A 230,686-nucleotide genomic window follows, 5' to 3' on the forward strand; every position below is an offset into this window, starting at 1 on the left:
AAGCCAGCCCAGACCCCACCCAGCCCGGCAGGCCCCACGACCGGGTCCGCCTCGACCACGTCGACACCCAAGGCGTCGTCACCCTGCGCCACGCCGGCCGCCTCCACCACATCGGCATCGGCCGCACCTACAAGGGAACCTGCATCAAACTCCTCATCCAGGACCTCGACATCACCATCATCAACGCCACCACCGGCGAGATCCTGCGCGAGCTCACCCTCGACCCCCACAAGGACTATCAACCCATCGACCCGAAAAAGAAGAAGCCTGAACCCTCACAATGAGGGTTCAGGCTATTCCGATGTCCTGAGACATCACACTGGTCGGGCTGACAGGATTTGAACCTGCGACCCCTTGACCCCCAGTCAAGTGCGCTACCAAGCTGCGCTACAGCCCGCCCGCTGCCGTGAGGCAACTCGGATAGCTTAGCGCCTCTCGCCGCGGTGCGCACATCGAGGCCGACCCGTACCGGAAATGCGCCGACTGGTTGACCAATTCCCCGGCGCGACATACGGGGCGGGGTATAGAATCGTGAGCATTCCTACTCATGGAGGTCTCAATGAAGAGGCTGCTCATCCTCGGTGGGGGCACCGCGGGCACGATGGTGGCCAACAAGCTGCGCGCCGTCCATCCGCCAGAGGAGCTCGCCATCACGGTGATCGACCGCGACAACGATCACCACTACCAGCCGGGCTACCTGTTCCTGCCGTTCGGCATCTACACCCCGGACAAGATCGTGGAGCCGCGCCGCCGGTACCTGCCACGCGACGTGGATCTCGTCCTCGGCGAGATCGACCACATTGCCATCGACAGCAGGACTGTGCTCCTCGCCGACGGTCGCGAACTGCCGTGGGACACCCTCGTCATCGCCACGGGCGTTCAGCCGAGACCGGACCTCACGCCCGGGGCGGACAGCCCTGACGTCCACCACTTCTACGATCTGCCCGCCTCCATCGCCCTGCGCGACGCCATGCGGGATTTCAGAGGCGGCCGCCTCGTCATCCACCTCACCGACATGCCCATCAAGTGCCCCGTCGCGCCGCTCGAGTTCACCTTCCTGGCCGACGGCTTCTTCCGGGACCGGAAGTCGCGACACAAGGTGGAGATCGTCTACGTGACCCCGCTCGACGGGGCGTTCACCAAGCCGGTCGCCTCCAGGGAGCTTGGGTCGATGTTCGCCGAACGCGACATCGCGTTGGAGACGGACTTCGCCGTCGAACGCGTCGACACCGACGCGAAGGAACTGGTCTCCTACGACGACCGGCGGATCCCCTACGACCTGTTGGTGTCCATCCCCCTGAATCTCGGCCCGGAGTACATCTCGCGTTCAGGCCTGGGGGACGAGCTCAACCTCGTGCCCTGCGACCAGCAGACCATGCGGGCGGATGCCCATCCGGACATCTTCGTGCTGGGCGACGGCGGCACCCTGCCGACATCGAAGGCCGGGTCGGTCGCGCATTTCTCGGTCGACGTGTTCATGGACAACTGGCCGCACTACCTGAAGGGCGAGCCCCTCCCCCACTCTTTCGACGGTCACGCGAACTGTTTCATCGAGACGGGCCACGGCAGGGGCATGTTGCTGGACTTCAACTACCAGACGCAGCCCTACACCGGCACCTTCCCCCTCCCGGTGGTCGGGCCGATGCGGCTGCTCGGCGAGTCGCGCTCGAACCACCTGGCCAAGCTCGCCTTCAGATGGGTCTACTGGCAGCTGCTCCTCAAGGGCCGGCCGCTGCCGTTCACCACGGACATGATGCTGCTCGGCAAGCGCCTCGAAGGCGACTCCGCCGGGCTCACCCTCACTCAGTGGGCACGCAAGAAGCTGCCCCTCGGCACCCGGAGTTGAAGGAGAATCCCGTGCCACGCACACGCATCGACGGCGGCCGCGTCATTGACGTCAACGACGAGGGCTTCCTCACAGACTACGAACAGTGGGACGACGACCTCGCCCGCGTCCTGGCAGGGTACGCCGGCCTCGACGCACTGACCGACGACCACTGGAAGGTGCTGCGCTTCCTGCGCAGCGACTACCCGGAGCGGCAGGAGACGGCGACCCTGCGCCGCACGTCGGTGGTCGGTGGCTTCGACATGAAGGAGCTGTTCCGTCTCTTCCCCGGCAAGCCGGCCAAGAAGATGTCCTATATCGCCGGGCTCCCCAAGCCCAAGGGCTGCGTCTAGAGAGGCCGTGCCATGACCGAGATCCTCGACCACCCGATCATCCCCGACTTCGGTCAGGTGACTGCCCGGCCCCCGTCGTCCGACGCCTCGACGGAGGGGAGGGCACGCCTGAAGCCGTCGGATTTCGCTGCCCCCGCGGTCGGGGCGGAGCCCGTAGGGCAGCCGCGCAAGATGTGCTTCATCGCCTCCAAGGGCAACCTCGACATGGCCTACCCCGCGCTCATCATGGCCAACGCGGCGTTGGGAGAGGGCATCGAGACCCACATCTTCTTCACGTTCTGGGGCTTCGACCTGGTGACCGAACGCACGATGGACAATCTGAAGTTCACCATGCTCGGCAACACCGCCATGCACCTGCCGATGGCGCCGTCGATGCCGGTGTGGTCCGGCATGGGCGCCATCCCCGGTATGACGCGGATGGCGACCAAGATGATGACCAAACAACTCGACGACCTGGAGATTCCAGGGGTGCGCGAGTTCCTCGACATCATCGTGGCGGCCGGAGGTCACCTGTGGGGCTGCAAACTCAGCTTCGACATGAACGGCCTGGTCATGTCCGACCTCTATGAAGGGGTGGAGGACGTGATCTCCGCCTCCGACTTCGTCGAACTCAGCGCTGGAGGTCAGATCATCTTCGTCTGAACCACGCCGGTGCGCAGTTCGTCGTCGATCCAGGCCAACGCCTCGGACAGTTCCTTGACGTGATGGCGTTGCTGGGTGGCGCCCATCAGCACGGAGGTGCGTCGCTGGGTGTTGTTCATGCCCTGGATGACGTAGATGATGTGACGTCGGCGCAATCGCCGCAGCGCGGTGTCGAGCGCGACGGCGCCGGACGCGTCGAGGATGCGCATCTGGTGACAGCGGATGATCACCGCCGCGGTGTGGTCCCCCAGGTCGTTGACCTCGTCGATGAACCGCTGCGCGTTGCCGTAGAACAGCGCGCCGTCGACCCGGAAGATGGCGACGGCATCGCGCAGGTGCTCCTGCTCCGCGTTCCAGTCCACGACGCCCTCCATCGTGGTGGTGGGCAGGTTCTGCCGGGCCACCACGGAGTAGGTGGCCATGTGCCGCAGGCTCATCACGGCAGCCATCAGGAGCCCCAGCAGCACGGCGGCCACCAGGTCCAGCAGGACGGTGGCGGCGAAGGTGAGCAGGAACGTGTTGCGGTCCGCCCTGGTGACGGTGAGCATCGTGCGGCCGAGGCGCAGGTTGATCATGCGCCCGGCGGTCACCAGGAGCACGCCGCCCAGCGCGGCCATCGGCACGGTCGCCACGATGGGTGCCAACAGCAACATGACGGCCAGCAGCATCACGGCGTGTGTGACCGACGACAGCCGGGTGCGGGCCCCGGCTCGGACGTTGACGGCGGTCCGGGCGATGGCGCCCGTGGCGGGCAGGCCACCGAAGAGTCCCGATGCGATGTTGGCCAGGCCCTGGCCCATCAGCTCGCGGTCCGGGTTCGTCGCAGTGAGATCCGGACGCATCCCGTCGGCGACCCTGGCGGACAGCAGCGACTCGAGCGCGGCCAGCGCCGCGATGGCGAGGGCCGGCCCGGCCAGGTCCTGCAGCATCCCCATGGTGAAGTCCGGCACCCGCGGTGAGGGGAGGCCGGTGGGCAGCGCCCCGATGGAGTCCACTGTGATGGGGAGCAGCACGATGGCGACCGTCGCGATGATGATGGAGATGAGCGCCAGCGGCCATTTCGGCACGTAGCGCAGGCCCACCAGGTGCAGCGCGATGACCGCGACGGCCAGTGCGAGGGGCTGCCAGGCGTGGCTCCAGTCGGCCTGCTGGATGGTCTGCCAGCCGGCGACCAGCGTGGATTCCGACGAGCCGCGTGGGGCGTCGAGGATGAGCGGTAGCTGCTGCAGCGCGATGATCACGCCGATGCCCATCGTGAACCCCTCGACCACGGGGAAGGGGATGAACTCCACGGATCTACCGACGGCCGTGATGGCCATGGCCACCACGATGATGCCGCCCATGATGGCGAGCAGTGGGATCACGCCGAGGCCGTACTTGGCGATGACCGGGAGCAGCACGACGGTCATGGCGCCCGTGGGGCCGGAGACCTGGAGGTGGGAACCGCCGAAGACGGCGGCGACGATGCCCGCGACGATGGCGGTGACGAGGCCGGCTGCGGCACCCGCCCCGGAGGCGACACCGAAGCCCAGAGCGAGCGGAAGCGCCACCACGCCGACGGTGATGCCGGCCACCAGGTCCTTCAGCCAGGAGTGCTTCAACCCGCCATAGTCCGCTGGCCCCGGCCAGAGGTTCCTCAGGTTGATGAAGTGTTCGCCCGCCAGCACTCGGTAGCGGCGTATCTGTTCCCTCGGCGTCAGGCGCTGAGGTTCAATCCGGAAATCCCGGTTTCCCATGTGGTAATCGCCTCCAGAGCGAAGCGTACTACTCCGAGCACCGGGATCCGATCTCCCGTCGGCTTGGTGTCAGACGCGGTCCTTGCGCTTCTCACGAGCACGGATCTGTACCTGGACGGGGGATCCCTCGAAGCCGAAGTCCTCCCGGAGGCGGCGCTCGATGTAGCGCACGTAGGTCTCGTCCATCTTGCCGCTGGTGAACAGCGCGAAGGTGGGCGGGCAGTTCTGCGCCTGGGTGCCGAACAGGATGCGCGGCTGCTTGCCGCTGCGCACGGGGTGCGGGTGGGCGGCCGAGAGCCGGCCGAGGAAGGCGTTGAGCTTGCCGGTGGAGATGCGCGACTCCCAGCCTGCGGCGGCCGTTTCGATGGCCTTGCCGAGCTTGTCGACGTTGCGGCCGGTCAGCGCGGAGATGTTCACCGTCGGTGCCCACTTCCACGCCTGCAGGTCGCGGTCGACCTCCCGTTCCAGGTAGTAGCGACGCTCCTCATCGGTGAGGTCCCACTTGTTGAAGGCGATGACCAGGGCGCGGCCGGATTCCTCGATGTTGCTGAGGATCCGCAGGTCCTGGTCTGACACCGGCTCCGAGGCGTCGACCACCATGATGCACACCTCGGCGCGTTCGATGGCGGCCTGGGTGCGCAGCGAGGCGTAGTACTCGTGGCCGGAGGCCTCCTTGACCCGCTTGCGGATGCCTGCGGTGTCGATGAGGCGGTACACCTGCCCGCTGATCTCGACGAGCTCGTCGACGGGGTCCACGGTGGTGCCGGACACGTCCGACACCACGACCCGCTTCTCCCCCGCCATCTTGTTCAGCAGCGAGGACTTGCCCACGTTCGGCTTGCCGACGATGGCGATCCGGCGGGGCCCGCCGATCTCCTCGTAGGTCTCGCGCGGGGCCTCAGGGATGGCGTCCAGCAGTGCGTCGAGCATGTCACCCGAGCCGCGACCGTGCAGGGCGGAGACCGGGAACGGCTCGCCCAGACCCAGGTTCCACATGCTGGCGGCCATGACCTCGTGACGCTGGTCGTCGACCTTGTTCGCGGCGAGCACGACAGGCTTCTGGGAGCGGCGCAGCACGCGGACCACCGCTTCGTCCTCATCCGTGGTGCCGACGGTGGCGTCGACGACGAAGAGCACCGCGTCTGCCAGCGAGATGGCCATCTCCGCCTGCTCCGCGATGGCGGCGGCCATTCCCGTCGCGTCGGAGATCCAACCGCCGGTGTCGACCAGCACGAACTCACGTCCGTTCCAGTTGGCGTCGTACGAGACGCGGTCACGCGTGACGCCAGGCTGGTCCTGGACCACGGCTTCCCGGCGACCGAGGATACGGTTGACCAGCGTCGACTTGCCGACGTTGGGTCGGCCGACAACGGCCACGATGGGCTTGACGGTCTCGGTCACGGGAGCCTCCTGAAGAGAGTGGGCAGCGCCCCAGCCTAGTCGAATCAGCTGGGCGGTGTGAGCGCGACGATTGCGTCGACCACTTCCGAGGGTGTCAGGAAGGTCGAATCGATGACCGTCACGCCCGCTGCGGCGTCGGTGAAGTTCGACACCGTGGAGTCATCGCGATCCCGGCGGAGCACCTGGTCGGTCACTTCCGCGGCGGTGGCCCTGCCCTCCACCTCGGCCGCGCGTCGGGCGACCCGGGCGGAGGGATCCGCCACCAGTAGCACCCGCACGTCCGCGTCAGGCGCCACGACGGTGGTGATGTCGCGGCCCTCGACGACGATGCGCCGGTCGTGCTGCGCGATGACGGTGCGCATCAGTTCCGTGAGCAACCGACGTACCTCGAGGTTGGTGGCGACCGTGGAGACGGCCGCGGAGATCCGCGGCTCGCGGATCTCGTCGGTGACGTCGTGACCGTTGATGTGGAACGTAGGCGACTCCGGGGTGGTTCCGCACACCAGCGCGGCCTCGGCGACGAGCCTGGCCACTGCGTCGACGTCGGCTCCCCCGGGATAGCGACGCAGGTACTCGGTGGTCGCCGCCCGGTACATGGCGCCGGTGTCGAGGTACCCCAGGCCCAGCCGTCGGGCCAGCAGTTTTGCGGTGGTGGACTTGCCGGAGCCGCTGGGCCCGTCGATGGCGATCAGCAGAGACATCAGACATTTCCTCCGTTGGATGACCACGCACCCCAGCCGCGCTCCAGCAGGGTGGCGCGGAGCTTCTCGGCGACCTCGCTCTCGACGGAGATCTGCAGGTAGCCGACCTCGCGGACCGGGTCGTGGGTGATTTCAAAGTCCTCGACGTTGAAACCCAGCTCGCCGATGTCGGTGAACAGGCGGCCCAGGGCGCGCGGTTCATCGGGGATCTCGACGGTGACCTTGAGCAGATCGAGAGGGTTCTGGCCGTGCTTGCCGAGCAGTGAATGGGCGCCGGTGCGCCCGATGGACAGGAAGTGCTCGAGGTCCTCGGGGTGATCCAGCACGCTGATGAGGTGCGCCAGGTCCGTGGCGACCTCCTCGAGTTCGTGGCGGACGGCGTCGGCGTTGGAGACGATGATCTGGCGCCACAGGGCCGGGTCCGAACCGGCGATGCGGGTGACGTCGCGGATCCCCTGGCCGGCGAGCCGCAGGTTGTCCGTGGGCACCTCACGGAGGTGGCTCGCGGTCAGGATGCTCATCAGATGCGGCACGTGACTGACCTGCGCCACCGCCTCGTCGTGCAGGTCCACCGGCATGGTGACGACGCGGGCCCCCACCTCCTGGGCGAGCTTCTCGATGCGGGCCACGTCCTCCGGCAGGTTCCCGTCCTGCGGGGTGACCACCCAGGTGCGGTCCTTGAAGAGGTCGCCTGATGCGGTGAGGGGGCCGGTGAACTGGGATCCGGCCATAGGGTGCGAGCCCACGTAGCGGCGATGCTCCGGAGCGAGCTTCACCACCGCCTCCAGGATGGGGGCCTTGACGGAGCCGACGTCGGTGATCACGGCGTGCGGGAACTTCTCGAGGGTCTCCGCCACGAGGCTGGGGATCACCTCTGGCGGGGTGGCGACCACCACGATGTCGGGGTTGTCGGTGGCCTCATCCGAGATGCGGCCGGCGCCGAGCCCCGCGGCCACCAGGGAATGGGCGGCCACGATGTCCCAGAGGATCACGTCGTAGCCGGCGCGCGTGAGTGCCAGCCCGAGCGAGGAGCCCACCAGGCCGGCGCCCAGGATCAGTACCGATTCAGCCACGGGCCACCTCGTCCCGGCTGAGGCGGCGGAAGGTGCGGCGCCTGGCCGCGCCGCGCTCCAGCACGGCGACCTCGAGCTGGTCCGAGTGCAGGGCGTTGCCGGCCAGCGCGACGGCGTCGCGCAGCGGTGCGTCGGGGGCGAAACCTGCCCGCACCACGTCGGCGACCCGTTCGGCGTCCCCGCCGATGACCGCGAGTTCCTGTTCGTCGGTGATCACGCCGTCGTAGCTGATCCGGTACAGCACGTCGCCGATGGGCTGCTCCCCCAGTTCAGCGACGATCAGCTCCACCTCATAGGGCTTCTCACCACCGGAGGCGAACGCGCCGCCCAGCAGCTGCGAGTAGGCGCCGGCCAGGCTGCGGCCCGTCACGTCACGGCGGTCATAGGAGTAGCCCCGCAGATCCGCGTGCCGGATCCCGGCGATCCGCAGCGTCTCGAACTCGTTGTACCGGCCGACCGCTGCGAAACCGATGCGGTCGTAGATCTCGGCGACCTTGTTCAGCGTCGTGGAGTGGTTCTCCGCCACCATCGCGATCCCACCGGCATAGCGCAGGACGACGACGGCGCGCCCCCGTGCGATGCCCTTGCGGGCGAACTCCGCCCTGTCCAACATCTGCTGCTCGGGACTGACATAGAACGGCAGGCTCACAGCGCGTACCCCCTCGGGCCGTCGGGACGCGCGGTGCGTGCCGCGACGATGGTGTGGGCGAGCTCCCGCACGCCCTCTTCGGACCAGCGGGCGACACCGGCGGCCGAGGCCCGCAACACGAGCGGAAAGATGCCCCGGGTGAGGTCGAGGCCGGAGGTCGCGGAGTCGTCGTCGGCCGCGTCGTACAGCGACTGCAGCAGTGCCGCGACGGCCGAACGCTCATCGGCGTCCGGGTCGTGCAGCTTCTTCAACGCCCCGCGGGCGAAGGCTGCGCCTGATCCGACGGAGCAGTACTGGTGCTCCTCGTAGCGGCCCCCGGTGGCGTCGTAGGAGAACATCCGGCCGCGTAGCGCGCGCTCGTCCCAGCCGACGAACAGGGGCAGCACCACCATGCCCTGCATCGCCTGGGGCAGGTTGGCCCGCAGCATGGAGCTGAGCCGGTTAGCCTTGCCGTCGAAACTCAGTTGCGTGCCTTCGACCTTCTCGAAGTGCTCCAACTCCACCTGGAACAACCGCACCAGTTCGACGGCCAGCCCCGCCACGCCCGCCACCCCGATGATCGACAGGTCATCGGCACCGAAGACCTTCTCGATGTCGCGCATGGCGATGGCGGTGCCCATGGTGGCGCGCCTGTCGCCCGCCATCACCACGCCGTCGCGGTAGCGGGCCGCCACAATCGTGGTGCCATGCACGGCAGGCATGGCGGCACCACCGGCGGCGGGGAGGGTCTCCGGCGCCACCTGCCTCAGGTACTCCATGAAGGAGGGGCTGTCCATCATCACCCTTCTATAGTGGCTGGCATGAAGCGAGTAGTGCCAATCATTGTCGATCTGGTCTGCGTACTGGTCTTCGCCGTGATCGGGCGGGCATCCCACGGCTTGGACCTGCTCGGCGTCCTCGCCACGGCGTGGCCGTTCCTGCTGGCCTGCCTCATCGCCTGGGCTGCGGTGGCGATGACCAAGTTGCCCTTCGCCGGCTGGCGGGAGGGGCTCATCGTGTGGAGCGTGACGCTCGTCGTGGGCATGGTACTGCGCATCGTTGCCGGCGACACAGCGGCCTGGGCGTTCGTCGTGGTGGCCGCGCTATTCCTGGCCGTCACCCTCATGGGTTGGCGCTTCGTCTGGAGACTGAGCCGCCACCGGAGCGCCCGCACCGCCTAGGTCCGCCGGGATGTTCGCCGGGCGAGGACCGGTGTAGTCGGGGCCGTAGGCGCCGGGGGCGGGCCGACGGCTGCGCATCGGCGCCTGCTGGTCCGGGGCCAGTCGTCGGGAGATCGCGAGGAACCCGGTGTGGCTCGACGTGCCGTGCCCTGGCCGGATGGCCAGACCCTCGGCGTGCCAGTCACGCACGGTCGTCTCGGTGAGCTGCGGCTCGGTGAAACCTCCGTGGGCGCGCAGGGTGTCGGCCACGCGACCCAGTTGGGTGGCGGTGGCCACGTAACACACCAGCACGCCGCCGGGGACGAGACGCTCCCCCACGGCCCCGATGCACTCCCAGGGGGCGAGCATGTCGAGGATGGCCCGGTCGATCTCGTCGTCCGTGATGGCCTCGACGAGGTCGCCGACGGTCACCCGCCAGCCGGGGTGGTCACCGCCGATGAAGTTGCGCACGTTGTTCTGGGCGACCTCGGCGAACTGCTCACGCCGCTCGTAGGAGTGCAGCGTGCCCTCGGGACCGATGGCCCGCAGCAGCGCCAGCGACAGCGCGCCGGAACCGACGCCGGCCTCCAGCACACGCGCGCCGGGGAAGATGTCGCCCCACATCACGATCTGCGCGGCTTCCTTGGGGTAGATGACCGCGGCGTCGCGCGGCATGGCCACCATGTAGTCGTGGAGCAGCGGCCGCAGCGCCAGGTACTGCATGCCGCCGGCCGACTTCACCACCACGCCCTCGGGCCCGCCGATCAGCTCGTCGTGGTGCACCGCCCCCTTGGTGGTGTGCCACGTCGCCCCCTCCTTGAGGAGGATCGACTTGCGGCGGCCCTTGTTGTCGGTGAGCGTCACGCGCTCGCCGGGCTGCAGGGGCCCTCTGTGAACTCCCGACAGGTTCATGCCAGTTCCTTCCGTGCCCGCCATACCTCGACGAGCCTCTCCCAGGTGATGCCGTCGAGCCCTTCGCCGATGTGCATACGACGGTGCTGCTCGAGCGGCACAGAAGGCACAGCGTAGACGACGGCGCCCGAGGCGAGCCCGGACAGGGTGCCCGGCACGGAGTCCTCCAGGATCACAACGTCCTTCGGCGAGACGCCCAGCCGCTCCATGGCGAGGAGGTATCCCTCCGGGTGCGGCTTGGTCTTCTCCACGTCGTCGGAGGTGACGATGAACGAGACATGCCTGGGCAACCGGTCGCGTGCTGCGTTGAGGACGGACCCGCTGCTGGCGGTGACGATCGCGCAGGGCACGCCCAACGCCGCCAGCTCCACGAGGAGTTCGCGCGAGCCGGGCAGGTACGGCAGGTCGCGCTGACGGAGGTGGTCGGCCACCCGCTGCAGGAGCGTCTCCAGCAGGCCGTCGATGTCGTCTGAGCCGATGGCCTCGGCGATCATCGCGGCGGAGAGTCGTGCGTCCTGGCCTGTCATCGACTCCCACTGCTCGGTGGTGAACGTCACCCCGTGCTCGGCGAGCATCTGACGCTCGATCTCCTGCCACACGGGCTCGGTGTTGACCAACGTCCCGTCGAAGTCCCAGAGGACGGCCTTCGGCTCAGCCTGCATTGAAGTACTTCGCTTCCGGGTGGTGCACGACGATGGCATCAGTCGACTGCTCAGGGTGCAACTGCAGTTCCTCGCTCAGCTCGACGCCGATCCGCTCCGGCTCCAAGAGCTCCACGAGCTTGGCGCGGTCCTCCAGGTCCGGGCAGGCGGGGTAGCCGAAGGAGTAGCGCGAGCCGCGGTAGCCCTGCTTGCGGATGGCCTCCTCGATGTTGGAGGTGGCGCCGAAGCCCAGGTCCTGGCGGATCCGGTCGTGCCAGTGCTCGGCGAGGGCCTCTGTCAGTTGGACGGACAGGCCGTGGAGCTCCATGTACTCGCGGTAGGAGTTGGCCTCGAACAGCTTGGCGGTGCCCTTGGCGACCTCGGCACCCATGGTGACCAACTGCATGGCCAGCACGTCTGGCCCGCGCTCGGCGGCCTCGTCGGCGTCGCGGAAGTAGTCCGCCAGGCACAGGCGGCGGTCACGGCGCTGCCTCGGGAACGTGAACCGGGTCAGCTCCTTCTGCGGGTCCTCAGGGCTGCCGACGACGAGCGACTCTCCCTCGGAGTACACGGGGAAGTACCCGTAGACGACGCCGAAGTTGGCGAGGTTCTCCGTCTTGATGCGATCCATCCACATCCGCAGCCGGGGCATAGCCTCGGTCTCGACGATCTCCTCGAACGTCGGGCCTCCCCTGCTCCCCTTCAGGCCCCACTGGCCCATGAATGTGGCACGGTGGTCGAGCCACGCCGCGACGTCCGCCAGGGCGATGCCCTTGACCACGCGCGTGCCCCAGAACGGCGGGGTGGGGACGTCGATGTCGCGGGCGACGTCGGAGCGGGTGCCCGGTTCGATCGGCACCTCCTCCACCTCGACCTTGGCGTAGCGGCGCTTCTTGGGCTCCGGCAGCTTCGCGCCCGGAACGCCCTGCTTCACGGCCATGACGGCGTCCATGAGCGCGAGGCCCTCGAACGCGTCCTTGGCGTAGCGCACCTGGCCCTCGAAGATGTCGCCCAGGTCGTGCTCGACGAAGGTACGGGTGAGTGCGGCACCTCCGAGCAGCACCGGGTACTTCTCGGCGAGGCCCAGCCGGTTGAGCTCTCCCAGGTTGTCCTTCATCACGAGCGTCGACTTCACGAGGAGCCCGGACATGCCGATGGCGTCGGCGCTGTGCTGCTCGGCGGCGTCGATGATGGCCTGGATGGGCTGCTTGATGCCGATGTTGATGACGGTGTAGCCGTTGTTGCTGACGATGATGTCGACAAGGTTCTTACCGATGTCGTGTACGTCGCCACGGACGGTGGCCAGCACGAGGGTGCCCTTGCCGGTGTCGCTCTCCGACTTCTCCATGTGCGGCTCGAGGTGGGCCACGGCCAGCTTCATGGTCTCGGCGGACTGGAGCACGAACGGCAGCTGCATCTGGCCGGAGCCGAACAGTTCGCCCACGGTCTTCATGCCGGCGAGCAGGTCCTGGTTGATGATGTCGAGGGCCGGCTTGTCCCTGAGGGCCTCGTCGAGGTCTGCGGTGAGCCCCTTGGCCTCGCCGTCGATGATCCGGCGCTGGAGGCGCTCCTCGAGGGGCAGCGCGGCCAGTTCTGCGGCGCGAGAGGCGCGGGCGGAGGCCGCGGTGACGCCCTCGAACAGGTCCAGGTACTTCGAGAGCGGGTCGTAGCCCTCGGAGCGGCGGTCGTAGACCATGTCGAGGGCGACCTGGCGCTGTTCCTCCGGAATGCGGTCCATCGGGAGGATCTTCGCGCTGTGCACGATGGCCGAGTCGAGGCCGGCCTGGACGCACTCGTGCAGGAACACGGAGTTCAGCACGATGCGGGCGGCCGGGTTGAGGCCGAACGAGACGTTCGACACTCCCAGCGTGGTGCGCACGCCGGGGTACAGGCGCTTGAGTTCGCGGATGGCGTCGATGGTCTCGATCGCGTCGCGGCGCGTCTCCTCCTGGCCCGTGGCGATGGGGAACGTGAGGCAGTCGACGAGGATGTCGCCCACGTCCATGCCCCAGTTCTGCGTGAGGTCTTCGATGAGGCGCGACGCGACGCGCACCTTCCATTCGGCGGTGCGCGCCTGGCCCTCCTCGTCGATGGTCAGGGCCACGACGGCCGTGCCATGCTCCTTCACCAGCGGCATGATCCGGCCGAAGCGTGACGTGGGGCCGTCACCGTCCTCGTAGTTGACCGAGTTGATGATCACGCGGCCCGCCAGGTGCTCCAGACCCGCGAGCAGGACCTCCGGCTCCGTGGAGTCGAGCACGATCGGGAGCGTGACCGCAGTGGAGAGGCGGGAGGCGAGTTGCTTCATGTCGGCCACGCCGTCGCGGCCGACGTAGTCGATGCAGAGATCGAGCACGTGCGCCCCGTCGCGGGCCTGGGACTTGGCGATCTCGACGCACTCATCCCAGTTCTCCGCCAGCATCGCCTCACGGAAGGCCTTGGACCCGTTGGCGTTGGTGCGCTCGCCGATGTTGAGGTAGCTGGCGTCCTGTTCGAACGGCACCTCGATGTAGAGCGAGCTGGCCGAGTTCTGCGGCTGGGGGTCGCGCGGGGCGACCTCACGGCCGCTGTAGCGCTCAGCGAGGAGACGGATGTGCTCAGGCGTGGTGCCGCAGCAACCGCCGATGACCGCAAGCCCGAACTCGTCCAGGTAGGTGCCCAGGGCGTCGGCGAGGCCATCGGGGCCCAGCGGGTAGCGGGCACCGTCGGCCGTCAGTTCCGGGAGACCGGCGTTGGGCATGGTGCCGACGGCGATCTTGGCGTTGCGGGCGAGGTGACGCAGGTGCTCGCTCATCTCGGCGGGACCGGTGGCGCAGTTGAGGCCGATGCAGTCCACTCCCAGCGCCTCCAGCGCCGTGAGCGCGGCGCCGATCTCGGAGCCCAGCAGCATGGTGCCGGTGGTCTCGACGGTGACGTTGACGAGGATGGGCAGGTCGACGCCCGCCTCCGCCGCGGCCCGCTGCGAGCCGATGATGGCGGCCTTGGCCTGGAGGAGGTCCTGGCAGGTCTCGATCTGCACCGCGTCGATGCCGCCGCGGATCATGGCGGCCACCTGACGCTGGTAGGCGTCGCGGATGGCGGCGAACTGCACGTGCCCGAGCGTGGGCAGCTTGGTGCCGGGGCCCATGGAGCCCAGGACGAAGCGGGGCTTGTCGGTGAACTCGTCTGCCACGCCGCGGGCGATCCGCGCGGCGGCCTCAGCAAGTTCGTCGAGGCGCTCGACGATGTCGTACTCAGCAAGCGCAGCCAGGTTGGTGCCGAAGGAGTTGGTCTCAACGGCGTCTGCGCCGGCTTCGAAGTAGGCGCGGTGGACGGAGGCCACGATGTCGGGCCTGGTCACGTTGAGGATCTCGTTGCAGCCCTCGAGCCCCTGGAAGTCGTCGTCGACACTGAGGTCACCGAACGACTGCAGCATGGTGCCCATCGCCCCATCGGCAACAAGCACACGACGATTCAACAGGTCTCTCAGATTAATAGCCACCTGGCAAGGCTAGCCGCACCCGGTAGGCTGGACGAATGCAGTTCGCGCCTTTGGACGGTCTCCGAGACCCCGCAGTGGTGATCGGGTTCTCCGGTTGGAACGACGCCGGCAATGCGGCCAGCGATCTGCTGCGCCATCTGATGGACTCCTATCCCGGCACTGACGCGGGCATCATCGACGACGAGCGCTACTGGGATTACCAGCAGACGCGGCCCATGCTGCACCGCACCGCGGACGGCGCCTGGGTGGAGTGGCCGGCGCTCCGGTTGCGCGCCGTGCATCACCCGGACCGCGACATCATCGTCGTCCTGGGCCCGGAACCGAACCTCCTGTGGCGGCAGTTCTCCATGGACCTGGTGGACCGGATCAAGAAGATCGACCCGGAGATCGTCGTCTTCCTCGGCGCCATGCTGAGCGACACGCCGCACACGCGTCCGCTTCCCGTGGGGGTCTACACCAGTGATCCCGCGGTCGAGCGGAAGTACAACATGGACGCCAACGACTACACCGGGCCCACGGGCATGATCGGCGTGGCCGGGCAGTTGATGTTGCACGAGCGGATCCCAGCGGCTTCGCTGTGGGTGTCCGTCCCGCACTACGTGTCGTCGCCGCCCAACCCGAAGGCGCAGGACGCGTTGCTCACGGAGCTGGAGGGGATCCTGCACGTCAAGATCCAGCACGCGGAACTCCCCGCCGAGGCGGATAAGTGGACGCTGGCGGTGGACCAGTTGAGCGCGCAGGACCCGGACATCGCTGAGTACATCGGCCAGCTCGAGGAGGCCCGCGACACCGAAGAGGTGGAGGGCGCCACGGGCGACACGATCGCGGCGGAGTTGGAGAAGTTCCTGCGCCGCCGTCAGGGCGACGACCAGCCGAACGGCAACTGACCCCTGGCGCTGAGGATCCTGCGGATTTCAGTGCCTAGTGCTGGCAGGCCCCCGCGGCGAGGTTGCGCAGCTGGTTGACCATCGCGTCGGGGTCGGCCGCGTTGTAGACAGCAGACCCCGCCACGAAGGTGTCGGCGCCGGCCTCCGCGCAGCGCTCGATCGTCTCCGCGCTCACGCCACCGTCGACCTGGATCCAAATGGGCCGGTCCCCCAGCAGCTCGCGGGTGCGGCGCACCTTCGGCAGCACCAGGTCCAGGAACTTCTGGCCGCCGAAGCCCGGCTCGACGGTCATCAGGAGCACCATGTCGACCTCGTCGAGCATGTCCGCGTACGAGTCGATGGGGGTGGCCGGCTTCAGGCCGATGGAGGCGCGGGAACCCAGCCGGCGCAGCTCGCGGGCCAGCCGGATGGGTGCGTGGGCGGCCTCCACGTGGAAGGTCACTGACTCCGCACCGGCCTCGGCGTAGGCAGGAGCCCAACGATCCGGGTCCTGGATCATCAGGTGGATGTCGAGCATCTTGTCCGTGGTCCTGCGGATGGACTCCACCACGGGCAGCCCGATGCTCAGGTTCGGCACGAAATGGTTGTCCATCACGTCGACATGGATGGCGTCGGCGCTGCCGATCCGCCCGATCTCCGTGGCGAGGTTGGCAAAATCGGCGTTGAGAATGCTCGGGGTGATACGCATGACAGCACCCTATCGAGTGGCGGAAGAGCGATCTAGGCGGGAGGTCGGCAGCGGACCGGTCAGGAACCCACGCGCAGCAGCGCGAGGTACATCGCGTCTGTGCCATGGCGCTGAGGCCACAACTGCACATCGTCTCCCAGCGCGCTCTCAGGCACGTCGGGCAGCGCGTCCGCAGCGTGCAGCCGGGCGACCTCGGGGTGCTCAGCAAGCACGTCGTCGACCACCTCGACCGTCTCCGCGCGGTGCGGCGAGCACGTCACGTAGGCCACCACTCCCCCGGGCACCGTCGACGCGATGGCCTGACGGAGCAGGTCGCGCTGCAGGCCGCCCAGCGACGTGACGTCCTCCGGACGCCGGCGCCACCGCGACTCCGGGCGACGACGCAACGCGCCCAATCCGCTGCACGGCACGTCCACCATGACCTTCGAGAACTGTCGACCCCAGGCCGGGCGGGTGCCGTCAGCCGTGATCGTCACTGCGCCGTCCGGGTAGGCGGACAGGGCCTGCTGCACCAGCCGCGCGCGGTGCTCCTGCGACTCCGATGCGACCAACCAGGTGCCCTCCTCGCGGGCCAGGCCGGTCAGCAGGGCCGCCTTGCCGCCCGGGCCGGCGCACATGTCCAGCCACGGGCCGGCCGGCGCCTCCGTGCGGGCCAGCGCCCACGCAACGAGCTGGGAACCCTCGTCCTGCACGCCGACGCGGCCCTCGCGCACCGCCGCCTGCTCGGCCGGGGCGCCGTCGGTGGTGGCGCCGAAGGGCGAGAACCGGGTGGGGGTGGCACCGGACAGGTCGGCGATGGTGGCCAGGCCCGGGCGCACGACGAGGGTGGGATGCGGCGGCTCGTTGTTCGCTGCGAGCGCACGCGGCAGCTCATCCGGAGTGAGCAGATCCGCGTAGGCGTCGACGATCCAGCGCGGATGGTGGCCGCGGATGGCCAGTTCATCGAGGGGAGCGGCCTTCGTGGACAGCTGGTCGAGCCACCCGTCCAGGTCCTTGGCCGAGATCTTGCGCATGATCGCGTTCACGAGCCCCGTGACCCGCTGGCCGACGGTGACGCGGGCCAGATCGACCGTCGAGGTGACCGCCGCGTACTTCTTCATCTTCATGCCCAGCAGCTGGTGGGCGCCGAGCCGCAGCACGTCGACGACGGCGGGCTGGAGCGTGTTCAGCGCCCGCCCGGCGGCGGCCTCGATGACGCGGTCGTAGGTGCCCATCAACCGGCACGTGCCCGAGACAAGTTCCGTGACGAGACCGGCATCGCGGGTCTCCAGCCCGGCCGTGGCCAACCGCTTGGCCAGCGCCAGGTTGGCGTAGGCGTCCTCGCCGGTGATCTGCCGCAGCACGTCGAACGCCACCTTGCGAGGATTCATGTCAAAGCCTTCCCTGCCACGCCGGAGCGGGCCCATTCGATGGCCGGCATCCGTCGCTTCCCGGGGGCCTGCACCTCGAGGAGTTCGAGCGTGCCCTCCCCGGTGCCGACGAAGACCTGCCGCTTGGTTGCTTCGAGTTCGCCCGGCGCCAGGGCATGGTCATCGGCGACCGACGCCCGGTAGATCTTGAACCGCTGCCCGTCGAGTTCGCACCAGGCCCCCGGGTCCGGCGAGCACCCCATGATGAGGTTCCTCAGTTCCTGCGCCGACCGTGCCCAGGCGAGGCGGGCCTCTTCGACGGTGATCTTGGCCGCCACGGTGAGACCCTCGGCGGGCTGCGGCGTGGGCCGCTCGCCGGCCGCCACCATGTCGATGGCCCGGACAAGCTGGTCCGCGCCGCTCTCCGCGAGCGCCGCCAACAGCTCCCCTGCGGTGGCGTCGGGCATGGGACGCGACTCCATCAGGTACACGTCGCCCGCATCCAGTTCCCGCACGATCTGGAAGCAGGCGGTGCCGATCTCCTCGTCGCCCGCCATGATCGCGCGCTGTACCGGCGCCGCCCCGCGCCACCTGGGCAACAGGGAGAAGTGCAGGTTGACCCAGCCGTGCGCCGGGATGTCCAGCGCCGACTGCGGCAGGAGCGCGCCGTAGGCGACCACCGGGCACACGTCGACGGCGAGTTCCCGCAGGCGGGCCTGAAAATCCGCCTCGCGGGGATGCGCGGGCTTCAGCACCTCGATCCCCAGTTCCTCCGCACGCACGGCCACCGGCGACGGCGTCAGCTTCCGGCCACGGCCGGCGGGCGCATCCGGGCGGGTGACGACAGCCACCACCTTATGTTGCGACGCGACCAGGGCGTCGAGCGAGGGAACGGCGACCTCGGGGGTGCCGGCGAACACGAGCCTCATCTGTCCTCCAGGGATTCGGGATCGACGTGAATACTGAGCTGGCCCTTTTCCTTGCGGGCTGAGCGGATGGCCGCGGCGCTCTTGACCCGCCGCGTCAGTTCGCGGGCATCCTGGACGGGGGTGCGCAGCAGCGCCGCCCAGCGTTCGGGGCCCACCTCTGTGGGGCCGAGGATATCCACCCCGGCCCAATCGTCGTTGTCGAGGAACTCGCGCACCGCGTCGGCGTCGCCGACGATGCGCGCCATCTTGACCACCGGGGTCAGTCCGGCCTCGGCCCGGTCGGCGAGTTCCCTGGTGGCGAAACCGGCGAGATCCGCCCGCAGCATGGCCTGCACCGTGGGATGGGTCGCTGAGCCGACCAGTAGCACGGAACCCCCGTCGAGGGGACGACGTGCCAGCGCCGCGGCGTTGGACCACCGGCGCAGCGCCTCCTCCGCGGCCCGGAGGCTGACCCGGGAGAGCGTGACCTCGGTGTCGAGGATGAGCACGCCTGCGTAGCCCGACGGGGCGCTGGGCTCGGCTCCGGGCGTTGCCACCACGATGGCGGGCTCGTCGGGAATCTCGTCGCGGATGTTCTTCGCCGAACTGTTGACGGCGAGGGCCCCTGGGAAGGCGCGCGCCAACTCCTCCGCGGTGCGCGCGGCGCCGGCCAGCGGCGTGCGGAGGCGCGACGTGTGGCAGTGCGGGCACGTCCACCGCGTGGGCTTGAACCCACAGAGCGAACATTCGGGCTCGTCCCGGCGACGGGCCCGCATGGGGCCGCTGCACCGTGCGCACACGGCACGGTTACCGCACCGCTGGCACGCGAGGGAGGCCGAGTGGCCGGTCATCGGCACCTGCACGAGCACGGCGCCCTGCGGCAGGTGCTCGCGGAGGAAGCGGAAAGCCAGCGAAGGGATGCGTAGGCGTGCCGCGGTGGGATCGTGTTCGCGCTCGACCTCCCCGACGGCCCGGACCGGCGCGACGATCCGCCGTGCCTCGGTGGGAGTGAGGCTGAGTTCGGCCAGCCAACCGCGCTCGACTAGCGCCTGCGCGTCCACACTGCGCGAGTGCCCCGCCAACATGAGGGCCGCGTTCTGGCGCGCCGACCGCAGGATGGCCACGGCGCGGGCATGGGGATAGGGCGCTCGGAGCTCCTCGTGGGCGTCATGGCCGTCGTCGACGACCACCACCAGGCCCAGATCCTGCAGCGGGGCGAAGACGGCGCTGCGGGTGCCCAGCATGATGCGTGCCTGGCCACGCGCGGCGGCGAGATAGGCGCGGTACCGGGCCGAACGGCCGGCCTCCGAGGCCAGCGCGCCCACGGCGCCGTGCCCGAACACGGCCCGGAACCGGGCCACAGCTGGGGTGAGCTCGCGCACAGTGGGGAACACGACGACCGCGGAGCGGCCGGAGAGCAGCGTGGCGTCCACGGCCTCGATCACTCCGCCGAGCAGGTCACCCGCTCCCCCATGGACGGCGGCGGCCTGCCACACCAGGCGGGGCGAGCGGCCCTCCCCCAGCGCGTCGAGCAACGACTGACCGGCGGGGTACGACGGCAGCACCGAGGACCGCCCCAGGTGTTTGGGAGCCGGCCATTCGCGTTGCGGGGCCTTCTCAGTGGCAGCGTGCCGCGGCGCGATGGCGAGCCGGGCGACATCAGACCAGACCCCCGCGTAGTGGTCTGCCACTCCACGGATCAGTTCGTACACCTCAGGGGAGGCGATGGGTTCCGAGGAGACGACCTTGCTGAGCCGCGCCAGCGACGCGACCTCTGAGGTGTCGGCGATCTCGATGAGCCACCCGTCGCGCTGGGTTCCGGCGAACGGCACCTTCACCCGCGCGCCGACGGTGGCCGCCTCGACCAGTTGGTCTGGAATCTCGTAATCGAACAGCCGGTCCAGGTGGGCCAGCGCCATGTCGACGGCGACCCGCGCCACCCGGCCCGTCACGTCATCCCTTGACAGCAGCCGCCAGTGCGTCGACCCGGTCGGTGCGCTCCCAGGTGGCCGACGGGATGTTGCGGCCGAAGTGGCCGTAGACCGTCACGTCGGAGTAGATGGGCCGCAGCAGGTCGAGGTCGCGGATGATGGCTCCGGGACGCAGGTCGAACGTGGCCAGCACCGCATTGCGGATCTGCTCCTCGGGCACCACGTTGGTGCCGAAGGTGTCCAGGTAGAAGCCCACCGGGTGCGCCTTGCCGATGGCGTAGGCCACCTGCACCTCACAGCGCTCAGCCAGGCCGGCCGCAACCACGTTCTTGGCCACCCACCGTGTGGCGTACGCCGCGGAGCGGTCCACCTTCGAGGGGTCCTTGCCGGAGAACGCGCCGCCGCCGTGGCGGGCCATGCCTCCATAGGTGTCGACGATGATCTTGCGGCCGGTGACACCCGCGTCGCCCATGGGGCCGCCGATGACGAACTTGCCGGTGGGGTTGATGAACACCCGCTCAGGCATGCCGAAGCCGTAGCGCTCCAGGACGGGGCCGATCACTTCGCGGCGCAGGTCCTTGTGGATGTGCGGCTGCGTGACCTCTGCGCTGTGCTGCGTGCTCACCACGACGGTGTCGATGCCCTCGGGACGCCCGTCGTCGCCGTAGCGGACGGTGACCTGTGTCTTGCCGTCCGGGCGCAGGTACTCGAGCGTGCCGTCCTTGCGGACCGCCGTCAGTTGCTCGGCCAACCGGTGTGCCAGGTCCACCGGCAGCGGCATGAGCGCCTCGGTCTCGTTGCAGGCGAATCCGAACATGAGCCCCTGGTCGCCGGCGCCCTGGGCACTGGCGATGTCGCCGTCCGCGTCGACCCGACGCTCATAGGCGTCGTCGACGCCCTGGGCGATGTCCGGGGACTGGGCGCCGATGGCGACGGTCACGCCGCAGGAGGCGCCGTCGAAGCCCTTGTTGGACGAGTCGTAGCCGATCTCGAGGATGCGCTTGCGGGCAAGGTTGGCGACATCGACGTAGCCGGAGGTGGAGACCTCACCGGCCACGACGACCAGGCCGGTGGTCACGAGGGTCTCAACAGCGACCCGCGACTCCTTGTCCTGGGCGAGGAGGCCGTCGAGCACGGCATCGGAGATGGAATCAGCGATCTTGTCCGGATGGCCTTCAGTGACCGACTCCGAGGTGAACAGACGGCTCATGGCAGAGCACTCCTAGCGCGGCAACAAGCCGCATAGTGGAAGAAGGGGTTGTCGTGGCGGCGATAAGCCGCCCCCTTGGGTGCGTCAGGAAGACGCGACTTCGGTGTCCGCGAAGGGATCAACGAAGGAGAACGCGGGATCCGCAGTGGCCGCAGCGGCTGCTGCCTCTTCTGCCTCGGGATCGATCTGGGTGTACTGCAGGAGACCTTCGCTCATCTCGCGCAGCGCGATGGACAGCGGCTTCTCCTCAGGAGCAGCGGAAACCAGCGGGCCGACGTTCTCGAGCAGGCCCTCGCCCAGCTGCGAGAAGTAGGCATTGATCTGCCGAGCGCGCTTCGACGCGAACAGCACAAGCCGGTACTTCGAGTCGACGTTCTTCAGCAGGTCGTCGATCGGCGGGTTGGTGATGCCTTCGGGCACGGTGTTCAAGGTGATCCTTTCACGTTGTGATCACAGAGACAGGTCACAAGCTCATTAAGCTTACCAAAGCGGCGACCGTTTCATCGAGCGCGACATTGACGATCACGTGATCGGCCTCGTCGACCTGCGCCAGTTCGATCTTCGCCGTGTCCAGGCGGCGGGCCATCGTCTCCTCGTTCTCCGTGCCGCGGCCCCGGAGCCGGCTCACCAGTTCCTCCCACGACGGCGGGCTGAGGAAGATCAGCCGGGCTTCCGGCAGGTTCTGCTTCACCTGACGCGCGCCCTGCAGGTCGATCTCCAGGATCACGGGGCGTCCGGCCGCGACGGAGGCGAGCACGGGCTGACGGGGGGTCCCGTAGTAGTTGCCGTGGACCTCGGCCCATTCCAGCAACTCCCCCTGCGCGATCAGGTCCCTGAACTCGTCGATGCTGACGAAGTGATAGCTCTTGCCCTCCACCTCACCGGGACGCGCTGCGCGGGTGGTCATGGACACGGAATAGAAAGGTTCTGGGTGAAGCGACCGCAGCTTTGCGCAGACGGTGCCCTTGCCAACGGCGCTCGGGCCGGAGATCACCCACACGGGAGAAGAAGTCACCCGCCCGAGCTTACCGCCGCCTCACTTGAAGAGTTCAGTGAGGCGGACCACCTGGTGGCGGCCCAGCCCACGGATGCGACGATTGGGGGCGATCTGGAGGTTCTCCATGATCTCGCCGGCCCGGGTCACACCCACGCGCGGCATGGCGCGCAGCAGGTCCACCACCTTGATCCGTGACAGCGTCTCGTCGTCGACCGCCTTGTTCAGTGCATCGGTGAAGGAGAGGTCGCCGTTCTTGACCTGCTCCTTGAGGTTCGCGCGGGCACGGCGTGCCTCGGTGGCAGCCGCTCTGGCCGCCTCAAGCTGCGCGCTGCTCAACTGGGGAATTGCCATCGGAGTTCCCTTCAACCCTTCTTGGAAGCACCGGCGCCGGTGAACAGGTGCTCCCAGAAAGATACCGCCTCCGAGCGAAAAGTTCAGCCTTAGGGGTGGTTTTTGCCAGCATTAGTTGAGCAGGGAGGCAATCTCCGACTGCAGCGCGGTGGTCTTCTCCCGTAGCTTGTCGTGCCCGGAACCGATCACTCCCCGGCTCGCGGTGGGCAACACATGCTTCAGGCTTTGCCCGAACAATTCGGCGATTCCTGCAACCGTACCGCCCTGGGCGCCGATCCCGGGTACGAGGATGGACGCGTTGAAGTTGCTCAGGTCGCAGCCGGAGTCGCCATGCGTGCCCCCGACCACGAGGCCCACCGCGTGATCCGCGGAGGGGTTGAGCGCGGCGATCGTGTCCACCACGTGCTGGGCGACGGTGACGCCCCCGGTGGTGGCCAACTGCACCGGCGCACCCTCTGGGTTGGAGGTGCGGGCCAGCACGTAGAGCCCCTGTCCCCCGGTGACCGCCGCGTCGATCGCCAGCTGCAACGAGCCGACCCCGAGGTACGGCGACAGCGTGATGGCGTCTGCGCGGGTGGGTGCGTCGTCGCCCAGGAACGCGGTGGCGTAACCGCCCATCGAGGACCCGATGTCACCGCGCTTCACGTCGAGGATGCTCAGCGCGCCGGCCTGCCGGATGTCCTCAAGGACCCGCTCCAGGACGGCGACGCCCCTGGAGCCGAAGGCCTCGAAGAAGGCGGACTGGGGCTTGAACACGGCAACGATGTCGCCGATCCCCTCGACGATGCCCCGGGCGCAGCGTTCGAGCCCGTCGACGCTGTTGGGCAGGCCCCAGGCTGTCAGCACGGACGGCATCGGGTCGATGCCGACGCACAGGCGACCACGAGAAGCGGTGGCGGCGGTCAGTTTCTCGGCGTAGGTCATGACGCCTTCCTGTATTCCTGGATCCCGCGCACCAGCGCGGGGCCCTCGTAGATGAATCCGGTGTAGAGCTGCAGCAGCGACGCGCCCGCGTCGAACATCCGGCTGCCGTCAGCGGGGCTCATGATGCCGCCCACCCCCACCAGGGGCAGGTGCGTGGACGCCGCCAACTGCTCGACGAATGCCAGTGCCCTCGCGGTCAACGGCCGGCCGCTCAGCCCACCCGCCTCGCGGGCCAGGTGCTGGTCCGGAGGGGTGAGCCCGTGGCGCGACAGCGTGGTGTTGGTGGCGATGACGCCGGACACCGCCGAATGGTTGAGCACCGCGAGCGTCTCCGCCAGATCTGCGCCCTCGAGATCTGGGGCCAGCTTCACGAACACCGGCACGGGCCGGTGCCGGTTGAGACTCGCAGCCTGGTCTGTGAGCGCACCCAGCAGTTCTGCCAGTTGGTGCGCGGCCTGCAGGCTGCGCAGGCCGGGCGTGTTGGGGCTGGAGACGTTGACGGCGACATAGTCGGCGAAGGGCGCGAGCAGTCGCAAAGACGTGAGGTAGTCCGCCGTCGCGTCCTCCAGGGGTGTCACCTTGGACTTGCCGATGGAGATGCCCAGCGGGATGCCGACTGCGCAGTTGCCCCGTGCGATGCCCTTCGCGCGCAGGGTGGTGGCGAGGGCGGCCGCTCCCCTGTTGTTGAAGCCCATGCGGTTGACGATGCCCTCGGACCGGACGGCGCGGAACACCCGGGGCTTGGGATTGCCCGGCTGCGCCAGCGCGGTGACCGTGCCGAGTTCGGCGAAGCCGAAACCGAAACGTGCCCAGGCCTGGGCCGCGACCCCGTCCTTGTCGAGGCCGGCGGCCAGACCCACCCGGTTGGGGAAGCGGATGCCCGCCACCGTCACCGGGTCCGACACGCGGCCCCGGGCACCGCCCGGGACCTTGGCCAACACGTCGATCATGGCCTCGTGCACCCGCTCGGGATCTCCCCCGGCGGAGCGGAACAGGCCGGCCCGGAGGCCGTGGTATCCCGCCCGGAGCCCGCGGGTGACGAGGCCGACCATCAGGCCTGCGCCCATTCCTGCAGCGACCTCACGCCCACCTCGCCGCGCTGGAGCGCCTCGATCCCCTGCGTGGCCGCGGCCAGGCCGGGCACCGTCGTGATCGACGGCACGTCGGCCAGCACTGCGGCGGTGCGGATGAGGTAGCCGTCCTCGCGGGTGCTGGCACCCGACGCGGAGCCCTCCGGCGTGTTGAAGATCAGGTCGATCTCGCCGGACTTGATCATCTCGACGATAGACTTGGACTCCTCGCCCTCCTTCAACTCGGAGAGCTTGAGCACCACTTCGGCGGCCACACCGTTGCGGCGCAGCACCGAGGCGGTGCCCGCCGTGGCGAGGACGCGGAAGCCCAGGTCGACGAGGCGCTTGATGGGCCAGATGGCGTGGCGCTTGTCGCGGTCCGCGATGGAGACGAACAGCGTGCCCCCTGTGGGCAGCGGGCCGCCGCCGGCGTCCTGCGACTTGGCGAACGCGGTGCCGAAGTTGTCCGACAGACCCATCACTTCACCGGTGGAGCGCATCTCCGGCCCCAGCAGCGTGTCGACGAAGGCACCGGCGGTGGTGCGGAACCGGTTGAACGGCATCACGGCCTCCTTGACCGCGACCGGCGCGTTCGGACGCGGCGTCGAGCCGTCGCCCTCGGCGCGCAGCATGCCGCTGGCGCGCAGGTCTGCGATGCTGCGGCCCATCATGATCAGCGCCGCGGCCTTGGCCAGTGAGGTGTTCGTGGCCTTGGACACGAACGGCACCGTGCGGGAGGCGCGCGGGTTGGCCTCGAGCACGTAGAGCGTGTCGCTGTGCACGGCGTACTGGATGTTGAGCAGGCCGAGCACGCCCACGCCCTGCGCGATGGCCAGCGTGGAGGTGCGGATCTCCTCGATGACGGCGTCGCCCAGGGTGATGGGTGGCAGTGCGCACGCGGAGTCGCCGGAGTGGATGCCGGCCTCCTCGATGTGCTCCATGACGCCGCCGATGTACAGCTCGTTGCCGTCGTACAGTGCGTCGACGTCGATCTCCACGGCGTCGTCCAGGAAGCGGTCGACGAGCACCGGCTGGTCCTCGCTCACCTCCGTGGCCTTGGCGATGTAGGTCTCGAGGGCCTCGTCGTTGTAGACGATCTGCATGCCGCGCCCACCCAGCACGTAGCTGGGGCGCACGAGCACCGGGTAGCCGATCTCCGCGGCGATGGCCTTGGCCTCATCCGCGGTGACGGCCATGCCGTGCTTCGGCGCGGGGAGGCCGGCGCGGGCGAGCACCCGCCCGAAGGCGCCGCGCTCCTCGGCCAGGTTGATGGCCTCCGGCGAGGTACCGACGATGGGCACGCCCGCGTCCTTGAGGATCTGGGCGAGCTTCAGCGGTGTCTGGCCGCCCAGCTGGCAGATGACGCCGGCGACGGGGCCGGCCTGTAGCTCGGCGTGGTAGATCTCGAGCACGTCCTCAGCGGTGAGCGGCTCGAAGTAGAGCCGGTCCGAGGTGTCGTAGTCGGTGGAGACGGTCTCGGGGTTGCAGTTGACCATCACGGTCTCGTACCCGGCCTCGCGCAACGCCATGGTGGCGTGCACGCAGGAGTAGTCGAACTCGATGCCCTGGCCGATGCGGTTGGGGCCGGAGCCCAGGATGAGCACGGCCTCCTTGGTGCGGGTGGGCACCTCCGTCTCCTCGTCATAGGTCGAGTAGAGGTACGGCGTGCTGGCCTCGAACTCCGCGGCGCAGGTGTCCACCGCCTTGTACACCGGGCGGATGCCCAGCGCGTGCCGGACGCCCCGCACCACGTCGGTGGTGAGGTTGCGCAGCTTGGCGATCTGGGCGTCGCTCAGCCCGTGGCGCTTGGCCTTCCGGAGCAGTTCCGGGGTGAGCTGGTCCCTGTCGCGCACCTGGCGGGCCACGTCGAGGAGGATCTCGAGCTGGTCGAGGAACCAGGGGTCGATCTTGGTGGCTTCGAAGACCTGTTCGACGCTCGCCCCCGCGCGCAGGGCCTTCATGACCACCTGGAGCCGGCCGTCGAACGGCCGCGACGCGGTCTCGAGAAGTTCCTCGACGCTCTCGTGGATGGGCATGTTGAACTCGAAGGGGGCCTTCGGGTCCTCCATGGAACGCAGGGCCTTGCCCAGCGCCTCGGTGAAGTTGCGGCCGATGCCCATCGCCTCGCCCACAGACTTCATGTGGGTGGTCAGGAACGGGTCCGCCGCGGGGAACTTCTCGAAGGCGAACCGCGGGATCTTGACGATCACGTAGTCCAGCGTGGGTTCGAAGCTCGCCGGGGTCACCTTCGTGATGTCGTTGGGGATCTCGTCGAGCGTGTAGCCCACGGCGACCTTGGCGGCGATCTTCGCGATCGGGAAGCCGGTGGCCTTGGAGGCCAGCGCCGACGAGCGCGACACCCGCGGGTTCATCTCGATGACGATCATGCGGCCGTCGTCCGGGTTGACGGCGAACTGGATGTTGCAGCCTCCGGTGTCGACACCGACGGCGCGGATGACGCCGATGGCGACGTCGCGCATGCGCTGGAACTCGCGGTCCGTCAGCGTCATGGCGGGCGCCACCGTGATGGAGTCGCCGGTGTGCACGCCCATGGGGTCGAAGTTCTCGATGGAGCAGATGATGACGACGTTGTCCGCCTTGTCACGCATCACCTCCAGCTCGTACTCCTTCCAGCCGAGGATGGATTCCTCGATGAGGACCTCCGTGGAGGGCGAGGCTGCCAGGCCGGCGCCGGCGATGTTGCGCAGTTCTGCCTCATCGTGCGCGAAGCCGGAGCCTACGCCACCCATGGTGAACGACGGGCGCACGACGACCGGGTACCCCAGGTTCTCGGCGGCCGCGACGACCTCCACCATGGTGTGGCAGATGTGCGACTTGGCCACCTCCGGCGGCCCGCCGGGGATGTCCAGGTCGAGGCAGATCTTCTTGAACTGCTCGCGGTCCTCACCGCGCTGGATGGCGTCGATGGACGCGCCGATCAGCTCCACGCCGTACTTCTCGAGCACACCGTTGTCGTGCAGGGCGACGGCGGCGTTGAGCGCCGTCTGGCCGCCGAGGGTGGCGAGCACCGCGTCGGGGCGTTCCTTCGCGATCACCCGCTCGACGAACTCAGGCGTGATGGGCTCGACGTAGGTGGCGTCGGCGAAGTCCGGGTCCGTCATGATCGTGGCCGGGTTCGAGTTGACCAGGACCACGCGGTAGCCCTCTTCGCGGAGGACACGGCAGGCCTGGGTGCCGGAGTAGTCGAATTCGCAGGCCTGACCGATCACGATGGGGCCCGAGCCGATCACCAGGATCGACGAGATGTCTGTGCGACGCGGCATCAGGCGTCCTTTCCGGCCGAGATGACCGACACGAACCGGTCGAAGAGGTAGTTGGCGTCGTGGGGGCCGGCAGCGGCCTCCGGGTGGAACTGCACGGAGAAGGCCACGAGGTCCCCGTCGCGGCGGAGTTCGAGACCCTCGACGACGTCGTCGTTGAGGCACTTGTGGCTGACGCTCACCTGGCCGAACTCGGTGTCGACGGTTCCCTCCAGGGGCGCGTCCACGGCGAAGCCGTGGTTGTGCGACGTGACCTCGATGCGGCCGGTCGTGCGGTCGACCACCGGCTGGTTGATGCCGCGGTGACCGAACTTGAGCTTGTAGGTGTCGAAGCCGAGCGCGCGGCCGAAGAGCTGGTTGCCGAAGCAGATGCCGAAGAACGGCACCTTGGCCTCCAGCACTTCGCGCAGCAGCGCCGTCGGGGCCTCAGCCGTGGACGGGTCGCCGGGTCCGTTGCTGAAGAACACGCCGTCCGGTGCGTAGCTCATCACCTCGTCGAAGGTGGCGTGGGCGGGCACCACGTGCACGTCCAGGCCGCGGGCGGCCAGCTGCGCGGGAGTCATCGACTTGATGCCGAGGTCCACCGCGACGATCGAGTACAACCTGTCGCCCTTGGCCTCCACCGTGTACGGCATCTGGGTGGTCACGTCCCCGACGAGGTCCTGACCCGCCATCATCGGCTGGTCCAGCACGCGCGCGAGCAGTTCGTCCACGTTGTCGGTCTCCGTGGAGATGCCCACGCGCATGGCGCCGCGGTCACGGATGTGGCGGGTGAGGGCACGGGTGTCGATATCGCAGATCCCGACGATCCCCTGCTCGCGCAGTTCGTCGTCGAGGCTCCTGGCGGAGCGCCAGTTGGAGGGACGGGGCGCGGGGTCGCGCACGATGTAACCGGCCACCCAGATGCGGCCGGATTCGCCATCCTCGTCGTTCCACCCGGTGTTGCCGATGTGGGGGGCGGTGGCCAGCACCACCTGCCCGCGGTAGCTGGGGTCTGTCAGGGTCTCCTGATATCCGGACATGCCGGTGGAGAACACCAGCTCGCCGAACGTCTCGCCATTGGCGCCGAAAGATCGGCCACGAAACACGCGCCCATCCTCCAAGACCAACAATGCGGGAACGGGACTCATGCGTTACCTCTTTCGGAGATCAGTTCGTGTTTGGCTTCGCGCCGGCGGCCTTGGCCAATAGGCCATTGAGGAACGCCGGTGATTCATCGGTGGACAGATCTCCCGCGAGGCGGACCGCCTCGGAGATGACTGCGCCTGGAGGGGTGTCGGTGTAGTCGAGTTCGAAGATCGCCATGCGGGCGAGGTTGCGGTCGACTGACGGCATGCGGTCCAGCGGCCACGCGGCGGAGGCGGCAGCGGAGATCCGGTCGTCGATCTCGTCGAGGTGCTCAGCCACACCGAAGACGATTTCGCGCGTCAGTTCGCGGACGACGCCGCCAGACAGCGTTCGCTGCTCGGTGAAGGTCTCGCTCAGAGAATCGCCGCGCTGCTCCGCCATGAACAGGATGTCGAGAGCAGCTTTGCGGGCCTTGGTCTGCGCGCTGTAGTGGGAGGGGCGCTCAGACATTTAGCTGGAAACGCGTCCGAGGTAGGAGCCGTCGCGGGTGTCGACCTTGACCTTCTCACCGTTGGTGATGAAGAGGGGCACCTGGATCTGCTTGCCGGTCTCCAGCGTGGCGGGCTTGGTGCCACCGGTGGAGCGGTCGCCCTGCAGGCCCGGCTCGGTGTAGGTGACGATGAGCTCCACGGAGGTGGGCAGTTCGATGAACAGTGGAGCGCCCTCGTGGGTGGCGACGAACGCGTTGGTGTTCTCGAGCAGGTAGTCCTTGGCGTCGCCGACGGTCTCCGCGGGGACGTGGAGCTGGTCGAAGGTGGCGATGTCCATGAACACGTAGTCGTCGCCGTCCATGTAGAGGTACTGCATCTCCGAGCGGTCCACCGTCGCGGTCTCCACCTTGGTGTCGGCGTTGAAGGTGCGATCGACGATCTTGCCGCTCAGCACGTGCTTCAGCTTGGACCGCACGACCGTGTTCCCCTTGCCGGGCTTGTGGTGCTGGAACCACTGCACCTGCCACAGCTGGCCATCGAGATCGAGGACCATTCCGTTCTTCAAATCGTTGGTCGAGACCATGTCTGTTCTCCTCAGTGGATCGGGGGCTGCGGCCAACGGAGCATTCTACGCCGATCGAGCCCCAACTCAGAAAAATCCGTCCACACTCCGTGTCGCGCGGGGCCCTCAGGCACCCGCCTCCTCGCGGAGAATGGCGACGACGGCGTCGCGCGTCAGGTCGAAATGGCTGCGGCCCTGCGCGTCGAGGGAACGCCGGCCGTAGTAGCCCGCGGGACCGTCGTGGCCCATGGGGCCGATCGTGTGGAAGCTGACGCGCCCCTCCCGCTTGGCCCGGTTCCACGTCGACAGGGGTGAGGTGGGCCAGCGTCCGGGGAAGGCGACGGTGCCCAGGTGGTGGGTGTGGTCGCGGGTGCCGGTGAGGTGCCAGAGGTGCCGCATCCTGTCCAGGCCGGGGTCGTCGCCGAAGATGCCCCCGATGCTGATCAGCGAGACGGGCACCTTGAGCGCGTGCAGGAACCACCCGGCGCCCAGTGCCATCTGCACACCGCCCGAGAGACCCATCAAGGTGACGGGGGTGCCGCTGCCGGGCCGGTATCCGTGACGCTGCAGGGCGCGCCAGAGCTCCTGCGCCAGCCCGATGTTGAACGTGGGTCCGTACCGCGGGTCTGCGGAGACCAGCACCTGGGCGATGTTGCGGATGTTGATGAGGTTGTGGATGGGGTTCCAGTGCCAGTGCTCACGGGTCCAGCCGAGCACCTTCCACAGGCCCATAGTGGTCCGGTGCAGCAGCCCCCGGTTGTCGACGGCGTACGGGAACACCTCGGAGATGATGCAGGCGCCCGGCACCTCTTCGGCGACCGCGGCCAGCCAGGCGTCCTCGCGGTCCGAGAGAGTGTCGCCGCTCAGCACGGCCACCCCGGACAGGTAGACGACGAACGCCGTTGGCCCGGTGCCGGCGGCCTGGGGCGGTGGGCGCATGGGGTCGAAGGTGGCGGCGATCTCCGCCTGACCCTTGTCGGCCCACCAGCGCAGCGACTCCAGGGGCGACAGCAGCACGAACGCCGCCACCATGAGTGCCGCCCCGCCCAGGACCCAGCTGATCACGCCTGCGCCTCCCGCCGCGTCCGGTCCAGCACCGGCATGGCAGGCATCCCGGCGAGGATGTCACGGGAGGTCACGACGGTGGGCCGGCCGGTTGCGAGCGTCCAGACCCTGGAGCCCACCCAGTTGACCGGGCGCTGCAGGAGCCGCGACAGCAGTTGCATCACGAACCAGCCCGAGAGGGAGAACCCCAGCGCCCACCAGCGCCCGATGTCGAAGACCTCGGCCAGGCCGAACCAGAGGATGAGGAAACTCCAGCCCTGCAGGACGCGGCCGAAGAACATGCCGAAGTGCGGCATGGCCTGGATGAAGGCGAAAGCCAGTGGTGCCACCGACAGCAGGCCCACGAGGACCAGCGGCATCAGCGGCGCGGCGCGGCGCAGCCCCAGCGAGGTGACGCCCCAGGTAACGGCCGCCTGGATGATGTGGAGGGTGGCCAACGACACGATGTTCAGCAACAGCGTGCTGACCAGGCGCAGCCCGTGGATGCGGTTGAGCAGCAGGATGGCGGTGTGGCCGAGCATCGTGGAGGCGCCCGCGATCAGGGCCACTCCGAGGGCCGCCCAGAGGCCCACCTGTGCGAGGTGGCTGCTGTCCAGCCGCAGGGCCGCTCCCAGCGCTTGCCACACCTCTGACATGTGAATGAGCTTACGGCAGCGGATCGGCGGCCTCCCAGGGCCACCCGATGGGAGGGAGACGAACTTCCGGGTACCAGGGGATGAACTTCGTCTAAACGATCCGCAGGGGTGAGCAAATCCTTGACAACATCCCTCTAGGGTGAGGGCCACTGTCGCCTCAATTCCGCGGCGACGTCGTTTCTTCACTAGGAGTCCGATCCATGCGCAAGCACCTCACCGTGCTGGCTGCGACAGCGGCATTGCTCGCCGCATCATTCGTCGCTGCGCCGGCACAGGCGGTACCAGCAGATCACCTCGTCATCAACGAGGTCTACGCCCGCGGCGGTAGCGCCAACCAGCCGTTCAACAAGAAGTTCGTCGAGCTGTACAACCCGACCGCCCAGGCCATCGACCTGACGGGCTGGAAGCTCGGCTACAGCTCGGCCACCACTGCCGGCGTCGGCAGTACCTGTGGTCTCTCGGGCACAGTCGCCCCCGGCGGGTTCTTCGTCGTGGGCACGGGCACCAACAACGCCACCGTCGGCGCAGACGTCTCCGTGCAGCTCGACTGCGGCATCACCCCCAGCGGCACCAACGGTGCGATCACCCTCCTGAACGGCGACGTCGAGATCGACATCGTCGGTTACGGCACGGCGGTCCGCAACGAGACCGCCGCGGCCGTCTACACCGGTGTAAACTCCACCCCAGGCTCCATCACCCGCACCGGCGCATCCGACACGGACAACAACGCCGAGGACTTCGATTTCACCGAGACACCCACCCCGGGTTCGGACTCCTCCATCACAGGCGGCGGGACCCCCACCCCCACGCCGACGGAGACCACAACGGTCCCGACCGAGCCCACCGTGACCCCGATCGCTGAGATCCAGGGCCCGGGCGCGGCCACTCCCCTGTCCGGCCAGACCGTGACCACCACTGGCGTCGTCACGGCGGCGTATCCCACCGGCAACTTCCGCGGTGCCTACATCCAGACCCCGGGCTCCGGTGGGGCGCCCAAGGCACCCGGCGATGCTTCTGATGGCATCTTCGTCTTCGGCGACGCCGCAGCCAACGCGACGATCGGCGAGTGCTACACCGTGACCGGTACCGCCGGTGAGCACTTCACCCTGACCCAACTCGCGAACCCCACGCTCACCCCCGCTGCCGACTGCGCCGCGGTCATCCCCACGGCGCTGACCACCTTCCCCGGCACCGACGCCGCGAAGGAAGCCTACGAAGGCATGCTCGTGCTGCCCACCGGCGGCTACACCATCACCAACAACTACGACCTGAACCGCTACGGCCAGATCGGCCTCGCCTACGGTGACGAGCCGCTGTTCACCGCCACCGACGTGGTCCGTCCCGGCCCTGAGGCCCTCGCCTACGAAGCCGAGAACCTCACGAAGCTGATCACGCTCGACGACGGCTCCAGCTGGGACTACACCAGCAACGCCGCAGCCAAGAACTCGCCGTTGCCGTACCTGAGCGCGGCCACGCCGATGCGCACCGGCTCCCCGGTGACGTTCACGGAGCCGGTCATCCTCGACTACCGCTTCCAGTGGAACTTCCAGCCCACCAGCCAGGTCACGGGCGCAGACGTCTCCTTCATCACCAGCGTGAACGACCGCCCGGCCGACGCGCCCGTGGTGGGCGGCGACATCCAGCTCGCCTCGTTCAACGTGCTGAACTACTTCGATGACCTCGGCGTCAACGAGGCCAACTGCAAGTACTACAGCGACCGCGAGGGCAACCCCGTGGGCACCAACAACTGCCAGGTGCGCGGTGCCTACTCCGAATCGGCGTTCGCCGACCAGGAGGCCAAGATCGTCACGGCCATCAACAAGCTCGACGCCGATGTCGTGGGCCTCCAGGAGATCGAGAACAGCGCCGCCATCACCTACCTGGCCGGCCAGCCCCGCGACAAGGCGCTCTCCACCCTGGTGGCCGCGCTCAACGCAGCCGGCGGCAATTGGGCCTTCGCGCCCAGCCCGACGGTGGCAACCCCGAACGAGGACGTCATCCGCACGGCCTTCATCTACAACCCCGACACCGTCCAGCTCGCCGGCCCGTCCTACATCCTGCTCGACCCGGCGTTCGCTGACGCCCGCAACCCGCTGGCCCAGGAGTTCCAGGTCAAGGGCAGCAGCACCACGTTCGTCGCGATCGTGAACCACTTCAAGTCGAAGGGTTCCGGTGAAGACGATGGCACCGGCCAGGGCAACGCCAACCCCTCCCGCGAGGCTCAGGCCAAGGCCCTCAGCACCTGGGCGAACACCTTCGAGGCTTTCGCCGACAAGCCCGTGTTCCTGATGGGCGACTTCAACGCGTACACGATGGAGACCCCGGTCCAATTCATCGAGGACGCCGGCTTCACCAACCTGACGCAGGGCGGCCTCACCGAGGACGCGACGTACCAGTTCAGCGGCCGGCTCGGTTCGCTGGACCACGTGTTCGCCAATGACGCGGCCCTGGCCCTCGTCACCGATGCGGCGGTCTGGAACATCAACGGCGATGAGTCGATCGCGTTCCAATACTCGCGCCGCAACTACAACATCACCGATTTCCACGCCGTCGACGAGTTCGCGTCGTCGGACCACGACCCCGTCGTGGTGGGCATCGACGTGAACTGGCCGTCTACGCCGAGCCCGACTCCGTCGGCCTCGCCTTCACCGTCGGTGACCCCCGGCACGCCGGGTACGACCCCTCCGGTCACCAAGTTCACGCCGAAGGCGCCGTACACGCTGCCCGGACTGCACCACGTCAACGGACGCCAGTGGCTGACGACCTGTGAGGTCTACTCGCAGACCCAGCGGTGCCGTACCGAGATCTGGGCCACGGTGGTCAAGGTCGAGAACGGCCGGTTCGTCCGCGAGAGCGGGTGGGCGTTCAACAACCTCACCTACCTGCCCTACATGACCCGCGCGGCGTGGGCAGCCAACCCACTCGGCTTCTCGAACGAGTGGACCGCCGTCGATGGCCGCAAGTGGCGCACGGAGTGCGACACGGCTGCCACTGGCAGCAACGGCTGCCGCAGTTACGCCCTGGTCACCGTCTACCGCGCCGTTGCGGCGGAAAAGGGCGGCGGATGGGTGTTCAGCCAGAGCAACGACTGGGTGTTCAACAACATCGTCATGTTCGGTGGCCCCGGGCTGCGTTGAGCCCTGAGCCAATGGGCCCCGGGGAACGCACTGCGTTCCCCGGGGCCCCTTACGTTGTCGGCTGCGTCAGCAGAGTTCGCGGTAGGCGGCTTCCATGGCCGCCTCATCCGGCGCGTCGATGATGACGGGCTTGCCGAACTCCGTGATGCCGACGAGCCGCAGGATGTTGCCGCGGGCCTTCTTGTCGAGGTTCATGATGGCGCGCAGGTCCTCCCACGCCGACTGCTCGTAGCGCAGCGGCAGGCCCAACCCGCCGAGGAGGTCGTCGTGCATGGCGACCGACTCGTGGTCGAGGCCCAGCAGCTGCCGCGACACCCGCGAACACCAGGCCAGGCCGACGGCGATCGCATCGCCGTGGCGCCACGTGTAGCGCGCGTGCGCCTCGATTGCGTGCCCGAGCGTGTGGCCGTAGTTGAGCGACTCACGCCCAACGCTGGCGCCCTTCGACGTCGCCTCGCGGAAATCTGCGGCCACCACCGTCGCCTTCACCTGGACGGCGCGGGTGACGAGTTCGGCGAAACGGTCGCTGCGCACATCCGCGGCATCTGCCAGGTCCTCACGCGCCAGGTCGAGGATGCGGGTGTCCGCGATGAAGCCGCACTTCAGCACCTCGGCCATGCCGGAGCGCACGTCGCGGTCCGGGAGGCTGTCGAGCAGGGCCAGGTCGCAGATCACGCCCACCGGCTCGTAGAACGCGCCCACCAGGTTCTTGCCGGCATCGAGGTTGATGCCCGTCTTGCCGCCCACCGCCGCGTCGACCATCGCGAGCACCGAGGTGGGGATGCTGATGTAGGGCACTCCCCGCAACCAGGACGCGGCCACGAAGCCGGCCAGGTCTGTGGCGGTACCGCCGCCGATCCCGATCACCAGGTCACTGCGCGTGAAACCGGCCTCAGCGAGGGCGTTCCAGCAGCGGCTCAGCATCTCCACGGTCTTGGCCGCCTCGGCATCCGGCACCGGCAGCAACAGGACGCGTTGCTCTAGCATCCCGGCCACCTGCGCGGCGATCGCCGAGAGCGGTTCGGGATGGATGATGGCCACCCTCGTTGCGTCGCCCACCAAGCCGGGCAACTGGGCGAGCGCGCCCCTGTCGATGTGGACCTCGTAGGGGCCGAGGGCGGATTCCACGCGAACGCTCATTCTTCCGCTCCTCCCTGAGCACCACGTTCAGCGGCAAGGTCGTCGGCGACCTCGGAACTGCCGTGACCATCAGTCTCCACGATCTGGGTGGCCAGCGCTTCATAAACTGGATTCCGCTCCCGCAGCAGTTCGATGAGGCGGCCGCGCACATTGCCCAGCAGCATGGGGCGTGCCTTGTTCATGCCGACTCTGCGCGTGGCCTGCCCGATGGACACCTTCAGCCAGATCACCTCGTGGCCGCCGTCGCGCAGCGCCTGCTGGATGGCCTCGTTCATCACGGAGCCACCGCCGAGCGACACCACCTCATACGCCTCGAGCAACTCCAGGGTGGCCTCCTGCTCGAGGGCACGGAAGTACGCCTCGCCCTCGTCGGCGAAGATCTCCGCGACGGGCTTGCCCTCAACCTCTTCGATGCGCTGGTCCACGTCGACGAAGGTCTTGCCCAGCTTCCGGGCGAGCCTCTTGCCGACGGTGGACTTGCCTGCGCCGGGGGCGCCGACCAGAACGATGCTCATCGGCCGATCTCCAGGCCGCGGGCGGCCACGTCTGCCAGGTAGGACTCGTAGTTGCGGCGGGTCTCCCCCACGGAGTCGCCGCCGAACTTCTCCAGCGCGACCTCCGCCAGCACGAGCGCCACCATGGCCTCACCCACGACGCCGGCGGCGGGCACGGCACACACGTCTGAGCGCTGGTGGTGGGCCGCGGCGGCCTCACCGGTGGTGGTGTCGATGGTGCGCAGCGCGCGCGGGACGGTGGCGATGGGCTTCATCGCGGCGCGGACGCGCAGCACCTCCCCGGTGGACATGCCGCCCTCGGTGCCGCCCGAGCGGTGCGAGGCGCGGCGGATGCCGCCGTCGGCGGGCAGGATCTCGTCGTGGGCCAGCGAACCGCGGGTGCGGGCGAGGGTGAAGCCGTCACCCACCTCGACGCCCTTGATGGCCTGGATGCCCATCAGCGCGCCGGCCAGCTTCGCGTCGAGGCGCCGGTCTCCCTGCGAGTGTGAACCGAGGCCCGGGGGCAGTCCCCAGGCCAGCACCTCGACGACGCCGCCCATGGTGTCGCCCTCCTTCTGGCAGGCCTCCACCTCTGCCTGCATCGCGACGGAGGCCTCAGCGTCGAAGCACCGCACCGGGTCCTCGTCGATGGCGGCCAGGTCCGCGATGGTGGGGAGGTCTTCGCGGCCGGCCCGCACGGGGCCCAGTTCCACCACGTGGCTCAGCACGGTGATGCCGAAGGCCTGGTCGAGGAACGCCTGCGCGATGGTGCCCAGCGCGACGCGGGCGGCGGTCTCCCGGGCGGAGGCGCGTTCGAGCAGCGGGCGGGCCTCGTCGAAGTCGTACTTCTGCATGCCGGCCAGGTCTGCGTGACCGGGGCGGGGACGCGTGAGCTTGGCGTTGCGGGCCAACTCAGCCAGCTCTGCCTCGTCCACGTGACCAGGCGCCATCACCCTCTGCCACTTGGGCCACTCGGTGTTGCCGATCATGACGGCGATGGGCGAACCGATCGTCTCCCCGTGGCGGAAACCGCCCAGCAGGGTGAGTTCATCGGCCTCGAACTTCATCCGTGCCCCGCGGCCGACGCCCAGCCGGCGACGGGCGAGGTTCCGGGCGATCTCCTCGACACCCACTCGTACATGGGCCGGGATGCCTTCCATGGTGGCGATGAGCGCTTGGCCATGGGATTCACCGGCAGTCAGGTATCGAAGCATGAGGGTCATTGTGTCAGAGAAGGGAGCGCCTCTTGAGTTCCCGACCGGCTGCCGAACGGCACTCCTCGAACGTCACGCGGTGCCCGGTGAGCAGGAAGAACTGGTCCACCGCCTGACCGGCCAGGAGGTCAAGCCCGTTGAGCGACAAGCGGCCGGCGTCCTCGGCCGCGAGCCCGAGCGGCGTCGGCCAGGGGTCGTAGACCGCATCGAAGACGACCTTGGCCTGCTCGGCCAGTTTCGTTGCGTGCTCGGCCGTGGCCGTTGGCGGGATGGTGCTGGCCACGAGGTCCACCGGACCGACGCTCTCCCCCAGCAGGGTGACCTCGGCGTGCAGCCCCAGGGTGCGGGCCAGTTCGAGGATCGACGCCGCCCGCTCCGGGCGCCGAGCCAGCACGATGATCTCCCTGGCCTCGAGCCCCGCGAGGGCGAGCACCAGCGAACGCGCCGTGGCGCCGTTGCCGAGGATGGCCGCAGTGCGGGGCGTCCCGAGGTCGTGCGCCCGCCATGCGCGGACGAAGCCGGGCACGTCCGTGTTGTAGACCCTGGGCTCAGCCCCGAAGACGATCGTGTTGCCGCCCCCCACCAGCCGGGTGGGTTCGTCGGCCTCCCCGTAGGCCAGCGCTGCCTCCTTGTGCGGGGCGGTGACGCTGAGACCGGCCCAGGCCGGATCGTCGAGGCGGGACCGCACGAAGCCGTCGAGTTGCGCGGGCGTGACGGTGACGGCGTCGTAGCGCCACACGAGGCCGTTGGCCCGGTAGCCGGCACGGTGGATGGCCGGCGACAATGAATGTTCGGCCGGGTCGCCGATCACGGCGGCCCGGTAGCGCCCTCCGGCGCTCATCCGCTGCAGCGGCCGGTGTTGGCCTGGCACCAGGCCTGGAACTCGGCCTGGTTGGCCTGGTGCTCCTCCAGGGTGGCGGCGAACTTCGTCTCGCCGGTGTCCAGGTTGACCGTCACGAAGAAGAGCGCGTCGGTGTCTGCCGGGTTGAGCGCGGCGAGGAGGGCCGATTCGCCGGGATTACTGATGGGGCCCGGCGGGTAGCCCTTGTGCACATAGGTGTTGTAGGGCGACGGGTTCTGGCGTTCCTCGGCCGTGGTGGTGACGGTGTCCCACCGCTGCACTGCGTAATGGACGGTGGAGTCCATCTGCAGCGGCATGCCGGCGTTGATGCGGTTGTAGATCACGCGTGCCACCATCGGCTGGTCCTTGGCGCTGCTGACCTCTGCCGCGATGATTGACGCGGTGGTGACGATGTTGCGAGGCGTGACGCCCAGCGCCTGCGCCCCCTCCTCCAGCTTGATCTTGTCCGCCACGCGGTTGAACTGCGACACCTGGGTGGCGATCAGGTGCGAGGCGACCGCCGGCTCACCCACCTGGTAGGTGGACGGGAACAGGAAGCCCTCCAACTGGCCGTTGGCATAGCCGGGCAGCGGGTAGATGGTGGGATCTGCTGCGGCGGCCTCCATGTCGGCGTAGGTCAACCCGATCACGGAGTTGGCCGGCCGTTCCATGATCTGCCACTGCCTGACGGACACGGTGCCTTCCGGGAAGGTCACCATCAGGCGCTCCACGTTCTCCGGATCCAGCAGCATCGTGAACGCCGTCTCAGCCGGCAGTTCCTTCTTCAGGTTGAACCTCCCTGCCTGGAGCTGGTCCGACTCCCCGCTGCGCGTGGCCACCTGGCGGAAGGTGCGGGTGGACTTGATGACACCCGCCTCGCGCAGGATCTCGCCGATCTGGGTGATGCTCGCGCCCCGGGGGATGACGATCTGGACGTCGTCCTTCCCCTCCCCCATGTAATCCTCGGCGGTGCGCCAGGACACGTAGGCGTCGTTGGCCTTCGAGTAGACGAACCACCCGCCGCCGATGAGCACCGCCAGCGACAGCAGCACCGCAAAGGCGCTGCGCGCCGTGTAACCCAGGCGGCGCCAGTTGAGACGACCGTCGTTATCGGTGAACTTCGCGTTCACTCTGCCTCCAGCTCTACAGATTCTCCGACCGGGTGTCCCGTTCGCCCTTCGGCGTCGAGGGCCCGCTGCAGGATCTCCACGGCCGCAGCCTGGTCGATGACCCTGCGCTGCTGCTTGGCGCGACGACCTGCGTCGCCCAGACTACGGGATGCCGACGCGGTGCTCATTCTCTCGTCGACGAGCCGCACCGGTGTCGCCGTGATCACCCGGGCGAGCTGGGCCGCCTTCTCGACGACGAATTGCGCGGCGAAGCTGCGTTCACCGGCGAGGGTGAGCGGGAGCCCCACGTAGACGACCTCAGGCTCGTACTCCGCCACGATGGCCGCCAGGCGCTGCATTTCGCCGGGTCCCGCCGGCACGGTCTCGACCGGGTAGGCGAAGGAGACCCCGGCGTTGCACGCCGCGACCCCGATCCTCGCCTTGCCCCAGTCGATCCCGAGGCGCGCACCCTCAGGCACGCTCCTCCAGCGCCGTGCGGACAGCAGCGATGGCCTGCGGGCCGGCGGACGCATCGGTGCCGCCGCCCTGGGCCAGGTCGTCCTTGCCGCCGCCCTTGCCGCCCATTGCTGCGCACGCGACGGAGATCAGGCGTCCGGCTCCGAGCCCCAGGCCGCGCGCCGACTCGTTGGTGGCCACGATCGCCGTAGGCCTCTCTGCGCCACCGATCAGCGCGACGACGCCGGGACCGCTCCCGAGCCGTTCGCGCAGGTCCAGCGCCAGGGTCCGCAGCTCGTTGCCGCCCACCCCGGGCGTCTCGACGCCGAGGAAACGGACGCCGTTGACGTCCACCGCCTGGTCGACGAGCGAGGCGGCGCCGGCCAGCAGCTTCTCGGACTGGAGCTTGGCGATCGCCTTCTCCGCGTCCTTGAGCTGGGCCACCATCTTCTCGACGCGCTCCACGAGGTTGTCCGGGCGAACCCGCAGGGCGTCGGTCAGCTGGTTGACGAGCGCGCGCTCAGCCGCGAACTTGGCGAACGCATCCGTGCTGACCAGCGCCTCGACGCGGCGCACGCCGGAGCCGATCGACGACTCGCTGAGCAGGTTGAGCACACCGATCTCCGCGGTGTTGGCGACGTGGGTGCCACCACACAGCTCACGGGACCATGGACCCGCGAGTTCGACCATGCGCACGACCGGCGGGTACTTCTCGCCGAACATCGCCATGGCGCCGAGTGCCTTGGCGTCCTCCAGCTTCATCTCCTGCGCGCTCACGGCGTAGTTGGCGATGATCGCCTCGTTGGCCCTGGCCTCGACCTCCGCCTTCAGCTGGTCCGACAGGCCCTTCGGCGAGGAGAAGTCGAAGCGCATGTAGCCGGGCTTGTTGTACGAGCCCGCCTGCGTCGCGGTGGAACCCACCAGTTCGCGCAGCGCGGCGTGCACGATGTGCGTGGCGGTGTGCGCCTGGCAGGCACCGTGACGCGCTGCGGCGTCGACGCGTGCATCTGCCTGCGCACCGAGCGGCAGTTCGCCGAACACCTCCACCCGGTGCACGACCAGGCCGGGCACGGGGCGCTGGACGTCGATCACATCCAGCGAGAACCCGTCGCCGACGATGGTGCCGCGGTCTGCGTCCTGGCCGCCGGCCTCCGCGTAGAACGGGGTCTCGGTCAGCACGATCTCGACGGTGGTGCCGTCCGTGGCCCGGTCGACGTTCACGCCGTCGGCGATGATCCCGCGCACGCTGGTGGCCACGGAGAGGTCCGTATAGCCGAGGAAGGGCACCTCACCCTTCTCGCGGAGCTGACGGTAGGCCTCCACCGAGGCGGCACCGCCCTTCTTCGCCTTGGAATCCGCGCGGGCGCGTTCCTTCTGCTCCTTCATGAGCTCGTCGAACGTGGCGCGGTCCACGGAGAGGCCGGCCTCGCCGGCCATCTCCATGGTGAGGTCGATCGGGAACCCGTAGGTGTCGTGCAGCTGGAAGGCCTTGTCACCGGGCAGGGTGGTGGTGGCGGACTTCTTCACCTCGCCGACGGCGGTGTCGAACATGACCGTGCCGGACTGCAGGGTGCGACGGAAGGACTCCTCCTCAGCGTAGGCGGACTGGGACACCCGGCCCCAGGCCTCCTCGATCTCCGGGAACGATCCGAGCATGGCGGCCTTGGACACGGGCAGCAGTTCCTGCAGCACCGGGTCCCCCACGCCGAGGAGGCGCATGGCGCGTACGACACGACGCAGGAGGCGGCGCAGCACGTAGCCGCGCGCCTCGTTGCCGGGGGTCACGCCGTCGGTCATCAGCATGAGGCCGGAGCGCACGTGGTCTGCCACGACGCGGAACCGGACGTCGTCCACGTCCGAGGCGCCGTAGGCCTTGCCCGAAAGCTCGGCCGCCTTGGCGATGACGGGGTACACCTCGTCGATCTCGTACATGTTCGCCACCCCCTGCTTCAGGTAGGCGACGCGTTCGAGGCCGGAGCCGGTGTCGATGTTGCGGTGGGGCAAGGGGCGCAGGACGTCGAAGTCGTCCTTGCGGCGCACCGCGGAGAGCTCCTCCTGCTGGAACACGAGGTTCCAGATCTCGAGGAAGCGGTCCTCGTCTGCCTCCGGGCCGCCGTCGGGGCCGAACTCCGGCCCGCGGTCGATGTAGATCTCCGAGCAAGGCCCACCGGGGCCGGGAACGCCCATGTGCCAGTAGTTGTCCTTGAGCCCGCGCTCCTGGATGTGTTCGCGCGGGATGCCCATCGTGCGCCAGAGGTCCATGGTCTCCTGGTCACCGTGGAGCGCGGTGACCCACACCTTGTCGGCGTCGAAACCCCATCCACCGTCGGCCTCGGAACCCGTCACCAGGTCAAAGGCGTACTGGATGGCGCCTTCCTTGAAGTAGTCGCCGAACGCGAAGTTGCCCAGCATCTGGAAGAAGGTGCCGTGCCGGGTGGTCTTGCCCACCTCGTCGATGTCGAGGGTGCGGACGCACTTCTGCGAGCTCACGGCGCGCTTGTACGGTGCGGGCTCGTCGCCCAGGAAGTAGGGCTTGAACGGCACCATGCCCGCGTTCACGAACAGCAGCGTGGGGTCGTTGTACAACAGCGATGCGCTGGGGACCTTGGTGTGGTCCCGCGCCGCGAAGAAGTCGACGAACCTGCTCCGGATATCGGAGGTCTTCATACGTGTGGTTCCTTGAAAGTGGAGATCAGTTGGAGGTTGGTTCGGGGAGGTCGAGCTCGCGACGAAGCTCGGCCTCGCGCTCGGCCATGGCGCGGCGGAAGGTGGCCATGAAGTCGCCGAAGCCGGCGGCTGTCTCGTGGCCCTTCTTCTCGACCTGCTCGGCCATCCCGCGCGGCGTGAGCTTGTGCAGCAGTTCCCGGCCCCGCAGCATCACGAAGATGGTCAGCCCGATGCCGACGAGCATCCAGAAGAAGCGGCTCACTTCCTGCGCCCCTTGAGTGCCTTCCGCACGCCATAGCTGAACGCGGCGGTCTTCACCAGCGGGCCACCCAGGGTGGCGGCGAACAGCGTGGACAACTGGGCGGCGTTCTCGCTCACGACGGTGGCGTGCCCGGTGACCTTGGCAGCGTCTTCGGTCACGACCCCGAGCTTCCCCAGCTCGGCGTTCGTGGTGGCCACGGTGCTCTTGAGTTCCTGCAGCACCGGCACTGAGTTGTGCCCGATGTCGCGGACGGCGAGACGCACCTCGTCGAGGGCGCGCCCGGCTTTGAGCAGCGGTACTGCGGCCAGGGCCACGAATACGCAGGCCGCGATCGCGGCGATCAGGCCTGCGACCTCTCCAACAGTCATGAGCGTCATGGGCGTAACTCTAGCCGACCATCATCCTTCGCCCAGCAGCGCGCGCAGCGCAGCGACGCGCTCGGCGATGGCGGCCTCCTGACCGTGGTCCGTGGGGTGGTAGTACTCAGTTCCGGCGAGGTCGTCCGGCAGGTAGACCTGCGGCGCCACGCCGTGCGGGTAGTCGTGGGCGTACTTGTAACCCTTGCCGTGGCCGAGCTTCTCGGCACCGGCGTAGTGGGCGTCGCGCAGATGGGGTGGCACCAGACCGCCCTTGCCCTGCCGGATGTCGGCGATCGCCGCGTTGATCGCCGCGTAGGCCGCGTTCGACTTCGGCGCCGTGGCGGCCGCGACGGTGGCGTGGGCCAGCGTGATGCGCGCCTCGGGCATACCGAGCAGCTGCACGGCCTGGGCCGCGGCCACGCACGTCTGCAGCACTCCGCTGGCGGCCATGCCGATGTCCTCGCTGGCCGAGATCATCAGGCGCCGCGCGATGAACCTGGGGTCCTCCCCCGCCTCGAGCATCCGCGCCAGATAGTGCAGGGCCGCGTCCACGTCGGAGCCGCGGACCGACTTGATGAACGCCGAGATGATGTCGTAGTGCTGGTCGCCGTCCTTGTCGTAGCGCACCGCGGCGCGGTCTGCCGACGACTCCACAGAGGCCACGTCGATCAGCGCCCCACCCTTGGCGTCGGCTGCCGCTGCGGACTCCTCGAGGTAGGTGAGCGCGCGGCGGGCGTCGCCGCCGGCCAGCCGCAGAATGAGGTCGCGGGCGTCGTCCGCCAGTTCGAACAGGTCGCCGTTGGCGCGCGCCAGGCCGCGCTCGTCCGTGAGGGCGCGGTCCACGAGGGCGGAGAGGTCCGCGTTGTCGAGCGGCTGCAGGCGCAGCAGGAGCGAGCGCGACAGCAGCGGCGAGATCACCGAGAAGCTGGGGTTCTCCGTGGTGGCCGCGATCAGCGTGACCAGCCGGTTCTCCACGGCCGGCAGCAGCACATCCTGCTGGGCCTTGGAGAACCGGTGCACCTCGTCGACGAACAGGACGGTGGCGTTGCCGCGTGCCAGTTCCCGCTTGGCCTCGGCCAGCTCCGCCCGAACCTCCTTGACCCCGGCCGTGACGGCCGAGAGCTCGACGAAGCGCCGGCGGGTGGCCTGCGAGACGACCGAGGCGATGGTGGTCTTGCCGACGCCGGGAGGCCCCCACAAGAACACCGACATGGGTTGGCCCTCAGCGAGCCGGCGGAGCGGTGAGCCGGGGGCGAGGAGGTGCTGCTGCCCGACGATCTCGTCGAGCGAACGCGGCCGCAGGCGCACCGCGAGGGGCGCCTGCGGGTTCATCGCGTCGCTCAGCGACCCGCCCCGGGCCGTGGGCTCGGGGTCAGGGTTGCCGAAAAGGTCGTAGCTCATGGCCGTGGCTCAGGAAGCGCCTTCTGCCGGCTTGGCGTCCTTGGCGTCCTTGGGTTCCGGCTTGTGGTCCACGCCGGCCTCCCTGCGCTGCTTCGGGTCGATCGCGGCCGGGGCCTCGGTCAACGGGTCGAATCCGCCGCCGCTCTTCGGGAAGGCGATGACGTCGCGGATGGTGTCGAAGCCGCCGAGCAGCATGACGAGGCGGTCCAGCCCGAACGCGATGCCGCCGTGCGGCGGGGCGCCGAAGCTGAAGGCGTCGAGCAGGAAGCCGAACTTCTCCTGGGCCTCCTCGTCGCCGATGCCCATGACCTTGAACACCCGCTCCTGCACGTCGCGGCGGTGGATACGGATGGATCCGCCGCCCACCTCGTTGCCGTTGCAGACGAAGTCGTAGCCGTAGCTGAGCGCCGAGCCGGGATCGGTGTCGAACGTGTCCAGGCACTCCGGCGTCGGCGAGGTGAAGGCGTGGTGGACCGCGGTCCACTTGCCCGCGCCCACCGCGACGTCACCGGCGGCCTGAGCGTCCTCCGTCGACTTGAACATGGGCGCGTCGACCACCCAGACGAAGCTCCACTCGTCCTCGTTGATCAGGCCGGTGCGGCGACCGATCTCGAGGCGGGCGGCGCCCAGGAGTTCCTGGGACTGCTCCCGGCGGCCGGCGGCGAAGAAGATGGCGTCGCCCGGCTGGGCGTCCATGATCCCGGCGATGCCGTCGCGCTCCACGTCGGACAGGTTCTTGGCCACGGGGCCACCGAGCGTGCCGTCCTCACCGATGGTGATGTAGGCGAGCCCACGGGCACCGCGCTGCTTGGCCCATTCCTGCCAGGCGTCGAACTGACGACGCGGCAGCGAGGCGCCGCCGGGCATCACGACGCCGCCGACGTACGCGTTCTGGAAGACGCGGAAGGCGGTGTCCTTGAAGAACTCGGTGAGTTCGCGGATCTTGAGGTCGAAGCGGAGGTCCGGCTTGTCGGAGCCGTAATTGTCCATAGCGTCATGCCAGGTGATCCGCGGCAGCGGCAGCGGCATCTCGACACCGATCAGACGCCAGCAGGCGGCCATCACCTCTTCGGAGAGGGCAATGACGTCGTCCTGGTCCACGAAGCTCATCTCGATGTCGAGCTGGGTGAACTCCGGCTGACGGTCCGCGCGGAAGTCCTCGTCGCGGTAGCAGCGGGCGATCTGGTAGTACCGCTCCATGCCGCCGACCATGAGCAGCTGCTTGAACAGCTGAGGGCTCTGGGGCAGGGCGTACCACTTGCCCGGGTGGAGGCGCGCAGGAACGATGAAGTCGCGGGCGCCTTCCGGCGTGGAGCGCGTCAGCGTGGGGGTCTCCACGTCGTAGAAGCGGTGCCTGGCCAGCACCTCACGGATGGTGTGGGTGACGTTGGAACGCAGCACCATGGCCTCGTGCTGCCGCGGGCGGCGCAGGTCGAGGTAACGGTACTTGAGACGCACGTCCTCACCGACGGTGGTGCGCTCGTCGATCTGGAACGGCAGCGGCGCGGCGGGGTTCAGCACCTCGAGCTCGCGGATGACCACCTCGACCTCGCCGGTGGGGATGTTGGGGTTGACGTTGCCGTCCTCACGCTTGTCCACCAGCCCGGTGACCCGGATGCAGAATTCGTTGCGCAGGTCGTGGATGCCGGCGGATTCGAGGTATTCGTCGCGCACGACGATCTGGCAGATGCCCGACGCATCCCGCAGGTCGATGAAGGCGACGCCGCCGTGGTCGCGGCGCTTGGCCACCCATCCGGCGAGAACGACTTCCTGGCCCACGTGCTCGGCACGCAACGTGCCGGCCTCAAAGGTGCGAATCACTTCACTTGTCCTATCTTCGGCTGCATAGACGGTGCAGCTCGTCCGGCCATCGTAACGAGACTCTGGCGTGGGGCGACAATCAGAGGCCGAGTGCCTCACGGAGTTCCGGCGCGGACACGGGCTTCCCGAAGACCGGGGAATCCGGTTCCAGGCAGCGGGACGCGGCCGTGGGTGCCTCCACCGGATCGAAGCCCAGGGAGTCGACGACGGAGGCCACGACGGCGCGGGCCTCCTGGTCGTCGGAGATCACGGCGATCGCCCGGCGCAGCGGATGGCCGGCCTCCCGGGCGTCTCCCGTGAGGTCCAGATAGCCGAGGTGGTTGAGCGACTTCACGAGCCGCATCTCCGGGTTGCGCTTTTTGATCAGCGACGACGTGGTGCCGCCGTGCTCCTCGTCGAGGTGACCGCCTGCCGCCTCCCAGGCATTCATCGCGTCGACGACGATCTTGCCGCCCAGCGCGGCGAAGTCCACGGAATGCGCCTTGCCGAACGGGATGGCCAGGACGACCAGATCCGACCGCGCGATCACGTCAGCCTCGGGCAGCAGGCGGGCGCCGGGGAGCACCGTGCCGATGACGAGCTCGAGCATGGCCTGGCGCGGCGAACCGGAGATTCGCACCTCGTAGTCGGCGTCGAGGGCCAACCGGGCGAGCGCCGTGCCGAGCTTGCCCGCGCCGATGACGCCGATGCACTGCACGTCCATGGCGGGCGTCAGAGCGCCGACCCGACGGCGACTCGGAGGTCTTCAGCCGGGGCCATCCATTCCAGCGGGGAGGCCGCGACCTGCTCGCCGGTGCGGATGTCCTTGACCGAATCGTCGTGGCCGGCGCCGAACCAGACGAACGGGATGCCGCGACGCTCGGCATAGCGGATCTGCTTGCCGAACTTGTCTGCCTTCGGCGCAACCTCGACCGGGATGCCACGGCTGCGCAGGGCGGCCGCCACTGCGATGGCCTGCTCGCGGGCCTCCTCGTTGTCCACGGCGACCAGGACCGCACTGGGGACGGAGCGCGACGCCGTGAGCTTCTTCTGCCCGATGAGGGGGGCGAGGATGCGGGTGATGCCGAACGAGTAGCCGACACCCGGGAAGGTGGTCTTCCCGTCGCTGGCGAGGGAGTCGTAGCGGCCGCCGGAGGCGACCGAGCCGAGCTTCTCCGAGCCCACCAGCGAGGTCTCGTAGACAGTGCCGGTGTAGTAGTCCAGCCCGCGGGCAATCTTGAGGTCCGCCACCACGCGGTCCGGCACCGAACGCCCCGCCACCCGGATCAGCGCGGAGAGTTCCTCCAGGCCGGTGTCCAGCAGTTCATGGGTGACGCCCAGGGCCCGCACGTCGTCGACGAACGACTCGTCCGTGGCGGCGATGCCGGCCAGCGACACACAGGCCTTGGCCTGGGCGCTGCTCAGGCCGAGCTCGCCGGTCAGCAGTTCGGCCACCGCGTCCGGACCGATCTTGTCGTACTTGTCGACGCGCTGCAGCACCGCCGCGGTGTCGTCGATGCCGAGACCCCGGTAGAAGCCCTCGGAAAGCTTGCGGTTGTTCACGTGCAGGCTCACGGGGGGCAGCCCCAGGTCCGTGTGGAGCTTCTCGAACACGTCAAGGGCCACGAGCGGGATCTCCACGTCGTGGTGCGCGGCGAGGTTCCCCTGCCCGACGATGTCGATGTCGGCCTGCGTGAACTCACGGTAGCGGCCCTCCTGGGGGCGCTCACCGCGCCAGACCTTCTGGACCTGGTAGCGGCGGAAGGGGAAGACCAGGTGCCCGGCGTTCTCCAGCACGTAGCGGGCGAACGGCACCGTCAGGTCGAAGTGAAGTCCCAGTTCGTCGGCATCCGCCGCTTCCGCGTGGAGGCGGCGGACCACGTAGATCTCCTTGTCGATCTCGCCCTTGCGCGCGAGTTGGTCGAGCGGCTCGACGGCCCGGGTCTCGATGGGGGCGAAACCGTGCAGCTCGAACGTGGTGCGCACCACGTCGAGGACGCGGTTCTCCACGAAACGACCGGCGGGCAGGAACTCGGGGAAGCCGCTGAGCGGCCTGGGGCGGGACAAGGTGGCGGTACCTCTACACGTTTCCGGGCTGCAGGTATGGGTTGGAAGCGAGTTCCTGGGCCAGGCTGGTGGGCTGGCCGTGGCCCGGCAGCAGAGGGGTCTGCGCCGGGAAGTGCTCGACGATGCGCCGCAGCGAGTCACGCATCTCGGCCATGTTACCGCCGGGCAGATCGGTGCGCCCGATCGTGCCCGCGAAGAGCACGTCGCCGCTGAACACCACTGTGGTTCGCGACGAGCTGACGCGAAGCAGCGTGGAGCCCTTGGTATGCCCGGGCGCCGCGAAGGCCTCGACGGTGAGGCCGGCGACCGTGAACGGCTCGCCGTAGTCGCGCACGTCGTCGATGGCGGGCAACGTCTCCGAGCCGGTGAGTTGACGCAGCATCGCGGCGCCGCTGGGCCCCAGCCCATCAGCTGGGCGGGTGAGGAGGTGCTGGTCAGCGGTCGACAGATAGACGGGCACGCGCCACCTCGCGGCGAGCAGATGGGCGTCGCCCACGTGGTCCAGGTGGCCGTGCGTCGCGAGGATGGCCATGGGGCTCAGCCCGCGCTCACGGATGAGCGCCCCGACAGGCTCATCGGCGGTGATCCCGGGGTCCACGATGACGCACTCCGACACGTCCTCGGAAGCGCTCACCACATAACAATTTGCTTGCCATGGGGATACAGGTATGGGCTGGACGAGCACACACCCACCCTATCCCGCTAGATTGGGCCCATGAGCGAACAGCAAGCGCCCGCAGATTTCGGCCGCGTCGATCCAGACGGCACGGTGTACGTCATCACGGGTGACACAGAACGAAGTGTCGGGCAGATTCCCGATTCCACCCCCGAGGAAGCCATGGCTTTCTACGTCCGCCGTTACGAGAACCTGGCTGCGGAGGTGACCCTGCTGGAATCCCGCGTGAAGGCTCAGGCGATGTCGCCCGAAGAGGCGCGCACCGCGATCGAAACTGCGAAGAAGAACGTCGCCGAGGCCAACGCCGTGGGAGACCTGCCGGCGTTGACCGCACGCCTCGAGGCCGTCAGTGAGCTGCTGCCGGCACAGATCGAGGCGCGGAAGGCCCAGCGTGCGGAGCAGAACGCGGTCACCGTGGCCGCGAAGGAAGCCATGGTCGTGGAGGCCGAGCAACTCGCCGCCGGAAACGACTGGCGCGGCGGCGTGGACCGCTTCCGCACCCTGCTGGACGAGTGGAAGGCACTCCCCCGCATCGACCGCGCCACGGACAACGAACTGTGGCACCGCTTCTCGTCGGCGCGCACGCAGTACACCCGTCGCCGCAAGGCGCACTTCTCGGAGCTGAATTCGCATCGTGACGACGCGAAGGCCGCCAAGGAAGCGATCATCGCGGAGGCCGAGCCGCTCGCCACGTCCACGGACTGGGGCGCCACCTCTGCGGCCTTCCGTGACCTGATGACCCGCTGGAAGGCCGCGGGCAGCGCCCGTCGCGCAGACGACGACAAGCTCTGGGCACGCTTCCGGGGCATCCAGGACGAGTTCTTCAACGCCCGCTCCGAAGCGCAGAACGCCGCCGACGGCGAGCAGTCGGAGAACCTGGCCGCGAAGCAGGCGCTGGTGGAGAAGGTCGAGAAGGACCTCGAGGGTGTGACCGACATCGAGGCCGCCAAGAGCATCCACCGCGACTTCCTCGCCCAGTTCAACGAGATCGGCCATGTGCCCCGCAACGCCATGCGCGACATGGACAACCGGGTCCGCACCCTCGGCGAGAAGGTCTCCGAACTCGAGGCCGAAGAGTGGCGTCGCACGGATCCCGAGGCGCGCGAGCGCGCCGAGAGCACCGTGAAGATGTTCGAGGACCAGATCGCCAAGCTCGAGCAGGACCTCGCCCAGGCGCAGGAACGCGGCGACGACAAGAAGGCCAAGGACGCGCAGAAGTCGATCGAGACCTACACCAGCTGGCTGGAGCAGGCCCGGGAGACACTCGCAGATTTCACCAAGTAACCGGTCCGGGAACTTCGAGGGAGATTCCTGCCACATCGGCGCCCGAGGGCGTCATGTGGCGGGAATCTCCTTTTTTGTGGCCGGGTGCGCTCAGCCGGCGACGCGGAAGACGTCATAGACGCCCGGCACGCGCCGGATCAGGTTCATCACGTGCTGCAGATGGGTGGGATCTGCGGATTCGAACGTCATCTTGCCCGTGAACTGGCGTTGCTTGTTCGTGGTGATGTTCACCGCGAGGATGTCGAGGTGCTGCTCTGAGAGCACCGACGACACATCGGAGAGCAGGCGCGCGCGGTCGATGCCCTCGATCTGGATGGTCACGCTGAACGACGCGCCCTCCTGACTGTCGGACCAGGACACCGGCACGATGCGCTCGGGTTCCTTCATCAGCGACGGCACGTTGCTGCAGTCGCGGCGGTGCACCGAGACGCCGTCGCCCTTGGTGACGAAGCCCACGATGTCGTCGCCGGGCAGCGGGTAGCAGCACTTGGCGTACTTGGCGATGACCGAGTCATCGCCGTCGACGAGGATCCGCGCACCGTCGGTGAGCGGCCGACGGTGCTGTTTGACCACCAGGTCTTCCGTGACGGTGTCGACGGTCTCGTCCTCGCCGCCGTGCAACTGGACGAGCTTCTCGACCACGCCCTGCGGGCCGATGTGGCCCTCGCCGATGGCCACGTAGAGGCTGGGCACGTCGTTGTAGCCGAGGGCGTTGGCGACGGCCGTGAGGTTCTCCAGGGTCAGCAGTCGCTGCAGCGGGACGCCGGCCCGACGCAGGTCCTTCGCGAGCATGTCCTTGCCCTGCTCCATCGCCACGTCGCGACGTTCGCGGGAGAAGTGCTGGCGGATCTTCTGCCGCGCCCGCGAACTGACGACGAAGCCCAGCCAGTCACGGCTGGGGCCCGCGCCTTCGGCCTTGGAGGTGAGGATCTCGACCTTGTCGCCCTGCTGCAGCGGGGTGCTGAGCGCCACGAGGCGGCCGTTGACCCGAGCCCCGATCGTGCGGTGGCCCACCTCCGTGTGGACCGCGAAGGCGAAGTCGACGGGCGTGGCGCCGACGGGCAGCGCCATGACCTCGCCCTTCGGCGTGAACACGTAGATCTCGTCCGCGTTGATCTCGAACAGGACCGAGTCGAGGAACTCGCTGGGGTCCTCGGTCTCCTTGCTCATGACGCCCAGCTGGTGCATGGCCCGCAGGCCCGCCTCTTCGGGCGACACCCCGTCGCGCAGGTCCGCCTTGTACTTCCAGTGCGCCGCGACACCGTACTCGGCGCGGCGGTGCATCTCGTGCGTCCGGATCTGGAACTCGACGGGTTCGTTGTTGGCGCCCAGCACAGTGGTGTGCAGCGACTGGTACATGTTGAACTTGGGGCCGGCGATGTAGTCCTTGAACCGGCCGGGGATGGGTTTCCAGCCCGCGTGCGCCACGCCCAGCACCGCGTAGCAGTCCTTGATGTCGTGGACGAGGACCCGTAGACCGATGAGGTCGTAGATGTCCTTGAAGTCGCGGCCGCGCACCATCATCTTCTGGTAGATGGAGTAGTAGTGCTTCGGCCGGCCGTAGACCGTGGCGTCGATCTTGGCCTCGACGAGGAGTTTCTGGAACTGGGCGATCAGTTCGCGCAGGTAGCGTTCGCGGCCGGGTGCCTGCTGGGCCACCATGTCAACGATCTCGGCGTAGAACTTGGGCTCGATCGTGGCGAACGAGAGGTCTTCCAGTTCCCACTTGATCGTGTTCATGCCCAGGCGGTGGGCCAAGGGGGCGAAGATGTTCAGGGTTTCCGTGGCGATCCGCACCCGCTTGTCGGGGCGCAGGTAACCCAGGGTGCGCATGTTGTGCAACCGGTCCGCCAGCTTGATGACGAGGACGCGGACCTCTTCACTGGTGGCCATGATCATCTTGCGGATGGTCTCGGCCTTGGCCGTTTCGCCGTAGGTGAGCTTGTCCAGCTTGGTGACGCCGTCGACCATGTGGGCGACTTCCTCGCCGAACTCCAGCTGCAACTGCTCCAGCGAGTAGTCGGTGTCCTCCACCGTGTCGTGCAGCAGCGCGGCCACGAGCACCGGCTCCGTCATGCCCAGTTCCGCCAGGATGGTCGCAACGGCCAACGGATGCGTGATGTACGGGTCCCCGGATTTGCGGGTCTGGCCCTCGTGGTGGTGCTCCGCGACGCGGTAGGCGCGCTCGATGACCGCCAGATCGGCACGCGGATGGTTGGACCGGACGATGCGGTTCAGGGGATCGAGGATGGCCGATTTGGGCCGCACAGCACCCAGCCGGGCCAGCCGGTGCCGCATCCGGAGACGCGGCTGTTCCGGCCCGGTCACCAACCGGGAGGTACCGCCGAGGGGCTCATCCGTCATGCTGGCCAAGTGTAGTGCGTGTGCGCGCAGTGACGCGGACGGCGCGGATCAGAGGTCGTCGTCATCGACCGCGCGCAGCACGTCCTTCGACGCGGGCGGCGCGGCCCGGCGCACGACGATGAGCTCGTCGCCCGTCTCGATGCGGGTGGCGGTCTGGTCGTAGAAACGGCGCAGGGTGCCGTTGCGGATCAGACCGATGACCCGCTCCCCCAGCACGGACGACGGCGGCTTGCCCACTTCCTCGATCTCCGCGAGACGCTGGTGGACCTCGAGGCCCTCCGCGCCGGTCAGCATGTCCTGCATGATGGTGCCGAGTTCGGGGCCGATCGCCGACAGGCCCAGGAGCCTACCGACCGTCTCGGAGCTGGTCACCACCGACGACGCACCGGATTGGCGTACCAGCATCACGTTGTCCTGCTCCCGCACGGAAACGATGACGCCGGCCGTGGGGTTGATCTGCCGAACGTTGAGGGTGGTCAGGATGGCCGCGTCGTCACGGTCCAGCGAGATGATCACCTGCCGAGCCTTGGCCACCTCCGCCCGTCGCAACAGTGAACGACGCGTGGCGTCGCCCTGGAACGCGGCAAGCCCGTCGAGGTTCGCCTCGTTGACGGCCGCGGCCGAGTTGTCGATGACGACGATGCGGTCCGGCTTCTGGCCCTGCCTGCGAAGTGTGTTGACGGCGCTTCGCCCCTTGGTGCCGTAGCCGATGACGACGACGTGGTTACGCATGGTTCTTCTCCACAGGTTGTCCTTGATGCTGCGGCTGCCCTCGTTGGCGAGCACCTCGATGGTGGTGCCGACCAACAGCACCAGGAAACCGATGCGCAGCGGCGTGATCACCAGCGCGTTGATCAGGCGGGCATGCGTCGCCACCGGGGTGATGTCGCCGTAGCCGGTGGTGGTGACGGTCACCGTCGAGTAGTAGATCGCGTCGATGAAACTGACGCCGTCCTGGGCGGTGTTGTCGCGGTACGCATCGTTGTCGAGCCACACCAGCATGGTGGAGATCATCAGCAGGATCAGCGCGAGGGCGCCGCGCCGCGCCAGTTCCTTGAAGGGGGAGCTGGTGATGCGGGGCAGACTGACCAGGGACAGGACCCCGCCGCGCCCCCCGGGCTGCAGTTTGGCCATGGCCTCAGACTGTCACCACTGCGGTGCAGTTGTCGATGCCACGCTCAACGAGCCGCTGACGGCCGCCGAGGAAGCTGAGTTCCATCACGACGGAGACGTGGACCAGGTCCGCGCCCATCTGCTGCAGGAGCTCAGCAGTGGCCCCGACCGTGCCGCCGGTGGCGAGCACGTCGTCGACCACCAGGACACGGGCCCCGGGACGGATGGCGTCGCGGTGCATCGTGAGGGTCTCGAAGCCGTACTCCAGTTCGTAGGAGTGGCTGATGATCTCACCCGGCAGCTTGCCGGGCTTGCGCACCGGCACGAATCCGGCCCCGAGCGCGAGGGCGACGGGGGCCGCGAAGATGAATCCCCGGGCCTCCATCCCCACCACGATGTCGATGTGCTTCGGGGCGGTGGTCACCAATTCGGTGATCGCGGCCTGGAAGCCCTTCGCCGATGCCAGCAGCGGCGTGATGTCCTTGAACACCACCCCCGGCTTCGGGAAGTCGGGGACGTCGGCGATCAGTTCGCCGACGAGGGCGCGCCGAGCGGCCGACTCGTCCTGGGTCACTTCCCCTTCTTCCGGTCGGCCCTGGCACCACCCGTGCGACGCACGCGGCGTTCCCCGGGGGTGACGGGCGAGATGGGCGCCCGGTCGTCCGCGGCAACGGCACCGGAGTGCACGAGGTTCTCCTCGGCGACCTGGTGACGGTGCGCGGACTTGGCCTCAGCGCGCGCCTTGCGACGCTCGATCCGCTCACGGTGCTCGGCCATGGCAGGCTCGCGCTCCCGCAGCATCGCCAGGATGGGCGAGGCGATGAACAGCGAGGAGTATGCACCGGCCACCATGCCGACCAGCAGGGCCAACCCGAGGTCTGCGAGCGGACCACTGTCCAGGAGCGTGCCCGCTGAGAACAGCGCCAGCACGGGCAGGATGCCGATGATGGTGGTGTTGAGGGAGCGGACGATCACCTGGTTCGTCGCGAGGTTGGCCCGCTCCGAGTAAGTCCAGTTGGTCTCTTCGATGTTCCTCGTGTTCTCGCGGATCTTGTCGAACACCACGACGGTGTCGTAGAGCGAATAGCCCAGGATGGTCAGCACACCGATGACGGTCGACGGGGTCACCGTGAAGCCGACGGCGGCGTACACGCCGACGGTCAGCAGCAGGTCGTGGAACACGGCCACGATGGCCGCGATCGACATCTTCCAGTCACGGAAGTACACCGCGATCAAGAGCATGACGAGCACGGTGAAGACCACGAGCGCGATGACGCCCTGCCGGGAGATCTCCTTGCCCCACGAGGCACCGATGGCGTTGTAGGTGACGTCCTCGGAGGACACGCCCGCCAGCTCGGCGATCTCGCCGCGGGTGGTGGTGGTCTCCGCCGGCGACAGCGTGCGCGTCTGGATGCGGATCTGCGAGTCGCCCAGGGAGAACACCTGGGGCTCGAGCTCCTCGATGCTGAACTCGTTCACCTGGCTGCGCACGTCGTCGACCGTGGTCGAGGTGACCTGCATCGGCACCTGGAAATCGGTGCCGCCGCGGAACTCGATGCCGAGCGTCAGGCCCCTGATCAGCAGCACCAGGATGGTGAGCACCAGCAGGACGCCGGAGATCATGAACCACAACTTGCGGTGCCTGATGAAGTCGTAGGAGATCTGGCCCGTGTAGAGACGGTGGGCGAATCCCAGCTTCTTGTCAGTCGTCTCGGACATCACGCCTCCTGCAGGGTGGTCGAGGGAGCAGCGGTGCTGCGGCGGAACCGGCGGCCGAGCAGTGAGTCACGGGACACACCCATGTGCGCGGCGTCGAGACCCGACCACTTGTGGCCCTGCCCGAAGAACGCGGTGCGGCCGAGGAGTTCCACCAGCGGCTTCGTGAAGAAGAACACGACCACGAGGTCGAGGACAGTCGTCAGGCCCAGCATGAACGCGAAGCCCTTCACGCTACCCACAGCCAGGATGAACAGCACCACGGCCGAGAGCAGCTGCACGGCGTCGGAGATCACGATGGTGCCGCGCGCCTTCGCCCACCCGGACAGCAGCGACGACTTCAGCGACTTGCCGTCGCGGATCTCGTCGCGGATGCGTTCGAAGTAGATGACGAACGAGTCTGCCGTCATGGCGATACCGACGATCGCACCGGCGATACCGGGCAGGTTCACCGCCACGCCCATCGTCGAGCCCAGCAGGACGACCATGGCATACGTGGCGGCGGCGGCCGCGATGAGGGAGGCCACGACGACGATGCCCATCGCGCGGTAGTAGATGAACGAGTACAGCGCGACGATGATGAGGCCGATCAGGCCGGCGATGATGCCGACGCGCAACTGCTCACCACCGAGGGTGGCCGACACGGTCTCGACCTGCGACGGCTCGAAGCTGAGCGGCAGGGCACCGAACTTGAGCACGTTGGCCAGTGCCGCGGACGACTCAGCGGTGAAGCCGCCACGGATGATCGCCTCGCCGTTGACGATGCGGTCCTGCGCCGTGGCCGCCGACTCCACGACGCCGTCGAGGACGATTGCGAACATGTTGTTGGGCTCGGGCTGGCCCACCAGGGCACCGGTGAGTTCCGACATCTGGCGCGTGCCGGTGTCGTTGAAGGCGAGCGTCACGGCGTACTGCAGTTCGCCCTGCGGGATCCCGAAGGACGCCGTGGACAGCTCCTGGCCGCGGATGACCGTGGGGCCGAGCAGGTACTTCTGCGAACCCGTGGAATCACAGGCGGCCAGGGCGCGGGTGGGGTCCTCGTGGGTGTCGTCGCCGCACGCGAAGGACTCGAAGTAGGAGAGGTCTTCCGGGGTGGGCTGGTAGTTGATCGCCTCGGGCGTGCCCAGCTGCTGCGGGTCCTCGCCGTCGGCGGTCTCCGGAGTGGGCGCAACCGGCAGGCCCGGGAGGGCGGTGCCGTCCTCCGTGGCCGGGTCCGGCGACTCACCGGTGCCCACGCCTACGTTCAGGATGCGGCGGAACGCGAGCTGCGCGGTGGCGCCGACCAGGTCGACGAGGTCGTCGCGGGACACGTTCGGGGCGGACACGACGACGTGCCGCTCACCCTGAACGGCGACGCTGGCCTCGCCCACACCCAGGCCGTCGACACGCTGGCGGATGATGTCGCGGGCGAGTTCGAGCGACTCGAGGGTCACGGTCTTGTTGGTGGCCGTGAGCGTGATGGTCTGGCCACCCTGCAGGTCGAGGCCGAGCTTCGGCCCCCAGGTCTTGGTGGCGGCCATGATGGTGAAGAGTCCTGCCAGGATCAGCAGGAAGACGATGAGGACGACTCCTGGTCGTGACCTCTTAGCTTGCGTTGCCACGGTTACTTGGGATCCTCGTTGCGGTTCGGGTCCGTCACGTCAGCGGACGGTTCGGTGTCGGCCTGCTCGTCAGAGCCGTACATGGCCTGGAACTCCTCGTCGGTGATGACCGGCTCGGTGCTCAGGACATCCGCCGGTGCGTCGTCGAACTCGAACTCCTCCTCATCAGGGTTGGCCGTACGGGCCACGTTCCCCTTGAGGACGGTGACTTCGGCGCCGGGGGCGAGCTCGACGATGAGCTGACGCTCGCCGACATGCACGACGGTGCCGAACATGCCGGAGGTCAGCAGGACCCGGGCGCCGGGCACCAACTGCTGCTGCATCTCCTGATGCTGCTGCATGCGCTTGCGCTGCGGGCGGATGATCATGAAGTAGAACAGGGCGATCATCGCCACGATCATGATGATCAGGTCAAATCCGGGTGGCATGGAGCTTCTCCCTACGTTGGTGGCCGTCGCTCAGAATAGCGGAGGCCGGTCAGAAGTCAGTACCAGAGGCGCCGGTACCGTGAAATGGTCAATCGAAGAGTACGGGGTTCTGCGCGGGCGGCCTCATGCCGAGGTGCGCATAACCGGCCCGGGTGGCCACCCGGCCACGGGGTGTACGCACCAGGAGCCCCTCGCGGATGAGGAAGGGTTCTGCCACCTCGGAGACGGTTTCGATCTCCTCCCCCACGCTCAGCGCGAGGGTGGAGAGCCCGACGGGACCGCCGTCGAAGAGGTTGCAGAGTGCCGCCAGCACGCCACGGTCCAGCCTGTCGAGACCCCGTTCATCCACCTCGTAGAGTTCCAGCGCAGCGCGGGCGACGCCACGGTCTGCCACGGGATGTCCCTTGACCTGCGCGAAGTCGCGCACGCGCCGCAGCAGGCGGTTGGCGATGCGGGGTGTGCCACGGGACCGACGGGCGATCTCGTCCGTGGCGTCGGGATGGATCGAGACGCCGAGCTTGCCCGCAGAGTTGACCACGATGCCCGCCAGATCCGCCGGGTCGTAAAAGTCGAGCTGCGCCGTGAAGCCGAAGCGGTCACGCAGCGGCCCGGGCAGCATGCCGGCGCGCGTAGTGGCGCCCACCAGGGTGAACGGGGGCAGTTCGATGGGGATGGCCGTGGCGCCCGGGCCCTTGCCGACGATGACGTCGACGCGGAAGTCCTCCATCGCGAGGTAGAGCATCTCCTCCGCGGGACGCGACAGGCGGTGGATCTCGTCGAGGAAGAGTACCTCGCCCTCGTCGAGGCCCGAGAGGATGGCGGCGAGGTCGCCGGCGTGCTGGATGGCCGGGCCAGATGAGATCCGCAGGGTGACGCCCATCTCCTCGGCGATGATCATCGCAAGTGTGGTCTTGCCGAGCCCGGGCGGGCCGGACAGCAGCACGTGGTCCGGCGTCGTGCCCCGGTGGCGGGCCGCGTCGAGCACCAGGCCCAACTGCTCGCGGACGCGGGGCTGGCCCTCGAACTCCGTGAGGGTCTTGGGCCGCAACGCCGCCTCGTAGTCGCGTTCCTCGACCTGGGCGTAGGGGTCTGTCTCTGCGTGGTCCACTATCGCCTCGCAAGCGAGTTGAGCGCGGCGCGCAGGAGCTTGCCGATGGGCATGGCTGGATCCTCCTCGACGAGAGGGGCCACGTTGTCGCAGGCCGACTCGGCATCGCGCGCGGACCAGCCGAGCGACTGCAACCCCTCGCTGACCTGGTGGCGCCACTGCTCCTCGCCACCTCCGGCGACCGGCTCGCTCCCCCGCCCGTCCCCGTCGTCGAGCCCGAGGGCCACGACCTTGTCCTTGAGTTCGATGATGAGCTTCTGGGCGCCCTTGGTGCCGATGCCGGGCACCGAGGTCAACCGACGGATGTCCTCCGTCTGGACGGCGCGGCGTAACTCCGCCGGGCCCAGCACCGAGACGATGGCCAGGGCCAGTTTGGGCCCCACTCCCGAGGCGATCTGGGACACGATGAATGCCTCCCGTTCCCCGGGCCCGCTGAAACCGTAGAGCGTCATCGAGTCCTCGCGCACCACCAGCGATGTGTGGAGCGTGGTGACCTCCCCTGGGCGCAGGGCCGCCGCCGTCGACGGCGTGATGAAGACCAGGTAGCCGACGCCCCCCACGTCGAGCACGCATTCGGTGGCCCCGGCGCTGAGCACGGTGCCGGTGAGTTGAGCGATCATCGCTTCCCCTTGGCTGCCGCGACTGCCGCGGCGTAACGGTTCGTGCCGGTGCCACGCCACACGTGGGTCACGGCGATGGCCAGCGCGTCTGCCGCGTCGGCGGGTTTGGGTGCCTCTGACAGCTTGAGGATGCGGGTGACCATGAGCGTCACCTGCGCCTTGTCGGCAGTGCCGGAGCCTGTCACCGCGGCTTTGACCTCCGACGGCGTGTGGAAGGTGACCGGCAGGCCCCGCCGGGCGGCGCTGAGCGCGGCGACTCCGGAGGCCTGCGCGGTGTCCATCACCGAGGCGAGGTTGTGCTGCGCGAAGACGCGTTCGATGGCGGCGGCCTCCGGCTGGTACTCCTCGAACCAGACGGCGAGGCCCTCCTCCAGCGCCACGAGGCGCCGGGCGACATCGAGGGTTGCGGGCGTGCGGACCACGCCGACGGCGACCAGTCGGGGCGGACGACCGACGGTGCCGTCGACGATGCCGATACCGCACCGGGTCAGGCCGGGGTCGATGCCGATGACTCGCATGCCCGTGCGGTCACTCCTCTTCTTCGAGTGCGGCGGCCACCTCAGGCGTCAGGTCGAGGTTCGAGTAGACGTTCTGGACGTCGTCGCAGTCCTCCAGGGCGTCGATGATGCGGAATACGCGGTTGGCGACGTCCACGTCGTCGACGGGTGTCTCGAAGGATGCGACGAACTGCACCTCGGCGACCTCCCAGTCGAACCCGGCGGCTTCCACGGCCTTGCGCACCTCGTCGAGGTCATTGGGGTCGCAGCGTGCCTCCCACCTGTCGCCGTCGTCGACGACCTCCTCGAGCCCGGCGTCGAGGGCTGCCTCGAGGACCTCGTCCTCCGAGACCTCCTTGCCGTCCTGGACCTTGGGGACATCGATGACGCCCATGCGGGAGAAGCCCCGCTGGACCGAGCCGATGTCGGCCATGCTGCCGCCGTTCCGGGTGACCGCGACGCGGACCTCGGAGGCGGAGCGGTTGCGGTTGTCCGTGAGGCATTCGATCAGGAGGCCGACGCCCGCGGAGCCGTAGGCCTCGTACATGATCGTCTCGTAGTCGGCCGCACCCGATTCGGCGCCTGAGCCGCGCTTGACGGCGCGGTCGATGTTGTCGTTGGGGACCGAAGACTTCTTCGCCTTCTGGATGGCCAGCTCGAGTGCCGGGTTACCTGAAGGGTCGCCGCCGCCCAGACGTGCAGCAACTTCGATGCCCTTGACGAGCTTGGCGAAGAGCTTGCCGCGCTTGGCGTCGATGACTGCCTTCTTGTGCTTCGTCGTCGCCCATTTGGAATGCCCCGACATCGGACCCCACTCTCTCTGCTCTGGAAATTCTGTGCTCAGCGAAGCTTACCGTGGCCCGCTCACTCCACCACGGTGGACAGCAGCGCGACGGCATCGCGTGTCGCGTAGCCCAGATCTGCCGCGAAGCGCTTGATGCCTTCGCCGTCGACGGTGTCGACGCCGATGCCCGCCTCCGCACAGCCCGAATCGCGCATGGCGTTGAGGCAGTGCTCCATCAAGGCCAGCGAGATGCCGCGACCCCGGTAGTCAGGATGGACCCCGAACCGCTCCGTCCAACCGCCGAGCGCCTCGTCGGTGTCACCCTCCTGGTCGACACCGCTCATGGCGTAGCCGACGACGCGTTCACCGTCGAGGGCGACAAAGGACCAGTCGTAGCGGAAGGTGGCCTCGCAGAGGCGATGCCGCCAGTCCACCGTGGTCACCTCGGAGCCGCCGAGCGGCGCGAAGCACGTGTTGTGCAGCACCCTCACGTCCTCCTCCAGTGCATCCGTCAAGTGCGTGAACGTGATGCCGGGCACGTCGTGGTGGCGGACCGGGTGGCGCAGCGAGCGTTGCAGGTCGTAGTAGAAGCGCTCAGGGGTGAACCCCAGCTTCCGGGCGACCTTCTCCGTCCCGGGGCGGTCAAGCTCCGCGTAACAGCCCAGCCACAGCGGTTGCCCGGGGTGGTGTTGGTCGCGCCAGGCGATGGCCCGGTTCATCTGCCACCGGAACAGCGCGGTGCCGATGGACTGGTGCCGATGGACGGGGTGCACGCCGCCCATGAGGTAGATCCGCGGCGGGTCCGCCTCCGCGACGTAGCTGATGCCGAAGGCGGACAGGGACGAGTAGGCGTCCCATCCGCCGACCGCCATCCCCTCCGCCATCTGCATGCCGGAGTCCGTGATCAACGTGGCCACGCCGGACAGCACGGAGTTGTCCAGGGCCTCGAGCTGCTGCCAGAACTCGTCGACCTCCATGGCGTCGTCCGCAGTCAGGAGCCGCCAGGTGAGGTGAGGTTCGACGTAGGCTTCCATCGCGCTCACCTCATCGCCAGATTCGATTCCGGTCCTCCGGCTTGGGGGCGGTCTGGTCCCAGAGTCGGCGCCACCGGGGGGTGGGCGTGGGCGCAGCGGGTTCGCCGTGCCCCTGGCGGCGTCGCTCCACCGTCCACCAGGTGAGTTCGCCCTCGTGGACGAGTTGTTCGACGCGGAGCTGCAGCTCAGCGGTGGCCTCCGCCAGTGAGCGCCCCCGCACATAGATGGGGGCCCCGAAGCGGATGGACACCTTGGGCTTGGTGGTGAGCGGCAACTTGAGGATGTCCTTCAACTTGAAGGTGCCGGCGAGCCCGACCGGGATGATTGCGACGTTGTGCTGGTTGGCCAGTTCCGCGGCGACCGTGGTGAAGTCGCCCACGAGCCGCCCGTGCGGGGGGTCGTCCGTGAAGCTCACCACGTTGCGGCCCCGCACCAGGGCGCGGGACAGGCCGACGTTGGTGGGGCGCATCCGGGACGGCAACGCCATCCGCAGGATCTGGTAGTCCAGCACGCCCTGCTCGTTGACGGCGAACACCAGCGGCTGACGCAACCCGTTGAGCGTGTCGATGCCCACCAACTCGATGTCGAAACGCAGCGACAGCAGGCTGAGGGTCAGGTGACCCTGCGGCAGCTGCATCCGGCCGGCCAACTCCAGGCCGGTCCGCTCCTGCTTCGGGGCACCCGCCGGGCGACGACCCGGCACGGCCTGGAAGAGCCGGATCAGGTCCGAGACGAGGGTCAGTCTCGGTTTCGGCTTCGAGCGCCGGGGCTGGGCCCAGGACGGGAGATGACGGGTCATCGCACGTCGCCCAGCGCCAGACCGGGGCCGCGCAGGAACGTGATGTCCGGCTGCCTCCCCACTTCGTCTGCGGCGATCTCGAGGGCGTCGGCGTAGGTGCTGGCGGCCCGGTGACCGAGCAGCGCAGCGCTGCGTCGGTCCGCGCCCACCCAGATCACGTCGGACACGTCCTGCGTGGCGGCCGCGGTGCGGTACCACCGGTGGAAGGCACGCAGCGGGTGGTGCGCGAACTGCTTGCGGTACAGGTTGATGTACCAGTCGTCGCTGATCGCCCGGGGCTCGAACTCCGCCGCGATCTCAGCCGGATCGGTGCTGGCCGGCAGCACCGTGGCGAAGAAGTCCGCGCCGGCCGACTGGCGGCGGTTGGAGAACTTGTTCGACAAGGGGTGAAACGCGATGACCACTCCCCCCGGGCGCACGTACGGAGTGCCGAGATGCGAACCGGCAGCCGTCACGAGCGCATGGTGGGCGGCGTCGAGCGGCGACCCGATGGGGCCCTCCTCGATGGCAGCGCCCCACACGGGGACGACCAGCACGTCTGCTGCCCCCTGGACCTCGACGGAGTTGCCCGCCTGCCAGACCAGCGCCGCGTCGTGGCGCACCGCGGTGGGTTCACCGGCCACGACATCAATGATGGCGTAATCGGCCGCCATGCGGCTGTGCACCAGCGAGGCGCCGTTGCGGGGCAAGGCGCCGATGACCTGGCGGGCGCCGGCGTAGGCCAGCTTGTCGCCGAGGTTCCATTCCCATTCACGCTTCGAGACGAAACGCATGTTGCTGCTGAGCAGGGGCTGGCCGAGGACGGCCACCAACGCGAACGCGTCGACCTTCTGCTGCACGAGCTCTTCGACGGCGGTGCGGGCCTCCTCGGTGGCGTTGGCGCCGGCCATCCGGTTGACCGTGCCGAGGTCTGTGAGGCCCTCCGACAGGGGGCAACCGGAGGAGAACCCGGAGGCCAGCGCGATGACCACGACCAGATCTGACTCTGCGACGCGGCGGTTGAGCCTCACGGGCCCGCCGGCCGCCTCGCCGATGGTGACCAGGTCCTCGCTGGTCACGTCGTGGCTGGTGATCAGCCCGTCGGGGAGGAAGCTGCTGGCGACGCGATCGCCGAGGACCGCCGTGATCTGCGTGGGTGACCAGCGCTGACGCAGCCCGTTGGCGACGACGAGTTCGACGTCGTCGACGCCGGCGCGCGCCGCGGTTTCCAACACCCGCTCCACGAGGGTTCGGCGCGGGTCGAACTGGGGTCGAGGCAGCGGCAGTCCGCCGTCGGCGATCACGATGGTGAGCTTGGTGTCCTCACGCAGCCGCGAGGCCAGCGCCTCTGCGTTCAGGGGTGCCGTCAGCGCAGAGTCGATCAGCGCCGCCGGATCGCTCGAGGGCACCGCGTCCGCCGGGTAGACGACCCTGGTACCAATGCCGAGCCGCTCGAGGCGGAGCTCAGCGCCGGCCGGGGCCATGATGGGCGGGGTCTTGTCGTCGACCTCGAGTACAAAACCGGGACGAGCCATCATTGATCCTTTCCGTTCACGACATCTTCCAGCGCGGCAGCGGAGACATCTCCGGCCATTCGACGATCGACCAGCCCTTGGACCGGGCCGCACGCATGAGGCCGATGTCGGGGCTGACGGCCACGGGGTTGCCCACGGTGCTGAGCATCGGCAGGTCGACATGGCTGTCGGCGTAGCCGTAACTGGCGCTCAGATCGAAACCGTGCAGTTTGGCATAGTGGTTGAGCCAGGCGGAACGGGACTCGCCGACCATCGGTGGACCGCTCAGGAAGCCCGTGCAGCGCCCATGCTCATCGGTGGCGAGTTCTGCCGCGACGATCCTGTCGAACAGCCCTTCGAACGGCCTGGTCAGCGGACGCACCGCACCCGTCATGAGGATGGTGGTGTGTCCTGCGTCGCGGTGCTCGCGGATGCGGCGGATGGCGTCCGGCGACATCCGGTCCAGGATCAGCGGCGCCAGTTTCTCGTCGACGTAAGCCTCGAGCGCCTCCAGGTCCGCCCCGGCGTACCGACGGTAGATCGACCGCAGGAAGACACCGCGGTCTCTGCGTTCGGCGCCCAGGTAGAGCGGCAGCTGCATGGCGATGCTCGCCATTTCGCCGAGCCTGCGCACGGGGCTGAGCTCCGGCAGCCGCGCCCAGAGGTAGGTCTCCACGACGTTGGTGGCCATGACGGTGCCGTCAAGGTCGAAGGCGGCGAGCACAGTGCCCGGCTCCGCGGGCTTCAGTTCCTTGAACGTGGCGGCGCGTGCCTGACGACGCTTGCGCACGGCTTCGAGGCGGCGCACCGGATCTGTGATTGCCGGGATGTGCACCTCCTCCATGTAGTGGGTCCAGTCGAAGGAGGCGGAATCGAAGCCGAAGCGCTCCTTGTCGTCCTCATGCAACGAGTGGTGCAGCGCCAAGGTGTTGTCGTCGACGAAGTGCAGCTCCGACTGGAGGTACTCGCCGTAGAGGCTGAGGTACTTGCCGAGGAAGTCCAGCGTCTTCGACGTCTTGTCGAGGCTGGCGGCCATGGCACGGGTCCGCTTGCCCCGCGGCGCGTAGCTCAGCAGCTTGTTGCCCACCTTCAGGCCCGTGTCCGCCACCCGCATGAGCTTCTCGATGGGTTCAGCCCCCGGGAAGTTCCAGGTGGACAGCGGCGTGGAGCCCTGCCCCGAGGTGTACGGGTGCTTGCTGAAGTAGCTGCGCACGTGCTCGTAGATCCCGCGGAACGTCAGCGGGTTACGGGCGCCGGATGCGCCGTGGTAATACTCGGGTTCACCGACGGTGGGCTGGGTGGCGCACACCGCCACGAGGCCGTTCACGATGAAATCGCAGGGGATGACGTCGATCACGGCATCCGGCGAGGCGGGGAACTCCGGCACCTGGCCACGGCCGTAGGCCAGGATGAGGGGATCTGCCATCTTGAAACCCTCGATCCAGCCGGGGTCCGGGTACCGGAGCGAGGATTCGACGATGGCCGGACGGAAGATCGACACCTGCATGTCGTGGGTGAGGTCTGCCACGACGCGCTCCCCCATCGCCTTGGCGAAGGTGTAGACGTCGGTCCAGCCCAATGACCGGGCCCGCTCGGTACCCGCGGAGACGAGTTCCTTCTTGACCCATTCCAGGCGGCGGCGCTCGGTGTCCTGCGAGGTGGTGAGGTAGCCGGCCTGGCGGTGGAGGGCCTCCGCCTCCTTGCGCAGGACCGTCAGCTGTTCGGCGCTGCGGGAACGGGCCTCGATGTGCTCGGCCATGGCCAGCGCGGCGGCCGTCTCGGTTTCGTAGTCGATGTTGTGGACGTGCGCGGCTTCGGGGATGGCGCCACGGCGACGACCGGCGGTGTACGCCGTCGAGACGTGCACGTAGTGCGGCACGCGGACCAGGTTGCCGTCCGCATCCGAACAGGCTTCACGCAGCTTGCCCAGCAGCGCCTTGGTGCCCACCACGTTGGTCATGAAGGCCTGGTCGATGGGCGGGTCGAAGGACACGTCGCCGGCGCAGTGCACCAGCACGTCGATGTCGCGCGGCAGGTCCGGCACGTGGGGCAGGTCGCCCTCGATCACCTGGACGCGGGCAGCCATGAGCTCAGCGACTCCACCGGCCTGCTCCACGACGTCCTTGAAGATCTTCTTCTTCAGCAGGGACACGACACGGCTCTCCGCCGTGATCGACCCCTTGCGGCGCACCAGGACGGCCGTGGCGGTATCCGGGCACTCGGTGAGGACCTTCCAGAGGAGTTGCTCGCCGATGAACCCGGTCACGCCGGTCATGGCGATCTTCCTGCCCGCGAGGAGGTCCTTGATACGGCCCGTCAGCAGCGGGGGCACATGCCCGTGCCCGGGATCTACAGCACCGAACGTGCTGGCCGGAGGCCTAACCATCGATGGCGCCCTCTGCGACGGCGAGCGCCTCGCCGATCGTGAACCGACCGACGTAGAGCGCGGTGCCGACGATGGCACCTTCCACACCGCGGTCGACGTGGCGGCGCAGGGCACGCAGGTCGTCCAGGGTGGCGATACCGCCGGAGGCGATCACCTTCTTGCCGCTGCGTTCGGCGACCTCGAGGAGGAGATCTGTGTTGGGACCTGTCAGCATGCCGTCGGCGTTCACGTCTGTGACGACGAAGCGCTCGCAACCTGCCGCCGTCAGGCGGTCCACCACCTCGTGCCACGGGCCACCCTCGGTGGTCCAGCCGCGGGCCGCGAGGTTCTCGCCGCGCACGTCGATGCCGATGGCGACCCGGTCGCCGTAGCGGGCGAGGATCCGCTCACACCACTCGGGGTTCTCGAGGGCTGCGGTGCCGATGTTGACCCGGCGGCAGCCGGTGGCCAGCGCGCGCTCCAGCGACTCGTCGTCACGGATACCGCCGGACATCTCGACCGACATGTCGAGCTTGCCGACGATGTCCTTCAGCAGGTCACCGTTGTTGCCACGGCCGAACGCCGCATCGAGGTCCACCAGATGAAGCCATTCGGCACCGCCTTCCTGCCAGCGCAGCGCGGCCTCGAGGGGATCGCCGAATTCCTTCTGGGTGCCGGCTATGCCCTGCACCAGTTGAACGGCCTGGCCGTTCTGGACGTCGACGGCGGGCAACAGTTGAAGCTTCTCCACGACGCACAACCCTACCCGGTCGGCGCGTCTCCGACACCGTGGACCGCGGCGGTGAACGCCGTCACCTTCGCAGGGTCCTTGACCCGTCGTCGAGCCTCGACCCCGCTGATGACATCCACGCCATGGGGGCGCACGAGTCTAATGGCCTCGGCCACGTTCCCCGGAGCCAACCCGCCGGCGAGGATCACGGGGACGGCGACCGCGTCGCGGATGCTGCGCGCCACGGCAAGATCCACGGTGCGACCGGTCCCCGCCACCTGGGTGCTGCTGATGGAGTCGACCAGGAGTGCATCGACGCCGAGGCGCACCATGTGTTGGGCAGCCGCGACTGGATCCTGCGGCACGTCGTGGTCCGTGATGACGCCTCCGCTTTCGACGGAAAAGCGCAGCGCCTTCAGGATCCGGATGCCCATCCCGTGCAGGTCCGCGGCCAGAGACCGGGTGGTCTCGGGTCCCTCGTCGGCGTGGAGCTGGACGGCGTCCGGTCGGAGCGCTTCCGCCAGGGACAACACGGCGGCAGGGTCGTCGCCGGCCACCAGGACGCGTTCCACGCCCACTGGTACCACGGCAAACAGTGCCACGGCTTCGGCGAGGGTCAGGTTCCATGGCACGTCCGCGGGATAGTCCACGACGAACCCCAGCGCGTCAGCGCCGGCAGCGGCGCACATGATCACCTCATCAGCCTGGGTGACGCCACACATCTTCACCCAGGTCACGCAGGCCACCCGACGCCTATGAGGCTGCGCAGACACATCGCTGCGTCGTCGGCCTTCAGCAAGGCGGTACCCACCAGCACGCCGTCCGCTCCGGCCAGCGCGGCGCGGCGAACGTCCTCTGAGCCGGTGAGGGACGACTCGGACAGAACCAGACGACCGGGCGGGTAGAGCCCGGCGAGTTCCTGGGTACGGGCCACATCTGTGTCATCGACTTCAAACACCGTGATGTCGCGATTGTTGATGCCGACCAGTGGCGTGTCGACGGCAGCGACCCTACGCGCCTCATCAGCAGTGTGGGCTTCGATGAGTGGTTCCAGGCCGACCGCGAGGGCGTGGGCCGCCAGGTCCCTCAACTGGTCGTCGGTAAGGTGCTCGGCGATCAGCAGGATCGCCGCCGACCCCATCTCTCTGGAAACATCGATCTGCTCGCGGCTCGTGACGAAATCCTTGTGTAGCACCGGCACGCCCACAGCGGCGGCAACAGCGCGTAGCACCTCCATCGAACCACCGAAGTGGACCGGCTCGGTGACCACGCTGATGCCAGCGACCGGCTGGGTCGCGAGTAACCGTGCATAGTCGACCGGGTCGCGCCCGCGCAGCAGATCACCCTCCTTGGACGACCGGTGTTTCACCTCGGCGATGACAGGGAAGCGTCCCTCGCGCTGGCGTGCCCGTATAGAGGCGGTCAGGCTCACTGGAGCTCACTGGTCGCGGCCACCAGCTCCTCCAGCTTGCGCTGGGCGGCGCCGGAGCTGATGAGGTCGAAGGCCATCGCCACGCCGTCGCGCAGGCTTTCGACCCTGCCTGCCGTGTACAGCGCGCCACCCGCGTTGAGCGCCAGGTAGTCGCGCCGCGGGCCGGTGTCCTCTCCGGCGAAGATCGCGCGGATCGACGCAGCGTTCTCCTCTGGAGTGCCTCCAGCGATGTCCTCGATCCGGCACCGCTTGAGACCGAAGTCTTCAGGAGTGACCTCCCGGTAGTCGATGTGCCCGTCCTTCACGTCGGCGATGCTGGTGGCGCCCAGGAGCGACAACTCGTCGAGGCCGTCAAGACCGTGCACCACCAACACGTGCCGGAAGTCCATCTCGGCGATCACCTTGGCCATCATGGGGACGAGCTCTGGCTTGTAGACGCCCATGATGTGGTTCCGGGCGCGGAGCGGGTTGATCAGCGGTCCGATGATGGTGAAGAAGATCGACTTGATGCCCAATTGGTTCTCGGGTCCGAACACTGTGGCCATGATGGGATGGAAGGTCGGAGCGTAGAGGAAGCTCATGCCGATGTTCTCGATCAGTTCGGCAGCCTGCAGTGGCGTTTGGTCGATGTGCACGCCGAGGGCCTCAAGGACGTCGGCGGAACCCGACTTGGACGAGATGGAGCGACTGCCGTGCTTGGCCACGCGCACCCCGCCGGCTGCGGCGACGAAGGAAGCCGCCGTCGACACGTTGAAGGTGGCCGCTCCACCGCCGGTGCCGCAGAGATCCGTGAGATCGCCCTGGCCATCCACCGAGATGGGCAGCGCATGCTCGCGCATCGCGGTCGCGATCGCGGCGACCTCACTCACCGTGGGTCCCTTGTTCGTCAGGCCGACCAGGAAGCCCGCGATCTGGACGTCAGTGAGTTGGTTGGCAGCAATCGCCTCCACCACAGAGGCGACCTCCACCTTCTCCAGGTTGTAGCCATCTGCAAGCTTCGCGAGAACGGGGGCGATGGTGGCGCGTCCGGCGGAAAGGCCCTCAGAACTTGGCTCGAAGCTCAGGCGTTCCTCGTCGGCCCGGCGGAACTTGTGCTGCTGGAAGGCTGTGACCGTGCGCGTATCGGCGATGCCCGGCAGGCGGGTGATCTTCCCGTTGATGACGTCCGACAGGTTCTCGTACTGCGGCACCTGGATGTGTGCCAGCAGGTCCCACTTTCCCGTGATGGAGAAGATCTCCACCACCTCCTCGATGGACCCGAGTCGGTCCACCACCGACTCAAGCGCGCCACGTTCGGTCTTGATGTGGGTCAGTGCAGTTATCATGCTGGCCTCCTTGCCGGATGTCTGGGGAAAGTATGGCCCAGACCGGCCTATGCTGCACCCCTTCCGGGCCCGTCGCTCAGAAGCCGGTCAGCCAGTTACCGATGAGGCGTGCCCCCGCAGCGCCCGACTTTTCGGGGTGGAACTGGGTGGACGACACGACACCGCGTTCGACGGCGGCGACGAAACTGACGTCCTCGTGCTGAGCCGTGGTGACGAGGGCATCCCCCGGTGCGGTCCGAGCGGCGTAGCTGTGCACGAAGTAGAAGCGCTCCTCCGTGAGGCCCTCGAAGAGGTGCGAACCCTGCGGGGCCGCCACCGTGTTCCAGCCCATGTGCGGCAGCCGGTGCGTCTCCAGGGCGGTGACCTCTCCGTCGTAGAGGCCGACACCGTCGGCACGGATACCGTGTTCGTGGCCGGCGGAGAAGAGGATCTGGTGGCCGACGCAGATCCCGAGGAGCGGGCGCTCGGCTTCGGCCCAGCGCCGGATGAGGTCCACGCCGCCGACCCCCGCCAGCCCGCTCATGCAGGTGGCGAAGGCGCCGACTCCCGGCACGACGAGGCCGTCCTGCCGGAGGAGTTCGGAGTGGTCCGCCGACACGACGACCTCAGCCCCCGCGTTGCGGAACGCGCGGGCGGCGGAGTGCAGGTTGCCCGAGCCGTAGTCGAGCAGGCCGACCCGGCGAATCAGAGTGCACCCTTCGTGCTCGGGATGCCCTGCTGACGGGGGTCGATCTCGACGGCGTCGCGCAGTGCCCGCGCGAGGGCCTTGAACTCGGCCTCCACGATGTGGTGCGGATCCCGGCCGGCGCGGAGCGTGAGATGCAGGCAGAGGCCGGCGTTGAGCGCCAGCGACTCGAAGAAGTGGTACGTCATGGAACCGGCGTACGGCACGCCGGAACCACCGATGCGGGCGTACACCTGGCCGTCGGGCTCCCCCTGGCAGGTGACGTACGGGCGGCCGGCGACGTCCACGACGACCTCAGCGACTGCCTCGTCGAGCGGCACTACCGCGGAGGCGTAGCGGCGGATGCCGGACTTGTCGCCCAGCGCCTCCCTCAGCGCCTGCCCGATGCAGATGGCGGTGTCCTCGATGGTGTGGTGCCCGTCGATATGCAGGTCGCCCTCCGCCTCGACGGTGAGGTTGATCAGCGAGTGCTTGGACAGGGCCGTGAGCATGTGGTCGTAGAAGCCGATGCCCGTGGAGATCTGCGAGGTGCCGTTGCCGTCCAGGTCGAGGGTGACCTTGATGGACGACTCGCTGGTGATGCGTTCGACGGTGGCGGTGCGGGTCATGGCTGCCTTTCGGGCTGGAGATCTGTGAGGGCTTCTTTGAGGGCGGCCATTTCGGCCGGGGTGCCGGCGGAGACCCGCAGGAAGCCGTCCGGGCCGGTCTCCCTGATCAGGATGCCCCTGTCCAGCAGTGACTGCCAGACCTGGTGCCGGTCCGGGAAACATCCGATCAGCGAGAAGTTCGCCTCCGAGTCGATGACGGCGTAGCCATGGTCGCGCGCCCAGGCCTCGAAGCCGCGGGCCTCGGCGGTCAGTTCGCGCACCCGGGCGAGGAGCTCGTCGGCGTGGGCCAGCGCCACGCGCGCGACGGCCTGGGTCTGGGCACTGAGGTGGTACGGCAGGCGCACGATCCGGCACGCGTCCACGACGGCCGAGGCCGCAGCCAGATACCCCACGCGGCCACCGGCCAAGGCGAACGCCTTGCTCATGGTGCGCGACACCACCAGGCGGGGGTGCTTGTCGAGCAGTTCGAGCGCGCTGGGGCGGCTGGAGAACTCCTGGTAGGCCTCATCGGCGACCACGATGGCGTCCGTGGTGGCGCACACCTCGTCGATGACCTCCAAGGCGACGGTGGTGCCCGTCGGGTTGTTCGGCGAGGTGATGAGGACGACGGTGGGCCGGTGCTCGGCGATGGCACCCAGGATGAGCTCGGCGTCGAGCGTGTAGTCGTCGCGGCGCGGTACGGTCACGTACTCCGTGCAGGTGTTGCGCGCGTACTCCGGGTACATGGAATACGTGGGTGTGAAGGTGAGCACCTTGCGCCCCGGCCCGCCGAACGCGGTGAGCAGGTGGCTCATGATCTCGTTGGACCCGTTCGCCGCCCAGATCCGGTCTGCCGTCAGGCCGTGGCCGAGGTAGGCGGCGAGATCCGCCCGCAGTGCACGCGCCTCGCGGTCCGGGTAGCGGTTGAGCGTGCCTGCGGCGTTGACGATCGCCGCCGCCATCTCCTGCCGGACGGCGGGTGACGGGGGGTAGGGGTTCTCGTTCACGTTGAGCACCACCGGCACGTCCAGCTGGGGTGCGCCGTAGGGCTCCTCCCCCACCAGATCCGCGCGCAGCGGGAGGTCGTCGAGCGTGATCACTGGGCCCTCCGCACCGTGATGGCCGCGGCGTGGCCGGGCAGGTCTTCGGCCAGCGCGAACTTCTCCACGCCGTCTGCGATGGCCATCAGGGCCTGCTCGGTGTAGCCGATCACGTGCACGGTGCGCATGAAGGAGCGCACGTTGAGACCCGACGAGTGGCAGGCGCAGCCCGCGGTGGGCAGCACGTGCGTGGAACCCGCGGAGTAGTCGCCCAGCGAGACGGGGGCGAAGTCGCCGACGAAGATGGCCCCGGCGTTGCGGATACGCGCGGCCACCGCCTCCGCGTTGGCCGTCTGGATCTCCAGGTGTTCGGCGGCGTAGGCGTCCGCCACTGCGACGGCCTGGTCGAGGTCGCGCACCAGCACGACGGCGGACTGCGGGCCCGTCAGCGCGGTGCGGATGCGCTCGTGGTGCTTCTGCACCTCCACCTGCCGGGTCACCTCCACCTGGACGGCCTCGGCCAGCGTGGCCGAGGGCGTGATCAGCACGGAGGCTGCCAACGGGTCGTGTTCGGCCTGCGAGATGAGGTCTGCGGCCACGTAGGCCGGGTGCGCGGTGTCGTCTGCCACGATGGCGATCTCCGTGGGGCCGGCCTCAGAGTCGATGCCGACGAGCCCGCGGAGCAGGCGCTTGGCGGCCACCACGTATATGTTGCCCGGGCCGGTGATCAGCGAGACGGGCTCGCACAGGCCCTCGACGCCGTGGGCGAACATGGCGACGGCCTGCGCACCGCCGACGGCGTAGACCTCTTCCACGCCGAGGATGTGGCACAGCGCCAGGATGTTGGGGTGCGGCAGCCCGCCGAACTCCTTCTGGGGCGGCGACGCGACGGCGATCGACGGCACTCCGGCCACCTGCGCCGGCACCACGTTCATGATGACCGAGGAGGCCAGCGGCGCGAGGCCGCCCGGCACGTAGAGGCCGACCCGGCCGACGGGGATGTTGCGCAGGCCGACACGGGCGCCGTCGGCGAGGACGGCGGGGGCAGGGTTCGCATCGAGTTCCAGGTCCTGGGCCACCTGACGGCGCCGTTGGATGGACACGGCGAAGGCGGCGGCCAGGTCCGGGTCGAGTTCTGCGGCGGCGCGGGCCAGCTCAGCGGCAGGCACGCGGAGCGAGTCCGGGGTCACTCCGTCGAACCTCTGGGAGTACTCGCGCAGCGCCTGCTCACCGCGGGCAGCCACGTCGTCGACGATGGGCCGCACCACCTCCACCGCGGCGTCCACGTCGAACGACCCGCGGGGCAACATGGCCCGGTAGGGCCCCTGAGCCCCGGTGAAATCAAGAATGCGCAGCACGGTAACCCATCCTACTGCGTGGGCTCAGGCTCCTCTGACTCCTGCTCATCCCCTGGCTCCGGCCAGAACGCCGCGAGCAGCATGACAGGGGTGATGGCGGTGAAAGGGGCCACCATCAGGGCGGCCAGGGACCGGAGTTGGAGGTCCACCGCGACGACGTCGCCGGCCGAGGCCGAAGCCAGCCGCTGTGCGAACCCGGTGGTGCCCACCGCCAGCCCCAGCCGCCACGTCATCAGCGCGGCTGCGACTGCGGCCAGGACGGATCCGACGATCACGAGCCAACCTCGGCGGTACAGGACGAACCAGCCCACCAGGCCCACGGCGGCCCCGATGATCCCGGTGATCAGCACGAAGCTGGCGTCTGCGCCGATCATGGCCGCCTGGCCGCGCTCGGAGATCAGGGCGGTGAGGTCTTCCTGGATCTGGTACGTGGGCCGGGGCGCGGTGGCGGCCCAGAGGAGACCTCCGAGGGCGCCGACCAGCACCGACGCGGCGACGAAGACGATGAGGCGCCACCAGCTGTTGTCCCACAGTTCGGCGAGTTGGCTGCGCCGGGTGACGACGAGGAGGCCGTCAGACATCAACGCCCCGTCCCATGCCGACGCACGCCGGGCCCAGGACGGCCTTCAGGTCTGCGAACAGCGCCGACGTGAGGTCCACCCGGTAACCGTCGCCGAGGCGGAAGGTCTTGATCTTGTCGCCGGTCCGGAGGCTGAGGTGCACCTCGGCCGCGCCGGGGTACAGGGCAAGGATCTCCTTCAGGCGGTTCACCAAGCTGGGGGTACAGCGCACCGCCGGCAGCGACAGGGCGAGCGGGCCCACGTTGCCTTCGGCGCTGACGTGCGGCGTGATGATCTGCTGGGCCCGCATCCGGCCGCGGTCCTCGCCGTCCTCCGCCACGCCGCTGACGGCGATGATGGTGTCCGGCTCGAGGTACTGCGCCACCTGGTCATAGACCCGTGGGAAGACTGTGACCTCCAGCGAACTGGTGAGGTCCTCCACGCTGATGATGGCCCAGATGTTGCCGGCCTTGTTGACGCGGCGGGCGACCGAGGTGATCAGGCCACACACCTTGGTGGGGCCACGGTAGCCGTCCGGCGAGGCGACCGAGGAGATGGACCGCTCGGAGTTGGCCTGCAGGACGTGCTCGAGCCCGTTGAGCGGGTGGTCCGACACGTAGAGGCCCAGCATCTCGCGCTCGAAGCCGAGCTTGGTGCGGCGGTCCCATTCGTCCATCTCCGGCACCGTGTCGCGCAGCGCAGAACTGGTGTCGTCGACCTCGGCACCGAAACCGAAGTCGAACCCGTCCTGGCCGTGCTCCGCGTTGCGCTTGAGGTCGATGACCGCGTCGACGGCGTTCTCGTAGATGCTCATCAGGGCCCGCCGGGCGTGGCCCATCTCATCAAAGGCCCCGGCCTTGATCAACGATTCGACCACGCGCTTGTTGCAGATCAGCAGCGGCGCCTTGTCCAGGAAGTCGTGGAAGTCCGACGCGGGGCCGAGGCGCTTGCGCTCCTCCACCCAGGCCGTGACCACCTTGTCGCCGACGTTGCGGACGGCGCCCAGGCCGAAGCGGATGTGTTCGCCCACAGGCGTGAACATGACCTCGGAGGAGTTCACGTCCGGTGGGAGCACCTCGATGCCCATGCGGCGGCATTCGGCGAGGTACTGGGCGGACTTGTCCTTGTCATCGCGTACCGACTGGAGCAGCGCCGCCATGTACTCGACGGGGTACTTCGCCTTGAGATAGGCGGTCCAGTAGGAGATGACGCCGTAGGCGGCGGTGTGCGCCTTGTTGAAGGCGTAGTCGGAGAACGGGATCAGGATCTCCCACAGGGCCTTGATGGCGCCGTCGGAGAAGCCGTTGGCCCGCATGCCCTCGGAGAACGGAACGAACTCCGCGTCGAGGACCTCCTTCTTCTTCTTGCCCATGGCACGGCGCAGCAGGTCTGCCTTGCCCAGGGAGTAGCCGGCCACGCGCTGGGCGATCTGCTGGACCTGCTCCTGGTAGACGATCAGGCCGTAGGTGGTGGAGAGGATGTCCGCGAGTGGTTCCTCGAGCTCCGGGTGGATCGGGACGATCTCCTGCTGGCCGGTCTTGCGCAGGGCGTAGTTGGTGTGGGACTGCGCGCCCATGGGACCGGGCCGGTACAGGGCCAGGGCCGCGGAGATGTCCTCGAAGTGGTCCGGCTGCATGAGGCGCAGCAGGGTGCGCATGCCGCCGCCGTCGAGCTGGAAGATGCCCAGGGTGTCGCCGCTGGCCAGCAGGTCGTAGGCGGCCTTGTCGCTCATGTCCTCGACGAGCGCGTCGAGGTCGAGGTCGAAGTCGCGGTTCAGCTTGATGTTGCGCACCGCGTCGTCCAGGACGGTGAGGTTGCGCAACCCCAGGAAGTCCATCTTGATCAGGCCGAGGGACTCGCAGCCCGGGTAGTCGAACTGGGTGATGATCGCGCCGTCGGCCTCGCGCTTCATGAGCGGGATGATGTCGATCAGTGAATGCGAACTCATGATCACGCCGGCGGCGTGGACGCCCCACTGGCGCTTGAGCCCCTCCAGGCCCTTGGCCGTGTCGACGACGGTTCGCACGTCCGGCGACGACTGGTACAGCTCACGGAACTCGTTGCCCTCGGCGTAGCGCTTGTGCTGCTCGTTGAACAGGTCTGCCAGCGACACGCCCTTGCCCATGACGTCTGCCGGCATGGCCTTGGTGATCTGCTCGCCGATGGCGAACGGCATGTCGAGCACGCGCGCAGAGTCCTTCACCGCGGCCTTCGCCTTGATGGAGCCGTACGTGATGATCTGGGCGACCTTGTCGTTGCCGTACTTCTCCGACACGTACTGGATGACCTCGCCGCGGCGGCGATCATCGAAGTCGATGTCGAAGTCCGGCATGGAGACGCGTTCCGGGTTCAGGAACCGTTCGAACAGGAGGCCGTGCTGCAGCGGGCAGAGATCTGTGATGCGCAGTGCGTAGGCGCAGATGGAACCTGCACCCGAGCCGCGGCCGGGGCCGACCCGGATGCCGTTCTTCTTGGCCCAGTTGATGAAGTCGGCGACCACGAGGAAATAGCCGGTGAAGCCCATCGAGGCGATGATGCTGGTCTCGAACTCGGCGCGTTCACGCACCTCCTGGGAGATGTTGCCGTGGTAGCGCGCCTGCAGGCCGCGTTCGACCTCCTTGTGGAACCAGGAGTCCTCGGTTTCGCCCTCAGGGACGGGGTACCGGGGCATGTAGGTGCCCATGCCCTCGTCGAACTTCGTCTCGATCCGCTCCGCGATGGCGAGCGTGTTGTCGCACGCCTCCGGGAGTTCCCGGAACAGCGAGCGCATCTCTTCGGCGGACTTGAGGTAGTACCCGTTGCCGTCGAACTTGAACCGGCTGGTCTCCGCCTTCCGCGAACCGGCCGAGACACAGAGCAGGGTGTCGTGGGCGTCGGCATCGTGGGCGTGCACGTAGTGGAGGTCGTTGCTGGCCACCAGCGGCAGGGAGAGGTCCTTCGCCAGGCGCAATAGGTCTTTGCGGACCCTGGTCTCGATGTCGAGGCCGTGGTCCATCAGTTCGACGTAGAAGTTGCCTTCCCCGAAGATGTCGCGGAACTCGCCGGCGGCTGCGCGGGCGTTGTCGTACTGCCCCAGGCGCAGGAACGTCTGCACCTCGCCCGACGGGCACCCCGTGGTGGCCAGCAGGCCCGTGCCGTACTGGTGGAGCAGTTCCCGGTCTGCGCGGGGCTTGTAGAAGAAGCCCTCGAGGGAGCTCCTTGTGGAGAGCCTGAAGAGGTTGTGCATGCCCTCGTTGTTGGAGGCCCACATCGTCATGTGGGTGTAGGCGCCCTTCGACGCGACGTCATCACCGGTACCGTCGCCGAACTGCACGCGCTTGCGCTCAGAGCGGTGGGTGCGGGGCGTCAGGTAGGCCTCGAGGCCGATGATCGGCTTGACGTCGTAGTTCTTGGAGGCCTTGTAGAACTCGTAGGCACCGTAGAGGTTGCCGTGGTCCGTCATGGCGAGGGCCGGCATGCCCATCTCCTCCGCGCCCTTGAACAGGTCGTGGATGCGGGCCGCGCCGTCGAGCATCGAGAACTCCGTGTGGCAGTGCAGGTGAACGAAATTCTCAGCCACAGACAACCAACCTCCACTACGGACCAACGGCTCCACAGCTTACCCTGCCACCGCCGGTCCCCATTCTGGCGACGGCCCGCCGGGTCAGCCCACCATTGACGCCAGCACCTGGACCGCCACGATCTTGGCGATGATGCCCAGCGCGAACAGCGCCGCGTAGCCCGCCTCGACCCTGTCATCGTTCACGCGCTCGTTCGCGAAGGCCAGGATCGCCGGCTGGCCGATGTAGCCGGCGAAACCACCCGCAGCCCGCGGCGCCGAGAGCCCCATGGTGCGGGCGCCGGCCAGGAACGCCACGGCGGAGGCGATGACCACAGCGGCCGCGAGGGCACCCGCGCGGAGACCCGTGCCACTGAGGGCCTGCGAGGCGAACATGGGGCCGGACGCCAGACCCACCGTCGCAAGGAACAACAGCAGACCGAGCTGGCGGATGGTCAGGTTCACCGACAACGGGATGGACCACAGCAGCGGGCCGGTGCGGTGCACGGCTCCCAGGATCATGCCCACCACGAGCGGGCCCGCCGCCGGGCCCAGCGAGAAGTCAATCCCGCCGGGCAGCGGGACGGTGACCGCCCCCAGCAGCAGGCCGAGCACGAGGCCCAGGCCGAGCGCCAGCGCGTCGACCTCTGAGACCTTGCGCTCTGAATCGCCGAAGAAGGAGCCCATGGCGTCGAGGTCGCGTTGGGGGCCCACCGCGAGAACACGGTCTCCGAGCTGCAGGACGAGGTCGTCTCGCGCCAGCAGATCCGCGTCGCCGCGGCGCACCCTGGTGATCACCCCGCCGAACCGGCTGGGGAGGTTCAGTTGCGCCACCGCGTGGCCGGCGACGTGGTTCGACGAGACCACGAAGCGGCGGAAGTCCACGGACCCGCGGTCCGTGGTGAGTTCCTGCTCCAGCCGGGTGCCGAGGAACTCCACCGCCCGGCCCACCGCGTTGGGCGCCCCGACCACGAGGACGCGGTCCCCCGGCAACAGTTCCTCGCCGGGCGAGACGACGCGGGTGCGGCCGTCGCGCACCAGGTAGCTCATCTTGATGGCTTCATCGGCCCAGCCCGGCACCATGCGCAGCGACGAGGTGCGGTCCACCTCCACGGATTCAGCGACGATGCCCTCGGCGTTGGCGGACGGCTCGTCCTTGCGGCCGGGCCACCGCCGGTTCACGACGAGCGCAACCACGATGATGGCCAGCACCACGCCGACCGGATACCCCAGCGAATAGCCCACGGCGGCTTCGGCGCTGCCCGTCGCGGCCGTCGCCGCGGCGAGGGCGGGGGTCGACGTCAGCGCACCGGCCAACACGCCGGCGATCATGCCGGGACCCAGCCCGAGCGCGCCGCCCATCAGGATCGCCACCACCGTCACGACGGCGATGACGCCCACCGCCAGACCCATGAACGGAAGTTGCTTGCGCAGGTCGGCGAAGAACGTCTCACCCGCGGCGACGCCCACGGTGTAGACGAACAGAGCCAGGCCGAGCGTGGACACGAGGCCCAGGCCCTCCCCCAGCGCCGGTTCGAGCGCGCCGAAGAACAGGCCGACGAACAGCGCCCCTGCCGCCCCGAACCGCAACGGCCCGAACGGGATCATGCCGACAGCGGCGCCGAGCGCCACCACGAGCATGATGGTCAGGAGCGGTGAGGAGGTGAGGAGGTCGAGCACACCGGCCAGGCTACTCGCCGGTCACACGAGGAGTTGCCGCACCTCCGGTCCGATGGGCCTGGGCAGCTTGGACGAGCCACTCAGGTACTGGTCGACGCCCATGGCGCAGGAGCGGCCTTCAGCGATCGCCCAGACGATCAGCGACTGGCCCCGGCCCGCGTCGCCACAGGCGAAAACGCCGGTCACGTTCGTAGCGAAGTCCTCGTCGCGCAGGATGTTGCCGCGCGGGTCCAGCTCCAGGCCGAGTTCCTGCACCAGGCCGGTCTGCTCCGGGCCGGTGAAGCCCATGGCCAGAAGCACGAGCTGAGCGGGGATGTGCCGTTCAGTCCCCTCGACGGGTTCGAAGCGGCCGGCGTCGAAGCGCACCTCGACGATGTCCAGCCCGGCGACACGGCCGTCCTCGTCGCCGACGAACTGCAGGGTGGAGACGGCGTACACCCGGTCGCCGCCCTCCTCGTGCGCCGAGGAGACCTTGAAGGTCATGGGGTACGTCGGCCAGGGCTGGCCGGCGGGCCGGACCTCGGGCGGCATCGGCATGATTTCCAGCTGGGTGATGGAGCGCGCCCCCTGGCGGATGGAGGTGCCAAGGCAGTCCGCTCCGGTGTCGCCGCCGCCGATGATGACGACGTCGCGACCCTCGGCCGTGACCTGGCCATCGACCCTCTCGCCCAGCGCGGCCCGGTTCGCCTGCGGCAGGAACTCCATGGCCTGGTGGATGCCGGCCAGTTCGCGGCCGGGCACGGGCAGGTCGCGAGCCGCGGTGGCCCCGATGGCCAGGACCACGGCCTCGTACTGCTCCCGGAGCTCCGCGCCGGTGATGTCGACGCCGATCTCCACGCCGGTCTTGAACTGCGTACCCTCGAGCACCATCTGCTTGAGACGGCGGGTGACCACCGACTTCTCGAGCTTGAACTCCGGAATCCCGTAGCGCAGCAGCCCACCGATGGCGTCGGCCCGCTCGTACACGACGACGGTGTGCCCGGCCCTGGTCAGCTGCTGAGCGGCCGCCAGACCCGCGGGCCCCGAGCCGACGACGGCGACCGTCTTGGCGGTGTGCCACTCCGGCTGCTGCGGCACGACGCGCGAGTCGTCCCACGCCTTGTCGATGATCGCGACCTCGACGTTCTTGATCGTCACGGCGTCGCGGTTGATGCCCACCACACAGGCCGTTTCGCAGGGCGCGGGGCACAGCCGGCCGGTGAACTCCGGGAAGTTGTTCGTGGCGTGCAGACGCTCCAGCGCCGGCTGCCACTCGTCGCGCCACACCAGGTCGTTCCACTCGGGGATGAGGTTGCCCAACGGGCACCCGTTGTGGCAGAACGGGATGCCGCAGTCCATGCACCGGCCGGCCTGCTTGGTGATGATCGGCAGCAGCGCCCGCCCCGGCGTACCGGGGTAGACCTCTTTCCAATCGTGCACGCGCTCCTCGACGGGGCGGCGGGCGGCGACCTCGCGCGGAGTGGTCATGAAACCCTTGGGATCAGCCATGTGCGGCCTCCATCATCAGCTCGGTGGTCTGGTTCTCGTCGAGGCCGTCGGCCAGGGATTGCGCCTGGACGGCCATGATGCGGGCGTAGTCGCGCGGTTCCAGCTTGGTGAAGCGGCGGCTCAACTCGTCGTCGCTCAGCGCGAGCAGCGCGTCGGCCACGGTGGAGCCGGTCTCCTGGCGGTGTTCCTCCATGAGCGTGCGGATCCGGGCGAGGTCGGCGTGGCTGAGCGGGGCGGGGTCGACCAGCTCGGTGTTGAGCCGGAGCGGGTTGAGGTCGAGCACCCAAGCGACACCGCCGGACATGCCTGCGGCGAAGTTGCGCCCGGTGGGTCCGAGCACCAGCACCTCACCGCCGGTCATGTATTCGCAACCGTGGTCGCCCACGCCCTCGACGACGGCGCTGGCGCCGGAGTTGCGCACGCAGAAGCGCTCGCCCACCCGGCCGCGCAGGAACAGCTGCCCGGACGTGGCGCCGTAGCCGATCACGTTGCCGGCGACGATCTGGTCCGCGGGGTCGAACGACACCTCCGGCGGCGGGGTGACGATCAGGCGACCGCCGGACAGGCCCTTGCCGAAGTAGTCGTTGGAGTCACCGATGAGGCGCAGAGTGATGCCCCGGGGCAGGAACGCCCCAAAGCTCTGGCCACCGGTGCCGGTGAGGGTGAAGTCGATGGTGCCCGGCTCCAGGCCGACGCCCTCGCTGACCCGCGTGACATGATGACCCAGCATGGTGCCCACCGTCCGGTCCACGTTGCGCACCGTCAGGGTGTGGCGCACCAGTTCTCCATGGGTGAGGGCCGGTTCCGCAAGGCGGATCAGTTCGACGTCGAGCTTGGCGTCGAGCCCGTGGTCCTGCTCGATCGTGCGGTAGCGGCGGGTGCCCTCGGGCACGTCGATCTGCGCGAGGATCGGCGACAAGTCCAGGCCCTGTGTCTTCCAGTGCCCCACGGCGCGGCTGACGTCGAGCAGGTCGACGCGGCCCACGGCCTCCTCGATCGAGCGCAGGCCCAGCGACGCGAGCAGTTCGCGCACCTCCTGGGCGATGAACTCGAAGAAGTTGACGACATGGTCAGGGTCGCCGTGGAACTTCCCGCGCAGTTCGGGGTTCTGCGTCGCCACGCCCACGGGGCAGGTGTCCTTGTGGCAGACGCGCATCATGACGCAGCCGGACACCACCAGGGGCGCGGTGGCGAAGCCGAACTCCTCGGCGCCCAGCAGCGCGGCCACGAGCACGTCGCGGCCAGTCTTGAGCTGGCCGTCGCACTGCACGACGATGCGGTCCCGCAGGCCGTTGAGGAGCAGCGTCTGCTGTGTCTCGGCGAGGCCGAGCTCCCACGGGGCGCCGGCATGCTTGACCGACGTGAGCGGGGCCGCTCCCGTGCCACCGTCGTGGCCCGAGATGAGCACGACGTCGGCCTTGGCCTTGCTGACGCCGGCGGCCACCGTGCCCACGCCGATCTCGGAGACCAGCTTCACGTGGATGCGGGCCGACGGGTTGGCGCACTTCAGGTCGTGGATGAGCTGCTTGAGGTCCTCGATCGAGTAGATGTCGTGGTGCGGCGGCGGCGAGATGAGGCCGACGCCCGGCGTCGAGTGCCGCGTGCGGGCCACCCAGGGATAGACCTTGTTGCCGGGCAGCTGGCCACCCTCACCGGGCTTGGCGCCCTGGGCCATCTTGATCTGGATGTCGTCGGCGTAGGTGAGGTACTCGGAGGTGACGCCGAAGCGGCCGGAGGCGACCTGCTTGATCGCGGAGCGGCGCAGCGGGTCGTGCAGCCGCTCCGGGTCCTCGCCGCCCTCGCCGGTGTTGGACTTCGCCCCCAGCCGGTTCATCGCGACGGCGAGGGTCTGGTGGGCCTCCATCGAGATCGAGCCGTAGCTCATCGCGCCGGTGGAGAACCGCTTCACGATCGAGCTGATCGGCTCCACCTCGTCGATGCTGATCGGCTCCGTGCCGGCGAACTCCATGAGCGAGCGCAGCGTCATGATGCGTGCCGAGTTGTCGTTGACGAGCGCCGAGTACTTCTTGAACGCGTTGTAGTCGCCGGCCTGCGTCGAATGCTGGAGGCGGAAGACCGTCTCCGGGTCGAACAGGTGCGGTTCGCCCTCGCGGCGCCACTGGTATTCGCCGCCCACGAGGAGGTCGCGGTGAGCCAGCGGGATGCCGTCGGCCGGGTAGCCCAGCTGATGGCGGGCCATGATCTCGTCGGCGACCTCGTCCAGCCCCAGTCCGCCAAGGCGGCTGGTGGTGCCGGTGAAGTACCGCTCGACTACCTGCTCGCTGAGGCCGACGCACTCGAAGATCTGGGCGCCGGTGTAGGAGGCGATGGTGCTCACGCCCATCTTGCTCATCACCTTGAGCACACCTTTGGAGAGGGCCTTGGCCACGTTGGCGATGGCCTTCTCGGGGCTGACGTCGACGTAGATCTCGCGGCGCGCGAGGTCTTCGGCCGTTTCGAAGACGAGGTACGGGTTGACCGCCGCGGCACCGTAGCCGAGCAGCAGCGCAACGTGGTGCACCTCGCGCACGTCGCCGGCCTCGACCACCAGCCCCACCTGGGTGCGGGTCTTCTCGCGGACGAGGTGGTGGTGGACGGCCGCGGTCAGCAGCAGCGACGGAATGGGCGCCAGTTCCGCCGTCGAATGGCGGTCCGACAGGACGATGGCGCGGGCGCCGCCGCGGATGGCTGCGGACACCTCGTCGCAGATCTCCTCCAGCTTGCGGGCCAGCGCGCGGCCACCGCCGGTCACCTTGCAGAGCCCGTGCACGACGTGGGTGGCGTAGCCGGGGAGGTCGCCGTCGCGGCCGAGGCGCACGATCTTGGCCAGCTGCTCCGAGTCGAGGATGGGCCGGTTCATGATGATCATGCGGGCGGCCGCCGGCACGGGCTCGAGCAGGTTCCGCTCGGGCCCGATCTTCGCCGTGAGGGAGGTGACCAGCTCCTCGCGGATCGCGTCGAGCGGCGGGTTGGTGACCTGGGCGAAGAGTTGCTTGAAATAGTCGAAGAGCAGCCGGGGCCGGCGGCTGAGCACTGCGATGGGCGCGTCGGTGCCCATCGAGCCGATCGCCTCGACGCCGGTGTTGGCCATGGGTGCGATGATCGAGCGCAGTTCCTCGTGGGAGTAGCCGAACACCTGCTGTCGGCGCGTGACGGAGGCGTGCGAGTGCACGATGTGCGCGCGGCTCGGCAGCTTGTCGAGTTCGATCTTGTTGTCGGCCACCCACTGGCGGTAGGGATGCTCGGCGGCGAGCGCACCCTTCACGTCGTCATCGGAGACGATGGCGTGGCGGTCCAGGTCCACGAGCAGCATGCGGCCAGGCTGCAGGCGGCCCTTGCGCACCACGTCGGCGTGCGCGATGGGCAGCACGCCCGCCTCGGAGGCGAACACGACCAGCCCGTCGCGGGTCTCCCAGTACCGGCCCGGGCGCAGCCCGTTGCGGTCGAGGCACGCGCCGATGACGGAGCCGTCCGTGAAGGTCATACAGGCGGGACCGTCCCAGGGCTCCATGATCATGGAGTGGAACTCGTAGAACGCGCGGCGGTCCGGGTCCATCTCCGCATGCGACTCCCAGGCCTCGGGAATCATCATAAGGACGGCGTGCGGAAGCGACCGGCCACCCAGGTGCAGGAGTTCCAGCACCTCGTCGAAGGAGGCGGAGTCAGAGCCCTCGGGAGTGCAGATGGGGAACAGCCTGGACAGCGAGCCGGGGATCTTGTCGCTGGTGAGCAGTGCCTCGCGGGCGCGCATCCAGTTGCGGTTGCCGCGGACGGTGTTGATCTCGCCGTTGTGGGCGATCATCCGGTAGGGATGGGCCAGTTCCCAGGCGGGGAAGGTGTTGGTGGAGAAGCGTGAGTGAACCAGCGCCAGCGCCGAAGCGACCCGGTCGTCGTGCAACTCGGGGAAGACCTCTTCGAGTTGGTACGTGGTCAGCATCCCCTTGTAGACGAGCGTGCGCGACGACAGCGACGCGAAGTAGACGCCCACCTCGTGCTGCACGCGACGGCGCAGGACGAACGTGAACCGGTCGAGGTCGATGCCCGACTGGTCTTCGCGGCCCGCGACCACCAACTGCTCGAAGTGCGGCATTGCGCCCACGGAGATCGGCGACAGGGTGTGGGTGTCGACGGGGACCTCGCGCCAGGCGAGCACGTCGAGGTCCACCTCCTCCGCGATGGCCCCGATGGCCTCCTTGGCGGCGGCACGCTCGGTCTCGTCGGTGGGCAGGAAGGCCAGGCCGACGGCGTATTCCCCCGCGTCGGGCAGCTTGACGTCGAGCACGCCGCGGAGGAACGCGTCGGGCACCTGGATCAGGATGCCGGCGCCGTCGCCCGCCGCAGTGTCGGCACCGGTGGCGCCGCGATGGTCCAGGTTCCGGAGGGCCTCCAGACCCTTCGCGACGATGTCGTGGCGCGCCACTCCGTCGAGATGGGCCACGAAGGCCACGCCGCACGCGTCGTGCTCGTTGACCGGATCGTAGAGGCCGACCTTCTCGCGCTGTGGGAACACACGTCTCGTCATGGCGGATCCTCCTGGATTCAGGGCGTGACGCCACCGGTGCCCGGTGGCCGGAAAGAACAGTAGGTCCGCTGCTGATCCGACGCAACGCAATTGGGCACCATACGAAAGAGCTTAAAAAGCTTGTAACGCGACCGAAACGAAAGGGGCCCGCCGCCGCCCACTGGGGGCTAGAAGTACTCGGTGCGCAGCCTGTCAGTTTCGGCCACCACGGCCTCGCGGGTGACCGGGTCGTTCAGGTCCGCACCGCCCGAGGGCACGGCGTACCAGTGCGTCTGCGGGTCAGGGGAAAGGCTGCGGCGGCCGACGACCTGCACCTGCCCCCGCGGCCTGGCGTCCACCACGGACTGGACCAGCGTCGACGCCAGCACCCGCTCGCGGAAGGCCTCCGGCACGCGGTTCTCCTCGGTCAGAGCAGCCTCAAAGCGCTCGCCGTCCATCGTGCGCCATGTGAACGTGCCTGATTCGCCGTTCCAGGAGCCGCCCGCCACGAGCTCCCACCGCCACACCTGCCACTGCCCCTCGCGGCGCAGCGCCAGTTCCTCCCGCGTGATCGCGAGGACGACGTCGCCGTCGCCGATGCCGTGGGCCAGGACGTGGGGCTGCGCGCCCAGAAGGGCCGCAAGGCCTGAGAAGTCGACGCGGGTGGGCCGCTTGAAGAACGCCATAGGCCCATTGTGCCCTGTGGAAAAGAAGTGTTGTCCGTTGCGCGTCGTCCACATCCCCCTCACCGATCGCCACCGCGGTCCGCCTGCTCGGCAAGGTGGGTGACATGAAGATCCCAGAGCTCGATCTCCCCCATGTCATGCTCGCCACAGGCGAGGACGCCCAGCTGGCCAGGGCCGTCGAGGCCGGCCTGTATGCGCACCACCTGATCGAGGAGGGCAGGCGTGATCCACGGCTGCCGGCGGTGGTGGCGCTGGGGCGGCGGGCCGCCGAACGGTTCGCCTGGGTGGGGATCCGGATGGCGCTCAAATACGCCCGTCGCACCGCCTATCTGTCCGGCCTGCCGGAGGACGAACTGTTCCAGGACGGTTGCGTGGCGGTGGGCGAGGCGATCCGCCGCTACGACCACGCCCGCGGGATCAGGTTCTCCACCTTCGTCCACGAGTACCTCATGCGGGAGCTGGCCGACGGTGGCCGCCACTGGATCGGCCGGCCCACCGTCAGCCGGGCGGACAGACGGGCTGCGCGCATGGCGATCCGTGCCATGGACGCCCGTGGGCTGGACGACTCCGAATCTGCCGTAGACACCGTGGTGACCGCGATGGGCCTGTCCCCCACAGCCGCCCGGAGGGGCCGCATCCGGCACGTAAGTCTCGACGTCGCGCTGGAAAGCACCGGGTTGGCGCACCTGAGCTACGAGCCCGGCCACGGGCAGGGCCTGGACTTCCTGGCCCTCCTGGTGCCCCGGCACCGCCGCCTGTTGCAGCTGCGCTTCGGGCTCACGGGGCGGGCCCGCACGCTGGCGGAGATCGCGCACATCATGCAGGCGTCCCCCTCCACCGTCAGCAGGTGGGAACGGGAGGCGTTGGAGGCCGCCCGCCTCCTGCTGGCCGGGGAACGCACGACGGCGGCGGCCGCCTACAGTGAGGCGGCCGCCGCCGTCGGGTGAGGGCGTGGACTCAGTGCGAGATGGCCTCGCCGGCCCCTGCGCCGGTCATGGAGCGGACCTCCATCTCGATGGCGAACTCGTCGTCACCGCGCGTAGGCGATGAGATCGTACCCAGATAGCCCGCCAGGAAGGCCAGTGGCACGCTGACCAGGGCTGGGTTCGTCAACGGGAACCAGGCGAAGTCGATCGCCTCCCCCAGCATCGCCGACTTGGAGCCGGAGATGGCCGGGGAGAAGACGATCAGCACCGTCGCGGAGATGAGGCCCGTGTAGATCGACCAGACGGACCCGCGCGTGTTGAACCGCTTCCAGTACAGGGTGTACAGGATCGACGGCAGGTTGGCGGAGGCCGCCACGGCGAACGCCAGTGAGATGAGGAAGGCGATGTTCTGGCCGTTGGCGACGATGCCACCGAGGATGGCGAGGAAGCCCACCACCACTGAGGTGTAGCGCGCGACCTTCACCTCCTGGGCGGGATCAGCCTTGCCGTCCTTGATGATGTTGTTGTACACATCGTGGGCGAACGACGCGGACGCCGTGATGGTGAGCCCCGCGACCACCGCGAGGATGGTGGCGAAGGCGACGCCGGAGATGATGCCCATGAAGACCTCGCCGCCGAGGTTGAGCGCCAGCAACGGGGCCGCGGAGTTCTGGGCGCCGGGGGCGGCCATGATCGCGTCTTGGCCCACGAGCTTCGCCGCACCGAGGCCGAGGACGAGGGTGAACAGGAAGAAGATGCCCACCAGGATGATGGCCCAGACCGCCGAGCGGCGGGCCTCCTTCGCCGTCGGCACGGTGTAGAAGCGCATCAGCACGTGCGGCAGGCCCGAGGGGCCGGCGATCAGCGCGATGGACAGCGACAGGAACGACAGCTTGGTCCAGATGGACGTGCCGTACTGCTGCATGGGGGCCAGCAGGTCGTTGTTGGCCACCGCGTCTGCCGCCATTGCCAGCTTGTCGAAGTTGAACCCGTCGCCCATGAGCACCAGGAAGGTCATGATGGCCGCGCCCGTGACCAGCAGCACCGCCTTGATCATCTGCACCCAGGTGGTGCCCTTCATCCCGCCGATCAGCACGTAGCCCACCATCAGCACTCCCACCAGACCGATGACGACGCCCTGCATGGACTTGTCGGTGACGCCCAGCAGGAGTGCGACGAGGCCGCCCGCGCCGGCCATCTGCGCCAGCAGGTAGACCAGTGAGATGATCAGGGTGGAGGTGGCGGCGGCGGTCCGGATGGGCTTCTGCTCCATGCGGAAACTGAGCACGTCGGCCATGGTGTATTTACCCGTGTTGCGCATCGGCTCTGCCACGAGGTACAGCGCCAGCAGCAGGGCGACGAAGAAGCCCACCGAATACAGGAAGCCGTCGTAACCGTAGAGCGCGATGGCTCCGGTCACGCCGAGGAAGGCCGCGGCCGAGAGGTAGTCGCCTGTGATGGCGAGTCCGTTCTGCCGGCCGGAGAACTTGGCGCCGCCGGTGTAGAAGTCGGTCGCCTTGGTCTTCTGGCGGCTGACGACGATGACGACGGTGAGCGTCGCCAGGACGAAAACGGCGAACACGGCGATGTTGATCCAGGGGTTGCCGTACTGGGTCTCGAGCAGCATCACACCGCCCCCTTCTCGATGAGTTCCTGCTTGAGCTCAGCCGAGACCGGGTCCAGCTTCGTGTTGGCGTAGTTGACGTAGATGGCCGTCCAGACCCACACGAGGGCGAACTGGAAGAAGCCGATCACCAACCCGACGTTGACGCCCTCGAGGCCGAGGAACGGCGAGGACATGAAGTCGACGGCGAAGATGGACAGCACCACGAAGGTGAAGTACGAGGCCAACCCGGCGATGGTCATCGGGAAGGCGAAGTTCCGGAAGCGCGAGCGCAGCTGCTGGAACCGCTGAGAGCGGGCCACCTCGAGGAAGACCTCGCGGCTGTTGTTCTGGAGCGGGGGGAATTCGGTTGTTCGGCCTTGGGACATCATTCTCCTGAAGGTCGGCGGGACCACGTTGTCTCGACGTCAAGATAATACGCACATGCGTTGAGCGATTGCAAGAATTTCCCTGCAGCCACTTCCCGTCAGGCTAGTCCTACATGCTGTAGTTGTTTGCGTTTCATCTCCAACTGGGTCAGATGGGCGAACTGCGACCGGTGCCCCGTCGGGTCCTTGACCGGGTCTGTCCGCTGCAACTTGGACTTCACGTCGGCAATCTCGCGAGTCACCCGGGTGAGCTGCAACTGCGCTGTGTGCGCGAGTGAATAACTTTCGTCGGGTTCCCGGAACAGGGGCTCCACAAGCAGCGCGACCACCAGTTGGGCCACCAGTTCGTTGGGGGCCGCGGCGCGGACGCGGTCTGACCAGTTCTCCCCGTACTCCACCCCGGACAACAGCCGGAAGACGGCGCGGTAACCAGGGTGCGTGAAGTCCTCTTCCACCACGGAGTTCCAGGCGGTGTCGAAAGTGACGGGGTGTTGCAGCATCAGCTTCAGCGAATCGCGTTCGAGACGCAGATGCGGGTCGTTCGGGTTGGGCCACCCAGGCTCGGCCGCCCGCTCCTCCGGCGCCGGGGGCGGCGGCGGTTCAACCGGCGCACCTGCGTTCCGGCGGCCGAAGCGGCCCGCTTCGCGGCGCACGTCGTCGACGTCCATGCCCAGCACGCCGGCCAGCTCCCGCAGGTACTGGTTGACCAGCGACTGGTCTCGGATCGCGCTGACGAGTTCGGCGCCTTCCCGTGCCGCCGCTAGCCTGCCGTCGGCCCTGTCGAGGTCGTAGCTCTTCGCGATGTTGTTCATCACGAACTGGTACAGCGGGATGCGTCGCGCTACGAGCTCGCGGACGGCCGCCTCGCCCTGCTGCAGCCGCAGGTCGCAGGGGTCGAGGCCGGTGGGTTCGACGGCGACGTAGGTCTGGGAGATGAAGTTCTGGTCGCCCTTGAAGACCTTGAGCGCAGCCGCCTGGCCCGCCTTGTCGCCGTCGAAGGTGAAGATGACCTCGCCGTGCAGGCCGCCCTGCGTGCCCATGAGCCGCTGCAGCAGGCGCGCGTGGTCGTCGCCGAAGGCCGTGCCGCACGAGGCGATGGCGGTCTCCACGCCGGCGAGGTGGGCGGCCATCACGTCGGTGTAGCCCTCGACGATCACAGCCTGCTGTTTACGGCCGATCTCGCGGCGCGCCAGGTCGAGGCCGTACAGGACGTGCGACTTCTTGTAGACCGGCGACTCCGGGGTGTTGATGTACTTGGCCGGCAGCCGGTCGTCGTCGTAGATGCGCCGGGCGCCGAAGCCGAGCACGGCCTGGGCGGAATCGCGGATGGGCCAGAGGACGCGGCCGGTGAAGAAGTCCCGGCCACCGTCGCGGATCAGGCCCGCGGTCTTCAGCACCTCGTCGTTGAAGCCCTTGGCCTTGAGGGTCTGGTGCAGCGCCCAGCCGTGGCGAGGCGCATAGCCGACGGTGAAGCGCTGGGCGACTGCGCGGTCGAAGTCGCGGCCGTGCAGGAAGCGGCGGGCCTCCACCGCTTCTGCCGACTCCAACTGGTCGGCGAAGAACTCCTGCGCCGCCTCGTTGGCCTCGAGCACCCGCTTGCGGAGACCGGGCGGCTGGCCCGGGACGCCGTCGTCCTCGATGCGGAGGTCGACGCCGAAACGGTCAGCCAGCATCTGGACGGATTCCTGGAACCCGAGGTTCTGCTGGCGCATGAGGAAGTTGATGACGTCGCCGCCCTCGCCGCAGCCGAAGCAGTAGTAGAAACCGCGCGCCGGTGTGACGGTGAAGCTGGGGGTCTTCTCGTCATGGAACGGGCACAGGCCCTTGAAGGAACCGGAGCCGGCGTTGCGAAGCATGACGTAGTCGCGAATCACATCGTCGATCCGAGCCCGTTCCCGGACGGTCGCGATGTCCTCCTCGTTGATCCGGCCAGCCACTCCGCAACTCTAGCCGCAACCCGGCAGCGATAGAGTTCGGGTGGATCGGAGGCTGGATGGAGATCGCAATCGGCTGGCCCTTGGCCATCGGCCTGGTGCTGCTCGTGGCGCTGGGAGCCGGGGTGGCGCTGTGGGGCCGAGTGTCCGTGTGGCGGACCATTCCGTGGGTCGCCATGCGCGCCGCGGTGCAGCTGCTGCTGGTCTCGTTCCTCGTCGGCTTCGCACTCTCGCACTGGGCGCTGGCCTTCGCCTTCGTGTTCATCATGTTCATCGTCGGCGTCCTCACCACGGCGCAACGCACCGACATCAAGGGGCTCCGGGGGTACCTGGCCGTGGCCTTCGCAATGGCTGCGGGCGCGGTGCCCGTCCTGACGATCATCTTCGCCACCGGCACGGCACCCCTGACCGGCCCGTCGATCGTGCCGATCGCGGGGATCATGGTCGGCAACATGATGACCGCGCACACGCTGGCGGGCCGCCGCAACTTCGCCGAGCTGCGCAACCGCTACGACGAGTACGAGGCCTGGCTGGCGCTCGGCGTGGAACGGGGAAGGGCCATCCGCAACGTGGTCTCCCCCACGCTCCATGAGGCGCTCATCCCCTCGCTGGACCAGACCCGCACGGTGGGACTGGTCACCCTGCCCGGCGCCTACATCGGCGTGCTGCTCGGCGGCGGGTCCGCCTGGGACGCGGCCTCGGCCCAGTTGCTGGTGCTCGTGGGCATCAACGCCGGCCAGGTGTGCACGGCGGTGGCGGCGCGCTGGCTGTCGACCAAGACGTGGCTCCTGCCGCCCGACCTCGCCGCCAAGCTGCACGCGTGACCGGACGGCGAGCGGGTCAGGCTCCGCGGCCGATGCCCCGGGGCAACCTGGACGGGTCCCAGCCGAGGCGACGCTGCGCCTGCTCGAAGGCGAACCGGTCCGTCATCCCGCCCACGTAGGCGACGGCGCCGCGCACGAGGTCGTCGCCGTGGTACTCCTGAGGCAACGCCCGCGGGTTCTCCAGGTAGAAATTCACGAGGTCGCGCAACACGGCCACGACCGTGCTGGACTGCGCCACGGATTCGGGGCGCGTGTAGATCCGTTCGTAGTTGAACCGCCGCAGTTCGGCGAGGGCCTCGGCCGTCGTCGCATCCATGCCGACGGTGCCGGTCTCGCCCGTGGTGTCGATCACCGCGTTGATGAACGTGGCCAGTTGCTGGCGGCGGGTGGTGCCCACCACGTCACGGATCACGGGAGGCAGGTCCGCCAGGTCGACGATGCCCGCGTATACGGCGTCCTCGAGATCGTGGGCGCAGTAGGCGATCCGGTCGGCCCAACTGACGATCTCCCCCTCGATGGTGGAGGGCGCAGGGCGGGACCAGGAATGGTTACGGATGCCGTCGAGGGTCTCCAACGTCAGGTTGAGGGGTTCGAGCACCACGTCGGCGCCCCAGGGCCCGTGGTCGTAGCCGGTGGCGATGAACTCGTCGAAGGCGTCCTCTGAGGCGTGTCCCCCCGGCCCGTGCCCACAGTCGTGGCCGAGCGCGATCGCGTCCGTCAACGTCACGTTGACGCCGATCCCGCGGGCCATGGCGATGGCGCACTGAGCCACCTCGATGGCGTGCGTGAGGCGCGTGCGCTGGTGATCCGTCGGGTAGACCACCACCTGCGTCTTTCCCGCCAGCCTGCGGAAGGCGGCTGAATGCACGATGCGGTCGCGGTCGCGCTCGAAACAGGTGCGCATCCGGTCCGGCGCCTCCTCGCGGGCGCGGTGACCGGCGCCGGACGCGAAGGTCGCCTCCGGCACATACAGCGCGCGTTCCAGCTCTTCCCGCTGGGCACGCTCACGCGCCGGCCGGGGGCTGATGCGGGCCGACGACGAGCGGTGCGCGGTGATCACGTCATCGCCGTGGCCGCGCATCGTGTGCGCCCAGAGCTTCGTACGGGGCAGGATCTCGTTCATCGGCCCCCAGCCTAACGGGCCTCGCAGGCCGCCGACCGTTCAGCGCTCGTTGCGCGGCACCCACTGCGACAACTGGCGGCCGACGTAGACCTGCCGAGGGCGGTAGATCCGCTGCTTGGCATCGTCGGTGACTTCCTTCCAATGGGCGATCCACCCCGGCGTGCGCCCGATCGCGAACAGCACGGTGAACATGTCCAGGGGGATGCCGATGGCCCGCAGGATGATTCCCGAGTAGAAGTCGACGTTGGGGTACAGCCTGCGGGAGGCGAAGTACTCGTCGGCCAGCGCCGCCTGTTCCACCTCGCGGGCGATGTCCAACAGCGGGTCGTCGATGTGCATGGCGTCGAGGAGGTTGTCCGCGGCCTCCTTGAGGATCTTGGCCCGGGGGTCGAAGTTCCGGTAGACGCGGTGCCCGAAGCCCATGAGCTTGATGCCGGACTTCTTGTCCTTGGCGCGGTCGACGTACTGCTTGGCCGTCCAGGACCCCTCGTTGATCTGCTCCAGCATGTCGATCACGCCCATGTTGGCGCCGCCGTGCAGCGGGCCCCAGAGCGCGTTCACGCCGGCGGAGACGGCGGCGTACAGGTTCGCGCCGGACGACGCCACCATGCGCACAGTCGAGGTCGAGCAGTTCTGCTCGTGGTCCGCGTGCAGGACGAGGAACATGTTGAGGGCGTGGGCCACTTCGGGGGTGGGCTCATAGTCGCGGTACGGCACGGAGAACATCATGTGGAGGAAGTTCTCCGCGTACGGGAGGTCGTAGCGGGGGTAGGCGATGGGCTGCCCGACGTGGGACTTGTAGGAGGCTGCGGCGATCGTGCGGGTCTTCGCGAGCAGGCTCGCGGCCGCCTCACGGAATCCGTTGCCGGAGGTGAAGCCGTGCTCCGGCATGTCGTGGGCCTGCAGGGCGTTGATCATCGAGGACAGGATGCTCATCGGGTGCGCGTTGACCGGGAAACCGTCGAAGTGCTTGCGCATGTCGCGGTGCAGCGCGGAATTCTCCGTGAGCAGCGAGCGGAAGTTGGCCCGTTCGTCCTCGTCGGGGAGCTCGCCGAAGATCAGTAGTTCGGCGGTCTCGATGAAGCTGGAGCGTTCGGCCAGGTCCTCGATCGGCACACCGCGGTAGCGCAGGATGCCCTTCTCCCCGTCGATGAAGGTGATGGCCGACTGCGCCGAGCCGGTGTTCGCATAACCCGGGTCCAGGGTGATGAGACCGGTGTCCTGCCTGAGGCGCGCGATGTCGATGGCGCGCTCCCCCTCTGATCCGGTGACGATCGGCAGCCGGTGCTCGGCGCCGTCGATGGTGATGGTGGCGTATTCCTGCATGGGCACCTCCATGTCCAGAGCCCCCTGGAGGAGGGCCGGGTGCGTCAAACCTACAGATGACGGCTCTGGGGGCTCGCGGGGGGTTGGACTAACCGCCTGAAACGTCGAGCTCCGCCTCGGACAGATCCAGGTCGCACCCCGAGGTGTCGTCGTACCATCCGTGCGGCAGCACGACTTTGCCCCGCGGCGATCCCTGGCGCCCACGCGGGGTGCCCAGTTCGGCCACCGGGAACTCCGCACCGGCGTCCAGCAACCCGACCAGCTCTTCGAGTTCGGCCATCGAGGCCACCATGGCGAACCGGCGGCGCAGCTCGCCCACCGGATAGCCCTTGAAGTACCACGCCATGTGCTTGCGCAGGTCCACGATGCCCCGGGGACCCATCACCCTCGCGAGCAGTTCGGCGTGGCGCAGGAGCATCTGGCCCACCTCGCCCAGCGAGGGACGCAGGCGTCGGCCCTCGCCGCGGAACGCGGCGGCCAGGTCGCCGAAGAGCCAGGGCCGCCCCAGGCAGCCGCGGCCGATGACCACGCCGTCGCAACCCGTCTCGGCCATCATGCGCAGGGCGTCCTCGGCCTCCCAGATGTCGCCGTTGCCCAGCACGGGGATGTCGACCTCATCGACGAGTTCCTTGATGCGCGCCCAGTCGGCCTCACCCGAGTACGCCTGCTGCACCGTGCGCCCGTGCAGGGCGATGGCGGCCGCGCCCTCTTCCTGCGCGATGCGGCCGGCGTCGAGGAAGGTCTCGTGGTCCTGGTCGATGCCGATGCGCGTCTTGATGGTCACCGGCACGCCGAATTCGTCCGCGGCCCTAACTGTTTCGCGGACGATGGCGCGGAGGCGGTCGCGCTTGTACGGCAGCACGCCTCCGCCGCCCTTCCGGGTCACCTTGGGCACGGGGCAACCGAAGTTGAGGTCGATGTGGTCCACGCTGTGCTCGCGGATCAGGACGCGCGCAGCGCCCGCCATGGCGTCGGCGTCCACCCCGTAGAGCTGAACTGAGCGCGTGGTCTCCCCGGGGTCGAACTGCAGCATGTCGCGGGTCTTCTGGTCGCCGACGACCAGGCCGCGGGAGGTGATCATCTCGCAGACGTACAGGCCCGCACCCTGCTCACGGCACAGTTGACGGTAGGCCGCGTTCGTCACACCGGCCATCGGCGCCAGCACCACCGGCAACTCGACGACGACGGCGTCTCGTTTGCTCGGCGCATGCAGACGGAGGGGGGCGGCGTTGACGGTCATATGGCTGGGGTCCTCGGGATCGGCGACGAACCATTCTAGCCGTGCCCCGCCGCTCTGCCGAAAAGTCAGCAGCCCCTAGGGACGTTCTCGCCCAGTTCATCGGGCGGAAGGTAGGCGCTGGGCTCGTCCAGTGCCCGCGACAGCAGCGGCGTCAGCAGCATCTTGGCGTCGAAACCGTTGAAGGAGCGGCGATAGGCACCCACCGACTCCCACCGCGAGACCAGTGCCCACAACTCAGGTTCGTCGAGGTTCTGCACCAGCTCCATGCTGAGGCAGCCGGGCCGCTGGGACCACCACTCGACGGCGCCGGCAGCCTCCGCGGCAAAGGACGGGCCGGGTGACGAGAAGCGACTGATGGCGAGCATGGTGCCACCGTACCGTTTGACTCACCGCCCCGCGTTGTTGATAATGGTTCTCATGAACGTGAAGCTCCGCGCCTCCCTGGCTGTCGCCGCAGCCACCACCCTCGTCCTCACCGCCTGCGGTTCTCCTTCCTCCGGAAGCACCGGCGGTGAGGGCCCCACGGTGATCGCCGCGTTCTACCCGTTGCAGTGGGCGACGGAGCAGGTGCTGGGCGAGGCCGAAGGCACCGTCGAGGTGCTCACCAGGCCGGGCGGCGAGGCCCACGGCCTCGAACTCACGCCGCGCCAGATCGCCTCGCTCACCGAGTCCGACGTCGTGGTGTACCTCGACGGATTCCAGCCCGAGGTCGACACCGCCATCGCGCAGACAGGGAGCGAACGGGCACTCAACGTGGCCGACGTGATCGAGCTGGCCCCCATCGCCGAAGCCCATGGCCACGATGAGGCCGAGGACGAGCACGCCGACCTCGACCCCCACTTCTGGCTCGATCCCGAGCGGATGGGCACCGTCGTCGAGGCCATCGCCGACCGGATCGCCGAAGCATCCCCCGAACAAGCCGACACCTATCGGGCCAACGCCGCGTCCGCCGTCGAGGAACTCAACGCCCTCGACGAGGAGTACTCGACAGGCCTCAGCGAGTGTGTGCGCCAGGAATTCATCACCACCCACGCGGCGTTCAACTACCTGGCCGAACGCTACGACCTCGAGGAGATCGGCATCTCGGGGATCAACCCCGACGGCGAGCCCTCCCCCGCACGGATCGCGGAGGTCCACGAGGAGGCGAAGCGGCATGGCGTGACCACCATCTTCTTCGAGACCCTCACCTCGGATGCCATGGCGAGGTCGATCTCCGGCGACCTCGGCTTGAAGACCGCGGTGCTGGATCCCCTCGAAGGCGTCACTGAAGAATCCCCGGGCGACGACTACCCTTCCATCATGCGCGCCAATCTGGAGGCGCTGAGGAGTGCCAATGAATGCAACTGACCCTCTCGACGCACGGGGGCTCTTCGTCTCGATGGGCGGCATGCCCATCCTGCGGGATGTGAACATCCACGTGGACAGCGGCGAGGCTGTCGCGCTGCTCGGCGGCAACGGCTCCGGCAAATCCACCCTGGTCAAGACCCTGCTGGGCCTGGTCCCCTACCAGGAGGGCTCCGTCGAACTCTTCGGCGAGCACCTCCCCGGTTTCCGCGACTGGTGGCGCGTCGGCTACGTGCCGCAGCACTCCGCCATCACAGTGCCCAATGCCACGGTCCGCGAGATCGCGTCCTCCGGCCGCTTGGCGCACCGCAGGCCGTTCCAGTGGTTGACGCGTAAGGACAAGGTGGCGCTCGACGAGGCCCTCGAACTCGTGGGGCTGCAGGAGCGGATGCACTGGCCGTTCGGGTCTCTGTCCGGCGGCCAGAAGCAGCGGGTGCTGATCGCACGCGCCCTCGCCTCCCACCCCGATCTGCTGGTCATGGACGAACCCCTCGCCGGGGTGGATCTGCACAGCCAGTCCGGCATGGCAGCGCTGCTGGGCCGGCTGCGTGAGGACGGCCTGGCGCTCCTGGTCGTCCTGCACGAGCGGGGCTACATGCAGCCCATCCTCAGCCGCTCAGTGACACTCTGCGACGGCCGCGTCGTGGACGATGAGCACCCGTCGGCCGCTGAATGCGCGCCCGACCTGGTGCCTGCCTCCGTGTTCGGCGTCGAGGACCCCATGTCAGGAGTGCTCGCATGATCGACATCCTCTCGCTGCCATTCATGCAGCGCGCGCTCGTGGCCGCCATGCTGAGCGGACTCATCGCGCCCGCGATCGGCACCTTCATCGTGCAGCGCAAGATGAGCCTGCTGGGCGACGGGCTCGGCCACGTCGCGATCATGGGCGTGGGTCTCGCGCTCATGACCGGAAGCGCTCCCCTGCCCATCGCCGTGATCACCTGTGTCATCGGGGCGATCGTCGTCGAGCTGTTGCGCCAGCACGGCAAGGCGTCTGGAGACCTGGCGCTGGCCATCCTGTTCTACGGCGGCCTGGCTTCCGGCGTGCTGATGGCCGGTATCGCCGGTCAGGGCGCCGCCGGCCTCTCGGGCTTCCTCTTCGGCTCGCTCACGTCCGTCAGCCAGACGGAGATCTACGTCATCATCGCGCTCGCGGTGCTCATCCTGGGCATCACCATCACGCTGGCCCCCCGGCTGTTCGCCGTGTCGGTCGACGAGAACTACGCCCAGGTGCTCGGCATCAGGGTGAAGTGGCTCAACCTGCTCGTCGTGGTCCTCGCCGCCGTCACCGTGACTGTGTCGATGCGCACCGTCGGGCTCCTCCTCATCAGCGCCCTGATGGTCATCCCGGTGGCCACGGCCCAGCAGTCGTTCGTGGGATTCACGGCCTCCTTCTTCGGGGCGATGGGCATCGGCGCACTGGCAGCGGTGGGCGGCACCATCGGTTCGTTCTACCTGGACACCGCCACCGGCGCCACCATCGTCGTGACCTCGATCGCGCTGCTGGGCGTGTCCTGGCTCGTCGGAGGGAAGCTCAAGAGGTCCAACCGCTTCATCCCCTACGTCGAGGACCACGGCCAGCACCCCCACGAGAAGGCCGAGAACCACGACGACCGCCATGCCCGCCAGCCGGGTGTCCAGGTGATCCAGCATGGCGACCACCTGGACTTCGTCCACGACGGCCACCGCCACGCCCGCCACGGAGACCACTATGACGAGCACTGACACCCCCCGCGCCGGCACCCGCCAGACCTGGCAGCGCGCCGCGGTGCGCGACCTCATGGAGCGTGTCGAGGAGTTCCGGACGGCTCAACAGGTGCACGACCTCCTCCGCGACGAGGGCGCCAAGGTGGGTCTGGCCACCGTGTACCGGGCGTTGCAGTCGATGGCGGACTCCGACGAGGTGGACGTGCTGCGCACCCCGGAGGGCGAACTGGCCTACCGGGCCTGTTCCTCCGGTCACCACCACCACCTGGTGTGCCGCTCCTGCGGCCACTCGGTGGAGATCCAGGCCGATGAGGTGGAGGAGTGGGCGGCGCTGATGGCGCGCAAGCACGGCTTCACCGACGCCGGGCACGAACTGGAGATCTTCGGCCTCTGCCGAGACTGTTCCTAGCCCCCGGCGTTGGCGAGGATCTCCTCGATCACGACGGCGACCCCGTCGTCGTCGTTGCTCAGTGTCACGTGGTCTGCCGCGGCGCGGGCCTCGGGCTCGCCGTTGGCCATGGCCACCCCCAACCCGGCCCAGCGCAACATTTCCAGGTCGTTGATGTTGTCGCCGAAGACGACGACGTCGCTGCGGTCGATCCCGCGCGCCGCGCAGTAGCGTTCCAGCGCGCTGGCCTTCGTCACGCCGGCTGGTCCCACCTCCAGGAAGGGCGCGCCGGAGGTGGTCGGGTGGCAGCCGGGGACCCCGAGGGCACGCGCGGCCGCGAGCAGGTCGTCGGGCATGATCGCGTCGTCGCGCACCACCAGCTTGAGTGAAGCCTCGGCGAGCACCTCCTCGCGCGGGCCGTACCAGTGGCGAACCGGCCACCGCGTCTCCCAGGCGCCGTGATCCTGAAGCCCCGTGTAGCCATCTTCGGCCATGTACGAGTCACCGGCCGAACGGACTGATACCAGCTTGATGCCGGGGAACAGCTCCAGCAGCCGGTCGGCGATCTCCCGCTGGGCCGTGAGCTCCATCGTCTGCGCGAAGTGCACCTCGCGTGAGTTGAGGTTCATCGCCACCGCGCCGTTGGAGCCGATTGCGTCACCGTCGAGAGCGGTGCCGTGGACGATGGCAGCGATGGAGTAGGGCTGTCGTCCCGAGATCGCGATCACCTCGATGCCGGCGTCCTTGGCCGCGCGGAAAGCGTCGCGGGTCCGCTCGGAGATCTGGTGCGCCGTCGTGATCAGCGTGCCGTCGACGTCTGTCGCCAAGAGTCGTGCCATGGCCCAGACCCTACCGTTCGAAATACGGCAACGATCTGAGCGCCCGGTCGAGGTGCCACGTGGCGTACGCGACCACCATGCCGTCCACACTCTTGGCGGTGCCCACGTCCGTGGCGGTGGCCGTGGCCCAGTCGCCCGCGAGCAGCGCACCCAGGTGGACGGCCGCCTGCGCCTCCAAGGGGGCTGAGCCGGATGTCCGGCACGCGGTGCACACGGCCCCGCCGCTCTGGGGCGAGAACCAGCGCACCTCGGCGTTGTCGCAGCCGGCGCACCGCACCGTCGAGACGGCGTAACCGGCCACCGCGAGGGACCGGAGCAGATAGGAGTCCACCACCAGGGGATACGGCCGCTGGGGGTCCTCCAGCGCCCTCAGGGCACCGGCCAGCAGCCGGTACTGCTGGACGGCTGGGCTACCCTCTTCGGACACGAGCCGGTCAGCGGTCTCGACAAGGACCTCGGCCGCCGTGAAGCGCGAGTAGTCAGCGGCGAGCCTGCTGACGTGCATCGCCTCGACCTGGGTCACCACCTCCAGCGAGCCGCGGCCCTCCGCGAACTGGATGTCCACCTGGCAGTAGGGCTCCAACCGGCCTCCGAATCGGCTCGACGTCTTCCGGATGCCCTTGGCCACCGCCCGGATCTTGCCGTTGCGGCGCGTGAGGAACGTGATGATGCGGTCGGCCTCACCAAGCTGGTGGGTCCGCAGCACCACTGCTTCGTCACGGTAGGTGGGCACACCACGATGATAGGCCGGTAGTCTCGTGCCGTGCCCGAGCCCCGCCGTCGCCCCACCCCGCATCCCAGCGGGGCCACCCCACCACAGCTGCCGAAGCAGGCCCTCCCCCGCCACGTCGCGATCGTGATGGACGGCAACGGCCGCTGGGCGAAGCAGCGCGGGCTGAAACGCACCGAGGGCCACGCGATGGGCGAGGCGTCGCTGCTGGACGTGATCCACGGCGCCATCGAGATCGGCATCCCGTACCTGTCGGCCTACGCGTTCTCCACAGAGAACTGGAAGCGCTCCCCCGACGAGGTGCGCTACCTGATGGGGTTCAACCGCGACGTCATCCACCGTCGTCGAGACGAGTTGAACGAGTTGGGGGTGCGCATCCGCTGGGCAGGGCAGCGCCCCCGGCTGTGGGGATCAGTCATCAAGGAACTTGAGGTGGCCGAGGAGATGAGCCGGCACAATACGACGCTGACGCTCCAGTTCTGCGTCAACTACGGTGGCCGGGCCGAGATCGTCGACGCCGCCCGCGAGATTGCGCGGCTGGCCCGTGACGGGAAGCTCGACCCCGACAGGCTCACCGAAGACCGGTTCCAGAAGTTCCTGGACGAGCCGGAGATCCCGGACGTCGACCTGTTCCTGCGCTCCTCCGGGGAGCAGCGGATCTCGAACTTCCTGTTGTGGCAGTCGGCCTACGCCGAGTTCATCTTCCTGGATCGCCTCTGGCCGGATTTCAGCCGCCGCGACCTCTGGGCCGCCGTCGAGCAGTACGTCTCACGCGACCGGCGGTTCGGCAGCGCCTGAGCCTCACTCGAAGTCCGGGGGGAACTCTCTCGGGAGCGGGCGGAGCAGCTGTCGGCGCAGCTCGATGACCTTCTTGGCATGCTCGTCCAGCGCGATGTCGCCGAGCAGCTTCGGATCCCAGGACGGGACGGGCCGTTTGCGGCCCTCCGCGTCGACGCCGCAGTAGACGAACGTGCAGTGTGTGGTCTCGCGCAGCTCGCGGGTGCGGGGGTCGCCGGACCGCACGGAGATCGACACGTGCATGCTGGTGTTGCCGGTGTGGATGAGCCTGGCATCTACCTCCACGAGGTCGCCGATGAACATCGGCCGGTAGAACCGGACGCCGCCGGCGTACACCGACGCCACCGGGCCGGCGTGCCAGCGCTCCGCCACGACGCGGGCCGCGGTGTCGATCCAGGCCATCACGTAGCCGCCGTGCACCTTGCCGCCCCAGTTCACGTCCGTGGGTGCGGCCAGGAAGCGCAGCGTCTCGCGGCAGACCTCGGTCTCGTCGCTGTAGATCTGGGCACGCATGTCGGCCTCGATGGCCCGGCGTGCCGCATTGAGTTCGACGGCGCGGGCGTGCTGCTCGAGTTCCCAGTCGTCCTGCGGGAAGAACTTCGGCACGGGCACCGGCTTGTCATCCTCCATGGCCACGAACTGCAGGATGCACTGGGTGTTGAGCACCCGTTCCGCCGAGCGGGGGTCGCCGCTGGTGACGGTGCACACGATCTGCATCGACGTGGTGCCGGTGTAGACCACGCGCGCCTGCACGACGACGAGGTCGCCCACGCGGATGGGCTTCACGAAGTGGGTGTTGCCGACGTAGCCGGTGACGGCGAAGGTGCCCGCCCACCCGACGGCCGCGGCATAGCCAGCCTTGTCGATCCATTCGAGTACCTTGCCGGCGTCCATCGCGCCGCGCACGTTGGCGTCGAACGGCTCCGCCAGGAAGCGCAGCGTCACACCGCGTCGTTGGTCATTCATCGGCACTCCTTGTCCCGACGCTGAGCCTAGCCCTCTTCGCTCAGCCGAACCGCGCGAATTCCGTGGTGCGGACAACCGCGACCCCGACGGCGTCGCTGGCGGCCAGATCCACCTCGGCAGCGATACGCCAGTCGTGGTTGCCGTCGGGGTCATGGATGACCTGGGTCACCTTCCAGACGTCCTTGCCCTTCTCCAGCCGGAAGAGGTCCGGCCCGCGGGCGTCGCCGTCGAGCAGCACGTCGTCGTAGTCGTCCCAGTAGAGGGCGAGGGCCTCGTCCCAGTCGTCGCGGCTCATCAGGACCGGCATGGGGGGCTCCGTCAGTGCGGCGGCGGACTCGTCGAGGCTGCCCAGCCCCTCCCAGTTGTCTGCGGCGACCAACTCGACCCGCCGGAACATCGCCGTGCGGATCATCGCGGTGAACGCGCGCTCGTTGCCCGTCACCGGACGGGGCGGGGGCGGCGGCGCACCCTGGGCGGCCAAGGCGGCCGCGGCGGCCACCTTGTCGGGGTCCGTCAGGGATTCCCATTCGTCGAGCAACGACGAGTCCGTCTGGCGCACCGTCTCCCCCAGCCACTCGACGAGGTCGTCGAACTGCTCGGTGCGGTACTCGTCGGGCACGGTGTGGCGGAGGATCCGGTACGCGTCTGTGAGGTAGCGCAGGACTGTGCCCTCGCTGCGCTGCAACTTGTACACGGAGATGAGCTGGGTGAAGTTCATCGCCCGCTCCCACATGTCGCGCACCACGGACTTGGGCGAGAGGCCCGTCGGGTCGACCCAGGGGTGGGCGCCGGCGTACAACTCGAAGGCGGCCTCGAGCAGTTCGGCCAGGGGCTTGGGCCAGGTCACCTCCTCCAGGAGTTCCATGCGCTGGTCGTACTCGATGCCGTCGGCCTTCATCTGCGCGATGGCCTCGCCGCGGGCGACGTGCTGCTGCCCGAGCAGCACTTGGAACGGGTCCTCCAACACCGCCTCCATCACGGAGACGACATCCAGGTGGTAGGTGGGGGAATCCGGGTCGAGAAGTTCCAGCGAGGCGACGGCGAACGGTGCCAGCGGCTGGTTCAGCGCGAAGTTCTCGCTGACGCCCTCACCCAGCTCGCACCAACTACCCGTCGCGTCGGGCTCGGCGCGCTTGACGAGCACGCCGGAGTTCAGCAGGCCCTTCGTCAGCACCAAGGCACGACGGCGGAGGGCCTTCTTGCGCTCGCGCCCCTCATGGCTGGATTCGATGAGGTGCACCATCGCCTCGTACCCGTTGCCCGGTCGCTGTGCGATGTTGAGGATGGTCGAATGGGTGACCTGCATGCGGGAGACGAGGTTCTCCGGCTCCGCCACGATGATCTTCTCGTAGACCTCGTCGTTCCAGCCGACGAAACCCTCAGGCGGCTTGCGGCGCACGACCTTGCGCCGCTTCTTCTCGTCGTCGCCCGCCTTGGCGAGCGCGCGCTCGTTCTCAATGACGTGCTCAGGCGCCTGGACGACGACGAACCCGACGGTGTCGAAACCGGCCCGGCCCGCGCGCCCCGCGATCTGGTGGAACTCGCGTGAGCGCAGCCTGCGGACGCGGTTGCCGTCGTATTTGCTCAACCCGGTGAACAGGACGGTGCGGATGGGCACGTTGATGCCCACGCCCAGGGTGTCGGTGCCACAGATGACCTTGAGCAGGCCGGTCTGGGCCAGTTGCTCCACGAGGCGGCGGTACTTGGGCAGCATGCCGGCGTGGTGGACCCCGATCCCGCGCCTGACCAGCCCGGACAGGATCTTCCCGAAGCCGGGCCCGAACCGGAAGGCCCCGATCTCCTCCTGGATGCGTTCCGCGTCGTGCTTGGTGATGAAGTTGAGGCTGAGCAGGCCCTGGGCCCGTTCCAACGCATCCGCCTGCGTGAAGTGGACGATGTACACGGGCGCCTTCTGCTCGTGCACCAGGTCTGTGACCTTCTCCTGCATGGGCGTCAACGACCATTCGAAGATGAGGGGGACGGGGCGCTCTGCATCGTCGATGATGCTGGTGCTGCGACCGGACCGCTCGGAGAGCTGCTCCATGAGCCGGTCCACGTCGCCAAGCGTGGCGCTCATCAGCAGGAACTGCGCCTGCGGCAGCTCCAGCAGCGGCACCTGCCAGGCCCACCCGCGGTCCGGCTCGGAGTAGAAGTGGAACTCGTCTGCGATGACCAGGCCGACGTCGGCGTTCCTGCCCTCACGCAGCGCGATGTTGGCCAGCACCTCAGCCGTACAGCAGATGATGGGGGCATCGGCGTTGACCGAGGCGTCGCCGGTGACCATGCCCACGTTGTCGGCTCCGAAGACCTGGCACAGGGCGAAGAACTTCTCGCTCACCAGCGCCTTGATGGGCGCGGTGTAGAAGCTCACCCTGTCGGTGTTCAGCGCGGCGAAGTGCGCCGCGATCGCCACCAGTGACTTGCCCGAACCGGTGGGGGTGGCCAGGACGAGGTTGTTGCCCGAGAACAACTCGATCGCCGATTCCTCCTGGTGCGGATACAGCGAGATGGACTGGCTCTCGGCCCAGGCCGTGAAGTGCTCGTAGAGGGAGTCGGCGTCACCGGCTACGGGGTCGGTGAGTTTCGGCATGCCTGCCAACCTACCCGATGCTCACCCGGTGCAGCTGCGTGAGACCCGCGCACCCCGGTGGGTTCGCGGGTCTCACAGGCGTCAGCGGGCGGAGCGGTTGAGGGCGCTCAGGATGGCCTTCATCGAGGCGCTCGTGATCGAGGGGTCGATCCCGACGCCCCACAGGACCTCAGCATCGTCACCCTCGCCGATCTCGCACTCGACGTACGCGGCGGCCTGGGCGTCGCCGCCCGAATCCAGGGCGTGCTCGGTGTAGTCCAGCACCCGCACGTGGGCGCCGGCCTCGACCAGACCGTCGACGAACGCCGACACCGGGCCGTTGCCCTCGCCGGTGATCCCGACGGCGGTCCGGCTGGGGCCGTCCACCCTGGCGTGCACCACGAAGCTGCCGTTGCTGGACGTGGTGCCGGCGCTGTTCAGCCGCCACGGCCCTTCGGCGAGGTACTCCGACCTGAAGATGTCGTAGATCTCCTGCGGGGTGACCTCGCTGCCGGTGGTCTCCGTGTGCTGCTGAACGGCGCGGCTGAACTCGATCTGCAGGCGACGCGGGAGGTCCATCTTGAACTCGGACTTCATCAGGTAGGCCATGCCGCCCTTGCCCGACTGCGAGTTGACGCGGATGACCGCCTCATAGGTGCGGCCCACGTCATGCGGGTCGATCGGCAGGTACGGCGCCTCCCAGGGCATCTCCGCGACCTGCTTGCCGGCCTCATCGGCCAGGTTCTCGAGGTGCTCCAGCCCCTTCTTGATGGCGTCCTGATGGGAGCCGGAGAACGCGGTGTACACCAGGTCGCCCGCGTAGGGGTGCCGCGGGTGCACCGGCAGGCCGGTGCAGTACTCGACGGTGCGCCGGATGTGGTCGATGTCGTGCAGGTCCAGCTCCGGGTCCACGCCCTGCGTGTACAGGTTCAGGGCCAGCGTGACCAGGTCGACGTTGCCGGTGCGCTCGCCGTGGCCGAACAGGCAGCCCTCGACGCGGTCGGCGCCCGCCATCTGGCCGAGCTCCGCGGCGGCGACGGCCGTGCCACGGTCGTTGTGCGGGTGCAGCGAGACGGCCACGTGCTCACGGTTCTTCACGTTGCGGATGAAGTACTCGATCTGGTCCGCGTAGGTGTTCGGCGTGGAACGCTCGACGGTGGCCGGCAGGTTGAAGATGATCTCGCGACCCTCTCCGGGCTGCCAGACGTCCGCCACGTTGTTGCAGACCTCGACGGCGAAGTCCGTGGGCGTCTGGGTGAAGATCTCCGGGGAGTACTGGTAGCCGAACTGCACGTCGCGCAGGTACTTGTCGGCGTACTTCATCACCATCCCGGTACCGCGCCGCGCCATCTCCACGCATTCCTCTTCGGACATGCGGAAGACCACGTTGCGGAACAGTTCCGCGGTGGCGTTGTACATGTGGATGGTGGCGCGGTTGGCGCCGATCAGTGATTCCGCGGTGCGCCTGATGAGGTCCTCGCGGGCCTGGGTCAGCACGGAGATGGTCACGTCCTCGGGGACGCGGCCCTCTCCGATGAGCTGCCGCACGAAGTCGAAATCCGTCTGGGAGGCCGACGGGAAACCGATCTCGATCTCCTTGTAGCCGATCTCGACCAGCAGTTCGAACATGCGCATCTTGCGCGAGGGTGTCATCGGGTCGATGAGGGCCTGGTTGCCGTCACGCAGGTCCGTGGACAGCCAGCGGGGCGCCTTGTCGATCCTCTTGGACGGCCAGGTGCGGTCCGGTACGTCGACCGGCACGAAGGGGGTGTAGCGGTGCACCGGCATGCCCGTGGGCTGCTGAACAGGCTTGGGCTGCTTGCGGTGGTTGATCTCAATCATTGAAACTCTCCTGGGCTGGGGTTCAGGTGCCAGACACGACGAAGCACCGCAGCGAGGAGATCCGGCTCAGAAATTCTGGGCCTCGCTGCGGCAGCCAAGGAGGAGGGTCTGCCATGCCACGAGGCACACATTAGCACTCCCCTGCCACAGATCAGAGAGCTTCCATTCCGCGAGTGGGACCATCCGTCACTGCACGTCGCGACGCCGGAACCCGGCGAAGCCGATTGCCAGCAACACCATCAGCACAGCGCCCAGACCCCACAGCGAGCCCCAGCCCGGATCGTCGGCCACCACGTTGGGCACGTGATAGAGCGGGCTCACCGCCATGGCCCAGTCCGGGAAGTCGAAGGTGGGTCCCAGCAGCGTGATGCCGAACGTCGCCACGATGACTGCCCAGCCGGCCATCCTGGCGGCGGGACGGGCACCCACCGCAGCGACGGAGACAGCGACCATGAGCCACACCGCCGGCACGCTGACCAGAGCCTGCAGGAGCACGTCTGTGACGGCGATGCCGCCGTCCCCGGCCGACGCCACCAGCCCGAGGCCCGTCCCTGCCACCACGGTCGCGAGAGCGCTGACGCCCAGCGCGACGGCGACCGGACCGGCCAGGAAACGCCAGCGGGTCACCGCCCCCGCCAGCAACGGTTCGACGCGATCCTCCATCTCCTCCACATAGACCCGCATGATCACCTGGGCACCCACGATGGCGGCGAGGATGCCGATGAGGTTGAGGATCGTCACCACGAAAGCGAAGCTGAGCTGCTCCACGTCGAGAGCCCCCGCCGCGATGAACTTCGCCATGGCGGGGTTCTCACCGATCACCTCGTCCACGGAGGACACGAGACTTCCCCACACCGAACCCAGGAAGCCGAGCGCCAGGAGCCAGACGATCAGCGGCGTCCGGTGGAGGCGCAGTGTCAGGTTGTCGACGGTGAGCCTCGGGGCGGAGGCCCTTCCCGGCCGCTGCGCCACGATGCCGAGGCCCAGGTCCCGGCGGTCCTGCAGGACCATCGCCACCGCCAGCAGCACCGCCGTCAACGCGAGGGCCGCCAGGAGCGGTAACGGGTCGTTGTCCGTGGACGGGCGGGTCAGCGCGAGCCAGCCGAACGGCGTCAACCACTCGGTCCAGTCGCCCGCCCCGCTCATACCGAGGTAGCCCCGCAGCACGTAGGCGCCGCCCAGCACGGCGATGGCGATGGTGCTGGCGGTGCGGGCGTCGCCGCCCAGTTGCGCCGCGACCGCCCCCACCCCGGCGAACATCAGCGCCGAGGCCGAGAACGTCGCCGACAGCAGGAGCGTGGGCACCACGTCACCGCCTGAGGCCCAGGTGAGGAGGAAGCAGACCACGAAGAGCAGCACCGACGCCACGCCGGCGATGCCCACCGCCACCGCGAGTCTCGCCCGGCGCGTGATGACACCCGATGCGATCAGCTCTGCCCGTCCGGAGTCCTCGTCCGCGCGGCTGTTGCGCACCACGATCAGGATCGCCATCAGGCCGGCGAAGAACGCCCCCAGTCCTCCCGCGCGCCACGCGTTGAAGCCATCGTTGGTCAAGAGGTCCCGAGCCTGTCCGAAGATGAGTTCCAGCGCGGGATTGGCCCCCACCGCGGTGGCCAGTGCCACGCGGTCCGGCTCGTCCGGGAAGACCCAGCGGTAACCCAGGATCGATGTGGCCGAGAGCACCGAGATCAACATCACCCAGGGTGCGAAGTTGTGGGCGTCCTGCCTCAGCGACACCTTCAGCAGCGGACGCGCCCCGGTCAGGGCCCCGTTCATGCCAGGGACTCCCCGTAGTGGCTCAGGAACAGGTCCTCCAACGAGGCCGGCGACACTTTCAGCGCCATGATCCCCATTCCCAGGAGCATCGCCATCGCGTCATTGAGGTCGGCAGGCTCGACGGTGGCCGACATCCGCCCGTGCTCGTCCAGGCGCAATTCGTGCAGGATCGGCACCGCCGCGAGGTTCGCGTGCCTGCTGGCCAGGGTGGCGGTGATCGTCACCCGGTTCAGGCCCTGCAACTGGTCCAGCGTGCCGGTCTGCACCACGCGACCCTGCCGGATGATGCTCACCCGGTCTGCCAGCGCCTCGACCTCGCTGAGGATGTGGCTTGACAGCAAGACCGTGCGGCCGTGGTCCTTGAGTGCCTGGATCTCGTCTTGGAAGACCGCCTCCATCAGTGGGTCCAGACCGGAGGTCGGTTCGTCGAGGATGAGGAGTTCGACGTCGGCCGCCAGCGCCGCGACGATGGCCACCTTCTGGCGGTTGCCCTTCGAGTACTGGCGGCCCCGCTTCGTGGGGTCGAGCTCGAACCGCTCCAGCAGCGTCTGCCTCCGCGTCGGGTCGATGCCGCCCCGCAGGTTGCCCAGCAGGTCGATGGCTTCCCCTCCGGTCAGCCCGGGCCAGAGCGAGACGTCACCGGGGACGTAGGCAAGTCGCCGGTGGAGCGCGATCACGTCGCGCCAGGGGTCTCCCCCGAGCAGTTCGACACGCCCCCCGTCCGAGGTGAGCAGGCCCAGCAGCACGCGGATGGTGGTGGACTTGCCCGAACCGTTCGGCCCGAGGAAGCCGTGGACCTCACCGCGACGGACCTCGAGATCGAGGCCGTCCAGCGCCGTGAAGGCACCGAAGCGTTTGATGAGGCCTTCAATGCGGATAGCAGCATCCCCGTGACTCATGCGGTGTCCTCCCAGGTGGCCGTCGCCGGCTCAATGCCGAGCTTAGGGTCAGGCGATCCGGCCCGTGCCGCCCATGAAAAACCGCCCCCGCCGGACGATCGATCCGGCGGGGGCGGTGCCTTTGTGGGCGATGGCTACTTCACGGAACCGGCGGTGAGGCCGCCGATGAGCCTCTTCTCGATGAAGGAGAACAGGATGATCACCGGAACGATGGCGACCAGCGCAACGGTGAAGAGGTACTGCCAGTCCTGGACATAGAGACCGAGGAAGCGTGGCATCGACACCGTCAACGGCTGGAGGTCGTTCTGCCGGACCAGAATGAGGGCCGCGGCGAACTCGTTCCACGAGTTGACGAAGACGAAGACGATGGCCGTCACGATGCCGGGCCAGACCAGCGGCAGCGAGATGCGGAACATCGTCTGGAGCCTGCCGAGCCCGTCGATGAGGGCGGCCTCGTCGACCTCCTTGGGCACCGAGGCGAAGAAGGCCTGCATGATCCAGATGGCGAACGACAGGTTGAACGCACCGTTGATCAGGATCAGCGCCCCCCAGACCGCGTAGCCGGACCAGCCCTTGAACTCCTGGAAGAGGCCGACGGCCAGCACTGTGGGCTGCAGCATCTGCGTGCACAACACGAGGAGGAGGAACACCATGCGACCCGGGAACCGGAAACGTGCGATGTAGTAGGCGGCCGGGGTGGCCACCAGGAGCACCAGCAGGGTGGCGCCGAGGGCGATCACCGTGGTGGACAGCAGCGACGAGGCGGGGTTGACCGACGAGGACCACACGTCGATGTAGTTCTGCCACCGCGGCTCCTCCGGGAAGTACACCGGCGGGATGTCGGTGACCTCGAGCCGTGTCTTCAGCGACGTGATGAACATCAGCGCATAGGGGAACCCGAAGAAGAGCACCACGAGGATGGAGCCGATGACGATTCCGACGAGGTTCGGCTTCTTGTTGATGCCGCCGCGGATGTGTTCAGACTTGACCTTCGCCATGGCTCAGGCCACCTCCTTCGTGGGCTGCACGATGATCAGGTAGACCGCGATGATGACGAGGCAGAACAGGAAGTTCAGCACCGAGAGGGCCGACGAGACGCCGGGGCCGAGGGCGGACTGGTACTCGTACATGAGCGTGGTGGTGATGTGGCCGTTGTGGTAGCCGGGGGTCTCCTGCAGGATCCGGAGGATCGGCAGCGAGTTGAAGACGTTGATGATGTTGATGAGCGCGGCCACCGCGATGGCGGGACGCAGCAGCGGCAGCACGATGTGCCAGTAACGCTGGGCCGAATGGGCGCCGTCGACGTGGGCGGCCTCGAGGACATCCGTGGGGACGGCCTGCAGGCCCGCGAGGATGGTGTACGTCGTGAACGGCAGCGAGACATAGATGGCCACGAAGACAGCCACCCAGAACGCAGAGCCGGGGTCCTTCGTGAAGGCCCGTGCTGTTTCGAGGATGCCGGTATCGACCAGGAGACGGTTGAACAGGCCGACGTTCTGCTGCAGCCCGTAGCGGAAGACGGTGGCCGTCATGACGACCGAGCAGGCCCACGGGAGGATGATGAACAGGCGCAGCAGCTTGCGGCCGCGGAAGGGCTTGTTCAGGAACTGCGCGAGGACGAGGCTCAACAGCACGGTGATGACCACCACGACCACAACCCAGACGACCGTGTTGGCCATGATCCGGCCGATCGGCACACCCGGGAACGTCAGGGCTCCGGCCTTACCGATGTAGTTGTCGAGGCCGACGGGGTCTGGGCTGCGCTGGATGCCCTTGTTGTTGTACTTGAAGAACGAGGTGTAGATCATCAGCGCGGCAGGGTACAGCACGACCCCGACGATCAGGATCAGGGTGGGCAGCAGCCAGGGAAGCGCACGCAGCGTCTCCCAGCCTCCGGAGATTTTTCGCTTCTTTACCTGCTCCACCATGTGGGGGGTGGCTGTCAACGACACCGCTGTCGTCCCTTCTCGTGTTGTGGGTGGGGTTCGCGTGACGCGGGGTGGCACGGGGATTCCCGTGCCACCCCGCCTTCACACGGATGGATCAGCTCTGGGCTGCGACCTGAGCTTCGATCTGCTCGAGCAGAGCGGCGGGCTCTTCGGTGCCGATCTTGTAGGCGTTGGCCTGCAGCGCGGTCTTCAGCGCATCCCACTGGGGGTTCGAGACGGGCTGGAACTTCACCACGGACAGGGCCTCGAGGAAGGCAGCTTCGTTGCCCTCGGCCTCGGCCTTGCCCTTCTCGATGGTGGAGGTGGTCACCGGGAGGAGGCCGGTGCCCTTGTACCAGGGCTCGTAGAGCTCATCGGAGTACAGCACGTCGAGGTAGGCCGCGGTGGCCTGCTTGCGCGCTGCATCGTCGTTGTTGAACGCGACGATGAAGTCCGTCACGCCGATGGCCACGCCTTCGCCGTCCTTCGAGGGGATCGGGGCCAGAGCCACGTTGATGCCCTTGGCGGTGGCGTCACCCACGACCTGCCCGTGGCCGATGGCCATCGCGAGCTTGCCCGCGGCGAGGAGGTCAGTGGTGTCCTGACGGTCGTCCTCGAGGTTGGGCTGCGTGTAGCCGGCGTCGTACATCTTCTTCATCTGGGTGAAGCCTTCGATGGCCACGTCGGAGTCGGCCTTCAGGTTCTCACCGTCGGTCCAGTTGCCACCGGCGCCCCACACCCAGAGGGAGGACTCGACCTGGGCCTCTTCGGCGCCCAAGGGCATGCCGTAGGCGTAGATGTCGTCGCCCAGCGCGGTGATCTTCTCGGCGGCAGCCTCGAGGTCTTCCCACGTCTTGGGAGCCTCGGCCACGCCGGCCTGCTCGAAGAGGTCGGTGTTGTAGACAAGCATGCGGGCCGACGCGATGTCGGGGGCTGCCCACTGCGTGCCGTCGGGGCCTTCGCCGTTGGCCAGCAGGCCGGCGTCGATGTTGCTGATGGTCTCCTCGCTCAGGAGATCATCGATGGGGTAGAGCAGGCCGGCGTCTGCGGACGACGAGAATGCGTTGTCGTTCAGGATGTCCGGGTAGTCGTTGGCCTGGATGCGCGACTGGACGGTCTGCGAGAAGTTCTCCCAGCCGTCGATCTGCAGTTCAACCGTGACCTTCGGGTACTCCTCATTGAACTTCTTGGTGATCGCGTCCCAGTCGGCCTGCGAGCTGTCCGAGTAGGACGGCGCGAGGATCTTGATCGTCGTCTCGAGATCCGCGGGCGCAACTTCGCTACCGGCGTCTTCGGCAGGGGCGTCATTGCCATTGTCGTTGCCGTTGCCACCGCAGGCAGATAGGGCGAAGACGCCGACGATGGCGGCCACGCCTAGCTTGTAAACACGCTTCTTCACGTGTGTGTCCTTTCCTTAAGGTCAAGGTCAACCGGGGCGGTTGTTTGTCTTGATACTAGGAACATCAACCCCGGCTGGCCATGCAAGACCACCACGCCGTAACCAAATAGTTACCGTTAACAGGGTAATGAACAGGCCGCCTGCGCACTTGAGCCAGGTGAGCGACCTGAATCGACGCCTCCGCGAACTTGCTCAAGGCACCCTGAGCGATTTCCGTTCAGAACCCCAGGCGATTGAGGTGTTTTGCGTCGCGTTGCCATTCCTTGAGCACTTTGACGTGCAGGTTGAGGTGCACGCGCGTGCCCAGGAGCCGGTTGATCTGTTCGCGGGCCGTGGTCCCGATCTCCTTCAACCGTGCGCCCCGATGGCCGATGATGATGCCCTTCTGGGAATCGCGTTCCACCACGATGGTGGCGAAGACATCGGTCAAGGGTTTGTCCTCGGGCCGGTCCGCCCGTGGAAGGATCTCGTCGATCGTCACGGCGATCGAGTGGGGCAGTTCCTCCCGCACCCCCTCAAGGGCCGCTTCGCGGATCAACTCCGCGATGAGTGTCTCCGTGGGCTCGTCGGTGATCTCACCGTCGGGGTAGAACTGCGGGCCCTCGGGCAGCAGGCCGAGGAGCGAGTCCCGCACGACGTCGAGTTGGTCGCCCTCCGTGGCGGAGCAGGGCACCACTTCTGCCCATTCGATGCCCAGTTCCTCGGCCACCGCAGCGATGTCGACCAGATGCGAAAGGATCCGCTGGGGATTCACGAGGTCGGTCTTGGTTGCCAGGGCCACCAGCTTCGGCTTGCGCTGGAGTTGGGCGATCTCGCCGATGATGAACTTGTCGCCGGGGCCGACGCGCTGGTCGCAGGGCAGGCAGACGCCCACGATGTCGACCGAACCCCACGTCTCGTAGACGAGGTCGTTCAGTCGCTGGCCGAGCAGCGTGCGCGGCTTGTGCAGCCCCGGGGTGTCGATCAGGATCAGCTGGCCGTCGTCACGGGTGACGATGCCGCGCACGACGTGCCTGGTGGTCTGGGGCTTGCTGGAGGCGATGGCGATCTTCTGGCCGACGAGCGCGTTGGTCAGCGTCGACTTGCCCGCGTTGGGCCGGCCCACGAAACAGGCGAAGCCGGAGCGGAAGGTTGAGTCAGTCATCTGTGTTCTCCTGGGGAGTGTGGTGGTCCAGTTCGTCGCGGCTCAGACGGCGCACCAGCACGGTGCCGATCTGGTGGCGGCGGCCAACGGCGCGGTCGGCGACGAGTTCGAGGTCGCCGACGACGGCGCGTGAGCCGGGGATCGGGACGAGGTTCAGAAGCTTTGCCATGAGGCCGCCTGCGGTCTCGACCTCGTCGTCCTCGAGGTCCACGCCGAACAGGGCTCCGAGTTCGTCGAGCGGCAGCCGCGAGGAGATCCGGTAGCGACCCTCCCCCAGCTCAGTGACGGCTGGGGTGTCATGGTCGTATTCGTCGACGATCTCGCCGACGATCTCCTCGAGGATATCCTCGATGGTGGCCAGGCCTGCGGTGCCGCCGAACTCGTCGATCACCAGCACGAGGTGGGAATGGCTGAGCTGCATCTCGCGCAGCAGCTCGCTGACGGGCTTCGAATCCGGGCAGAAGGCTGCGGGGCGCATGATGTCGCCCACCGTCTCCAGCCGTTCGGCGTCCGGGAAGTCGTGGATGCGCTTGGCCACATCCTTCAGATAGGCCACGCCCAGCACGTCGTCGAGGCTCTCGCCGATGACGGGGATCCGGGAGAAGCCGGAGCGCAACGCGAGGGACAGGAGTTGGCGCAGCGTCTTGTCGCGGGTGACGAAGACGACGTCGGTGCGGGGCACCATGACTTCCTTGACGATGGTGTCGCCCAGTTCGAAGACCGAGTGGATCATCTTCGATTCGCCGGCCTCAATGAGGTCGTGGGCCTGGGCCATGTCGACGAGGTCGCGCAGCTCGGCCTCCGTGGCGAACGGACCGTCGGCGTACCCCCGGCCGGGGGTCAACGCGTTGCCGAGGTACACCATGAGTTGGGCGACGGGGCCCAGCACGGTGGTCAACGCGCTGATCGCTGGGCCGAAGGCACGCAGCGTCGCCTCGGGCTTCTGACGACCGATGGTGCGGGGTGCCACGCCCCAGAGGATGAACGACACCACCAGCATGATCGCGATCGTGGCCAGCGCCCGCTGCCAGTCCACCTCGAACTGGGTGAACATGACGATGGTGGCCACCACGATGGAGCTGATCTCCAGCGCCATCCGCGCGAACATGACGGCGTTGATGGTGGGGGCCGGATCCTGGGTGATGAGGAGGATGCGGTCGCCGCCGCGCACGTCGTCTTCCACTAGCCGCTCGGCCCGCGACTTGGTGATGACGCTCAGCGCGGTCTCAACCGCAGCCAGCAGCGACGCGCCGATAGCGCAGAGGAGGGCAACGCCCAGTTCAATCCATTCGGACTGCGTCACGGGATTCGATCAACTCGCTCACTCGGAAGAAAATTCATGGTGCGTTGGAGTCTAACGCAGCGCTCGTGGCCGCAGCAGACGCCACAGCACTCCCACCACCAGGACGACCAGACCACCCAGCACGGACGGCTGCGGCAACGTGGCCACCAGCACCAGGCAGAGCAGAGCCCCCACGATCTGCCAGCGCCTGCGGTAGCGGCGATGCTCGGCGTCCTGCGTGTAGGCGGAGACGTTCGCGACGAAGTAGTAGAGCAGCACGCCGAACGACGAGAAGCCGATGGCGCCGCGCAGATCCGCCACCAGGACCACCGCGGTGACGGCGACGCCGAGCAGCAGTTCGATGCGGTGCGGCACCTTCGTGCGCGGGTGCGTGTGGTCGAAGTAGCGTGGGAGGTCGCCCTCCCGCGACATGGCCAGGAACGTGCGGCCGATGCCGGCGAGCAGCCCCAGGAGCGCCCCGGCGATGGCGGCCACCGCGCCGCCGGTGAGGATGCCCGAGGCGACGGGATACGCGGTGGTCAGCAACGTGAGCGGCGCGCTGGAGGCCGCCAGCGCCTCCGGTCCGACCCAGGTCAGCAGCGACACGGCGACGACGGCGTAGAGCAGCAGCACGATGATGAGCGCCGTGATGATCGCCCTGCCGATGGTGCGCCGCGGGTCGCGCACCTCCTCGCCCATGGTGGCGATGCGTGCGTAGCCGGCGAAGGCGAAGAAGAGCAGGCCGGCCGCCTGCAGCACGCCGTAGAGGCTGCCGTCGATGTCCGCCCACCCGAACGTGGCCGTGCCACGGCCTCCGAACCACGACACCCCGAGTGCGGTGAAGATGCCGATCAGTGCCAGCGAGGCGAGCACCTTGGCCACCTGGGCGGTGCGGCTCACGCCGAGGAGGTTGACGACGATGAGGGCCCAGACGGCACCCACAGCCACCGGCTTCTCCCAGCCCTGGGGCACGAGGTACGCGGCGAAGGCGAGCGCCATGGCGGCCACGGAGGCGGTCTTGCCGATGACGAAGCTCCACCCGGCCAGGTAACCGGGCCACTCCCCCAGCCGCTCACGCCCATAGACGTAGGTGCCCCCGGCGGCCGGATACTGGGCGGCCAGTTGCGCCGACGAGGTGGCGTTGGCCCAGGCGACCACCGAAGCGATCACCAGGGAGACGAGGAGCAGGTCACCGGCCGCAGCGGCTGCGGGTGACCAGACGACGAAGACGCCGGCGCCCACCATTGAGGCGACCCCGATGGCGATCGCATCCCACAGCCCCAGGCTGCGGCTCAACTCGGACCGGGCGTGAGGCCGGGTGGACATCGCTTCTCCTGCGGGTTCGGGAACGGGACGTCGGGCCCCAGCCTCTCAGGAGCGTCCGGGCCGTGCCAATTCCCAGGCGGCGATGATCCGGTCGTTGAGCCCGAACATGACGGCCTTCTCCTCCGGCTCCGCGTGGTCGTGGCCCAGGAGGTGCAGCAGGCCGTGGATGAGCAGGTACTCCGCCTCCGCGTCAGGCTCGCGCCCGTTGTCTGCAGCTTGGCGCGCCGTCACCTGGGGGCACAGCACGATGTCGCCGAGCAGGCCCAGCGGCGGCTCCTCGTCTTCATTCGGCGCCCGGAGCTCGTCCATGGGGAAGCTCATCACGTCAGTGGGGCCTGGGAGGTCCATGAACCGCTCGTGGTACTGCGCCATCGTCTCCTCATCGACGAGGACGATCGACAGGTCCGCCTGCGGATGGATCCGCAGTTTGTCGAGCGCGAAGCGAGCCAGTTCGATCAGGCCCAGTTCGTCGGCCTCGACGCCGGATTCGTTGTTCAGGTCGATCACTGTGCGCGCCTCCGTTCCGTGGCCAGGCTCTCGAACTGGTCGTAGGCCGCCACGATCCGGCCGACGAGCTTGTGGCGGACGACGTCGCGGTTGGTCAACGTGCAGAACTCGATGTCCTCCACCCCATCCAGGACGTGCTGGACCCCGCGGAGGCCGCTCTTGATGCCGCCGGGCAGGTCCACCTGGGTGATGTCTCCGGTGACGACGATCTTCGAGTTGAAGCCGAGCCTGGTGAGGAACATCTTCATCTGTTCCATCGACGTGTTCTGGGCCTCGTCGAGGATGATGAACGCGTCGTTGAGCGTGCGGCCGCGCATGTAGGCAAGCGGGGCGACCTCGACGGTGCCGGAGGTCAGCAGCTTGGGCACCGATTCGGCGTCCACCATGTCGTGGAGCGCGTCATAGAGCGGCCGCAGGTACGGATCGATCTTGTCGTTCAGGGTTCCGGGGAGGAAGCCCAGCCGTTCGCCGGCCTCGATGGCCGGGCGGGTCAGGATGATGCGGCTGACCTCTTTGGCCTGCAGCGCCTGCACGGCCTTCGCCATGGCGAGGTAGGTCTTGCCGGTGCCGGCGGGCCCGATACCGAACACGACGGTGTGCTGGTCGATGGCGTCCACGTACCGCTTCTGGTTGAGCGTCTTGGGACGGACGGTGCGGCCACGCGAGGAGATGATGTTCTGGGTGAGCACCTCCGAGGCCGTGGCGTTGGGTTCGTCCGCCATCTGGAGGACCCGTTCGACGGTCTCCGACGTGAGGCCCTGCCCGGTGCGGAGGATGGTGACGAGTTCGGTGATGACGTCAGCGGCCTGCGCCACGTCGACTGCCTTGCCCGACAGGGTCACCTGCCCACCCCGCACATGCAGGTCTGCGGCCAGGTTCTCCTCAAGGATCCGCAGGTACTCGTCGCGCGGGCCGAGGAGGTTGACCATGTCGATCGACGGGGGCACCCCGACGTTACGCACGGCATGCTGCTGGTCGAGAGAGTTGTTGTTCAGGGCAGTTCCTTGATCGGTGGGTGCATGGGCTGGTCAGCGCCGATGCATCAGTCTACGTCCAAGGATGCGTCATCCTCGTCGTCGTCGGAGATGATGTGCATCGCAGCCTCTTCGGCGCTGGCGGCACCTCCGCTGAAGCCGACGTCGACACCGAGCGTCTCGCTGCCGCCGGGCCCCTGGACCCGCATCAGCCGGCCGGCGCGTTCGCCGCCCACTTCGCGCGGCTCGTCGGTGGGGTTCCAGTGCGCGTCCTGCTCCGGCGTCCTGTCCGGCAACTCCTGCTTCACCCGCATGTCGATGGTCTCGCCCTGCCGCATCTCTTCGGCGGTGTTGCCGAAGCCCATGGCGGGCGACCAGTCGTCAGGCGTGATGTAACCCTCATCCAGAACGTCGTCGACCCCGCGATAGATCAAGGAGTCGTCCGGCTGGAGTTGGTCCAGCTGCACTGATTCTTCAGGAACCGTCTCGGTGATGTCGTCCATGTACTGAGTTTGCCACCAGCGGGCGGGTAGCGGGCACAAACGCGCGGGCGATATATAGTTCCCGGGTGCCGACCAGCCTTGAGGAACAGAGGATGAGTGCAAAGTTTGCGACCCCTCAGCGCGGCGTCTACGACATCGTCGTGGCCCTGTTCTGTGCGCTTCTGCTGATCTCCAACGTGTCCGCGGTCAAGCTCATCCAGTTCGGCCCGGACGTGGAGGTCTTCGGCTTCCCCATCCTGCCGATCATCACCGACGGGGGCGCGTTCCTGTTTCCCCTCACGTACGTGATCGGCGACGTGCTGGCCGAGGTCTACGGCATGCGGGGGGCCAAGCGGGCGATCTTGATCGGCTTCTCCGTCTCCATCCTGGCGTCGCTGACCTTCCTGGTCGTCGGCGCCGCTCCCCCGGCCGCGGACTGGGGCAACCAGGCGGCGTTCGAGGCGGTGCTGGGCTTCGTGCCGAGGATCGTGTTGGCCTCGGCCCTGGGCTACCTCGCCGGGCAGTTGCTCAACGCCTGGGTGCTGGTGAAGCTCAAGCAGCGCACCCGCGAGGGGGGCCTGTGGGCCAGGCTCCTGGGCTCCACTGTGGTGGGCGAGGCGGCAGACACCATCATCTTCTGCACCGTGGCCTTCGCCGGCATCATCACGGGCGGCACCCTGTTGAACTACATCCTGGTGGGCTACGTCTACAAGGTGCTGGTCGAGGTGGTGTTCCTACCGGTGACGTACCAGGTGATCAAGCTCGTGAAGCGCCACGAACCCTCCTACGGCAACGTCGCATGACCGTTCCGACGGTGTCGACGGCCGCTGTAGAACCTGCCCAGGAACTCGTCGCGGAAGGCGTGGAACGAGCCGTCCTTCAACGTCTGGCGCATCGTGTCGACCAACCGCACGGTGAACCGTTCGTTGTGGATGGTGGCCAGCGTCGAGGCCAGCATCTCCTTGGCCTTGAACAGGTGGTGGAGGTAGGCCCGGGTGTAATGCGTGCAGGTGTAGCAGTCGCAGCCGTCCTCCAGGGGGATGAAGGAGCGACGGTGGGCCGCGGTATTGACGTTGTAGCGCCCGTCAGCGGTGTAGATGGCCGCGTTGCGGGCCACGCGTGACGGGTTGACGCAGTCGAACGTGTCGGCCCCCATCTCGACGGCGGCGAAGAGGTCGTCCGGCTCGGAAATGCCCAGCAGGTGGCGGGGCTTGCCTTCCGGGAGTTCCTCGACCATCCAGCCGATGATCTGCCCCAGGTTCTCCTTCTCGAGCGCCCCACCCAGGCCGAAGCCGTCGAAGCTGTGGCCGTCGATCTCCAGGGCTGCCAGGCCCTGGGCGGCCCGACGCCGGAGGTCCTCGTACTGGGCGCCCTGGATGACGCCGAACAGCGCCTGATAAGGCTTGTCGGCGCGCTCCCTGGTCAGCCGCGCGTGTTCCGCCAGGCAGCGCACCGCCCAGGCGTGCGTGCGCTGCACGGAATCCTCCTGGTAGCCGCGGGTGTTCATCAACGTGGTCAACTCGTCGAAGGCGAACATGATGTCGGCGCCCAACTCGTGCTGAATGCGCATCGAGGTCTCCGGGGTGAACCGGTGCATGGTGCCGTTGAGGTGCGACTTGAACGTCACGCCGTCGTCGTCGACGTGGGCGCGGCGCTCCTTGCCCTCGGCGATGACGTCGTCGTCGACCATTCCCTTGGTGTCCATGGCCAGCACCTTCTTGAAGCCGGCGCCCAGGCTCATCACCTGGAACCCGCCGGAATCCGTGAAGATCGGCCCCGGCCAGTTCATGAACCTGCCGAGGCCACCGGCCTCGTCGACGATGTCGGAGCCCGGCTGGAGGTACAGGTGGTAGGCGTTGGCCAGCACGGCCTGCGCACCGGTGGCGGCGACGGACTCTGGGAGGACCGCCTTCACCGTGGCCTTGGTACCGACGGCGATGAAGGCCGGGGTCTCGATGGGGCCGTGCGGAGTGTGAATGACGCCCGCCCTCCCCGGGGCACCCTCCAGGCGGTGGGTGACGTCGAACGAGAAGCAACTCATCGGCGCGCCAGCACGTCGAGCTGGCCCAGCGCGACCGCAGCGGCGGTCGAGGTGCGCAGCACCCCGTCGCTGATCAGCACCGCCTGCGCACCGGCGCCGACGAAGGCGTCCAGCTCCTCTGGTGAGATGCCGCCCTCCGGACCGACGATGACGAGGCAGATGCCATCGTCAGGAAGTTCGACCTGGGCGATGTGCAACTCGGCGTCCTCGTGCAACACGAGGGCCAGGTCCGCCTGGCGGATCGCCTCGACGACCTGTGCGGTGGAGGCCGCCTCGACCACCGGCACGGCGAAGCGGCGCGACTGCTTGGCTGCCTCGCGCGCCGTCGCCCGACACCGCTCGAGCGCCTTGGTTCCCCGGTCGCCCTGCCACCGCACGATGGACCGCGACGCCTGCCACGCCAGGATGCGCCGGGTGCCCAGCTCGGTGGCCATCTGGACCGCGAGGTCGCTGCGGTCCCCCTTGGCCAGCGCCTGGACGACGCCCCACCGCAGGGCGGGAGGCTCGTCGTCGAAGACTTCGGTCACCTCGACCGTGAGCTCACGCTTCGCGGCGTCGATGACCGTGCCCCGCAATCCGAGTCCTTCGCCGTTGGCGAGGATCACGCTCTCCCCTGTCAGGATCCGCTTCACGCTGACGGCGTGGTGGGCCTCATCGCCGGTGACGACGACGCGCTGACCGGGCCGGACGGTGTCGTCGAAGGCGGCGAGGAAGAGGGGATCTGTCACGAGAACCACTCGCTCAGCTTGCCGAAGACACCCGCTTTGCCGGGCTTGGCGGTGACCGCCTCCGCACGGAGCTCGTCGCGGGCTTCGGCGAGCTGGCGCATCAGTTCGCGCTGGTGGTCATCGAGCTTGGTGGGGGTCTGCACCAGCAGGGTCACGCCCAGGTCTCCCCGGCCACCGCCCCGCAGTCGCGGCACGCCTCGGCCCTTCAGCGCGATCCTGGTGCCGGACTGCGTGCCGGACGGCACCTCGAGCGAGACCGTGCGATCCTCGACGTCGGACTTGTCCCACTCCGCCTCGAGCGTGGTGACGGCGACGGTGGTGCCCAGTGCAGCGGCGGTCATGGGGAGCTTGACGACCATCTCGAGGTTGTCGCCGTCGCGGCGGAAGCTCTCGTGGCTGTTGACGGCCAGCTCGACGTAGAGATCGCCGGCGGGGCCACCGCCCGGGCCGACCTCGCCCTGGCCCTCGAGGTGGATGCGGATGCCCGTGGAGACACCGGCGGGGATCTTCACCTGGAGGGTGCGGGTGGTACGCACGCGGCCCTCACCGGAGCACTCACCGCAGGGGCGCGGGATGATCGTGCCGTAGCCACGGCACGTCGGGCACGCCTGCGAGGTGCGGATATCCCCGAGGAAGCTGCGCTGGATCTGGGTGATGTCGCCGTTGCCGTTGCAGGTGGAGCAGGTCACCGGCTCAGAGCCGGGCTCGCCGCCGGAGCCGGTGCACTTCGGGCAGACGACGGCGGTGGCGACCTTCACCGGCTTGGTCACTCCGAACACTGCCTCGTGCAGCTCCAGGGAGACGCGCACCAGCGCGTCCTGACCCTGCCGCACGCGGGAACGCGGCCCGCGGCTGCCGGCCTGGCCGAACATGGCGTCGACGAGGTTGGTGAAGTCGAAGCCCCCGGCGAACCCGCCGCCGAACCCCGAGAAGCCCGCCCCGGCCGCACCCGCCATGGGGTCACCGCCTCGGTCGAAGACCGCCCGCTTGTTCGGGTCGCTCAGCACCTCGTAGGCCTCGCTGAGTTCCTTGAACTTCTCAGCGGCCTCGGCGTCCTCGTGGGCGACGTCGGGGTGGACCTTCATGGCACGACGGCGGTAGGCCTTCTTGATGCCTTCAGGGGTTGCGTCGCGTTCGACACCGAGGATGGCGTAGTAATCCTTGCTCATATTTCTTGCGTTCAGCCTTCGTTGAGGAATCTGCTCACGTAACGAGCCACGGCGCGCACCGCGGCGATGGTGGACGGGTAGTCCATCCGGGTGGGTCCGACGACGCCGAGGCTCGCCCGGAAATCGGCACCGTATCCGGAGGCCACCAGTGATGTCGACTGGAACCCCTGGGCGGTGTTCTCCTGGCCGATGCGAACGGTGACGTCATCGCCGCCCGCCTCACCGAGGAGACGCATGAGGACGACCTGCTCCTCGAGGGCCTCCAACAGGGGGCGCATGTTGGTCTCGAAGGCGGCGCCGGCCAGGTTCGGGACGCCGGCCACCACCACCTGCGAAGCGGGTTCGGCAGCGATGGTTTCCAGCACCGTCGCGACGACCGGGGCAGAGAACGCCCGGTCCTCCGGTGCGATGGTGTCGAGCACCCGCACCAGGGCGTCGGCGGCATCCGCAGCGGCCCGGCCCACCGTCGCGGAGGCCAACTTCTGCCGCAGCCCGTGCAGACGCGCCTCATCCAGCGCCGGAGCATCGATGACGCTCTGGTCGACACGCCCCGAGGACTGCACGACGATCACCATCAGACGTTCGGCGGTCAGAGAGACCAGTTCGATGTGCCGGATGACGTCGTGCTGCGCCACGGGGTACTGCACGATGGCGACCTGCCGGGTGAGTTGGGCCAGGAGGCGGACGGTGCGCATCACGAGGTCGTCGACGTCGACGGTGCCGTTCATGAACGTGGTGATGGCGGTGCGTTCCGCCCCCGACAACGGCTTGATGCGCGCGAGTTTGTCGACGAAGAGCCGGTAACCCTTGTCTGTGGGGATCCGGCCGGCGCTGGTGTGGGGCTGTGTGATGTAGCCCTCCTCCTCCAACGCCGCCATGTCGTTGCGGACGGTGGCTGCCGAGACGTCGAGCTTGTGCCGCTCCACGAGGGCCTTCGAGCCGACCGGCTCACGACTGGCCACGTAGTCGGTCACGATGGCCTTCAGGACTTCGAGCTTGCGGTCGTCGAACTTGCGGTCGTCTATCACGTCACCTCCACACTTGGTGCAGCCTACTCATTGGCACTCTCGTTTACCGAGTGCCAGTGTACCGCCCCTACGATGGGCATCATGACACTCGACTGGACCCCCGTGACCGACCGCGTCTTCATGACCACCGTGGAACCCCACCGGGTCAACGTCGGGCTGATCGTCGGCGAGACCGGGGCGATGCTGATCGACACCGGCAACTCGCCCGAGCAGGGTGCGGAGATCCTGGCCTCGGCCACCGCGCTGGCCGGCGTTCCCGTGACGCACGTCCTGCTGACCCACGATCACCACGACCATGTCAACGGCCTGGCTGGCATGGGGAACGAGGTCACCTCGATCGCGCACGAGAAACTCACGGCGGTCCCGGTCTCCCGCACGTTCTCGATGGCGCTGGCGGTGGATCTCGGCAACCTGCGGGTGGAGGCGCTGCACTTCGGGGAGGGCCACACCGACAACGACGTGCTGGTCTTCCTGCCCGGCGAGAACGTCGTCTTCGCGGGCGACCTCCTGGAGGAGGGCTCGGACCCTCAGATCGACGACCGCGGTTCGCTGAGCAACTGGCCCACCGTGCTCGACGGTGTCCTGGGCGCCGCCAACGCCACGACGCGGTTCGTGCCCGGCCATGGCGCTGTTGTCGACCGCGACTACGCGTTCATCCAGCGCGCCGAGATCGGCATGCTCTACGGCCAGACCGAGATGCTGATCCACCAGGGCACGAAGTTGGAGGACGCTGCGGCGGCCACGGAGTGGCCCTTCACCGCCGAAACGCTCGCCGTGGCCCTGCCGAAGGCCTATGCCGAGCTGAGGGCCAAGGGCGTCGTGCCGAAGCGACACCTGCCCCTGATCTGAGCGAGCCTCAGATAATGGGCCAGTTCTGCTGGGCCACCATCCAGCTGAGCGTGTCGCCGGCGACCAGCAGGCCGCCGCGCGAGCGTGAAGTGAGGCTGTAATCCATGCCGTCGATCGTGCGGCTGATGCCGCCGTTCTCCACCACCATCAACGACCCCGCGAGGTGGTCCCACGGGTGGAGGCTCGAGTAGAACATGAAGTCGAACGTGCCGTCGAGCACGGCCGGGTAGTCGAAGCAGCACGCGAAGTGGCTGCGCACCACGGGGCTCAGCCTGCCGTCGGCGTCGAAGCCGCGGAGCTTGCGCTTGGACGAGGCGCCCAGTGGCGGGCGGTCATGACGCCGGCGTTCGATTGCGTCGCCGTTGAGCCGTACCCCGGCCCCACGCTCGGCGACATAGGCGCGGCCGGTCTGGGGCTGCCAGATCCAGCCACGGGTGGTGACGCCGCCGCGGACCTCGGCGAGGATGACGCCGTGTTCGGCGCGGCCGTGCACGAAGTTCCGGGTGCCGTCGATGGGGTCGATGATGAAGGCGTGGTCCGCGTTACCCAGCCCCTTGAGGAGCGACGGGTCCGCGAAGACGGCCTCCTCCCCCACGACGACGGCATTCGGGAAGGCCTCTTTCAGCCGCCGGGTGAGGTACACCTCGGATTCGTGGTCCGCGACGGTGACCAGGTCTCCGGGCTTCTTCTCGTTGACGTCGGTGTCGGCCAACAGCCTGAACCGCGGGGTGATGATCTCCGCAGCGGTCTCCTTGAGCAGGCCCAGAATGCCTTCGGTGTCCATGCCGCTTACCTTAGTGGTCTGCCGGGGGTCAGGCGTCGAGGTGGTCCTGCGTGACGAAATCGATGAGGGTCTCCACCTTGGTGTTCAGCTGCGACTCGAGGTCGCGCCAGCTGCTGACCCGGGCCAGGATGGCCTGCCAACCGCGCGCGATGTCGGCCTGATCGGCGTGCGGCAGGTTGAGCGCCTTGAGGGTGCCGAGTTTGAAGTCGACGTCGCGGGGCACCACCGGCCAGGCTTTGCGGCCGATGCGGGCCGGGCGGACCGCCTGCCAGATGTCGATGAACTCGTGCCCCTCGATGAGCACGACGTCGCGGTGGCCGGCGCGGTAGACCTCGGCCGCGATCCGCGACTCCTTCGACCCGGGCACCAGGTGGTCGACCAGCACGCCCAGCCGACGACCCGGTTCGGGCCCGAAGTCCTGCACGATGCGGGGCAGGTCGTCGATACCGCCGAGGTATTCGACGACGACGCCCACGTGCCGGAGGTCCTCGCCCCACACCTTCTCGATGAGTTCCGCGTCGTGGCGTCCCTCGACGTAGATGCGGCTTGGCAGGGCGACCTTGGCCTTGACGGGCTCCTGGCTCGTGCGGGAACCGGAGGCCGTGTACTTCGGCTTGACCGGCCCGCCCCGCAGCGGAGCCCGGAGCGCGACGGGCTCGCCCTCCAGCAAGAAGCCGGGCCCGAACGGGGCGGAGCGCCGCTTGCCGTGCCGGTCCTCCAGCACCACGAGGCCGTTCTCCCAGCCGACCACGGCGCCGCAGAAGTCGTCGAACACGACCACCAGGTCGAGTTAGTCGGCCCCGGCTCGTGTGTGGGTCAGATGGGCCGTCTGCCAGCCCGGGGCCAAGACGTCTCGCGCGTATCTGTCCACGGTGGACGACGCTATCAGCGCAACTCCACCTTCTTGTCGAACGACACCGACGCCCAGACAATCGCCACTGCCGAGAGCACCAGCATCGTCAGGAACATGCCCACGGGCACAACGCTCTGCTCCTCGATCGTGAAGATGTTGACAAGGCGGGCCTGGAAGCCCACCGTCCCCGCTTCGTCGAACACCAACTGCAACGGGAGGAAGGCCCCGAGGACGGCGGTGACCTGGCCTGCGATGTAGAAGAGGAACCACACCAGGATGGGGCCGCCGATCCCCATCTTGCTGCTCCAGGCTTCGCTGCCGACGGCCGCCGCGAAGTAGTACGACGCGAGCCAGACGAAGGGCCAGACGAGGATGAAGACGATCAGCAGTGCGATCACCCAGCCCGGGAGCATCCGCCCCATCGAGTCGAGGGCGCCGGCGATGGCGTCGTTGACGTCCCCCACCGATCCGCCGCCCACCACAGCGAAGGACACTGCGGCCAGGTAACCGAGTCCGGCGGCGACCACCAGGGCGAATACGCTCAGCGCGTAGGCGTAGAGCAGCTTCACCCAGAAGATCGTCGAACCCTTCACCGGGATGGCCCGCGTGAGGTACCCCGTCTTCGAATAGGACGAGCGGTAGAAGTCGAACCCGAGCCACACGGGCACCGCTGTGGGCACGGCGAACGCGCCGATGACGGTGAGGACGGCGAACAGGGTGTTGACCGGGGCCGGGAGGAAGACGGCGGCCAGCGTCGCCAGACCGACGACGAGCACCGCTCCCCCGACGATGATGAGGTACCAGCGCAGGGTACGCCGGATCTCGTGCTTGATCAGTTTGCCGACCATCGGTAGACCTCCCGGAATAGCTGGTCAATGGACATGTTGCGCTCGGCCCGCAGGTCGTCGACCGAACCGCTGAGCAGGATCTGCCCGTAACGCATGAACGCGAAGGAATCGAGGACGGGCTCGAGATCGTGGATGAGGTGGGTGGAGATGAGGACCAGCGCATCCTCCGGGAGATCCCGGACGATGGCGGAGAGCAGGACTTCCCGTGCCGCAGGGTCGACGCCGGAGATGGGTTCGTCCAGGAGGAAGACCTTCGCGTCGCGCGACATGGCCAGGGCCACCTGGACCTTCTCCCGCATGCCCTTGGAGAGCGTGTTGAGTTTGCGGTGGGTGTCCAACTGGAAGAACTTGAGCAGGTCGCGGCACTTGGCCTCGCTGAAATCAGCGAAGAAGTCCTTGAACATGCCCACGCAGCCGTCGATGGTGTCGTTGTCTGCCAGGAAGCTCGCGTCGGGCAGGAAGCTGACCATCGCCTTGGTGTCCGGCCCGATGGGGGTGCCGTGCACACGGACCTCGCCGTCGTACTGCGTCAGTGCCCCGGCCAACACCTTCAACAGGGTGGTCTTGCCAGAGCCGTTCTCCCCGAGCAGCCCGACGATCTGGCCGCCCTCGAGCGAGAGGTTCAGGTCGTTGAGGGCAGGGAACGCGCCGTACTTCTTGGTCACGTGGGCGATCTGGATCGCCGGTGCTGTCATTCTTGGGCTCCTTCTGCGGGGGCCGACCAGCGTCGGCCCAGTAGGTCGCGGGCGGCGGTGAGGCTCATGCCGAGCCCCTGGGCCCGCCGCGCGAAGTCATCTGCCGCGCCCGCCGCGAGACCGAGGCGGGCCTGCTCGATGACGGCCGGATCGTCGGTGACGAAACGGCCGGTGGTCCTCTCGGACCTGGTCATGCCCTGCCGCTCGAGTTCGGCGAGGGCGCGTTGGACGGTGTTGGGGTTCACCTTCAGCTCGCCAGCCAGGTCGCGGACCCCGGAGATCCTGGCCCCCGCTTCCCACTGGCCGGTGACGATGCGACGGATGAACTCGTCGACCAACTGAAGCCAGATAGGGCTGCTTGCGTCGAACTCCATCTCACCTCCCGATGTCTCACTGTATTAGGTACTTAATACAGTAGCACAGACAGGAGGCCGCGCAAGGAGTTTTCCGATTGGTGTCGCCCGCGGGGCTGCCGATGGATCAGGACGCGCGGCGCTGTTCCTGGAGGCGGATGTCCCGGGCGAAGGAGTAGGCCACGAGCGCGACGCTCAGGCCGGTGCTCCACTGCACCACCGTGATGGGAACGACCGGCGCGAGAGCCGTGACGGTGACGAGGGCCTGCAGGCCACCGATGAGCCGACGAGACTGACGGAACGGCAACGGGAGGAGCCATTGCGGCCGGAACCTGCCGCCCAACAGGAACAGATAGCGCGCCGCGCCCATCAGCAGGATCCAGGGGGCCAGCGGCACCAGCGCAAGGCTGAGTATGAGGAGCACCGCCGAATCGACCGCGACGTCCCAGCGGGCGCCCCGCTCGGTCACAGTGTTGGTGCGGCGCGCCACGGCGCCGTCCACGGCATCCAGCAACGCCGTCGGGAGCGCCACGAGGAACAGCGCCCAGCTCCGCCCCGGCAGGTGACCGAGGTAGCCGAGCACCACCAGCACCGCGCAGACGCCGCCGAGCACCGCCCTGCCCAGCGTGATCCGGTCCGCCGGGGTAAGCCTCAGCTCAGTCACCCAGCGGCCCAGCCGTGCGGCGGTGGGGACGCTCATCGCCCGAGCCTAGCGGCGGCGCCGTGTCGGAGTGGCTGCTTATGATGCAGAAGACGCCCAAGGAGGAGGCACCGTGGCCACAATCTCTTTCGCGCACTGGCGCAGCCCCCAACCCAGCGGCGGCAACCGCTACGACGACGAGCTCATCGCCGGTCTCCCGGCCGCCGGGGTCGACCTCCGGGTCAGAGCGGTGAAGGGCGCCTGGCCACTGCCCACCGACAGCGAGCGGCGGGCCCTCCCCCAGTTGCTCGCCACGGGCGACGAGTGGTTGATCGACAACATCGTCGGTTCGGCGGCTCCCGAGGCGATCATCGACGCCGTGGAGGGCCGTCGGGTGACGCTGCTGATGCATTACTTCCCCGCCGACGACCCGTCCCTGTCGCAGGAGGACCGCGCCAACCTGGGCGCGTCCGAGGCGCTGGCGGTCCGGGCGGCCAGCCGGTTGGTGGTCCCCAGCGCATGGGCCGCGGCCGAGGTGGCGGCGCGCTATGGGCGCGACGACGCCGTCGTGGCGCGGCCCGGGGTGGTGACGGGGCCGTGGCCCGGGTCGTCGGCCGCAACGCCGTCGTTGCTGTGGCTGTCGAGGCTCACTCCGGGCAAGGACCCGATGACGTTCATCGAGTCGCTGGCCCACCTGCCGGACCTGGGATGGACGGCGCGCCTTGTGGGTCCAGACGATGTGGACCCCACCTTCACGCGGTTGGTCGTCGCGCGGATCGCCGAACTAGGCCTGGCTGGGCGCGTCTCCGTCACCGGAGCACGCACCGGCCCTGCGCTCGAGGCCGTGTGGACCGGCACCGATCTGCTGATCCACACCTCACGGGCCGAGATGTACGGCATGGTCGTCGCGGAGGCGGCCGCCCGCGGGATCCCCTCGGTCGTGAGCGGCGGCACGGGAGCAGTCGAGGCCCAGACGAGCGGAGCGCAGTTCTCCCCCGGCGACAGCGTCGGCCTGGCCGCTGAACTGCGCTCCTGGCTCACCAACGCCGACCTGCGCCGGCGTTGGAGTGCGGAGGCGCTGGTCCGCCGCGCCGGAATCCAGACGTGGTCCGACACCGTGGCGACCGTGGCCGCCGCGCTGCGCGGGTGAACTACCAGCGCAGCTGCTCTGGCGCGACGCGCGCGAGCACCCGCGATTCGACGAACTCGACCAGGGTGTAGGCGAGCAGGGCGAGCACGGTCACCACCACGACGGTGGCCCACAGCGACGTGTACTGGCTGGTGGCCGCGTCCACCGCCATCCTGTTGCCGAGCCCCGAGCCCGTGGCGAGCCACTCCGCCACCGTCGCGGCCAACAGCGCTGTGGGGGCGGCGATCCGGGCCGCGGCGAAGAAGGCGGGCGCCATGGCTGGGAGGCGGCCGAGCCACAGGGTACGGCCCGGGGAACTGTCGAACGTGGCGAAGACATCGGCCACCTGGCCCGGCAGCTGGCTGAGGCCGTAGAGGCACGCGACCATCGTCGGGAAGAAGGTCATGATGGCCACCACCACTGCGGTGCCGAAGGCGCCGCGTCCGAGCGCTGCCACCAGCAGGGGAGCGATGGCGATGATGGGCACGCACCGCAATGCCACGGCGACGGGGGTCAGCGCCTCGCGGGTGCGGTCCGACAGCGAGAAGACCCCGGCCAACACTACCCCCACGCCGAGTCCGGCGAAGTAGCCGGGCACCGCGACGGTGGCCGTCTCCGCCACCGCGTGGAGCAGCCCGGCCCGGTTGGCTGGGGCCTCGGGGCCGGCGACGAGCCACTCCCACACGTGCCAGGGTCGCTTCGCGAAGTACGGATTGAGCCCCGCGGCGGCGAACCCGGCGGCCCACCCGCCGATGACGAGCACCGCCGCGACCAGGGCTCCCCCGGTCGAGGCCAGCGCCCGGCGCCAGCCGGGACGGGGGCTCACGTTCGACGGCGCGAGCAGTACGGGCGGCGTCTCCGGGGCGATCCGCCGGGCCAGGGCCGCCACGGCCTGGTACCCCAGTAGGGACACGGCGGTGGCGAGCAGCATCAGGGCCCAGAGGCCGTCGGTGTCGAGGCTGCGCAGGGCCAGGGTGGACAGGACGCCGACACCGCGTTCGGCCCCCGTGAACTCGCCCACGAGGGCACCCAGGAACGCCGCCGGCACCGATGTCTGCAGCCCCGCCATGAGGTACGGCAGCGCGGCCCGGGCGCGCACGGTGACCAGCGTCACCCATCGGCCGCGGCCGTAGGTGGCGGTCAGGTCGAGCCAGGCGCTCGGCAGGGCGCGGAGCCCGACCAGCAACGGCACCAGCGTCAGGTAGTAGACGGCCAGGGCCGCCAACGTGATCTGGGGGCCGTCGTTCAACCCGAACACGAGGCGCAGCAGCGGACCCAGTGCCACCAACGGGAGGCAGTAGACCACCAGCGCCAGTCGCAGCACGAGCCGCTCGGACCATGGGAGCAGCACCACGAGCAGCGCCAGCAGCACAGCGGCACCGTTGCCGAGGAGGTAGCCCCACAGAGCCTCTCCCGAGGTGTAGAGCAGGCCGCGGCCGTAGACGCCGGCGTTGGCCACCAACTTGCTGACGATGCCCGACGGGGCGCCCAGGAGGTGCCGGCCGGCCAACAGGGTCCGCGCGAGTACCTCCCACGCGGCCACCACGGCCACCCAGATCAGCACCCGACGGGCAAGGGCCGCCCGCCGGCCTCGGTCCGCCACGGCCTCAGGCCTCTCCGTCGACCGACAGCAGGGAGCCGATCTCCTCCACGAGTTCGCGGAAGCGGTCAGAGCGCAGCTGTTCCGCAGTTCGGGGCCGGGCGAGGTCGACGGTGAGGTCGGCGACGATGGAGCCGGGGCGCGGTGACATGACGAGGACACGGTCCGCCAGCAGCACTGCCTCCGTGACGGAGTGCGTCACGAGCAGCGTGGTGGTGCCGGTGTCCGACCACAGCGGCGGCAGTTCGATGTTGAGCCGGCGACGCGTGAGCTCGTCGACGGCGCCGAACGGCTCGTCCAGGAGGAGGAGCCGCGGCTCGGTGATGAGACACCTGGCGATGGCGGCGCGCTGACGCATGCCGCCTGACAGCTGCGCGGGCCGGGAGTGCTCGAACCCTTCGAGCCCCACCATCCGCAGCAGCGCCAGCACGCGCTCGGGGTCTGCGGGTTGACGGGCGAGCTTCCGGGCGAGCGCGACGTTGCCCGCTGCCGTGCGCCAGGGCAGGAGGGACGCGTCCTGGAAGGCGATGGCGAGCTCACCCCGCCGGCGGATCTGCTGGGGTGCTTCCTCCCCCACCAGCACCGCACCGCCCGGGTCAGGCTGCTCCAGGCCGCCGAGGATGCGCAGCAGGGTGGACTTCCCGCAGCCGGAGGGGCCGACCAGAGCGGTGACGGTGCCGGCGGCGAGCGTGAGGTCGGTGCCGCCGAGGGCCACCAGTTCGCCGCGCGCGGTGTGGAACGTCTTGCTCACCGCCCGGCAGGTCACCTGCGGTGCCGCCAGTGCGGGTTCTACGCTCACGCCGTGGGCCCGTCCTCGTAGATCTCCTCGAGCAGGGAACGGTCCCAAAGCTCTACGGTGGTCCCCTCGATGCCGAGGCTCTCGAAAAGGGCGAGGTTGTCGGTGACCTGCTCGTCCGAGAACCAGCCGAAGCCGGATTCGTCCGTGGCCTCGGAGAACATGATGTCGAGTTGGACCTCCGCCTGCTTGCGCTGGGTCTCCAGGTCCAGGCCGGCATCGGGGTAGGTCTCGACGGTGAGCTCGGCCGCGGCCTGCGGGTCTTCGCGGTACAACTGCCAACCCTGGAAGTCGGCCCGGAGCAGGCGAAGGATCTGGTCGCGCTTCTCGGGATCGTCCAGGGTGGAGCGCAGCACGGTATAGGTCTGGCTCATGGGGTTGTAGCCGAAGTCGGCCAGCAACATCGAGTAGCCCTCCACCCCCTGTACCGCGAGGGCGACGGGGAGGTCGTTGTAGAAGCAGAAGAGCCCGTCGACCTGGTTGGCCGTCAGCACAGCGGGATCGTACTGGCTGGGCACGAACTCGACCTGGTCAGGGGTGAGCCCGTTGGTGGCGAGGAAGGAGTTCAGCCCCGGGGTATCGGCTCCGGCAACGCCGATCCGTGCACCGACGAGGTCCTCCGGCCGCTTCAACGGGGCTGCCGCCAGGGAAAGGATGGTGCCCGGGAACTTCTGGTACTGGGCACCGACGATCACGAGGTCCGCGCCCTCGGCATTGGATCTCGCCACGCCGTCGGCAGCGGAGATGTTGACGAGGCTGCCGCCGCTGACGGTGTTGGCATCGCCCGCAACGTTGGGCCCACCCGCGGCGAGCTGCACGTTGAGCCCCTCGGCCTCGAACAGGCCGCGTTCGCGGGCGAGGTACGTCCCGCCGAACTGCACGGAGTGGGTCCAGGAGAGCTGGTAGACGACCTCCTCCAGGCTGCCCGCGGCCGGCTCGTCCCCGCCACAGCCGACGACGCCTGCCACCGTGACGGCACCCAAGGCGCCCAGCACCGTGCGGCGCCTGATGATGGGAAAGGTCATGGCGTCCTCCTTGACAGCCTCAGTCCAGTAGGTCGCGGATCACACCATCGGCCAGGAGGCGGCCCGCCTGGGTCAACCGTAGCCTGGCACCGTCGTCAGTCGCCAGATGTGCGGCCACGACGGCAGGGACGCGTGCCAGTTCGGTGGGCCGCAGCACCTCTAGGGGCAGCCCCCCGGCCAGCCGCAGTTCGAGGAGGACCCGCTCGACGCGGCGGTCCTCGTCGGTGAGCAGCTCACGGGCCAGCGCAGGCGACTCCCCCGCCGTCAACGACGCGGCGTAGCTGCGCGGGTGCTTGCGGTTCCAGAACCGGACTCCCCCGACGTGGGAATGGGCGCCGGGGCCGATGCCCCACCAGTCTGCGCCCCGCCAGTAGGCGAGGTTGTGGCGACACTCGCCGCCTGGGCGCGCCCAGTTGCTCACCTCATAGTTGGCCAGGCCCAGCGCGGTGAGGGTCTCGTCGGCCACCAGGTACTTGTCCGCCAAGTCGTCGTCATCGGGCATCGGGATGTCGCCGCGGCGCACCTGCATCGCCAGGCGGGTGCCCTCCTCGACGATCAGCGAGTAGGCGCTGACGTGGTCCACGGGGGTGGCGGTCACCGCGTCGAGGCTGGCGCGCCAGTCGTCCATGGACTCGCCCGGGGTGCCGTAGATGAGGTCCAGCGAGATGTGGTCGAAGCCCGCGTCGCGGGCCCAGTGGGCGGCGTCCAGGCCCCGACGGGGGGTGTGTGTGCGCTCCAGCACCCGCAGCACGTGGGGAACCACGGACTGGAAGCCGAGCGAGAGGCGGGTGAAGCCGCCCGCGCGGAGGGTCTCCAGGTAGGCGGGGCTGAGCGTGTCGGGGTTGGCCTCGGTGGTCACCTCGGCGTCCGGCGCGAGGCCGAACCTGTCGTCGATGGCGCGGAGCAGGCCGGTCAGCGCCTCGGCGGGCAGCATGGTGGGGGTGCCGCCACCGAAGAAGACGGTCTGGACGGGCCGGGAATCGCCCAGGATGCGCTCTGCCAGGGCGAGTTCGGCGTGCGCGGCGCCCAGGTAGGTGTCCGGTGACAGGTCGCCCAGCTCGCTGGCGGTGTAGGTGTTGAAGTCGCAGTAGCCGCAGCGGGTGCGGCAGAAAGGCACGTGGATGTACAGCGACAGGGGCGCGGTGGATGCCAATGCGGATTCGGGGAGCGAACCGTCGGCCGGAGCCTGGTCGCCGTCAGGAAGCTGTGCCACCGGTACAGCTTAGGCGGCCCCGCTAGGTTGGGCCCGTGCCAACTCTCGCCCAACTCGTCGCCGACGGTTGCGGGCTGCCCTTCGCCGAGGCGGCCGACGACCTCCGCGAGGCGGTCACGACGCGTGGGGTCGCCGTCGTGGAGGCTCCACCCGGCACGGGCAAGACGACGCTGGCGCCCGCCGTCGTGGCCGGCTGTGTGCAGGGACGAGTGGTGGTCACGCAGCCCCGTCGCGTCGCGGCCCGGGCGGCTGCGCGTCGATTGGCCTCGCTGACGGGCACCGCGATGGGCGAGGTGGCGGGCTTCACGGTGCGCGGTGAGCGGAGGGTGTCGCCTGCCACGGGCGTGGAGATGGTCACGCCGGGCGTGCTGCTGCGCCGCCTGCTGCGGGATCCCTCCCTCGAAGGCGTCGGCGCGGTGATCCTGGACGAGGTGCACGAGCGCGGCCTCGACACGGACCTCCTGACGGCACTCCTGGCGGAGGTGCGGGAGCTGCGCGAGGACCTCGCCGTCGTGGCGATGTCGGCGACCCTTGACGCAGCCGGGCTCGCCTCGCTGTTGGGCGGCGGGTCGCCCGCTCCGGTGGTCGGTGTGCCCGCGGTGCTGCATCCGCTCGAGGTGCGGTGGGCCCCCGGGCCGATGCCGCTCGACTCGAGGGGGACATCGCGGGACTTCCTGGGGCACGTGGCGGGCACCGCCGAGCGGGCCTTCGCCGAGCTGCCCGCCGACGGCGACCTGCTGGTCTTCCTCCCCGGGGCGTGGGAGGTGCGCACAGTGGCCCAAGCGTTGCGCGGCACAGTGGCTGCCGAGGTCCTGGAACTACACGGCCGGGCCGGGGCCCGGGAACAGGACCGTGCGGTGGCGGGCCGCCGACCCGGGGAGTCGCCCCGGGTGGTGGTGTCGACCAACCTGGCCGAGTCGTCGTTGACGGTCAACGGCGTGCGCGCGGTGGTCGATGCGGGCCTCGCCCGGGAGCCCCGCCGCGATTCCGGCCGCGGCATGTCGGGTCTGGTCACTGTGCGCTGCACGAGGTCGTCGGCGGACCAGCGGGCCGGGCGGGCCGCGCGCCAGGGGCCGGGCGTGGTGTGGCGCTGCTACGACGAGCGGACCTACGCGGGGCTCCGGGCACAGGGCACGCCGGAGTCGCAGACCGCGGACCTCACCGGAGCCCTCCTGACGCTCGCAGCCTGGGGCGCGCCCCGTGGTGACGCATTGGCGCTGCCCAGCGCCTTCCCCGCCCTCGCTGTGGCCGAGGACGAGCGCGTGTTGCGCTCGCTGGGTGCCGTGGACGGGGACGGACGGGTCACTGCCCATGGACGCAGACTCGCCGATATTCCCGCCTCGCCCCGGTGGGCGCGGGCGCTGGTGGACGGCGCGCCCCTCGTCGGCAGCCGGGTGGCCGCCGAAATGGTGGCGGCCGTCGAACTCGACCTGGGCGGTGACCTCACCGTCGCGCTCCGGGGGCTGCGGCGCGGTGCGGCGCCGGAGTCGCAGCGTTGGCGGGCTGAGGCCGACCGCCTGGAGCGGCTGGTAGACGCCACGCCCGGTTCCGGTGGACTGCCAGGGGCCGTGGTCGTGTTGGCCTACCCCGAGCGTGTCGCCCGCAAGGTGGGAGCCTCGCATCTGCTGGCCTCAGGCACGCGCGCGGCCGCCCCACCGGAACTGGCGGAGCAGGAGTGGCTGGCCGTCGCCGAGGTCACGCGCGCCGCCGGCGCCAGCGCGGCGGGCACTGGTGCGGTCGTCCGGTCAGGGGCGCCGATCGACGAGCGGACCGCGCGGGCGGCGGCCGCCCACCTGCTGCTGGACGAAGTGCGCGGCACGCTGGTCGACGGCCGGCTGAGGGCCCGCAGGGTGACAGCGCTCGGCGCGATCGAACTCACGTCCACGCCGGTGTCCGCCGCAGAGTTGGGGCCCGAGGCCGTGCGGCAGGTGATCGAGGAGAAGGGGCTGGCAGTCATCGGCTGGTCGGAGACCGCAGACCGCCTCCGGCGGCGCCTCGCCTTCCTCCACCGGTGGATGGGCGCACCGTGGCCCGACGTGTCGGACGCGGCGCTGTTAGCTCGCCTCGACGAATGGCTCGGACCCAAACTGGCCGACGCCGCCCGCACCGGGCGCCTCTCGGGGATCAGCCTCACCGCCCCCCTGCGCCGGCTGGTGCCGTGGCGGGAAGCCACCCGCCTCGACGAACTCGCTCCGGAGAGGCTAGCCGTGCCGAGCGGCTCCACCATCCGGCTGGACTACCCGGCCCACGACGACGACGCGGCGGTGGTCTGCGCGGTGAAGCTCCAGGAATGCTTCGGGTTGGCGCAGTCACCCACGATCGCGGCAGGCCGGGCCCGCGTCCTGTTCCATCTGCTGTCTCCCGCCGGCAGGCCGCTGGCGGTCACAGACGACCTGGCGTCGTTCTGGTCCGGCCCCTACGCACAGGTGCGCGGTGAGATGCGGGGCCGGTACCCCAAGCACCCGTGGCCGGAGGATCCGTGGACCGCCCGGGCCACGTCGCGTACGAAGCGGCGCAGCTGAAGCCACGCCGTCAGGCTACTTGGCGCTGGATTCCCCGGTGGAGAGCGCGGCGACGAAGGCCTCCTGGGGCACCTCGACGCGGCCCACCATCTTCATCCGCTTCTTGCCTTCCTTCTGCTTCTCGAGCAGCTTGCGCTTGCGCGAGATGTCGCCGCCGTAGCACTTGGCCAGGACGTCCTTGCGGATGGCGCGGATGGTTTCACGGGCGATGACGCGCGAGCCGATGGCGGCCTGGATGGGTACCTCGAACTGCTGCCTCGGGATGAGTTCCTTGAGCTTGGCGACCATGGCCAGGCCGTAGGTGTACGCCTTGTCCTTGTGCACGATCGCCGAGAAGGCGTCCACCGGGTCGCCGTGCAGCAGGATGTCGACCTTCACCAGTTCGGAGGTCTCCTCGCCGGCGGGATCGTAATCGAGGGAGGCGTAGCCCTTGGTGCGTGACTTCAGCGCGTCGAAGAAATCGAACACGATCTCGGCCAGGGGCAGCTTGTAGCGCAGTTCGACGCGGTCCTCGCTGAGGTAGTCGAGGCCGAGCTGGACCCCTCGTCGGTTCTGGCACAGCTCGATGATGGTGCCCAGGTACTCCGCCGGGGTGAGGATGGTGCCACGCACCATCGGCTCGTATACGTCGGCGATCTTGCCCGTGGGGTACTCGGAGGGGTTGGTCACGGTGTGCTCGGACCCGTCCTCCATCACCACGCGGTAGACGACGTTGGGGGCGGTTGAGATGAGCGACAGGTTGAACTCGCGTTCCAGTCGTTCGCGGACGATCTCCATGTGCAGCAGGCCGAGGAAGCCGATGCGGAAACCGAAACCGAGCGCACCGGAGGTCTCAGGCTCGTAGGTGAGGGCCGCGTCGTTGAGCTGGAGCTTCTCCAGGGCCTCGCGCAGTTCGTTGAACTCGTCGCCGTCCACCGGGTAGAGACCGGCGTACACCATGGGGTTGGGGTGCCGGTAGCCGCCCAGGTCCTGCGTGGCGGGCCGCGCCTCGAGCGTCACGGTGTCGCCGACGCGGGACTGGCGCACGTCCTTCACGCCCGTGATGAGGTAGCCCACCTCGCCGACGCCGATGGCGTCCGATTTCACGGGATCCGGCGAGATGACACCCACCTCGAGCAGTTCGTGGGTGCCCAACGTCGACATCATGCGGATGCGTTGACGGAAGCCGAGCTCACCGTCGACCACCCGGACGTAGGTCACCACACCGCGGTAGGTGTCGTAGACCGAGTCGAAGATGAGGGCCCGCGCAGGGGCGTCGGGGTCGCCGACCGGGGCGGGGATCAGCTCGACGACCGCGTCCAGGAGCTCGGGGACACCCACGCCGGTCTTGCCGGAGACCATGAGCACGTCAGAGGGGTCACAGCCGATGATGCCGGCGATCTCCGCGGCGTACTTCTCGGGGTTGGCGTTGGGCAGGTCGATCTTGTTCAGCACCGGGATGACCTGCAGGTCCGCCTCGATGGCGAGGTACAGGTTGGCCAGCGTCTGCGCCTCGATGCCCTGCGCGGCGTCGACGAGCAGGATGGCGCCCTCACAGGCGGCCAGCGACCGCGATACCTCGTAGGTGAAGTCGACGTGGCCGGGAGTGTCGATCATGTTGAGGATGTACTCCTCGCCATTCTTCGTCCACGGCATGCGCACGGCCTGCGACTTGATGGTGATGCCGCGCTCGCGCTCGATGTCCATGCGGTCGAGGTACTGAGCCCGCATCTGCCGGCCGTCGACAACCTTGGTCAGCTGCAGCATGCGGTCGGCCAAGGTGGACTTGCCGTGGTCGATGTGCGCGATGATGCAGAAGTTCCGGATGATTGCCGGATCGGTCTTGCCTGGTCGGGGTGCGGGCATCAACATTCCTCGTTGGTGGACAGAGACAGGCCATCATCTCACGGAGTGTGATCCGTTGAACAATGCGACCGATTTGGCCCGCGCCGAGGAACTCAGGTAAGGTTGAGCGTCGCGTGCAAACGCATGACCGAGTACACCCCCTTTGATCCGTAAAGAGGCCTGCCCCGTGGCGAATATCAAGTCCCAGATCAAGCGCAACAAGACCAACGAGATCTCCCGTCTCCGTAACAAGGCGGTCAAGTCCGAACTGCGCACCCACCTCCGCAACGTCCGCTCCGCCGTCACCGAGGGCGAGTCTGAGAAGGCTGCCGAACTCCTCGTCGTGGCCAACCGCGCGCTCGACCGCGCCGTGAGCAAGGGCGTCATCCACAAGAACCAGGCCGCCAACCGCAAGTCGCGCATCGCGACTGCCGTCAACGCCATCTGATCCAGCACTTCTCGCTGCTGTTTGATTCCTCAACAGCGCCTTGGCCCTCGGTCGTCAAGGCGCTGTTTTGCGTACCCTGAGGCGGTGCCGCGTCAGCGACGATGCTGCAGTACGCCCAACACCATGCGCTCCAGCGCGAAAGCCGCGTCCGTGGCGGCGCCCTTGACCTCCGCGTCACCGCGGGCGATGAGCCGGATGGCCTCCGCCACCCCACCCACCTGCCACGTGTTCGACGCCCTGGCGTAATCCTTGAGCTTGAACGGGGGCACCCCGATCTCGCGGGCCAGGTCTGCGCCCCGCAGCCGGCTGTTCTGCGCATCGAGATACTTCGCCAACCCGCGGAACGAACTGGCCACCGCGCTGGTGATGAGCACGGGCGCCACCCCGGTCTCCAGCGCCCAGCGCAGCCGCTCCATGGCGACGGTGGCGTTGCCGGCGACCACCGCGTCAGCCACCGCGAAACCGGAGACCTCCGCCCGGCCCGCGAAGTAGCGGCGCACCAGGGCCGCGTCGATCTCGTTGGCACCGGAATCAGCGATGAGCTGATCGATGGCCGAGGCCAGGGCCCGCAGGTCATGGCCGACGGCGGCCACCAACTCCTCGGCCGCATCAGCCTGCATCCGGATGCGCTGCCGCTTGGCTTCCGCCGCGACGAAACCGGGCACTTCCCAGGGCTTGAGGGCGGCGACGGTCTCCACCGGGACCTTGGCCTTCTTCAACTTGTCGATGAGGCCCTTGCCCTTCACACCGCCGGGGTGCAGCAGGATGAGGCAGAGTTCCTCCGGCGGGTTGCACGCGGCGGCCACCAATTGGTCCACCACCGACGCCGGGGTGGAGCCCACGTCGTCGATCACCGCGAGCGTGTGGCTGGAGAAGAGCGAGCCGCCGATCACCTCCGAGAGCATCGAATCCTCGAGCTCCGTGGCGTGGATCTCATTGATCCCCGCCTCAGGATGCGCGGCCAACGCCCTGGACCTGATCTCGGCCACGACGCGCTGCGCCAGCAGCTGTTCCGGACCGGAGATGAGGATAGCCGTGCCGAACGGGGACGAAGTCATGCTCTGATCCTGCCAGGCTCGTGCGACATTGTCGCGGCGGAGCTCATCGTCATCACTAGACTCGGGTCTGTTCCGCCACGTGAGGAGTCCTTCCATGAATCAGCCCATCCGCTTCGGTATTCTCGGTGCCGCCGGCATCACGCCCCAGGCCCTGATCGCACCGGCCCAGGCGAATCGCGACGTCGAGTTGTACGCCGTCGCAGCCCGCGACCGGGGCCGGGCTGAGAGCTTCGCCGCCGAACACCACATCGGGCACGTGCATGACTCGTACGAGGCGCTGCTGGCAGATCCCAACGTCGACGCGGTCTACATCCCGCTGCCCAACTCCGAGCACGGCAAGTGGACCGTGGCCGCGTTGGACGCCGGCAAGCACGTGCTGGTGGAGAAGCCGTTCGCGTCGAACGCGGACGAGGCGGAGGAGGTCGCCCGCCGGGCCGCAGGCTCCGACCGCGTCGTCATGGAGGGTTTCCACTACCGCTACCACCGGCTCATGGCGGAGACGCTGAAGCTCATCGCCGACGGCGCCATCGGCGACCTCGTGGAGGTCGAGGCGCACTTCGACATCAATCTGCCGGATCGCAGCAACATCCGCTACAACCAGGCCCTTGCGGGCGGCGCCACGATGGATCTCGGCTGCTACAGCCTCCACTTCGTGCGCAGCGTGGTGGGCGAAGAGCCGGAGGTCGTCTCCGCGGAAGCCAGGCCGTCCGACGATCCGCGGCTCGACGAGGCACTCAGCGCGGAGTTGAGGTTCCCGGGCGGCGTCACGGGCCGCATCTCCAGCTCGCTGCTGGAGGACGAGGAGCGCCAGACCTGCATCATCACCGGCACGAAGGGTGTCATCCAGGTGGAGGGCTTCGTGAAGCCCCAGGACGGCAACACCCTGACGCTGACCGACGACGCGGGCGTGACGACCGTGGAGGTGCCCACCCAACCCACGAGCTACGCGGCCCAGTTGGCCGTGTTCGTCGACGCGGTCCGCAACGACACCCCGGTGCTGACCGGCCCGGACGATTCGGTGGCGATGATGCGGGCCATCGACGCGATGTACCGCGCCGCCGGCCTGGAGCCGCGGGAGACCACCGCCTAGGGCCACCGCCTCATCCCGGTCCCCCGACCGTACGGATCCTGAGCGTCTCCCCCACCAGCGCCACGGCGATGGCGCCCTGGGTGTCAGTTCGGACGATCTCCATCCCGTGCGAGCGGGCCAGGTCCATGGCGCGGACGCTCGGGTGGCCGTAGGGGTTGTCTTCCCCGGCGCTCGCTACCGCCAGCGCCGCACCGGAAGCCGCGAAGAAGCGCGACTCCTGACGGGAGGAGCCGTGATGCGGCAGCTTCAGCACGTGCGCCCCAAGGTCAACGCCGAGGTGAGCCGCCGCCCGCAGCGCCACACCCTGGCCGGCCGGCTCCGCGTCTCCCGCGAGCAGCACCCGCAGGGAGCCGCTGGAACCGACCCCGACGACGGAGGCGTCGTTCTCCGCGGAACCCTCCCCCTCGGCCTCCGCCAAGGCCGCCCCGACGGGTTCCCACACTGATGCCGTGCGCCACGTGACGTCACCCACCTCCAGCACCTCGCCCGGCGCCGCGGACCGCACCGTAGTGCCGGACCCGCGCGAGATGTCGTCCAACCACGGTGGATGGGGACCAGAGCGGACCAGAACCAGTGACGGCCGGTACCGCGCGATCAGCGCCTCCGCGCCCCCGACATGGTCCGAGTGGTAGTGGGTCAGGATCAGGAGGGGCACGGCCTCGACCCGCAGCGACTCCAGGCAGTTCACCGTCGCCGACGGTTCCGGCCCGGCATCGATCACGACGGCCGCGCCGCCGCGGGCGTTGAGGACAGTGACATCGCCTTGGCCCACGTCGCAGAAGACCGCCTGCCATTCGCCGGGCCAGCCCAGCGGAACCGGCCGTACCAGGGCCAGCGCCACGAAGAGGGCGATGAACCCGACCCCGCCCCATCGGTGGCGGAGCACCCGGAGCAGCACCACGGCCAGTGCGGCGGAGCCGAGCGTGACGAGCGCGACACCCGGCGCAGAGCCGTTCCAGGTCCAGGACGCGGTGGGCAGGGCCGCGCCGAATTCCGCGAGCCACAGGATGGGCTGCGCGCACCAGCCGGCCAGCCACCCCGGACCGGCCGCCAGCCATGGCAGTGGGCACAGCAGTGCCGCCGCGAAGCCGAGCACGGTGGTGGGGCCGACGAAGGGCCCGGCAAGCACGTTGGTGAGGACCCCTACGACCGAGACCTGGTCGCTCCGCGCCGTGATGATCGGCTGCGTCGCGAGTTGGGCAGCGAGGGGCACCGCCAGCGCTTCCGCCGCCCATCGGGGAGCCCACCGTGACATGGCGGCGACGAAGAGGGGCCCCAGCAGGACGATGCCGGCGCAGGCGGCGGCGGACAGGGCGAAGCCGATGGAACGCGCCATCCACGGGTCGAGCCACACCAGGATGAGCACCGCCACGCAGAGCGAGCGGATGGTGCGCCGGCCCGCACCCACACCGATCGCTGCCAACGCCACCAACCCCATGGCCGCGGCGCGGTAGACCGAGGGCTCCTGGCCGCAGATCAAAACGAAGGCCACCACTCCGCCGAGCGCTGCCACCCGTACGCTCCACCCCCGCAAACCCAGCCCGCGCACCGCGGCGAGCACCACGCTGAGCATCAAGGTGAGGTTGGCGCCCGAGACCGCCATGAGGTGCGTCAGAGCGGTGACCTGGAACTCGTCACGCATCGCCGCGTCCACTGCCGAGGTGTCACCCACCACCAGGGACGGGACCAGCGCGCCCTGGCGGGGCGGCGAGTGCGCCACGGCGTCGCGCAACCCCTGCCGCATGGCGTTGACGGCTCTGTCGACGATGCCGGGCCCGGTCACTTCGGAGCCGATCTCACGCAGGCTGAGGACCGCAACGGCGGCGTCGTCCGGCTCCGGGGCACGCAGTCGGGCACGCACCTCGTAGGTGGCGCCGGCGGTCAGCCCCAGCAACTCCTGGGACACCGCACCGCTCGCGAAGATGACGACGGGCACCTTCGACTCCACCCGCTTCTGCCTGGCCTCCGCCCAGATCAGTTCGGCGTGGCCGATCACGACGCCCGCAGCCGGCTGCGCCTCGGCAAGCAGCTTCAACCGCACCGTACCGATCGCCCCGTCGGCCGCGAGCTCAGCAACGGGCGACGCGTGCCGCTGCCAACTCTGCAACCCGGACATCAGCAGGGTCACGGTGAAGGCCGCGATGAACATCGCGGTCCATGGGCGACGGCCCCGCACGGCCACCACCGCCAGCAGGACGAGACCGACGAAGGCCGCGATGACGGCTTCCCGTTCGGGTCGCCAACCCGACGAGCCGAGCCACGCAGCCGCCCACGTGGCCATGGCCAGCGGAGCCAGCCGCCAGTCATGATTCACCCTCTCCGGCCCTTCCACACCGTCACGAGCCGACGGTGACCAGCGGCTCGAGCTTTTGGAACGTCTTCGGGCCGATGCCACTGATCTCCTGCAGCTCCTCCACGGCGGCGAAGGGCCCGTGCTCGTCACGCCAGCCGATGATTGCGCCGGCGGTCACGGGGCCGACTCCGGGAAGTGACTCGAGCTCACCAGCAGTGGCCGCGTTCAGGTCCACCATCCCCCCTGCCCCCGCATCGCCAGAGACCCCACCGGGTGAAGGCTCGGCGCCCACCAGGTCGCCTTTGGGCTGCCCCACGGTACCGATGACGATCTGCATCCCGTCAGCCACCTGCGCGGCGAGGTTGAGTTCGGCCGGGTCTGCATCGGCCGCCAGGCCGCCTGCCGCGAGGATGGCGTCCTCGACGATGGTGCCCTCCGGCAGCTCGACGACGCCTGGCTCAGCGACCGCTCCGGCAACGTGGATCCGCAGCATCTTCACCGGGGCCGGCGACGACGGTTCCACCGGGGCCGCGCTGACCGTGACTGCCTCAAGGGGTACCTCCGTCGCCGCACTGCGGCCGAGCGCAGCGACAGCCACCCCCACGCCGCAGAGGAGGAGTACGGCGACGACCACCAGGTGCTTGACGGTCAACGTGGGCACCCGGCTCGTGGTGGCCACCGGCTTCGGCCCGGCTGACGCGGGTGAGGTGGGCTCAGCCGGAAGCGGCGGCGACAGGAGGGGAGGCTCCGGCACCGGAGGTTCGGGGAGGCCACGCCGGGGCGCGCCAAGAGAGGGCCTGCCGGCGCTCACGTAGGCGAGCCGGGCGCGGGCCATCTCCTCCGCATCGGTGTGCTGCATACCCCCATGGTGGTCAGAGACAGGTTCGAATCACCACGGGATGGCCTCCCTGTGGACAAGTACCGCCAGGGGCCTTGAGCCCCCCGGCCCGGGCGCAGCGCGCCGGGGCCAGGGGTGGGAACTACGTGCCCGGGACGAGGCTCAGCATCTTGGGCAGACGGGCGATGACCTTGACGATCTCGCGGCCGGCCAGTGAGCGCTGCACCGCATCGTCGGCGAGGGCCGCCGCGAGGGCGTCCTGCTCCGTGATGTCGGCCGGAACCTCGAGCTTGCCGCGCACCTTGCCCTGGATCTGGACCACCATCGTGACGGTGTCGTCGACGGTGAGCGCAGGGTCAGCAGTGGGCCAGGCGCTGTTGGCCACCGACGGGGGCTGGCCGAGCAGCTCCCACATCTCCTCCGCCACATACGGCGACACGACGCTCAGCGCCTGGGCGACGAATTCGACGGCTTCCCGCACTGCGGGATCAGCGCCGCCGGCGCCGGAATCGATCGTCTTGCGGGTGGCGTTGACCAGCTCCATGGTGCGCGCGACAGCCACGTTGAAGCGGCCACCGTCGAGCAGTTGGGTGATCTCCGTGATGGCCTTGTGGGTGACCTTGCGCAGCTGCGGGTCACCCTGCGCGAAGTCGACGCCCGGCTGGGAATCGACGTCTGCGGCCAGGCGGTACGCGCGCTGGAGGAACTTCAGGCTGGAGCCCGGCGAGACCTCGGCCCAGTCGATGTCGTCCTCCGGCGGGCCGGCGAAGATCATCGTGAGACGCACGGCGTCCACACCGAACTCGTCGATCTGCTTGCCCAGGTCGACGCCGTTGCCGAGCGACTTGCTCATCGCCCTGCCCTCGTTGACGACCTGACCCTGGTTCAGCAGGCGAAGCATGGGCTCGTCGAACGAGACCAGGCCCATGTCACGCAGCACCTTCGAGAAGAACCGCATGTACAGCAGGTGGAGGATGGCGTGCTCAACGCCGCCCACGTACTGCGCCACCGGCATCCACTTGGCCACGTCTTCAGGGTTGAAGGGCCCCTCTGTGTAGCCGGGTGAGCAGTAGCGGAAGTAGTACCAGGACGAGTCGACGAACGTGTCCATCGTGTCGGTGTCGCGCTTGGCCGGGCCACCACACGTGGGGCACTCGGTGTTGACCCAGTCGGTGGCCGAGGCCAGCGGGGAGGTGCCCTTCGGTGCCAACGCGGAGCCGCGCAGATCCGGCAGCCGGACCGGTAACTGGTCGTCGGGCACGGGGACCTCGCCGCACTTCTCGCAGTGGACCACCGGGATGGGGCAGCCCCAGAAGCGCTGGCGCGACAGCAGCCAGTCGCGCAGCCGGAACTGCACGGTGCCGGTGCCCCGGCCCTCGGCCTCCAGCTGCTCCGTGATGCGGGCGACGCCGGAGGCCTTGTCCGTGAGACCGTTCAGGACCCCCGAGTTGAGGTAGGCACCGTCGCCGACGGTGGCGATGCCGGTCTCTTCAGGGTTGGTGCCGTCGACATCGAGCACGGTGCGCACCGGCAGCCCGAACTTGCGCGCGAAATCGAGGTCGCGCTGGTCGTGCGCCGGCACGGCCATGATCGCGCCGGTGCCGTAATCGGCCAGCACGTAGTCTGCGGCCCAGATCGGCACCTGCTCGCCGTTGACGGGGTTGGTGGCGTGGACGCCGAGCCACACACCGGTCTTCTCGTTCTCCGTTGACTGGCGCTGGATCTCGGTGGTCCGCTTCACCTGCTCGACGTACGCCTCGAACGCGGGGCGCTGCTCGTCGGTCACCAGCTCTGCGGCGAGTTCGCCGTCGGGGGCCACCACCATGAACGTCGCGCCGAACAGCGTGTCCGGACGCGTCGTGAACACGGTGATGGGCTTCTCACGGCCCTCGACGATGAAGTCGACGTGCGCGCCCTCCGAGCGGCCGATCCAGTTGCGCTGCATGGCCAGCACGTGGTCCGGCCAGCCGTCCTCGAGCAGCGACATGTCGTCGAGGAGTTCCTGGGCGTAGTCCGTGGTCTTGAAGTACCACTGGTTGAGCTTGCGCTTGGTGACCTCGGACTTGCAGCGCTCGCACCGGCCGTCGATGACCTGCTCGTTGGCCAGCACCGTCTGGTCCTGCGGGCACCAGTTGACGAAGGAGTCCTTGCGGTAGGCGAGTCCCCGCTCGTAGAAGCGGTTGAACAGCCACTGCGTCCAGCGGTAGTACTCCTCGTCCGAGGTGTGGAGGCGCCGTGACCAGTCGAGGCTCAGGCCGTAGCGCTTGAAGGAGCGCACCTGGGTCTCGATGTTGTTGTACGTCCAGGTGGCGGGGTGCGCATCTGCCTTGATGGCGGCGTTCTCCGCGGGCAGCCCGAACGAGTCCCAGCCGATGGGGTGCATGACGTCGTAGCCGCGCAGCCGCCAGTAGCGGGAGACGACATCACCCATCGCATAAGCCTCGGCGTGGCCCATGTGGAGGTCGCCTGAGGGGTACGGGAACATGTCGAGGACGTAGCGACGCTCGCGGCTGCCGTCATCCAGCGGCCGGAAGGTCTCGTCCTCCTCCCAGAATGCCTGCCACTTCTCCTGGGCCTGCACCTTGTCGTACTGCACAGCCTCTTGGCTCACGACTCTCTCCTGATTGCACAACGAATTCCCGCGCCGAGACGGCGCGGAGACTCACTATATCGCCAGGAACGCATCCACCTCGGCGGCGGTCGGGGGCTGCGCGCCCTTGCGGGTGCAGACGATCGCGGCGGCGGCGGTGCCCCTGTCCAGGGCACCGGCCACGTCGTCGGGGTGGTGGGCGTAGGCGGAGAGGAACCCCGCCATGAAGGTGTCGCCCGCGCCCACGGTGTCGATGACGCCGACGGAGTGGCCCGGCACGCGTACCACCCTGCCGTCGGGCTTGACCGCGGCGGCCCCATCCGGGCCGAGCGTGACGATGAACATGGCCAAGTCGTGTTCCTCTGCCCAGGCTCCCGCGTAGGCCAGCGGGTCCGAGTCGTCGTCGACCAACCACGCGATGTCCTCGTCGCTGGCCTTGACGATGCCCCCGTTGCGCCCCACGGCCGTCATCAGGTCTGAAACCAGCCCGAAGTACTCGGCGCGGTCAGGCAGCGTGGAGGGGCGCACATTGATGTCGAAGCTGACGGCCGCCTCGGTGCCGCGCACGAAGTCGAGGACGTGCTTGGCGCCTGGGCCGATGACCGAGCCGATGGAGCCGAAGTGCAGCCAGTCCTGCGGGGCGACGGTGGGGAACTCGTCCCTGCGCCAGTTGAAGTTCGACGTCTGGTCGAAGTGGAAGAAATAGCTGGCCTTCCCCTCCACGTCGAGGGAAACCACGGCAACCGACGTCGCTTCATCGGTGGGGACCGCCAGGTCCAGTTGCACCCCGGCCGTCTCCAGGTGGCTGCGCAGTTGGCGGCCGAAGGAATCCGAACTCAGACGGCCCAGGAAGTGGACGTCCTCCCCCAGCTTTGCCAGTGCGGTGGCCGTGTTGAACGGGCCGCCCCCCGACCGGGCGATCCACCGGCTCTCCGCTGGGGAAAGCTGTTCTTCCGGCATCAGATCAATGAGGGCTTCGCCACACACCACAAAACGCATGGCCGCAATCTACGCCACCCGCCGCCGGGCCGTCGCGCCGACCTCAGCATTCGGTTATCCACAAGGAAGCGAATCGGTGGTGATCCAGGAGGCCGGCTGACCACAGTGATGGCATGCACACGCTTCCTGTCCTCCGCGGCACCACCCGTGCCGACCTGCTGGCCCTCCCGTCGTTCATGTTCGGTTTCCACCCCTCTGACTCCGTCGTCCTGCTCGGGATGCAGGGGAAGATGGTGAGCTTCTCCTCACGCCTCGAGGCGAAATGGTTCCGCACCCACTTCGACCGGGTGGCGGAACAGATGCTGAACGTCACCTCCCACGTCCACGGCGTCAGGTTCATCCTGCTCGGCTACTCGGAGGATCTGGACCTGGCCTGGGCCTCGGTCATGGAACTGGCGGACGTCCTCGGCGCCGAGCGGGTGGCCGAGGCGCTGGTGACCGACGGCTCGCACTACTGGTCCCTCACAGACGACGAGGGGCCGGTGGAGTACGACTTCGATGCCAGCCCGGTGGCAGCCCACGCCGTCTACAACGGCGTGAGCATCTACGCCTCGCGGGAGGAGGCGGTGGCCCCGGTCCAGGCGTGGGAGCCGCCCGCTCAGAGTGAGGTCGACCGGGCCCTCGCCGAGATCGCCGGGTTCTCCGAAGCCGAGGGCCTGGCCCGTCTCGAGGCACTGGCCGAAGCCCAGACCCCGCTGGAGGACGGGGAGGGCCTGATGCTGGCCTGCCTGCTGGATGACGAGGACCGCTCCGCTGCCCTGACCACCCGGTTGAACACGTCTACCGCGGAGGTCATCTGGCACAACCTCCTCGCTGCCCGCCGCGTGACACCGCGCTTCGTCCAGCCGACGGTGGTCGCTCTGCTGGGCATCGCCTCATGGTTGTCCGGGCACGGGGCGCAGGCCACCGCGTGCATCGAGCAGATGGCCGCCCTCAACCCCACCCATCCCATCGGGATGCTCCTGACGAGCGTCCATCAGCACGGCATCCCGCCCCAGAGATGGGACGAATAGGTTTCACCCCGGCAAGTACGCTGCCCTCATGAGCAACGCGCAGTGGCCCCCGCCGCCGGGCAACGGGAACAACTCACCGTGGGCGAGCCAGGACCCGTCCTGGCGCCCGACGCAGTTCCATGATGCACAGGGCAGGGACCCCAGGCAGCCGTTCGGGCAGCAGCCGCCGGCGCCGCCGTCGTACGAGGATCTCCAGCCTCCCAAGCGCCCCCGGTCCACAGTCTTCATCGTGCTGGGCGTGGTGGCCGTGATCGCGGTCGTCATCGTGGGCATGCAGTTCCTGGGAGCGGCCTCCCCGGAGAGCGGGGCCAGCCCCTCTGCGGCTGCCACGGCAGAACCCAGCCCCGAGCGCACGGGCAACTTCATCCCGTTCGAGGGCAACGGGGACGGCATCTTCGAGATCGTCGGCTATTCCTGGAACGGCGACCAGCTGGACCTGCGCATCCGCGTCGAGGTGGAGCAGGGCGACTACGCCTTCGCCATCTTCGCGTTCACGAACGAGACCCGGTTGAGCTACGACCCCGTCGACATGCGGGCCTTCAGCGCGCGGGAGGGCCAGCCCTATGAGGGCACGGTCACCTTCATCATGCCGAGAGCGGATTCCACCATCGTGCTGACCACGCCCTCTGGACGGGTGGCCCTCAACGCTCTGCCGGTGAAGGGCTGAAGTCAGCCTGGGCGCGCAGGCGCTCCTCCACCGCGTCGGGATGATCCTTCGACAACAGCGCGACGCCGGAGACGGCGATGGCGCCGGTCACGATCATGCCCAGCACCGGGCCGGCGCCCATCCCGATGCCCTCGCCGAGCACCACCAGGCCGAACACGACGGCGACGAACGGGTCCACCGTCGTCATGGTGCCGACGGTGATCTCGGCCGGGCCGGAGGCGTAGCCCTGCTGGATCATCCAGGCGCCCAGGACGTAGCACAGCACCATCATGGCGGCGGTGGCCAGGAACTGCCAGCTTCCGAAGCTCTGGTCGTGCTTCTGGATGAGGTTCATCGCGGCTTTCATGAAGCCCGAGGCCAGACCGTAGAAGATGGCGCCCACAGAGGACCACAGGATGGCTTTCGCCCAGGCCACCGCCCGGGTGGCGAAGAAGGACAGGGCCGCGCACAGCACGCAGACCACCACGAAGGACCACAGCATCGCCGGGAAGCTGAACTGCTTCTCCCCCGTCGCGTACTGCGACGAGAAGACGGTGAAACCCACCACGCCCAGCACCGTCACACCGACGGCGCCCCACAGCCTGGCGTTGATCTTGTGCTTGTGGATCTTCGAGGCGAGCAGTACCGACCACGGCACGGCCAGGATGCCCACTGGCTGCACCACCGACACCGGGGCGAACGTCAGGGCCGTCAGGTGGATCGCCGCACCGGCGAAGACCAGGCCCAGGCCGATGACCCATTTCGGGACGGTGAAGAGCTTCAGCAGGCCCTTCAGCGACAACCTGTTGGAGGAGGTGACCGCATCCGCGTCGAACTGGCTCTTGACCCCCAAGCTCTGCAGGATGGCACCGCTGGCGAACAAAAACGAGCCGCACACCTGCATGGCGATGGCCAGGTAAATCACGAGGGTCCCTTCGGTCGGGTCAGACCTTCAGATTATCCGACGTAGACGACCACCTTGTCGCCCTCCTTGGCCGCATCGAACAGTGCCTCCACCGCGGCCCTGTCGCGCACGTTGACGCAGCCGTGGGAGGAGCCGTTGTAGCCGCGGGCGGCGAAGTCGCTGGAGTAGTGGACGGCCTGTCCCCCGCTGAAGAACAGCGCGAACGGCATCTTCGAGCCGTAGAGCTTGCTGACGTGGTTGCGCGACTTCCAGCCCACGGAGAACGTGCCCTCGCGCGTGGGCGTCAGTTCGGAGCCGAACCGCACGTCCATCGACATCTTGACCTCACCGTCGACGACCCAGGCGAGCTTCCGCTGCGTCTTGGAGATGCAGATCACCCGGCCCTGGAGGCAGCGGTCGTCCAGGGTCAGTTTGGCCTCCGCAGGGGCGGCCACCACATTGTTGAGCTGATCGACGGTGGGCTTGTGCGTCATCGAGGCCAGGCGGTCCAGCGTGCGCTGGTCGACCTCGCCGGTCACCGGGATCTCGCGCTTGGCCTGGAAGCCCGTGACGGCCTCGGCCGTCTTGGGCCCGTACTGGCCGTCGACGAGGCCGGAGTACCACTCGAGCTGCTTCAGGCGGGCCTGGAGGTCTTTCACCTGATCCCCGGTGCTGCCCTCCTTCAGGAGGGCCGGGCCGGGCTGCAACACGTTGTGCATCTCATCTGCGGTGGGCATGCGCGTCATATCGACAAGTCGATCCCATGTCGCCTGGTCGACCTCTCCCGTGCCGGGGAGGCCGCGCTTGACCTGGAAGCCCTCCACGGCGAGCCGCGTCGCGTCGCCGTAGTCGCTGGTGATCTTCCCCGACATCCAGTTCAGCTGGAGGAGCCGGTGCTGCAGTTCCCGCACCTGTTCCGAGTCGTCTCCAGGCGCCAGCAGGGGCGGCACCGTCGGCACCACCTCCGGCGTCTCTGAGGTCTCAGGCTCGGCGGTGGGCTGAGGGACCTCGACGGACGGCTGGGGCTCGGCGCTCGGCGCGGTGGTCGGCTCAGCGGCCGGCTCATCGGCCGGCACGGACGGGACGACGCTCGGCCTCGCCGGGACGACGACCGGTTCGGCCGTCTGGGTCACGTCGGGCAGGACCACGGGCTCGTCGGCGACCGCGCCGGCTCCGGGATTGGCGACGGTGGGCGCCGGCCCGGCCTGGGGCGCGAGCGCTTCCGGCGCGCACGCGGCGGCGAGAAGGCTGAGGGCGGCGACGACGCCGACGGCGAAGCGCCGGGCACTGGGCACGGTGAACATGGTGAACCTCACAGGGGGAAGAGCGGTTCGTACGCGTGCATCGTATGACGCGGAGGGGCGGGTCTCGGTGTGACACGCGAAGCGGCGGTGCATGGTGTGCTCCTGTCGGACGGGTTTCTCATCCGTACTACGCCTCGGCGCGGCAGTCGGTTGCCCGGCACTTCAGGATTCGAGTGACCTGATCACCCGCAGGATCTCGTGGCGGAGGGGAACCGCCCGCTCCGCGAAGCCACGCTGCACTGCCGCGTAGCGGGCCCGCCCCTCTGCCGTCTCGACGGCGATGGGCTCGTAGCCCCAGTCTGCGAGGTCGTAGGCGGAGGCCTGCATGTCCACCTCGCGGATGTCGCGCGCCAGGAGATAGGCCTCGAACAGCAGCTCGGAACCCACTGCGGGAGAGAGTTTGCCGGCCCAGCGGTAGAGGTCCATGTTCACGTGGAGGCAACCCGGTTGGTCCAGGTCAGGCTGCGTCTCACGCGTCGGTTGCAGCACGTTGAGCGGCCGGGCGGGCTCGGTGAAGAAGCGGAACGCGTCGAAATGCGTGCAGCGGCAGCCCACCTCCTCCACGATCCGGGCCACCTCCGCCGGGTCGAAGCGCAGCTTCAGATAGGGGTGCCGCGTCTGGCCCTCCTGCAGCCTGTAGACCATCGCCCACTCGTGCATCCCGAAGCACCCGAACCGGGGGGCCTTGTCCGCCGCGGCAGCCAGGAGGCGGTGGGCCGTTTCGACCGTGCCGCCCCGCTTGGCCAGGAAGGACGCTGCGTCGAGCACGGTCACCCGTCCCGTCGTTGCATAGAACTGACGCTCCGCGAAAGCCTCTCCCCCGGCCAGGCCGACGCCGGCACCCGGATGCCACTGCGCCAGGTGGCTGGGCCTCAGGTTGTAGTACTGGAACAGGAAGTCGTCGACGGGGTGCTTGAGGCCGCGTTCCCGCCGCCGCACCACCTCCGCCAGTTCGGCGGTGACGCGCCCGCGGTGGATTTCGGCGCGCTCCCGCCATTCAGCGGCCTCCAGCACCCTCACGGATGACCTTTCAGGGCCTTGCGTCGCTGACGCCATTCAGGCAGCAACCGGTCCATCCCGGCGACGAAGCGTGGGCCGTGGCCGCGTTCGACGAGGTGCATCAACTCGTGCACGACGACGTACTCCAGCGCGGTGGGGGGGTGCTCCGCGAGCGCGGTGTTGAAGGTGATGGCGGCCGTGCGGACGTTGCACGTGCCCCAGCGCGAGGTCATGCGCCGCAGCTTCACCGTGGCGTGCCGGCGTCCGACCTGCGGTTCCCAGAGTGCGAACAGGCCAGGCAGGGCGGCCCGGAGTTCGCGCCGGTAGAGGTTCTCCAGCCCTCGTCTGCGGGCGTCCTCATCCGGACCGGACAGCACGAGGACGCCGTCCTCCAACCGGGCGCCCGCCTTGGCCGACTCGTCAGTGCGCACCTCATGCCACCGGCCCCAGAGCCTGGCGCGCCCGCCATCGGTCAACGGTTCCTCCGGCGGGTGGGCGAGCCGGACCTGTTGCCTGGCCTTGAGCAGCCAACGCTCGTGGCTGCGCACGAACTCCGTGACCGTCTCCTCCGCCAACCCCAGTGGGACTGAAATCTTCACCACGCCGTCGGGAGGGACCACCCGCATCCGCAGGCTCTTGATGGGCTTGTACGTCACCTCAGCTGACACGCTGCCCACTTGGAGCAGCGAGGCGTGGGGACGTCGAGGAGTCATGCCCACATCGTAGGAGGGCGTCGGGACATTTCCTCGCACAGCACCCCGACACCCCTGTTGTCCACCGACATTTCCGCGAGACGCCACCGCGCTGGAGAGTGTGGGGATTATCCTGCCCCGATTGCGTGTTCAGGGCCATGAGGTTGCAGACTAGGGGTGTGTCCCCCGAACTCATCGTGCTAGCGCTTGTCGTTATCACCGCACTTGCCTTCGACTTCACGAACGGCTTCCACGACACCGGCAACGCGATGGCTACGTCGATCGCAACGAAGGCCCTCTCCCCCAAGGTTGCGGTTGCGTTGTCGGCCGTCCTCAACCTGGTCGGCGCCTTCCTGTCCGTGGAAGTCGCCCTGACCGTCACCAACGCCGTGGTCAACATCCAGGACTCCAGCGGCGCCCCACGCCCGGAGTTGATCGGTGACGGCGGCATGGCGCTGCTGACGATCATCCTGGCCGGCCTCGTGGGTGCCATCGTCTGGAACCTGCTCACCTGGCTGTTGGGCCTGCCGTCGAGCTCATCGCACGCGCTGTTCGGCGGGCTGATCGGTGCCACCATGGCCGGGCTCGGCGTGAGCGGCGTCAAGTGGGCCGGCGACGGCACGAAGCTCGACGGGGTGATCGGCAAGGTGGTGTTGCCCGCCCTGTTGTCGCCGGCCATCGCCATCGCCGTCGCCTCCGTGGGCACGTGGCTCGTGTACCGCATCACCCAGGGGGTTGCGGAGAAGTACCGCGAGAGTGGGTTCCGCTGGGGACAGATCGGTTCCGCGTCGCTCGTCTCCCTGGCGCACGGCACCAACGACGCGCAGAAGACCATGGGTGTCATCACGCTGGCACTGATCGCCACCGGCACCTGGACGGACCTCACGTCGGTGCCGCTGTGGGTCAAGGTGGCGTGTGCGCTGGCGATCGCGCTGGGCACCTACATCGGCGGATGGCGCATCATCCGGACGCTCGGCAAGGGCCTGGTCGAGATCAGCGCACCGCAGGGGATGGCCGCGGAGTCGTCCTCCGCGGCGGTCATCCTGGCCTCCAGCCACCTGGGCTTCGCCCTGTCCACCACCCACGTCGCCACCGGCTCCATTCTCGGCTCCGGCCTCGGCAAGCGCGCGAAGGTCAACTGGTCGGTGGCCGGCCGGATGTTGATGGCCTGGGCAATCACCCTGCCCGCCGCCGGCATTGTCGGCGCCGCCATGTGGTTCGTCGGACACAGCCTGGGCGGCCTGTTCGGCGCCATCGTGATGTTCCTCGTCCTGGCGATCGCCTCAGGGTGGATGTACCTCCACTCGCAGAAGACGAGGGTCGACCACAGGAACGTCAACGACGAATGGGTCGAGGACGTCACCCAACGGCAACTGCCTGAGCAGCCCGCCAAGCCCCTCCGCCGGGTCAGGAGCAAGGCATGAACAATCTCTGGCTTGCCCTTGAGGGCGCATCGCAGGTCCTGCTCGCGGGTCTCCTGCTCGGCGCCGGTCTCCCGGCCATCTTCTCCCTCGGCATCAGGGCCCTGTCCTACGGCGCCCACCAGAACGTCGACGACCACACTCCCCACCCGCTTGCCAAAGTGGTGGCCGGCTTCGCGTTCGGCATCGTCATCGTCGCAGTCGTCCTGGGCATCAGCGTGATCGTGTCGCACGGCATGGGCTACCGCTTGAGCTTCGACAACATCTACCCGATGTTCGTCCCCAAGTAGTTCACCCCTGAGGGGGTTTGGCCCGGCAGCCGTGCGAACGAGACTGGAACGCATGACTGATCTGCACGCAATCACCAAGGCAGCTGAGGCAAAGACGATGGACGAGGGTGCATTCCCCGCCCAGAGCCAGACACCCCCCGGGCTCACGACCGAGATGACGCCCCTCCCGGACCACGGCGAGGAAGGCTGGATCGGCCGTGACCGGTTGCATGGTCTGAAGGCCCTCATCACCGGCGGCGATTCGGGCATCGGGCGGGCCGTGGCCATCGCGTACGCCCGCGAAGGCGCCGACGTGGCGTTGAGCTACCTGCCCGAGGAGCAGTCCGATGCCGAGGACGTGAAGAAGCTGGTCGAGGACGCCGGCCGCACGTGCGTCCTGCTTCCGGGAGACATCACCGAAGAGGCGATCGCCCGCAAGGTGGTCGACGACGCCGCCCGCCAACTGGGTGGGCTCAACATCCTGGTCAACAACGCAGGCTTCCAGTGGGCCCGGCGCGACGGCGGTCTGGCAGACCTGAAGACCGACGAGATGGACCGGACCTTCAAGACCAACCTCTACGCCATGTTCTGGCTGTCCCAGCAGGCGCTGGGCTACCTCGACAAGGGCGACTGCATCATCAACGTGAGCTCCATCCAGGCCTACGACCCGTCAGTGGATCTCATCGACTACGCGGCCACCAAGGCCGCCATCAACAACTACACGGTCAACCTGGCGGCCGAACTCGGGCCCAAGGGGATCCGCGTGAACTCCGTGGCCCCGGGCCCGATCTGGACGCCGCTGCAGCCGGCCACCAAGAAGGCCGAGGAGATGCCGAAGTTCGGGCTCAACACTCCCCTGGGGCGTCCTGGTCAGCCCTCCGAGATGGCCGGCGCCTTCGTCTTCCTCGCCAGCCCGCTCGAGGCGTCCTACGTATCCGGGACCGTGCTGGGGGTCACGGGCGGCCGCCCCGTCTTCTAGGCCGGCAGCGGGCAGGTCCGCTCGCGGCGCACCCGGAGCACGAGTGCGACGGCGAGCATCAGCACCGAGGCCCCCGCCAGGAAGGGCTGCACCGGGGCGAAGTACTGCAGGGCCCCGGTGTAGCCCAGTGCGATGAGCACCAGCTTGTTGCAGACCGGACAGCCGACGGCGAAGAAGCTGACGAACGCCCCGGCTGCACCCAGCTTCCCGCCCCGTTCCGCGTCGGCCGCGTCCTTGCGCGCAACGTAGGTGGCCGCGACGAGTCCCGCGAGGACCGAAGTCACGATGAGCACGGGCCAGGCCCACGCCGTCGGCGGGATCTCGCGTCCGAAGACCGGGTTCGGGATGAGAGCGGTGGGGATTGCCACGACGAGCACGGTGGCCGCAGCGGTGCCCACCGCGAAGAACCACCGCCGAGCCGGCCAGGTGGCCAACTCGGCGGTGAAGGTTCGCGGGTCGCTCTGGAGCTGGACCGGGAGGGTCACTGGACCTCCGCGCCGGCCTTCTGCTTGGCGATCTCCGCCTGGACCTCGTCCATGTCGAGCGCCTCGACGGCCTCGATCAGTTCCTCGAGCGCCGCGCCGGGCAGCGCACCGGCCTGCGAGAACACGATGACGTTGTCGCGGAAGGCCATGAGCGTGGGGATCGACATGATCTCGAAGCCCGCGGCGAGCTCGCGCTGCGCCTCGGTGTCCACCTTGCCGAAGACGATGTCGGGGTGCTTCTCCGAAGCCTCTTCGAAGATGGGGCCGAACTGCCGGCAGGGGCCGCACCAGGCCGCCCAGAAGTCGAGGAGGACGATGCCGTTGCCGGCAATGGTCTGCTCGAGGTTTTCCTTGGTGATTTCAACGGTTGCCATGCCCTGATCGTATACCCCCACCGGTATGGGGAGCCAATCTGTCCGCTGACGACGAAAACCTGCCGGAGAACAGGGCCGGGCCGTCATCCCGCGCACCCCGCATCAGCTCCTCAGTTGCTACTCGAGCACCCAGACGTACCGCGCGAAACGGAAAACGGGCGTCTGGCCTAGCCAGACGCCCGTTCATTTGTGGAGCTAAGGAGATTCGAACTCCTGACCTCTTCCATGCCATGGAAGCGCGCTACCAACTGCGCCATAGCCCCAGTGTCACTCTCGCGACTGCCGCCCTGCGGCGACTCGGAAAACTTTAGCGCATGCTCCGAGAGAACTACAAATCGGGAGTTCGTTGTTCGGACGCCCCGGAATAATCGACGGGGAGGCCCGGTGTGCGGAACCATCTCGCGCACTCCGAGCCTCCCCCGTCGGCACGCAGGAACTAGCGGCGAGCCTTGTGGAGCTGACGGGCGAGATCAGCGATACCGAAGGTGTCCTTCGACTTGGCGACGGCGAAGACGTCGACGCCCTCCTCACGGACAGCCGCCGCAGTGGCCTCGTCCCAGGCCAGCACCCGCACGTCATCGCGGTGACCGAGCTTCTTGGCGTACACATGGGCCAGCGACGGCTGGCTCAGGAAGACCGCGTCCCACGCCCCGTCGTCCCAGCGGGTGCGCAGGGCCGGGTCGATCTCCTCGACGTCGGCCATGGTGTAGATCTCGCTGCGTTCGACGGTGTAGCCCTTCGCACGGAGCCCGGTCTCCAGCTTGGTGGAGAGCTGGTTCGCGCACAGGATGACGACGCGCTGCTCACCGTCGGCCGGCGGGAAGAGCTCGACGAGCTTCTGGGAGCTGGCGGTGCCTTCGGGGCTCAGATCAACCTGGCGCCCCGAATCCTCGACGGTGCGCTGGGTGGTGGAGCCCATCGTCGCGATCTTCGTGTGCGCCGGGATGTCCCAGCCGCGTTCGCGCAACGCCCACACCGTCTGCCCTGACGGGATGACGACCCAGTCGGCGTCGCCGATGATGTTGTCTGCCGAGAGCAGGCGTGCCTCCTGGAGCTGCACGCAGTCCACGCGCAACTCGTTCTCGCGCATGGCCTGGCTGATCCGCCCCTCCTGGCGGGGCAACAGCACCCTGACGCGATCGTCGTCCTCCGGGCTCTCGATGAAGGTGGAGTCGTCGGCGTGGTCAGCCGTCATCTTGACGGCCTCCAGCGCCTCGGCGGTGATGAACCGGTCTGCCCGGCGCGCCTTCAGGGCCTCAGCGACGTTGTGACCGGTGCGCTGCGCGTGGTACTCGGAGGTGGGCAACCCGATCTCCAGGACGGTGCGCTTGGTGCCGTCGATCGAGAAGATGCCCGCCTTCAGGCCGAGGATGCCGCGGCGGGTGGCCAGGGCTCCCACAGGGGCCAGGTAGGTGGTGTTGAGACCCGTCAGCACTGCGCGCTCGGCCTCGATGCAGATGCGGGTCTCGAGGTCGTCGAGTTCGCGTACCGCCTCCAGCGTCTCCTGGTCACTCCGGCGACACTCGAGCGACAGTGCGCCCTGACCGGGTGCGGTGAGGATGGGCAGGTATTCGGCCACCCGGTCCTCCACCTTGAGGGCATGCACCCCGGCGGCCGACACGACCACGGCGTCGAGGTCGCCGGGCTCGAGCCGGCGCAGGCGGTCCTGGAGGGTGCCGCCGACGTCGACGAACGTCAGGTCCGGGCGGAGGGCGCGCAACTGGGCGAGGCGCCGCAGCGACGTGATGCCGATGCGGGAGCGGCGCGGCAACGCAGCCAGCGGCATGCCCCTGAGCGAACACAGCGCATCGCGATGGTCGCCACGCTTCAGCACTGCGGCGAACGTGAGGTCCTCAGGGCGGTCGGACAGTGGGACGTCCTTGACGGAATGCACGACGACGTCGACCGCGCCGCTGCGCAGCGACGTGCGCAGTTCCTGGGCGAACACGCCGAGGGAGTAGCCCTCGGCCATGTGGATGGTGTCCACGTGTTCCGTGGCCACCCGTACGATGTCGACTTCATGGCCCTGCGCCCTGAGGAGCTCAGCAACCATCGCGGAGCGTGCCAGCGCCAATGCTGAACCACGCGTACCCAACCGAAGCTTCACGAAAGATCCTTCCGATGTGATTGCTGCTTAGCCTCTCATGAATCAGCGGCAGCCCGCGCCGCCAGCGGCAAGGCGTCCGTGATGCGGGCCATGGCCGCGTCGTCGTGGGCCGCCGAGAGGAACCAGGCCTCGAAAGCCGACGGCGGGAGCGCCACCCCGGCGTCCAACATGGCGTGGAAGAAGCGGGCGAAGGCCTGGGTGTCCTGGTCCTTGGCGTCCTCGTAGTTGGCAACGGCACCGTCTCGGAAGAAGACGGAGAACAGGCTGCCGGCCGCCTGGATGGTGTGCGGCACCGAGGCTGCGGTGAGCGCTTCCGTCACGGCCGCCTGCAGCTCCAGGGAGCGGCGGTCGACGTGGGCGTAGACGGCGTCGTCGGCCAGGCGCAGCGTGGCGAGGCCCGCCGCGGTGGCCAGCGGGTTCCCGGACAGGGTGCCCGCCTGGTAGACCGGCCCGACGGGGGCCAGGAACTGCATGACCTCAGAGCGACCGGCGAGCGCGGCCAGCGGCATGCCGCCACCAACGACCTTGCCGAACGTCACGATGTCCGGGGCGTAGCCGCCCTCGAGACCGAGCCAGCCGCCCGGCCCCACCCGGAAACCGGTCAGCACCTCGTCGGCGATCAGCAGCGCACCGTGGCGGGCGGTGAGCTCGCGGAGAGCCGCGTTGAAGCCCGGAGCGGGCGGAACCACGCCCATGTTGGCGGGCGCGGCCTCCGTGATGACGGCCGCGATGCGCTCCCCCGCCTCGTCGAACACCCTGGCGAGCGCCTCGAGGTCGTTGTACTCGACCACGAGGGTGTCGCCTGCCGCGGCAGCCGTCACGCCGGCGGAGCCAGGCAGGCCCTGGGTGGCGACGCCGGAGCCGGCAGCGGCGAGGAGGGCGTCGGAGTGCCCGTGGTAGCAGCCGGCGAACTTCACGATGACGTCGCGGCCGGTGGCGCCGCGCGCCAGCCGGATGGCCGTCATGGTGGCCTCGGTGCCGGTGGAGACGAAGCGCACCTGTTCCGCCACCGGGACGCGCGCGTGGATGGCTTCAGCCAGTTCCACCTCCGCCAGCGTGGGCGCCCCGAAGGAGAGGCCACGGCCGGCCGCCTCCCTGACGGCCTCGATCACCTGCGGGTGGGCATGGCCGAGCAGCGCGGGCCCCCAGGAGCAGACGAGGTCCACGTATTCACGCCCGGCGACATCGACGACATGCGGGCCGCGAGCCTCGCGGATGAAGACCGGGTCACCGCCGACTGAGCCGAACGCCCGCACGGGCGACGACACGCCGCCCGGGATGATCTCCTTCGCCCGCGCAAACAGGTTCACTTCAGCCACGTCGCCAACTCCTCCGCCCAGTAGGTGAGCACGATATCTGCACCGGCCCGCGTGATCGCGGTCACTGATTCTGCCACTGCGGCGCGGCGGTCGATCCAGCCCTGCGCCGCGGCCGCCTCGATCATGGCGTACTCGCCGGACACCTGGTAGGCGGCCACAGGCACGTCCGACGCTGCGGCCACGTCGCTGAGCACGTCGAGGTAGTGGCCGGCGGGCTTCACCATCACGATGTCGGCGCCCTCGGCCAGGTCCAGCTCGGCCTCACGCAGCCCCTCGCGCCTGTTGGCCGGGTCCTGCTGGTAGGTGCGCCGGTCACCCTGCAGGGACGAGCCGACCGCCTCGCGGAAGGGACCGTAGAACGCCGAGGCGTACTTCGCGGCGTACGCAAGGATGGCGGTGTCCTGGAACCCCTGCCCGTCGAGGCCGGCCCGGATGTGTTCCACCTGGGCGTCCATCATCCCCGACGGCGACACCACGTGGGCCCCCGCCTCGGCCTGGGCGATGGCCATCGAGACGTAGGCCGCGAGCGTCGCGTCGTTGTCGACGGCGCCGTCCGCGGTCAGGAAACCGCAGTGCCCGTGGGAGGTGAACTCGTCGAGGCAGGTGTCGGCCACGATGACCGTGTCAGACCCGACGGCGTTGCGTACGGCCCGCAGCCCTCGCTGCAGGATGCCGTCCTCGGCCCAACCCTGCGAGCCCTGCTCATCCTTGGCCGCGTCCTCAGGCACGCCGAACAGCATCAGCCCGCCCACTCCGGCGGCGACGGCACTCTCCGCTGCACGCGCGATCTCGTCGATGCCGTGGCGACGCACGCCGGGCATCGAGGAGATCTGCCCGGGCACGTCCGAGACGAACATGGGCAGCACGAGCTGCGAGGGACGCACCTCGATCTCGCGCACGAGCCGGCGCATGGCCGCCGTGGTGCGGAGGCGGCGTGGTCGGAACTGGATCATCGATGTCCCTTCGGGAGGTTGGCTATGGCGTGGATGAGCCCTTCGGCGTCCTGGGTGCGGGCTTCAGCGGCCACTTCGACGCCCAGCTGGCGCAGCGCGGCGGCCGACGGCGGGCCGAAGGCCACCACCTGCAGACCCTGCGGCCAACCAAGGAGTTGATCGACGGCGCGGCCCATCGAGCCGGCGAGGATCACCACGACATCGAACAGGCAGCGTTCATACTCGCCCCGCAGGCTGCCAGGCACGTCATCGACGGGCTCCATGGTGTAGACCGCGAACTGGTCCACCGCGTAGCCCTTGCGTCTCAGTTCCTCCGCCAGCACCGTCGACGACAGCGCGGACCCGGGGATGACGACCAGTCCGCTGCCCGCGGGCCAGGCCTCACCGAGGGCCGCGGCGCTGGAAGCACCCTGCGGAACCAGATCCACGTCGATGCCGCGTTCGCGCGCCGCCCGCGCCGTCGCCGCACCCACGGCCGCCACGCGGGCCTGCTCGGGGATGGTCATCCCCAACTCGTCGAGCACCTCCAGCGTGGCGGGCGACGTCAGCGCCACCCAGTCGGCGTCGGTGAAGCTGCCCTCTGGGCGCAGTGTCACGCGGCGTTGGACGGGCTCGGCCACCACTTCGGCGCCCGCGGCGCGGAGGGCGCCCACCAGGTCTCCGGTGTCCGCGCGCGGCACAAAGATGCGCAGGCCGGCCAGCACGTCCTCGCCGCCCCAGAGCGACGAGTCGTCGTGGAGTTCAGCCAGCCGCGACGGACGCGAGGCGGTCAGCTCCGCCACCGTCTCAGCGCCCAGCTGCATCAGTTCCTCGGCGGCGATGGCCCCGGCGTGGTCGCTCAGGGTCACCCTGGCGGTCACCGATCTGCGGCCGTCGAGCGCGAAGACGGCGGCCTCGAGTTCGCCGTCGTGCCCGTGGGCCGCGATGGGCGCGGCGCAGCCGCCACCGAGGTTCTCCAGCACCACGCGCTCGGCCTCGACGGCAAGCCTGGTGTCAGGGTCTTCGAGGGCGGCGAGCTCTGCGGCCAGCACCTCGTCGTCGGTGCGGCATTCCAGGGCCAACGCGCCCTGGCCCGGGGCGGGGAGGATGGTCAGGTAGTCAGTGATGTGTTGCGTCATGCCCAGTCGTTCGAGGCCGGCGGCGGCGAGCACCACGGCGTCGAGGTCGTCTGTCTTGACGCGAGCCAACCGCGTACCCACGTTCCCGCGGATGTCGACGTAGAGCAGGTCCGGCCGCTGGGCGCGCAGCTGGGCGACGCGGCGGGGCGACCCGGTTCCCACGGTGGCCCCGGTGGGCAGCTGAGCGAACGTTAGCCCGTCCCGGGCGCACAGTGCGTCGCGGGCGTCGGCGCGCAACGGGATGGCGGCGATCCTCAGGCCCGGCACCGGCGCGGTGGGCAGGTCCTTCAGTGAGTGGACGGCGAAGTCGCAGACCCCGTCCAGCAGGGCGGTACGCAGTTCCGCAGCGAAGACCCCCAGCCCACCGAGTTGGGTGAGGGAGCCGCGCTCCACGTCGCCGCCGGTGCGGATCCGCACCAGTTCAACCTCGTGCCCCCGGTCGCGCAGCGCGTCGGCGATCAATTCCGACTGCGCCACGGCGAGGGCTGATCCCCTGGTGCCCAGCTTCAGCTTCATCTCACCACTCTTGTCGTTCCCGCCACCACGGCGGCGATCCCATTGCCGTCCAGCCAGGCGCCGACCAGATCGACGCCGGCCTCGAGCGCCGTCTCCACGATGAAGTCGCGGTTCGAGGCGTCGATGCGGGTGGGCATTGAATCCCAGCCTACCGACGCGAACCCGAGCACTTCGTGCTCCTGGATCTCCACGCCCACGAACCGAGAAGCGTCCCGGAGGGCGTCCGCGCGGGTGGCCAGGATGTGTTCGGGATAGCTGAGGCGCAGCACGTGCTGCCCGGTCTCAGCCCACGGCCACTTGGCCGAATAGTGCGTCAGCGCGCGGGCGTGCAACGTGTCGTCGCGCTCCGCCAACAGGACGCCCGAACCGACGGGATGGGCATCGAGCGCAGGTGTGGTCACGGCGAGCAACGCCGAGCGGGCGGTCCGGACGGGTGGCACCTGGATCTCGACCCCGAGATTGCCCAGCAGCACTCCGGCGGGCGCGGCGGGGGTGGCGATGACGACACGCTCGACGTCCAGCACCTCACCGTCATGCAGCGTCAGCAGGAAGCCCGATCCCCCGCGGCGCAGCGACGACACCGACGCCGAGGTGCGCACGCTGCCGCCGGCCGTGACGAAACGCTCCGCGATGGCGGTGATGAGGCGGAACATCCCGCCGATCGGTTGTTCGACGGCGGCGCTGCCCGGGCCGCGCACCAGCGCGACCGCCGCGAGCAGCGAACCCTCGGTGGCCAGCGCCTCCAGCAGCGTCGGCGCGAACGCCGAGAGCGGCATCTTGTCCGGCGACAGGGAGTACACGCCCTGGGCGACGGGGGCCACCAACTTGGCGAGGGCCGCCTCGCCCAGGCGGGCCCGCACCAGGTCGCCCACCGTCGTGGCCGTGGCCCCGACGTGGCGCCCGAGTTGCGCTTCGGCCGCGACGGCGGCGAATTCATCCGGCTCGAGGACAGCCAGAGCGGGGTCGTCGAGCGAACTGGGGATGCCCAGCACGCCCTCAGCCATGGGGAAGGTGCCATGCCGCCACCAGATGTGGGGCGTGCCCTGGGGCGCCGCCACCTCGAGTCCGAGGTCCTCACAGAGGGCCCGCACGACCCCGCCACGCGTGGCGTAGGCCTCCGCGCCCGAGTCGACCTCGACGGAGCCGAGCCGCAGGGGCGCAATCATGCCGCCCAGCCGAGGCGCCGCCTCCCGCAGTTCGACGGTGTGACCCGCCTCCTGCAGCCGCAGGGCGGACAACACTCCGGCGAGGCCGCCACCGATGACGGCGACGCGCGAGCCGCTCACAGCTCGTGGATGAGGGCCACCAGGTCGGTGAGCACCTCGGGATCAGTGGTGGGCGGGACCCCGTGGCCCAGGTTCACGACGTGCGCGGGTGCCTGGCGACCGCGCTCGACGACATCGCGGGTGTGGGCCTCCAGGGCGTCCCAGCCGGCGGCGAGCATCGCGGGATCGATGTTGCCCTGCAGCGGAACCCCCGGCACGAGCCAGGCGGCCTCGTCGAGGGGCGTTCGGTAGTCGACACCCAGGGTCTCGACGCCGATCTCGGCCATGTCGGTGAGGAGGTGGCGGGTGCCGACGCCGAAGTGGATGCGGGGCACGCGGCCCTCGACCGCGGCCATCACCCGCGCCGAGTGCTGCTGCACCTTCCCGGTGTAATCCGCGCGGCTGAGGGAGCCGGCCCAGGAGTCGAACAGCTGCACGGCGCGGGCGCCGGCGTCGATCTGCACGTTCAGGAACTCGCCCGAGAGCTCCGCGGCCCAGTCGAGCAGCCTGTGCCACGCCGCCGGATCCGCATGCATCATGGCGCGGGCCTGCAGGTGGTCACGCGAACCGCGGCCCTCCACCAGATACGCCGCCAGCGTGAACGGGGCGCCGGCGAAGCCGATGAGCGGAGTGCTCTCTCCCAGCTCTGCGACGACCAGCCGCACGGCCTCCGAGATCGCCGAGGGGTCCTCGATCCGGTGGCCGACGACCCTGTCGACGTCGGCGGCGGTGCGGATGGGGTTCTCGATCACGGGCCCGATGCCCGGCTCGATGTCCACATCGACGCCTGCCAGCACGAGGGGCGTCATGATGTCGGAGAAGAAGATGGCCGCGTCCACCTTGTGACGGCGCACCGGCTGCAGCGTGATCTCCGCCGCCAACTCGGGTTTCAGGCAGGCCTCGAGGATGGTGGTGCCCACGCGGGCGGCCTTGTATTCGGGGAGGGAGCGGCCGGCCTGGCGCATGAACCAGACGGGGAGCTTCTCGGGACGCTGCCCGATGAGGGCTGAAAGCAGTGAACTCATGGTGAGTTCGATTCTGCCCTATCGGGCAAAGGTGGTTGAATGAGGCTCACTGTGACAATGCGTGTCTTCTCCATTCAGCACAACCGGCAGGGCCTGTCCGAGGTCGAGCGGATTGCCGCCGACATCGAGGGGATGGTCGACCGGCTCCGCGACGTGCCGGAAGTGACCGGCGCCGTGGTGCTCAGCACCTGCAACCGCGTCGAGATCATCCTCGACACCAACGGCGAGGCCACGCCGGGGCAGCTGCGAGCCGCCCTGAACGACCACTTCGCCACCCCGCCGGCCTGGGACCTGTACCTGGGTGAGGCGGCCCTCAGCCACGTCTTCCGCGTCGCCGCGGGGCTCGACTCCATGGTGGTGGGCGAGCGCGAGATCGCAGGCCAGCTGCGCCGCGCCCTCATGGATGCCCAGGACCTCGGCTACACGTCGCTGCCGCTCAACATCGCCGTCGAGGAGGCGCTGAAGACATCCCGCCGCGTCGCACGCGAAACCAGCCTCGAGGGCGCCGGGCGCTCCGTCGTGAGCGCGGGCCTGGACCTCATCGACGTCGCGGACTGGCCCTCAGCCCGGGTGCTGGTGGTGGGCACCGGTTCCTACGCGGGGGCCGTGGTCGCTGCTGCCCGAACCCGCGGCGTCACCAACCTGACGGTCCACTCCGCCAGCGGCCGCGGGGCCCACTTCGCCGAGAGCCACGGCATCGGCCACATCGAATCGCTGCCCGACGCGCTGCCCTCCGCAGACGTCGTGGTGACGTGCCGGGGCCGCGGCGGTCATGTGGTCACCCCCGCGGACGTCACCGGCCCCGCCCGCTTCCTGGACCTGTCGCTCAACCGCGACGTCCACCCCGCCGTCGCCACGCTGCCCGGCGTGCACGTCGTGGACCTGGCCACCATCCAGCAGTCCGTCGGCTCCGGCATCGCGGAGGACACCCGTCGCGCCCAGTCGATCGTCAACGAGGGCCTCGCCGAGGCGCGCACCAAGCTCCGCGCCCGCGTCGTCGACCCCGCCGTGGTGGGCCTGCGCGAGGCCGTCATGGGCCTCGTGGACGACGAGGTCACCCGCCTGCCCAACCGCCTGTTGTCGCACGACGACGCGGCGCTCGCGCTGCGCCGGCTGGCCACCCGCCTGCTGCACATCCCCTCCACCCGTGCCAAGCTGGCCGCCCAACGCGGCCGCACGGATGAATACCTCAACGCCATGGCGGAGCTCTATGGCATCGGGGAAACCCCCGGCATCGACGCCGACGCCCTGGAGACAGATTCCTGCCCGGCGACCAGCCTGAGCGTGACTGATCTCGATTCAACCCTCGACAGGGAGGCCATGTGACCCTCGAGCCCTACAGCGCAGTGCTGTTCGCTTCCTACGGAGGACCGAACAAACCTGACGACGTGCTGCCGTTCATGCGCAACGCCACCGCCGGCAAGAACATCCCGGATGAACGCCTCCTGGAGGTCTCCGAGCACTACATGCTGTTCGGCGGGAAGTCCCCGATCAACGAGCTCAACGCCGCCCTCATGGAGGCGGTGCGCGCCGAACTGGCACGCCGCGGCATCGAGGTGCCCGTCGTCATCGGCAACCGCAACTGGACGCCCTACATCGGCGACACCGTCGACGAGCTGATCGGCGACGGCCACACCCGCGTCCTCGCGCTGGCCACCTCCGCGTACCGCTCCTACTCCAGCTGCCGCCAGTACTGCGAGGACCTCCTGGGCGCCCGCGACGGCAAGGACATCGAGATCGACAAGATCGACCCGTTCGCGGAGACCCCTGAGTTCGTCTCCGCCAACGCCCGCGCGGTCGTCGACGGGGTGCGCACCATGTGGGGCCGCATCGGCGACGGCGAACTCAGGGTGCTGTTCGTGACCCACTCCATCCCGCTCACGATGAACCAGGCCTCCGCCACCGGCGAGCCCGAGAGCCGCTACGACGCCCAGCACCTGAGGGTCGCCGAGGCGGTGGCCCGCGAGGCGTCCGAGACGCTCGGCGAGACCCTCACCTGGGAGCTCACCTACTGCTCGCGCTCCGGCGCCCCGCACATCCCGTGGCTGGAGCCCGACATCAACGACCGGCTCGAAGAGGTCGCCGAAGAGGGCGTGGCCGGCGTCGTCGCGGTGCCGTTCGGCTTCATCAAGGACCACATGGAGGTGGCCTACGACCTCGACACCGAGGCCAAGCAGACCGCCGAGCGCCTCAGCCTCCCCTACGAGAGGGCCGCCACCGTCGGCACCGATGAGGGTTTCGTCGCGATGCTCGTGGACAAGCTGCTGCACCGCGCGGCTGTGGCCAGGGGCGAGGCGGAAGACACCACCATCTGTCAGTTCTCGACGGGACGGTGCTGCCTGCCCCGTCCAGCAACCACCTGAGGAAGGCACCTGAGATGAGCAAGCACCCCGGTCGCGACGAACGCGACCAGACCGATGTCGACCTCGAGGCCATCAACCAGCAGTCGCTCTACGCCATGTATTCGGTGTTCGAGCTGGCCGCTCCACTGCCTCTCGACGTGGACCTCACGTCGGTTGAGCAGAAGATGGCAGACCTGGGCGTCACCGTGCGCGGGTTCTACGACGTCGCCGGCTTCCGCGCCGACGCCGACCTGATGGTCTGGACCCTCTCCGACGACCCCCAGAAGCTGCAGGCCGCCTACCACGCGCTGCGCCGCAGCGCGCTGGGCGACTACCTCTCCCCCGTGTGGTCCGTGGTGGCGGTGCACCGCCCGTCCGAGTTCAACCGCGCCCACGTGCCCAGCTGCTTCGCCGGCTTCGCCCCGCGCCCCTGGCTGACCGTCTACCCCTTCGTGCGCAGCTTCGACTGGTACTACCTCGACGAAGAACACCGCTCCAAGATGCTCATGGAGCACGGCATCGCCGGCCGTGAATACCCCGACGTCGTCGCCTCGACGTTGTCTGCTTTCGCCTTGGGCGACTACGAGTGGATCCTCGCCTTCGAGGCGGACGAACTGCACCGGCTCACCGACGCGATGCGCCACCAGCGCGGCGTCGAGGCCCGCCTCCACGTGCGGGAGGAGACCCCGTTCTTCACCGGGCCGCGCGTCGAGTTGGCCCAGTGGATTGAGCGCCAACCGCGCGTCTGACCCGCAACTGCAGAGCACCCACGCCCACCCGGGCGTGGGTGCTCTGCTGTTCGGTCAGCCGACGTTGTGGGCCAGCAGGCGCCAGGCGCCGTGCGCGTGACCCACTTCGGAGTGGTGCGCGTTGGCGAGGCTGCCGAGCACCCGGCCCTCGAGGCCCAGCAGCGAGTGCAGCACTCGGTTGAGGAACAGCCCGTGGGAGACGATCAGCGCGGTGCCGCCGTCGTGTCGCTCCGCGATCTCCAGCAGCGCCGGCCTGCCGCGCTCCACCACCTCTGCGAGCGTCTCGCCCTCGGGCGAGCGCCGGAAGTCGACGCCGTCGGCGTACTTGGCCTCATAGTCCGGCATCAGCGCGTGCACCTCACCCCAGGTGAGGCCTGCCCACGAGCCCACGTTGATCTCCATCAACCGTGGGTCGACGACGAACTGAGCCTCGGGCCGAACGATGCGGGCCGTCTCCGCGGCACGTACGAGCGGCGAGGTGTACACGGCATCGAAGTGGAAAGGCGCCAGACGGTCCCGCGCGGCCTCGGCCTGCCGTCGACCCGTGTCGTTGACGGGGATGTCCGCATGGCCCTGGAACCTGCCCTGGGCGTTGTGGTCCGTCTCACCGTGCCGCAGCAGCACCAGGCGGGTGGCGTGAGCGATCCTCACAGCTCCTCGTCTGCCTCCTCAGGCAGGTGGATGTCGAGCGGGATCTGGGGGCAGTCCTTCCAGAGCCTCTCCAGGTTGTACAGCAGCCTCTCTTCGGTGTGCTGGGCGTGCACGACGAAGTCGATGTAGTCGAGCAGCACCCAGCGGTTCTCGCGGTCACCCTCGCGGCGCACGGGCTTGCGGCCGGCCTTGAGCAGTGCCTCCTCCACGCCGTCGACGATGGCGCCCACCTGGCGCTCGTTGCCTGCCGAGGCGATGAGGAACACGTCCGTGATGGACAGCTGTTCCGACACGTCGAAGGCGACGATGCTGTGGCCCCTCTTGTCGGCCGCGGCCTGGGCGGCGATCCGGACGGGCTCGAGCACGTCGTCAGGAATGGTCATCTGGAACTCCTGTCATGGGGGCCGGGTACAGCCCCCGCTTTGCGATGTACTGCACGATACCGTCCGGGACGAGGTACCAGATGGGCTGATGGCCCCGGACGCGGTCGCGGCAGTCTGTGGATGAGATGGCCAGCGCGGGCACCTCGAGGAGCGTGACCGCACTCTCGGGGAGGTGGCGCAGGTCGTCCTTCGTCATGGGGACGCCGGGCCGGGTCACGCCGACGAAGTGGGCCAGGTCGAAGAGTTGTTCGGCGCCGCGCCACGTCAGGATCTGGCGCAACGCGTCTGCTCCGGTGATGAAGAACAGGTCCGTGTTGTCGCCACGCTCAGCGCGGAGGTCGCGGAGCGTGTCGACGGTGTAGGTGTCGCCTTCGCGGTCGATGTCGACGCGCGAGACGGAGAAGCGGGGGTTCGAGGCCGTCGCGATGACCGTCATCAGGTAGCGGTCTTCGGCCAGCGAGACACGACGGTGCCGCTTCTGCCAGGGCACACCCGTCGGCACGAAGACCACCTCGTCAAGGCCGAACTGGGCGGCCACTTCCGACGCGGCCACGAGGTGGCCGTGGTGGATGGGGTCGAAGGTGCCACCCATGACGCCCAGGCGCCAGCGGCCAGGGCGCTGTAGCCGCGCCTCCCCCAGTTCCGTCGACGTCACCGGCTGTTGGGCCGACCGGATCCGAAGCCGATGAGCCAGACGACCACGCCCAGGAGGATCACGAGCACGATGGCACCCATGACCCAACTCGGCACGAGTGGGGCTTCAGCAGCAGTCTCCAGAAGAAGGTTCATGGCAGGGGATCCTAGCAATCAGTGGTGGTGGTCAGGGTGGTTTGCTCAGCCGCGGACCTGGCCGGCGCCTTCGATGACGTACTTGGAGCTGGTCATCTCGGGAAGGCCCATGGGGCCGCGGGCGTGCAATTTCTGGGTGGAGATGCCGATCTCGGCGCCGAAGCCGAACTCGCCACCGTCGACGAACCGGCTGGACGCGTTGACCAGGACGGCGGCCGCGTCGACCTCGGCCGCGAAGCGGTCCGCGGAGGTGCGGGAACGGGTCACGATGGTCTCGGAGTGGCCGGTGGTGTGGGCCCGGATGTGGGCCAGGGCCTCGTCGAGGGAGTCCACCACCTTCGTCGCCAGGTCCAGCGTGAGGTACTCGGCGTCGTACTCGTCAGCGGCGGCAGGCACCACGGCGTCGGAGTAGGCGCGGGTGGCGTCGTCTCCGTGCACGGTGACGCCGGCGCCGGAGAGGGCCGCCAACGCGCGGGGCAGGAACGCGTCGGCGATGTCGCGGTGCACCAACAGTGTCTCGGCGGCGTTGCACACGCTGGGCCGTTGGGTCTTGGCGTTCAGCAGGATGGTGATCGCCTGGTCGATGTCGGCGTCCGCGTCGACGAAGACGTGGCAGTTGCCGGTGCCGGTCTCGATCACGGGCACCGTGGAGCCGTCCACCACTGCCTGGATGAGGCCGGCGCCGCCGCGCGGGATGAGCACGTCCACCAGGCCGCGGGCCCGCATCAGTTCACCGGTGACCTCGCGGCCCCCCTCGATCAGGTGCACCGCGTCACCGGTGACCCCGGCGTCGGTGAGCCCCTTGCGCAGCGCTGCGATGGTGACGCGGTTGGTGTTCAGGGCCGACGACGAGCCACGCAGCAGGGCGGCGTTGCCGGACTTCAGGCAGATGCCGGCGGCGTCGGCCGTGACGTTGGGGCGCGCCTCGTAGATGATGCCGACCACGCCGAAGGGGACCCGCACCTGGCGGACGGAGACGCCGTTGGGGAGCTTCCAGCCGCGGACCACGTCGCCGACGGGGTCCGGCAGCGCGGCGAGGTCTCGGAGGCCCTGCACCATGGCGTCAATGCGGGCGGGCGTCAGTTTCAGCCGGTCGACGATGGATTCCTCGGTGCCGGCGCTGCGGGCGTTGGCGACGTCGACCTCGTTGGCCTCGAGCAGCTCGTGCTCGGCGGCCGCCAGCGCGTCAGCCATGGCCTGGAGGGCCGTGTCCTTCTGGGCGCGGTTCAGCGCTGCGAGCTCGACGGACGCCTGGCGGGCAGCGATGGCCTGATCACGAAAGTCCATGCCCGAGAGTCTAGGCCAGCCCTCCCTGGTCAGGAGACGGCGACCACGTCCGGGGTGCTGCCTGCGCGCGCCCGCCGCACCAGGTAGACGGCGAGGTTCGCGACGCAGGAGAGCGTCATCGCCCCGGCGCAGATGATCAGCGCCCAGTCCGGCTTGAACATCCCGAAGCCGAACCACATGGCCTGCACGATCAGCATCAGGGTGAGGTAGCTGCCGGAAACGCCCTCGACATGGGGTGCAGTGACCAGTTCGCGCAGTTGCGCGAACTGGCCCACCAGTTGCGGCACGAGGACGGCGAAGCCGAAGAAGACGGGCCCCAGCCACAGGTTGAGGCCGGAGAGGGAGAGGGCTACGACGACGGGGAGCACGAGGTGGTGGGCGACGGACTCGCCGCGGTCGCGGAGCACGAAGACGACGATGGCCAGCGAAGCCACCGTGAGGAGCACGTTGGGCACCTGCATCTGCGGCGACTGCGCCAGGAAACCGTGGACGGCCCAGGCGGCGGTGCTGCCGGTGACCAGCTGCCACAGCGTCAATGACACGCCGGCGCTGGTGCCCGACCTGAGGATGCGGACCAGTTGCGGGATGCTGGACGACACGCCCAGCGCAGCTGCGAACCAGCCGAAGACCTCAATCACGCCTGCCAGCTTAAGTCGCGGCGCCGAACTAGACCAATCGGCCTGACAAACCCGGGGGTTCAGTCGTTCAGCATCATCACGTCACGGTGGACGGCGGGGCGCTGCCGGGTGTGCCCGGCCTCGCTGCTGGAGTGCCCGGCCTCGGCCTGCAGCTGCGCGCTCGAATAGCCGGCGAAGCCCCGGCCGAGTGGTTCGTTGTCCGGGCCGATGATCTCCACCGGCTCGCCTTCGGCGAACGTGCCCTTCACCTCACGAATGCCCGCGGGCAACAGCGACGCCTTTGTGGCGAGAAGTGCCCGCCTGGCCCCGGCGTCGATGTGCAGCCAGCCCCTGGGCTCCGCGGCGAACGCCAGCCACAGCAGGCGGCGCGGACGGCGCTTCCGGCGGGCCGGGAAGTAGGTACCCACCTCGGCGCCGGCGAGCGCCTCCTCCAGGTCGTCGGCGTGGCCCAGCACGACGCTGACCCCGGCCTGCGTCGCGATGTCCGCCGCCTGGAGCTTCGTCTGCATGCCGCCGGTGCCCACCCGCGAACCGAGCCGGGAGGTGTCGACATTCAGGTCCGCGATGTCCTCGACGACCGTGATCTTCTCCGCCCCGGGGGTGTCCGGGTGCGCGGTGTACAGGCCGTCGACGTCGCTTAGCAGGACCAGCGCGTCGGCGCGCACGAGGTGGGCGACGAGGGCGGCGAGCCTGTCGTTGTCGCCGAAGCGGATCTCGTGGGTGGCGACGGTGTCGTTCTCGTTGATGATCGGCACCACGTCGAGGCGGAACAGCCGCGAAATGGTGTTCAGCGCGTTGCGGTAGGTCTTGGGGCGCAGGACGTCCTCGACTGTCAGCAGCAGCTGCGCCACGTTGACGCCGTGCTCGGCGAAGGCGTCGGAGTAGTGCCGGATGAGCAGACCCATCCCGACGGCGGCGGCAGCCTGCTGGGTTTCAAGATCCCGCGGCCGGCGGCGCAGCCCCAAGGGCGCAAGGGCGGCCGCGATGGCACCAGAGGTGACCAGCACCACCCGGACGCCCCGGTGGTGCAGTGCGGAGAGCGAGTCCGCGAGCCGCGCGATGCGGTCGTGGTCGAGATGGCCGTCAGGGAGGGTCAGCGATGACGACCCGACCTTGACGACGACACGCTTCGCCTGTGAGACCGCTGTCCTACTCGTCATCCTCGCCCTCGGAGTCCATGCCGGTGACGGCGTAATCCACGCTCGCCTTCGCGGCATGGTACTCCGCATCGAGACGCCGGCGCTTCATGACCGAGGGCCGTTCCGAATCCAGGCGGATGTCCTCGCCACGACGGCCGAGGTTCTCCGCGCCGATGTCGATCTGCGGCGCGAAGTCGAACACGACGGGGTTGTCGCCGCCACCGATCGCCACGGCATCGCCGGCCTCGGCGCCCATCTCCAGCAGCTTGTTCTCCACGCCGATGCGGTTGAGCCTGTCTGCGAGGTAGCCCACCGCTTCCGCATTGTTGAAGTCCGTCTGCCGGATCCAGCGCTCGGGCTTCTCGCCGCGCACGCGCCAGACGAAGCCGCCCTCGCCGTCGCCCTTCTTGGCGATGGTGAACTCCTCGATGGGGCCACGCCTGCGCGCCACGGGCTCGGGACGCAGCACGGTCTTCGGCGCGGCGGCCTCCGGCAACGAGGCCCGCCGTGCGGCGACGATCTCCGCCATCCGGTACTTCAGCTCATTGAGCCCTTCGCCCGTCTTGGTGGAGATCTCGAAGATGGGCATCCCGAGCTTCTCGAGCTCGGGACGCGAGATCTCCGCCAGATCCGGGGCGTCCGGGAGGTCCATCTTGTTCAGCGCGATGAGCCGCACGCGGTCCTCGAGCCCGCCATGGGCGGCGAGCTCGGCCTCGATGACCTCCAGGTCGGAGATCGGGTCGCGGCCGGGCTCATAGGTGCCCAGGTCGATGACGTGGACGATGGCCTGGCAGCGCTCGATGTGGCGCAGGAAGTCGAAGCCGAGGCCCCGCCCCTCCGAGGCGCCCTCGATGAGGCCCGGCACGTCGGCGACGGTGTAGGTCACGTCGCCGGCCACGACCACGCCGAGGTTGGGCACCAGCGTCGTGAACGGGTAGTCGGCGATCTTGGGCCGCGCCCGCGAAATGGCGGCGATCAGCGACGACTTGCCGGCCGAGGGGAACCCGACCAGGCCGACGTCGGCCACCACCTTGAGCTCGAGCTGGACCTGGCGGCCCTCGCCCTCCTCACCGAGCAGCGCGAAGCCGGGGGCCTTGCGCGTAGCGGTGGCCAGCGCAGCATTGCCGAGGCCACCCCGGCCGCCTTGGGCCACGACGAACTCGGCGCCGGGCTCCGTCAGGTCTGCCAGCACCTCGCCGGTGTCCGCATCGGTGACGATGGTCCCGCTGGGCACGTCGAGGATGATGTCGCCGGCCTTGGCGCCGTGCTGGTTGTCTCCCCTGCCCGGCTCACCGTTGTTCGCCTTGCGCAGGGACTGCCGGTGGTAGTCCACCAGCGTCGACATGGAGTCGTCCACTCGGAAGATGACAGAGCCGCCGTCGCCACCGTTGCCACCGTCTGGGCCACCGAGGGGCTTGAACTTCTCGCGGTGCACAGAGGCGCAACCGTGCCCGCCGTTGCCGGCCTGCACGGTGAACTTGACGCGGTCGACGAATGAGGGAATAGCCACGATGGGCTCCAATCTGCCGGAACTGAATACCGGTTCTTCCGAAAATAGCAAGAACGGCCCCGGAGGGCCGTTCTCGAAGTGTCTTACCTGATCAGACGGTGACGATGTTGACGACGCGGCGACCGCGCTTCACACCGAACTCCACCTGGCCCTCGACAAGGGCGAACAAGGTGTCGTCGCCACCGCGGCCGACGCCGTCGCCGGGGTGGAAGTGGGTGCCACGCTGGCGGACGATGATCTCGCCGGCGCCGACGAGCTGACCGCCGTAGCGCTTCACGCCGAGACGCTGAGCGTTCGAGTCGCGGCCGTTGTGCGTCGAGGACGCGCCTTTCTTATGTGCCATCTCTAGTCTCCTCAGGCCTTGATATCGGTGACTTTGACCTGGGTGTACCGCTGACGGTGACCCTGGCGCTTCTTGTAACCGGTCTTGTTCTTGTACTTCATGATCCGGATCTTCGGACCCTTGGTCATACCGAGAACCTCGGCGGTGACGGACACCGTGCCGAGCTTCTTGGCGTCAGAGGTGATCTTGTCGCCGTCAACCAGCAGCAGCGGCTGCAGGGTGACGGTACCGCCGACCTCTTCGGACACCAGGTCGATGTCCAGGACGTCGCCAACAGCAACCTTGTGCTGACGTCCACCGTTGCGCACGATCGCGTACACGACTGACCTACCTTCTTGGATTTCAAATGAGTTTCTCGGGTGCCCAACCCGGAATGACCCAGGGGGCAAAGCACCGATGGACCACTCTACGCGGTCCATCCGATCCGGGTCAAACCGGGCTCGTACGCTGCTACGTGGTGACGACCACGGGCACGATCATGGGGCGGCGACGCAGGCGTCGCGAGACCCACTGCCCCAGCGCACGACGTGTCACCTGCTGGAGGCGCTGCGTGTCGTTGACGCCGTCGCGCATCGCGTCCCGGAGCGCCTCCTCGACCCGCGTCCTGGCCTCGTCGAACGCGCTGGCGTCCTCAGCCAGGCCCCGGAACTGGATCTCCGGGCCGGAGACGATGGTGCCGTTGTGCAGGTCCACCACGGCGATGACGGACACGAAGCCCTCCTCGCCGAGGATGCGACGGTCCATGATCGATTCCGAGATGTCGCCCACGGTGGCTCCGTCGACGAAGATGTAGCTGGCGTCGACGGAGCCGACCTTCTTCGCCACGCCGTTCTTCAGGTCGACGACGTCGCCGTCGCCGATGACGAGCACGTTGCTGCTCGGCACGCCCGTGGATTCCGCCAACTTGCCGTTGGCGATGAGGTGGCGCACCTCGCCGTGGACGGGCATCACGTTGCGCGGGCGGATGATGTTGTAGCAGTAGAGCAGTTCGCCGGCCGACGCATGGCCGGAGACGTGCACCATCGCGTTGCCCTTGTGCACCACGTTGGCGCCGAGCTTGGCCAGGCCGTTGATCACGCGGTAGACGGAGTTCTCGTTGCCCGGGATCAGGGAGCTGGCCAACAGCACCGTGTCTCCGGGGCCCACCTCGACGACGGGGTGGTCGCGGTTGGCGATCCGGCTGAGCGCGGCGAGTGGTTCGCCCTGTGAGCCGGTGGAGACGATGACCACCTTGTCTGCGGGGTACTTGTCGATGTCCTTCATCTCGATCAGCGTGCCGGCCGGGACCGTGAGGTAGCCCAGGTCGCGCGCCGTCGACATGTTGCGCACCATCGAGCGTCCGACGTAGACGACCTTGCGGCCGTGCTTGACGGCCATGTTCATCACCTGCTGGATGCGGTGGACGTGCGAGGCGAAGCTCGCCACGATCAGCTTGCCCTTCGCACCCTCGAACACGCGCTGCATGGCGGGTTCAATGTCCTTCTCGTGGGTGGTGAAACCGGGGGTCTCGGCGTTGGTGGAGTCCACCAGGAAGAGATCGACGCCCTCCTCTCCCAAACGCGCGAAGCCGCGCAGGTCCGTGATGCGTCCGTCGAGCGGCAGCTGGTCCATCTTGAAGTCGCCCGTGTGCAGGACGGTGCCGCCCTTGGTGCGGATGGCCACGGCGAGCGCGTCGGGGATGGAGTGGTTGACGGCGAGGAACTCGAATTCGTAGTTGCCGATCTCGATGATCTCGCCCTCCTCCACGGCATCGAGTTCGAACTCGCGGATGCGGTGCTCGCGCAGCTTCGCGGCCAGGAAGGCCAGCGTCAACTTGGAGCCGTACACGGGGATGTCGTTGCGGCGCTTGAGGAGGTACGGCACGGCGCCGATGTGGTCCTCGTGTCCGTGCGTCAGCACGAGCGCCACGATGTCGTCGAGCCTGTCGGTGAGGTAGTCGAGGCCCGGGAGGATCAGGTCGACGCCCGGGTGGTCGTCCTCGGGGAACAACACCCCGCAGTCGACGATCGCGATCTGGCCATCGATTTCGAAGGCCGTCATGTTGCGGCCGACGTCACCCAACCCTCCGAGAGGGATCACCCGCAAGGTGCCAGGGGCAAGTTTCGGTGGCGTCTTCACTTCAGTCATGGTCCCCAACACTACTTCACCCACCGTGGGCCCGACCACACCTGTGGATGCGCAGACGCCGGCAGCCCATAAGATGGCACGCATGTCTGCCATCGACACCGTGCGCCTCGCACTCCCCCAGGAAGCCGTCGACATCGCCCGCATCCAGCGGCGCGCCTGGACCGACGGCGGGGTCCTGTCGGCCGCGGCGGGCCAGGTGAGCGCAGATGAAGCCACCCGGGCCTGGCACGAGGCGATCGTGAAACCGCCGCTGGCACACCTGCGGGTGCTGGTGGCCATCGCGGAGGCCGGGGTTGTCGGATTCGCCGTCACGGGCCCCTCGGGTGACCCGGACCGCGACGTGTCGGACGGCTACATCGCTGAGTTCGTGGTCGACCCGAAGCACCGGGGCCAGGGCCATGGGTCGCGGCTGATCAACGCCGCCGTCGACACGCTCCGCAAGGACGGCTACCAGGTGGCCACCATGTGGGTGCCGTCGGCCGACGACTCCCTGCGTCAGTTCCTCAACAGCTGCGGCTGGGCCCCCGATGGGGCCCACCAGCGGGTCGGTGTCGGTGAGGACGAGGCAGCTGCGATCAAGCTGCTGCGGTTCCACACCAACATCTCCGACGCCGACTGATCAGAGGCCGAGGACCGTGTCCATCTCCAGGGTGAGGCCCGGGTTGTCCATCACGTAGCGGATGCCCTCGAGCACGCCCGGCATGAACGAGACCCGCTCGAACGAGTCGTGGCGGATCGTGAGCGTCTCGCCTGTCTCACCCAGCAACACCTCCTGGTGGGCCACTAGACCCTGCAGGCGCACGCCGTGGATGTGGATGCCGTCGACCACTGCGCCACGGGCCCCGGAGTCGTGCACGGTCGCGTCGGGAACCGGCCCGAGGCCGACCTCTGCGCGGGCGCGGGCGATGCGGTGCGCCGTCGTCGTGGCGGTGCCCGACGGGGCGTCGGCCTTGTTCGGATGGTGCAGCTCGACGATCTCCACCGAGGGGTAGAACGGCGCGGCGATCGCGGCGAACTTCATCATCAGCACGGCGCCGATGGAGAAGTTGGAGGCGATGAGTACGCCCACGCCGGGGTGCGCCTCGGACAATGCCCGCACCTCGGCCACCCGCTCCTCCGTGAAACCGGTGGTGCCGATGACCATGTTGATGTCGCGCTCCAGACACCAACGGATGTTGTCCATGACCGCGTCCGGGTGAGTGAAGTCGACGACTACCTCCGCCCGGCCGACCTGGCTGCGATCCTCATTGATGTCGACGCCGCCGGACGTCGCCATGTCGTCTGCCCGGTTGACCGCACGCACGACCTCGCTACCCATTTTTCCGCTGACGCCGAAGATTCCGACTCGGATCTCTCGCATGATGACCTCTCACTCAGGGGCTGTCAGGACCATCCAAGCAGAGGATTTGTCCGCGCCACCAACCGGCCGACCGATGGACGACGAAGGGGCGGGCCCGTCACCGGACCCGCCCCTGTCGATCAAGGTGGTTACTGATCAGTTCTCTTCGCCGACTGTTTCCTCGGCCTCGTTGTCTTCGACAACGGGAACCAGGGACAGCTTGCCGCGGTCGTCGATCTCGGAGATCTCGACCTGCAGCTTCTGGCCGACCGACAGCACATCCTCGACGTCTTCGACGCGCTTGCCACCGGCAAGGGCGCGCAGCTTCGAGATGTGCAGCAGGCCGTCCTTGCCCGGCATCAGCGACACGAACGCGCCGAACGAGGTGAGCTTCACGACAGTGCCGAGGTAGCGCTCACCCTTCTCCGGCAGGTGCGGGTTGGCGATCTGGTTGATGTGGGCAACCGCGGCCTCAGCCGCTTCGCCCGTCGCCGCGCCCACGTACACGGTGCCGTCATCTTCGATTGCGATGTTGGCGCCGGTCTCTTCCTGAATCTGGTTGATGATCTTGCCCTTGGGGCCGATGACCTCACCGATCTTGTCCACGGGGATACGCAGCGAGATGATGCGCGGTGCGTAGGGGCTCATCTCGTCCGGCACGTCGATGGCCTCGCTCATGACGTCGAGGAGCGTGTGGCGGGCGTCGCGGGCCTGCAGGAGGGCCTTCTGCAGCTCGATGGCGGGGATGCCGTTGAGCTTGGTGTCGAGCTGGAGCGCGGTGACGAAGTCACGCGTTCCGGCCACCTTGAAGTCCATGTCGCCGAGTGCGTCCTCCGCACCCAGGATGTCGGTCAGCGCGACGTACTTGGTCTCGCCGTCGACCTCTTCGCTCATCAGGCCCATGGCGATACCCGCAACTGGCGCCTTGAGGGGCACGCCGGCGTTCAGCAGCGACAGGGTGGAGGCGCAGACGGAACCCATGGATGTGGAGCCGTTCGAGCCGAGGGCTTCCGACACCTGACGGATGGCGTAGGGGAACTCGGAGCGGGTGGGCAGCACCGGGATGAGCGCACGCTCAGCCAGGGCGCCGTGGCCGATCTCGCGACGCTTGGGCGAACCCACGCGGCCGGTCTCACCGGTGGAGTACGGCGGGAAGTTGTAGTTGTGCATGTAGCGCTTGGTCGACTCGGGCGAGAGCGTGTCGATCTTCTGCACCATGTCCAGCATGTTCAGCGTGGAGACACCCAGGATCTGGGTCTCGCCGCGCTGGAACAGCGCCGAGCCGTGCACGCGCGGGATGACCTCGACCTCGGCCGACAGCGTCCGGATGTCGCTGGGGCCACGGCCGTCGATGCGGACGTGCTCCGTGAGGGTGCGGTGGCGCACGACGCTCTTGGTGAGCGCCTTGAGGGCCGCGGAGACCTCGTTCATACGGTCTGCGAAGCGCTCGGCGAGCTGCTCCTGCACGTCCTGACGGATGGCATGGGTGGCGTCGTCGCGCTCCTGCTTGCCGGCGATCTGCATGGCCTCGGCCACGCGGTCCTTGGCGAGCTCCTCGACGGCGGCGTACACGTCTTCCTCGTGATCACGGAAGACCGGGAAGTCGTAGGTTTCCTTGGGCATCTTCGCGGCGAGCTCGGACTGGGCGTCGCACAGTGCCTTGATGAACGGCTTGGCCGCTTCGAGGCCCTGCCCGACGATCTCCTCGTTCGGGGCGGTCTTGCCCGCACGCACGAGCTCCCAGGTTGCCTCGGTGCCGCCGGCCTCGACCATCATGATGGCCACGTCGCCGTCGGCCAGCACGCGGCCGGCCACGACCATCTGGAAGGCGGACCTGTTGACCTGCTCGACGGTGGGGAATGCCACCCACTGGTCGTCGATGAGTGCGACGCGGACGCCACCGATGGGGCCGGAGAACGGCAGGCCCGCGATCTGGGTGGACATCGACGCGGCGTTGATGGCCACGACGTCGTACATGACGTCGGGGTTCAGGGACAGCACGGTCACGACGACCTGGACCTCGTTGCGCAGCCCCTTGACGAAGGCGGGGCGCAGCGGCCGGTCGATCAGGCGACAGGCCAGGATGGCGCCCTCACCGGGGCGTCCTTCGCGGCGGAAGAACGAACCGGGGATGCGGCCGGCTGCGTACATGCGCTCCTCGACGTCCACCGTGAGGGGGAAGAAGTCGATGGCGTCGCGGGGGGTCTTCTGTGCGGTGGTCGCCGACAGCAACATGGTGTCGCCGTCGAGGTACACGGCGGCCGAGCCATCGGCCTGCTGGGCCAGATAACCGGCCTCGAAACGAACTGTGTGCTTGCCGAAAGAGCCGTTGTCAATCACGGCCTCAGCAAATTCAATGCCTGGTCCTTCCACGGACAGGCTCCTTTCATGTGAGCTGCCGCCCCGCCCTCGTGGCGGGATCTGCCCACCGCGCCTGCCGGTCTTCGATCGAGGCCCGCGGGGGTAGAACACCCGAGAGCCACTACCGAGGACCAGACGGACACCTGGCTGGGCGGCAACTTGTTTTTCATTGTTATGAAGTTGTCACCCCACAGCTTAGCCGTCAGGCACGAGATAGGCGGATTCGGCGCGGTCGCGACGGGCCCTTGAAACAATGAGGCATGTCACCTGAGTTGCCGGCCACCCTCGTCGAGGCGGCCATTTCCACTGCGCGCCGGTGGGCGGACGAGGCCCGCCACCACCCCGAACCCCGAGCCGCCACCCTGCTGGGCGATGCGCTGAAGGATCCGGGCGGTCTGCGCTTCACCCTGGATTTCGTCGACGGCGTGCTGCGGCCCGAGGACAGCGCCGTCGCCGCCGGCAACCTGGCTGCGCTGGCCCGGCGCCCAGCCCGCTTCCTCCCCCCGCCGTTGCGGCTCGGCCTGCGGGCGGTCGCGCCCGCGGCCCGCCCCGCGTTGGGAGTGGTGCGACGCGCGTTCACCGCAGTGGTGGGCGACCTCGTCGTGGACTTCGGCCGGTCCCTCGGGCCGGCCCTGGACCGGCTCCGCAGGGGCGGCGCGGATCTCAACGTGAACCTGCTGGGCGAGGCCGTGTTGGGCGAGCGCCACGCAGCCAGCAGGCTCCACCGCACGATGGAGCTCGTCGAGCGCGACGACGTCGACTACGTCTCCATCAAGGTGTCGTCGGTGCTGGGTCCGCACGCTCCGTTCGCCCACGGCGCCACCGTCGACGAGGCCGTCCACCGGCTGCGCCCGCTCTTCGCCCTGGCGAAGGCGCACAACACGTTCGTGAACCTCGACATGGAGGAGTACCGGGACCTCCATCTGACGCTCGACGTCTTTCGTGCCCTGCTGTCCGAACCCGAACTACGGGGTGTGCGCGCGGGGGTGGCGGTGCAGACCTACCTCAGGGAGTCGCTGCTGCTGCTCGGCGAGCTCGACGAGTTCGCTCGCGACCACGTCGCCGCGGGCGGCCACCCGGTGAAGGTCCGCCTCGTCAAGGGCGCCAACCTCGCCATGGAGCGGGTCAACGCCGAGGTCCGGGGCTGGGACAACCCCATCTGGGGTTCGAAGGAGGAGACCGACGCGAGCTATCTGCGCGCACTGGACTTCTGCCTGTCGCCGGATCGCACCGCGCACCTCCGCACCGGGGCGGCCAGCCACAACGTCTACACCCTCGCCGCGGCCTGGGAGATCGCCAAGGCACGCGGCGTCACCGACGCGCTGGACATCGAGATGCTGTCCGGCATGGCCACCCCACTCCAGCGGGTGCTGTTGAGCGACGTCGGCAGGCTGCGGCTCTACGTCCCTGTGGTGCCTCGCGCCGAGTACGACTCCGCCATCGCCTATCTGGTGCGCAGGCTCGAAGAGAACGCGGCGCCTGAGAACTTCATGTCGGGCGCCGTCGGCCTCGGCCACGACGCGGCCTTCCTCGACCTGGAGGAACGGCGGTTCCGCACCGCCCTCGGTCACCTCGACGACCCCGTTCCCCAGCGCTGGGCCGGCCAGGACCGGTCGGCACCGGCGCGCGGCTTCACCAACGCGCAGGACACCAACCCGGCACTGCTGGAGAACCAGCGCTGGGCCGCCGAATTGCACGACCGACTGCCCGCCCCTTCGCTGGGTCTCAGCACCCTCCAGCACCACACGATCACCGAAATCGCCGAGGTCGACGCGCTGTTGGAACGTGGCAGGAAGGCAGGGAATGCCTGGTTCCGGACGCCGCCGTCCGACCGGGTGGCCGCACTCCACCGGCTGGCCGTGGAATTGGAGTCTCTGCGGGGCGACCTCATCACCGTGGCCGGCGACGAAGTGGGCAAGCTCATCGATCAGGCCGATGTGGAGGTCTCCGAGGCCGTCGACTTCGCCAACTACTACGCATCGCTCGCCCAGGAATCCGTGCCCGGCACCGAGCACGTCCCGCCCCGGCTCACCACGGTCGCACCACCCTGGAACTTCCCTATCGCGATCCCGCTGGGTGGTGTCGCGGCCGCGCTGGCCGTCGGCTCAGCCGTCGTCCTCAAGCCCGCTCCCCCGTCGCGGCGCACGGCAGCGCTGCTCGCCGAGGCCTGCTGGCGCGCCGGCCTCCCGGAGGACCTGGTGCAGCTGGCCATCGTCGACGACGGGCCGGTCAGCAAGCTCCTCATCACCGATCCCAGGGTCGACCTCGTGGTGCTCACCGGCGCCGCCGAGACGGCAGAGCTGTTCCGCTCCTGGCGCCCCGCACTCCCCCTACTGGCCGAGACGTCAGGCAAGAACGCCATCATCGTCACGCCGTCTGCCGACTTGGACCTGGCCGCGGCAGACCTCGCGAACTCCGCCTTCGGACATGCCGGGCAGAAGTGCTCGGCGGCGTCCCTGGGCATCCTCGTGGGCTCAGTCTCGCGCTCGAGGCGTTTCCGGAGCCAGTTGCTCGACGCGGTGCGGTCCCTCAAGGTGGCCTGGCCGACCGCCCCCGCAGCGCAGATGGGGCCGCTCACCGAACCCCCTGGCGAGAAACTCCTGAGGGGCCTGACGCGCCTGGAACCCGGGCAGCAGTGGCTGCTCGAGCCCAAACGGCTGGACACCCGCCTGTGGCGCCCGGGCATCCGCGCCGGGGTGCTGCCCGGCAGCGAGTACCACCAGGTGGAGTACTTCGGCCCGATCCTGGGGCTGATGGCCGCCAAGGATCTCGACGAGGCCATCGCGTGGCAGAACGGCACCGATTTCGGCCTGACCGCCGGTCTGCACAGCCTGGACCCGGATGAGATCGCGCGGTGGGTGGAGCGGGTGCAGGCCGGCAACGCCTACGTGAACCGCTCGATCACCGGCGCGGTCGTCCGCCGCCAGCCGTTCGGCGGGTGGAAGCGCTCGGCCGTGGGAGCGGGCGGCAAGGCGGGCGGCCCGAACTACCTCACGGGCTTCGGCGCCCACCGGGCGGTCGCCGTAGCGCACCGCCCTACCGACGCCATAGTGTCCACCCCTCCCCTGGCACGGCTGCTCCGCGGGGCGGAGACTGTCGATGGGGTCGACGTGGGCCAGCTCATCGCCGCTGTCGCCTCCGATGAGGAGGCGGCCCGCACGGTCTTCGGGGTGCCACACGACCCGTCGGCGCTCGCAGTCGAGATCAACGTGCTGCGCTACCGCGCCACCCCGGTGACGGTGCGCGTGGAGACGGCCGATGCGACGACAGTGCTCCGGGAGGCCTCGGCCGCCCTGGCCGCCGGGGCGCCGGCCCGCTTCTCCTTCGCCACGACGCCGGAGGAGACCCTCGCGAGGGTGTTGTCGGAGGCCGGCTTCGAGTACGGGACCCAGGCTGCGGACGACTTCGACCGGGCAGTCCGCGGGCGGGTCCGCTTCCTCGGTGCCCGCGACCTGCTCACGGCAGTGCGGGGCTCCATCGACGTCACCGTCTTCGACGGCGACCCGATGCTCCCTGGCCGGCTCGCCCTCCTGCCCTACGTCCGGGAGCAGGCGGTGTCGATCACGCACCACCGCTTCGGGCATCCCACTCACGTGGTCGACAAGGTGCGCTTCTAGCCCGGGCAAGCAGAAGGGCCGCCAAGCCGATAGCTTGGCGGCCCTTCTGGTGAAATCAGCGACGCAGGCCGAGGCGTGCGATCAGCGCACGGTAGTGCTCCACGTCCTGCTTGGCCACGTAGTTCAGCAGACGGCGGCGCTGGCCGACCATCAGCATCAGGCCACGACGGCTGTGGTGGTCACCCTTGTGGAGCTTGAGGTGCTCGGTGAGGTGAGCGATCCGCTTCGTCAGCAGGGCGATCTGCACGTCGGGCGAACCGGTGTCGCCAGGCGTGGTCGCGTACTCATCGATGATGTTCTTCTTCGTTTCGGCGTCCATATGGGACTCCTTCCGGTTCGCTGCACGGCGCCCCAGCTGCGGGTGCGTTCGGGGCTCTTACTGGGCCGTGGCCGATCTACGACAACCGAGCTACCTTAGCACCGCTCCACCGTGGGACACTAATTGTGCGTCCCCCCGCTGACGCAGTCAGGCCCGGTGCGCCGCCCGTTGTCGCGCTAGGGTGGGGGCACCAGACCACGTTCGCAAAGGAGCCCTCATGGCCATCACCGTACGCCGCGTTGAAGCCGCTGACCTGGAGTACCTGCGTGAGCACCAGGCCCGGCCCGACCTCGGTCTTGTGGATGAACTCTTCGAGGCGCAGGAGGCCGGCAACCTGCTCTTCGCCGTGGCTGTGGAGGAACACAAGCTGCTCGGTACCGCCGTCCTGGACCTCAAGTCCGAGGAGATCGCCCCTGAACTGCGCAACATGTGGGTCTACCCGCATGCCCGTCGGCGCGGCGCCGGCAGGGCGCTGAGCGAGTGGCTCGAGGACCAGGCCCGGAAAGCCGGCTACGAGGCCGTGTACCTCGCGGTGGACCCGAACAACGAGAAGGCCGTGCCCCTCTACGTCTCCCTCGAGTACCACCCCACAGGCGAGCACCTGTTCGTGGAGGAACACACCGAGCAGCAGGTTGAGGAAGGCACCGAGGCCAGCACGCACTACGCCGTCTACAAGAAGTCGTTGACGATGCGCTGAGGCCGACCCCCTGTGAGGGCCTCTTCTCTCCTCAACTAGTCTGGCAGCCACCAGCGCACTCCGACGAAGGGCGCCCGGTGCCAGGTTGATGAGACGACGGATTGGTTGGCAAGGGGATATGGCTCGCCCGAAGGTGCACGACGAGGCACTCGCTGAAGTCCTTCTGGAGAAGGCGGCCCGGATCGTCGGGCTCGAGGGTCCAGCGGCTCTGAGCCTGCGTCGCATCACCCAGTCCGCCGGCACCTCGACGTCGGCCATCTACTCGCTCTACGGCTCCCGCGACGCGCTGCTGGACGCTGTGTACGAGCGTGCGATCCAGAGCTTCGTGGCCTCCACCGTCGTGCGGGCCACCGACGACCCACTGGCGGACCTGATGAGCATGGGATGCGCCTACCGGAAATGGGCGCTCGCCCACCCGCAGATGTACCCGGTGATGTTCGGCCGACGGCACGGCGACTCCCCGGACGGTATCCGGGAGCGCACCCGCCACGCGGTCGAGCCCCTGCGCGGCTGCGTGCAGCGGTGCCTCGACGCCGGTCTGTTCACCGGTGGCGGCGAGGAGATCATCATCCAGCTGTGGTCCTCAGTGCACGGGTACGTCACGCTGGAGCTCGACGGAATCCTGGCCCACTCCCTGATGCGGGACGACGTGGACCCGGATGCGGCCTACGCGACGCTGATGCGGGCCTCGATCTGCTACTGGGGCGACTGAGCCAGCGCTCGACGGGTGGCCTCCACGTCTGCGCCCATCTGCTGGACGAGCGCGTCGATGCCCTCGAAACGCACCTGCCCCCGCAACCGTGCCACGAAGTCGACGGCGATCTCGGAGCCGTACAGCTCGAGGTCCGTGCGGTCGAGCACATAGCTCTCCACCCGGTGGTCCGACCCGTCGAAGGTGGGATTCGTGCCCACCGAGATGGCCGCCGGCATGGGCTCCGCACCCGGTTCGTCCAGGACCGTGACCCAACCCGCGTACACACCGTCGGCCGGCACCGCCATGTCGTGCGGGACCGTGAGGTTCGCGGTGGGGAAACCCAGCTCGCGCCCCCGCTGGTCACCGACGACCACCACGCCGCGGAACCGGAACGGCCGGCCGAGGTGCTGCGCCGCAGCGGTGACATCACCCTCCGCGAGATGTGAGCGGATGCTGGTGGAACACGACACCTCGTCGTCGATGGAGGACAGCGGCAGCGGGCGAACCTCGAAGCGGCCCGCCCCCAACCTGGCCAACGTCTCCACATCGCCCGCGGCCCTGTGCCCGAAGCGGAAGTTGGCGCCGACGACGATCCGAACCGGATGGAGCGGCGCGAGGAAGCGGTCGACGAACTCAGCGGGGGACAGGTTGGCCACCTCCTCGTTGAACTGGATGACCCGCACCTCGTGGGCGCCGGCGTGCTTCAGCAGCTCGATGCGGGAGCGCAGGTCGCTCAACAGCTTCGGGGCCTTATCGGGACGCAGGACCGTGACGGGGTGAGGCCAGAACGTCAAGACGATGAGCGGGTGGTCGGCGTCCCGGACGGCTTCGGCGAGCACCCGTTGGTGCCCTGTGTGCACGCCGTCGAAGTTGCCGATCACCACCACGGATTCAGTCACGGAAGTCTCCACACTGGGTAAATCTGGCACGCTCAGACCAACACCGCAACAGGCCTGGAGCCATCTTCGTCGGGCTGGTACAGCGCTAGGAGTTCCCCGGACGGGGAGATGACGCCGGTGGGATTGGCCGGCACGGAACGCCGCAGGGGGCGGCCGTAACCCACGTCGGTGGCCTCCTCCTCGGTCAGGTCGATGACGGGGAAGCTGAGCCGGGCGGCGTCCGCCATGCTCATCAGGGCGGGAGGCTCGTCACCGAGCGTTACGGCGTCGTCGAGCGAGTAGCCGCCGATGCGGGTGCGGCGCAACGCCGTGAGGTGGCCCCCGACCCCCAGGGCCTCCCCCAGGTCTCGGGCGATGGCGCGGATGTAGGTGCCCGACGAACACTCCACGTCGATGTCGACGTCGAGGAGGGCGCCCACCGGCCGCACCGCCAACAGGTCGAGGCGGGAGACGGTGACCGGCCGGGGTGGCAGGTCCACGGCCTCTCCTGCGCGGACGCGGGCATAGGAACGTTTGCCGTCGACCTTGATGGCGGAGACGGCGCTGGGGCGCTGGAGGATCGCCCCACGGAGCGGGGCGAGGGCATCCTGGAGTTGCGCGGTGGTGACGGCCGAGGCATCCGCGACGTCCGTGAGGTCGCCGTCGGCGTCATCGGTGTGCGACGACTGCCCGAGCCTCACTGTGGCCAGGTAGCGCTTGTCGTGCAGGGCCAGGTGGCCGAGCAGCCGGGTGGCGCGGTTGACGCCCAGGATGAGCACGCCGGTGGCCATGGGATCCAGGGTGCCGGCGTGGCCGATCTTGCGGGTGCCCAGAAGACGACGCAACCGGCCGACCACCTGGTGCGAGGTGAGCCCCGACTCCTTGTCGATGATCACCAGGCCCGAGGGGACGGCCGGTTGCGCGTTACTCACTCTTCTTCGTTGTCTTCGTCGTCCCGCGGCCTGCGGTAGGGGTCCGCCTCACCGGCGAACTCCTTCCCCGCCGCGGCAGCAGCTGCCGCGGCGTCGTGGGCCTGGACCTGGGCGAGCAGGTCCTCGATGTGCCGCGCGGTTTCCGGCGTGGCGTCGAGGACGAACTCCAGCGTGGGCGTGAACTTCATGCCCAGCTGCTGACCCATCGTGGAGCGGAGCATGCCCTTGGCAGACTCCAGCGCCGCGGCGCTCCCCGCACGGTCCTCCTCGTCGCCGAGGACGGTGTAGAAGGCGGTGGCCTCCCGGTTGTCGCCGGTCAGCCGCACCTCCGTGATCGTCACGAACCCCAGACGGGGGTCCTTGACGCGGCGGTCGATGGTCGAGGCCAGGATGACCTTGATCTGATCCGCGAGCTTCGCGTTACGGGGTCCGACCATCAGTCACGCTCCACTTCGACCATTTCGAAGGTCTCGATGACGTCACCGATCTTGATGTCGCTGTACGTCAACGTGATACCGCACTCGAAGCCTTCGCGGACCTCGGTGGCGTCGTCCTTCTCACGCCGCAGCGAGGCCACGGTCGTCTCGGAGACGACCACGCCGTCACGCAGCAGGCGCGCCTTGGCGTTGCGCTTGATGGTGCCGTCGAGGACCATGCAGCCCGCGATGTTGCCGAACTTGGACGAGCGGAAGACCTCGCGGATCTCCGCCTGGCCACGCACTTCTTCCTTGTAGATCGGCTTGAGCATGCCCTTCAGCGCTGCTTCGATCTCGTCGATGGCCGAGTAGATCACCGAGTAGAAGCGGATGTCGACGTTCTCGCGATCCGCCATCTGGGCCGCGTGCGGCGTGGGCCGCACGTTGAAGCCGATGATGACGGCCTTGGACGCGGCGGCCAGCGACACGTTGGTCTCGGTGATGGCACCGACACCGCGGTCGATGACGCGTAGCGACACCTCCTCGCCGACCTCGATCCCGCTGAGCGCATCTTCCAGCGCTTCGACGGAACCCGCGCCGTCGCCCTTGAGGATGAGCAGCAGTTCCTGCGTCTCGCCCCTCTCGAGCTGCTCGAACAGCTGGTCCAGCGTCTTGCGACGGCCGGACTTGGCCTGCTGGGCGGCGCGCATGCGGGCTTCACGCTTGTCAGCGATCTGGCGGGCCATGCGGTCGTCGTCGACAACGAGGAAGTTGTCGCCGGCGCCGGGCACCGACGTCAGGCCGAGCACCTGGACGGGCATCGACGGCGGAGCCTCGGTCATCGTCTCGCCCTGGTCATTGATCAGGGCGCGGACGCGGCCGTGGGCCGAGCCGGCCACGATCGAGTCACCGATGCGGAGCGTGCCGCGGTGCACCAGGACGGTGGCCACAGGACCGCGACCCTTGTCGAGGTGCGCTTCGATGGCCACACCCTGTGCGGGCATGTCCGGGTTGGCCCGGAGGTCCAGCGCGGCGTCTGCCGTGAGGACGATGGCCTCGAGCAGTTCCGGCAGGCCCTGCAGGGTTGCCGCGGACACGTCGACGAACTGGGTCTCGCCGCCGTACTCCTCAGGCACCAGACCGAACTCGGAGAGCTGGCCACGCACACGCACGGGGTCAGCGGACTCCTTGTCGATCTTGTTGACCGCGACCACGATCGGGACATCCGCAGCCTGGGCGTGGTTCAACGCCTCGATGGTCTGCGGCATCACGCCGTCGTCAGCGGCCACGACGAGCACCGCGATGTCCGTGGACTTCGCTCCACGGGCACGCATGGCGGTGAACGCCTCGTGGCCCGGGGTGTCGATGAACGTGATCTTGCGATCCGCGCCGTCGACACCGGTCTCGACCTGGTAGGCGCCGATGGCCTGGGTGATGCCACCCGCTTCGCCGGCTACGACATTGGAGTGCCGCAGCGCGTCCAGCAGGCGCGTCTTTCCGTGGTCGACGTGACCCATGACGGTCACGACCGGCGGGCGGGCCGCCAGGTCGTCCTCGTCACCGAGATCCTCACCGAACTCGAGATCGAAGCTCTCGAGCAGTTCGCGGTCCTCGTCCTCGGGCGAGACGACCTCGATGTTGTAATCGAGCTCAGCGCCCAACACCTCGAGGGTGTCATCTGCGACCGACTGCGTTGCGGTGACCATCTCGCCCAGGTGGAACAGCACCTGCACGAGCGACGCCGCGTCGACGCCGATCTTCTCGGCGAGGTCCGTCAGGGACGCGCCACGGCGCAGGCGAACGGTCTGGCCGTCGCCCTTCCGGACGCGCACGCCGCCAATTGCCGGCGCCTCCATCTGATCGAACTCTTGCCTACGCTGCTTCCTGGACTTGCGACGACGACCTGCGCCACCGCCGCCACGACCGAAGGCACCCTGTGTGCCGCCACGGCCACGGCCTGCGCCGCCGCCACGGCCACCACCGGGGCCACCGCCCATGGGGCCCGAACCGAAGGCGGGCGCGCCGCCTGCGCTACCGGGACGACCGGGAGCACCAGCGCCGGGACGCCCACGACCGCCGCCGGGGCCACCGGCCGGGCGACCGCGGCCGCCTGTGCGGCCGAGCGCCGGGTTGGCCTGCTTGGGCATCATCGCGGGGTTCGGCCGCGGCACGCCGGGCAGACCCCCCGTGCCACCGGGACGCGGGACACCCGACGGGAGACCGCCGGTGCCGCCGGGACGAGGCGCGCCACCCTCACGACGCGGAGCGCCGTCTGGACGGGGGCCGCGACGCTGCTGGGTGCCCATGCCCTGGGACGGGGCGAAGGGGTTGTTCCCCGGACGGGGTGCGCCGGGCTTGCGCGGGCCGGGCGAAGGCGCCTGGGGACGCGGGCCGGGAGCACCGGGCTTGGGGGCCGGGCCCGAAGGACGGGCGGACGGCGCAGCCGGAGCAGCCGGGCGCTTGGGAGCAGCGGGAGCGGGAGCAGCGGAAGCCGCGGGTGCGGCCGGTGCTGCCGGGGCGGAAGGCGCTGCGGGTGTAGCAGGCCTGGGGGCCGCTGCGGGCGGCTTGGGGGCAGCCGCGGGTGGCTTGGGTCCCGGGCGCGGGCCGGCCTTGGGCCGTGCGGACGCCTGAGGCGCCTCGTCGACGGCGGGGGCCGACGTGTCAGGTGCGCCAGGGGTGGCGACCGGGGTGTCAGGGTGTGCCTCGACGACGGGGGCCGGAGCCGCTGCCTTCGGTGCGGGACGGGACTGCTTGGGTTGCGCAGGCGCATCACTCTTGGCGGCGAATGCTTCCCGGACGCGGCGCACGACGGGTGCTTCCAGCGTCGAGGACGGGCCACGGACGTATTCTCCGTTTTCGCCCAGCCAGGACAACAGTTCCTTACTGGTCTTACCTATTTCCTTGGCGATCTCGTGGACGCGAGGCTTTGCCACTACTCTCCTTCAAGCGGCCCGACCTCCAAGGCGCGGACCTAGTTGTGTTTGGTCATCGTTGGGTTCTCATCGAGTGGTCATGAGCTTCCAGCCCACCTTCTGGTTGTAGCCCTTCCGGGCGTTTGAACGATGTGGCCGCGCACAGCGCAGGCCGCCCACCATCATAACCTGCCTGAGCGTCAGCTTCCACTCCGGAGGATTGCAGAGCGCGCGGCGGGGTCAAGTTCGGCCCCGGCGCCGAACGCGCGACGGATGGCGTGGCGTCGCTCGGCGAGCTCCAGGCAGTGCGGATGGATGTAGGCCCCCCGACCGGCAAGGCGGGGCGAGGTGCCGTCGACGACTGTGGCGCCCTGCCTGACGAGCCGGACCAACGTCGTCTGATCGTCGACGGCGCGGCACCCGATGCAGGTGCGTTGAGGAGTCATCCCGTCAGACTAGCCAAGTTCGCAGCACCCACCCAGCCGCAGCACAGGCAGCCCACAGCAGCGCTCACGAGGCTGGGGACATCGGGCAGCACCGCCCGACCCACCCGGAAGGAACCCTGCCATGAACAAGATCATCGCCGGAGTCTCGGCAGCAGCGATGGCTGCGGGACTCGGCCTCGGCGCGGCCACCCTGGCCAACGCCGACACGACGGAGCCCACCGCTCCCCCCAGCTCCTCCGCCACCGACAACGCTGCACCGTGGCAGCGCGGCGACGGCTCGGCCTTCAACGAACGCGGCCAGGGTGGGCACCACCTCGGCGGCATGATGGGCAGGAACCTGTCGGGACTCGCGGAGACCCTCGGGGTTGAGGAATCGGAGCTGAGCGACGCTATCGTCACCGCCCGGGAAGCCGTCCGCCCCGCGGAGCGCCCCGCCATGCCGGACACGCAGGAGGAGCGCGACGCGCTGCGCTCCGAGCATCAGGCCGCCTTCGCGGAGGCACTCGCCGACGAACTCGGTCTGGACGAGGCCACTGTTGCTGACGCCCTCGAGGAGGCCATGGACAGCGGAATGACCGGCATGCGGGGCCGCGGTGGCCCGCGCCGCTGATCCGTCGGCCCGCTGCGCGCCGGAGGTCACTCCTCCGGCGCGTACCAACGTTCGACGTCGAGGTACCAGCCGACGGCCAACTCACGGCCGCGCTCCATCCAGTCGGCGTCGGTCTCGGTCACCAGATCGGTGAGCTCACCCGGGTCCTCCGCGACGTTGAACACCTCGTCGCGGCGATCCCCGAAGTGGTGGATCAGCTTGCGGTCACCGTCGAGCACCGCAGTGCAGCGCCCCCGGACCCAGCAACTCACGATGACCGGGCCCTGCGGCTCCGCGCTGTACAGCGAGGGCCGGTAGTCGACCTCGCTGAGCAGGTCGAAGCCCAGCGCGTCGACGGCGGTGGGCATCAGCGCGAGCTGGTTGGCCGGCCCCTCGATCAGTTCCGGCGCCCGACGGGGGTCGTGCACCAGCATCGGCACCCGGATGCCCTCTTCGTAGATGGTGTTGTCGTGCTGGTAGAGCTGATGCTCGCCGAAACCCTCCCCGTGGTCGCCGGAGATCACGAACACCGTGTCCTCGTAGAGGCCCAGTTCCTTGAAGAGGTCGACCACGTGGCCGACGAAGCGGTCCTGAAGGTGCACGGCGTTGAGGTACTTGTTCATCAGCGGGGGGTCCACGAAATCGATGAGTTCGTGGCCCGGCACGTTGTAGTCGTGGTGCGCGGTGACGGTCAGCATGCCCAGCATGAACGGCCCGTCCTGCCGCTTGAGCCAGCGGCGCACCGGCTCCAGCATGATGTCGTCCTCGTAGCCGAAGTAGTTGGCCTTGCTGAAGCCGGTCTTGTCCATGCCGTCCACCGGGGTGAACTTCTGGAAGCCCAGGTTCGCCGCGGTTCCGCGGCGCCGCTCGAAGTGTTCTGTGGCCGACTGGAAGAAGGCGGTGCTGTAGCCCTCATCGGCCAGCAGTTCAGGCAGGCAGCGCTGTGGCAGCCCGCCCTCGTCGGCCTCGGTGTTGCGGTTGTCCGGCGGTGGCGCCATTCCACAGTGGATGGAGACCAACGACTTCGACGTGTGGGGCAGGACGGTGTAGCCCCGCTCCGGACGCACACTCCGCTCAGCGAGGGCGTCGAGCACCGGGGTCACCGGCTGGCGCGTCTCCGGCAAGGCGGAGGTGGCCCGCTGGGATTCGAGCGTGATGACCACCACATTGCGATGCCGCTCCCCCGGCCGTGGGACCAACCGCGTGCTCTCGGGATCAGCCAGGGGCGCACCTGAGGCGAAGGCTTCCGGGTAGGCGGCCGCCTCCTTGATGGGTGAGACGGCCAACTGCACAGCCGGGGACAGCGCGAACGAGGCCGACGCGGTGGGCGCCGTCCACGTGGCGGCGATGAGCAGCAGCACCGCGCCGGCCAGGCCCACCCGTCGGGTGACGGGGCTGGCCTCGCCCTTGAACAGCCGCGCGAACACCTTCCCCAGGAGCAGCGGAGCGACCAGGGACCACAGCACGACGCCGACCAGGAGTCCGATGAACGTGGCGTCGACCTGCGATCCGAGGAGCCCCGAGAGGGCCTCGGCCTCACGGACCGCCAGCGCGATCTGGGCCGGGGTCAGAGGGTTTCCGGTGCGCAGGGCATAGGAGTGGTTGACGACCATGAAGACGCCGATGGCCGCGGTGAGCACCTGGGCCAGCACGACGGCGGCGGAGCGCAGCCGGGGCCGGCGAAGGTACAGGAGTGCGACGGCCCACAGCACACACCAGAAGAGGCCGAAGGCGACATCGGAGGACAATTTCGTGGCCCTCTCCGCGAGCCCGGCGCTGGGGTAGAACCGGTCGATCCGGACCACCTTCAGCCAGACCCCGAGCACCGCGAACGGGGCCATGAGGACGGCCAACCGTCCCCATGGCCAGCGTTCAGCAGGTGAACGCGGAGTGAACTCAGAGTTGACAGTCATGGAAGGAGCAATGCTACTTGCCTGCCGGTATCACTCCAAAGCGCCGTTCACGGGGCCCTTCTCAGTATCTGAAGATGGCCCGCACCGGGGGTGCCGCGGGATCCTCGCTGACCGCCAGGGACCCCGAATTGCGCAGGGTGTGCGCTATCACGACATCCACTTCGTCGACGACCACGCGGGGCTGCCCGTCCGGCGCCGCACTCGGGCGGCGGAGCAGCAGGGTGTCCACCCTGCCCTCCTGCGCGGCGGTGGCGATGCTGGCCAGGTCCTCGGAGGCTCTGCCCGTGCCCACCAGTTCGTTGTAGCGGTCAGCCAACTGGGCGTCGTCCTCGCGCAACGCGCGCTCCGCGATGGGCCAGGCCCGTTCGTGCAGTTCCTGGGCGCTCAACCTGTCCGGGTTGCCGGTCACCATCTCGTCGACGATGTTCCTGCGCCCGCTGATGGCGCGGAAGGTGGCGCCGTGTTCCGCGACGCCGGCCAGGATCAGCGGGCGGGTGGCGCCCCGGCCCAGCACCTCGTCGACGGCGGTGGCGATGTCGCGGAAGAGCCGCTCGAGGTCCACAGCGGCCACGTCCCTGTCCCCACCGTGCCCGTGGAAGGTGGCCATGTCGCCGCCGCGGCTCTGCGCGGAGCTCTGGAGCTGGACCTGGTGGTCGCGGCCGATGAAGACCTCGTCGACCGCCGTCGGCGTGTCTTCGCCGAGCGACAGTTCCCCGATGGAATTGCGCGTTCCCTCGAACAGGCGCACACGGTTGGCAGACAGCGCCAGCACGTCGAACGAACCGCCCACCGCCGAGAGCACACCCACGAGTGGTGCGAGCCTGGGATGGTCGCCCACACAGACCTCCTCGCGCAAGGCCAGCGGCAGCCGGAAGGTGCGCACCAGCCCTGGTGCGGCGTACACCGCCAGACCGTCCGACTGATGGAGCCAGAATTCACGGTCTGCGACGAGGTCGAGTAGGGGGGGCAACACCTCGCCCACCCCGTCCCTCGCGGCGAGCTCACCCTCCGCCAGCTTCAGCATGTTCTCGTACTGGGACCTGGCGGCGAGTGTCTCGCGGCCGGTGCGCTGCGTGGGAAGCAGGAGGCTGACCCACGGCCCTTCGGTGATGGTCGCTTGGGCGAGGAACTCCTCGTCGACGATGTCGAGGTTGGGTAGTGTCCGTTCGGTCATGGGCCTTACCTTTCGTTGGGGTCCGGTTCCGTAGACACTCAACCCTACCGAGCAGGCAGGACGCTGTGAACAGATCGTGAATGAATCACGATCAGGGCTTGCAGCCCCAGGGCTGGAGGCCGCGCTGATCGTACAGACGGTTGGCCACGGTGATCTGCTCCTCGCGGGTGGCCTGGTGGGGGTAGGCCGCGAAGTCCGTGCCGCCGACGCTCCGCCAGGTCTGCAGGTTGAACTGCAGACCGCCGTAGTAACCGTTGCCGGTGTTGATGTTCCAACGGTTGGTGGACTCGCAGCGCGCGATCGTGTCCCACATGGAGGAGCGGCGCAGGTCGAGGCCGGAGCCTCCCGAGGACGCCGACTCGGACCTCTCAGCGGGGGCCGCCTCGGGTTCCGGCGCCGGAGGGGGCGGCACCTTGGTGCCGACGGTGGTCACCTGGTTCACCGGCGCCTTGACCACCTCGGTTGAGACGAGCGCCGACGACTTCAGCACGCCGTCCTCGTAGACATTGGTGTAGGTCTCGAGGTTCTCGCCGACGACCCCCTTGGTGGTGACTTCCTTCTCACCCTTGAGCATCTTGCTGGATTCGGTGGTGGTCTTCTCGAACGCCACCGCGACCTTCTTGGTGGACGGCTTGACGTCGACCCTGACGAACACGACGCTCATGCCGTCTTCGAGGGCGGTCTCGGGGCTGGGGGTCACCTTGTCGTCGGCGTCCGGGGTGACGCCGACCTCGGCCAACGCGTCGGCGACAGTGCCGGCCAGGCGCACGGGCTGGGCAACCCCGGCGACGGTGACCGTCAGGTCACGGGCGGTGAGGATGTCGACAGAGAGGCCCTCGCGGCCGATGGCCGCGGAACGGGAGGCGGAGAGCTTGGAATCTGCGGCGTCGAGGCGCAGCATCTTCAGCGCATCCCCCACGTTTTTCGCGGTGGTCCAGACCTCGCGTTGTTCGCCGTCAATGGTGACGTCGAGCGGACGCGCGTAGGCGATGCTGATCTCGAGGCCGTCGACGACGGTGGTCTCCAGCGCCGGCAGGACGACGTCGTGGGGCCCGGGCTCGATGCCCTCGAGCTCGAGGACCTTCGCGACCGTGTTCTCGCGGACCGCGATGGTCTTGGCCACGCCGTCGACCACCATGGTGACGTCGTCCTTGTCCAGCGCGCTGGCAACGCCCACGCCACCGACGAGTGCCAAGGCGCTGACGCCTGCGATGACCGGGGTCCAGATCTTCTTCGCCATCTGTTCGAACAGTCCTCTGATCGGGGATCGCTGGATTCCCAGCGAGAACAGACTAACCCCTGCCTGAGAGGATTCCAAAAGAACTCTGAGAATCTCTCAGCCAGGGGCCGGGCTGTTCCCCCACGAGGGAGGAGCGATGGGTCAGGCGGTGACGTCCGGCTGGATGTCGATGCGCCAGCCGGTGAGACGCGCCGCGAGGCGGGCGTTCTGACCCTCACGGCCGATGGCCAGCGACAACTGGTAGTCGGGCACGATCGCCCGGCAGGCCCTGGCCTGCTCGTCGACCACCGTCACCGACAGCACCTTCGCGGGCGAGAGCGCGGCGGCCACGAACTCGGTGGGGTCGTCGGAGTAGTCGACGATGTCGATCTTCTCCTCCCCCAACTCGTTCGTCACGGCGCGGACCCGCTGGCCCATGGGGCCGATGAACGCGCCCTTGGCGGACACGTTGGGGTCCAGCGACCGCACGGCGATCTTGGTGCGGTGACCGGCTTCGCGGGCGACCTCGCAGATCTCGACGACGCCCTGCCCCAGTTCCGGCACCTCGAGCGCGAACAACTTGCGGACCAGATGCGGGTGGGTGCGCGAGACGATCACCTGCGGGCCGCGGAGTTCGCGTCGGACGCTCACCACGTAGACGCGCAGCCTGCGGCCGTGGCTGTAGTCCTCACCCGGAACCTGCTCGGCCAGCGGCATGAGCGCCTCGAACTTGTCCTGGTCACCCTTGCTGATCAGCACGCGGACAGCCTTGGAGTCGCGGTCCTGCTGCACGACGCCGACGATGACATCGCCCTCGGTGGCCGAGAAGTGACCGAACTTCTGCTCGTCCTCCGCCTCGCGGATCCGCTGGAAGATCACCTGGCGGGCGGTCGCGGCGGCGATGCGGCCGAAGTCCTCCGGCGTGTCGTCGAAGTAGCCGATGATCTCGTCGTCGTCATTGAATTCGGGGGCCAGCACGGCGGCCTTGCCCGTCTTCCGGTTGATCTCGACCTTCACGCCGCGCAGTGCGTTGGGGGTTTTGCTGTACGCGTTGAGGAGCGCGTCCTCGAGCGTCTTGAGCAGATACTCGCGATCGATCCCACGCTCGCGCTCAATGAGTGTCAGTGAAGCCAGATCGACATCCATGTCAGTTCTCCTCATCCTCTTCGCCGTCCACCGGGCGGTTCATTTCCACCTGGACGACTGCCTTGTTGATGTCAGTGAGAGCCACCGTGCGCTCGGAGCCGTCGACGTCGAGCGTGACGCCCTGCTCATCGGCGCCGACGATACGGCCGACGATCTCGCCGTCGGCCAGCCACAACTGCACCAGGCGCCCGGTGTTGCGGCGGAAGTGTTTGGCCTCCGTCAGCGGCTTGCTCACGCCGCGCGAAGACACCTCGAGGGTGAACGGGTGGTCCCCCACCACCGGGCTCTCGTCCAGCGCGTCCGAGATGGCGCGCGACGCGGAGGCGATGTCGTCGAGGAGCGGGCCGCGACCCTGGGGGCCTTCGCCATCGACCGTGAGCCGGAGCACGGAGCGCTTGCCCATACGGGTGACATCGAGGCTGTCGAGCTCCAACCCGTGCTGCACGAGGATTGGCTCGATGACAGCCACCAACTTGGCTTCTTGCATGTGGGTGCTCCGTATCCGGTTGTACGCCTGATTGTGAGGCCCCAGCATACCCACGCACTACGCTGGCCGCATGTCCGTCTCCCGTCGCTCCGCGCTCGCGCTGCTCACCCTCGGAATGACGGGATGCACCACGAGCCCGGTCATCCTCGGTGGGCCGGACACCCGGACCGCCCCGCCGCCCGAGCCGTCGCCTGAGCCGACGCGCTCCCCGGAGGCCACCCTGGCCCACCAGTCGGTGGCGGATCTGCGCGCACTCGTCGCGGCACGGGTCGACTCCCCGCACTGGGAGGCCCAGCCCTGGGCCGTCGCCGCGTTGGCGCAGTGCGACGCCCACGTGGCCCGCCTCGCTGTGCCGGACCCGCTGTCGGACATCGACCAGGAGCCCTTCGAGGTGACTGCTGCGCCCGTCACTGCCCCGAGCGACCCCGGGGTCGCGACCAACCGGCTCGAGGCCGCCGTCTCCCGTGCCGGGGACGCGCTCGAGGACATGGCAGCCCGGGCCGGGGACGGGGACCTCAGGTTGTGTTACGCCTCGATGGCCACCGCGGTGCTCGGCCTGCGCAACCAGGCGGTCGCGCCGGTGGAGGGCGAGGCAGCTGCGCGGCGTCTGCAGACGACCACCGTCGAGGCGTCACTGCCCATCCTGTTGGGCCATGTGTGGGCGCTGATCTACGGGCTGGGTGTGGGCCTGGGCAGGATCAGCCAGGACAATGCCCTCCACGCCACGGGGCTGGTCCGCCTCAACCGGGCACGCGAACTGCGCAACACCCTGCGCGACAGGCTCGGCACCGAAGCCCCGGAACAACCGGCGGCGTTCGACCTGCCCACGACGATGGACAGCCTCGAGACCATCCGCGCCGGCTGGGGGTTGCTGGAGACGCAGGTCCTGAACGGATTCGCGCGCCTGGTCGCGGCGGATCCCGATCCGCAGTGGCGCGACGGCATGCGCGGTCAGGTGGCGCCGGTGCAGGAAACCGGCACGGCGCTCACCTGGTGGCCGGGATGGTTGGCCTAGAGGAGGGCCACCACCTCGTCGACGATGTCAGCGACGGGAATCTCGCGCTTGTCGCCGGTGGCGCGGATGCGCAGCTCGACGACCCCGTTGGCCAGACCGCGGCCGACGACCACGATGATGGGCATCCCCAGGATCTCCGCATCTGCAAACTTCACGCCGGGGCTGGCCTTGCGGTCGTCGAAGAGCACGTCGACCCGCTTGCCGTCGAGCACCTCTGCGATGCGCTCCGCCTCCGCGAAGACCCCCGCGTCCTTGCCTGTGGCGATCACGTGCACCTGGAACGGCGCCAGGCTCAACGGCCAGCTGAGGCCCTTGTCGTCGCTGGTGGCTTCCGCGACGGCGGCCACCGCGCGGGACACGCCCACGCCGTAGGAGCCCATGGTGACGGTGACGAGCTTGCCGTTCTGGTCCAGCACCTTGAGGCCGAGGGCCTCCGCGTACTTGCGGCCGAGCTGGAAGATGTGGCCCATCTCGATGCCACGGGCCAGCGTCAGCGGGCCGGAGCCGTCAGGCGCCGGGTCACCCTCGCGGACGTCACCGACGTCGAGGATGCCGTCCGCGGTGAAGTCACGCCCGGCCGTGACACCGGTGAGGTGCTGGTCCTTGACGTTGGCGCCCGTGACCCAGTGCGTGCCGGTGACGACCCGCGGGTCCACGAGGTACTCGATCTTGGTGGAGGACTCCTTGCCCAGGAACCGTCCCCCGTCGATGGACACCGGCGACATGAACCCGACGACGAGCTCCGGGTAGTTCTTGAAGTCGTCCTCGGTGAAGGGTTCCGCAGCCGCGGGCTCCAGCGCAGCCTCGAGACGCTTGGCGTCCACCTCGCGGTCGCCCGGGAGGCCCACCGCCAGGGGCCGCTTCTTCCCGTCGGGGTCCGTGACCATGAACAGCACGTTCTTGAGCGTGTCGGCGCCCGTCCAGGTGCGCTCCGGAAGGTCACGGTTGAGCAGTTCGACGACAGCGTTGATGCTGCCGGCGCCAGGCGTATCGAAGACGGCCATGGCGGGCGCGTCGGAGACGGGCAGCTCCGCGGGGGGCGCGACGCGTACGGCCTCGACGTTGGCGGCGTAACCTCCGGGCGAGCGCACGAAGGTGTCCTCACCGTTGGCGGCCACGGCCAGGAACTCCTCCGAGCGGGAGCCGCCCATGGCGCCGGCCATGGCCGACACGATCACGAACTCGAGGCCGAGCCGCTCGAAGATGCGCTGGTACGCCTGGCGGTGCAGTTGGTAGCTGGCCTCCAGCCCCTCGTCGTCCACGTCGAAGGAATAGGAGTCCTTCATGATGAACTCGCGACCGCGCAGCAGGCCGGCACGGGGCCGTGCCTCGTCGCGGTACTTGGTCTGGATCTGGTAGAGCGAGAGCGGCAGGTCCTTGTACGAGTTGTACAGGTCCTTGACCAGCAGCGTGAACATCTCCTCGTGCGTGGGGCCGAGCAGCATGTCGGTGCCCTTGCGGTCCTGGAGGCGGAACAGGTTGTCGCCGTAGTCCGTCCAGCGGCCCGTCGACTCGTACGGTTCACGCGGCAGCAGCGCCGGGAAGTGCACCTCCTGCGCGCCGATGGCGTTCATCTCCTCGCGGATGATGGCCTCCACCTTGCCCAACACCTTCAAGCCCAGCGGCAGCCAGGAGTAGATGCCGGGTGCCGCTCGACGGATGTACCCGGCGCGGACCAGCCACCGGTGGCTGGGCACCTCCGCGTCAGCCGGGTCCTCACGGAGGGTGCGAACGAACAGGGAGGAGAGCTTTGAAATCACGGGCCGAGTCTACCCATCAGGACAGACATCGGATTTCAGCCCCCCAATGACTCCCGGAACGGGCACGATGGGCGCGTGAGCACCCCCTCGGCCGGGCAGCCCCGGAGCACCGTCACCCGCCTCGTCGTGGGCAGCGCCCTGATGCTCTTCATGGAACTGGCGCTGATCCGCTGGCTCGGCTCCAACGTCGTGCACCTCTCGTACTTCTCCAACTTCGTGCTGCTGGGCTCCTTCCTGGGCATCGGCGCCGGCTTCCTGATCGCCCGCAAGCGCTGGTCAATCGTGCCGTGGACGCCTGTGTTGCTGGCGCTGCTCGTGTTCTTCGTGTGGGCCTTCCCTGTGACCATCGACCGCACCGGCGACGCCATCATCTACTTCACCTCGCTGTCTGCCCAGGGTCCTCCGGCGTGGCTGGCGCTGCCGGTGATCTTCCTCTTCGTCGCCGCAATCCTCGCCGGACCGGGCGAGGTGGTGGGCCGGTGCTTCGCCGAGTTGGAGAACCTCAACGCCTACCGGTGGGACCTCATCGGGTCCCTCATCGGCATCTCGCTGTTCACCCTGCTGTCGTTCCTGAGGGCGCCGTCGGTCGTGTGGGGTGTGCTTGTCGTGGCGGCCCTGATCTGGTTGGCCTGGGGCCGCCACCGCCTGGTGTCGATCGCGGCGGGCGTGGTCATCGTCGGTTCCCTGCTCGCCGAGACCGTCACGCCAGGGGTGACCTGGTCCCCCTACTACAAGGTGACCCAGCGCGACATCGGTCGCTCCTCCGACGGCAACGCGCTCCACCTCATCACGGTCAACGGCATCCCCCACCAGGTCATGGGTTCGGCCGAGTACAAGCTCAACGAGGCCGAGCGGTTGTACCGCACCCCGTACGAGCGCATGGTGGCGGACAAGCCCGGCCGGGTCCTGATCGTGGGCGCCGGCTCCGGCTCCGACGTGGCGATCGCGCTGAAGCAGGGGGCCGAGCACGTCGTCGCCGTCGACATCGACCCACGGATCATGGAGATCGGGGCCGAACTCAACCCGGACCGCCCGTACTCCGACGAACGGGTCCGCCGCATCGTCAACGACGGCCGGGCCTTCCTGGAGACCACCTCCGAGAAGTACGACCTGATCCTCTTCGCCCTGCCGGACAGCCTCGCGCTCGTCAGCGGCGCCTCACAGATCCGCCTGGAATCCTTTCTCTTCACCGAGGAGGCGCTCGCCTCAGCCAGGGATCGGCTCACCGACGACGGGGTCTTCTCGATGTACAACTACTACCGCGAGGACTGGCTGATCGACCGCCTCGGCGGCATCGCCCAGGAGGCGTTCGGGCATGCCCCGTGCGTCGACCTCCTGGGTGGCGGGCAGGCCGTGGTGACCATCGCGAAGAACCCCGATGCGCAGGTCTGCGGCACCGACAACCACGTGCTGGCCGCAGACCGGATCGCGCCACCCACGGACAACGCACCGTTCCTCTATTACCGGGGCGACGGTATCCCTGCGACGTACCTGTGGGTGCTGGCCGGCATTCTGCTGGCCTCCGCGGTCACCGTCCGCGCCCTGGGTGGGCCGTTGCGGCACATGCGTCCCTATGCGGACCTCTTCTTCATGGGCGTGGCGTTCATGCTCCTGGAGACCAAGTACATCGCTTCGTTCGCGCTGTTGTTCGGCACCACCTGGCTGGTCAACGCGCTGGTGTTCGGCGGTGTGCTGCTCGTCGTGCTGCTCGCCGTAGAGACCACTCGACGGATGCGCACCCCTCCCCTCACCTGGCTCTTCGCGGGGATCGGGTTCGCCATCGCGCTCGCCTATGTGGTGAAGCCGGAATGGCTGTTGGGCCTGCCCTACGTGCCGCGGTTGATCGTGGCCATCGCGCTGGCCTTTGTACCGATCTTCCTGGCCAACGTCGCCTTCGCCAAGCGGTTCGCGGCGGCGGACAACGGCCGTGCGGCGTTCGGGCTGAACCTGCTGGGTGCCCTCGTGGGCGGCTGCCTGGAGTACGCCGCGCTGCTGACCGGGTACAGCAACCTGCTGATCCTGGTCCTCCTCATCTACCTGGTGGCGTTCGCGCTGGCCCCGAGACGGGACGGGCGGATCGTGGCTCAGTAGTGCACCGTCGCCAGCGCCCCCACCTCGACGAAGCCGAGGTGTTCGTAGCTTCGGATGGCGGCGGCGTTGAAGTCGTTGACGTACAGGCTGATCAGCGGGTACTGGTCCATGATCAAGTGGCACATACCGGCCAGTGCCGGCACGCTGATCCCCCTGCCGCGCAGGTGCGGAGCCACCCATACCCCCTGGAGCTGCGCCTGCCCGGCGAGCTTCGGGCCGAGGTCCGCCTTGAAGATCACCGCGCCCTTGTCGTCGACGATCCCGTAGGCGTCACCCTGCCGGAGGCGGTCGCGCACGAAGCCCTCGTAACCGCCGCCGTACTTGAACGGCGAGCTCCCGATCTCGCCGGTGTACATGTGTACCGAGGCCTCGAGATAGCTCGGGTAGTCGTCGAGGGTCAGTCTGCGCACCCGCCTGTCCGGCGGAACCTCGGGCAGGTGGTCCAGCACCATCAGGGGCTGCCGCTTCCGCACGTTGGAGACGCCGCCCCACGCACCGCGGTACCGCTCCGCCAGGCCCACGAACAGGCCCAGCACCGAAATGGCGGGACCGAGGATCGAGGTGCAGCGCCGGATGGGCCCGAGTTTCTCGACGTAGACGGGCAACGCCTCGGGGTCGAAGCCCGCGATGAAGAGCGTGCCGCCGTCGAGCAGGACGGAGGTGAGAACGCCGTCGCGTTCGTAGCCGTAGACGGCGCCGAGCCGACGCCGGTCCAAGCCGTAGGTGGCCACCCGGGAACTCAGGAAGAGGTTCTCCACCGGGCTCTTGGCCAGGAATTGGGCGACCCGTTCGCGGTCACCCGCACCCATCGTCGTCAGCCCTGAAGTCATGGGCGAAACTCTAGGGCCAACCTGGCCCGGAAAGACGCCCGGTCAGGAAACAGAGATCTCAGGGGAACCGACTTCACCCATCTCTGCGGCGAGGCGGCGCGCCTCGAACAGGAGCGTCTCCACGATCTCCTCCTCGGGCACGGTCTTGATGACCTCGCCCTTGACGAAGATCTGGCCCTTTCCGTTGCCGGAGGCGACACCGAGGTCTGCTTCGCGGGCCTCACCGGGGCCGTTGACGATGCAACCCATGACGGCCACACGTAGCGGCGCCTGCATGCCCTCGAGGCCCTTGGTGACCTGCTCGGCCAACGTGTAGACGTCAACCTGCGCGCGCCCACAGGAAGGGCACGAGACGATGTCCAGCTTCCGGGGGCGTAGGTTCAGCGACTCCAGGATCTTGAGACCCACCTTGACCTCTTCGGCAGGCGGCGCGGAGAGGGACACGCGGATGGTGTCGCCGATGCCCTGGCTCAGCAGCGCGCCGAAGGCGACGGAGCTCTTGATGGTGCCTTGGAACGCAGGACCGGCCTCGGTGACGCCGAGGTGCAGCGGGTACTGGCACTTCTGGGAGAGCATCTCGTAGGCGCGCACCATCACGACGGGGTCGTTGTGCTTGACGGAGATCTTGAAGTCGTAGAACCCCACTTCCTCGAACAGCGAAGCCTCCCACAGGGCGGATTCCACGAGGGCCTCCGCAGTGGGGGCGCCGTACTTCTGCAGCAGGCGCTTGTCGAGGGAGCCGGCGTTGACGCCGATGCGCAGGCTCACGCCCGCGTCGGAGGCCGCCTTGGCGATCTCGGCCACCTTGTCGTCGAACTGCTTGATGTTTCCGGGGTTCACGCGCACGGCCGCACAGCCGGCGTCGATGGCCGCGAACACGTACCGCGGCTGGAAGTGGATGTCGGCGATCACGGGGATCTGCGACTTCATGGCGATGATGGGCAGCGCCTCCGCGTCGTCCTGGCTCGGGACGGCGACGCGCACGATGTCGCAACCGGTGGCGGTCAATTCCGCGATCTGCTGAAGGGTGGCATTGATGTCGGTGGTCTTGGTGGTGGTCATCGACTGTACGCTGATCGGCGCGTCGCCGCCGACCTCAACCTTCCCGACCCGGATCTTCCGGGTGGGGCGGCGGGGGGCGAGCACCGGCGCCGGCGCTGGGGGCATACCAAGGTTCACGGACATGTGCGACAGCCTACTCTGCTGGTCAGAAAAGTCGGATCGGGGAAATGAGGTCTGCGGCGATCAGCACGAGGCCGCCGAGCAGGAGAAATGCTCCTACAGCGTAGGTGACGGGTAGCCCCTTGGCGGTGTCGACGGGCCCCGGTTCTGGCCGTCCGCGGAGCCGCGCGAACTGGCGACGTAGCCACTCCCAGACGGCGCCGGCGACGTGCCCGCCGTCGAGCGGCAGCAGCGGCACCAGGTTGAGGAGTGCAACGAACAGGTTCACCGCACCGAGCAACGAGAGATACGACGCCACCTTGTCAGCGGTGCCGAGCTGGTCTGTGGTGGTGATCTCCCCCGCCACCCTGGAAGCCCCCAGGATGGAGATCGGGGAGTTGACGTCGCGCGGTTGGCCGGTCACCAGGTCCGCGGCGACGTTCCAGATCCGGGCCGGGAAACTCATCAGGGCGACGGTGGACTGCTTCGTCATGTCCCACATCTGGGCGGCGGTGGTCAGGGGCCCGGCTTTGGTGAGTTCCTGGTTGGGCGACACCCCGAAGAACCCTGCCTCGACGAACTTGGTCGGGTCCAGCCGGTCCGGCACATGATTGAGCACGGTGTTCACCGTGGGCAGGGTCACCTCGGCGCCGTCGCGCTCGACGACGACTGTGGCCGGCCCGTCCCGGTTCGTGCGCACCAGGTCGCCCATCTGATCCCAGCCGGTGAGGGCGACGCCGTTGAAGGAGACAAGGGTGTCGCCCACCTGCACGCCTGCTTCGACGGCGGGAGTGGGCGGGTCGTCGGCCGTGCAGGTGCGATCCTCGCGCTCAGCGGAGACCACGCACTGCCACATCTGACCGACGGTGAGCGTGGGCTGATAGGTGCCGTGGAACACGTTGATGCCGAGGAAGATGAGGAACGCCAGCAGCACGTTCATCGCCGGCCCGCTCAGCATCACGATGACCTTCTGCCAGGTCTTCTTCTGGTAGAACAACGAGCCGTCGTCCTCAGGCCGGATCGAGTCCCATTCGAAGGACCGCGCCTGGTCCGCGACCCGCGTCAGCCACGTCTGTTTCGCACCCTGCCTCTTCGGCGGGTACATGCCGACGAGCCGTACGTAGCCGCCCAGCGGGAAGGCCTTGACGCCGTATTCCGTTTCGCCCCGGCGCACCGACCAGAGCGTCTTGCCGAAACCGACGAAGTACTGCGTGACCTTGACGCCGAACAGCTTGGCGGGCACCAGGTGGCCCACCTCGTGCAGCGCGATCGACACCATGATCAGCGCGAAGAACAGCACCGCGAACAGCACGGTGAGCAGCACCGTCATGCGGCCGCCCCTGCGAGGATCCCGGCGCGCGTCCTGCCCCACTGGTCTGCGGCGATGACGCCGTCCAGGGTGAGGTCGCCGTCGGCGACGTGACCGTCCGCCAGGTGCTCGTCCAGGCACTCCCCCACGATCCGGGTGATGTCCAGGAAGCCGATCCGTCCGTCCCAGAACGCTTCGACGCAGGCCTCGTTGGCGGCGTTGTAGACGGCCGGTGCGGTGCCGGCCGCCCGGCCCGCACGGCGGGCGAGTTGGACCGCAGGGAAGGTGTCGTCGTCGAGGGGTTCGAACGTCCAGGTGGCCGCCGTCGTCCAGTCACACGAGCGGGCCGCGCCTTCGAGGCGCCCGGGCCAGGTCAGGGCGATGCCGATGGGCAGCCGCATGTCCGGCGGTGAGGCCTGGGCGATGGTGGACCCGTCGTGGAACTCCACCATCGAATGCACGATGGACTGGGGGTGCACGGTCACGGTGATGTCGTCGTAGTCGACGCCGTAGAGCAGCGCGGCCTCGATCAGTTCCAGCCCCTTGTTGACCAGGGTGGCCGAGTTGATGGTGATGACACGGCCCATGTCCCAGGTGGGGTGCGCCATGGCCTCCTGCGGCGTGACCGCCGCGAGTTCGTCGCGTGAACGGCCGCGGAACGGGCCGCCCGAGGCGGTGAGGATGAGCCTGCGCACCTCGTCGGCGCGGCCCGAGCGCAGGGCCTGCGCGAAGGCGGAATGCTCAGAGTCGACGGGCACGATCTGGCCGGGCTTCGCGGCCTCGGTGACCAAACGGCCGCCGATGACCAGCGACTCCTTGTTGGCGAGCGCCAGGGTGCTGCCCGCGGCCAGCGCCGCGAGAGTGGGCTCCAGTCCCGCAGCACCGGTGATGGCGTTGAGCACCACGTCCGCGCCCACCGCGGCGAGTTGGGCGGAAGCCTTGGGGCCGAGGAGAAGTTTCGGGAGCTGGTACTCGCCCTGGGCCCAGCCGCGTTCATTGGCGGCGTCGTACAACGCCCGCTGGAGGTCCCGCGCGGCGCTCGCCTTCGCGAGGGCGACGGTTTCCGGCTCGAACTCGATGATCTGGCGGGCCAGCAGTTCGATGTTGCCACCGGAGGCCGACAGACCCACGACCCTGAACTGCTCCCGCCTGGAAGCGATCACGTCAAGGGTCTGGGTACCGATCGAGCCGGTGCTGCCGAGGAGAACGATGCTGCGCACCCCCTGAGTATCCCACTGTCCACAACAGGGGCGGCCACATAGGATCGGCACCATGTCTCAGGCCTCTGTCCCCCCGCCCGGCACCCCGGTCCCGTTCGCCATCACGAAGTGGGCCGCCGTGAACAAGCGGCGCGTCGAAGAACTGGTGTGGCGCAACGAGGTGGGCGGCATCACGGCCCGCCTCGTTGCCGACGACGTCAAGCCGTTGTACGCCAAGTGGAGCCCACACGACCTCGAGCCCGAGGCGGAGCGCCTCAGTTGGCTGTCGAGCCGCTTCCCCAGCCCACGCATGGCTGACTACGAGGAACTCGACGACGGCTGGCTGATCGTCACAGTCGGTCTCCCTGGTCGTCCCGCCGTCGAGTGGCAGGACCGGCCGGACGTCGCGGCCCGGGGTCTGGCCCTGGCCTTGGCGCAACTGCATTCGCTCGACGCGACGGACACCCTCTTCGATGCGCCGGAGTGGGTGGGCAATCAACCCGACGTCCACGACCTGTCGATCGTGCACGGAGACGCCTGCGTGCCCAACCTCCTGCTCGCGGACGACGGTGGCCTCGTCGGGATGGTCGACGTGGGCCACCTCGGGGTCGCCGACCGCTGGGCGGACCTGGCGGTCGCTTCCTGGTCCCTCGAACACAACTTCGGCCCTGGTGCCGACGAGGAGTTCTGGGCCGCCTACGGCGAAGCGCCGGACCCTGACCGGATCCGGCGCTATCGCGACCTGTACTTCGCCTCCTCGTCGTAGCCCGGCCGGCGGCCGGCTACGCCGCGTGGCCGCTGATCAGACCAGCCCGAAGGCCTGCATCGCCGAGGCGACCTTCTCGAAGCCGGCGATGTTGGCGCCGACCACGTAGTCACCCGGGGCGTCGTAGGAGTCTGCCGTCTCAGCGCAGATCTCGTGGATCTGGCGCATGATGTTGGTGAGGCGCTCCTCGGTGTACTCGAACGTCCACGAGTCACGCGACGCGTTCTGCTGCATCTCCAGCGCGGAGGTGGCCACACCGCCGGCGTTGGCCGCCTTGCCTGGGGCGTAGAGCACGCCGGCTCCCTGCAGAGCATGGATGGCATCAGGGGTGGTGGGCATGTTGGCGCCCTCGGCCACGACCTTGACACCGTTCTTGATCAGGGTTGCGGCCTGCTCGAGGTTGAGCTCGTTCTGCGTGGCGCAGGGCAGCGCGACGTCCACTGGGACGTCCCAGATGCAGCCGCCGGCGTTGCCGAGCTTCGCGGAGGGACGACGGTCGACGTAGTCGCTGACGCGGCCGCGTTCGATCTCCTTGATCTGCTTGAGTAGGTCCAGGTCCACGCCTGCCTCGTCGACGACGAAGCCGGTGGAATCCGAGAAGCCGATGACGGTCGCACCCAGCTGGGCGGCCTTCTCCGCGGCGTAGATGGCCACGTTGCCGGAGCCGGAGACGACGACGCGCTTGCCGTCGAAGCTCTCGCCCCTGGTCTTGAGCATCTCATCGGCGAACACGACGGTGCCGTAGCCGGTCGCCTCGGTGCGGACGAGCGAACCGCCCCAACCGATGCCCTTGCCGGTCAGCACGCCGGACTCATAGCGGTTGGTGATGCGCTTGTACTGGCCGAACATGAAGCCGATCTCCCGGCCGCCGACGCCGATGTCGCCCGCGGGCACATCGGTGTACTCACCGAGGTGGCGGTAGAGCTCGGTCATGAAGGACTGGCAGAAGCGCATGACCTCGCCCTCGGACTTGCCGCGGGGGTCGAAGTCGGAACCGCCCTTGCCGCCACCGATGGGTAGACCGGTCAGGGAGTTCTTGAAGATCTGCTCGAAGCCCAGGAACTTGATGACGCCGAGGTAGACGCTGGGGTGGAACCGCAGGCCGCCCTTGTAGGGGCCGAGCGCGGAGTTGAACTCGACGCGGAAGCCACGGTTGACCTGCACGTCGCCCTTGTCGTCCTGCCACGGCACGCGGAAGATGATCTGGCGTTCGGGCTCACAGATGCGCTCCAGCATCTTGGACTCGAGGTACTCAGGGTGCCGCTTGATCACGGGCTCCAAGGACTCGAAGACCTCGCGCACAGCCTGGTGGAACTCGGCCTCACCAGGGTTGCGTGCTACGACGCTCTGGAAGACAGCCTCCAGCTTGGGTTCCATCGGTTCTCCTTTTGCCTGTTGGGACACTGGCGCGTCGATCTTACGACCAAGCGGCGCACGATTATTCATAGGGTCACCTGACGATCATCAGGGCCGGGCGCAACTATGCTTGGTCGACGCTCGCAGCGAGCTGGCCGCAGGCGCCGTCGATCTCCTGGCCGCGGGTGTCGCGCAGCGTGACGGGCACGCCACGGCGTTCCAGGGTTTCGATGAACGCCTTCTCGTCGGCTTTGCGCGACGCGGTCCACTTCGAGCCCGGGGTGGGGTTCAGCGGGATGAGGTTGACGTGCACCCAGCCCCAGTCGCCGCGCTTCTTGAGCACCGTGGCCAGCAGTTCGGCGCGTGCCACCTGGTCGTTGATGTCGCGCATCATGGCGTACTCGATGGAGACCCGGCGCTTCGTGGCATGGGCGTACTCCCATGCCGCGTCGACGACCTCGTCCACCTTCCAGCGCGTGTTGATCGGGACGATCTCATCGCGCAGTTCGTCGTCGGGGGCGTGGAGGGAGACGGCCAGGGTGAGCGGCAGTCCCTCCTCGGTGAGCTTCTGAATGGCCGGCACCAGCCCGACGGTGGACACGGTGATGCCACGCGCGCTCATGCCGAACCCGTTGGGCCCGGGCTCGAGGAACGTGCGGATGGAGCCCATCACGGCCTTGTAGTTGGCCATGGGCTCGCCCATCCCCATGAACACGATGTTGTTGAGGCGGCCGGTGGCACCAGGCACCAGACCGGCGGCCAACTGCTGATCCGCAGCCATCACCTGCGCGGTGATCTCGGCCTGCGAGAGGTTGCGCTTGAGGCCCCCTTGCCCCGTCGCACAGAACGGGCATGCCATGCCGCAACCCGCCTGCGACGAGATGCAGAGCGTGGTGCGGTGCGGGTAGCGCATCAGCACGGATTCCAGCAGGGAGCCGTCATGCAGCCGCCAGAGCGTCTTGACGGTGGTGCCGTCGTCGGTGCTTCGCCGGGTCATCTCCGTCAGGAGCTTCGGGAACAGCTGCTCCCCCAGTTCCTGGCGGATGTCCGCCGGGATGTCGGAGAACTGGTTGACGTCGTCCTCGAGGCGGTCGAACACGTGCCGGGAGATCTGGTCTGCGCGGAACTTGGGTAGGCCGAGTTTCCTGGTGGCCTCGACGCGCTCCTCGATGGAGAGGTCGAACCAGTGTGTGGGCGGCTTGCCCCGCCGTGGGGCTTCGAACACGAGCGGCAGGGTCTTGACAGTCATGACGCCTTCAGGGGTAGGTGGGAGGGCGCTCAGGCGCCCAGGGCGAGGTGCAGGACGAGCCAGCCGACGGGCACGGCAACGAGCATGGAATCGAGACGATCCATGATGCCACCGTGACCGGGGAGGAAGTTGGACATGTCCTTGATGCCGGCGTCGCGCTTGATCAGCGACTCGACGAGGTCGCCCACGGTGCCCGCCATGCTGATGAGGGCCCCGAGGATGACGCCGACCCACCAGGGCGAACCCAGCAGGAAGACGCTGCAGACGGCGCCGATCCCCGCGGCGAATAGCACTCCGCCGCCGGTACCCTCCCAGGTTTTGCTCGGGCTGATCGACGGCGCCATCTTGTGCCGGCCGAAGAGAACCCCCGTGGCGTAGGCGCCGGTATCCGACGCGACCACAGCAGCGATCACACTCAACATCCGGAGGTTGCCGCTGGAGGCCCCCATCACCAGCGGGACGAACACGCCCAGCAGCGGGATGTAGGCGATCAACAGGGCGCTGGCCGCGATGTCGCGGATGAAGCCCTCGGGACCGCGCACCATCCGCCCGACCAACGAGGCGATCATCATGGCGCCCAGACAGATCACCACGAAGGTGGTGGGTTCGATGTTCAGGTCCTCAACGGAGACGAGGTAGCCGCCCGCGACGCTCAGCACGGTGCCGATGGCCACGGGGAGCCAGACAGCCCTCATCCCCTTGCGCAGCAGCGCCCGGTGCACCTCCACGACCCCCAACCCCAGCGCCGCAGTGGCGATGGCGATGAAGAGCCAGGGAACCCAGATGAGCCCGACCGCGACGCCTGCAAACAGGGCCACGCCGACGGCGATGGCGGCCGGGAGATCCCGGCCCGCCCTCGACTGTTTCTTCGGCTGGGCCTCGGTTGCCATCAGACCTCGAGAAGCTCGGCTTCCTTGTTCTTGAGGATCTCGTCGATGCTCTCCACGAACTTCTTCGTGGTGCTGTCGAGGGCCTTCTCGGCGCGCGACAGGTCGTCCTCGCCGATCTCGCCGTCCTTCTCGAGCTTCTTCAGGGAGTCGATGGCGTGACGGCGGAGGTTGCGCACCGCGATGCGGGCCTCCTCAGCCTTGTGCTTGGCCAGCTTGATGTACTCCTTGCGGCGATCCTCGGTGAGGTGCGGCATGACCACGCGGACGGCATTACCGTCGTTGCTGGGGTTGACGCCCAGGTCTGCGTCGCGGATGGCCTTCTCGATGGCGCCGAGGGCGCTGCGGTCGAACGGCGCGATCAGCATCGAGCGGGGATCAGGCGAGGTGAAGGTGGCAAGCTGCTGGAGCGGCGTGGGTGCGCCGTAGTAATCGGCCAGGAGCTTGTTGAACATGGCGGGGTGCGCGCGACCGGTGCGGATGGTCGAGAGGTCTTCGCGTGCGAAGTCCACCGCCTGCTGCATCTTGGTTGAGGCCTCTTGCTGAATCTCGGCGATCATGGTCTTGCTCCTTTGCTGGGGGTGGTGGTTAGCGCGAAACCAGGGTGCCGATGTGCTCACCGGCAACGGCGCGGGCGATGTTGCCCTTGGTGGACAGGTTGAAGAACACCATGTCGAGCCCGTTGTCGCGGGCCAGCGAGATGGCGGTGGCGTCCGCCACCTTGAGGTTCTTGGTCAGGAAGTCGTTGTAGCTGAGGCTCTCGAACTTCGTCGCGTCCGGGTTCGTCTTGGGGTCGGAGTCGTAGACGCCGTCGACGCCCTGCTTGCCCATGAGCAGCACCTCGGCGCCGATCTCCAGGGCCCGCTGGGCAGCGACCGTGTCGGTGGAGAAGTACGGCATGCCGGAGCCTGCACCGAAAATGACCAGCCGGCCCTTCTCGAGGTGACGCTCCGCGCGGCGGGGGATGTAGGGCTCTGCCACCTGGGCCATGCTGATGGCGGACTGGACGCGGGTCTCGATGCCGGCCTTCTCGCAGAAGTCCTGCAGGGCGATCGAGTTCATCACCGTGCCGAGCATGCCCATGTAATCCGCCCGGTCGCGCGCCATGCCGTGTTGCGACAATTCGGCACCGCGGAAGTAGTTGCCGCCCCCGACGACCACAGCCACCTGCGTGCCTGAGCGGACCACGTCGGCGATCTCGCGGGCGATGTCCGCAACCACAGTCACGTCGACGCCGAGTTTGCCTCCGCCGAAAACCTCACCGGACAGCTTCAGCAGTACTCGCGAATATCCCACTTGTTTCTCCTGGTGTGTTGGGGCGTCCACATGCGACGTGCGCCGCGACCACTGGGGTCGCGGCGCACGTAACTCTACTTCACTGAGCTGAGGCTCGCGTGATCAGGCACCCACAGCGAAGCGCGCGAAGCGCACGACCTGGGTGTTGCCCTCCTGCAGTGCGGCGCCCACAGACTTCTTGTCCTCCCAGACCGCGGCCTGGTCGACGAGCACGACGTCCTTGAAGAAGCCGGTGACTCGGCCTTCGACGATCTTGGCCATGGCGCCCTCGGGCTTGCCCTCTTCGCGGGCGGTGGCCTCGGCGATGCGACGCTCGTTTTCGACCAGGTCCGCCGGGACCTCGTCGCGGGTGGCCCAACGGGGCGACATCGCGGCGATCTGCAGCGCAGCCTGGTGGGCCAGCGTCTTGTCACCGGTGTACTCGACGAGCACGCCGACCTGCGGGGGCAGGTCAGCAGCGCGACGGTGCAGGTACACGTGGCTGTCGCCGGAGAACTGCGCGACGTCGGCCACGGAGATGTTCTCGCCGATCTTGGCGCCGAGCTCCTGGACGGCGTCCGCGACCTTGGCCCCGGAAGCGAGTTCGGCCGCGTTGGCGGCCTCCACGTCGGTGGCACCCGACTTGATGACGGCGTCGAGGATCTGGTCCGCCAGGTCGACGAATTCGGCGTTCTTGGCGACGAAGTCGGTCTCGGCGGCGAACTGGATCAGGGCGCCGTCGCGGCCGGCGACGATACCGTTGGTCGCTTCGCGGTCCGCGCGCTTGGCCTGCTTGGCCAAGCCGTGGATGCGCAGTCCCTCAACGGCCTTGTCGAAGTCACCGTCAGCTTCGGTGAGGGCCCTCTTCGCGTCCATCATGCCCGCGCCGGTGGCGTCGCGGAGCTTCTTCACATCAGCGGCAGTGATTGCCATGTGTGGGGTATCCCGTCTACTTGATCGATTGGGTCAGTTGGCGTCGGTGGTGTCGGCCTCAGCGGCCTCTTCAGCGGCAGGAGCCTCGGCGGCAGCCTCTTCAGCGGCAGGAGCCTCGACGGCAGCCTCTTCAGCGGCAGGAGCCTCGACGGCAGCCTCCTCAGCGACAGGAGCCTCGACGGCAGCCTCCTCAGCGACAGGAGCCTCGACGGCAGCCTCTTCAGCAGCGGGGGCCTCAGCCTTCTCGGCGCCCAGGAGTTCGCGCTCCCAGTCGGGCATCGGCTCGGCGGGGGTCTCCTCGCCGGAGCGGCTGGAGGAGCGCTCGATGAGGCCGTCGGCGACGGCGTCGGCGATGATGCGGGTCAGGAGGGCGACGGAACGGATGGCGTCGTCGTTGCCCGGCACCGCGAAGTCGACCATGTCGGGATCGCAGTTGGTGTCCAGGATGCCGACGATCGGGATGTTCAGCTTGCGGGCCTCGTCAACGGCGAGGTGTTCCTTGTTGGTGTCGACGATCCAGACGGCCTGCGGGGTGCGCACCATGTCACGGATGCCGCCGAGGGTCTTGTCGAGCTTGGTGCGCTCGCGGTCCAGCTGCAGCAGTTCCTTCTTGGTGAGGCCCGAGCCGACGGTGTCGGTCAGGTCCATGCCCTCGAGCTCCTTGAGGCGCTGGATGCGCTTCGAGACGGTGCCGAAGTTGGTGAGCATGCCGCCGAGCCAGCGCTGGTTCACGAAGGGCATCCCGACGCGGGTGGCCTGGTCGGCGATGGCCTCCTGGGCCTGCTTCTTGGTGCCGACGAAGAGCACCTGGCCGCCGCGCGCGACGGTGGACTTGATGAAGGCGTATGCCTTGTCGATGTAGCTCAGCGAGAGCTGCAGGTCGATGATGTAGATGCCGTTGCGCTCGGTGAAGATGAAGCGCTTCATCTTGGGGTTCCAACGACGGGTCTGGTGACCGAAGTGAACGCCGGACTCGAGCAACTGGCGGGTGGTGACGACTGCCATGGTCGTGCCTTCCTGTGGTGCGGCTCTGCCGCACCTGAATCTGGTGGACTGGGTCCACGGGTGGTTGATGGGGCCCCGGAGGGGCCTTCTCCTGATGCGCCCGGTGCCGCACCTTCATCCAGTTGGTTGAAGGACCACGCGGCCACCGGCGGTTCCCCGCGCAGCGCATGCGATGTCAACCCAGACGGGTTGCAGGGTCCATGCTATCCGGACGGAGGGCGCGGGCTCAAATCTGGTGACGCCGTCAACCAGTGCGGAGAACGCGGGTCGCGACTTGTCCACAGCCCACCGGCGCCGTGGTGATTCCGCAGTGGCGTTGACCACAGTGCTGACGTGCGAACCGTGCCTGCCCTCATTCTCTCCGTCCTCATCATCGCCGGCGCCTCGGTCCCTTCCTGGGCGGACCTCTCACTCACCGCCCCGCTACCGGGCCGGGTGGTGCGCGCCTTCGACGACGTCGGCCGGTTCGCGGCCGGCCACCGCGGCGTGGATCTTGCCGGGTATCCGGGCGACGAAGTCGTCGCGGCCGCGGCCGGCACCGTGCACTTCGCCGGGTCGGTCGCAGGCACCGGCACCCTCTCGATCGACCACGGCAACGGTTGGCGCACCACCTACCAACCGATCCGGGCCACCGTCCACACGGGCGACACCGTGGCAGCCGGGCAGCGGATCGGCACCCTGCTGGCCGGTCACTGCGACGAAGCGGCCTGTCTCCACTGGGGACTGACCGACGGGGAGCGGTATGCGGACCCCGGCGCCTATCTGGTGACGCCGGTGGTGCGGCTGCTTCCCAGGGGATCGGTGCCCGTCCGCCCTCCGTCGATCAGTTCGGCCCGCACCGCGGCCCTGGGTGGAGCCCCCATCGACGGACCCGTCACCTCCAGCTACGGCATGCGCCGCCACCCGGTGACCGGTGTCACCAAACTGCATGACGGGGCAGACTTCGGCGCTCCGTGCGGCACCGCCATCAGCCTGCCCCTGGCAGGCACAGTGCGGTCGGCCGGCTACCACGGCGGCTACGGCTACCGGGTCATCGTCAACCACGGAGGCGGCCTGAGCACCGCCTATGCGCACCTCCCCCGCGTGACGGTGACGGCCGGGCAGCGGCTCAGTGCCGGGCAGACGGTGGGCGTCGTGGGCAACACGGGGCTGTCCACCGGGTGCCATCTCCACTGGATGGCCTGGCAGGACGGGGGCCTCATCGATCCCCTCACGCTCCTCGGGTGATTGAGCACTACCGTTGCACCATGACCACGACGCCGTTACCCGCCCCTGACTGGACCCGCTTCTACCAGCCGGGAGTACCCGCCCAGATCGAGCTGCCCACCGAGTCCCTCACGGACATGTGCGAGCGGTCCTGCCGAGAAGGGGCCTCCAAGGTGGCCACCGAGTTCTTCGGCGGCATCATGACCTACACGCAACTGGGCGAGCGGATCGACCGCGCGGCGGAGGGCCTCCGGCGTCTGGGGGTGGTGGCTGGCGACCGGGTGGCGATCCTGCTGCCGAACTGCCCGCAGCACCTCGTCGCGTTCTACGCCATCCTGCGCCTCGGCGCCGTCGTGTGCGAGCACAATCCGCTGTCCACCGAGCGGGAGCTCGAGGAGGTCTTCGTCGACCACGGTGCGAAGGTCGCCATCGCCCTGGATCGGGTGCTGCCGAAGCTGCGCAGCCTCTCCACCAAGCCGCTCGTGGTCAGCGTGAACCTGTTGGACGAGTTCCCCACCGTCAAGCGCCTCCTGCTGGGGCTCCCCGTTCCCTCGCTCCGTCAGAAGCGGGCGCAGCTCACTGACGGCAGCACTGGCGACCTCACGTGGAAGCAACTGCTGGGAGGTCCTGCACTGGACCCCACCCATCCCCGCCCCACGATCGACGACCTGGGCGCCATCCAGTACACCTCCGGCACCACGGGCGTGCCGAAGGGCGTGATGCTGACGCACCTCAACATGTACGCCAACGCCCTCATGGGAGCGGCCTGGATGCACGGCGCCCAGACCGGGCGCGAGGTCAGCTACGCAATGCTGCCGATGTTCCACGCCTTCGGCATGGTGCTCTACGTGACGTTCGGCGTCTACAAGCAGGCGCACCAGGTCCTGTTCCCCCGCCCCGACGTGGAGATGGCGCTGGCGGAGATGAAGAAGAACCCGCCGTCGATCTACTGCGCGGTGCCGCCCATCTACGAGAAGACGGCCAACGGCGCCAAGGCGAAGGGCATCGATCTCTCCGGTGTGAAGTGGTGCATCTCCGGTGCCATGACGCTGCCGGACGAGACGGTGGCGCTGTGGGAGTCCGTCTCGGGCGGTCTCCTGGTGGAGGGCTACGGCCTCACCGAGTGCGCCCCCATCGCGATGGGCAACCCGTTCAATGGGACACGCAAGACCGGCACGATCGGCATCCCGTTCCCCTCGACGCTGCGGCGCGTGGTGGATGAGGACGGCCGTGACGTCGGCCCCGGCGAGGCCGGCGAACTGTGGGTCAAGGGCCCGCAGGTGTTCCAGGGCTACTGGAACCGGCCGGAGGCCACCGCGGAAACGAAGACGCCGGACGGATGGCTGCGCACCGGCGACGTCGTGACGCTCGACGAGGAGGGTTTCGCCACCATCGTCGACCGGCTCAAGGAGATCATCATCACCGGCGGTTTCAACGTGTCGCCGAGTGAGGTGGAGCGCGTGCTGCGCCAGCACCCCTCGATCGAGGATGTCGCCGTGGTGGGCGTCAAACAGGAGCGCGGTGACGAGCAGGTCACGGCCGCCGTCGTGGCCAATGCCCCCATCTATGAGGCGGAGATCCGATCGTGGGCCAAAGAGCGGTTGTCCGCATACAAGGTGCCCCGCCGCGTGGTGACGGTGGAGGAACTGCCCACCTCCATGATCGGGAAGGTGCTGCGGGGCCAGGTCCGCGACCAGATCAGGCCCCTGCTCTGATTCACGCCCTCGGGTGCGCCTGCCGGAAGGCCGCGCGCAGGCGCTCCGAGGTGACGTGGGTGTAGATCTGGGTGGTGGCCACGGACGCATGGCCCAGCATCTCCTGCACGCTGCGCAGGTCCGCGCCGCCCTCGAGCAGGTGCGTGGCCATCGCGTGGCGCAGCCCGTGGGGGCCGATCTCCGCCCCCGGCCCGGCGGCCGCCGTCGCCTCGTGGACCACCCGCCTCGCGACCCGCGGGTCGAGCGCGCCGCCTCTGGCGCCCAGGAAGACGGTGTCGGGGCTCGACGGCGTGCTGACCGCTGACCGTACCCGCAGCCAGGCCTCGACCGCGCGGAGGGCGGGGAGCCCCAGCGGCACCGTGCGTTGCTTCCCGCCCTTGCCCAGCACGCTGACGGAGCGACGCTCGCGGTCCACGTCGCGAAGGGTGAGCGTGCACACCTCGGAGACCCGCAACCCGCTCGAGTACAGCACCTCGACCAGCGCGAGGTCGCGCACCGCGATGGGGTCGCCGTCCTCGGCCGCGCGGTTCTCGGCCGCGGCCAGCGTCTCGGACACGGCACCGGTGGCCAAGACCCTTGGCAGCCGCCGCTGCCGCTTCGGCGCCTTCAGCCGGACGGCCGGATCAGCCCCCACGACACCCTCCCGCACCGCCCAGGCGAAGAACCCCCTGACGCACGCGACGCGGCGCTGCACGGTGGACGCGGCCGCGCCGTCGTCGCGCATGACGCCCAACCAGGCCCGCAGCATGGAGAGCGTCACTTCGCCGGGCGCGACGTCGGCGAAGGTGGCCAGGTCGCGGAGGTCCGTGGCGTAGGCCCGCACGGTGTGCGGGCTGAGGCCGCGCTCCGCGCCGAGATGCGCGGCGTAGTCGTCGAGCAGCGCCGGCCAGCCGTGGGCGAGTTCCATACCTGCCATCCTCCCCCGGCAGTGGCAGCCGCGCGCCAGCGACACCCGGTGCGGCATACTTGACCGTCGTACCCGAACCTTGAAGGAGCACAATGGCTGAGGCCGATCTCACCCAGGGCGGCAAAGTTCTGCCTATCACCCGTTGGGGCACCCCGGTGATGCACAAGCAGACGGAACCAGTCACTGAGTTCGGCGAGGAACTCCACCAGTTGATCCGGGACATGTGGGCCACCATGAGGGCTGCGGAGGGAGTTGGGCTGGCGGCCACGCAGGTGGGCGTCGGCGCCGCCGTGTTCGTCTACGAATGCCCCGACGCGGACGACAGGATCCACCGCGGCGTGGTGTGCAACCCCGTCGTGACGCTGCCGGAGGGCAAGGACCGCAACCTGGACGCCGCTGAAGAGGGCTGCCTGTCGTACCCCGGCGGCTACCAGAGCGTGGCCCGCCCCGATCTGGCCACCTGCACGGGCCAGGACGCCTACGGAAACGAGATCACGGTGAAGGGCACCGGCCTGCTCGCTCGCTGCCTGCAGCACGAGACAGATCACCTGGGCGGCACGGTCTTCGGCGACCGCCTGTCCGCGCGGGCCCGTCGCCAACTCGACAAGAAGGTCGAGGAGTTGGCGTGGCGCTATCCCGACGACTGGCCGGTTTGCCCCAAGCGCGCAGCGGTCCCCACGCGCCAGGCCGAGGCACCGGCGTCGCCAGGCGGGGAGGACTGACCTAAGCGGTCGACGTCTCGTCGATGTCGGAGGGAAGCTCCATCACGGGCACGACGACGGTGTCCAGCGCCTTCCAGTCCGTCTCGCACAGTTGATGGCGCAGCGCGTCGAGCTCGATGGTGCCCGGGTGGTGGCCCGCCGCGGGCACGACGAAGACCTCGGAGTGGAAGACGTGCCCCATGTCGCGCACCCGGACCGCGGCCTCACCCACCCACGCCTGGCTCAGCGCCGTCTCACGCAGTTTCCCGATGACCGGGTGCGGGTCCCTGGAGGCGATGGGGGTGGCCCTCTCGTCGAGGAGCGTGGCGATGGCGATCCGGAGGTTGGTCACGCCGTCCTTGACGATGCTGGCCGACACCAGGATGGCGGCGGCTGAATCCGCCCACCAGAGCCCGAAGCCGATGCCTGCGACGCCGGCGACGGTGGCCAGTGCCGTGGACCAGTCCGCCTTCAGCATGTCCGCGTCCGCGGAGAGCAACTGGTCGTGCAGTTCCTCCGCCAGCTTCATCTTCATGCGGCCGAGGATGACGGCAGGCACCACCGTCAGTGACATGACGATCATCATGGGCCAGCCGGCCCAGAACGTCTGGCCGAACAGCGACATGACGCCCACCGGCGGCTTCTCCGCCATCGCCAGGGCGCTGGCGCCGTTGTAGAGGAGCGACAGACCGAACGCCAGCAGCGCGACGGCGGCCACCAGATGGCCGGCCGACATCGCCCGGTGATGGCCGTAGGGGTGCTTCGGGGACCTGCTCTTGCTGGCCCGCCACACTCCCAGCAGGAAGGCGATGGGCGGGAGCAGCGCCAACATGTCCTCCACGAAGGCGGTGCGCATGGCCTGCGACTGGCCGGCCACCAAACCGACGGCGACGATGATGATGACCATCACGACGAGGGAGATCCACTGTAGCCTGACCGCCTTGTGCAGCGCCTCCGATTTCTCCGGCGGCAGCGCGGAGTAACCCCGGCCCTTCATGGCTTCAGCCCTTCCCCGATCAGGAAACGCTCCAGGCTGGACAACAGTGCGTTCTCCCCCATGCGTGTGGCGAAGACCAGCTTCTGCTCCTTGCCGTCCGGGCCGGCGGCCTTCCCGTAGGGCCGCGTCATGGCCGCGTGCGTCGTCCACGGCGACTTCGAGGTCAGGCCCCCGGCCACGACGTCGAGTTCGCCGAGCTTGATCTTCTCCATGAGTTCGCTTTCGGCGCCCTCGACCCACTCGATCTCCGCGCCGATCGACTCGGCGTACCTGGTGAGGATCTCGGCCTCGGGGCCGGTGACCGCGCCCTCGTCCGAGATGTCGACGTGGGGCGGGTGAGCCGAGACACCGACGGTGAGGCCACCGTCCATCGCCCGCAGCAGGGTGTCCTCGGGGTCACGCGGGTACTCCGGTTCACTGCAGCCGGCCAGCAGCAGCAGCGCCGTCACCAACGTCAGCAGTCGCAGCAGCGCCTTCATGCCCGCAGTCTGCCAGCACCGTGGGCCATTCGGCGGGCGATGGAGCCCGGCGCGCTGGTCAGCGCAGCTGGTACGCGAGGATGGCCGCGGCTGTGGCCACGTTCAGCGAATCGACGCGGTCCGTCATGGGGATCCGGACGTGGTGCTCAGCGGCGGCGAGCCAGCCTCGGCTCAGGCCCTGGCCCTCGGTGCCGAGCATCAGGGCCACCTTGTCCGGGGCCTCGAAGGCGTCGAGCTCGACGGCCCCCGGGGCGATGCTCGAGGCCACGACGGTGAACCCGGCCGCGCGGACCCGCTCGAGGTCCGCGTTGCCGCCCATCCGTCGCCAGGGCAGCACGAGCGAGGCGCCCATCGAGCCCTTGATGGCGCGGCGGTAGAGCGGGTCGGCACTCCCCTCCGACACGATGACGCCGTCCCAGCCCAGCCCGGCTGCCAGCCGCATGATCACGCCGAGGTTGGCGTGGTCGACGATCTCCTCGCACAGGATCAGCCGCCGCCCCGCGAGCAGCGCGTCCCAGGGCGCCTCAGGCAGCCGGTCGAACGAGCCCAGTGCACCGCGGTGCACATGGAAACCGCTGACCTCCTCGATCATCTTCTCCGTGCCCAGGTAGACAGGCACGTCGGGATGGGCGGTCAGGAGGGGGGCCAGCTGCTCGAGCCACCGCGGTTGCAGCAACAGGGCGCGCGGCCGCGCGCCAGAGGTGAAGGCCCGCTCGATGATCTTCAGCCCCTCCGCGATGAACCGGTCCTCGGATCGTCGCAGCTGGGCATCGCGCAGGGCCACGAAGTCCGTCAGGCGCCCGTCTGCGGGGTCACTCACCTCGATGATCACGGTGTCAGGCTATAGCCTTGCTGCTCATGGACCCGTTCGTGCTGCTCGACGACGCCCTCGCCGGGCGGGCCACGCTCATGACGGATCTCGCCCGGGTCGACAGTGTCACTCTGGGCACCATCGACGCCTCCTTGGACGCCGGCTGGCGCGAGGGGTTGCACGCCTTCGCGTGGTTGCCGTACGACATGGGCGAGGCGGCCCTCGGCATCGGCGGGGACGCCCGCGGCGCCCTCTTCTGGTTCGCCGACCGCTCCGAGGTCGACGCCGAGGAGTTCCTGCCCCATTCCCCCGCCTGGCTGACCGGCACCGCCCATGACGTGGACCGAGACCAGTTCAGCGGCGGCATCGGGGCGGTCAAGGAGGCCATCGCCTCAGGCAGCACCTACCAGGTCAACTACACGCACCGCATCCTCTCCAGAGCGGTGGGAGATCCGCGGGCGCTGTACCGCCGGCTGCGCTCGCGCCAACCCGTCTCGTTCGGCGTCCTCGCGCACCTCCCCGAACCGGCGGCCCCGTGGACGCTGAGCCTGTCGCCCGAACTGTTCATCAACGTCGAGGGCTCCCACGCCGTGAGTAAACCCATGAAGGGCACCGCGCCGGTGACGGAACACCCGAGCACGCTCAGCCGTGACCCGAAGAACCGCGCCGAGAACCTCATGATCGTCGACCTCCTCCGCAACGACCTGAGCCGGGTGGCGGTGCCGGGCAGCGTCGACGTGCCCAGGCTTTTCGAGGTGGAGAGGGTGGGGGGGCTGTGGCAGATGACCAGCACCGTCCGCGCCGAACTCGTCCCCGGCACCACCCCGGGTCGCCTCCTCGCCGCCACCTTCCCCTGCGGTTCCATCACCGGGGCGCCCAAGATCGCGTCCATGCACCTCATCCGTGCGCTGGAGCGCGACCGTCGCGGCCTCTACACCGGGAGCCTGGGCGTCATCGCTCCCGACGACGGCCCGCTCGGCTGGCACATGACGCTGAGCATCGCGATCCGCACCGTGGAGATCGACGGAGGTCGTGCCAGGCTCGGGATCGGCTCCGGCGTCGTGGCCGACAGCACCGCTGACGCGGAATGGGCCGAATGCCGGGCCAAGGCCGCGTTCACAGCCTCGCTGCTGCCCACCGTCCACCTCCGGGAGGCCATCCGCGTCATCGACGGGGTCGCGCCGCTCGCGAACCGGCACCAGGAACGGCTCTCGCGCTCCGCCGCGGCCCTGGGCTTCCCTCCCGTCGCGGGCGTCGTCGCCGAAGCCCTGGGCGAGGTTCCCACCCGGGGCAGGTGGCGGTTGAGCGTCGACCTCGCGCCCGACGGCGTGGTGACCGTGGGAGTCAGCCCGCTCGAAACCGTCGCCACCCCGGTGCGGCTCATCCTGTGCGGTGAGCCGTGGGAGCCGACCCCGCTCGCGGGCTTCAAGACCAGTGACCGCTCGCACTTCGACCGCGCCTCGGCCGCGGCAGCCGAGCGCGGTGCCTTCGACGCCATCGGCTTCGACAGCGGCGGCAGGGTGCTCGAGGGTGCCCGGACCAGCGTCTTCGCCCTCCTGGACGGCCGCTGGGTGACACCTCCGCTCACCCTGGGCATCCTCGACGGCGTGCAACGGGCCGCCGTCCTCGCAGACCCCGCCCTCATCGGCGCCGACGAGATCGACGAGGCTGAGTTCACCGTCGACCGCCTTCTCGGCGCGGAGCGGCTGATCGTGACCAACGCCCTACGCGGCTGCCTCGAAGCGACCCTGGAGACCACTGAATGAAACTGAAGCTCGATCTGACCATGGTCGCCATCCTCGCCAGCCTCGCCCTGGGGCTGCTCCTGCCGCTGGAGGGTGGAGCGGCCGACGTCCTCGACATCGTCACGAAGGTCGCGATCTTCCTGCTGTTCTTCGGCTACGGCGCCAGGCTGTCGACGGAGGAGACGGTGGCCGGGATCAGGCACTGGAAGCTCCACCTCACCATCCTCGCCATCACCTTCGTGATGTACCCATTACTGGCCGTGCCGCTGCTCCCCGTTCCCGAGGGGTTGCTGTCGGAGCCGATCAAGATCGGCCTGATCTTCCTGTGCCTGGTGCCCTCGACGGTACAGTCCTCGATCACCTTCACGTCGCTGGCCGGGGGCAACATCCCGGCCGCGATGGTGTCGGCCACCGCCTCCAACGTGTTGGGCGTGGTGATCACCCCCCTGTTGACGGTGCTGTTCATCCAGTCGTCCAGCGGAGGCTCCATCGGCATGCAGCAGATCTACAACGTCATGGTGCAACTGCTGCTGCCCTTCATCCTGGGACAACTCTCACGGTTCATCACGGCCGGTTTCATGGCCCGGCACCGCACGGGGCTCAAGTACGTCGACCAGGGTGTGATCGTCCTGATCGTCTACGGCGCGTTCTCCGACCTGCGGGCCTCCGGCGCGTGGCGCACCCTCGGCTGGGTGGATGTCGCATGGGTGCTGCCGGTGACCATGGGGCTGCTGGCCTTCACGTTCTGGTTCACCTGGCGCTTGGCGGGCCGGCTGGGCTTCAACCGGCCGGACAGCATCGCGATCATGTTCTGTGGCACGAAGAAGTCACTCGCCACCGGGGTGCCGATGGCGATGGTGCTGTTCCCCACAGCGACCGTCGGCGTGGTCGTCATCCCACTGATGCTCTACCACCAGGTGCAACTGTTGGTGAGTTCCGTCCTGGCCAACAGGCTCGGACGACACCGACAGGAGGACAGCCATGCGTGACCTGGGCGATCTCGGTGACGACGAGGTCTTCGTCGAGGAGACCTTCTCCGGCGCACTGGGGAACAAGGCCCTGAAGGCCATGGAATTCGACGCCTGCACGTTCACGGGCGCCTCCATGCTCGAGGGCCGGCTCTTCGGGGCCATGTTCACGGAGTGCCGGTTCGTCGACTGCGACCTCTCGCTGGCAGACCTGACGAACACGTCGTTCGTCTCGTGCACCTTCGAGCGCAGCAAGTTCGTGGGCGTCGCCTGGGGCAAACTCGGGGCCTCGGGCCTCGGCCAGCCGTACTTCACCGAGTGCAAGCTCGACCTCAGCAGCTTCCAGCGGGCAACCGCGGAGCGTTGGGTGTTCGAGCGATGCTCGCTGACCGATGTGGATTTCTCCCAGACCACGATGATGCGCACCCGCTTCACCGACTGCGACCTCACCGGGGCCCGCTTCGCCGACACGGACCTGCGTGACGTCAACCTCAAAGGCAGCTACGGCTACGGCATCGACCTGACGTCGTGCCGCACGAAGGGCGTGCGCCTGACCCCGGACGACGACGCGCTCGCCCTCCTGCGGCAGTTCGGCATCCAGTTCGACTGACTCTGCGGGGAACGCCTCAGAGCTGCTCGTCGGCCTGCTCGGCCTGCTGCTCCATGTGCTGAGGGTCTCCCAGCGGGAGGCTTTCGGCAGCCTGGGACAGCGCGGGACGGCCCGCAGTCTGCCGCTTGGCAAGCTTGTTCTGTTCGAGGGCCCTCGCGTCGGCGATGGCCTTCTCCACCGTCTCGTCCGAGCGCTGCTTGTCCTTCTCGGCCTGCTCCTCGATCTCCGCGTGCACGTCGACCTTCTTCGGCGCCTGGAACCGGGTGGTGGCCTGCGAGACGTAGTCGCGGACGTCCTGCGCCTCCCCGCCGGCGATCTGCCCGAGGCCCTTCAGCGCGTCGTTGAGTTCGCTGGGCACGATCCACATCTTGTTCGCGTCACCGTTGGCGAGCTTCGGCAGCATCTGCATGTACTGGTACGCCAGCAGCGCCTGGTCCGGCTGCCCGGCGTGGATGGCCTCGAACACATTGGTGATGGCCTGCGCCTCGCCCTCGGCGCGGAGCATGGCCGCCTGCCGCTCGGCCTGGGCGCGGAGCACCTGGGCCTCGCGGTCGCCCTGGGCCCGGAGGATCGCGGCCTCGCGGTCACCGCCTGCCGACAGGATCTGCGACTGCCGCTGGCCCTCCGCCAGCAAGATCTGGGCCCGCTTGTCGCGCTCGGCGCGGGCGCCCTTCTCCATCGCGTCGCGGATGGTGGGCGGCGGCTCGATGGCGCGGAGCTCCACGCGGTTGACCTTGATGCCCCACTTGCCGGTGGCCTCGTCCAGCACGGCGCGCAGCCGCTGGTTGATCTCCTCGCGCGACGTCAGAGCCGCCTCGAGGTCCATGCCGCCGATGATGTTGCGCAGCGTGGTCATGGTGAGCTGTTCGATGGCCGCGCGGTAGTTCTGTGCCTCATAGGCGGCGCGCACCGGGTCGACGATCTGGAAGTAGATGACCGAGTCGATCGACACCATCAGGTTGTCCTCGGTGATCACGCCCTGCGGCGGGAACGGGACGACCTCCTCGCGCATGTCGAGGGTGTAGCGGATCTGGTCGAAGAACGGTACGACGAGGTGCGGCCCTGGCTCAAGGGCCTTGCGGAACTTGCCAAGCCGCTCCACGAGCGCCACCTGCTGTTGGCGGATGATCTTCAGCGTGGCGGCCAGGATCAGCACGACGACCACCGCCGCGCCGATGAGAATGAACAGTGACGGGTCAGGCATCGCTTTTCCTTAGATGGTGGCTGTGGCTACTGCGTGAGAGGGCGGTTACTGGGATAGACGCTGAGGGTGACGCCGTCGATGGAGAAGACCTCGATCTCCTCACCGGCCTCGATGGTGATCGACGGGTCGAAGGAGCGGGCCTCCCAGACCTGGCCGTCCACCTTCACCTCGCCGGCGATCCCGGAGACCATGGCGGTGGCGCGGCCCTTGGAGCCGACGAGGGTGTCGAGGCTGGAGCGGTAGCCCTTGGAGGCGCGCACCTTGGCCAACAGCGTGGGCCGCAGCAGGAAGAGGGTGGCGACGGCGGTGATCAGGGCAACGGCGATCTGGAGCCACACGAGCCCCGGGAACACCAGTGCCACGACGCCGCCAGTGAGCGCGCCGGCGGCGAGCATCAGCAGCGTCAGGTCGAGCGTGAGGAGTTCGGCGGCCGCCAGCCCCATGGCCAGCAGCCCCCACCCGGCCCAGAGGTTGTCGCGGAACCAGTCCATGAACTCGTTCATCGCCGGCTCCGGGCGGCCCAGCGTCCGTCGTGCTGGGTGACGGTCAGGGGCATGTCGAAGGTGGCGCTCAGGTGCTCGTCGGTCAGCGTTGATTCGACCGGCCCGGAGGCTACGACCAGGCCCTCGCGCAGCAGCAGCGCGTGGGTGATCCCCTCGGGGATCTCCTCCAGGTGGTGCGTCACCAGCACGGTGGCCGGCGAGTCCTCGTCGAGGCAGATCTCGGAGAGCGTGTCGACGAGGGCTTCCCGCCCGGCGATGTCGAGGCCGCTGGCCGGTTCGTCCAGGAGCAGCATCTCGGGATCCGTCATCAGGGCACGGGCGATCTGGACGCGCTTGCGCTCGCCCTCGCTCAGGGTGCCGAAGGTGCGTCCGGTGAGCTGGTCGACGCGCAGGGAGGCGAGCAGGTCGTCTGCCCGAGCTTCGTCGTAGACGTCGTACTCCTCGCGCCAGCGGCCGAGGACCCCATACGCGGCCGACAGGACCACGTCGCGAACCTTCTCACGCGCCGGGATCCGCTCGGCCAGCGCGAGCGAGGTGAACCCGATGCGGGGACGCAGTTCGAACACGTCGACCGCCCCGACCACTTCGCCGAGCAGCCCCACAACACCGTCGCTGGGATACATCTGCGCGGACAGCACCTGCAGCAGGGTTGTCTTGCCCGCGCCGTTGGGCCCGACGACCACCCAGCGCTCATCCTCGTGGATGATCAGCGAGATGCGGTCAAGGAGCACATTGTTGCCGCGCTTGATCGTCACGCCTGCCAGTTCTGCCACCGTTGCCATGGCACCAACCCTACCGGCCGACGAATCCCCAGGGACGCGGGACGCGCGGTGTCAGGCGCCGGTCGAGTGGAGCCCGCCGTCGACGTGCACCATCTCGCCGGTGGTGGCGGGGAACCAGTCACTCAGCAGCGCCACGACGGCCTTCGCCGAGGGCACCGCATCGGAGGCGTCCCACGACAGCGGGGCCCGCTCGGCCCAGATGTCGTTGAACGACGACGCACCGGGGATGGCCTTCTTCGCCACCGTGTCCACGGGGCCGGCGGCCACGAGGTTCACGCGGATGCCGTCCGGGCCCAGGTAGCGGGCGAGGTACCGCGAGGTGGATTCCAGAGCGGCCTTCGCCACGCCCATCCAGTCGTACGAGGGCCACGAGTAGCGCGCGTCGAAGGTGAGCCCGACGACCCCGGCCCCGCGGTTGAGCATGGGCTTGGCCGCCATGGTCAGCGACTGCAGGGAGTAGGCCGAGATGTGCATCGCGTTGCCGACCGTCTCCCAGTCGGTGCTGAGGAACGCACCGCCCAGTGCCTTCTCCGGGTCCGCGTAGGCGATGGAGTGCACGATGCCGTCCAGCCCGCCCTCGAAATGCTCGCCCAGCATGGACGGCAGCGCCGCCAGGTGCTCCGGGTCCGTGATGTCGAGTTCGATCAGCGGCGGCACGGTGTCGAGTTTCGCGACGGCGCGCTGGGCGGGGCCGACCGCGCGGCCGGCCGCGGACACCACGACGTTGGCGCCTTCACGCTGGGCGATGTCGACCACCGCGTAGGCGATCGAGGTGCGCATGGTCACGCCGGTGACCAGGATGTTCTTTCCTTCGAGCAGACCCATTGTCCGTTCCTTCCTCAGTGACCCATGCCGAGGCCGCCGTCGACGGGCAGCACGGCACCGGAGATGTAGCCCGCGCCGTCCGAGGCGAGGAAGAGCGCGGCCCTGGCCACGTCGTCGACGCTGCCCAGCCGGCCTGCGGGGATCCGCTTGTTGTAGTCCGCGATGAGCTCGTCGCCGAGCACGGCGGTCATCTCGGTCTCGATGAAGCCGGGCGCGATCACGTTCGAGGTGATGTTGCGGGTGCCCAGCTCGCGGGTGAGGCTGCGCGCCATGCCGACGAGCGCGGCCTTCGACGAGGAGTAGTTGATCTGTCCGGGCGAGCCCAGGAGTGCCACCACGGAGGAGATGAGGATGACCCGGCCGAAGCGGGCCCGCGTCATCTTCTTCGTGGCGCGGCGCACGACCCGGAAGGTGCCGGTGAGGTTGGTGTCGATGACGGCGTTCCAGTCGTCGTCCGACATCCGCATCAGCAGGGTGTCCTTCGTGACGCCGGCGTTGGCGACGACGATCTCGACCGGACCGAGCTCAGCCTCGATGTGGTCGAAGGCCTGGTCCACCTGGCCCTGGTCCGTGATGTCGCAGGTGACGCCGAGGACGCCATCGGGCACGCCGCCGGAGCGGTACGTCGCTGCGACGCGGTACCCGGCATCGCGGAATGCCTCTGCCATCGCACGGCCGATGCCCTTGGAGCCGCCGGTGATGAGTACTACGCGTCCTTGTTCTTCAGCCACGGAGAGCAACTTACCCGACGGCAGTCTTGCTTGTCGCCGTGTCCCGGCGTGCGGCCACTCGGCTGCGCAGTGACGCGAAGACTATGCTCGAAGTATGGCCAAGACGGACGACGCAGCGCTGATCACCAGCGCCGGGCGAAGTCGCAGCCTCGATCTGGCGGAGCGGCAGAAGCGCTACCTGATCACCATGGGCGTGCGCACGGCGCTGTTCGTGGCCTTCCTGATCGTCCCTGGCTGGTGGAAGGTCGTCACGCTGGTACTCGCGGCCGTGCTCGCGCTCGCTGCGGTGCTGCTGGCCAACCAGGTGGACCACCGGCCGCCCCCACCGGCCCCCGCAGAGCCGTCGGCGGACGCCAAGTCCCTCACCACCGGTGACGTGGTCAAGGGCACCCTCGAGGAGGACGATTCGTGACCCGCACACAGGTCATCCGCTACGTCGCGATCACGTTGATCGGAGTGCTGCTGGCCTTCACCTTCGTCCAACTCGGCCGCTGGCAGCTCGACCGCCTCGACCAACGTCGCGAGCGCAACGCCACCGTCGTGGCCCATGAGTCGCAGGAGGTGCGGCCCTACCAGGAGGTGATGAGCGGCGAGATCGGCGACGACGACCAGTGGTACCGCGTCACGGCCACGGGCGAGTACGTGCCCCAGCAGTTCCAGGTCCGTTACCGTTCGCTCGACGGCGTCTACGGTTCCGAGTTCCTGGCCGTGCTGGAGACGGACCGGGGTGACCACCTGCTGGTCAACCGCGGCTTCCTGCCCCGCCAGGGCGCCGCACCCGAGGCCGAGAAACCCACGCTGCCCACCGGGACCGTCACGATCACGGGCTTCGTGCAACGCAACCAGCGCGGCGACGTGGGCGCCATGACCCCGCACGACGGCCAACTCCGCCTGATCAACTCCGACGTCCTCGGCGACGTCATGGGTCTTGAGCTGGTCAACGGCTTCGTGTCCGTGATCGAGTCGAGCCCCGCGGACTCGTCCGGCCTCACCCCCCTCGGCCCCCCACCGCTGGACGAGGGCAGCCACTTCTCCTATGCGCTGCAGTGGTTCGCGTTCACGGTGATCGGCGTCATCGGCCTGGTCGTGCTCA

The 230,686-nt window shown here is 68.6% G+C and carries 210 protein-coding genes, 2 tRNA genes and 3 pseudogenes (1 of these 215 cut by a window edge); 45 read left to right on the forward strand and 170 right to left on the reverse strand.

Features of this window, described 5'->3' with window-relative positions:
• Positions 1-284 (forward strand): annotated as a pseudogene (locus tag H5393_RS09145) (IS481 family transposase); the annotation flags it as partial.
• A 36-nt stretch (positions 285-320) separates the two neighbouring features.
• Here H5393_RS09145 and H5393_RS09150 read toward each other — a convergent pair.
• Positions 321-397 (reverse strand) — tRNA-Pro (locus H5393_RS09150).
• Positions 398-559: 162 nt separating this feature from the next.
• Between H5393_RS09150 and H5393_RS09155 the strand changes: the two genes are divergently transcribed.
• The 3 genes from H5393_RS09155 to H5393_RS09165 are packed head-to-tail and all read left to right on the forward strand — an operon-like array spanning position 560 to position 2,820.
• Positions 560-1,846, forward strand: coding sequence for an NAD(P)/FAD-dependent oxidoreductase (locus H5393_RS09155; protein WP_182766408.1), 1,287 nt, complete (start codon positions 560-562; stop codon positions 1,844-1,846).
• A gap of 11 nt (positions 1,847-1,857) precedes the next feature.
• Positions 1,858-2,178, forward strand: a complete 321-nt coding sequence (locus tag H5393_RS09160; protein ID WP_076058898.1) for a TusE/DsrC/DsvC family sulfur relay protein — start codon at positions 1,858-1,860, stop codon at positions 2,176-2,178.
• 12 nt (positions 2,179-2,190) lie between these two features.
• Entirely contained in the window at positions 2,191-2,820 is a 630-nt protein-coding gene (locus H5393_RS09165) for a DsrE/DsrF/DrsH-like family protein (RefSeq protein ID WP_182766409.1), read from the forward strand.
• On the opposite strand, the gene H5393_RS09170 is transcribed toward H5393_RS09165, so the two are convergent.
• From H5393_RS09170 to prcB, 6 genes are all read right to left on the reverse strand, one after another.
• Entirely contained in the window at positions 2,802-4,421 is a 1,620-nt protein-coding gene (locus H5393_RS09170) for a SulP family inorganic anion transporter (RefSeq protein ID WP_182766410.1), read from the reverse strand. The genes H5393_RS09165 and H5393_RS09170 overlap by 19 nt on opposite strands.
• Positions 4,422-4,625: 204 nt before the next feature.
• Positions 4,626-5,957 carry a ribosome biogenesis GTPase Der gene (gene der, locus H5393_RS09175; RefSeq protein WP_076058903.1) on the reverse strand — a complete coding sequence of 444 codons (1,332 nt, stop codon included), beginning with the start codon at positions 5,955-5,957 and terminating at the stop codon, positions 4,626-4,628.
• A 44-nt stretch (positions 5,958-6,001) separates the two neighbouring features.
• Complete coding sequence (cmk, locus tag H5393_RS09180; protein WP_182766411.1) at positions 6,002-6,658, reverse strand: (d)CMP kinase; 657 nt, start codon at positions 6,656-6,658, stop codon at positions 6,002-6,004.
• Positions 6,658-7,731, reverse strand: coding sequence for a prephenate dehydrogenase (locus H5393_RS09185; protein ID WP_182764668.1), 1,074 nt, complete (start codon positions 7,729-7,731; stop codon positions 6,658-6,660). Before H5393_RS09185 ends, cmk begins: the two co-directional genes overlap by 1 nt.
• On the reverse strand, positions 7,724-8,380 hold the full coding sequence (gene prcA / locus H5393_RS09190) for a proteasome subunit alpha (RefSeq protein ID WP_182766412.1): 657 nt from the start codon (positions 8,378-8,380) through the stop codon (positions 7,724-7,726). Before prcA ends, H5393_RS09185 begins: the two co-directional genes overlap by 8 nt.
• Positions 8,377-9,156: a proteasome subunit beta gene (prcB, locus tag H5393_RS09195; RefSeq protein ID WP_245243902.1), complete on the reverse strand. Its 780-nt coding sequence runs from the start codon at positions 9,154-9,156 to the stop codon at positions 8,377-8,379. The genes prcA and prcB overlap by 4 nt, the downstream gene beginning before the upstream one ends.
• Before the next feature lie 24 nt (positions 9,157-9,180).
• Here prcB and H5393_RS09200 point away from each other — a divergent pair, with 24 nt between their 5' ends.
• Positions 9,181-9,540, forward strand: coding sequence for a DUF3054 domain-containing protein (locus H5393_RS09200; RefSeq protein WP_182764671.1), 360 nt, complete (start codon positions 9,181-9,183; stop codon positions 9,538-9,540).
• Here the strand turns inward: H5393_RS09200 and H5393_RS09205 are convergent.
• The 3 genes from H5393_RS09205 to metH are packed head-to-tail and all read right to left on the reverse strand — an operon-like array spanning position 9,463 to position 14,547.
• Positions 9,463-10,431, reverse strand: coding sequence for a tRNA (adenine-N1)-methyltransferase (locus tag H5393_RS09205; protein ID WP_182766413.1), 969 nt, complete (start codon positions 10,429-10,431; stop codon positions 9,463-9,465). The two genes, H5393_RS09200 and H5393_RS09205, sit on opposite strands and share 78 nt — an antisense overlap.
• Complete coding sequence (locus H5393_RS09210; RefSeq protein WP_182766414.1) at positions 10,428-11,093, reverse strand: HAD family phosphatase; 666 nt, start codon at positions 11,091-11,093, stop codon at positions 10,428-10,430. Before H5393_RS09210 ends, H5393_RS09205 begins: the two co-directional genes overlap by 4 nt.
• Positions 11,083-14,547, reverse strand: coding sequence for a methionine synthase (gene metH / locus H5393_RS09215; protein WP_182766610.1), 3,465 nt, complete (start codon positions 14,545-14,547; stop codon positions 11,083-11,085). The genes H5393_RS09210 and metH overlap by 11 nt, the downstream gene beginning before the upstream one ends.
• A gap of 41 nt (positions 14,548-14,588) precedes the next feature.
• Here metH and H5393_RS09220 point away from each other — a divergent pair, with 41 nt between their 5' ends.
• The gene (locus H5393_RS09220; protein ID WP_076058919.1) at positions 14,589-15,440 is read left to right on the forward strand and encodes a proteasome assembly chaperone family protein; all 852 of its coding nucleotides are present in this window, start codon (positions 14,589-14,591) and stop codon (positions 15,438-15,440) included.
• A 34-nt stretch (positions 15,441-15,474) separates the two neighbouring features.
• On the opposite strand, the gene rpe is transcribed toward H5393_RS09220, so the two are convergent.
• The 16 genes from rpe to H5393_RS09300 all read right to left on the reverse strand — a co-directional run bounded on the left by rpe (position 15,475) and on the right by H5393_RS09300 (position 31,970).
• Positions 15,475-16,128 (reverse strand): ribulose-phosphate 3-epimerase, encoded by a 654-nt coding sequence (rpe, locus tag H5393_RS09225; protein WP_182766415.1) that lies wholly within the window; start codon positions 16,126-16,128, stop codon positions 15,475-15,477.
• Between the two features lie 59 nt (positions 16,129-16,187).
• On the reverse strand, positions 16,188-17,498 hold the full coding sequence (locus tag H5393_RS09230) for an RsmB/NOP family class I SAM-dependent RNA methyltransferase (RefSeq protein WP_255436437.1): 1,311 nt from the start codon (positions 17,496-17,498) through the stop codon (positions 16,188-16,190).
• A complete protein-coding gene (gene fmt, locus H5393_RS09235; protein ID WP_182766417.1) occupies positions 17,495-18,406 on the reverse strand; it encodes a methionyl-tRNA formyltransferase in 912 nt (303 codons plus the stop codon). Before fmt ends, H5393_RS09230 begins: the two co-directional genes overlap by 4 nt.
• A complete protein-coding gene (locus H5393_RS09240; RefSeq protein WP_182766418.1) occupies positions 18,403-20,337 on the reverse strand; it encodes a primosomal protein N' in 1,935 nt (644 codons plus the stop codon). Before H5393_RS09240 ends, fmt begins: the two co-directional genes overlap by 4 nt.
• A gap of 1 nt (position 20,338) precedes the next feature.
• Complete coding sequence (gene metK, locus H5393_RS09245) at positions 20,339-21,526, reverse strand: methionine adenosyltransferase (RefSeq protein ID WP_182766419.1); 1,188 nt, start codon at positions 21,524-21,526, stop codon at positions 20,339-20,341.
• A gap of 84 nt (positions 21,527-21,610) precedes the next feature.
• Positions 21,611-21,955 carry a DNA-directed RNA polymerase subunit omega gene (gene rpoZ, locus H5393_RS09250; RefSeq protein ID WP_182766420.1) on the reverse strand — a complete coding sequence of 115 codons (345 nt, stop codon included), beginning with the start codon at positions 21,953-21,955 and terminating at the stop codon, positions 21,611-21,613.
• A 34-nt stretch (positions 21,956-21,989) separates the two neighbouring features.
• On the reverse strand, positions 21,990-22,541 hold the full coding sequence (gene gmk, locus H5393_RS09255; RefSeq protein WP_370585965.1) for a guanylate kinase: 552 nt from the start codon (positions 22,539-22,541) through the stop codon (positions 21,990-21,992).
• Between the two features lie 21 nt (positions 22,542-22,562).
• A complete protein-coding gene (mihF, locus tag H5393_RS09260) occupies positions 22,563-22,874 on the reverse strand; it encodes an integration host factor, actinobacterial type (RefSeq protein WP_182766421.1) in 312 nt (103 codons plus the stop codon).
• A 111-nt stretch (positions 22,875-22,985) separates the two neighbouring features.
• On the reverse strand, positions 22,986-23,798 hold the full coding sequence (gene pyrF / locus H5393_RS09265) for an orotidine-5'-phosphate decarboxylase (RefSeq protein ID WP_182766422.1): 813 nt from the start codon (positions 23,796-23,798) through the stop codon (positions 22,986-22,988).
• A complete protein-coding gene (locus H5393_RS09270) occupies positions 23,795-24,865 on the reverse strand; it encodes a quinone-dependent dihydroorotate dehydrogenase (protein WP_255436438.1) in 1,071 nt (356 codons plus the stop codon). The genes pyrF and H5393_RS09270 overlap by 4 nt, the downstream gene beginning before the upstream one ends.
• Positions 24,850-28,152: a carbamoyl-phosphate synthase large subunit gene (gene carB / locus H5393_RS09275; RefSeq protein ID WP_182766423.1), complete on the reverse strand. Its 3,303-nt coding sequence runs from the start codon at positions 28,150-28,152 to the stop codon at positions 24,850-24,852. Before carB ends, H5393_RS09270 begins: the two co-directional genes overlap by 16 nt.
• Positions 28,152-29,279: a glutamine-hydrolyzing carbamoyl-phosphate synthase small subunit gene (gene carA / locus H5393_RS09280; RefSeq protein ID WP_182764683.1), complete on the reverse strand. Its 1,128-nt coding sequence runs from the start codon at positions 29,277-29,279 to the stop codon at positions 28,152-28,154. The genes carB and carA overlap by 1 nt, the downstream gene beginning before the upstream one ends.
• 19 nt (positions 29,280-29,298) lie before the next feature.
• A complete protein-coding gene (nusB, locus tag H5393_RS09285; RefSeq protein WP_076058947.1) occupies positions 29,299-29,727 on the reverse strand; it encodes a transcription antitermination factor NusB in 429 nt (142 codons plus the stop codon).
• Positions 29,728-30,291, reverse strand: a complete 564-nt coding sequence (gene efp / locus H5393_RS09290) for an elongation factor P (protein WP_076058949.1) — start codon at positions 30,289-30,291, stop codon at positions 29,728-29,730.
• Positions 30,292-30,396: 105 nt separating this feature from the next.
• On the reverse strand, positions 30,397-31,335 hold the full coding sequence (locus H5393_RS09295) for a hypothetical protein (RefSeq protein ID WP_182766424.1): 939 nt from the start codon (positions 31,333-31,335) through the stop codon (positions 30,397-30,399).
• A complete protein-coding gene (locus H5393_RS09300; protein ID WP_076058954.1) occupies positions 31,332-31,970 on the reverse strand; it encodes a hypothetical protein in 639 nt (212 codons plus the stop codon). Before H5393_RS09300 ends, H5393_RS09295 begins: the two co-directional genes overlap by 4 nt.
• 200 nt (positions 31,971-32,170) lie before the next feature.
• Here H5393_RS09300 and H5393_RS09305 point away from each other — a divergent pair, with 200 nt between their 5' ends.
• Positions 32,171-35,107, forward strand: coding sequence for an ExeM/NucH family extracellular endonuclease (locus H5393_RS09305; protein WP_182766425.1), 2,937 nt, complete (start codon positions 32,171-32,173; stop codon positions 35,105-35,107).
• A 66-nt stretch (positions 35,108-35,173) separates the two neighbouring features.
• Here the strand turns inward: H5393_RS09305 and aroB are convergent, their stop codons facing one another.
• From aroB to H5393_RS09375, 14 genes are all read right to left on the reverse strand, one after another.
• Positions 35,174-36,247 carry a 3-dehydroquinate synthase gene (aroB, locus tag H5393_RS09310; protein ID WP_182766426.1) on the reverse strand — a complete coding sequence of 358 codons (1,074 nt, stop codon included), beginning with the start codon at positions 36,245-36,247 and terminating at the stop codon, positions 35,174-35,176.
• On the reverse strand, positions 36,244-36,762 hold the full coding sequence (locus tag H5393_RS09315; protein ID WP_182764688.1) for a shikimate kinase: 519 nt from the start codon (positions 36,760-36,762) through the stop codon (positions 36,244-36,246). The genes aroB and H5393_RS09315 overlap by 4 nt, the downstream gene beginning before the upstream one ends.
• Positions 36,759-37,955 carry a chorismate synthase gene (aroC, locus tag H5393_RS09320; RefSeq protein WP_182764689.1) on the reverse strand — a complete coding sequence of 399 codons (1,197 nt, stop codon included), beginning with the start codon at positions 37,953-37,955 and terminating at the stop codon, positions 36,759-36,761. The genes H5393_RS09315 and aroC overlap by 4 nt, the downstream gene beginning before the upstream one ends.
• 13 nt (positions 37,956-37,968) lie before the next feature.
• Positions 37,969-38,796 (reverse strand): shikimate dehydrogenase, encoded by an 828-nt coding sequence (locus H5393_RS09325; protein WP_182766427.1) that lies wholly within the window; start codon positions 38,794-38,796, stop codon positions 37,969-37,971.
• A complete protein-coding gene (gene mltG / locus H5393_RS09330) occupies positions 38,793-39,926 on the reverse strand; it encodes an endolytic transglycosylase MltG (RefSeq protein WP_182766428.1) in 1,134 nt (377 codons plus the stop codon). The genes H5393_RS09325 and mltG overlap by 4 nt, the downstream gene beginning before the upstream one ends.
• Positions 39,923-40,384, reverse strand: a complete 462-nt coding sequence (ruvX, locus tag H5393_RS09335; protein WP_370585966.1) for a Holliday junction resolvase RuvX — start codon at positions 40,382-40,384, stop codon at positions 39,923-39,925. Before ruvX ends, mltG begins: the two co-directional genes overlap by 4 nt.
• Positions 40,377-43,028, reverse strand: a complete 2,652-nt coding sequence (gene alaS / locus H5393_RS09340) for an alanine--tRNA ligase (RefSeq protein ID WP_182766430.1) — start codon at positions 43,026-43,028, stop codon at positions 40,377-40,379. Before alaS ends, ruvX begins: the two co-directional genes overlap by 8 nt.
• Before the next feature lie 25 nt (positions 43,029-43,053).
• Complete coding sequence (locus H5393_RS09345; RefSeq protein ID WP_182764694.1) at positions 43,054-43,290, reverse strand: DUF6167 family protein; 237 nt, start codon at positions 43,288-43,290, stop codon at positions 43,054-43,056.
• Entirely contained in the window at positions 43,287-43,667 is a 381-nt protein-coding gene (locus H5393_RS09350) for a DUF948 domain-containing protein (RefSeq protein ID WP_255436439.1), read from the reverse strand. The genes H5393_RS09345 and H5393_RS09350 overlap by 4 nt, the downstream gene beginning before the upstream one ends.
• Before the next feature lie 21 nt (positions 43,668-43,688).
• On the reverse strand, positions 43,689-45,050 hold the full coding sequence (locus H5393_RS09355; protein ID WP_182766431.1) for a replication-associated recombination protein A: 1,362 nt from the start codon (positions 45,048-45,050) through the stop codon (positions 43,689-43,691).
• A 9-nt stretch (positions 45,051-45,059) separates the two neighbouring features.
• Positions 45,060-46,871 carry an aspartate--tRNA ligase gene (gene aspS, locus H5393_RS09360; protein ID WP_182766432.1) on the reverse strand — a complete coding sequence of 604 codons (1,812 nt, stop codon included), beginning with the start codon at positions 46,869-46,871 and terminating at the stop codon, positions 45,060-45,062.
• A gap of 79 nt (positions 46,872-46,950) precedes the next feature.
• Complete coding sequence (locus H5393_RS09365) at positions 46,951-47,574, reverse strand: NADPH-dependent F420 reductase (protein WP_182766433.1); 624 nt, start codon at positions 47,572-47,574, stop codon at positions 46,951-46,953.
• A gap of 8 nt (positions 47,575-47,582) precedes the next feature.
• Positions 47,583-48,917, reverse strand: a complete 1,335-nt coding sequence (gene hisS, locus H5393_RS09370) for a histidine--tRNA ligase (RefSeq protein ID WP_182766434.1) — start codon at positions 48,915-48,917, stop codon at positions 47,583-47,585.
• 13 nt (positions 48,918-48,930) lie between these two features.
• Positions 48,931-49,602: an MBL fold metallo-hydrolase gene (locus H5393_RS09375; RefSeq protein WP_220486408.1), complete on the reverse strand. Its 672-nt coding sequence runs from the start codon at positions 49,600-49,602 to the stop codon at positions 48,931-48,933.
• A gap of 30 nt (positions 49,603-49,632) precedes the next feature.
• Between H5393_RS09375 and H5393_RS09380 the strand changes: the two genes are divergently transcribed.
• A complete protein-coding gene (locus tag H5393_RS09380) occupies positions 49,633-50,877 on the forward strand; it encodes a DUF349 domain-containing protein (protein WP_182766435.1) in 1,245 nt (414 codons plus the stop codon).
• Between the two features lie 90 nt (positions 50,878-50,967).
• Here H5393_RS09380 and H5393_RS09385 read toward each other — a convergent pair whose 3' ends face one another.
• From H5393_RS09385 to H5393_RS09520, 28 genes are all read right to left on the reverse strand, one after another.
• On the reverse strand, positions 50,968-53,241 hold the full coding sequence (locus H5393_RS09385) for a bifunctional (p)ppGpp synthetase/guanosine-3',5'-bis(diphosphate) 3'-pyrophosphohydrolase (protein WP_182764701.1): 2,274 nt from the start codon (positions 53,239-53,241) through the stop codon (positions 50,968-50,970).
• Between the two features lie 48 nt (positions 53,242-53,289).
• Positions 53,290-54,375, reverse strand: a complete 1,086-nt coding sequence (locus H5393_RS09390) for a TrkA family potassium uptake protein (protein ID WP_182766436.1) — start codon at positions 54,373-54,375, stop codon at positions 53,290-53,292.
• A gap of 4 nt (positions 54,376-54,379) precedes the next feature.
• Positions 54,380-54,928 (reverse strand): adenine phosphoribosyltransferase, encoded by a 549-nt coding sequence (locus H5393_RS09395; RefSeq protein ID WP_182766437.1) that lies wholly within the window; start codon positions 54,926-54,928, stop codon positions 54,380-54,382.
• Positions 54,925-56,073: a protein translocase subunit SecF gene (gene secF, locus H5393_RS09400; RefSeq protein WP_182766438.1), complete on the reverse strand. Its 1,149-nt coding sequence runs from the start codon at positions 56,071-56,073 to the stop codon at positions 54,925-54,927. Before secF ends, H5393_RS09395 begins: the two co-directional genes overlap by 4 nt.
• Positions 56,073-57,671 (reverse strand): protein translocase subunit SecD, encoded by a 1,599-nt coding sequence (gene secD, locus H5393_RS09405; protein WP_182766439.1) that lies wholly within the window; start codon positions 57,669-57,671, stop codon positions 56,073-56,075. Before secD ends, secF begins: the two co-directional genes overlap by 1 nt.
• 2 nt (positions 57,672-57,673) lie before the next feature.
• A complete protein-coding gene (yajC, locus tag H5393_RS09410) occupies positions 57,674-58,099 on the reverse strand; it encodes a preprotein translocase subunit YajC (protein WP_182766440.1) in 426 nt (141 codons plus the stop codon).
• Positions 58,100-58,187: 88 nt separating this feature from the next.
• Positions 58,188-59,207: a Holliday junction branch migration DNA helicase RuvB gene (gene ruvB, locus H5393_RS09415; protein ID WP_182764705.1), complete on the reverse strand. Its 1,020-nt coding sequence runs from the start codon at positions 59,205-59,207 to the stop codon at positions 58,188-58,190.
• Positions 59,207-59,827, reverse strand: a complete 621-nt coding sequence (gene ruvA / locus H5393_RS09420; protein ID WP_182766441.1) for a Holliday junction branch migration protein RuvA — start codon at positions 59,825-59,827, stop codon at positions 59,207-59,209. The genes ruvB and ruvA overlap by 1 nt, the downstream gene beginning before the upstream one ends.
• Positions 59,824-60,336: a crossover junction endodeoxyribonuclease RuvC gene (gene ruvC, locus H5393_RS09425; protein WP_370585972.1), complete on the reverse strand. Its 513-nt coding sequence runs from the start codon at positions 60,334-60,336 to the stop codon at positions 59,824-59,826. Before ruvC ends, ruvA begins: the two co-directional genes overlap by 4 nt.
• Positions 60,337-60,355: 19 nt before the next feature.
• Positions 60,356-61,129, reverse strand: a complete 774-nt coding sequence (locus H5393_RS09430; RefSeq protein WP_182766443.1) for a YebC/PmpR family DNA-binding transcriptional regulator — start codon at positions 61,127-61,129, stop codon at positions 60,356-60,358.
• A 59-nt stretch (positions 61,130-61,188) separates the two neighbouring features.
• Entirely contained in the window at positions 61,189-62,142 is a 954-nt protein-coding gene (locus H5393_RS09435) for a GNAT family N-acetyltransferase (protein ID WP_182766444.1), read from the reverse strand.
• Between the two features lie 10 nt (positions 62,143-62,152).
• A complete protein-coding gene (locus H5393_RS09440) occupies positions 62,153-62,941 on the reverse strand; it encodes a hypothetical protein (RefSeq protein WP_182766445.1) in 789 nt (262 codons plus the stop codon).
• Positions 62,938-64,458: a lactate racemase domain-containing protein gene (locus H5393_RS09445; RefSeq protein WP_182766446.1), complete on the reverse strand. Its 1,521-nt coding sequence runs from the start codon at positions 64,456-64,458 to the stop codon at positions 62,938-62,940. The genes H5393_RS09440 and H5393_RS09445 overlap by 4 nt, the downstream gene beginning before the upstream one ends.
• A gap of 13 nt (positions 64,459-64,471) precedes the next feature.
• On the reverse strand, positions 64,472-66,820 hold the full coding sequence (locus tag H5393_RS09450; protein WP_182766447.1) for an HAD-IB family hydrolase: 2,349 nt from the start codon (positions 66,818-66,820) through the stop codon (positions 64,472-64,474).
• Complete coding sequence (priA, locus tag H5393_RS09455) at positions 66,813-67,550, reverse strand: bifunctional 1-(5-phosphoribosyl)-5-((5-phosphoribosylamino)methylideneamino)imidazole-4-carboxamide isomerase/phosphoribosylanthranilate isomerase PriA (RefSeq protein WP_182766448.1); 738 nt, start codon at positions 67,548-67,550, stop codon at positions 66,813-66,815. Before priA ends, H5393_RS09450 begins: the two co-directional genes overlap by 8 nt.
• An 11-nt stretch (positions 67,551-67,561) precedes the next feature.
• Positions 67,562-68,266 (reverse strand): phosphoribosylanthranilate isomerase, encoded by a 705-nt coding sequence (locus H5393_RS09460; protein ID WP_182766449.1) that lies wholly within the window; start codon positions 68,264-68,266, stop codon positions 67,562-67,564.
• Positions 68,263-68,961 carry an indole-3-glycerol-phosphate synthase gene (locus H5393_RS09465; protein WP_182766450.1) on the reverse strand — a complete coding sequence of 233 codons (699 nt, stop codon included), beginning with the start codon at positions 68,959-68,961 and terminating at the stop codon, positions 68,263-68,265. The genes H5393_RS09460 and H5393_RS09465 overlap by 4 nt, the downstream gene beginning before the upstream one ends.
• Positions 68,958-70,286 carry an anthranilate phosphoribosyltransferase gene (trpD, locus tag H5393_RS09470; protein WP_182766451.1) on the reverse strand — a complete coding sequence of 443 codons (1,329 nt, stop codon included), beginning with the start codon at positions 70,284-70,286 and terminating at the stop codon, positions 68,958-68,960. Before trpD ends, H5393_RS09465 begins: the two co-directional genes overlap by 4 nt.
• A gap of 76 nt (positions 70,287-70,362) precedes the next feature.
• The gene (gene hisH / locus H5393_RS09475; RefSeq protein ID WP_220488346.1) at positions 70,363-70,974 is read right to left on the reverse strand and encodes an imidazole glycerol phosphate synthase subunit HisH; all 612 of its coding nucleotides are present in this window, start codon (positions 70,972-70,974) and stop codon (positions 70,363-70,365) included.
• Positions 70,971-71,579 (reverse strand): imidazoleglycerol-phosphate dehydratase HisB, encoded by a 609-nt coding sequence (gene hisB, locus H5393_RS09480; protein WP_182766452.1) that lies wholly within the window; start codon positions 71,577-71,579, stop codon positions 70,971-70,973. Before hisB ends, hisH begins: the two co-directional genes overlap by 4 nt.
• A complete protein-coding gene (locus H5393_RS09485; RefSeq protein WP_182766453.1) occupies positions 71,576-72,658 on the reverse strand; it encodes a histidinol-phosphate transaminase in 1,083 nt (360 codons plus the stop codon). The genes hisB and H5393_RS09485 overlap by 4 nt, the downstream gene beginning before the upstream one ends.
• Positions 72,655-73,956, reverse strand: coding sequence for a histidinol dehydrogenase (gene hisD, locus H5393_RS14615; protein ID WP_370585967.1), 1,302 nt, complete (start codon positions 73,954-73,956; stop codon positions 72,655-72,657). The genes H5393_RS09485 and hisD overlap by 4 nt, the downstream gene beginning before the upstream one ends.
• Before the next feature lie 11 nt (positions 73,957-73,967).
• Positions 73,968-74,537 carry a hypothetical protein gene (locus H5393_RS09495; protein ID WP_182766454.1) on the reverse strand — a complete coding sequence of 190 codons (570 nt, stop codon included), beginning with the start codon at positions 74,535-74,537 and terminating at the stop codon, positions 73,968-73,970.
• Positions 74,530-78,075 carry a DNA polymerase III subunit alpha gene (dnaE, locus tag H5393_RS09500; RefSeq protein ID WP_182766455.1) on the reverse strand — a complete coding sequence of 1,182 codons (3,546 nt, stop codon included), beginning with the start codon at positions 78,073-78,075 and terminating at the stop codon, positions 74,530-74,532. Before dnaE ends, H5393_RS09495 begins: the two co-directional genes overlap by 8 nt.
• A gap of 84 nt (positions 78,076-78,159) precedes the next feature.
• Positions 78,160-79,743, reverse strand: a complete 1,584-nt coding sequence (locus H5393_RS09505) for an aspartate:alanine exchanger family transporter (RefSeq protein ID WP_370585973.1) — start codon at positions 79,741-79,743, stop codon at positions 78,160-78,162.
• A 12-nt stretch (positions 79,744-79,755) separates the two neighbouring features.
• Positions 79,756-81,222 (reverse strand): glutamate synthase subunit beta, encoded by a 1,467-nt coding sequence (locus H5393_RS09510; RefSeq protein WP_182766456.1) that lies wholly within the window; start codon positions 81,220-81,222, stop codon positions 79,756-79,758.
• Positions 81,215-85,744, reverse strand: a complete 4,530-nt coding sequence (gene gltB / locus H5393_RS09515; protein ID WP_182766457.1) for a glutamate synthase large subunit — start codon at positions 85,742-85,744, stop codon at positions 81,215-81,217. Before gltB ends, H5393_RS09510 begins: the two co-directional genes overlap by 8 nt.
• 167 nt (positions 85,745-85,911) lie before the next feature.
• Positions 85,912-86,409 carry a hypothetical protein gene (locus tag H5393_RS09520; RefSeq protein WP_182766458.1) on the reverse strand — a complete coding sequence of 166 codons (498 nt, stop codon included), beginning with the start codon at positions 86,407-86,409 and terminating at the stop codon, positions 85,912-85,914.
• Between the two features lie 104 nt (positions 86,410-86,513).
• Between H5393_RS09520 and H5393_RS09525 the strand changes: the two genes are divergently transcribed.
• On the forward strand, positions 86,514-87,356 hold the full coding sequence (locus tag H5393_RS09525) for a sigma factor-like helix-turn-helix DNA-binding protein (RefSeq protein ID WP_182766459.1): 843 nt from the start codon (positions 86,514-86,516) through the stop codon (positions 87,354-87,356).
• Positions 87,357-87,366: 10 nt separating this feature from the next.
• On the opposite strand, the gene H5393_RS09530 is transcribed toward H5393_RS09525, so the two are convergent.
• The 3 genes from H5393_RS09530 to dnaG all read right to left on the reverse strand — a co-directional run bounded on the left by H5393_RS09530 (position 87,367) and on the right by dnaG (position 91,264).
• Positions 87,367-88,962 (reverse strand): cation acetate symporter, encoded by a 1,596-nt coding sequence (locus H5393_RS09530; RefSeq protein WP_182766460.1) that lies wholly within the window; start codon positions 88,960-88,962, stop codon positions 87,367-87,369.
• Positions 88,962-89,327 carry a DUF485 domain-containing protein gene (locus tag H5393_RS09535; RefSeq protein WP_182766461.1) on the reverse strand — a complete coding sequence of 122 codons (366 nt, stop codon included), beginning with the start codon at positions 89,325-89,327 and terminating at the stop codon, positions 88,962-88,964. The genes H5393_RS09530 and H5393_RS09535 overlap by 1 nt, the downstream gene beginning before the upstream one ends.
• A gap of 98 nt (positions 89,328-89,425) precedes the next feature.
• Complete coding sequence (dnaG, locus tag H5393_RS09540) at positions 89,426-91,264, reverse strand: DNA primase (protein ID WP_182766462.1); 1,839 nt, start codon at positions 91,262-91,264, stop codon at positions 89,426-89,428.
• Between the two features lie 56 nt (positions 91,265-91,320).
• Here dnaG and H5393_RS09545 point away from each other — a divergent pair, with 56 nt between their 5' ends.
• Entirely contained in the window at positions 91,321-92,085 is a 765-nt protein-coding gene (locus H5393_RS09545; protein WP_182764725.1) for an ABC transporter permease, read from the forward strand.
• Positions 92,086-92,101: 16 nt separating this feature from the next.
• On the opposite strand, the gene H5393_RS09550 is transcribed toward H5393_RS09545, so the two are convergent.
• The 4 genes from H5393_RS09550 to H5393_RS09565 form a co-directional block, all read right to left on the reverse strand.
• Positions 92,102-93,208 carry an HD domain-containing protein gene (locus H5393_RS09550; RefSeq protein ID WP_182766463.1) on the reverse strand — a complete coding sequence of 369 codons (1,107 nt, stop codon included), beginning with the start codon at positions 93,206-93,208 and terminating at the stop codon, positions 92,102-92,104.
• 39 nt (positions 93,209-93,247) lie between these two features.
• Entirely contained in the window at positions 93,248-94,546 is a 1,299-nt protein-coding gene (locus H5393_RS09555; protein WP_370585876.1) for a citrate synthase, read from the reverse strand.
• 76 nt (positions 94,547-94,622) lie between these two features.
• Positions 94,623-95,774, reverse strand: coding sequence for a tRNA dihydrouridine synthase DusB (gene dusB / locus H5393_RS09560; RefSeq protein ID WP_182766464.1), 1,152 nt, complete (start codon positions 95,772-95,774; stop codon positions 94,623-94,625).
• A 65-nt stretch (positions 95,775-95,839) separates the two neighbouring features.
• On the reverse strand, positions 95,840-96,139 hold the full coding sequence (locus H5393_RS09565) for an antibiotic biosynthesis monooxygenase family protein (protein WP_182766465.1): 300 nt from the start codon (positions 96,137-96,139) through the stop codon (positions 95,840-95,842).
• 52 nt (positions 96,140-96,191) lie between these two features.
• Between H5393_RS09565 and H5393_RS09570 the strand changes: the two genes are divergently transcribed.
• The 4 genes from H5393_RS09570 to H5393_RS09585 are packed head-to-tail and all read left to right on the forward strand — an operon-like array spanning position 96,192 to position 99,234.
• Positions 96,192-97,121 carry a metal ABC transporter substrate-binding protein gene (locus tag H5393_RS09570; protein ID WP_255436440.1) on the forward strand — a complete coding sequence of 310 codons (930 nt, stop codon included), beginning with the start codon at positions 96,192-96,194 and terminating at the stop codon, positions 97,119-97,121.
• Entirely contained in the window at positions 97,108-97,860 is a 753-nt protein-coding gene (locus H5393_RS09575; protein WP_182766467.1) for a metal ABC transporter ATP-binding protein, read from the forward strand. Before H5393_RS09570 ends, H5393_RS09575 begins: the two co-directional genes overlap by 14 nt.
• The gene (locus H5393_RS09580) at positions 97,857-98,843 is read left to right on the forward strand and encodes a metal ABC transporter permease (RefSeq protein WP_220488324.1); all 987 of its coding nucleotides are present in this window, start codon (positions 97,857-97,859) and stop codon (positions 98,841-98,843) included. The genes H5393_RS09575 and H5393_RS09580 overlap by 4 nt, the downstream gene beginning before the upstream one ends.
• On the forward strand, positions 98,830-99,234 hold the full coding sequence (locus tag H5393_RS09585; RefSeq protein ID WP_182766468.1) for a Fur family transcriptional regulator: 405 nt from the start codon (positions 98,830-98,832) through the stop codon (positions 99,232-99,234). The genes H5393_RS09580 and H5393_RS09585 overlap by 14 nt, the downstream gene beginning before the upstream one ends.
• Here H5393_RS09585 and H5393_RS09590 read toward each other — a convergent pair.
• Positions 99,231-100,052, reverse strand: a complete 822-nt coding sequence (locus H5393_RS09590) for a Cof-type HAD-IIB family hydrolase (RefSeq protein ID WP_182766469.1) — start codon at positions 100,050-100,052, stop codon at positions 99,231-99,233. The genes H5393_RS09585 and H5393_RS09590 overlap by 4 nt on opposite strands.
• Before the next feature lie 10 nt (positions 100,053-100,062).
• A complete protein-coding gene (gene recO / locus H5393_RS09595) occupies positions 100,063-100,785 on the reverse strand; it encodes a DNA repair protein RecO (protein WP_182764734.1) in 723 nt (240 codons plus the stop codon).
• Between the two features lie 30 nt (positions 100,786-100,815).
• Between recO and H5393_RS09600 the strand changes: the two genes are divergently transcribed.
• On the forward strand, positions 100,816-101,580 hold the full coding sequence (locus H5393_RS09600) for an isoprenyl transferase (protein WP_182766470.1): 765 nt from the start codon (positions 100,816-100,818) through the stop codon (positions 101,578-101,580).
• A gap of 3 nt (positions 101,581-101,583) precedes the next feature.
• Here H5393_RS09600 and H5393_RS09605 read toward each other — a convergent pair whose 3' ends face one another.
• The 14 genes from H5393_RS09605 to H5393_RS09670 all read right to left on the reverse strand — a co-directional run bounded on the left by H5393_RS09605 (position 101,584) and on the right by H5393_RS09670 (position 118,695).
• Entirely contained in the window at positions 101,584-102,546 is a 963-nt protein-coding gene (locus tag H5393_RS09605; protein ID WP_182764736.1) for an acyl-CoA thioesterase, read from the reverse strand.
• A 40-nt stretch (positions 102,547-102,586) separates the two neighbouring features.
• Positions 102,587-105,136: an RNA helicase gene (locus tag H5393_RS09610; RefSeq protein ID WP_182766471.1), complete on the reverse strand. Its 2,550-nt coding sequence runs from the start codon at positions 105,134-105,136 to the stop codon at positions 102,587-102,589.
• A gap of 81 nt (positions 105,137-105,217) precedes the next feature.
• The gene (gene leuA, locus H5393_RS09615) at positions 105,218-106,957 is read right to left on the reverse strand and encodes a 2-isopropylmalate synthase (RefSeq protein WP_182766472.1); all 1,740 of its coding nucleotides are present in this window, start codon (positions 106,955-106,957) and stop codon (positions 105,218-105,220) included.
• A gap of 186 nt (positions 106,958-107,143) precedes the next feature.
• Entirely contained in the window at positions 107,144-108,733 is a 1,590-nt protein-coding gene (locus tag H5393_RS09620) for an ABC transporter permease (RefSeq protein ID WP_182766473.1), read from the reverse strand.
• Positions 108,730-109,632: an ABC transporter ATP-binding protein gene (locus tag H5393_RS09625; protein ID WP_182766474.1), complete on the reverse strand. Its 903-nt coding sequence runs from the start codon at positions 109,630-109,632 to the stop codon at positions 108,730-108,732. Before H5393_RS09625 ends, H5393_RS09620 begins: the two co-directional genes overlap by 4 nt.
• 134 nt (positions 109,633-109,766) lie before the next feature.
• The gene (locus H5393_RS09630) at positions 109,767-110,630 is read right to left on the reverse strand and encodes a carbohydrate ABC transporter permease (protein ID WP_083665350.1); all 864 of its coding nucleotides are present in this window, start codon (positions 110,628-110,630) and stop codon (positions 109,767-109,769) included.
• 3 nt (positions 110,631-110,633) lie between these two features.
• Positions 110,634-111,584 (reverse strand): carbohydrate ABC transporter permease, encoded by a 951-nt coding sequence (locus H5393_RS09635; RefSeq protein WP_220488325.1) that lies wholly within the window; start codon positions 111,582-111,584, stop codon positions 110,634-110,636.
• A 91-nt stretch (positions 111,585-111,675) separates the two neighbouring features.
• A complete protein-coding gene (locus H5393_RS09640; RefSeq protein ID WP_182766475.1) occupies positions 111,676-112,959 on the reverse strand; it encodes an extracellular solute-binding protein in 1,284 nt (427 codons plus the stop codon).
• Between the two features lie 217 nt (positions 112,960-113,176).
• Positions 113,177-114,103, reverse strand: coding sequence for a GTPase Era (gene era, locus H5393_RS09645; protein ID WP_182766476.1), 927 nt, complete (start codon positions 114,101-114,103; stop codon positions 113,177-113,179).
• On the reverse strand, positions 114,096-115,406 hold the full coding sequence (locus H5393_RS09650; RefSeq protein WP_182766477.1) for a hemolysin family protein: 1,311 nt from the start codon (positions 115,404-115,406) through the stop codon (positions 114,096-114,098). The genes era and H5393_RS09650 overlap by 8 nt, the downstream gene beginning before the upstream one ends.
• 51 nt (positions 115,407-115,457) lie before the next feature.
• Positions 115,458-116,711 (reverse strand): APC family permease, encoded by a 1,254-nt coding sequence (locus H5393_RS09655; protein WP_182766478.1) that lies wholly within the window; start codon positions 116,709-116,711, stop codon positions 115,458-115,460.
• Positions 116,712-116,756: 45 nt separating this feature from the next.
• Positions 116,757-117,218 (reverse strand): rRNA maturation RNase YbeY, encoded by a 462-nt coding sequence (gene ybeY / locus H5393_RS09660; RefSeq protein ID WP_182766479.1) that lies wholly within the window; start codon positions 117,216-117,218, stop codon positions 116,757-116,759.
• Positions 117,215-118,147, reverse strand: a complete 933-nt coding sequence (locus H5393_RS09665) for a PhoH family protein (RefSeq protein WP_182766618.1) — start codon at positions 118,145-118,147, stop codon at positions 117,215-117,217. Before H5393_RS09665 ends, ybeY begins: the two co-directional genes overlap by 4 nt.
• 113 nt (positions 118,148-118,260) lie before the next feature.
• A complete protein-coding gene (locus tag H5393_RS09670) occupies positions 118,261-118,695 on the reverse strand; it encodes a DUF5709 domain-containing protein (RefSeq protein ID WP_182766480.1) in 435 nt (144 codons plus the stop codon).
• Positions 118,696-118,787: 92 nt separating this feature from the next.
• Between H5393_RS09670 and H5393_RS09675 the strand changes: the two genes are divergently transcribed.
• On the forward strand, positions 118,788-119,477 hold the full coding sequence (locus H5393_RS09675) for a queuosine precursor transporter (RefSeq protein WP_182766481.1): 690 nt from the start codon (positions 118,788-118,790) through the stop codon (positions 119,475-119,477).
• On the opposite strand, the gene tgt is transcribed toward H5393_RS09675, so the two are convergent.
• Genes tgt through hrcA form a run of 4 tightly spaced genes read right to left on the reverse strand, consistent with a single transcriptional unit; the run spans position 119,459 to position 123,637 of the window.
• Positions 119,459-120,715 carry a tRNA guanosine(34) transglycosylase Tgt gene (gene tgt, locus H5393_RS09680; RefSeq protein ID WP_182766482.1) on the reverse strand — a complete coding sequence of 419 codons (1,257 nt, stop codon included), beginning with the start codon at positions 120,713-120,715 and terminating at the stop codon, positions 119,459-119,461. The genes H5393_RS09675 and tgt overlap by 19 nt on opposite strands.
• The gene (locus H5393_RS09685; protein WP_182766483.1) at positions 120,712-121,443 is read right to left on the reverse strand and encodes a 16S rRNA (uracil(1498)-N(3))-methyltransferase; all 732 of its coding nucleotides are present in this window, start codon (positions 121,441-121,443) and stop codon (positions 120,712-120,714) included. The genes tgt and H5393_RS09685 overlap by 4 nt, the downstream gene beginning before the upstream one ends.
• Complete coding sequence (gene dnaJ, locus H5393_RS09690) at positions 121,440-122,612, reverse strand: molecular chaperone DnaJ (RefSeq protein WP_182766484.1); 1,173 nt, start codon at positions 122,610-122,612, stop codon at positions 121,440-121,442. The genes H5393_RS09685 and dnaJ overlap by 4 nt, the downstream gene beginning before the upstream one ends.
• A gap of 11 nt (positions 122,613-122,623) precedes the next feature.
• On the reverse strand, positions 122,624-123,637 hold the full coding sequence (gene hrcA, locus H5393_RS09695; protein ID WP_182766619.1) for a heat-inducible transcriptional repressor HrcA: 1,014 nt from the start codon (positions 123,635-123,637) through the stop codon (positions 122,624-122,626).
• Between the two features lie 84 nt (positions 123,638-123,721).
• On the opposite strand from hrcA, the gene H5393_RS09700 reads away from it, so the two are divergent.
• Positions 123,722-124,489 (forward strand): MBL fold metallo-hydrolase, encoded by a 768-nt coding sequence (locus H5393_RS09700; protein WP_182766485.1) that lies wholly within the window; start codon positions 123,722-123,724, stop codon positions 124,487-124,489.
• 7 nt (positions 124,490-124,496) lie between these two features.
• Here the strand turns inward: H5393_RS09700 and H5393_RS09705 are convergent, their stop codons facing one another.
• The 6 genes and pseudogenes from H5393_RS09705 to H5393_RS09730 form a co-directional block, all read right to left on the reverse strand.
• Complete coding sequence (locus H5393_RS09705) at positions 124,497-125,273, reverse strand: inositol monophosphatase (protein WP_182766486.1); 777 nt, start codon at positions 125,271-125,273, stop codon at positions 124,497-124,499.
• 28 nt (positions 125,274-125,301) lie between these two features.
• Positions 125,302-126,159 (reverse strand): annotated as a pseudogene (locus tag H5393_RS09710) (DUF3097 family protein).
• Entirely contained in the window at positions 126,159-126,974 is an 816-nt protein-coding gene (locus tag H5393_RS09715) for a hypothetical protein (RefSeq protein WP_182766487.1), read from the reverse strand. The pseudogene H5393_RS09710 and the gene H5393_RS09715 overlap by 1 nt, the downstream one beginning before the upstream one ends.
• Positions 126,959-127,669, reverse strand: coding sequence for an ABC transporter ATP-binding protein (locus H5393_RS09720; protein WP_182766488.1), 711 nt, complete (start codon positions 127,667-127,669; stop codon positions 126,959-126,961). Before H5393_RS09720 ends, H5393_RS09715 begins: the two co-directional genes overlap by 16 nt.
• Positions 127,666-128,043 (reverse strand): GntR family transcriptional regulator, encoded by a 378-nt coding sequence (locus H5393_RS09725; protein ID WP_182766489.1) that lies wholly within the window; start codon positions 128,041-128,043, stop codon positions 127,666-127,668. Before H5393_RS09725 ends, H5393_RS09720 begins: the two co-directional genes overlap by 4 nt.
• 106 nt (positions 128,044-128,149) lie before the next feature.
• The gene (locus H5393_RS09730) at positions 128,150-128,722 is read right to left on the reverse strand and encodes a CDP-alcohol phosphatidyltransferase family protein (protein WP_182766490.1); all 573 of its coding nucleotides are present in this window, start codon (positions 128,720-128,722) and stop codon (positions 128,150-128,152) included.
• A 73-nt stretch (positions 128,723-128,795) separates the two neighbouring features.
• On the opposite strand from H5393_RS09730, the gene H5393_RS09735 reads away from it, so the two are divergent.
• Positions 128,796-129,812: a glycosyltransferase family 4 protein gene (locus tag H5393_RS09735; RefSeq protein WP_220488326.1), complete on the forward strand. Its 1,017-nt coding sequence runs from the start codon at positions 128,796-128,798 to the stop codon at positions 129,810-129,812.
• A 1-nt stretch (position 129,813) separates the two neighbouring features.
• Here the strand turns inward: H5393_RS09735 and H5393_RS09740 are convergent, their stop codons facing one another.
• From H5393_RS09740 to hemW, 4 genes are read right to left on the reverse strand one after another with little or no spacing between them, the layout of a single operon-like run.
• The gene (locus H5393_RS09740) at positions 129,814-131,394 is read right to left on the reverse strand and encodes an ABC transporter permease subunit (protein ID WP_182766491.1); all 1,581 of its coding nucleotides are present in this window, start codon (positions 131,392-131,394) and stop codon (positions 129,814-129,816) included.
• Positions 131,395-131,398: 4 nt separating this feature from the next.
• The gene (locus tag H5393_RS09745) at positions 131,399-132,190 is read right to left on the reverse strand and encodes an ABC transporter ATP-binding protein (RefSeq protein WP_182766492.1); all 792 of its coding nucleotides are present in this window, start codon (positions 132,188-132,190) and stop codon (positions 131,399-131,401) included.
• A complete protein-coding gene (locus H5393_RS09750; protein WP_182766493.1) occupies positions 132,187-133,212 on the reverse strand; it encodes an ABC transporter substrate-binding protein in 1,026 nt (341 codons plus the stop codon). The genes H5393_RS09745 and H5393_RS09750 overlap by 4 nt, the downstream gene beginning before the upstream one ends.
• A gap of 19 nt (positions 133,213-133,231) precedes the next feature.
• Positions 133,232-134,425 carry a radical SAM family heme chaperone HemW gene (hemW, locus tag H5393_RS09755; protein ID WP_182766494.1) on the reverse strand — a complete coding sequence of 398 codons (1,194 nt, stop codon included), beginning with the start codon at positions 134,423-134,425 and terminating at the stop codon, positions 133,232-133,234.
• Between the two features lie 35 nt (positions 134,426-134,460).
• Between hemW and hrpB the strand changes: the two genes are divergently transcribed.
• Complete coding sequence (gene hrpB / locus H5393_RS09760; protein WP_182766495.1) at positions 134,461-136,947, forward strand: ATP-dependent helicase HrpB; 2,487 nt, start codon at positions 134,461-134,463, stop codon at positions 136,945-136,947.
• A gap of 15 nt (positions 136,948-136,962) precedes the next feature.
• Here the strand turns inward: hrpB and lepA are convergent, their stop codons facing one another.
• Entirely contained in the window at positions 136,963-138,792 is a 1,830-nt protein-coding gene (lepA, locus tag H5393_RS09765) for a translation elongation factor 4 (protein WP_182766496.1), read from the reverse strand.
• Between the two features lie 166 nt (positions 138,793-138,958).
• Between lepA and rpsT the strand changes: the two genes are divergently transcribed.
• Positions 138,959-139,219 carry a 30S ribosomal protein S20 gene (gene rpsT / locus H5393_RS09770; RefSeq protein WP_076059144.1) on the forward strand — a complete coding sequence of 87 codons (261 nt, stop codon included), beginning with the start codon at positions 138,959-138,961 and terminating at the stop codon, positions 139,217-139,219.
• Positions 139,220-139,311: 92 nt separating this feature from the next.
• On the opposite strand, the gene holA is transcribed toward rpsT, so the two are convergent.
• Entirely contained in the window at positions 139,312-140,277 is a 966-nt protein-coding gene (gene holA, locus H5393_RS09775; protein ID WP_182766497.1) for a DNA polymerase III subunit delta, read from the reverse strand.
• Positions 140,278-140,371: 94 nt separating this feature from the next.
• Between holA and H5393_RS09780 the strand changes: the two genes are divergently transcribed.
• A complete protein-coding gene (locus H5393_RS09780) occupies positions 140,372-141,367 on the forward strand; it encodes a Gfo/Idh/MocA family protein (protein WP_182766498.1) in 996 nt (331 codons plus the stop codon).
• Positions 141,368-141,377: 10 nt separating this feature from the next.
• On the opposite strand, the gene H5393_RS09785 is transcribed toward H5393_RS09780, so the two are convergent.
• The 4 genes from H5393_RS09785 to H5393_RS09800 all read right to left on the reverse strand — a co-directional run bounded on the left by H5393_RS09785 (position 141,378) and on the right by H5393_RS09800 (position 148,087).
• Positions 141,378-143,681, reverse strand: a complete 2,304-nt coding sequence (locus H5393_RS09785; protein ID WP_182766499.1) for a ComEC/Rec2 family competence protein — start codon at positions 143,679-143,681, stop codon at positions 141,378-141,380.
• 22 nt (positions 143,682-143,703) lie between these two features.
• Positions 143,704-144,519 carry a helix-hairpin-helix domain-containing protein gene (locus H5393_RS14620; RefSeq protein WP_255436443.1) on the reverse strand — a complete coding sequence of 272 codons (816 nt, stop codon included), beginning with the start codon at positions 144,517-144,519 and terminating at the stop codon, positions 143,704-143,706.
• A 121-nt stretch (positions 144,520-144,640) separates the two neighbouring features.
• A complete protein-coding gene (gene leuS / locus H5393_RS09795) occupies positions 144,641-147,109 on the reverse strand; it encodes a leucine--tRNA ligase (protein WP_182766500.1) in 2,469 nt (822 codons plus the stop codon).
• 54 nt (positions 147,110-147,163) lie between these two features.
• Complete coding sequence (locus tag H5393_RS09800) at positions 147,164-148,087, reverse strand: carbohydrate kinase (RefSeq protein ID WP_182766501.1); 924 nt, start codon at positions 148,085-148,087, stop codon at positions 147,164-147,166.
• Between the two features lie 113 nt (positions 148,088-148,200).
• Here H5393_RS09800 and H5393_RS09805 point away from each other — a divergent pair, with 113 nt between their 5' ends.
• Together H5393_RS09805 and H5393_RS09810 are read left to right on the forward strand one after the other, a co-directional pair.
• The gene (locus H5393_RS09805; RefSeq protein WP_182766502.1) at positions 148,201-149,100 is read left to right on the forward strand and encodes a DUF4192 domain-containing protein; all 900 of its coding nucleotides are present in this window, start codon (positions 148,201-148,203) and stop codon (positions 149,098-149,100) included.
• 28 nt (positions 149,101-149,128) lie between these two features.
• Positions 149,129-149,767: a hypothetical protein gene (locus H5393_RS09810; protein ID WP_182766503.1), complete on the forward strand. Its 639-nt coding sequence runs from the start codon at positions 149,129-149,131 to the stop codon at positions 149,765-149,767.
• Here H5393_RS09810 and H5393_RS09815 read toward each other — a convergent pair.
• From H5393_RS09815 to H5393_RS09830, 4 genes are all read right to left on the reverse strand, one after another.
• Entirely contained in the window at positions 149,742-150,671 is a 930-nt protein-coding gene (locus H5393_RS09815; protein ID WP_182766504.1) for a hypothetical protein, read from the reverse strand. The two genes, H5393_RS09810 and H5393_RS09815, sit on opposite strands and share 26 nt — an antisense overlap.
• 32 nt (positions 150,672-150,703) lie before the next feature.
• Complete coding sequence (locus H5393_RS09820; protein ID WP_182766505.1) at positions 150,704-151,954, reverse strand: L,D-transpeptidase family protein; 1,251 nt, start codon at positions 151,952-151,954, stop codon at positions 150,704-150,706.
• Between the two features lie 162 nt (positions 151,955-152,116).
• Complete coding sequence (locus H5393_RS09825) at positions 152,117-152,974, reverse strand: 3-methyladenine DNA glycosylase (protein ID WP_198928182.1); 858 nt, start codon at positions 152,972-152,974, stop codon at positions 152,117-152,119.
• The gene (locus H5393_RS09830) at positions 152,971-153,666 is read right to left on the reverse strand and encodes a M48 family metallopeptidase (RefSeq protein ID WP_076059165.1); all 696 of its coding nucleotides are present in this window, start codon (positions 153,664-153,666) and stop codon (positions 152,971-152,973) included. Before H5393_RS09830 ends, H5393_RS09825 begins: the two co-directional genes overlap by 4 nt.
• A gap of 158 nt (positions 153,667-153,824) precedes the next feature.
• On the opposite strand from H5393_RS09830, the gene H5393_RS09835 reads away from it, so the two are divergent.
• Genes H5393_RS09835 through H5393_RS09845 form a run of 3 tightly spaced genes read left to right on the forward strand, consistent with a single transcriptional unit; the run spans position 153,825 to position 156,314 of the window.
• Positions 153,825-155,069, forward strand: a complete 1,245-nt coding sequence (locus tag H5393_RS09835) for an inorganic phosphate transporter (protein WP_182766506.1) — start codon at positions 153,825-153,827, stop codon at positions 155,067-155,069.
• Positions 155,066-155,356, forward strand: a complete 291-nt coding sequence (locus H5393_RS09840; protein WP_182766507.1) for a hypothetical protein — start codon at positions 155,066-155,068, stop codon at positions 155,354-155,356. Before H5393_RS09835 ends, H5393_RS09840 begins: the two co-directional genes overlap by 4 nt.
• Before the next feature lie 52 nt (positions 155,357-155,408).
• Positions 155,409-156,314 (forward strand): SDR family oxidoreductase, encoded by a 906-nt coding sequence (locus H5393_RS09845; protein ID WP_255436444.1) that lies wholly within the window; start codon positions 155,409-155,411, stop codon positions 156,312-156,314.
• On the opposite strand, the gene H5393_RS09850 is transcribed toward H5393_RS09845, so the two are convergent.
• The 10 genes and pseudogenes from H5393_RS09850 to hemE all read right to left on the reverse strand — a co-directional run bounded on the left by H5393_RS09850 (position 156,311) and on the right by hemE (position 165,476).
• Entirely contained in the window at positions 156,311-156,799 is a 489-nt protein-coding gene (locus H5393_RS09850; protein ID WP_182766508.1) for a hypothetical protein, read from the reverse strand. The genes H5393_RS09845 and H5393_RS09850 overlap by 4 nt on opposite strands.
• Complete coding sequence (gene trxA / locus H5393_RS09855) at positions 156,796-157,173, reverse strand: thioredoxin (protein WP_182766509.1); 378 nt, start codon at positions 157,171-157,173, stop codon at positions 156,796-156,798. Before trxA ends, H5393_RS09850 begins: the two co-directional genes overlap by 4 nt.
• A gap of 190 nt (positions 157,174-157,363) precedes the next feature.
• Positions 157,364-157,436: transfer RNA gene (locus tag H5393_RS09860), tRNA-Ala, on the reverse strand.
• A 173-nt stretch (positions 157,437-157,609) separates the two neighbouring features.
• On the reverse strand, positions 157,610-159,280 hold the full coding sequence (gene hemC / locus H5393_RS09865; protein WP_182766510.1) for a hydroxymethylbilane synthase: 1,671 nt from the start codon (positions 159,278-159,280) through the stop codon (positions 157,610-157,612).
• 35 nt (positions 159,281-159,315) lie between these two features.
• On the reverse strand, positions 159,316-160,599 hold the full coding sequence (gene hemL / locus H5393_RS09870; protein WP_182766511.1) for a glutamate-1-semialdehyde 2,1-aminomutase: 1,284 nt from the start codon (positions 160,597-160,599) through the stop codon (positions 159,316-159,318).
• A complete protein-coding gene (hemB, locus tag H5393_RS09875; RefSeq protein ID WP_370585974.1) occupies positions 160,587-161,510 on the reverse strand; it encodes a porphobilinogen synthase in 924 nt (307 codons plus the stop codon). Before hemB ends, hemL begins: the two co-directional genes overlap by 13 nt.
• Before the next feature lie 38 nt (positions 161,511-161,548).
• Complete coding sequence (locus tag H5393_RS14885) at positions 161,549-162,256, reverse strand: uroporphyrinogen-III synthase (protein WP_370585880.1); 708 nt, start codon at positions 162,254-162,256, stop codon at positions 161,549-161,551.
• Between the two features lie 45 nt (positions 162,257-162,301).
• Positions 162,302-163,186 (reverse strand): annotated as a pseudogene (hemC, locus tag H5393_RS14890) (hydroxymethylbilane synthase); the annotation flags it as partial.
• On the reverse strand, positions 163,183-164,472 hold the full coding sequence (locus H5393_RS09885; protein WP_182764783.1) for an NAD(P)/FAD-dependent oxidoreductase: 1,290 nt from the start codon (positions 164,470-164,472) through the stop codon (positions 163,183-163,185). The pseudogene hemC (H5393_RS14890) and the gene H5393_RS09885, both read right to left, overlap by 4 nt.
• Positions 164,469-165,476 (reverse strand): uroporphyrinogen decarboxylase, encoded by a 1,008-nt coding sequence (gene hemE, locus H5393_RS09890; RefSeq protein ID WP_182764784.1) that lies wholly within the window; start codon positions 165,474-165,476, stop codon positions 164,469-164,471. The genes H5393_RS09885 and hemE overlap by 4 nt, the downstream gene beginning before the upstream one ends.
• Before the next feature lie 39 nt (positions 165,477-165,515).
• Here hemE and H5393_RS09895 point away from each other — a divergent pair, with 39 nt between their 5' ends.
• From H5393_RS09895 to hemQ, 3 genes are read left to right on the forward strand one after another with little or no spacing between them, the layout of a single operon-like run.
• Positions 165,516-166,802 carry a glutamyl-tRNA reductase gene (locus H5393_RS09895; protein ID WP_182764785.1) on the forward strand — a complete coding sequence of 429 codons (1,287 nt, stop codon included), beginning with the start codon at positions 165,516-165,518 and terminating at the stop codon, positions 166,800-166,802.
• Entirely contained in the window at positions 166,799-167,839 is a 1,041-nt protein-coding gene (locus H5393_RS14625) for a ferrochelatase (protein WP_182764786.1), read from the forward strand. The genes H5393_RS09895 and H5393_RS14625 overlap by 4 nt, the downstream gene beginning before the upstream one ends.
• A gap of 14 nt (positions 167,840-167,853) precedes the next feature.
• Positions 167,854-168,567 (forward strand): hydrogen peroxide-dependent heme synthase, encoded by a 714-nt coding sequence (hemQ, locus tag H5393_RS14630; RefSeq protein ID WP_182764787.1) that lies wholly within the window; start codon positions 167,854-167,856, stop codon positions 168,565-168,567.
• A gap of 54 nt (positions 168,568-168,621) precedes the next feature.
• On the opposite strand, the gene H5393_RS09910 is transcribed toward hemQ, so the two are convergent.
• The 11 genes from H5393_RS09910 to H5393_RS09960 all read right to left on the reverse strand — a co-directional run bounded on the left by H5393_RS09910 (position 168,622) and on the right by H5393_RS09960 (position 177,434).
• On the reverse strand, positions 168,622-169,218 hold the full coding sequence (locus H5393_RS09910) for a histidine phosphatase family protein (protein ID WP_182766513.1): 597 nt from the start codon (positions 169,216-169,218) through the stop codon (positions 168,622-168,624).
• A complete protein-coding gene (rsfS, locus tag H5393_RS09915; RefSeq protein WP_182766514.1) occupies positions 169,215-169,601 on the reverse strand; it encodes a ribosome silencing factor in 387 nt (128 codons plus the stop codon). Before rsfS ends, H5393_RS09910 begins: the two co-directional genes overlap by 4 nt.
• Positions 169,588-170,256 (reverse strand): nicotinate-nucleotide adenylyltransferase, encoded by a 669-nt coding sequence (nadD, locus tag H5393_RS09920; protein WP_182766515.1) that lies wholly within the window; start codon positions 170,254-170,256, stop codon positions 169,588-169,590. Before nadD ends, rsfS begins: the two co-directional genes overlap by 14 nt.
• Positions 170,253-170,390, reverse strand: coding sequence for a hypothetical protein (locus H5393_RS09925; RefSeq protein WP_182764791.1), 138 nt, complete (start codon positions 170,388-170,390; stop codon positions 170,253-170,255). Before H5393_RS09925 ends, nadD begins: the two co-directional genes overlap by 4 nt.
• Positions 170,391-170,435: 45 nt before the next feature.
• Entirely contained in the window at positions 170,436-171,677 is a 1,242-nt protein-coding gene (locus H5393_RS09930) for a glutamate-5-semialdehyde dehydrogenase (protein WP_182766516.1), read from the reverse strand.
• Positions 171,678-171,706: 29 nt separating this feature from the next.
• A complete protein-coding gene (locus H5393_RS09935; RefSeq protein ID WP_182764793.1) occupies positions 171,707-172,315 on the reverse strand; it encodes a SemiSWEET family sugar transporter in 609 nt (202 codons plus the stop codon).
• Positions 172,316-172,374: 59 nt separating this feature from the next.
• Positions 172,375-173,475 (reverse strand): glutamate 5-kinase, encoded by a 1,101-nt coding sequence (proB, locus tag H5393_RS09940; RefSeq protein WP_182764794.1) that lies wholly within the window; start codon positions 173,473-173,475, stop codon positions 172,375-172,377.
• Positions 173,465-174,964 (reverse strand): GTPase ObgE, encoded by a 1,500-nt coding sequence (obgE, locus tag H5393_RS09945; RefSeq protein WP_182766517.1) that lies wholly within the window; start codon positions 174,962-174,964, stop codon positions 173,465-173,467. The genes proB and obgE overlap by 11 nt, the downstream gene beginning before the upstream one ends.
• Before the next feature lie 91 nt (positions 174,965-175,055).
• On the reverse strand, positions 175,056-175,307 hold the full coding sequence (gene rpmA / locus H5393_RS09950) for a 50S ribosomal protein L27 (RefSeq protein ID WP_076059232.1): 252 nt from the start codon (positions 175,305-175,307) through the stop codon (positions 175,056-175,058).
• Positions 175,308-175,318: 11 nt separating this feature from the next.
• Positions 175,319-175,627, reverse strand: a complete 309-nt coding sequence (gene rplU, locus H5393_RS09955; protein ID WP_182766518.1) for a 50S ribosomal protein L21 — start codon at positions 175,625-175,627, stop codon at positions 175,319-175,321.
• A gap of 130 nt (positions 175,628-175,757) precedes the next feature.
• Positions 175,758-177,434, reverse strand: coding sequence for a ribonuclease J (locus tag H5393_RS09960; RefSeq protein ID WP_255436445.1), 1,677 nt, complete (start codon positions 177,432-177,434; stop codon positions 175,758-175,760).
• A gap of 82 nt (positions 177,435-177,516) precedes the next feature.
• Between H5393_RS09960 and H5393_RS09965 the strand changes: the two genes are divergently transcribed.
• Positions 177,517-178,053 carry a GNAT family N-acetyltransferase gene (locus H5393_RS09965; protein WP_182766520.1) on the forward strand — a complete coding sequence of 179 codons (537 nt, stop codon included), beginning with the start codon at positions 177,517-177,519 and terminating at the stop codon, positions 178,051-178,053.
• Here H5393_RS09965 and dapB read toward each other — a convergent pair whose 3' ends face one another.
• Positions 178,054-178,794: a 4-hydroxy-tetrahydrodipicolinate reductase gene (gene dapB / locus H5393_RS09970; protein WP_182766521.1), complete on the reverse strand. Its 741-nt coding sequence runs from the start codon at positions 178,792-178,794 to the stop codon at positions 178,054-178,056.
• A 135-nt stretch (positions 178,795-178,929) separates the two neighbouring features.
• Positions 178,930-181,146 (reverse strand): polyribonucleotide nucleotidyltransferase, encoded by a 2,217-nt coding sequence (locus H5393_RS09975; RefSeq protein ID WP_182766522.1) that lies wholly within the window; start codon positions 181,144-181,146, stop codon positions 178,930-178,932.
• Between the two features lie 248 nt (positions 181,147-181,394).
• Between H5393_RS09975 and H5393_RS09980 the strand changes: the two genes are divergently transcribed.
• A complete protein-coding gene (locus tag H5393_RS09980; RefSeq protein WP_182766523.1) occupies positions 181,395-184,751 on the forward strand; it encodes a bifunctional proline dehydrogenase/L-glutamate gamma-semialdehyde dehydrogenase in 3,357 nt (1,118 codons plus the stop codon).
• 55 nt (positions 184,752-184,806) lie between these two features.
• On the opposite strand, the gene rpsO is transcribed toward H5393_RS09980, so the two are convergent.
• Entirely contained in the window at positions 184,807-185,070 is a 264-nt protein-coding gene (gene rpsO, locus H5393_RS09985) for a 30S ribosomal protein S15 (RefSeq protein ID WP_182766524.1), read from the reverse strand.
• Positions 185,071-185,287: 217 nt separating this feature from the next.
• Between rpsO and H5393_RS09990 the strand changes: the two genes are divergently transcribed.
• A complete protein-coding gene (locus H5393_RS09990) occupies positions 185,288-185,767 on the forward strand; it encodes a GNAT family N-acetyltransferase (protein ID WP_182766525.1) in 480 nt (159 codons plus the stop codon).
• Positions 185,768-185,885: 118 nt separating this feature from the next.
• A complete protein-coding gene (locus tag H5393_RS09995) occupies positions 185,886-186,479 on the forward strand; it encodes a TetR/AcrR family transcriptional regulator (RefSeq protein ID WP_182766526.1) in 594 nt (197 codons plus the stop codon).
• On the opposite strand, the gene H5393_RS10000 is transcribed toward H5393_RS09995, so the two are convergent.
• From H5393_RS10000 to H5393_RS10020, 5 genes are all read right to left on the reverse strand, one after another.
• Entirely contained in the window at positions 186,464-187,360 is an 897-nt protein-coding gene (locus tag H5393_RS10000; RefSeq protein ID WP_182766527.1) for a bifunctional riboflavin kinase/FAD synthetase, read from the reverse strand. The two genes, H5393_RS09995 and H5393_RS10000, sit on opposite strands and share 16 nt — an antisense overlap.
• 32 nt (positions 187,361-187,392) lie before the next feature.
• Entirely contained in the window at positions 187,393-188,271 is an 879-nt protein-coding gene (gene truB / locus H5393_RS10005; RefSeq protein ID WP_182766528.1) for a tRNA pseudouridine(55) synthase TruB, read from the reverse strand.
• The gene (gene rbfA / locus H5393_RS10010; RefSeq protein WP_182766529.1) at positions 188,268-188,708 is read right to left on the reverse strand and encodes a 30S ribosome-binding factor RbfA; all 441 of its coding nucleotides are present in this window, start codon (positions 188,706-188,708) and stop codon (positions 188,268-188,270) included. Before rbfA ends, truB begins: the two co-directional genes overlap by 4 nt.
• Positions 188,708-191,620, reverse strand: a complete 2,913-nt coding sequence (gene infB, locus H5393_RS10015; protein WP_182766530.1) for a translation initiation factor IF-2 — start codon at positions 191,618-191,620, stop codon at positions 188,708-188,710. Before infB ends, rbfA begins: the two co-directional genes overlap by 1 nt.
• 179 nt (positions 191,621-191,799) lie before the next feature.
• A complete protein-coding gene (locus tag H5393_RS10020) occupies positions 191,800-192,045 on the reverse strand; it encodes a YlxR family protein (protein ID WP_182766531.1) in 246 nt (81 codons plus the stop codon).
• Between the two features lie 121 nt (positions 192,046-192,166).
• Between H5393_RS10020 and H5393_RS10025 the strand changes: the two genes are divergently transcribed.
• The gene (locus H5393_RS10025; RefSeq protein WP_182766532.1) at positions 192,167-192,655 is read left to right on the forward strand and encodes a hypothetical protein; all 489 of its coding nucleotides are present in this window, start codon (positions 192,167-192,169) and stop codon (positions 192,653-192,655) included.
• A 26-nt stretch (positions 192,656-192,681) separates the two neighbouring features.
• Here the strand turns inward: H5393_RS10025 and H5393_RS10030 are convergent, their stop codons facing one another.
• The 5 genes from H5393_RS10030 to rimP form a co-directional block, all read right to left on the reverse strand.
• Positions 192,682-194,547, reverse strand: a complete 1,866-nt coding sequence (locus tag H5393_RS10030; RefSeq protein WP_182766533.1) for an LTA synthase family protein — start codon at positions 194,545-194,547, stop codon at positions 192,682-192,684.
• A 61-nt stretch (positions 194,548-194,608) separates the two neighbouring features.
• Positions 194,609-195,721, reverse strand: coding sequence for a hypothetical protein (locus H5393_RS10035; RefSeq protein WP_182766534.1), 1,113 nt, complete (start codon positions 195,719-195,721; stop codon positions 194,609-194,611).
• Between the two features lie 91 nt (positions 195,722-195,812).
• Positions 195,813-196,961, reverse strand: a complete 1,149-nt coding sequence (locus H5393_RS10040; protein ID WP_182764811.1) for a resuscitation-promoting factor — start codon at positions 196,959-196,961, stop codon at positions 195,813-195,815.
• Positions 196,962-197,102: 141 nt separating this feature from the next.
• A complete protein-coding gene (gene nusA, locus H5393_RS10045) occupies positions 197,103-198,086 on the reverse strand; it encodes a transcription termination factor NusA (protein WP_182764812.1) in 984 nt (327 codons plus the stop codon).
• A gap of 1 nt (position 198,087) precedes the next feature.
• Complete coding sequence (rimP, locus tag H5393_RS10050; protein WP_182764813.1) at positions 198,088-198,573, reverse strand: ribosome maturation factor RimP; 486 nt, start codon at positions 198,571-198,573, stop codon at positions 198,088-198,090.
• 70 nt (positions 198,574-198,643) lie between these two features.
• Here rimP and H5393_RS10055 point away from each other — a divergent pair, with 70 nt between their 5' ends.
• On the forward strand, positions 198,644-199,588 hold the full coding sequence (locus H5393_RS10055) for a hypothetical protein (RefSeq protein WP_182766535.1): 945 nt from the start codon (positions 198,644-198,646) through the stop codon (positions 199,586-199,588).
• Here H5393_RS10055 and H5393_RS10060 read toward each other — a convergent pair.
• Entirely contained in the window at positions 199,585-201,348 is a 1,764-nt protein-coding gene (locus H5393_RS10060; RefSeq protein WP_182766536.1) for a proline--tRNA ligase, read from the reverse strand. The two genes, H5393_RS10055 and H5393_RS10060, sit on opposite strands and share 4 nt — an antisense overlap.
• A 75-nt stretch (positions 201,349-201,423) precedes the next feature.
• On the opposite strand from H5393_RS10060, the gene H5393_RS14895 reads away from it, so the two are divergent.
• Entirely contained in the window at positions 201,424-203,439 is a 2,016-nt protein-coding gene (locus H5393_RS14895; RefSeq protein ID WP_220488332.1) for a spermidine synthase, read from the forward strand.
• Here H5393_RS14895 and H5393_RS10070 read toward each other — a convergent pair.
• The 4 genes from H5393_RS10070 to dxr are packed head-to-tail and all read right to left on the reverse strand — an operon-like array spanning position 203,433 to position 207,959.
• Entirely contained in the window at positions 203,433-204,269 is an 837-nt protein-coding gene (locus tag H5393_RS10070; protein ID WP_182766537.1) for a DUF4081 domain-containing GNAT family N-acetyltransferase, read from the reverse strand. The genes H5393_RS14895 and H5393_RS10070 overlap by 7 nt on opposite strands.
• 42 nt (positions 204,270-204,311) lie before the next feature.
• Complete coding sequence (gene ispG, locus H5393_RS10075; protein WP_182766538.1) at positions 204,312-205,454, reverse strand: flavodoxin-dependent (E)-4-hydroxy-3-methylbut-2-enyl-diphosphate synthase; 1,143 nt, start codon at positions 205,452-205,454, stop codon at positions 204,312-204,314.
• A 22-nt stretch (positions 205,455-205,476) separates the two neighbouring features.
• Positions 205,477-206,760, reverse strand: coding sequence for an RIP metalloprotease (locus H5393_RS10080; protein WP_182766539.1), 1,284 nt, complete (start codon positions 206,758-206,760; stop codon positions 205,477-205,479).
• Positions 206,757-207,959, reverse strand: a complete 1,203-nt coding sequence (gene dxr, locus H5393_RS10085) for a 1-deoxy-D-xylulose-5-phosphate reductoisomerase (protein ID WP_182766540.1) — start codon at positions 207,957-207,959, stop codon at positions 206,757-206,759. Before dxr ends, H5393_RS10080 begins: the two co-directional genes overlap by 4 nt.
• A 52-nt stretch (positions 207,960-208,011) precedes the next feature.
• On the opposite strand from dxr, the gene H5393_RS10090 reads away from it, so the two are divergent.
• Positions 208,012-208,704, forward strand: coding sequence for a phosphotransferase (locus tag H5393_RS10090; protein WP_182766541.1), 693 nt, complete (start codon positions 208,012-208,014; stop codon positions 208,702-208,704).
• Between the two features lie 36 nt (positions 208,705-208,740).
• On the opposite strand, the gene gdhA is transcribed toward H5393_RS10090, so the two are convergent.
• The 7 genes from gdhA to rpsB all read right to left on the reverse strand — a co-directional run bounded on the left by gdhA (position 208,741) and on the right by rpsB (position 215,409).
• Positions 208,741-210,081: an NADP-specific glutamate dehydrogenase gene (gene gdhA / locus H5393_RS10095; RefSeq protein WP_076059291.1), complete on the reverse strand. Its 1,341-nt coding sequence runs from the start codon at positions 210,079-210,081 to the stop codon at positions 208,741-208,743.
• A 103-nt stretch (positions 210,082-210,184) separates the two neighbouring features.
• Positions 210,185-211,309, reverse strand: a complete 1,125-nt coding sequence (gene rlmN / locus H5393_RS10100) for a 23S rRNA (adenine(2503)-C(2))-methyltransferase RlmN (protein ID WP_182766542.1) — start codon at positions 211,307-211,309, stop codon at positions 210,185-210,187.
• Between the two features lie 29 nt (positions 211,310-211,338).
• The gene (locus H5393_RS10105; RefSeq protein WP_182764822.1) at positions 211,339-212,199 is read right to left on the reverse strand and encodes a phosphatidate cytidylyltransferase; all 861 of its coding nucleotides are present in this window, start codon (positions 212,197-212,199) and stop codon (positions 211,339-211,341) included.
• Positions 212,199-212,756 carry a ribosome recycling factor gene (gene frr / locus H5393_RS10110; RefSeq protein WP_182766543.1) on the reverse strand — a complete coding sequence of 186 codons (558 nt, stop codon included), beginning with the start codon at positions 212,754-212,756 and terminating at the stop codon, positions 212,199-212,201. Before frr ends, H5393_RS10105 begins: the two co-directional genes overlap by 1 nt.
• Before the next feature lie 28 nt (positions 212,757-212,784).
• A complete protein-coding gene (gene pyrH, locus H5393_RS10115) occupies positions 212,785-213,492 on the reverse strand; it encodes a UMP kinase (RefSeq protein ID WP_370585968.1) in 708 nt (235 codons plus the stop codon).
• A 102-nt stretch (positions 213,493-213,594) separates the two neighbouring features.
• The gene (gene tsf / locus H5393_RS10120) at positions 213,595-214,404 is read right to left on the reverse strand and encodes a translation elongation factor Ts (protein ID WP_182766545.1); all 810 of its coding nucleotides are present in this window, start codon (positions 214,402-214,404) and stop codon (positions 213,595-213,597) included.
• A gap of 33 nt (positions 214,405-214,437) precedes the next feature.
• Positions 214,438-215,409, reverse strand: coding sequence for a 30S ribosomal protein S2 (gene rpsB, locus H5393_RS10125; RefSeq protein WP_182766546.1), 972 nt, complete (start codon positions 215,407-215,409; stop codon positions 214,438-214,440).
• A gap of 333 nt (positions 215,410-215,742) precedes the next feature.
• Between rpsB and H5393_RS14900 the strand changes: the two genes are divergently transcribed.
• Both H5393_RS14900 and H5393_RS10135 read left to right on the forward strand, forming a co-directional pair.
• A complete protein-coding gene (locus H5393_RS14900) occupies positions 215,743-216,636 on the forward strand; it encodes a peptidoglycan DD-metalloendopeptidase family protein (RefSeq protein WP_182764826.1) in 894 nt (297 codons plus the stop codon).
• A 20-nt stretch (positions 216,637-216,656) separates the two neighbouring features.
• Positions 216,657-218,330 (forward strand): AMP-binding protein, encoded by a 1,674-nt coding sequence (locus H5393_RS10135; protein WP_182766547.1) that lies wholly within the window; start codon positions 216,657-216,659, stop codon positions 218,328-218,330.
• Position 218,331: 1 nt separating this feature from the next.
• On the opposite strand, the gene H5393_RS10140 is transcribed toward H5393_RS10135, so the two are convergent.
• Positions 218,332-219,237: a tyrosine recombinase XerC gene (locus tag H5393_RS10140; RefSeq protein WP_255436446.1), complete on the reverse strand. Its 906-nt coding sequence runs from the start codon at positions 219,235-219,237 to the stop codon at positions 218,332-218,334.
• A 92-nt stretch (positions 219,238-219,329) separates the two neighbouring features.
• On the opposite strand from H5393_RS10140, the gene def reads away from it, so the two are divergent.
• Entirely contained in the window at positions 219,330-219,959 is a 630-nt protein-coding gene (gene def, locus H5393_RS10145; protein WP_182766549.1) for a peptide deformylase, read from the forward strand.
• A 1-nt stretch (position 219,960) separates the two neighbouring features.
• Here the strand turns inward: def and H5393_RS10150 are convergent, their stop codons facing one another.
• Genes H5393_RS10150 through H5393_RS10160 form a run of 3 tightly spaced genes read right to left on the reverse strand, consistent with a single transcriptional unit; the run spans position 219,961 to position 222,246 of the window.
• Complete coding sequence (locus H5393_RS10150) at positions 219,961-220,935, reverse strand: cation diffusion facilitator family transporter (protein WP_182766550.1); 975 nt, start codon at positions 220,933-220,935, stop codon at positions 219,961-219,963.
• Complete coding sequence (locus H5393_RS10155; protein ID WP_220488335.1) at positions 220,932-221,414, reverse strand: transporter substrate-binding domain-containing protein; 483 nt, start codon at positions 221,412-221,414, stop codon at positions 220,932-220,934. Before H5393_RS10155 ends, H5393_RS10150 begins: the two co-directional genes overlap by 4 nt.
• 58 nt (positions 221,415-221,472) lie before the next feature.
• A complete protein-coding gene (locus tag H5393_RS10160) occupies positions 221,473-222,246 on the reverse strand; it encodes an RNA methyltransferase (protein ID WP_182766551.1) in 774 nt (257 codons plus the stop codon).
• A 26-nt stretch (positions 222,247-222,272) separates the two neighbouring features.
• On the opposite strand from H5393_RS10160, the gene H5393_RS10165 reads away from it, so the two are divergent.
• From H5393_RS10165 to H5393_RS10175, 3 genes are read left to right on the forward strand one after another with little or no spacing between them, the layout of a single operon-like run.
• Positions 222,273-223,991, forward strand: coding sequence for a bifunctional chorismate-binding protein/class IV aminotransferase (locus H5393_RS10165; protein WP_182766552.1), 1,719 nt, complete (start codon positions 222,273-222,275; stop codon positions 223,989-223,991).
• A complete protein-coding gene (locus H5393_RS10170; protein WP_182766553.1) occupies positions 223,988-224,959 on the forward strand; it encodes a bile acid:sodium symporter family protein in 972 nt (323 codons plus the stop codon). Before H5393_RS10165 ends, H5393_RS10170 begins: the two co-directional genes overlap by 4 nt.
• Positions 224,952-225,548, forward strand: coding sequence for a pentapeptide repeat-containing protein (locus H5393_RS10175; protein ID WP_182766554.1), 597 nt, complete (start codon positions 224,952-224,954; stop codon positions 225,546-225,548). Before H5393_RS10170 ends, H5393_RS10175 begins: the two co-directional genes overlap by 8 nt.
• A 16-nt stretch (positions 225,549-225,564) precedes the next feature.
• Here H5393_RS10175 and H5393_RS10180 read toward each other — a convergent pair whose 3' ends face one another.
• From H5393_RS10180 to fabG, 5 genes are read right to left on the reverse strand one after another with little or no spacing between them, the layout of a single operon-like run.
• Entirely contained in the window at positions 225,565-226,752 is a 1,188-nt protein-coding gene (locus tag H5393_RS10180; protein ID WP_182766555.1) for an SPFH domain-containing protein, read from the reverse strand.
• Between the two features lie 26 nt (positions 226,753-226,778).
• Complete coding sequence (locus tag H5393_RS10185; protein WP_255436447.1) at positions 226,779-227,255, reverse strand: NfeD family protein; 477 nt, start codon at positions 227,253-227,255, stop codon at positions 226,779-226,781.
• Positions 227,252-228,037: an ABC transporter ATP-binding protein gene (locus tag H5393_RS10190; protein ID WP_182766556.1), complete on the reverse strand. Its 786-nt coding sequence runs from the start codon at positions 228,035-228,037 to the stop codon at positions 227,252-227,254. The genes H5393_RS10185 and H5393_RS10190 overlap by 4 nt, the downstream gene beginning before the upstream one ends.
• Positions 228,038-228,088: 51 nt before the next feature.
• A complete protein-coding gene (fabI, locus tag H5393_RS10195) occupies positions 228,089-228,862 on the reverse strand; it encodes an enoyl-ACP reductase FabI (RefSeq protein WP_182766557.1) in 774 nt (257 codons plus the stop codon).
• Positions 228,863-228,876: 14 nt separating this feature from the next.
• Entirely contained in the window at positions 228,877-229,593 is a 717-nt protein-coding gene (gene fabG / locus H5393_RS10200) for a 3-oxoacyl-ACP reductase FabG (protein ID WP_209455229.1), read from the reverse strand.
• 94 nt (positions 229,594-229,687) lie between these two features.
• On the opposite strand from fabG, the gene H5393_RS10205 reads away from it, so the two are divergent.
• Both H5393_RS10205 and H5393_RS10210 read left to right on the forward strand, forming a co-directional pair.
• Entirely contained in the window at positions 229,688-230,005 is a 318-nt protein-coding gene (locus tag H5393_RS10205; RefSeq protein ID WP_076059333.1) for a DUF3099 domain-containing protein, read from the forward strand.
• Positions 230,002-230,686 carry the 5' portion of an SURF1 family protein gene (locus H5393_RS10210; RefSeq protein WP_182766558.1) on the forward strand. Its footprint extends 110 nt past the window's final position, so the window shows 685 of its 795 coding nt (coding positions 1-685); it begins with the start codon at positions 230,002-230,004; its stop codon lies off the right edge, out of view. Before H5393_RS10205 ends, H5393_RS10210 begins: the two co-directional genes overlap by 4 nt.

It is taken from the genome of Tessaracoccus sp. MC1756 (assembly GCF_014164735.1).
GTDB lineage: Bacteria > Actinomycetota > Actinomycetes > Propionibacteriales > Propionibacteriaceae > Arachnia.

Excerpts from the sequence above, each read along its gene's own strand:
- H5393_RS09960 (WP_255436445.1), bottom strand. The coding sequence starts at position 177,434 with ATGACTGAAGTGAAGACGCCACCGAAACTTGCCCCTGGCACCTTGCGG.
- H5393_RS09580 (WP_220488324.1), top strand. The coding sequence starts at position 97,857 with ATGATCGACATCCTCTCGCTGCCATTCATGCAGCGCGCGCTCGTGGCC.
- H5393_RS09630 (WP_083665350.1), bottom strand. The coding sequence starts at position 110,630 with ATGGCGAAGGTCAAGTCTGAACACATCCGCGGCGGCATCAACAAGAAG.
- H5393_RS09305 (WP_182766425.1), top strand. The coding sequence starts at position 32,171 with ATGCGCAAGCACCTCACCGTGCTGGCTGCGACAGCGGCATTGCTCGCC.
- hemB (WP_370585974.1), bottom strand. The coding sequence starts at position 161,510 with ATGCGCCGGCTCGTGCGCGAGATCGAGGTGCGTCCCTCGCAGCTCGTG.
- ruvA (WP_182766441.1), bottom strand. The coding sequence starts at position 59,827 with ATGATCGCTCAACTCACCGGCACCGTGCTCAGCGCCGGGGCCACCGAA.
- H5393_RS09315 (WP_182764688.1), bottom strand. The coding sequence starts at position 36,762 with ATGAGCATCGTTCTGGTCGGCGCCCCCGGCGCAGGCAAGTCCACCGTC.
- H5393_RS09980 (WP_182766523.1), top strand. The coding sequence starts at position 181,395 with ATGTCACCTGAGTTGCCGGCCACCCTCGTCGAGGCGGCCATTTCCACT.
- hemQ (WP_182764787.1), top strand. The coding sequence starts at position 167,854 with ATGAGCAAGCACCCCGGTCGCGACGAACGCGACCAGACCGATGTCGAC.
- H5393_RS09965 (WP_182766520.1), top strand. The coding sequence starts at position 177,517 with ATGTCTGCCATCGACACCGTGCGCCTCGCACTCCCCCAGGAAGCCGTC.
- H5393_RS09585 (WP_182766468.1), top strand. The coding sequence starts at position 98,830 with ATGACGAGCACTGACACCCCCCGCGCCGGCACCCGCCAGACCTGGCAG.
- H5393_RS10035 (WP_182766534.1), bottom strand. The coding sequence starts at position 195,721 with ATGACCGAACGGACACTACCCAACCTCGACATCGTCGACGAGGAGTTC.
- H5393_RS10135 (WP_182766547.1), top strand. The coding sequence starts at position 216,657 with ATGACCACGACGCCGTTACCCGCCCCTGACTGGACCCGCTTCTACCAG.
- H5393_RS09625 (WP_182766474.1), bottom strand. The coding sequence starts at position 109,632 with ATGAGTCACGGGGATGCTGCTATCCGCATTGAAGGCCTCATCAAACGC.
- H5393_RS09575 (WP_182766467.1), top strand. The coding sequence starts at position 97,108 with ATGAATGCAACTGACCCTCTCGACGCACGGGGGCTCTTCGTCTCGATG.
- H5393_RS09350 (WP_255436439.1), bottom strand. The coding sequence starts at position 43,667 with ATGACGCTCATGACTGTTGGAGAGGTCGCAGGCCTGATCGCCGCGATC.
- H5393_RS09605 (WP_182764736.1), bottom strand. The coding sequence starts at position 102,546 with ATGAATGACCAACGACGCGGTGTGACGCTGCGCTTCCTGGCGGAGCCG.
- H5393_RS10205 (WP_076059333.1), top strand. The coding sequence starts at position 229,688 with ATGGCCAAGACGGACGACGCAGCGCTGATCACCAGCGCCGGGCGAAGT.
- H5393_RS09800 (WP_182766501.1), bottom strand. The coding sequence starts at position 148,087 with ATGCGTTTTGTGGTGTGTGGCGAAGCCCTCATTGATCTGATGCCGGAA.
- alaS (WP_182766430.1), bottom strand. The coding sequence starts at position 43,028 with ATGAAGACCTCCGATATCCGGAGCAGGTTCGTCGACTTCTTCGCGGCG.
- nusB (WP_076058947.1), bottom strand. The coding sequence starts at position 29,727 with ATGTCTGAGCGCCCCTCCCACTACAGCGCGCAGACCAAGGCCCGCAAA.
- H5393_RS09165 (WP_182766409.1), top strand. The coding sequence starts at position 2,191 with ATGACCGAGATCCTCGACCACCCGATCATCCCCGACTTCGGTCAGGTG.
- frr (WP_182766543.1), bottom strand. The coding sequence starts at position 212,756 with ATGATCGCCGAGATTCAGCAAGAGGCCTCAACCAAGATGCAGCAGGCG.
- era (WP_182766476.1), bottom strand. The coding sequence starts at position 114,103 with ATGACTGACTCAACCTTCCGCTCCGGCTTCGCCTGTTTCGTGGGCCGG.
- H5393_RS09720 (WP_182766488.1), bottom strand. The coding sequence starts at position 127,669 with ATGACAGCACCGGCGATCCAGATCGCCCACGTGACCAAGAAGTACGGC.
- carB (WP_182766423.1), bottom strand. The coding sequence starts at position 28,152 with ATGCCGCGTCGCACAGACATCTCGTCGATCCTGGTGATCGGCTCGGGC.
- nusA (WP_182764812.1), bottom strand. The coding sequence starts at position 198,086 with ATGGATGTCGATCTGGCTTCACTGACACTCATTGAGCGCGAGCGTGGG.
- rimP (WP_182764813.1), bottom strand. The coding sequence starts at position 198,573 with ATGCAAGAAGCCAAGTTGGTGGCTGTCATCGAGCCAATCCTCGTGCAG.
- H5393_RS10165 (WP_182766552.1), top strand. The coding sequence starts at position 222,273 with ATGGACCCGTTCGTGCTGCTCGACGACGCCCTCGCCGGGCGGGCCACG.
- H5393_RS09525 (WP_182766459.1), top strand. The coding sequence starts at position 86,514 with ATGAAGATCCCAGAGCTCGATCTCCCCCATGTCATGCTCGCCACAGGC.
- H5393_RS10140 (WP_255436446.1), bottom strand. The coding sequence starts at position 219,237 with ATGGAACTCGCCCACGGCTGGCCGGCGCTGCTCGACGACTACGCCGCG.
- H5393_RS14620 (WP_255436443.1), bottom strand. The coding sequence starts at position 144,519 with ATGCAGCACACCGATGCGGAGGAGATGGCCCGCGCCCGGCTCGCCTAC.
- dapB (WP_182766521.1), bottom strand. The coding sequence starts at position 178,794 with ATGCGAGAGATCCGAGTCGGAATCTTCGGCGTCAGCGGAAAAATGGGT.
- H5393_RS09715 (WP_182766487.1), bottom strand. The coding sequence starts at position 126,974 with ATGGTCGGCAAACTGATCAAGCACGAGATCCGGCGTACCCTGCGCTGG.
- H5393_RS09210 (WP_182766414.1), bottom strand. The coding sequence starts at position 11,093 with ATGCAGGCTGAGCCGAAGGCCGTCCTCTGGGACTTCGACGGGACGTTG.
- H5393_RS09730 (WP_182766490.1), bottom strand. The coding sequence starts at position 128,722 with ATGAGCGTCCCCACCGCCGCACGGCTGGGCCGCTGGGTGACTGAGCTG.
- H5393_RS09435 (WP_182766444.1), bottom strand. The coding sequence starts at position 62,142 with ATGGAAGCCTACGTCGAACCTCACCTCACCTGGCGGCTCCTGACTGCG.
- H5393_RS09220 (WP_076058919.1), top strand. The coding sequence starts at position 14,589 with ATGCAGTTCGCGCCTTTGGACGGTCTCCGAGACCCCGCAGTGGTGATC.
- H5393_RS09670 (WP_182766480.1), bottom strand. The coding sequence starts at position 118,695 with ATGGACGACATCACCGAGACGGTTCCTGAAGAATCAGTGCAGCTGGAC.
- H5393_RS09705 (WP_182766486.1), bottom strand. The coding sequence starts at position 125,273 with ATGGACACCGAAGGCATTCTGGGCCTGCTCAAGGAGACCGCTGCGGAG.
- proB (WP_182764794.1), bottom strand. The coding sequence starts at position 173,475 with ATGACGAGTAGGACAGCGGTCTCACAGGCGAAGCGTGTCGTCGTCAAG.
- H5393_RS09930 (WP_182766516.1), bottom strand. The coding sequence starts at position 171,677 with ATGGACTTTCGTGATCAGGCCATCGCTGCCCGCCAGGCGTCCGTCGAG.
- H5393_RS09445 (WP_182766446.1), bottom strand. The coding sequence starts at position 64,458 with ATGATGGCTCGTCCCGGTTTTGTACTCGAGGTCGACGACAAGACCCCG.
- rpsO (WP_182766524.1), bottom strand. The coding sequence starts at position 185,070 with ATGGACGCCGAAACGAAGAAGAACATCATCGATGAGTACGCGACCACG.
- H5393_RS09845 (WP_255436444.1), top strand. The coding sequence starts at position 155,409 with ATGACTGATCTGCACGCAATCACCAAGGCAGCTGAGGCAAAGACGATG.
- H5393_RS09995 (WP_182766526.1), top strand. The coding sequence starts at position 185,886 with ATGGCTCGCCCGAAGGTGCACGACGAGGCACTCGCTGAAGTCCTTCTG.
- H5393_RS09535 (WP_182766461.1), bottom strand. The coding sequence starts at position 89,327 with ATGTCCCAAGGCCGAACAACCGAATTCCCCCCGCTCCAGAACAACAGC.
- H5393_RS10025 (WP_182766532.1), top strand. The coding sequence starts at position 192,167 with ATGAACAAGATCATCGCCGGAGTCTCGGCAGCAGCGATGGCTGCGGGA.
- H5393_RS09820 (WP_182766505.1), bottom strand. The coding sequence starts at position 151,954 with ATGTTCACCGTGCCCAGTGCCCGGCGCTTCGCCGTCGGCGTCGTCGCC.
- rpsB (WP_182766546.1), bottom strand. The coding sequence starts at position 215,409 with ATGGCAGTCGTCACCACCCGCCAGTTGCTCGAGTCCGGCGTTCACTTC.
- H5393_RS09925 (WP_182764791.1), bottom strand. The coding sequence starts at position 170,390 with ATGAACCTTCTTCTGGAGACTGCTGCTGAAGCCCCACTCGTGCCGAGT.
- trpD (WP_182766451.1), bottom strand. The coding sequence starts at position 70,286 with ATGATAACTGCACTGACCCACATCAAGACCGAACGTGGCGCGCTTGAG.
- H5393_RS10040 (WP_182764811.1), bottom strand. The coding sequence starts at position 196,961 with ATGGCGAAGAAGATCTGGACCCCGGTCATCGCAGGCGTCAGCGCCTTG.
- efp (WP_076058949.1), bottom strand. The coding sequence starts at position 30,291 with ATGGTCTCGACCAACGATTTGAAGAACGGAATGGTCCTCGATCTCGAT.
- H5393_RS10155 (WP_220488335.1), bottom strand. The coding sequence starts at position 221,414 with ATGAAGGCGCTGCTGCGACTGCTGACGTTGGTGACGGCGCTGCTGCTG.
- H5393_RS09365 (WP_182766433.1), bottom strand. The coding sequence starts at position 47,574 with ATGGACGTGCAGTGCATCGGCGTCATCGGCGCGGGCAAGCTCGGCACG.
- leuA (WP_182766472.1), bottom strand. The coding sequence starts at position 106,957 with ATGATTGAGATCAACCACCGCAAGCAGCCCAAGCCTGTTCAGCAGCCC.
- cmk (WP_182766411.1), bottom strand. The coding sequence starts at position 6,658 with ATGTCTCTGCTGATCGCCATCGACGGGCCCAGCGGCTCCGGCAAGTCC.
- rlmN (WP_182766542.1), bottom strand. The coding sequence starts at position 211,309 with ATGACTGTCAAGACCCTGCCGCTCGTGTTCGAAGCCCCACGGCGGGGC.
- H5393_RS09495 (WP_182766454.1), bottom strand. The coding sequence starts at position 74,537 with ATGTCTGACGGCCTCCTCGTCGTCACCCGGCGCAGCCAACTCGCCGAA.
- H5393_RS09155 (WP_182766408.1), top strand. The coding sequence starts at position 560 with ATGAAGAGGCTGCTCATCCTCGGTGGGGGCACCGCGGGCACGATGGTG.
- H5393_RS09675 (WP_182766481.1), top strand. The coding sequence starts at position 118,788 with ATGAGTGCAAAGTTTGCGACCCCTCAGCGCGGCGTCTACGACATCGTC.
- carA (WP_182764683.1), bottom strand. The coding sequence starts at position 29,279 with ATGAGTCCCGTTCCCGCATTGTTGGTCTTGGAGGATGGGCGCGTGTTT.
- H5393_RS10150 (WP_182766550.1), bottom strand. The coding sequence starts at position 220,935 with ATGAAGGGCCGGGGTTACTCCGCGCTGCCGCCGGAGAAATCGGAGGCG.
- H5393_RS10105 (WP_182764822.1), bottom strand. The coding sequence starts at position 212,199 with ATGGCAACCGAGGCCCAGCCGAAGAAACAGTCGAGGGCGGGCCGGGAT.
- hemE (WP_182764784.1), bottom strand. The coding sequence starts at position 165,476 with ATGAGTTCACTGCTTTCAGCCCTCATCGGGCAGCGTCCCGAGAAGCTC.
- gdhA (WP_076059291.1), bottom strand. The coding sequence starts at position 210,081 with ATGGAACCCAAGCTGGAGGCTGTCTTCCAGAGCGTCGTAGCACGCAAC.
- fabI (WP_182766557.1), bottom strand. The coding sequence starts at position 228,862 with ATGGGTCTGCTCGAAGGAAAGAACATCCTGGTCACCGGCGTGACCATG.
- rpmA (WP_076059232.1), bottom strand. The coding sequence starts at position 175,307 with ATGGCACATAAGAAAGGCGCGTCCTCGACGCACAACGGCCGCGACTCG.
- H5393_RS09390 (WP_182766436.1), bottom strand. The coding sequence starts at position 54,375 with ATGGCCAAACTGCAGCCCGGGGGGCGCGGCGGGGTCCTGTCCCTGGTC.
- H5393_RS09530 (WP_182766460.1), bottom strand. The coding sequence starts at position 88,962 with ATGCTGCTCGAGACCCAGTACGGCAACCCCTGGATCAACATCGCCGTG.
- H5393_RS09610 (WP_182766471.1), bottom strand. The coding sequence starts at position 105,136 with ATGCCGAAACTCACCGACCCCGTAGCCGGTGACGCCGACTCCCTCTAC.
- holA (WP_182766497.1), bottom strand. The coding sequence starts at position 140,277 with ATGACTTCGTCCCCGTTCGGCACGGCTATCCTCATCTCCGGTCCGGAA.
- ispG (WP_182766538.1), bottom strand. The coding sequence starts at position 205,454 with ATGTCCGTGAACCTTGGTATGCCCCCAGCGCCGGCGCCGGTGCTCGCC.
- H5393_RS10175 (WP_182766554.1), top strand. The coding sequence starts at position 224,952 with ATGCGTGACCTGGGCGATCTCGGTGACGACGAGGTCTTCGTCGAGGAG.
- H5393_RS09510 (WP_182766456.1), bottom strand. The coding sequence starts at position 81,222 with ATGGCTGATCCCAAGGGTTTCATGACCACTCCGCGCGAGGTCGCCGCC.
- H5393_RS09200 (WP_182764671.1), top strand. The coding sequence starts at position 9,181 with ATGAAGCGAGTAGTGCCAATCATTGTCGATCTGGTCTGCGTACTGGTC.
- H5393_RS09805 (WP_182766502.1), top strand. The coding sequence starts at position 148,201 with ATGCACACGCTTCCTGTCCTCCGCGGCACCACCCGTGCCGACCTGCTG.
- H5393_RS09205 (WP_182766413.1), bottom strand. The coding sequence starts at position 10,431 with ATGAACCTGTCGGGAGTTCACAGAGGGCCCCTGCAGCCCGGCGAGCGC.
- H5393_RS09700 (WP_182766485.1), top strand. The coding sequence starts at position 123,722 with ATGACACTCGACTGGACCCCCGTGACCGACCGCGTCTTCATGACCACC.
- dnaJ (WP_182766484.1), bottom strand. The coding sequence starts at position 122,612 with ATGAGCAAGGATTACTACGCCATCCTCGGTGTCGAACGCGACGCAACC.
- metK (WP_182766419.1), bottom strand. The coding sequence starts at position 21,526 with ATGAGCCGTCTGTTCACCTCGGAGTCGGTCACTGAAGGCCATCCGGAC.
- H5393_RS10190 (WP_182766556.1), bottom strand. The coding sequence starts at position 228,037 with ATGGCAACGGTGGCAGAACTGGCAGGCGTGACGATCAAGCGCGGCAAC.
- H5393_RS09430 (WP_182766443.1), bottom strand. The coding sequence starts at position 61,129 with ATGTCGGGGCATTCCAAATGGGCGACGACGAAGCACAAGAAGGCAGTC.
- H5393_RS10055 (WP_182766535.1), top strand. The coding sequence starts at position 198,644 with ATGTCCGTCTCCCGTCGCTCCGCGCTCGCGCTGCTCACCCTCGGAATG.
- H5393_RS10185 (WP_255436447.1), bottom strand. The coding sequence starts at position 227,255 with ATGAACGAGTTCATGGACTGGTTCCGCGACAACCTCTGGGCCGGGTGG.
- mihF (WP_182766421.1), bottom strand. The coding sequence starts at position 22,874 with ATGGCAATTCCCCAGTTGAGCAGCGCGCAGCTTGAGGCGGCCAGAGCG.
- H5393_RS09270 (WP_255436438.1), bottom strand. The coding sequence starts at position 24,865 with ATGGGCGCAGGCCTGATGGTCGGCCTCGTCACCCGCGGGCTCCGGGCG.
- H5393_RS09570 (WP_255436440.1), top strand. The coding sequence starts at position 96,192 with ATGAACGTGAAGCTCCGCGCCTCCCTGGCTGTCGCCGCAGCCACCACC.
- H5393_RS10080 (WP_182766539.1), bottom strand. The coding sequence starts at position 206,760 with ATGACGGTGCTGCTCACCGTGCTGTTCGCGGTGCTGTTCTTCGCGCTG.
- H5393_RS10170 (WP_182766553.1), top strand. The coding sequence starts at position 223,988 with ATGAAACTGAAGCTCGATCTGACCATGGTCGCCATCCTCGCCAGCCTC.
- gltB (WP_182766457.1), bottom strand. The coding sequence starts at position 85,744 with ATGACGAGACGTGTGTTCCCACAGCGCGAGAAGGTCGGCCTCTACGAT.
- H5393_RS09385 (WP_182764701.1), bottom strand. The coding sequence starts at position 53,241 with ATGACGGATGAGCCCCTCGGCGGTACCTCCCGGTTGGTGACCGGGCCG.
- H5393_RS09555 (WP_370585876.1), bottom strand. The coding sequence starts at position 94,546 with ATGGAGGTGCCCATGCAGGAATACGCCACCATCACCATCGACGGCGCC.
- H5393_RS10030 (WP_182766533.1), bottom strand. The coding sequence starts at position 194,547 with ATGACTGTCAACTCTGAGTTCACTCCGCGTTCACCTGCTGAACGCTGG.
- prcB (WP_245243902.1), bottom strand. The coding sequence starts at position 9,156 with ATGGACAGCCCCTCCTTCATGGAGTACCTGAGGCAGGTGGCGCCGGAG.
- H5393_RS09590 (WP_182766469.1), bottom strand. The coding sequence starts at position 100,052 with ATGGCACGACTCTTGGCGACAGACGTCGACGGCACGCTGATCACGACG.
- H5393_RS09750 (WP_182766493.1), bottom strand. The coding sequence starts at position 133,212 with ATGACCTTTCCCATCATCAGGCGCCGCACGGTGCTGGGCGCCTTGGGT.
- hisB (WP_182766452.1), bottom strand. The coding sequence starts at position 71,579 with ATGACCCGCACCGCCACCGTCGAACGCATCACCAGCGAGTCGTCCATC.
- pyrF (WP_182766422.1), bottom strand. The coding sequence starts at position 23,798 with ATGACCTACGCCGAGAAACTGACCGCCGCCACCGCTTCTCGTGGTCGC.
- H5393_RS09990 (WP_182766525.1), top strand. The coding sequence starts at position 185,288 with ATGGCCATCACCGTACGCCGCGTTGAAGCCGCTGACCTGGAGTACCTG.
- tgt (WP_182766482.1), bottom strand. The coding sequence starts at position 120,715 with ATGAGTTGCTTCTCGTTCGACGTCACCCACCGCCTGGAGGGTGCCCCG.
- H5393_RS09440 (WP_182766445.1), bottom strand. The coding sequence starts at position 62,941 with ATGACCCGTCATCTCCCGTCCTGGGCCCAGCCCCGGCGCTCGAAGCCG.
- H5393_RS09550 (WP_182766463.1), bottom strand. The coding sequence starts at position 93,208 with ATGAACGAGATCCTGCCCCGTACGAAGCTCTGGGCGCACACGATGCGC.
- dusB (WP_182766464.1), bottom strand. The coding sequence starts at position 95,774 with ATGACCGTCAACGCCGCCCCCCTCCGTCTGCATGCGCCGAGCAAACGA.
- H5393_RS09620 (WP_182766473.1), bottom strand. The coding sequence starts at position 108,733 with ATGAACGGGGCCCTGACCGGGGCGCGTCCGCTGCTGAAGGTGTCGCTG.
- H5393_RS09450 (WP_182766447.1), bottom strand. The coding sequence starts at position 66,820 with ATGGTTAGGCCTCCGGCCAGCACGTTCGGTGCTGTAGATCCCGGGCAC.
- H5393_RS10090 (WP_182766541.1), top strand. The coding sequence starts at position 208,012 with ATGTCTCAGGCCTCTGTCCCCCCGCCCGGCACCCCGGTCCCGTTCGCC.
- secF (WP_182766438.1), bottom strand. The coding sequence starts at position 56,073 with ATGTCCGAGACGACTGACAAGAAGCTGGGATTCGCCCACCGTCTCTAC.
- H5393_RS09840 (WP_182766507.1), top strand. The coding sequence starts at position 155,066 with ATGAACAATCTCTGGCTTGCCCTTGAGGGCGCATCGCAGGTCCTGCTC.
- H5393_RS09780 (WP_182766498.1), top strand. The coding sequence starts at position 140,372 with ATGAATCAGCCCATCCGCTTCGGTATTCTCGGTGCCGCCGGCATCACG.
- H5393_RS09810 (WP_182766503.1), top strand. The coding sequence starts at position 149,129 with ATGAGCAACGCGCAGTGGCCCCCGCCGCCGGGCAACGGGAACAACTCA.
- lepA (WP_182766496.1), bottom strand. The coding sequence starts at position 138,792 with ATGCCCGCACCCCGACCAGGCAAGACCGATCCGGCAATCATCCGGAAC.
- H5393_RS09665 (WP_182766618.1), bottom strand. The coding sequence starts at position 118,147 with ATGGTCAACCTCCTCGGCCCGCGCGACGAGTACCTGCGGATCCTTGAG.
- H5393_RS09725 (WP_182766489.1), bottom strand. The coding sequence starts at position 128,043 with ATGGAGTTCGACGCAAGCAGCCCTATCTGGCTTCAGTTGGTCGACGAG.
- H5393_RS09230 (WP_255436437.1), bottom strand. The coding sequence starts at position 17,498 with ATGAATCCTCGCAAGGTGGCGTTCGACGTGCTGCGGCAGATCACCGGC.
- H5393_RS10020 (WP_182766531.1), bottom strand. The coding sequence starts at position 192,045 with ATGACTCCTCAACGCACCTGCATCGGGTGCCGCGCCGTCGACGATCAG.
- rsfS (WP_182766514.1), bottom strand. The coding sequence starts at position 169,601 with ATGACCATTCCTGACGACGTGCTCGAGCCCGTCCGGATCGCCGCCCAG.
- H5393_RS10070 (WP_182766537.1), bottom strand. The coding sequence starts at position 204,269 with ATGACTTCAGGGCTGACGACGATGGGTGCGGGTGACCGCGAACGGGTC.
- rpe (WP_182766415.1), bottom strand. The coding sequence starts at position 16,128 with ATGCGTATCACCCCGAGCATTCTCAACGCCGATTTTGCCAACCTCGCC.
- yajC (WP_182766440.1), bottom strand. The coding sequence starts at position 58,099 with ATGCCACCCGGATTTGACCTGATCATCATGATCGTGGCGATGATCGCC.
- H5393_RS09830 (WP_076059165.1), bottom strand. The coding sequence starts at position 153,666 with ATGACTCCTCGACGTCCCCACGCCTCGCTGCTCCAAGTGGGCAGCGTG.
- H5393_RS09325 (WP_182766427.1), bottom strand. The coding sequence starts at position 38,796 with ATGAGCGCCGGAGGGCGCTACCGGGCCGCCGTGATCGGCGACCCGGCC.
- H5393_RS10180 (WP_182766555.1), bottom strand. The coding sequence starts at position 226,752 with ATGCCTGACCCGTCACTGTTCATTCTCATCGGCGCGGCGGTGGTCGTC.
- H5393_RS09300 (WP_076058954.1), bottom strand. The coding sequence starts at position 31,970 with ATGTCAGAGGTGTGGCAAGCGCTGGGAGCGGCCCTGCGGCTGGACAGC.
- fmt (WP_182766417.1), bottom strand. The coding sequence starts at position 18,406 with ATGAGGCTCGTGTTCGCCGGCACCCCCGAGGTCGCCGTTCCCTCGCTC.
- aroB (WP_182766426.1), bottom strand. The coding sequence starts at position 36,247 with ATGAGCGTTCGCGTGGAATCCGCCCTCGGCCCCTACGAGGTCCACATC.
- rbfA (WP_182766529.1), bottom strand. The coding sequence starts at position 188,708 with ATGGTCGGACCCCGTAACGCGAAGCTCGCGGATCAGATCAAGGTCATC.
- aroC (WP_182764689.1), bottom strand. The coding sequence starts at position 37,955 with ATGCTTCGATACCTGACTGCCGGTGAATCCCATGGCCAAGCGCTCATC.
- H5393_RS09520 (WP_182766458.1), bottom strand. The coding sequence starts at position 86,409 with ATGGCGTTCTTCAAGCGGCCCACCCGCGTCGACTTCTCAGGCCTTGCG.
- H5393_RS09545 (WP_182764725.1), top strand. The coding sequence starts at position 91,321 with ATGGAGATCGCAATCGGCTGGCCCTTGGCCATCGGCCTGGTGCTGCTC.
- H5393_RS09895 (WP_182764785.1), top strand. The coding sequence starts at position 165,516 with ATGAGGCTCACTGTGACAATGCGTGTCTTCTCCATTCAGCACAACCGG.
- H5393_RS09565 (WP_182766465.1), bottom strand. The coding sequence starts at position 96,139 with ATGCTCGCCATCAGTCGCTTCTCGTCACCCGGCCCGTCCTTTGCCGCG.
- H5393_RS09380 (WP_182766435.1), top strand. The coding sequence starts at position 49,633 with ATGAGCGAACAGCAAGCGCCCGCAGATTTCGGCCGCGTCGATCCAGAC.
- trxA (WP_182766509.1), bottom strand. The coding sequence starts at position 157,173 with ATGGCAACCGTTGAAATCACCAAGGAAAACCTCGAGCAGACCATTGCC.
- def (WP_182766549.1), top strand. The coding sequence starts at position 219,330 with ATGGCTGAGGCCGATCTCACCCAGGGCGGCAAAGTTCTGCCTATCACC.
- H5393_RS09355 (WP_182766431.1), bottom strand. The coding sequence starts at position 45,050 with ATGAGCTACGACCTTTTCGGCAACCCTGACCCCGAGCCCACGGCCCGG.
- tsf (WP_182766545.1), bottom strand. The coding sequence starts at position 214,404 with ATGGCAATCACTGCCGCTGATGTGAAGAAGCTCCGCGACGCCACCGGC.
- H5393_RS09655 (WP_182766478.1), bottom strand. The coding sequence starts at position 116,711 with ATGTCCACCCGGCCTCACGCCCGGTCCGAGTTGAGCCGCAGCCTGGGG.